Raw genomic sequence first — 209,153 nt, 5'->3', positions numbered from 1 at the left:
CACCACCCACACCCACCAAAGGGTCCAGGATCGCTCCGGAGCAACTTTCCAAACTTACCAGACACGCTCTCCCCGCACAACTCCCGAAACCGGGAACCACGCCGGACAAAACACCATCCGCGACCCCCGGAAACCGCACCGGAACGCAAGAAAGCGAACCAGGAATTTGGTTTCCATTTGAAAGGGAGTCTGTCGCAATTTTTCCGCATCAGCGGCGGCGACTCGATCTACTTTACACACCCCAAAGACCCGAGGCAAATCACGCCTGCACCACCATCCTGGACCCCAAGACCCTCTACAACACGGCGATTTCGGGTCCAACTCCAGCGGAATAAAGGCCATTCGGGCCGCAATGTGCAAACATGCCGTGCGTCACAAAACAAGCGGCGCGGCGCCGCCACCAAGCCGACCCGCCACCAAGCCGACCCGCCACCAAACAGCCCCGCCACCAAGCCGCCCCGCCACCCAGCCGCCCCGCCACCCAGCGGCGCCGCCACCAAGCCGCCCCGCCACCAAGCCGACCCGCCACCCAGCGTCTAGTGCCCGGCCGCTCCCTCGGTCTTGCGCATCATGGTGGACAGCACTACGGCAACCACCGCAATCAAGGTGGCGGTCAGGAATGCGGCCTGCATCCCGGCAACAAAGCCGGAGGCAGCCGAGACCACGGCGAAGATCGAAACCAGGAGCGCAGTCCCTGCGGCTCCCGCCACCTGCTGGAGTGTGCTCATGATGGCCGAGCCGTGCGAATAGAGGTGGGGCGGAAGCGGGTTGAGGCCAGTGGTGAACGCCGGCGTGAACAGCAATGCCAACCCCAGGCTAAGCACTGCGTAAAGAACCACGACCCACCACAGGGGGCTGCTCGCGTTGAGCATCGAAAACTGCCACAGCGTGAGCACCAGCAGGATGGAACCCGTGACAGTCAGTGGAAGCGGACCTATCTTGTCGAACAACCTGCCGACCACCGGACCGAGCAGGCCCATTGCCAATCCGCCCGGAAGGAGTGCAAGTCCAGTCTCCATCGGCTGCAGGTGGAGGACGTTCTGCATGTAGAGCGGTAGCAGGATGACTCCGCCGAACAGGGCCATCATGGCAACCACCATGAGCAGGACCGACACCGTGAACATACGGAAGTTGAATGCCCTGAGGTCCAGCAACGGCGCGTCGGACTTCTGCAATTTGAGCTGGCGGAAAACGAACGCCACCATGCACAGGACACCGATCACCAGCGCAGCGATCGGAACGGCGGTTGCTCCGGCGTGGCCGCCGATCTGGCTCAGTCCGTAGACCAGCCCGCCGAAGGCAGGAACAGTCAAGACCACGGAGACGAAGTCCAACTTGACGTTGCCGCGTTCACCGACGTTGGTCAGGAACTTGGCGCCGATGCCCATAGCCAACAAGGCCACCGGCAGCACGAAGACGAACATGAATCGCCACGAGAAGTGGTCCAGGATGATCCCGGAAACCGTGGGGCCCAAGGCCGGCGCAACCGAGATCGCAATGGTCACGTTGCCCATCACGGCACCGCGGCGGGACAGGGGTACCAAGGTCAAGATGGTTGTCATCAGCAGCGGGAGCATGATTGCCGTGCCTCCCGCTTGGACGATGCGCGCCAACAAGAGCACTCCAAAACCCGGGGCTAGTGCCGCGAGCAAGGTGCCGCTGCTGAACAGTCCGATTGCCAGGAGGAACGCGGCTCGAGTGGTGAGCCTCTGGAGGATGAAGCCGGTGGTGGGGATGACCACGGCCATGGTCAGCATGAATCCAGTGGAGAGCCACTGGACTGTGGGTGCGTCGACATTGAGGTCCGTCATGAGCCGCTGCAAGGCGACGTTCATGATGGTCTCGTTGAGGATCACCACGAAAGTGGCCACAAGGAGCGTGACGATGACGGTGACAGACTCGCGCGACATCCTGTCGCTGGCTTGCTGTGTCCCCGTTTCCGGCACGGGGTTGCCGTGCGCGTCTGATGTGACGTCGGTAGACATGAGGATCCCTCAGCTTTGGGTGCGATGGTTTCCGGTGCTCCGCACCGGTGGAGATTGCAACAGTCTAAGCCTCAAGCGCATTCCCGTCAGCAACTTAATCCAAACGTTTGCGGACTCGCATCCGAAAGTTAAGAGTGCTCAGGAACTCAGCGGCACGTTGTCGATCAACCGCACCGGTCCGACCTTCGCCGCAATGATCGCAAGCCCTTCACCCCGGAAAGGAGTTTCCTTGCAGTTTTCGGCGAGCGGTTCCAGCGTGCGGGGGTCGACGACGTCGAAATAGTCCAGCGTCACGAGAGGCTGCGATTCAACGAGCGCGACGGCGGAGTCCAGCTCAAGCGGTTCGTTCGCCAGGGCGCGGGACTCGAGGAGGCGGAGGGCCCGGGACAGAACCAGCGCCGCTTCCCGCTCTTCTTCGGAGAGGAAACGGTTCCGGCTGGAAAGCGCCAGCCCTTCCGCGTTGCGCACAGTAGGCACCGCCACGATGTCCACCGGAAAGCTGAGATCGGCCACCATCCGCTTCACGAGGGCCAACTGCTGGGCATCCTTCTGGCCGAAGTACGCGCGGTACGCGGCAGCACCTCCGTCGACCGCTGGACCGCCAGGCAGTCCGTAGTGCAGAAGTTTGGCGACCACTGTGAGGGCGCCGTCGAAGTGGCCGGGACGCGAGGCGCCCTCCCATTTCTCACCCAGCGGTCCCGATGTCACGCGGACCAGAGGCTCCCCACCGGGGTAAACCTCGTCAACGGAAGGGGCGAAGACGAGATCCACTCCCTCGGCGTCAAGGAGGGCCATATCGGCATCAAGCGTGCGCGGGTAGCGTTCGAGGTCCGCGGCCTCGCCGAACTGCAGGGGGTTCACGAAGATGGAGGCCACGACCACGTCGTTCTGCTGGACGGCGGTGCGGGCCAGCGCTGCGTGACCGGTGTGCAGCGCTCCCATCGTGGGGACGAGGCCTTGAGAGCTGCCACGCTTTTCCGCGAGCAACCGCGCACTCTCGGCCCGCAGTTCCGCCGCGGTGGTCACAAGTTTGATGGCCATGGTCAGTTTCCTTCCTGCGTCCCGGCAGCATCGTTGCCTGGACGGTCTTCGCCATTGTCCGGCGTACTCGAGCTATCCAAGGCGTTGTTGATGTCGCCAAGCTGGCCCTCCTTGAGCAGTCCGCGATTGACCGCCCGCCGGGCCGTGGCGAGGGCCATCGCCCGGTACGCGGCAAGGACATCGCCGCCCGCACCGCCGTCGTACTCCTTGAGCGCCTCCGCATGGGCGGCCACGGTTCCCGAATCACCTCGGGCCACAGGCCCGGTCAGAGCCGATTCGCCCGAGGCCAGCGCATTCTCCAAGGTGGCGCGGAGCAAGGGGCCGAGCATGCGTTCCGGGGTGTCGACGCCGATGTCCCGGAGCAGTTGGGAGGACTGGGCCACGAGGGTGACCATGTGGTTCGAGCTGTGCGCGAGGGCTGCGTGGTAGAGCGTGCGATCGGCTTCGGCAATGGCCACCGGTTCAGCGCCCATCTCCACCACGAGGGCTTGGGCGATGGGCAGCATCGCGGCGTCCGCGGTGACCCCGAACGTGCAGTCCATGAGCCGGGTGAGGTCCAGGCTCATGCCCGTGAACGTCATGGCCGGGTGGAGCGCGAGCGGAATGGCACCTGCCGCGCGGACCGGCTTCAGTATCCCGACGCCGAACCGGCCGGAAGTGTGCGCCACGAGCTGTCCGGGCTGCCAAGCCCCGAGCTTGGCCAGTCCAGCTACGAGCTCACCGAGGGCGTCGTCTGGAACGGCGAGGAGCACCAACTCTGACCGCTCCACGATTTCCTGGATTTCGAGGATCGGAACCCCCGGCAACAGCGTCTCCGCCCGCTCCCGGCTCGCCTCCGACACTGCGGAAACCCCGACGACGGCGTGCTCGGCCCCGCGCAGCGCCGCACCTAGTACGGCACCCACCTTTCCAGCGCCGATGATTCCTACGCCGAGTCGTCCTGGCCTAGCCATGGTCGGGTTCCTCCTGGGTTGATGCACGCCGGATGGCATGCGCGGCGGGCGGGGCTGGCACCGGCATCGCCGCGGGCGGAAGTTGCGCCAGCCATTGCTCGCTACTTTGCAGTTTGCGGGCTTTCCGCGCCCGGGCCGCCTGCTGGTCGAACAAACTTACTGCTTCCTCTGTGGCCGCCTGGATGAGCCGGGGAGCCACGGGCCCTGGAGTCGTATGCAACACGAGGTCGGCCACGCCGAAGAGCCGGGCCAACGGACCCTGGTGGAGGGCGATGGACTGGGTTCGCTGATGCGGGACCATCACCAACTTCCGCCACAATCGGCCGGAACGCAGCAGCAGGGCCGTATCCGTTGAAAGGAAGCCGTTGCGTCGCCAGCCCAACGGGGAAAGTATCCAGGCACGCTTGGGGGTGGTGACGAAGCCGGCGCCGGAATCCAGGCCGGTCAGCCCGGCTGTGAACACGCGCTCGGGATCGGCGGTACCGGGGTCGGGCAAGACGAGTGAGAGCATCATCATCACCTCGGGCTTCCGGCCGACCGGGAGCAGCATGGTCCGGTGCTCGCCTTCGCTGCGGTGGTGTTCACCGTAGCCGGCAACGTTCACGTGGATCCTGTACCAGCCGAGAATGCGCCACAACGGCGGCTGGGTGACCTTGAGGGCCTGGATGCGGCCGGGAGGCACGGTCTGTGCCCGGGTATCCAGGAGTCCGTAGCGCAGGCGGATGCCGTCCGGGGAAATAGCCGCCGTAAAGTTGTAGCCCGTGTTGAACGAGCGCCAGTAGGCGGTACCCAAGCCGAGGATTGCCGGAATCAAGTAGAGGATGAATGCCCGGGACTCGGTCAGCACCGACACCAGGACCGACGCGATGGCGCTGAGCACAATGAAGAGGCTCTGCTCGCTCAAGATCAGCGAACCGACAAGCCTCCCAGGCGGCACGTAGAGCACCACCTGTTCGGGGGCCTCGGGCACCTCGACCGTCTCGCTCCCGTCAGCAATACCTGCAGCCCGGCCCAGGATGGTGGCACGGAGCTGCTTGGCCTGCTCGAGCCTGAGGTACGAAAGCCGCACGGCCGAATGGCCGGCGTCGGCCACCTCGAACTTCAGCTCCGCGAGCCCGAAAATACGGGCAAGCAGGGGCTGCACGATGTCGATGGCCTGGACCCGGTCAAGCCGCGCCTGGCGCTGCTGTTTGAACAGGAAGCCGGTGTTGACCCGGACATAGCCTTCGGCAAGCTGATACCGGGTGAAGTACCAGCTGAGGATGAAGGACCCCAAAGCCAGCAACAGCACGACGCCGCCCCCGGCCAGGAGCCAGAGCGTGCGTTCGTTGAAGTTGTCGCCAATGGTCCCGCGGCCTTGCAGCGTTCGTTCAAAGGTATCGCGGCCGAAGAAATAGATGATCGCCGCAAGCGCCACCCATCCCCGCACGAATGGCGACGCCGGGTGCACGCGGTGCCAGTCGCCGTCGACGACCGTCTGTTCCTGGGTCACAGCCCGGCCAGCCTCGCTTCGCCGCGGGCCGAAAGCTGCTCGCGCAACCGTGCTCCTTCAGCGGCGGGAAGTCCCGGAAGGTGGGCGTTGGTTCCGGCGGAAGCGGTGTGGAGCTTGAGGGTGCACAGCCCCAGGACCCGCTCGACGGGCCCAACCGCCACGTCGACGTACTGCATCCGGCCGTAGGGAACCACCATGGTCCGCTGGAAGAAGATACCGCGGCGGATCAGCAGGTCGTCGTCGCGCTCCGCATAACCGATGGCCCTCACTTGCCTCGGGATCAACACAAGGCGCCACAGTGCAATCAGCAGAAGGGCCGCGGGAACGGCGACGGCGAGCCACAGCGGCGGCCATTTCCACCACCCCAGTTCCACGAAGAGCAAGGGCAGGCTGAACAGGCCGACCATGATCACGTTGCCGATGGCCCACTCGACGAGCCGCACCGTCACGTATTTCGGCGAAACGCGCAGCCACTGGATGCCAGGAGGATCAATCGCCGCGGTATGCATATTCGCCTTCGCCCTTGGTTTCGCCACGGCGTGAATCCCGGACTCCGGGGCCGCCTTCCAGGTCTTCCGGTGGGATGCGGCAGAACCGCTCCACCACGAGCCCGACGACGGTCATGATGAGCCCGCCGCCGCCCATGATGAGCGCGAGCCAAAGGATGCCTTGGTCACTGCGGAGGCTCCAGAGCCGGAGTTGCTCAATCACGATCCCCACATGCCAGCCCAGCAGCACCGTGCCCGCATAGGCGCAGGCCTGGGCCAGGATCAGGGTTCGCGCGGCGAGGATGGGGTTGAGCATGGTCTTCTTCTTGCCGTTGCGCCAGCGCAGGACGCGGATGCCCATGATCAAGGTCAGCACGGCGATGACGCCCATGGTCACCAAAGCGGAAGGAGGAAGCACCGGCGTCGCCATGCTGTAGCGGGTGGTGAGCACAGTGGTAAGCCAGCCAACCGCGGCAAGAACGACCGCGATGATCGCCAACAAGAGCGGACGCATGGCCTTCATGGACTATTCCACCGCTCCCGCGGCAGCGACGCTGCCGGATCCGTCGAAACCGTCGAAAGGCCGAAGCCCCGGAAAGTCCTCGGCCTTGGTGGCCAGTTCGGCGACGCTCTCGCCGTTGAGCCGCGCCGCAGGGTCCAGGAGGGCCCACGGATAGAGCACGAAGGCCCGCTCCGCAGCCCGCGGATGCGGCAGGGTCAGGGTTTCGTCGTCGCTTGTGAGTTCGCCGTAGACAATGATGTCCACGTCCAAGGTGCGGGGCCCCCAGCGGACCTCGCGGACCCGGTGGTGCTTTTGTTCGACGTCGTGGCAGTGCTGCAAGAGGTCCAGCGGCGCAAGGGTGGTCTCAACGGCGATCACCATGTTGAGGAAATCCGGTTGCCCCACGGGCCCGCCCACGGCTTTGGTCTGCACCACGGGAGAAACACCGAGCAGGCGGATTTCCGGGCGGTCAACGAGGTCGGCAACGGCGGTGGACAAGGTGTCATTCCGCTCGCCCAGGTTGCTGCCGAGGGCCAGGATGGCCTTCGTGAATGGGGAGGTCATGCACGCTCCCTGTGGACACTGACAGTGACGTCGCCGAAGGGCACTTCGATGGGAGCTTTGGGTTTGTGGACCGTGACATCGATGGCGGCGATGTTGAAGCCAGCCAGGATCCCCTCGGCGATCCGCACCGCGAGGGCCTCGATCAGGTTGAGCGGCTCGCCCGCAATGAGGGACGTAATGTACTCGGCCACTTCACCGTAGTGCGCCGTGAACTGCAGGTCATCGGTTTCCGCGGCCTTGCTGAAATCGGTGTACAGCACCGCGTCGACGACGAACGGCTGTCCGTCACGGCGCTCGAAGTCGAAGACGCCGTGATGCCCGACGGCGGTAACGCCGGTTAGTGTGATCTTGTCCAAACCGGTTCCTCCCCCTTTGTTCACGAAGCTTAGTGTCTGATGCGTGCGGCAACCTTGACGGCGTCAAGGCTGGGGCCGACGTCGTGGACGCGCACGGCCCAGGCGCCGTTCGCGGCACTGATTGCCGTGATTGCAGCGGTGGCATGGTCGCGTTCCTCCGGTGCCGCCGCCTTGCCGGCCACGGTCAGGAGCGTTCCGAGGAACCGCTTGCGGGAAGCTCCGATCAGGACCTTGTGGCCAAGTTCATCCAGCTTGCCGATGTACTTGAGAAGTTGCCAGTTCTGGTCCTCGTCCTTGGAGAAGCCCAGGCCCGGATCCACAATGATTTGTTCCGGGGTGACGCCTGCCGCGTAGAGCTTGTCGCGGACGCCCTTGAGCTCCTCGATGACTTCCTCCACGACGTCGCCGTAGTCGGCAAGGCTGTTCATGGTCTCGGCGTCGCCCCGGCGATGCGTCAGGACATAGGGCACCTTGGTACGTGCGACGAGTTCGGCCATCTCGGGTTCGATGCTCAACCCGGAGACGTCGTTGATGATCGCGGCGCCGGCCTCCACGGCCGCAGCTGCCGTCGATGCGTGTGTCGTGTCGATGCTGACGAGCGCCCCGGCCTTCACGAGTGCCTGAACCACCGGCAAGACCCGGCGCTGCTCTTCTTCCGGGGAGACGGGCTCGGCGCCTGGGCGGGTCGATTCGCCGCCGACGTCGATGATGTCCGCTCCGGCATACAACATGCGCAATGCATGGGCGATGGCGGTGTCCGCCGTGGGGTGCTTGCCGCCGTCGCTGAATGAATCCGGCGTGACGTTCAGAATTCCCATGACAAGCGTGCGGTCGGCCGGCAGGTCCGCGAAGCGGGCGGCCGGACGGGGTTTGCGGAGAATAGGCAGGGGGCTGGTAGCCGGGCCCGTTCCTGGTGCTGCTGCGAGGGAATCCATGGTCTTTGTTACCTTCCGAGTATGAGGCTCATGGCTTCGGCGCGGGTGGCCGGGTCATGAAGTTGCCCGCGTACCGCACTGGTGACGGTCTTGGCGCCGGGCTTGCGGATGCCACGCATGGACATGCACATGTGTTCGCATTCGACGACGACGATCGCGCCCCGGGGCTTGAGGTGGGTCACGAGCGCTTCGACGATCTGGGTGGTCAGGCGTTCCTGCACTTGGGGACGGCGGGCATAAATGTCCACGAGACGGGCAAGCTTGCTGAGCCCCGTCACTTTGCCGTCGTGGGAAGGGATGTATCCAACATGCGCGACGCCGTGGAACGGCACCAGATGGTGCTCGCACGTGGAATAGAACGGGATGTCCTTGACCAGCACGAGTTCCTCATGGTCGAGGTCGAACGTAGTGGACAGGACATCCTCGGGATCCTGGTGCAGGCCCGCGAAGACCTCGGCGTAAGCCTTGGCAACGCGCTTTGGCGTATCCACCAGTCCGCCACGGTCCGGGTCCTCGCCCACGGCAATGAGGATCTCGCGGACGGCGGCCTCGATGCGTGGCCGGTCTACCTTGTATGAGTGGTGTCCGTGGCCGTGGCCGTGGCCGCCTGATTTCCCCCCGGAGGCGCCGCCGAAGTCATCACTGGCGGCACCGCTGAAGTCGTCGTCGTCGATATGAGTCACAGCAGAAAGCTTAGCCTTGATGCGAAACGTCGGTGCCCGCGTCAGGTCCTTGACCGGTGAACGACTCCTGGCTGCTGACTCCCTGCGGGTGCGGGGACTGGGCGTCCAGGGGCTCTTCGAGACGCGCGGCCTTGGCTTGTTCCTGTGCTTCTCGTTCAGCCTTTTCTGCGCGGGATTCCACCGGCGGGATGGTCTGTACCGGACGGGACTCTTTGGAGAGCCAGACTTCGCGGAAATCACGCTTGCGGATGTCGCGGAAGATGTGGGCGATCTCGGCTTGGTTCAGCGTTTCGCGCTCAAGCAGTTCGAGGGCCAACTGGTCCAGTACGTCGCGGTTCTCGGTCAGGATCGCATATGCCTCATCGTGGGCCTGATCGATCAGGCGGCGCACTTCCTCGTCAACGATGTAAGCCACCGAGTCCGAGTAGTTGCGTTCCTGTGCCATATCCCGGCCCAGGAACGGCTCGCCTCCGCCAGCGCCGAGCTTCACGGCGCCGATGCGCTCGCTCATGCCGAACTGGGTGACCATCTTGCGGGCCGTTCCGGTGGCCTTTTCGATATCGTTCGAGGCGCCCGTCGAGGGGTCGTGGAAGACGATTTCCTCTGCAACGCGGCCACCCATGGCGTACGCCATCTGGTCCAGGAGTTCGTTGCGGGTGATCGAGTACTTGTCGTCCTCGGGGACCACCATGGTGTAGCCGAGGGCGCGGCCTCGGGGCAGGATGGTGATCTTCGTGACAGGGGCGGAATTGCGAAGTGCTGCCGCCACCAGGGCGTGGCCGCCCTCGTGGTAGGCGGTGATCTTCCGCTCCATTTCCTTCATGACGCGGCTGCGCTTCTGCGGGCCCGCCATGACGCGGTCGATTGCCTCGTCCAGGGCGCGGTCGTCAATCAGGTTGGCATTGGACCTTGCCGTCAGGAGGGCAGCCTCGTTGAGCACGTTGGCAAGGTCCGCACCCGTGTAGCCCGGGGTCTTCTTCGCGACGCCTTTGAGGTCGACGCCGTGGGCCATCGGTTTGCCCTTGGCGTGGACGCTCAGGATCTGTTCGCGACCAATCAGGTCCGGTGCTTCAACGGTGATCTGGCGGTCGAAGCGGCCGGGACGGAGCAGGGCAGGGTCGAGGACGTCCGGGCGGTTGGTTGCCGCGATCAGGATGACGTTGGTCTTGACGTCGAAGCCGTCCATTTCGACCAGGAGCTGGTTGAGTGTCTGCTCGCGCTCGTCGTTGCCGCCGCCGATACCGGCGCCACGGTGACGGCCGACGGCGTCGATCTCGTCAACGAAAATGATGGCGGGCGCATTGGCCTTCGCTTGCTCGAAGAGGTCGCGGACGCGGGAAGCACCGACGCCTACGAACATTTCGACGAAGTCCGAGCCCGAGATCGAGAAGAACGGGACGCCTGCCTCGCCTGCGACGGCGCGGGCCAGGAGGGTCTTGCCGGTGCCCGGAGGGCCGTACAGCAGCACGCCCTTCGGGATCTTTGCGCCAACGGCCTGGAACTTTGCCGGTTCCGCGAGGAATTCCTTGATTTCCTGGAGCTCTTCGACGGCTTCGTCCGCGCCGGCAACGTCATCGAAGGTGACCTGCGGCATGTCCTTATTGACCAACTTGGCCTTCGACTTGCCGAACTGCATCACCTTGGAACCGCCGCCTTGCATGCGCGAGAGCAAGAACCAGAAAAGCACGCCCAGCAGGAGCACGGGGACGAGGAGCGAGAAAAGTCCGGAGAACCAATTGTTCTCGACGGGCTGGTCCGTGAAGCCGCCGGACGGTTGGGCATTGGTGACGGCCTTGACGACGTCCCCGGCCCGCGCCGTGACGTAGAAGAACTGGACGTTCTTGCCCTTGTCCTGGCCGTCGATGACGAGGTTGTCTTTCAGCGTCAGGTCAACGCGGTTCTCGGCGTCGTAGATTTTGGCCTGGTCCACCTTGCCGCTCTGGGCGAGGATCGCGAGGCCCTTATCGGTGTCGATGCGGGTGGATCCGCCGGGGGCAAGGGTTGCAAATGCCACCAGGAGCAAGCCGACTACGACAACAATCCAGATGCCCGGGCCCTTGAAGAAACTCTTAGCTTTCATCTGTTCGGGGGCTCCGCCCCGTCCCTCCTGGTAGTGCTGCACGGCGCAGCTTCTGCGCGCGTGTGGTGCTGCGTCAGTTTCTAGCTTTACACCGTTCGGAGTGATTCACGCACAGTAAGGGGCAAAAGTTCCCTCTAGGCGTACATGAACAGGGAATTCCGGAAGCTCGCGGGAGAAATCCATGGTTCTTTCAGGATCGCTGCGTAACCGCACAACGAGAAGCGGCCTCCCGAACAGGAGGCCGCTTTCACTCCGCGAACCTGCCGCGGTGGTTCGCTGCGAAAAGAGTTACTCGTAAACGTGCGGAGCGAGGGTTCCCACGAAGTCCAAGTTGCGGTACTTTTCGGCGTAATCCAGCCCGTAACCGACGACGAATTCGTTGGGAATGTCGTAGCCGACGTACTTGACGTCGATCTCGACCTTGGCGGCCGTAGGCTTGCGGAAAGCCGTACAGATTTCCACGGAAGCCGTGCCCCGCGATTCGAGGTTCGTCTTGAGCCAGGAGAGGGTCAGGCCGGAATCGATAATGTCTTCGACAATCAGGACATCCTTGCCCATGAGGTCGGTATCAAGGTCCTTGAGGATGCGCACGACGCCGGAAGACTGGGTACCGGAGCCGTACGAAGACACCGCCATCCAGTCCATGCTGACGTGGCTGTGCAGCGCACGGGCGAGGTCTGCCATGACCATGACGGCACCCTTGAGCACGCCGACGATCAGCAGCTCACGGCCCTCGTAGTCCTTGTCAATCTGTGCAGCAAGTTCGGCGATCCGTTGCTGGATCTGCTCCTTGGTGTAGAGAACGTGTTTGAGGTCTGCCTGGACGTCGTTTGAATCCACCAATGGCTCCTGTGTTGATGCGTGGGTGCGGCTACTGTTGGGGCGATCTTTGATGCCGGAATACTAGCTTCCCACAGCCGCCGCCTTCGCGGGGAACGGCAGTTCCCCGTGCTGAGGCCTCCCTCTCCAATTCGCTCAGGGATACGCGGTAGACGCTGACGCTTCCGGGAAGCTGCACCGGACCCGCCGATCCCTGCCGGCGCAGTAACGCTTCGGCCGCTTGAAGCCGCCCGTAACCGGGCTGTTGGCCCCCGACGTCCGCCGCTGCCTTTGCGATCACCCGGAACCTCAGCGCGGGGGACAATTCCCTCAAGGCGTCTTCGGGAAGCCAGACTCCATCGTCGCTCCGGTTCACGAGGCCCGCATAGCGCTCTGCGGCAAGCTGCTCCAGGAAGTCAGCGTCCTGTTGGAGGATCGCGGCGGTGCGGGCGAGTGATTCGGCAACCCCGGGCCCCAGCTTGTCCTCAAGCAAGGGCATCACCTCAACCCGGGTCCGGGAGCGGGCGAAGGCAGGGTCCGCGTTACTGGGATCGTGCCAGGTTTCGAGTTCCTCGACCTCGCAGATTTCGAGCGTTTCCGCCCGGCGAAGCCCCAGGAAGGGACGGAGGAGCTTGCCGCGTGCGGGGCGCATTCCAGCGAGGGAGCGGGTTCCCGAACCCCGCGCCAGGCCGAGCAGTACCTGTTCGGCCTGGTCGTCCAGCGTGTGCCCGAGCAGGATTGCTCCACAACCGAGTTCGGTGGCGGCTGCTTCGAGGGCCGCATGCCGGGCGTCCCGGGCTGCCGCCTCGGGTCCAAAGCCGGTAGCCGCCACGTCCACGGTCCTCAGCTGGACAGGCGAGAGGCCCAGCCCCTCCAGGATCGCCACGGTTCGTGCCGCGACCTCACCCGAGCCTTCCTGCAGCTGATGGTCAACCACGACGGCGGCAACGCTCACGGGGCGGCCGTGCACATGGCCTCGACGGGCAAAGTAGGCTGCCACTGAAGCAAGGGCCAGGGAGTCCGGCCCACCGCTGCAAGCGACGAGGATTCGCTCGGGATAGCCTGCGGAGGCCAGCGCGTCCTGCAACATGTTCCGTGCCTTGCCGACGACTGGCGCCAAACGCCCGGGGCGCCGTCGTCCGCTGCTTGCTGCGATACTCCTGCTTGGTGGGTTTCTACTGCTTGCGCCCGGACCCGATGTGGTACCCGCGGTCACAGCCCCATCCGCTCAAGCCACAGCTTGGAGTCGTGGATTTCGGCTTCCGTGGGCAGTTCTTCGGCCGATTCCCACACCCGGTTCAGGCCTTCCATGCCGGCCACCGCAACCACTTCGCGGACAAACTTGGCTCCGTCGCTGTACTGGCGCATCTTGGCATCCAGGCCGAGGATGTTGCGGATGAATTTCTCGATCACCCCGCGGTCTTTGCCCCGTGCGTTGAAGCGCTGCCTGATGGTCTTCACTGAAGGGACAAGGGTGGAATCGACGGCATCCATCACCACGTTGGCGTGGCCTTCCAGCAAGCTCATGACGGCTGTGAGATGCGAGAGCGAGGCTTTTTCCTCGGGGTTCTGCAGGAGGTCCAGAATGGCCCCGCGGCCGGGTGTGGCGCCGGTGGAGCGGTCGCGCAGGGAACGCGCGGCGGCCGTGGCGCGATCCATGATGGAGTCCACATTGCCGATCAGGTTGGCGCTGAGGCGCTCGATTTCCTCAAGCATGTGGGTCCGGAGCCAGGGCGCCGCAGCGAACTGCACCCGGTGGGTCTGCTCGTGAAGGCAAACCCAGAGCCGGAAATCGTCCGGATCAACGTTGAGCTCGCGCTCCACGGAGATGATGTTCGGAGCCACCAGCAAAAGCCTGCCAGCAGGCGGCGCTTTCGAGTCCGGGGCGAGCGCCGCGAAAGGATCGTATTGACCCAGGACCTTGCTCGACAAGAAGGCAAGCACGGCCCCGAGCTGGGTACCCGTGATGGCGCCGCTCGCGGCAGCGGCAGCCGGCGTCATCGCCGGGCCGCGCCGGGAATCCAGCATTTGCTGAAGGGCCGGCTGGAGCATCACGGCAAAACTTTGGGTATTGGCCTTCGCCCATGACGCCCGGTCAACTACCAGGACATGGGAATCGCGGAGATCGCGTGCGGCTTCCAGACCGGTGATGTCATGCACATGCGGTACCGAGATGTCCGCGCTGAACCGCAGGCTGTCCACGGCTTTGCCGATCTGCGCCGGACTCAGTAGTGGACCGGGGGGAGCGAGCCGGGCAGCCGTGGAGGCGGCCAGCTCCCAGTTGATGAGGGACTGGGCTTGCTGCTGAGACTCCATACGAACCATCAGAACACAACAGGCTGAATCTGCGCCCTTAAGTTCGCTCAGCGGCGAACGTCGGGCAGCAGCGAACTTCAACCACCAGTGCAACCACATGACGCGAGTGCAGTGGCGGCCCTGTCCAGCGCCACCTTGTTTCCCGCTGCGCCCGGCGTCAGCCCGTTGCCGATAAAGGAAAAGACCAGAAGGCGGCCGTTCGCGTCCACTACGTAGCCGCTCAAAGCGATCACCGAATTCAAGGTACCGGTCTTGGCCCGCACCAGCCCCGCCCCTTGGGAGGTGGTGGGGTCTGCGTAGCGGTCACCGAGCGTCCCGGTCAGTCCAGCAACCGGGAACCCGGCGAGGGCGGCGCGGAGACGAGTGTCCGGTCCCGAGGTAATGGCCCGCACAACGTCCGCGAACTGCCGAGCCGACACCTGGTTGCCCAAGGCAAGGCCGGACACGTCCGCCAAGTGCATGGAGTCCGTGGCGATCCCCACTTCCGCCAACTGGGCGCTCACGGCCGCCGTCGCGCCGTCGTTGGATCCCGGCTTTCCCGCGGACAAAGCGGACATCCGGCCGAACACCTCGGCCAGGTAGTTGTCCGAGGTTTCGAGCATCAAGTCCACTTGCTCGCGGACGGTGGCAGACACCACGCTGGCGAGGACGTCCTGTTTTCCGGACGGAGCGGCGGCGCGTTCCACACCCGGGACCACCGTGAATCCGGCCGCGGCGCCCGCGGCTTGGAGCTTTCCCGCGAAAGCCTCGGCAGCGGTGAGCGCGGCGTCTTGCGGGCGCGAACCTGTGGTTGCGCCCGGGCTTGTCCTGGCCGAGTTCAGGGCGAGCGGAAAGATTGGCGCGGTTTCGCCGGCGGCGACGTCGTCGAGGCTCCACGCCGGATTCAAAGCGGGCCCGGTGAATAGGCCATCGTCCAATTGCACCGTGACCGGCCCCTTCACGCCCCGGTCCTGCAGCGCTTTTGCGGCATCCGCCGCGAGGGTCTCCAGGCCGGCATGGCCAAGCACCTCGCCTGGCTGGGACGGGCCGTCGCCGAGCAGGACGTCGCCTCCGGCGCTCAGGATGATGGTCGACGCGGAAGGTCCTGCCAGGACCCGCGTGCTGAAGCGGGTCTCCGGGCCGATCGCCCGCAGCGCCGCGACTGCGGTGAGCAGCTTCATGTTGGACGCCGGCACCCGGTTCTTGCCGCCGTCCCGATCGTAAAGCGGAAGCCCGGTCAGCGCATCTTCAACGACGCCGGTGAAGTCTCCCCCGCCGTCGGGGGTCAGGAGGGCGTTGAGCTGGTTCGTGACATCGGCCGGCAGCGGGACCGGGGCGGAAGCGTCCAAGGGCGCAACGATCTGCGTGCGGCTCAGCTGCTGGGGGACTTGTTGCCAGGCGGGCATCTTGGGTGTGGGCGTACCGGCTGCCCCGAAGAGGCCGGCCGCGACCCCGAGGCCCATCGGGACGGCCAAGGCCGCGATGACCAAGGTCAGCAAGGCCTGCGGCAGGAAGCGGAAAATGGCCTTCGAAGCAGGGTTCGGGGGCCTGGTCTTCCTGGGCCTGAGAACGGGAGTGTCCTGCTGTTCCGGAGCCTGCTTTTCAGCCTCCGCCTCGTTAACGCCCTTCATGCAGCTTTAGTCCTCAAAGTCTTGAATGTCCCCACCGTTTCAAGAAACTTGGGCCTCTCGCTATATCCTCAATAATAGTCGGCGGCGTCGGCTGCTCTGTTGCCGCGCCCATGCCAATACCGTCAAGGAGCATTCCATGAAGCACGACGTCACGATCGAGATCCCCAAGGGGTCGCGCGTCAAGTACGAAGTTGACCACGAGACCGGTCGCGTCCGCCTGGACCGCGTCCTGTTCACCTCCATGCAGTACCCCACGCACTACGGGTTCTTCGAGAACACCCTGGGCGAGGACGGCGACCCGCTGGACGCACTGGTGCTCCTGCAGGACTTCGACCTGTACCCCGGAGTCATCGTTGAGTCCCGCCCCATCGGCGTTTTCAACATGACCGACGACGGCGGCGGAGACGCGAAGGTCCTGTGCGTTCCGGCCGACCCGCGTTTCGACCACATCCAGGAAATCACTGATGTCAGCGAATTCCTGATCAAGGAAATCGAGCACTTCTTCACCCGCTACAAGGACCTTGAGCCGGGTAAGTGGGTCAAGGCTGAAGGCTGGGCCGACCGCGCAGCAGCCGAAGCCGAGCTGGAAGCTTCCATCAAGCGTTACGTTCCGGTCGCGCACTGATCCCCACGTTCCAGGCGAACCGCACCCGCCGCCGTCGTTAACGGGTGGGTCCCGGACGCGGAACGGATCGGCTCACAATCGCTGGGCACGCGCGGCCGTAACGACCAGTTGACTCTCGATTAACCCCTTGAAAGTCAGCTACCTGCCGGTAATGTTTGATCCACCATGTTCACGCTGACCATCAACCAACGCGACAGCCGCGGCAACGGAGACCTCGTACCGCAGCTGCTCAAAGACTTGCGCCACATCCCTGCGCGCTTGGACTTTGACCGCTCGGTGGAGGACGAAGTCCAAGGCATCGTGGAATTCCCGCAACAGGCCGTGGACTCAGCGCTCATAGCCTTGCGGAGCGGACAGTGGTACGTGGGAATCGGCGTCGGACCCGTCAACGAACCCCTGCCCAAGCAAATCAAAGACGCCTCCGGACACGGCCTGGTCTACGCCCGCCGCGCCGTGGACCGCTTGCGGAACAGCAAGGAGCGAGTCCCCGTGGCCGTCGAGGGGCCGATTGCTGCGCTTGCTGCCGAATCGGAGGCTGTGCTGCGGCTCTTGGGGCACATTGTGCAGCATCGGAGCGTTGCTGAGTGGCGCGTCCTGGACCTGTTGACGCCCGGCGTGCGTGGTCAACAGAAGGCCGTGGCCCAGGAACTGGGGATCAGTACCCAAGCCGTGAGCAAGGCACTGGCCCGCGCCCAGTGGGTGGAGGAGCACGCTGCCAGACCGGCCGCAGCACGCTTGCTGCAATTGATCCTCGAGGTTTACTGATAGCCTCGGCCGCCTTCAGCCGAACCAGCCCTCGACACGTCCAACCATTCCCGCCTAACTTGGGTCCATGATCACCAAGCCAAAGCTTGGGCGGCTACTTCCAGCGCTCAAGCAGGCTGTCACAGGGCACCGTCTCCTGTTTGCTGCCAAGACGGCCGCCGCGGCCGGGCTGGCTTGGTACCTCGCGCCGCTTATGCCTGGGACAGCCGCTTCCTATCCCTATTACGCGCCCTTGGGCGTCTTGGTCAGCATGCACCCCACCGTTGCGGCTTCCGCCAAGCACGGGCTACAAAGCCTTCTTGGACTCGGCTTGGGCATAGCCATGGCCTTCGCGGTGACCACGATTACCGCGCCAAACGCACTGGCGGTGGCCGTCGTCGTCGGCCTGGGCGTGGTCGTCGGTGGCCTGCCAAGACTCGGAAGTGCCTCCGAATGGGTGCCCATGGCGGCGCTGTTCGTACTGGTGCTGGGTTATTCGAATGCGCAAGGCTTCTCGTTCGCGTACGTCCTGCAGATGGGCATGGGGGTGGCGGTCGGTTTCGCGGTGAACTGGCTGGTCTTCCCGCCCCTGCATCTTGAAGGCATCGATCCCGCCATCGACGGTCACCAACGGGCGCTGTCCAAGCAACTCAGGGACATGGCCAGCGCCATGACGGAATCGTGGCCACCGGACCATGAGGAATGGGCGAGCCGCAGCGGCGAGCTCGCACGTACCGCGACCGCGGTGCGGACAGCTGTCCAGGCAGCGAAGTTGAGCGCCAAAGCGAACCCGCGGTCCCGCCGTCGAGCCGGGCGCCTGCCCGGCGACCTGGCCGGTTTGCGGGTGATGGAACGGCTGACTTTTCACGTCCAGGACGTCACAGACGTCCTGGCAAGCGTGATCTGGGAAGAGAACGCGGGAACGGTCATTCCGGAGGGTGTCCCGCCTAATTTGGCTGAGGCCCTGGAGGACGTTGCAACAGCGATTCGGCAATGGAGGCATGGAGACGCCGAAGACTTCAGGAGCGCCTTGCGCGACGCTAGGGACAGTGTGGCATCACTAAGTGACACTCTCACGGAAGCCGCCGCCGGCCAGGAGTCCGTGAACGCCACCGCGTCGGTCGCCATGAGCCTGCGGCGTATCATCACCGTGGTCTCCGACGCCGCCTGAACTGCGGATGGCCAGTCCCGCTGAGTGTGGGTTTTTACAGTAGGCGGCGCAGGATGAGGGCTGCACCGTCGTCGTAGACCGAAGCGGTGACCTCATCCGCGACGGCGATGACTTCCTCGGGTGCCTGGCCCATGGCGACACCGCGCCCGGCCCAGCTGAGCATCTCGATGTCATTGCGGCCGTCCCCCACTGCCACCGTGTGGCGGGGGTGCGTACCGAGCCGCTGCCGCAACAGTTCCAAGGCGCTGGCCTTGGTGACGCCGGCGGCGGCGATATCCAGCCAGGCCGTCCAGCCCACTGAGTAGGTGACCCCGGACAGTCCGATCTTCCGGATGGCTGTGGAAAATTCTTCAGCCGTATTCTCGCTGCTGAACACCACCACACGCACGGCAGTGGCATCCAGCATGGTCTGGAAATCGACGCCGATTGCCTCAACGCCGAAGCTGGCGTCCTGGAACCGCTCGGTAGAGAGGAAGTTCCCGTCCTCGTCTTCGAGCGCGTATTTGGCGGACGGAAGCTGCTCGCGAAGTGCCATCAACGCCGGAGCAGGATCGAAGGTGGCCTTGTGAATGATCTCGTAGCCTGCGTCCAGCTGGGGGTCGAGCCGCAACGTGACTCCGCCGTTGCAGCATACGGCGTACCCGCGTTCCAGCCCGATCTGCTCAATGATGGGCAAAGTGGCGTTCAACGAACGGCCGGTGGCGATCAGGACGTCGTGACCTTGGGCGACGACTGCCCTTGCGGCGTCGCGGACACCTGGCGACATGTGGCCATCGTGATCCACGAGGGTTCCGTCGACGTCCAACGCGACCATGAGTTTGTGATTCGAATTCCGCTGGTCATCGATGCCAGCGACTGAGGTACCAGTCAAAATAGTCATGCCTCCAGTGAAGCAGACCCCACCGACACCAGCTAGGACGCAGGCCACAGCAAGGGATTAACACGCGGTGAATACTCCCACGTTGTCCACAGTGTGAATATTAACTTGAGGCTCTGGCGCGAGGCCTCAGTCCGGCGCGCAGGAGCTTCTGCCGAAGGCGGCCTGGCTGCTCCAAATCCGCCCAACTCCACCTGACGACGGTGAACCCGAGAGCACGGATGCTGTCCTCACGCACCTTCTCCCGATAGACGATCTCCTCCGCGGTCCAATCCCCCCGCATGTCTTCGTCAGCGTACTTTTGCTTGCCATCGAATTCGCCCGCGATCGATTGCTCCGGCCACCAGAAATCGGTTCTGGCGACGAACTGGCCGGAGTCAACAATTGTGTGCTGTTGGAGCGGTTGCTCAAAGCCCAGCAGCTCGATGACGGCCCTGCTGAACGACTCCCCTGCGGATTCGGCCTTCGGGTGGGCCAAGCTCGCGATGCGGAGTGCCCGGTGCTTGGTGGCATCAGCCACGATCCTGTCCAGTGCCGAGGCGATCCCAGGGTGTTCGATCAAGCGGGCATCCTGCCCGAGCAAACCCTGCTGCCACAGCATTCGTGCGATTCCGTCAGCCACAACCAGCGCGCTGCTGAAGGACGAGGTGCACATAACATCGATGACCGTCTGCACCGGACTTGTGCAGGAAAAATGGCCGGAAACCACGGCCTGCGCATTGCGTCGAAGGACGTAGCGCATGGGATGGTTGCCTGCATTCCGGGCTTTTTCGGCAAGCACGCTGTTTCCGTGAACCACAAAAGTCGCTGGCCGCCGTCCGGTGATCCGCTCGGAGGAAGTGGCCAGATCGACGAACTCCGGCGGGCGCAGTGTAGGGACGCCGAGCACGACAGCTGCGGACTCACCGCAAAAGACGGGCTGGTCGAATGCCATGCCCACCGCCGCCGCAGACCACTCGAACCTCTCGGCAGGCGTCGCTTCCACCCAGGTGGAGGTTTTCACGTAGTACCCCCGCCTCAGCCGGACGAGACGGCCTGCCCTGAACGGCCGGTGAATCCCGGCCGTGGAGCCCGTAAGGGCCAGCCGCTCGGCGGAGACGATGAGCTGCGGAGGTATGTCCATGGAATTACTATCCATGGGTCGTTCGGCAGCGTCAGCCGTGCTTTGGCTCTATGTGGACAAGCCAGGCTGTGGAGGACTACAGAACGGGCAGGACCTCGAGCCCTCCGATGTACTTCTGGAGTGCCTTGGGGACGTTGACCGAGCCATCCGGGTTCTGGTGGTGCTCCAGGATGGCCACGATCCAGCGGGTGGTGGCCAGCGTGCCGTTCAGGGTGGCGACAGCGCGCGTGCCCTTCACTACGCCATCCTCGTTGACCGCGCGCTCACGGATGTTCAGGCGGCGGGCCTGGAAGGTGGTGCAGTTGGACGTCGACGTGAGCTCGCGGTACGCGTTCTGGGTGGGGACCCAGGCTTCGCAGTCGAACTTCCGGGCCGCGGACATGCCGAGATCGCCCGCCGCCGTGTCGATCACGCGGTACGGGAGCTCGACCTTGGCCAGCATTTCCTCTTCCCAGGCCAGGAGGCGTTCGTGCTCGGCAGCGGCTTCTTCAACCGTGGTGTAGATGAACATCTCCACCTTGTTGAACTGGTGGACGCGGATGATCCCGCGGGTGTCCTTGCCGTGTGAACCGGCTTCGCGGCGGTAGCAGGAGCTCTGCCCCGCGTAGCGGATGGGGCCGGCGGAAAGGTCCAGGATCTCGTCCGCGTGGTAGCCGGCGAGGGCCACTTCAGAGGTTCCCACGAGGTAAAGGTCGTCTTCAGCGAGACGGTAGATCTCGGCGTCGTGCTTTACATCGAAGCCGGTGCCCTGCATGGTCTCCGGGCGCACCAAAGTGGGGGTGATCATCGGTACGAAGCCGGCCTCGATGGCCTGGTCCATGGCCATCTGCAACAGTGCCATCTCCAGGCGGGCACCGACGCCGCGGAGGAAGTAGAAGCGCGCACCGGACACCTTGGCGCCGCGTTCCATGTCGATCGCGCCGATGAGTTCGCCGATTTCCAGGTGGTCCCTCGGCTCGAAGTCAGGGAATTCGCGTGGTGTGCCGACCGTCTTGACCACCACGAAATCGTCCTCGCCACCCTCGGGCACGCCGTCCACAATCAGGTTGGGGATGACCCGGAGCAGCTCTTCCTGCTTGGCCTGGGCGGCGTCGGCTTCGGCAGAAGCGGCCTTGACCGAGTTGGCCAGTTCCTTGACCTCGGCCAGCAGCGCCTGCTTTTCCTCGCCCTTGGCCTGTGCCACCTTCTTGCCGAAGACGTTCTGCTCCGCACGGAGGTTTTCGTAGCGGATCAGAGCCGCGCGGCGGTCTGCATCGGCGGAAATGATCGCGTCCACCACGGACTCGTCGGCGCCGCGGGCGCGCTGGCTGGCACGGAACTTGTCCGGGTTTTCGCTGAGGTCTTTTACGTCGATCACCAGACAAGAGTATCGAATGAGCGCGCAGCTCCGCGGCCAACGCCCGACGGCGGCAGTCACCCCGTTCCGCCGTGCACGGCCGCACGTGCAGCGGGATAGGGTTGAATCACCATGAGCGACTGGATCCTGTACGTGATTCTGGCTGGGGGCGTGGTCTTCGCCGTCTCCAGTTGGTGGGGCGTGCGCCGGCTCAGAGCCAGGCATACCCGCAGTGCTGTGCACGAGGACGCATACAAGCCTGAAGCCGGCTTGCAAAGGGTGGCCGTGATCCTCAACCCGGTGAAAGCGAAGGCCGAGGACGCGCGGAGGATCATCCGGGAAGCCTGCCATCTTGCTGGCTGGGACGAACCCCGCTTCTTCGACACCACAGCGGAGGACCCCGGCCATTCGCAGGCCAAAGCGGCACTCGCGTACAGGCCCGACGTCGTACTCGTCGGCGGCGGCGACGGTACCGTGCGCGTCGTGGCAGAGGCCCTCGCGCACACCGACGTGGCGATGGGCTTGATTCCCCTGGGAACCGGAAACCTGCTGGCACGCAACGTGAACCTGGATGTCAACGACCTGAGGGGCAACGTCCACACGGCGCTCTTCGGCCACCAGCGCTACATCGACACCGCACGAATGGCTATTTACAACGAGCGGACGGGCGCCTCTTCCGAGCATGCTTTCCTGGTGATCGCGGGCATGGGATTGGATGCCGAGGTTGTAGGCGATACCAATGACGGCCTCAAGAAGGCAGTCGGCTGGCTGGCCTACACCGAGGCGGGCGTCCGCCACCTACCCGGCCGGCGCAAAAGGGTCTCCATTGCGATGGACGACGAGCCCGAGCAATCCCGGAAAATCCGAAGCGTCTTGTTCGCCAACTGCGGCCTGATTCCAGGTGGCATCGACTTCATCCCCGGCGCGATGATCGACGACGGCGTCCTGGACGTTGTGGTCATGAGCCCCCGCAGCGCCATCGGCTGGATTGCGGTGTACGCCAAGATCCTGTTCAAGCACAACCGGAACCTGCCGGTCATGAATTACTACCGTTCGGGCAAAGTGGTCATCAGCAGCAGCGAACCGATGGCCACGCAACTTGACGGTGATCCCTCGGGCGAGGCCACGAAAGTCACCGTCAAGGTGGAGCCGCGCTCTCTTCTCGTGCGCGTGCAATAACTCGTGCGCGTGCAATAGCGCGATGCGCTATTTGGCGTTCTTCGCCGCTTCCGTTGCCTTGTGCTCTGCCAGTTTGTTTTCCGCCAAGTTGCGTTCTGCCAGGGCCCTGGCAGCTGCGCGCGCTTCCGATTGCTCGCGAATCATGGCCTGTTCTTCCTCAAAGCGCAGCCGATCAGCCCGGTCGGCGTCGTCGCCGTCCCAGTCCTGGTTGTCCGCCTTGGGCTTGGGGTTGACGATCATTCCCTGGCCGCTGGTGTCATTGCTATTTCCCGACATGGCCCGCTCCCTCCGTTAGGGGCATGCGTCCATCAATTGTGGATCAAGCAAGCATACGCACAGTTTTATCCACGCGATAGGGGTTGAAGAGTCAATTATCCAACGCTTTGCGAGAGCGGATTCGGGCGGTCAAGCGCCCGGTTCGCCACCCAGAATGCCACGAACCCAGGCATGCGCCGACGTGAACGCGGCGTCGGAGGTATGCGGCGCAACCAGGGCTTTCTGCTCGTCCGCCCGCGCATACGACCCCAGGAAGCGGGTGGCCGGGCTGATCCGGTGCAGGCCCGCCAGGGCATCGGCAACCCGGGCGTCCGCGGCGTGGCCATCGGCGTCGATACTGAAGAAGTAGTGACCCAGATACTGCCCTGTGGGCCGGGACTCGATGCGGCTGAGGTTGACTCCGCGGGTGGCAAACTGGTCCAGGATTTCCATCAAGGCGCCCGGGCGGTCTTCAGGGAGGGGTACGACGACGGTGGTCTTGTCTGCGCCCGTGGGTTCAGGCAGCGCGCCGGGGCGGCTGACCAGGACGAAGCGGGTAACCGCGCCGGGGTTGTCGCCAATGTTCTCCGCAAGGATATTCAGGCCCGGGCGTTCGGCCGCGACAAGGGGGGCGCAGATGGCGGCGTCGTAGTGCGCATCGCCTTCAAGAAGCCCGACGGCGGCTGCCGCCGTGGAGGATCCCGGCACGTATTCCGCATTCGGGATATTTTCGTCGACCCACAGCCTGCACTGGGCCCAGGCATGGCCATGGGTGGAGATCCGGCGGATGTCCGAAATCTTCACACCGGGGCGGGCAACCAGCACGAACGTGATGGGAACGAGGGCTTCACGGATGATCCGCAGTTCGGTACCGGTGGCAATGGCATCCAAGGTGGCGGTCACGCCGCCTTCCACCGAGTTCTCGATCGGCACCATGGCCGCATCGGCCTCGCCCTGGCGGACCCTCTCCAAAGCCGTATTCACATTGGTACAGGGCACCCTGTTGGCATCGGACGCGCCCGGGACCTGCAGGAGGGCAGCCTCGGTGAAGGTGCCTTCCGGGCCGAGGAAGGTGTAGGTGAGCGCGGATGCCGACATTTATATATTCCTTAGGTGTTATGCGTTGTGACTACAGGACGACCGGCTTGAGGCCGTTTTCCGAAACCATCGGGCGGCCGGTCTCGAACCACATGTCCATGCCTCCGGCGATGTTGGTGGCGGTGTAGCCCTGCGCCACCAGCCACTGGACGGCCCGGTAGGACCGTCCGCCCGTGCGGCATATGACGTAGAGGTCATCGTCGGGGTCAAGTTCGTCAAGGCGTGCCGGGATCTGGTCAAGCGGAATATGCAGCGCGCCCTCAGCGTGGCCCGCCACCCATTCGTAATCCTCCCGGACATCCAAGATTTTCGCGTCCGCCGGAACATCGCCGACAGGCACGGTCTCGAAATCGCTCACGTGAGTTCCTTCCAGTTGATTCAGATCTCCAATCCAGCCTACCGTTGCAGGGACCGCGACCACACAAGGCAGGAGGCGTCCACATGGCTGATGGCGAGCCCACGATCCTGGCAACCTCCGGCGGCTATAAGTCCGGCCATCGCACCAGGATGGAGTTCGACCTCCTGGTTCACCACGCCGTCGAACTCTCCGGGGTGACTGGACGCGCGCCGCGAGTGGCGCATATTGGCACGGCGTCCGGGGACCAGCGTTGGTTCGCCGCGGAATTGGATCAAGCCGCAAGGGTGTCCGGCTTCGATTTCAGCCACCTGAACCTTTTCACGATGCCCAATCACGGAGATCCCGAGGCCTACCTTCTGGAACAAGACGTGGTGTGGGTCAACGGTGGCTCCGTGGTCAACCTTCTGGCCGTATGGCGTGCACACGGACTGGACGGCATCTTGAGGCGTGTCTGGGAACAGGGCGTAGTACTGGCCGGAGTGTCCGCGGGCTCGATTTGTTGGTTCCAAGGGGGCACCACGGATTCCTACGGCCCTGAATTGCGCGCCGTGACCAATGGACTTGGCTTCCTCCCCTACGCCAACGGCGTCCACTATGACTCCGAGCCGGGTCGCCGCCCGCTGGTCCACCAGTTGGTGGCAGACGGCGTGCTGGGGGAAACGCACTGCACCGACGACGGCGTCGGACTCGTTTACAGAGGCACGGAACTTGTGGACGTGGTTGCCGAAGCCAGGGGAAAGGCCGCCTATCGCGTCACCGCGGCACCCGGCGATTCGGTCGACCGCGTTCCCGCTGCCGTGGAGGAGCGCTTGGAGCCCCGTTTCCTTGGCTGACATCCACGAACTCGGCGCGGTCGAGTTGCGCCAAGCCCTGGCTGCCGGCCAGCTCTCTGCAACTGAGGTGGCGGAACACTTCCTCGCGAGGATCGGACAGCTGAACCATATGCTGGGCGCCTTCGTCACGGTGACGGCGGACCAGGCCATGTTTGACGCCCGAACCGCCGACTCAGCGTACGTTCGCCGGCGCAGCGGAGGTCCAGAGCTTCCCGTCCTGCACGGCGTGCCGCTGGCCTTCAAAGACCTCACCGATGTTGCGGGAGTCGTGACCACTCACGGCAGTGGAGCTTTGGACCGTAAGCCCGCCCCGGAAGACGGGGCCCTCGCCGCGACGCTCAAAGGCGCCGGTGCCATCTCACTGGGCAAGACTCAGGTTCCGGAATTCGGACTTACGGCCTACAGCGAAAACCGCATCGCACCGCCGTCGCGCAATCCACACGCACTGAGCCGCAGCTCCGGCGGGTCCTCGGGAGGCAGTGCTGCCGCGGTTGCGGCGGCGTTGGTTCCCTTCGCGCCCGGGAGCGATGGCGGCGGGTCCATACGTATTCCCGCTGCGGCATGTGGACTGCTGGGGTTGAAGCCGGGCCGCGGTTTGGTGCCGGCCGGCGAAAGCGTCGGGGACGCGGCACGCCTCGTGGTGGCGGGGCCCATGGCTCGCTCCGCCGCCGACGCTGCGCTCATGATGGATGTCCTGGTGCCACGCGAAATCCGGCCGGAAGGGGGCTACCTTGCGGGCCTCGAGGAGGCTCCCGCTGCCTTGCGGATCGGCGCGAGCCTGGACAGTCCGTGGTCCACCACGTTTCCCTTCGCCCCGGAGCGAGAAGCCCTGGATGCCCTCACCAAGGGCGTCGCACTACTGGCGGACGCGGGCCATTCAGTGCTCGACGCCGAGATCCGCTATGACAATCGATATCCGGAAGCGTTCACCACCGCCTGGACGGCCGGCGTCGGGAGCGCCCGGATCCTGCCGCAGCGCGAAGCCCTGCTGACCCCGCTGACCCGGACGTTCCGGCGTCGGGCGCAACAGCGGAGCGCAGCCAAGGTCAACGAGGCCATCGGCTTCCTGCGGCAGTTCAGCCACGACACCATCGCGCAATACGCACAGTGGGACCTCGTCCTGACACCGTCGCTTGCACAGACGCCAAGGCCTGTGGGCTGGTTCACCGGGACAATCCCCGGAGGCGAGCAATGGCCGGCCCCCGACTGGCCAGGCGATGCAGACGACGACTACCGCAAGCAATGCGAGTTCGCGCCCTGGTCTTCCATGGTGAATGTGTGCGGGCTGCCGGCAATCACAGTGCCCGTTCATTGGACCGGACCAACGCCTGGAACGGGGCTTCCGATGGGTATCCAACTCATCGGAAAACCAGGATCGGAGCTCCTGCTCCTGCGGCTCGCGAGGCAGCTTGAGCGGCAGCAAAAGAAGGCACCTATCGCTAGCAGATAGTTGCCCGAGGCATCTAAATGATGTGACAATGCGCTTAGCCAATGTCACCATGGATTAGATGAGCACAACTCTAGACACGCGGACGCCCGCCAAAAACGCGGGCGATACGTCATTTTTCGGCCACCCAAAGATGCTGGCCAGCCTCTTCTCCGTAGAAATGTGGGAACGATTCTCCTTCTACGGCATGCAGGGCATCCTGCTTTACTACATGTACTTCACCGCAGACCATGGCGGACTCTCGATCGACAAATCGCTCGCCGCCGGACTGGTCGGCGCGTACGGCGGAGGTGTCTACCTCTCCACGATCCTGGGCGCATGGTTGGCGGACCGGCTTTTCGGCTCCGAACGGGTACTGTTCGGTTCCGCGATCATGATCATGACCGGCCACATCGCGCTTGCCCTCCTGCCCGGGATCCCGGGCCTGGTGGCAGGCCTGGTGCTGGTGGGTATCGGCTCCGGCGGCCTCAAGGCGAACGCAACAGCGTTGGTTGGCACCCTTTACGGAGAGAAGGACGAACGCCGTGACGCCGGCTTCTCCATCTTCTACATGGGCATCAACCTCGGCGCCCTCATTGGACCGCTCGTTACCGGCTGGCTGCAGGAAAGCAATGGCTTCCACTGGGGCTTCGGCGCAGCCGCAATCGGCATGGCGATCGGCCTCGTCATCTACGCACTGGGCCGCAACAAGCTCCCGGAAGAGGCGCACCGCGTCCCGAACGCCCTTCCCTCCGCACAGCGGAGCCGTTACGGGCTCATCTTCTTCGGCATCGCCGTCGTGATCGCAGTGCTGCTGATGACCGGTGTCGTGAACCCCGGCAACCTGGCCCGCAGCATGGCTTACGCCGCCATTGTCGCCTCAGTCATCTATTTCACGCTGATCTTCAGAAGCAAGAAGGTCACGCCGTTTGAGCGCAAACGTGTTGTCGCGTTCATTCCGCTGTACATCGCGTCGGCAGCGTTCTGGGCACTCTTCCAGCAGCAGTTCACGTTCATTGCCGTGTACTCGGAGGAAAAACTGGACCGCAACCTCTTCGGCTGGGAAATGCCGGCAGCCTGGGTACAGTCCATCAACCCTGTATTCATCATCGTCTTCGCAGGCGTCATGGCTGCCCTCTGGACAAAACTTGGGCCGAAGCAGCCGGGATCCCCTATCAAGTTCGCTGCCGGGCTCTTCGTCATGGGCCTGGCGTTCCTGGCCTTCATTCCCTTGTCCGGCGCTGGAAAGACCCCGCTGCTTGCGCTCGTGGGAATCCTGTTCCTCTTCACGCTGGCGGAGTTGTTCCTGTCCCCCATCGGCCTGTCCGTGAGCACCAAGCTGGCCCCCAAGGCGTTCCACACCCAGATGGTGGCCCTGTTCTTCCTCTCGGTGTCGCTCGGCACCGCGCTGGCCGGCATCCTGGCCGGGCTGTACAACCCTGACAACGAACTGCCGTACTTCCTGGGCGTCGGCGGCACGGCCGTAGTGATCGCTGTGGCCTTGGCAGCCGGCTCGCCCGCCATCAAGAAATTGATGGGCGGCGTCCGCTAGTCACTTAATCGAGCTAAACCCGCGACGGCGGCCGGTGCGTTGGGTGGGATTCCCGCCAAACGCACCGGCCGCCGTCGTTGTTGCTAGTAGTTGTAGTTGTAGCGCGAAGCAGTAGCGGCGAAAATCGCGATGAAGACCCAGAATATGACCGCTCCGGCAATGCCCAGGTAGCCCATCACAAGGCCCGCAATGGCCATGCCTTTGCCGGCCGGTTCCTTCTTGAGGGCCATGTGGCCGAGGATAACGGCGGCAATCTGGGGCAGGACGAAGAAGCCAAGGCCCACGAAGACCGCGATTCCGCAGCACATGCTCGCAATACTCAGGCCCTTGGGCTCGACCGGCATGCCGTAGTAAGCAGGCTGGCCATAAGGGCCCGCAGGCTGCCCGTATGCCGGCGGTCCTTGGGGAGCTTGCCCATACGGCTGTGCAGGCTGTCCGTAAGGGCTGGCCGGCTGCTGTCCGTAGGCGGGCTGGCCGAATTGAGCCGGACCACCCTGCGGCTGGCCGTACGGCTGCTGCGCTTGCGGCTGGGGCTGGCCGTAGGGGCCGGAAGCCGCCGGCGAGGCGAAAGGCTGCTCGCCGTACGGGTTTTCGGCGGTTTGGGGTGCCGGCGGAATGTGCGACGGCGGTTCGTAGCCCTTGGGCGGTTCGTCACCCTCTGGAGCGTTCTCGGGTTTAGCTGGCTGGTCGGTCATGGAATATCCCCCTTGCGAGTCTTTGTGCCCAGCCTACCGCCGAGCGAAGGCGGGCATAAGCTCACAGGGCCCCGGCTTCGCAACCCCATGCCGCACTCCGGTAAACGGGCAGTGAATCTTCGTCGGTGAAGCGGAAATACGAAGTCACAGGTACCGCAATAGTGGGTTTTCTCTTCAAGCACACCTGACGGTCTGGCATGCTGGGTCAATGGCTAGCCGTGCGGGCACTGTTGCCCTTCCCCAGGACCTTGTAGACATCACCGCTCTTCTTGACGCGTACTACGACGTGACGCCGGATCTGAGTGATCCCGCACAACGCGTTGCCTTCGGCACCTCCGGGCATCGGGGGTCGAGCCTCAAGGCCTCGTTCAATGAAGGGCATATCCTCGCCATCACCCAGGCGATTGTGGAATACCGTGCCGGGCAGGGCATCACCGGCCCACTCTTCCTGGCCAAGGACACCCACGGACTGAGCGAACCAGCACAGAATTCCGCCCTCGAAGTTCTCGCCGCCAACGGCGTCAATGTGCTGATCGACGCGCGGCACGGCTACACCCCCACCCCGGCCCTGAGCCACGCGATCCTGAAGTACAACAACGAAGCCGGCCCTGGCCAGCCGCAGGCAGACGGCATCGTAGTCACGCCGAGCCACAACCCTCCGGCCGACGGCGGTTTCAAATACAACCCCCCGCACGGCGGCCCTGCAGACACGGACGCCACCGGCTGGATCGCCAACCGCGCCAACGAGCTTCTGGAAAACGGCCTGCGCGGCGTCAAGCGGATTCCGTTGAACGACGCCCTCAAAGCGGATGGCACGGGCAAGTTCGATTTCCTGAGCAGCTATGTTGACGACCTCCCGTCCGTCCTGGACCTCGATGCGATCCGCACCGCGGGCGTGCGCATCGGCGCTGACCCCATGGGCGGCGCATCCGTGGACTACTGGGGTGAAATCGGCGAGCGTCACCAGCTCGACCTGACTGTGGTCAACCCCACCGTGGACCCGCAGTGGGCATTCATGACCCTCGACTGGGATGAGAAGATCCGCATGGACTGCTCCTCGCCGTCGGCCATGGCCTCACTCATTAAGCGCATGTCCGACAGTGCTTCGGCAGGCACGGGCGCCTTCGACGTCGCCACCGGAAACGACGCCGACGCGGACCGCCACGGCATCGTGACACCCGACGGCGGCTTGATGAACCCAAACCACTACCTCGCCGTCGCGATCGACTACCTCTACCGCAACCGCACAGGCTGGAACCCGGAATCCGTGGTCGGCAAGACCCTCGTCTCCTCCTCCATCATCGATCGCGTTGCCGCGGGGCTGGGCCGCAAGCTTGTGGAAGTTCCCGTGGGCTTCAAGTGGTTCGTCCCCGGCCTGCTTTCCGGTGAGGGTGCCTTCGGCGGCGAAGAATCCGCGGGCGCCTCCTTCAACAAGCGCGACGGAAGCGTCTGGACCACCGACAAGGACGGCATCTTGTTGGCCCTTCTCGCGTCGGAGATCACGGCGGTCACCGGCAAGTCGCCGTCCCAGCTTTACAAGGGCCTAACCGACCAGTTCGGCGCGCCCGTCTATGCCCGGATCGACGCCGCTGCGACGCGGGAGCAGAAGGCCAAGCTTGGCAAGCTCTCCGCCGCGGATGTCACGGCCACCACGCTGGCGGGCGAGGAAATCGCTGCGAAGCTGACCGAGGCTCCCGGCAACGGGGCGTCGATCGGCGGCCTCAAGGTTGTCACGGAAAATGCCTGGTTCGCTGCCCGCCCCTCGGGAACCGAGGACGTGTACAAGATCTACGCCGAGTCCTTCAAGGGTGCCGACCACCTCAAGCAGGTCCAGGAGGAGGCCAAGGCACTCGTGGACGGCGTGATTTCCTAGCCTTCGCTAGCTTGATTCCGCCGGGAGGCGCCACACTTTCAGGATCCGCCGGATCGTGTGGTTGCCTTCCGGCGCCATGTCCACCAGCGCGATCTGGTCGAGCACGACGGCGTCACCCGGCTTGGGGCGCTTGCCGTCGTGATGCGAAATATGCGGGCGGTAGTGCTCCAGGACGTAGCGCGGGGTTGCTGCGCGCCCTCCAACGCTCTCCATGGCGTCAAACAGTTCCTCGTGCAGGCCCTGCAATATGGGATGGTGTTCCACGAGGCTGACCGGGATGGACCCTTGGTGACCGAATCCGGCGTCGGGCCCCACGATGAGTTCCGCCCCTAGGGCGCCCATCGCGGGGGCCGTGACAAGCTCGCTGAGGCGCGCGGCGACGTCGACACCATCGGAGGGCTCGACGTCGAACCTCAACAGCGTGATGTGCAGCGGCCAGTCACTGCGCGGGAAGACCAGCCCGTCAGCCACGGCTTCGACGAACGCCACCAGTATCAGGTTCCGCATAAGGAAATTTTGCCACCGCGGCGCCCCTCCCACAGCGACGATCAATCCGAGTGGTGAGCGAGCGTCGGTCAAAAAGGCGTTATAGGTGAGCGAGCGTCGGTCGAGGAAAAACGCTCGCTCACATACACCGCCCCAAACACCGACGCTCGCTCACATATCTGGTGTAAAACCAGCAACGCTCGCTCATATAGACCGCCTTAAGCGCGAACGCTCGCTCACAGCGGTGAGCGAGCGTCGGCGAAAAGGACGTCAAAAGTGAGCGAGGGTTAGACGGTGCGGACGACGTCCTCGTAGGCGAACTTCGGCTTGGCTTCGCCGAAAGCGTCCGGACCCGGCTGGCCGATGTTGACCACGAGGAAGCTCTTCTGGTCCCCGGCCGGGAAGAACTCGGCGTCGATCGCGGCGAAGTCGGCACCGGTCATGGGGCCGGCAGCGAAACCGAGGGAGCGGACAGCAAGGATGAAGTAGCCAGCCTGCAGGTGGGCGTTGTTGTTGCCCGTTGTTGCGGTGAACTCGGGGTTGGCGTCGTACATGGCCTTCGGGGCGGAGTAGACCGGGAGGAATTTGTCCCACTGCTCGTGCCAGGCGGTGTCGTAGGAGAGCACGGCGACCAGCGGAGCAGAGGCGGTCTTGGCCTTGTTGCCCGGAGAGAGGGTCTCGACGAGCTTGGCGCGGGCCTCGTCCGAACGGACGTAGGTGACGCGCAGCGGCTGGGAGTTGAACGCCGTCGGGCCGAACTTGGTCAGTTCGTAGATGGCCTGTGCTTGCTCGTCCGAGACCTCACCAGCAAAGGAGTTGGCAGTGCGGGCTTCGGCAAAGATGGCGTCGACTGCTGCGGCGTCAATCACTGCTTCTTCGTGGGCGATCGTCATTCGCGTACCTTTCGCTGTGCCCGCAGCCATCGACGGCCGGGCGCTTATGCTTTCCATGGTTGCAACTTCAACTTCCCTCCGCCTCTTCCCGTGAAGCCACGTGACGTTCCACACAGCGGAATCGGCGGCGCGTCCGGGCGGTAAGGTTGCACCCGGACAATCACAACTTTCAGGGAAGGCTCCCGTAGATGAGCATGCTCGGAACCAAATGGAAGCTGCACGGCAACGGCAAGACGATCCGGCCGGGACATGTGGTGGCACCCGAGGAGCGGCTGGCGTGGCCGCTGACCATCGGCGTCGGCATGCAGCACGTCGTCGCGATGTTCGGAGCCACCTTCCTGGTGCCCATCATCACGGGCATGCCACCGGCCACCACGCTGCTCTTTTCCGGCATCGGCACCCTGTTGTTCCTGGTCATCACCAAGGGGCGCGTACCGAGCTACCTTGGTTCGAGCTTTGCCTTCATCGCCCCCATCCTGGCGTCCCAGCAGCAGTTCGGCGTTCCCGGCGCGCTCGGCGGAGTGGTGCTTGCCGGCGTCGTACTGGCGCTCGTCGGCGCAGTGGTGCAGAAGTTCGGCGCTGAGTGGATCAACCGGACCATGCCACCTATTGTCACGGGCGCCATCGTCGCCCTGATCGGGCTCAACTTGGCGCCGGCCGCAAAAGCCAACTTCGACAAGGCCCCGGTCACCGCCCTCGTGACGCTGGTGACGATCATCCTGGTGAGCGTCCTCTTCCGCGGCATTCTGGGCCGCCTGAGCATCCTGGTGGGCGTGGTGGTGGGCTACCTCACCGCCATGACGCGCGGCGAGGTGGACTACTCCAAGATGGACGCGGCGTCCTGGATCGGCCTGCCGCACTTCCAGACTCCGGAGTTCCACCTCGGCGTCGTGGGCTTGTTCGTGCCGGTCGTGCTGGTGCTCGTGGCCGAGAACGTTGGGCACGTGAAGTCCGTGGCCGCGATGACGGGACGCAACCTCGACGACGTCTCCGGGCGCGCGTTGATGGCCGACGGCGTCGCGACGGTCCTCGCCGGATTCGGCGGCGGCTCCGGTACCACGACGTATGCCGAGAACATTGGCGTCATGGCAGCCACGAAGGTCTACTCGACGGCGGCCTACTGGGTTGCCGGTGCCTTCGCCATCCTCCTGAGCTTCTCGCCGAAGTTCGGCGAACTGATTGCCACAGTTCCCCCCGGCGTGCTGGGCGGTGCCGCGACCATGCTCTACGGGATGATCGGCGTCCTGGGCGTGAAGATCTGGGTGCAGAACAAGGTCAACTTCTCCAACCCCATCAACCTGACCACGGCCGCCGTCGCGTTGATTATCGGGATCGCGGATTACACCTGGACCATCGGCGAACTGAAGTTCACGGGCATCGCGCTGGGCTCAGCCGCTGCCTTGGCGGTCTACCACGGCATGAAGGGCCTGGCCCGTTGGCGCGGGACAGTTGCCGAGCCGGAGATGGAGACGTAACCTCTCGTGTTTGCGTACAGATCGTGTCCCCTTAGCGCGCTTTAAAGGACACGATCTGTACAGACTTCCGTTAGCGACTATGAGAGGCGCTTGCGAACAATCTCGCTGACCGCCTTGCCGTCGAAGCGGCCGGCGACTTTTTCGCTGACCGGCTTCATGACATAGCCCATGTGCATCAGGCTCAACTCCACGTCGTCGGCCTTGAGCGAGGCGATGACCTCGTCAACGATGGACTCGACGTCCTCGGCGGTCAGTGGTTCCGGCAGGTATGCCTCGATTACCTCGGCATCCGCAATCTCCGTGGCGGCCCGCTCGGATTCTCCGGCCTCCTCGTAAAGGCGCGCGACCTCGTGATACTGGGAAGCCTCCTTCTGCAACATGGCCGTGATCTGAGCGTCGTCCAGGTGGATCGGCGTCTGGCCGGCTTTCTCACGGGTGTCAATCTCGCTGAGGACGTTGCGTGTGGCGTTCAGGGCGATGCGGTTGCCATCCTTCATGTGGCTGACGACGTCTGCGTGCAGCCTCTCCTTCAAGGTGGACATGGTGTGCTCCTCGATTCGATGGTGCCGTGCTGGCCGGCTGCCAGCCCGGCAGGCGGTGACGGCGTCCCGGGAGGGGTCGTCGCATCGTAGTTGCATGGCAGAAGTCAGAGCCATGCTTTGTACGTTAATTATCTGCCCGGCTTCGGCTAACAGCCCCGTTGAGCATGCCCCCTGGTGGATCGGAACTTAGACCCCTTCAAGCACCTGGCTCGTAGCCCATGCGAGGTACTTGGCCGCGTTGGCCACGGCGTCGGCAACGTCCGGCACGCCATCCCGTCGCTGCGCGACGTCGAGCAACTGTGCCGCGGCAACCACGCCGTGGCCGGCTAGTTCCTCGGGGGTCACCAGGATCCTGCCCGCTACCACAATCACCGGGATGCCATGCTCCTGGGCGGAATCGGCCAGAGCGATAGGGGCCTTGCCGGTCAGGGATTGCGAGTCCATGGACCCTTCGCCGGTGATCACCAGGTCCGCGCCACCGAGCTGTTCGGGAAGCCCCGTGAGTCCCGCCACGAGTGCGAATCCGCCTTCCAGCGTCGCCTGGGTGAAGGCCAGGAACGACGCCGGGAATCCGCCGGCCGCTCCGGCGCCGGGAACGTTGACGTCCTGTCCGCCCGCTTCCCGCAGCAGCGACGCCCAGTTGCGCAGGCCGGCGTCGAGCAGTTCCACCGCGTCCTCGTCGGCACCCTTTTGGGGGCCGAAAACATGCGCGGCGCCGTCGCTGCCAAAGAGCGGGTTCTGGACGTCGACGGCGATCCGGAACCTCACCGCGGTCAGGCGCGGGTCCAGCCCGGAGACGTCGAGGGACACGACGTCGGCGAGCGAGCCTCCGCCGAGCGGAACCACATTTCCGGCCGCGTCCAGAGGCTTGAGTCCAAGTGCACGCAGGGCGCCGCTGCCGCCGTCGGACATCGCGGAGCCGCCCAGGCCGAGCACAATCTCGGTGGCCCCGGCGTCGAGTGCCGCGGCGATGAGCTGGCCGCAACCGTAGCTGTGGGCGCGCAAGGCGTTTTCCGGAGTCGGCTCCATGTGCGCCAGTCCGGAAGCCTGCGCCGTTTCGATCACCGCTGTGGCTCCGCCGAAGGCATTTTGCCGAATGGCCCACGCGGCGCCTATCGGCTTGAGAATGGGGCCGACGACGGCATTGATCCGCTCTTCGTAGCCTGCCGCCACGGCTGCTTCCAGCGTTCCTTCGCCACCATCGGCGATGGGAAACTGAGTCACCACAGCGTCCGGATAGACGCGCAATGCCCCTTCGGCCATGGCCGAGGCTGCTTCGACGGCGGTGAGGGAGCCTTTGAACTTGTCCGGGGCAATCAGGATGCGCATGCTCCCATCCTGCCAGCGGGGCTAAGCTTTTCGCAGATTCGTGCGCGGAGATGTCGAAAACAGCCCACGCCGTTCGTATAGAGGGTGAGACGCGGGCACGGTGCCGGCGCCACATCCCAAGGAGGAACAGTCATGCCACGCTATCTGCTCAGCATCTACCAGCCCGACGGCCCCGCCCCTGAGCCCGAAGTCCTCAACAAAATCATGGCCGATCTTGACGTCCTGAACCAGGAAATGCGCGACGCCGGCGCCTGGGTTTTCACCGGTGGCCTGCACCCCGCCAGCACTTCCACGGTGGTGCGTGTGAACGACGGCGAAGTACTCACCACGGACGGCCCCTTCGCGGAGGCCAAGGAACACGTGGGCGGCCTGTGGGTAATCGAGGCCCCGGACCTGGACGTGGCACTTGGCTGGGGACGCAAAGCCGCCCAAGCCACCACGCTGCCTATCGAGGTCCGGCCGTTCGCAGGTTACCGGGAATAGTTTCCCCATGATCCATATTTCGGAGATCGGACAAATATTCCGCGAAGAGTATGGACGATCCGTGGCGGTCCTGGTCCGCGTTTTGGGCAGCATCGATGCCGCCGAAGACGCGGTCCAAGACGCCTTCACCGAAGCCGTTGCCCGCTGGCCCGACGCCGGGCTGCCGCCAAGCCCCGCTGGCTGGATCATCACCACCGCCCGCAACCGGGCAATCGACCGGCTCCGACGCGAGGCATCCGGCAGGGAGAAACTCGCCCAAGTGGCCGTCCTGCGGGGCGATGAACCCGGCGATGAACCCGAAGGAATCGAGGTGGATACCGTGGAGGACAATCAGCTCCGGCTAATCTTCACGTGCTGCCACCCCGCCCTCAACCGGGCCGCGCAGGTGGCACTGACACTCAAGCTCCTGGGCGGGCTCAGCACCGCGGAGATCGCCCACGCTTTCCTGGTCCCGGAGCCAACGATGGCCCAGCGCCTGGTGCGGGCGAAAGGAAAGATCCGCGACGCCCGCATCCCCTACCGGGTTCCGAGCGGGGCAGAGCTGCCTGAGCGCTTGAAGTCGGTGCTGGCGGTGGTCTACTTGGTCTTCAATGAGGGCTACGCGGCGAGTTCAGGGGCCGGGCTGGTGCGCGAAGACCTCTGCCGCGAGGCTGTACGCCTCGGCCGGCTTATCATGGAACTCATGCCAGATGAGCCCGAAGCCAAAGGCTTGTTGGCCCTCATGCTTCTGCTTAATGCCCGCCGTGCCGCCCGGACAACTCCCGACGGCGGCCTAGTGCTCCTTGCGGACCAGGACCGCAGCCTGTGGGACAGGGATCAAATAGCGGAGGGGCAATTGTTGGTGCGGCAATGCTTGAAGAGGAACCAGCCCGGACCATATCAATTGCAAGCTGCCATCAACGCGGTGCACAGCGATGCCGCACAACCCGCGGACACCGATTGGCGCCAAATCCTGGTGCTGTACGGGCAACTCCTGGCCATCGAGCCGACGCCGGTGGTCGCTTTGAACAGGGCCGTTGCCCTGGCGGAGGTGGAAGGACCGGCCGCGGGGCTTGCCGCCGTCGACGTCCTTGAACTAGGCAGCTACTACCTGTTCCACGCCGTGCGGGCGGATCTGCTCCGGCGCCTGGGCCGCAACAAAGAAGCTGTCGCAGCCTACCGGGCAGCGCAGGAGCGCACGAATAACGCCGCCGAGCGAGACTTCCTGGAAGGGCGCGTCCGGGCGCTCACCACCACTGGCCACGGCCCTGCAGCACCGACTTCAGACGATCCGCACGGTCGGTGACCAGGCCGTCCACGCCCATGTCCAGCAGCCTGGCCATCTCGGCGGAATCGTTGACGGTCCAGACGTGAACCTGCAGCCCAAGCCGATGGGCGCGGCGCAGGAAGCCGCGGGTCACTACCGTCAGGGGTCCGTAGCGGACCGGCACTTGGAGAGCATCGACGTCGTGCAGGATCTTCCGCAACCAGCGCTCCGGAAGAAACGGTCCTAAGAGGGTAAAGGCAGCGTTGCAGGCGATGCCTGCCGAGGACGCCGTGCGACGGCCGAGCAGGCGCAGGACGGCCCGACGCCGGCGATCTGAGAAGCTCGCAATCAGCACTCGGTCATGGGCATCGAGTTGTTCAATGACTCCGGCGAGGGCCTTAACCGTATGCCAATCCTTGACGTCGACGTTGAGCCGCGCCTCGGGGAATTCCGTCAGGACGTCAGCCAAATGGGGAATTGCTTCGCGGCCGCCGATCCGGGCTTTGGCGATCTCGGCAGAGCTGAGGCTGGAGATGGGGCCGTGGGCATCTGTGACACGGTCCAAGGTGTCGTCGTGGAAAAGGAGCACCACGCCGTCGGCAGTGGTGCGGGCATCGGTTTCAAGATGCGTGAAGCCAAGCGCAAGCGCCGCCCTGAATGCCTCGGCCGAGTTCTCAAGGCCATCCGGCGAAAACCCGCGGTGCGCGAAGGCAAGCGGAGCGGATTGTCCGTCCGGGCGGCTGAAGAAGGGCAAGTACGAGCTCACACGGGTAGCGTAACCCGGCCGTGGTGCCCGAGGCCCTGTCAGGATTCCTGCGGGACGATCTCGACGCCGTCGCCGCAGTGCACCAGCGTGCGGCCGCGGCCGCCGTCGAGATTCACCCAGACCACGGTGTGGTCACTCGACACGGCGTCCACCTGGCCGGGGTTCTCAAACCCCGGCGCGAGCTTGACGCTCACGCGGTCTCCGCGGCGCAACTGTTTCCAATGTTCGGCCGGTACTGCGCGGCGAACGGGGGCCTCGGGCCACCCCGTCGTCTTCCTCTTGGCCATCATGTCCCCTGTGATCGGCATCGAATACGGCACGAGCCTACGGGGAGTAGTTGAACGGCAGTTGGACTTGAGCTGTGTAATGGGTGAGCGGTCCCAACTAACTAGCAATTGTTGTCGTTTAGAGGCCTGAAAACGACGTTAACTGCGAGTCAGTTGGGACCGCCCGGCTGGAAAAGAGCCCTAGATGATGGCGGCGCGAAGTTGCTTCGCGGCCAGCGCGGGGTCGTCCGCACCGTAGATGGAACCACCGACGACGGCGACATCCGCTCCAGCGCGCTGGACCGCTCCGATGGTGGACAGGTTCACGCCGCCAGCCACGGAGAACGGCACGCGGGCTTCCTCACCGGCGCTCAGCAGGACATCCAGGTTGTAGCCCGGCTTTGCCTGCTCGTCGAGGCCGGCATGGAACTCGATGAACTTGGCACCGAGGGCCCGGGCTTCCTTGGCACGGGTCACTTTGTCGGCCACGCCGATCAGGTCCACCACGATGCCCTTGTTGTGGTCCTTGGCTGCCTTGACCGCACCGGCGATGGTGGAGTCATCGGCGCCACCAAGCACGGAGACGAGGTCTGCGCCGGCCTTGAATGCGATATCGGCTTCGAGTTCACCAGCATCCATGGTCTTGAGGTCGGCGAACACGATCTTGTCCGGGTGGGCTTCCTTGATGGCGGTCACGGCGGACAGGCCTTCGCTTTTCACGAGCGGGGTGCCGAGTTCGATGATGTCCACGTATTCGGCGACCTTGCCGGCGATCTCGAGGGCGGCTTCGGTGGTGAGGACGTCGATGGCGACTTGCAGCTTCATGGAGGGAATCACTTTCGTTGTGGGTTGAGGTGTTGTTGCGGTGGAAATCAGGGGCTATTCGAGGTTGGCGTGGCGGAGCCAGAGTTCCTCGGCCGGGGTTGCGTCGTTGTCCCACAGGGTCTGGAAGACTGCTTCGGCAGCGAGGAAGAGCACCTGCTCGAACAGGCTGCCGGAGTATTGACGCGACAGCGTGGAACCGTGGTCTGTCTTCTGCGCCGCAGGAATGATGACGACGACGTCGGCCAGTTCCGCGAGCGGGGACGTGGCGTTCGTGGTGTACACGGCGATCCTGGCGCCGGCTTTGGAGGCTGTCTCGGCGGCTCGCACGACGCCGGAGGTCGTCCCGGAGCCCGAGGCTAGCAGCAGGAGGTCGCCCGAGCGGATGGCCGGCGTCGTGGTATCCCCCGCGATGTGCACGTCGAAGCCGAGGTGCATCAGCCGCATCGCAGCCATCCGCAGGACAAGGCCGCTGCGGCCAGCTCCTGCAACAAAGATCCGGCCGGTGGCCGAGCTCCCCGCGATCTGGACTTCCGCAGCCAGGCGGAAGAGCTGCCCGAGGTCGACTTCAGCGGCTGTTTCCGCGATCTCGCTGCCCACGAGGGCCAAGCTCAGGTCGACATCCAGGCTTAGGTCGACATCCTGGGCGCCGCTCGCCAGGACGCGATCTTGGTCTGATGTGGCCTCGGCGGCCTCTGCGGTGGTAGTCATGCGTTGCCTCCTGCTCAGGTGAATGTTCCGTTTGAATCAATCGTTCCGGATTGAACGGATAGGAGTAACACTGAGCACGGGCAGTCTTAACTATCCGTTTGGGTAGTGTGCGCGTGTCCGAAACGGCTAAGGTGGCGGAATGACTTCAAGCACATGGACATTGCTGGAGGCCGTGGCCGAGCTGGCCAACGCTCCGCTCACGAGCATCGCCGAACGGCTCCGTGAAGCAACCCTTCCGTACGTGGGCAGCAGCGCGCTGGTCATTTTCACCGAGGATTGCACGGGCCGGCCCCAGAAGAAGGCGGGGGCAGAGGGGATCATCAGCCGCGTCTCCATTCCGGAGCTTGATCAATTGCGGGCCCGGGTCAAGGAAAGCGAGGCGTGGCAAGGTGAAGCGACCATCGCCGGCGAGCAGCGGCCCGTTCTCGCTTTGACGTCCGAGACCAACGCACTACTGACCCTCACCGTGCCGGTCCTGCCCGAAGAACCGTTGGAGCGCGAGTCGGCGCTGCGGATGCTTGACTACCTCTGGCAGCTGACAGCCCGGCGCATCCAGGAGAAGGTGGCGGACGCGCCGCCGTCGTACCTCTTGGAATCCCGCGCTGCGTCAGCCGAGCGGCTCCGTGTCACGGCCGAACTCGTGGACAGGCATTCCACCACCCTGGAGACACTTTTGGCGGCGTTGCGATCGAGCGCCCTCGACGACGCCACTGCCAGAAAAACCGTCACGGACCTGGCCGCTACCTCGCTGGTCAATCTTCGGACGCTCAGCGACCGAACAACGGACCTCGTCGAAGAGCCGGTGGCCAAGGCCTTCGAACGGCTGCGGGAGGACTTGCGACCGCTCATGCATTTCAGTGGACTCGATATCCAGTTCATCGAGCCACCGGTCAACGGACGCGCACTGCCCGGCGAAGTGGCCCACGCCGCCCGGGCGATCGTGCGGGGGCTGGTGCTTGCCATCGTTGAGCAGCCCGAGGTCCGCCGGGTGCGTGTGCAGTGGGATTGCGACGGAGTGAACCTCCTCGTCAACGTTCGCGACGACGGCCTTGGCGAACTGACGGCGGATTCGCCCAACATTTCCCGGCTCAACAGCAGGGTGTCGGCGCTCGATGGTCGCATGAACATCGAGGTCATGGCCGGCTGGGGGGCTGACGTGCAAGTGGTCCTGCCGCTGGATCCCCCGACGGCTCCCGTGGGCGACATCGGGGGATGGGGCTTGGCGGAACGCGAAATCGAAGTCCTCCAGCTGCTCGCTGCCGGCCAGCGCAACAGGAGCATCTCGGCCAAGCTGCACATCAGCGAAAACACGGTTAAATTCCATGTCAGGAATATCTTCAGGAAGCTCGGCGTGGGCTCACGAACAGAGGCGATTGCCTTGGCGCACAGCCACGGACTGCGGGCGCCGAACTAGCCGTGCACGGCGGCCCGGTGCGGGGCTCCCTAAACCCGCAGGGAAGCGAGCTTTGCCTCGAGGATCTGGGCCACGCCGTCGTCGTCGAAATGGGGCGCCTGCTGGCCGGCTGCGCTGATCGCCTCCGGATGGCCGCTGGCCATCGCATAACCGTCGCCCGCCCAGCGCAGCATCTCGACGTCGTTGGGCATGTCGCCGAAAGCCACCACATCGGCGGCGTCGATGCCCCGGGATGCCGCATATTCGGCGAGTGTGACGGCTTTGTTGATACCGGGCGCCGACATTTCCAGGAGTGCGGTCCGCGGCGCCGAGTGGGTGGTCTCCACGAGATGCGCGACGGCGGGCTGCACCTTTGCGAGGAAATCATCCGGAGTGCCGCTGCGGGTCACGGCAAGGAACTTCACCACGGCGTCGTCCGCGGTCAGCGTTTCGTCCAGCCAAGCGGGAGTGAACTCGGCCAGGAGCTCGCTGGTCTCGTTCTCGATGAACCCGGGTTCGAGATGGAATCCGGTAAGGGTTTCGGCCGCGAACAGGGCGTCGGGCCTGAGCTGTTTGATGATCCGGCGGGCCTCAAGCACAGACTCGATGCTCAAGGCATTCGCCGAAATCAGCTTGTCAGCTTCAAGATCCCACACCACTGCCCCGTTGGAGCAAATAACGATGCCGCTGTGGCCGATCTGCTCGCGGAGCGGGTAGAGCCAGCGCGGCGGCCGCCCGGTTACGAACACCACCTCAATGCCCGCGTCACGGCAGGCATGGAAAGCGCGGATGGTGCGGCTGCTGATCTTGCCGTCATGTCCAAGGATGGTGCCGTCAATGTCACTTGCTACGAGCCGCATTATGTCAGTCTACGTGGGGGCGGCCGCCGTCGACTTAGCCCCTGGAGCTAACGCTGTTCGAAATGGCCCGTGATGACGGCCCGGGCCAGCGTGTGAGAAGCCAGCTTGCGGACGAGGGCTTCCGTAGAGGCACCGGCGTCGAGGCCCAGTTCTTCGACGTCGACGGCGTGCACCGCCACGATGTAGCGGTGCGGGCCATGCCCAGGCGGAGGCGCGGCGCCCAGATAACCGGGGAACCCGGCGTCGTTCTTTAGCTGAAACGCGCCGGTCGGCAAATGCGCACCGCCCGGAACGCCGGCGCCGGCCGGCAAGGAGCCCGTACCGGCGGGAATGTTGACCAGGGCCCAGTGCCAGTAGCCTCCGGCCCTGGGGGCATCGGGGTCGAAGACGGTGACGACGTAACCTTTGGTGCCCTCGGGGGCTCCGTTCCAGCTCAATTGCGGGGATTCGTCCTTGCCGCCTGCGACGCCGAAGCGCTTGCTGGTCTGGGCGCTGCTGAGTGCGTCACCGTCCTTGAGCGAGGCGCTTGTGACATCGAAGGAGGGGACACGTGGGAGGTCGGCGTAGCTCATGACTGCCTTTCGACACTTGCACCGGACTCCGGGACGCCCAGGGCGTTAAGTTCCGCGCGGGTCGGCGGGTTCGCGCCTGGCCGGGAGACCGTGATCGCCGCGGCGCGCGCCGCATGGTTGAGGATTCCTTCGAGCACTTCGGCGGGCATGGCATGCAGCTCGTCGCGGTTCTGGGCCCCCGCCAGCCCGTGGTCAACGATCCCCGAGAGGAGCGCGGCCATGAAGGAATCGCCCGCGCCCACCGTATCCGCCACCTCTACCTTTGGTGCGTCCACCTGGGCCTCGCCCGCGGCGGTGACGCCCCAAGGGCCGGCCGCGCCTCGCGTGACCACCACGACGGCGGGTCCCCCGCTGCCGCCCAGGCCCAGCCAGCGTCTGGCCGATTCCAAGACATCGACGCCGGGATAGAGCCACTCAAGGTCCTCGTCGGATGCCTTGACCACGTCGGCAAGCGCCACGAAACGCTCCACCTGAGCCCGCGCAAATTCTCGATCCTTGATGATGCTGGGCCGGCAGTTGGGATCGAAGCTCACAGTCGCGTTCGGATGAGCATGCTCGACGGCGGCAAGGACCTCAGCCGCGCCCGGCTCCAACATGGTGGCAATCGAGCCCGTGTGCAGGAGCGATGTCCCCTGAAGCATGAAAGGCAAGCGCGCGGCGAGGCCGGGAAGCTCCCAGGCGAGGTCGAAGGTGTAGCTGGCAGCGCCGTCGTCGTCGATCAAAGCGGTGGCCACGCTCGTGGGACTCTCATCCGGCGGCAGCGGGACCATGACGGAACTGGAGCGCAGATGGGCAGCGATCGATTCCCCGTAGGCGTCCTTGCCGAAGCGGCCAATGAACTGGACCGCGTGGTCCAGTCTGGCCAGACCCACGGCAACGTTGAGCGGACTGCCGCCCACGTGGGCGTCGATTCCCGAGGAACGCTGGACGACATCAACCAGCGCTTCACCTATGACTGTCAGCATGGGACAACTCTGCCACGCGGATGTGGTGCGCGTCTCTCGATGACAGCTGGTGATTTTGCCTGCAAACCGTCACCCCAGCAGCCGCTGCACCAACTCCCGGCACTTCTTGTACGCGACCGCCCTGGGGTCGATCAGGTCGTAGTGGTCGCCGGGCACCTTGAGGAACTGGGCCGCGCCCCCGGAAGCGGTGGCTGCGGCAACGTAGGCCTCGGACTGGCTGCAAGGGACATCCTCGTCCGATGCAGCGTGCACTGCGAAGACCGGAACGGGGATAGGCAGGGACCTCATGGGGTCCGCATAGATATGCCGTTTGGGGTATCTCACCGAGTCGCCACCCATGAGGTTGTCGACCGCGCCGTTGCTCAGGTTGAGCCGCTCGGCGTCAGCCAAATTCAGCAGACCAGATTGGCTCACGACGCCGGTCAGCCGCACTGCCGCGCCGTTTTCATGCCGATGGAGCTGCCGGTCGGCGTCCGGGGCGCCGATCTTGGAGAGCTTTTCCCGTCCCGCTGCCCAGACCGCGAGATGGCCGCCCGCGGAGTGTCCCAGCGCCACCACTTTGTTCAGATTGAGTTCATGCTTGCCGGCAATCTCGCCCAGGTGGTCGATCCCATCGAGGACATCTTCGAACGTATGCGGCCAGCCGCCTCCGTTTCCTGCCCTCCGGTACTCGAGGTTCCAGGCGGCTATTCCATGCGCAGCGAGGTCCCGGGCAATCGGCTCACCGAGTTCCGCGCCGTACTGGGAGCGCCAATAGCCTCCATGGATCACCACCACCACTCCGTCGGGTCTGCTGCGGTGTGGCTGCAGCGAATTGTCTGGTACGAACAGCTCGCCCCATTGGCTGGAGTGCTGGCCGTAGTAGTACTTGTGCCGCTTCATCGTGTCCTCCTTTGTGCCGAGCCTATCGCGGAGGAGCGCCGCGGAGCGGGAGCAATGGTTTGAGGATCAACGCGGAGCCTTCCTCAAGGCACTGCCCGAGCGTACCCTCCTGCTTCCAGGTGGCGCACCGGTAGCACCAGAGGCTCCTGCTCCGCTTCACTGTCGGCCCTCCACCGTAAGCTGGAGGCATGGCTAGCAATTGGGACAGCTTGGATCCTCAGCTGCGCGAATCAGTACAGGCGAATGTGGAGCTCTACGAACGGGTCCGGCCTGCCCTGAAACTCGTTACCCGCGACGTCCTGTTGACCCTGCGGGACATGCTCAAGAACAGCGAGTCCGTGCCGCTCTTCGTCACGGGACGCACCAAGACGGTCGAGTCTTTCCGGGAGAAGATTTCCCGTACCGAGGTGCCCTTGGAGGGCGGCCCGCGGGTGCTGAAGTTCCCGGACCCGTTCCGGACCCTGAACGACATGGTGGGTCTGCGCGTCATCACCAAGCTTCCGGCCGAGAACGCCGCGGTTGCCAACTTGATCAAGCGCCAGCGCCAACTTTTCGATTGCCGCGGCGACCTTGAGAAGGACATCGGCTCCATAGAGTCCGGCACCTACGGATATTCGAGCCGCCACCTTATCCTCCGCACCATCCAGAACGAGTCCGTGAAGGCCTACCAGCAAGTCTTCAATCCGGACATCCCCCCGAATGGCAGCTACTTCTTCGAGTGCCAGATCCGCACGGTTTTCGCGCACGCCTGGAGCGAGATCGAACACGACATCCGCTTCAAGGCCGAGGATCCGCGCGCATGGACGCCGCATTTCGACCGCCAGTTCACCGCCACAGCGGCAATGCTCGAAACCGTGGAGAGCGCATTTGCCGACCTCCACGAACGCTACGAGGAAGTCCGCGGTTACTGGGACCTCGACGGTGAAGGTTCCATGCCCCTCACGCCCAATCGTGTGCGTGACGTTTGGCGGACGCTGCTTCCGCACGTTGACCGTAAAGTTGATGACGACTGGGGTTGGGCCGCGGAGCTTCTTGCGGCCCACGGACTGAACAAGACCGTGGAACTCGCCGGACTCCTCAGTGCCAACCGGATCACCGAGGTCCGCAAGGCCCTGGACCACCGTTACTCCCCTGGACCGGACCGCCTCCTGGATGACCTCCTGCTGTGGCAGTACGGCACTGAACACATCGACCTCACCGCCGAGGCGCCCGACGTCGTCCCCCACCCCCGGCGGGACAGCCTCCAGCGGCGCCTCAAACAGATTGAGCGGTACCGCCTGACCAACAGCTAAGGACCCATGACACCCGAGCAGCTCCAGTCCCTCCGTTTCACGCTGCGCTCACCCCGCAGGCTCAAGACGGAAGCATTGGCCGGCTTGGTGGTGGCGCTTGCCCTCATTCCGGAGGCCATCGCGTTCTCCGTAATCGCCGGCGTGGATCCACGGATCGGGCTTTTCGCGTCCTTCACCATGGGAGTCACCACCGCGATCGTCGGCGGCCGATCTGCCATGATCTCCGCGGCCACCGGCGCCGTCGCACTCGTGATCGCACCAGTCATGAAGGACCACGGGCTCAACTACCTGATTGCCACGGTGATCCTGGCAGGCATCTTCCAAATCGTCCTGGCGGTCCTGGGCGTCACGCGGCTGATGCGCTTCATTCCGCGTTCGGTGATGATCGGGTTCGTGAATGCCTTGGCCATCCTGGTGTTCATGGCGCAGCTGCCTGAACTCCTAGGCGTTCCCTGGATGGTCTATCCGATTGTGGCCGTCGGGCTGCTGATCGTCTTCGGTTTGCCCAGAATCACGACGGCGGTGCCCGCGCCTTTGGTGGCGGTCGTCGCCCTCACAATCGTCACGGTACTGGCCGGAATCAATGTTCCTACGGTGCATGACAAGGGCGAACTTCCCAACAGCCTTCCCGGTTTCTTCCTGCCCAATGTTCCTTTGACCTGGGAGACCTTCCAGACGATTGCACCGTTTGCTTTGTCCATGGCGCTGGTGGGCCTCCTGGAGTCCCTCTTGACGGCCAAGCTCGTGGATGACATCACGGATACCCGCTCCAACAAAACCCGTGTTTCTTGGGGCCAAGGCATCGCCAACATCGTCACCGGTTTCCTGGGTGGCTTGGGCGGCTGCGCCGTGATTGGCCAGACCATGATCAACGTCAAGGGTTCGGGTGCCCGCAGCCGGCTGTCGACGTTCCTGGCCGGAGCGTTCCTGTTGGTCCTTGTGGTGGCGCTCGGGGACGTGGTGGGCATGATTCCGATGGCCGCTTTGGTGGCCGTGATGATCTTCGTATCCCTCATCACCTTTGACTGGCATTCGATCCGGCCCACGACGCTCAAGCGACTGCCGAAGTCCGAGACCGGCGTCATGCTCGTGACGGTGGCCGTGGTGGTGGCCACGCACAACCTGGCCATCGGGGTAGGAGCGGGCGTTCTGACGGCCATGGTGCTGTTTGCGAGGCGAGTGGCCCATTTCGCCACTGTGGAGCGGAGCGAACTCGAGCTCAACGGCCGGACCGTGGCGAGCTACACGGTGGACGGCGAGTTGTTCTTCGCCTCGTCCAATGACCTCTACACGCAGTTCGACTATGCGAAGGATTCCTCGGAGGGAATCGACCACGTGGTCATCGACCTGCATGCCTCGCACATCTGGGATGCTTCCACCGTTGCCGTACTGGATTCCGTGACCGAGAAATACCGCAGGCACGGCCGCGAGGTGGAGCTCATCGGCCTCAACGCGGCGAGCGTCCGGATGCGAGAACGGCTGGCAGGCAAGCTCAACGCAGGCTAACGTCCCCCGGCCCACCCAACTCACTCGCAGTTGTTGTCGTTATGAGCCGCCAAAACGACAACAAACGCGAGTCAGTTGGGCTCGGGAAAGCTACGGAGTCTTGAACTCCCAAGGCGCGGCCTTGGTGGTTCCCGCGCCAATGGTGCGTCCGGCGAGCCGGTCCAGAAGCAACGTGATGGCTCCTTCGAGGGCTTCCGGTTCCGGAGTCCCGCCCGCGGATCCAGGGGCCAGGACATCGAACCCGGCAGGCTGCATCGTGTCCGAAATGATGACCTGGGCTACTCCGCGCCGGGCCAGCTCCCCCACTGTGAGGTCAAGGAGGGTGCCGGGTGGAAGAGCCCCGATAATGGCGCCGTCGGCACCGCCGGAGAGCATGAACCGCCGCCATCCCTCGCCGATGAGGATCACGGGCTGGTAGCCATGCTGGGGCAAAATGCGTGCCGCCGCAGTCGCCAAGGCCCGGTCCCACGGCCACTCAAGGTCGCCGATGGCGATCGCCACGAGGTCGGTCTTGCCGCGGCGCATTCCGCGGGCGGCCTGATTGGGTACGTAACCCAGTTCCTTGGCCGCGGCTTGGACACGCTCTTGTGTTGCTTCGCTGATGCGGGTGGTGCCACCAAGGCGCCCGGACAAGACGTAGGACACGGTGGTGAGGGAAACGCCGGCGCTTTTGGCGACGTCCCGGATGGTCGGCTTGGCTCCAAGTCCCATGGCCTAGCGCTTTCCTTTCTTGCGGGAGCCCTTGCCCCTGCCCTTGTCCGGGTTCGGGGCATAGCGCTGAGCCACTGCAGGCTTTTTGGCACCGGTCCCGCGCCGGTCCGGCTTGGGTGCCCTCTTGGGCTTCTCTTGCTGCGCCGAAGGCTGCCGCGAACTCTGCGCGGTCCGGCCCCGGACAATGCCAATGAATTCCTCGATGACCTCGCTCGAGGAGTCGCTCGGCCAGGCAAGGGCGATCTGCGTCCCTTCGGCCCCGGTCAGGCGCCGCGCTACCGTGTCCTTGACGTTGAAATGCCGGGCCACGGACATCGGCAGGATCACGACGCCGGCACCCGAGGCCACCACCTGCATGGCCATCTCCGGCCCGCCCATTGCGGTGACATCCAGGAAGTTCTCCTCTGCGAGATCCTCCAGCGCCACCTCTTCGAACGCCGAGATTTCGTGGCCCTTCGGGGCCACCACCACGGGCTGCTCTTCGTAGAGCGGAATGACGTGGAGTCCATCGCGATCCACGGGTAAGCGGACAAAGCTGAGATCCGCGGAACCGTCGCGCAGGACCTCCAGCTGCGCGCCGTCGTCGGACATGAACGAGTGCAGCGGAACATCGGGCATGCGTTCTTCCCAGCGCCGGATCCATTTCCCGGGCGTCACGCCGGCGACGTAGGCGAAAGTCAGCCCCTGGGGGCCGCTTGTTTCAGCGTCGGAGGCGCCGGGGACGCCGACGGCGGGCAGGGATTCTTGATCGGATGGCACCAGTTCACAGTACCGCGCGGGCGGTAGCCAACCCAGCGCCGGCCCAGGCTATGCCGCGTAGACCTGGACCGCCGTGGCCTTGACCACAAAGTAGACGCGCGATCCGGGTTCCAGTCCCAGCTCGGCGGACGCGGAGGGCGTGATGTCCGCTGCCAGATCGCCAGCCCGGACCCTGATGTGGTCCCCGTGCGGTTCAAGATCCGTGATCGCAACGGGGAACGAGTTGCGCGGGCTTCCGTGGGCGGCATCCAGGAAGATGGAAACGGCCGACGGTGGGAAGGCCGCGACGCCGGGCTCGCCCGGTTCCGCTTCGTCATCGAGGTGTCCCGCAACATGCAAGCTGGGCAGCTCCGCGTTGGCGAAGGTCCTGAGTCCGTCCTCCGTGACGGTGCCCGCCATGAGGTTCACCCCGGCCAGGCCCGCGGCGAATTGGCTTCGTGGACGCCGGAAGACCTCACGGGTGGCGCCTTCCTCCACAATCCTGCCCTTGTCCATGACGATTACGCGGTCCGCGAGCATGAGCGCGTCCAAGACGTCGTGGGTAATGATCAGGGCCCGACGCCCGGACAGGACGCGTTTCAGGAGCCGGCGCAAGTGCGGAGCGGCGTGGATGTCCAGTGCGGACATTGGTTCGTCAAGAAGCAGCAACTCGGGACTTGCCGCCAGCGCGCGGGCCACCGCAACACGCTGGGCTTGTCCCCCGGACAGCTGCCCGGGCTTCCGCCCGGAGTACTCCATGACGTCGACTTCAGCTAGCCAGTGCCGCGCGGTTTCGCGTGATTCCGCCCGGGAAGCGCCTGCGCTGCGCGGGCCGAAAGCCACGTTGTCGAGGACGCTCAGGTGCGGGAAAAGCAGCGGTTCCTGCGCCAACAGCGCCGTACCGCGAAGGTGAGGAGGGGTCCATACCCGGCTGCCGCCGTCGAGGTTGAAGAGAACCTGGTCCCCGAGGCGGGCAGAGCCGGCATCCGGGCGCACGAGTCCCGCCGCGACGGACAGGAGCGTCGATTTTCCGGCCCCGTTGGGTCCGAGGATCGCCACGGTTTCCGCTTGCCCAAGGCTTAATGACACGTCGAGGTTGCGGGCCCGAACGGTGGCGTCAATGTGGAAACTCACGCGGCGGCCTCCGCGGGAATGTCCGCGCGGTGCGGACGCCGGTAAGACAGGCCGACGACGATCACAGCCACCGCGACGAGAACCAGTGAAAGCGCGACGGCGGCGTCCGCGTCGGTCTCGCGCTGCAGGTAGATTTCCAGCGGCAAGGTCCTCGTGACACCTTGCAGGCTCCCCGCGAAAGTCAGCGTGGCCCCGAACTCGCCCAGGCTGCGGGCAAAGGACAGTACGGCCCCGGACGCGAGCCCGGGGAGGACCATGGGTACGGTCACTCGCCGCAGGATGGTGGTGGGGCGGGCGCCGAGCGTCGCGGCAACGGCTTCGTAGCGGTTGCCGGCCGTCCGTAAGGCGCCTTCGAGGCTGACTACCAGGAACGGCAGGGCCACGAACGTCTGGGCGAGGACCACCGCCGTCGTCGAAAAGGCGATCTGGATGCCCGCGAGCTCAAGGCTCTTCCCCAGAAGACCCTGCCGCCCGAATGTGTAGAGCAGCGCAATGCCGCCCACCACCGGCGGCAACACCAGGGGCAGGAGGACGAAAGCGCGGAGGAGCCGCTGCCCGCGGAAGGGCCGGCGGGCAAGGACGAGGGCCAAGGGGATGCCCAAGACAACGCAGAGCGCGGTGCTCGCTGCCGAGGTACGGAGGCTGAGCCCTAGGGCCGTCAGCGAGGAATCGGAGGTCACCAGCGGGATGAACTGCGCCCAATTGACCTTTGCGACCATGGCAGCCAGCGGCAACAAGACGAACAGGCCGCCCACTGCCGCAAGGCCATAGACCCACCGTGGAATCCCGCTGAAGTTCATCAAGGCCTGCGGTACGCCGGGGCTTGCGTCACCGGGACTTTCCGGGCGGCCCCGGCGACTCTTATGTGCGGCATGGATTCATCCTAGAACAGAGGCTGTGCCACTTCCCTGTGGGGGCGGATACCCTTGAACCATGACCTCTGCAAACTCCCAGTCCATGAAGCCGGCCACCGTTGCCAAGAAACTTGGCATCTACCTGCCTGCAACACCCCAGGAGTTCCAGGATTCGGAAATCACCCGCGCCGATTTCGCCGAGCTCCAGGCCAACGCCCCGGAGTGGCTCGCCGAGCTACGCCGCACGGGTCCGCACCCGCGTCCCGTGGTGGCACAGAAGCTGAATATCTCCATCAGCGGCCTCGCCCGCGGCGGAATCACGGATCCCCTGACGACGGCGGAAATCACCGAACTGCTCGCAGCTCCCCCGCAGTGGCTCGTCGTCGAGCGCGCCACGCACGCAGCCGTGCGCTCCGAGGCAAAGCGCATCAAGGAAGAAGCTGCCAAGAAGGAAGCCACGAAGGACGCCAAGACAAACGCCGCTGCCAAGCGGGACGCGCCCAAGGCATCCAAGCGGGACCACGCTTAAGCTCCAACCGGACTTCCGCAGGAAGGCAGGACACCCCGGGGTGTCCTGCCTTCCTGCGTTGAGGAGCAAATCGGGCTCTCGCCTCCAGGGCTTCCTCGGCGCATACTGATTTCAAAGGGGTGCGCATTCGCGTGGAGGTGGTCCGATTGCCCGCCACAACTGGAATCCAGCTGACGTTCTGGGAGATCGGGCTGTGGGCGGTTTTGCTCATGTGCGCAGTGGCCTTTACGGTCGACACCGTCCGAAAAGCGGTCATCCACGGAGCCCCCGACGGCGGCCGCCTCGCCTTCCAGGGGCCCCTCGGCCACCGCGACCGGGACCTCGTCAAAGAGCCGGACGCCACCTTCTGGAACATCTTCGCCGGACTCGTGGTGATTGTCCCCGCAGTCCTCATCCCCGCGTTGGCCTCCCCCGCCGTCGGGCTCTTGATGCTCTTCCTCGGCCTAGCTGCCGCGGTTGCCGCCTTTGCCGTCGGCCGGAAACTGGAGCAGAAACGTCAAAACCGCAGCGGTTTCACGGAAGCGGCAGCCCGTCACGACGCCCTCCTGGCCCGCTGGCAAAGGTATGAACTGGATCCCGCCAAGGGCATCGACTTCCCCGGCATGAGCGACGTCAACGTTCCGCAGACCGCCGCCTTGGTCCGTGCACTGCAGGAAGCCCAACGCTGCCGTCTCACTGCGGGGACGGACTATGCCCGCGCGGTCCAGCAGTTGGACACCGCGATGGCCGAAGCCGAAGCGGCGGCGGGTGCTTCCGCGCCGTAGGCCGCGTCGCGCCTGTTTCGTGCACCTTATGGAATTGCCCCGATGTGCACTAGGAGTTCGTGCTCGGCACCGTCGAGGTAGCGGCGCAATTCGGCTGCGGCCTCTTCGCGCTCCCCGTTGCGGATCTGGGCAACCAAGGCGGCGTTGCGTTCAACGTAATGCCCGTGGAAGTCGGGGGTGGTGGCCATGGCGTGGAAGACCAATCGCATCTCGGCAAGCACTTTCTCCATCAGTGCGTCCAGGGAGGCGCTTCCGGACAACGACACCAGGGCCTTATGCAGTTCCTGGTTGGCGTCCGCCATGCCGGCCACGGATCCTTCCGCGAGGGCGGCCCGGGCTTTGTCGACGATGACGTCCATGGCGTCTAGGGCTCCCGCCGGGACATCGCCCCACAACACGGCCGCCGGCTCGATCAAGCGGCGCACCCGGTAGATTTCGCGGACGTCGTCCGCTCCGGGAGCGGCTACGAACACGCCGCGGTTGGGGATGCGCTGGACCACGGATTCACCCGCCAGGACGGTGAAGGCCTCCCTCAGGGTGTTCCGGGATACGCCGAGCGCCTCGGACAAAGCTTGCTCGGAGAGCTTCGTCCCGGGCGGCAACAGGCCATCGGAGATGCGCTGGCGAAGCTGGGCGGCAACCCACGCTCCAGTGTGGGCGTGGGTGGCGTGGCCGGCGTCGGCGATTCCTTGAAGCGCTGCGTTCATGGGCATGTCCCAAATCTACCGAACGGCGATGCCCCCGCAGGCGACCCCTCAGCCGATGCTCGCGATCACCTCTCCGCGCCCGACGGCGGCGCCCGGTTCGTGCGGACCCCGCGCCACGGTGCCGGAACGGTGGGCCGGGACAGTGGTTTCCATCTTCATGGCCTCCAACACGGCCACGGGTTGACCGGCTTCCACGGCTGCCCCGTCCTCAACCAACCACTTCACCAGCGAGCCGGACATCGGCGAGGCCAGCCCGGCGTCGTCGGCCACAACCGGAGCCGGGGCAGCAGAAACGGAACCGCCGCCGCCGTTCATCAGCGCTTCGAACAAGCGAACGGGTAGCCCAAGTTGTACCGCTTTACCGTCCAACTCCACCGTGAACGTGCTTCGTTCGGAGCCTGGGGCCACGCGGGCGATCTCCGGAGAGGCGGCCAGCTCTTCGGCGAACTCGGTCTCGATCCACGTGGTGTAGACGCCGAGCTTGTCCTCCGAGGTGAAAGCCTCGTGGCGGACCACGGCCCGGTGGAAGGGAAGCACGGTGGGCAAACCCTTGATCTGCATCTCGTCCAGGGCAACCCGGGCGCGGCGCAGGGCCTGCTGCCGGTCCTCGCCCCGGACGATCAGCTTGGCCAGGAGGGAATCGTATTCTCCAGGAACCACTGAGCCGGATCGAACCCCCGAGTCCACGCGGATGCCCGGACCGGTGGGCGCCTCGAACGCGTCCACCACGCCGGGGCCCGGCAGGAAGCCGCGGGCAGGATCCTCGGCGTTGAGGCGGAACTCGAAGGCGTGGCCTTTCGGCTCCGGGTCTTCCGTCAGGGAGAGGACTCCGCCCGCGGCGATCCGGAACTGCTCGCGGACCAGGTCCACGCCGGAGGTTTCCTCGGTGACAGGATGTTCCACCTGCAGGCGCGTGTTGACCTCCAGGAAGGAGATGGTGCCGTCCACGGCCACGAGGTATTCGACGGTTCCCGCACCGTAGTATCCGGCCTCGCGGCAAATGGACTTGGCCGATTCGTGGATGAGCTTGCGCTGTTCAGGGCTCAGGAAGGGTGCGGGGGCCTCCTCCACGAGCTTCTGGTTCCGACGCTGCAGGGAGCAATCGCGGGTTCCGAGGACCACCACGTTGCCGTGCATATCGGCCAGGACCTGCGCCTCGACGTGCCGTGGCTGGTCCAGGAAGCGCTCCACGAAGCATTCGTCGCGTCCGAAAGCCGCCTTGGACTCACGCACGGCCGATTCGAATGCGTCCTCGATGTCCTCCAGGCGCCGCGCAATCTTGAGCCCTCGGCCGCCACCGCCGAAAGCAGCCTTGATGGCCACTGGCATACCGTGCTCCAAGGCGAACGCAAGTACTTCGGCGGCGTTGGCCACAGGTCCGTCGCTGCCGGGAACAAGGGGGGCCCCGGCGCGGACGGCGATCTCGCGGGCGACCACCTTGTTTCCCAGTTCCCGTATGGACTGCGGTGCCGGGCCGATCCATGTGAGGCCCGCGTCGATCACGGCCTGAGCGAAGTCGGCGTTCTCGGAGAGGAAGCCATATCCGGGGTGCACGGCGTCGGCACCGGCGCGGCGGGCGACGTCGATCAGCTTGGCGATGTCCAAGTACGTCTGGGCGCCGGTGGAACCTCGCAGTGCGTAGGCCTCGTCGGCGAACCGCACGTGGAGGGCGTCGGCGTCGGGGTCCGAGTACACGGCAACAGACCGCAAGCCCTCGTCTGAGCAGGCGCGGGCAATCCGCACGGCGATCTCGCCGCGGTTGGCGATCAGGACCTTCTTCATGGCTGGGTTCCTTCGGAGACAGCGCCGGCAACGGCAGGTTCATGTGGTTCAAGGGTTGCGGGGTCCACGATCGTGAACCGCACGCGGTGGCCGGGCGGCAATTGCGCCGCCGTCGGCAGGTCTTCGGGTACGACGACGGCAATCACCGGATACCCGCCGGTCACCGGGTGGTCGGCCAGGAAGAGGACGGGATGGCCATTGGGCGGCACTTGGAGTGCGCCGGCAACGGCGCCTTCGCTGGGGAGCTCTGCCGTCCGGTTGCGTTCGATCGTCACGCAGCCGACGGGCTTGAGCCGGACGCCGATCCTGTTGGACTGCTCGGTGGTGACCCAGTCCTGGCCCGTGAGCGACCCGAGGGCGCTGGAATCAAACCAGTCGTCCCGGGGGCCCAGGGTGATGCGCAGCTCGGTAAAGACGGCTCCTAGCCGCAGCGTGGATTCCTCGGGAGCGCCGACCATCTGGAACAGCGGCGCTCTTCCCACGGGGAGCCGGGTCCCGGCCACCAAGCGTGCGGGACCGATTCCGGACATCGAGTCGCTTGAGCGGCTGCCGAGCACCGGATGCACATCAATCCCGCCGCGGACGGCAAGGTAGCTGCGGGCCCCGAGCGTCGGTTCCCCCAGGTTAAGGGTTTCGCCGTCCAGGAGGACGAAGGGAGCGCACATCGCGGCGCAGCGGGCCGGATCCCCCGAAGCATCGCGGATTTCCAAAGGGACCACCGCCCCGGCAACAGCGAGCACCTGGTCGCCGACGGCCCGGACCGAGAGTCCGCCCAGCACCGTTTCCACAACCGCAGCACGGGCTTCGTTGCCCACCAAGCGATTGGCCTGACGCGTCGATTGTTGGTCCACGGCGCCCGCGGCTGAGACTCCCAGATCCCCTAGTCCGGGGCGCCCGAGGTCCTGGACCAGCGATTGAAGTCCGGGTGAGTCCACAACCAAGGCGGGTCCGTTGACTTCGCGGGCTGCCGGCGGTGCCGGAGTCAACGCGATGGCCTCTCGGACCGCCACATACCGGACCCGGTCTCCCGGACGAACAAGCGCCGGTGACTCCCGCTCGAGATCCCAGAGGACCGCCGTCGTGCGCCCGATCAGTTGCCAGCCGCCCGGGGACTGCCGCGGATAGACGGCGGAAAACGCCCCGCCGAGCGCCACGGAACCGGCCGGAACGGAGGTACGCGGCGAGCTGCGGCGCGGAACGTCGAGGCTGTGGTTCTCGCCGAGCAGGTACGTGAAACCCGGGGCGAATCCGCCGAAAGCCGCGATCCAAAGCTGGCCGGTGTGCGCGGCCACGACGCCGTCCCTGCCCAGACCGGTGAGCATGCCCACCTCGGTGAGGTCCTCGCCGTCGTACACCACTTCGATGGTGACGTCGCGGGAACTGTCGTGTGGCACCGCTCCCAGGTCAACATGCCCGACGGCGGTGCGCGCCGCGAGTGCCTCGGCGTGCGTTCCGAACTTAAGCAGTACGGTGGCTGCCGCGGCGACCGCATCAAGCTGGCCGGGCAGTGGCTCGGCAAGCAGGCGGGAATGAAACGCCAGCACGGAAGGGAGGTCGGAAAGCTCCACCAGCAAGGCGCGCGGGCCCGCCCAGCGTATTCCCGTGAGGCTCATGCGAAGCTCCGTACGGTGACCCCGGCGGACTCGAGTCCCGCGCGGACAGCGGCTGCCATGGCCACGGCGCCGGGAGTGTCTCCGTGGACGCAGATGCTTTCTGCATGGACGTTCAGGGTGGAACCGTCGCGGGCCACAATCTTGCTTTCCGTTGCCAGACGGACCATGTTCTCCGTGATGGCAGCGTGATCGTGAAGCACGGCGCCTTCTTCGCGGCGCGATACGAGGGTGCCGTCCGGGTTGTAGGCGCGGTCAGCGAATGCCTCGGCTACTCCCCGAAGCCCCTTCGCTTCGGCTTTGGCGAGTGCGACGGAGCCCGGCAGGAGAAGGAGCGGGAGTCCGGGACTGAAGGAATGGACGGCGTCGACGACTGCCTGGGCATGGACCTCGTGGTGGACGATCGTGTTGTAGAGGGCGCCGTGGGGCTTGACGTACTTGATCTCCGAGCCGGCAGCACGGGCCAGGGCTTGAAGCGCGCCGAGTTGGTAGAGGACGTCGTCGGCCAGTTCCGTTGCGGAGCAGTCGAGGAAACGGCGGCCGAAGCCCGCGAGGTCCCGATAGCCCACGTGGGCACCGATGGCCACTCCTGCGGCGACGGCCTCACGGCAGGTGCGGGCGATGGTGCTGGGATCTCCGGCATGGAATCCGCAGGCCACATTGGCACTCGACACGTAGCCGAACACCGCAGCGTCGTCGCCCATGGTCCAGTTGCCGAACGATTCTCCGACGTCGCTGTTGAGGTCAATAAAAGGCATTGTGATCCCCGTCTCAGGTTGAATACCTCACCATCATGCCTGAAACGGGAAGATTGTTCAACAATCTTGGTGGCGGGACCGACTGCCCGGATTCCAAAAGTGAGGCCTCGACCCTTTCAACGAGCGAAAGAGCCGAGACCTCACGTGTGGATCGGATCGACTAGGAGACCGGTACCGCAGCGACACGGTTGTTGGCGGTGACGATCCGGGCGGCCGTTGCCTGGCCCATCCGGACTGCGCCGTCGACGTGCTGGTAGCCTTCCGCAGCCAGATCGGAGGAGGACCAGTAGATGGGTCCAACGTTGGCGTGTTGGTCCTTGCCGTAGCGGTGCAAACCACCCAGGTCGTAGCTGGCCGCGTAGGCCCCGCGGGTCCATTCTTCGGAACCCCAGTCGGATTCGTAGTAGACCTCGGCGTCCAGGGCCTTTTCGCCCAGGAAGCCCGCGATGGACTCAAGGACCTTCTTCTTACGGTCCTCTGCGCTGAGCTCGAAGACGGCGTCTGCCTTTTCGTCCGAGATGAAGCCCACCAGGGTCCCGCGGGTGTCTCCATGGTTCGTGTTGTCATAGACCTCCTGAACCAGGGCGTCGGCGCCGAAGCCCGTGCCGGACAGGCCGTCTTCGCGCCAGAACGGCGTGCTGTAGACAGCGTGGACTTTGATGACCAGGCCCAGGGACTGATGCTGGTGCATCTGGTGCTGGCGGCGCGGCAACGGCGGGTTGTAGGACACGCGGGAGTACAGGTTCGGCGGGACAGCCATGATGACGAATCGCGCGTTGACGGTTGCGCGCTCGGACTCAACGGTGACGCGATGGCCTTCACCCGCCGGCTCCCAATTGATGGTGCGGACCGGGCTGTTAAGTACGACGTCGTCACCCAGTTCCGCGGCGATCAGCAGGGAGACCTGCTGCATGCCGCCAATAACCCGCTTGTCCAGGATGAAGTCTTCGTCCGTCAGGTTGGAGAAGGAGCCTGCCGAAGCCGCCATCAGCACTGCTTGCAGCGCAGAGAAGGCGTGGGCCGGCTTGGTCAGCATGCCACCGGCGATGAACAAGCCGATGTTGTTGCAGGCTTCCTCGTCCGTGGAGTTCTGGCGCAGCCAGTGGTGGAAGGAAATGGTGTCCAATTCGCGGGCCTTGGGGTGGGCCCAGGGCTCCTCCGGGCCGATCTCGGCGGCGAGGCCGTCCAAGATGGCGGTGAGCTTGTCCATCTCGGCTGCAGTGGTTTCGCTCACCGGGAAGGAAGCCCCGGTGTAGCGGGTGCGGCTGCCGTCAGGTGCGAGGTAGACAGATTCGCCGTCGCGGTAGCGGGAGTACATCTTCAGGCCCAGTTCATCCAGGAGCCCGATAAGGGCGGTCTGGTCCGGGGACACCCATTGTCCACCGATCTCCAGCATGGCCCCGTCAATGGTGTCGGTCCACGTGCGGCCGCCGACGCGGTCGCGTGCTTCAAGCACGGCAACACTGAGCCCGGCCTTCTTCAATTCGCGTGCGGCCGTCAACCCCGACGGACCAGCACCGACAATTACGACGTCGCGATCAAGATTCAGCATGATGTCCTTTCTGTGGCCGTCCCCGTTGGCTGACCAATAAATGAATGACGTTCATTTATCTCAACTGTAGCTGGCTTGGCCCCGACTGTGAAGACCCAAATGGAATAATGCTGTGACACAGTCTCCAGAAAGGTCAGCGATGCCTGAACCCACCCCCGCTCCCGGCGAGACCAAAGCGCGCCGCAGGGCAGGTCGGCCAATGGCGGCGGTCCTGGACCAGGACGGCATCACTGCAGCTGCGCTGGAACTGATCAGCAAGAAGGGCTACGACGGCCTCACTATGGCCGCACTCGCGCGCTCCCTGGGTGTGGCGCCGTCGGCCCTCTACAACCACGTGTCCTCCAAGGATGAAGTCCTCAAGCTCGTCGAAGAGGACCTGATGTCGAAGGTCGACTTCGGCGGTTTCAGCACGCTGCCCTGGGAGGATGCCGTCCGGCAATGGGCTTATTCATACCGCGGCATTTTCGCGAGGCACACTCCGCTGATCTCGGTGATCGCGGTTCTTCCCGTGACGGACGCACCCCAGACGCTCGCCATGTACGAAGCCGTCACGGAGGGATTCCTCCGCGCGGGTTTCCCGGAAAAGCAGATCATCCCAAGCATCGTGGCCCTCGAGGCCTATATCTTCGGCGCCGCTTTCGACGCGAACGCGCCGGCGGACATTTTCGATTCAGGCCGCTTGGCCGACTCCACACCGCACTTCACGTCGGCGGTCCGCAGCCTGGGGCCCGAGCGGAACAACTACCCGTCCGACCTCGCGTTCAGCATGGGCCTGGATGCGCTGATCACCGGGCTCGGGGCGCTGCGCGGGTAGCCCAACTCACTCGCATTTGTTGTCGTTATGAGCCGCCAAAACGACAACAAATGCGAGTCAGTTGGGGGTTACGGGTGAGTTAAACAAAGGAACCCCGGTCAGAGACCGGGGTTCCTTGAATTGCGTGCGCGAGGGGGGATTTGAACCCCCACACCCTTTCGGATACTGGCACCTGAAGCCAGCGCGTCTGCCGTTCCGCCACTCGCGCGCAACTTCCTTCGCCCGGGCCGCACCAGGTTTCCCCGGCCTCACCCCTGCGAAAGCAGCGAGATCAAGCATAACGGACAACGCGTTGAAAACGCCAATCGGCCAAGGACTGGGCCGTAAAACCCCGGGATGCCGCGGATTGGCGGTCCCCACATGATGCGGAAATCGCGCAGGAAGCGTCCCGAAATGACGCAGGCAGGCGAACTTTTCCGGCGTTCCAGGCGTTGTGGAATAAGGCCTTTCACAGTCTTGCCCAGTAGTATCGGGGTTGAAGACAGGCTTCTTGCGTGCGCTCCGGCCACTGCGGGGATTCGTCTTGGCTACTGATACTGCAGAGTCAACGAAACGGAAGGAGAAGGACCATGGGCTTGCTCGACAGGGTTGAACGTGGCATCGAAAAGGCCGTCCGCGGCGTCTTCTCTACCGGTTCGCGGGCGCGGGTGGAACCGGTGGAGATAGCCAGCAAGCTTCGCCGTGAACTGGACAATAAGTCCATCACCATTTCGGCCGGCCGTACCTTGGCTCCCAACGTCTTCGACGTCCTCTTGAGCAATGAAGACTTCGCTCGCGCCCAGGACTGGGGAACCCCCTTGGCCGAAGAACTGTGCGACGTCGTCATCCAGCACGTGCGCAGCCAAGGTTACATCCTGCAGGGTCCCGTACGGATCTCCTTCCGTCACGACGAAGCCCAGCGCGAAGGCCACTTCGAAATCACGTCCAGCACTGAGAAATCCAACGGGGCTGCCGCGCCCGCTGCCCCTCGGCCCGTTGTCCCCGCCGCGCCGCGCCGCGAGCCCACAAGGCTCCAGCCTGTCCTGGACATTGGCGGACAGCGCTATTCCCTCAATGCACCTTCTGTGGTGCTGGGCAGGTCGTCCGAGGCCGACATCCTTGTGGACGATACCGGCGTTTCGCGCAAGCACTTGGAAATCCAGACGGCGGACGGGATCATCCGCGCCGTCGACCTCGGTTCCACCAACGGAAGTTACGTCAACGGCCACAAAGTGGACGGCAGTGTGGAACTTACTGACGGATCCACCATCACCATGGGACGGACCAAGATCATTTTCAGACTTCTCCCCCAGCCCTCTGGTGGGCGCCCGTGAGCGACATCAGCGAACTGACAATCACCGCGCTCCGCTTCGGCTTCCTCCTGTTGCTGTGGGTACTGATCTTCAGCATCGTCTCGACCATGCGTCGCGATCTCGTGATCGGCCGCAAAGCGGCCATGGGAACTCCGACGGCGCGCGAAGTACGCAAGCATCCTGAACTCGCCCCCGCGCCACCCCAGCCAGTGAAGCAGCAAGCGCACCAGCTCGTCGTCGTCGAGGGACCGCTCAAGGGGACCACGCTTCCTCTGGCCGCGAGCCCCATTCTGCTGGGCCGCGCACAAGAGGCCACGTTGGTCCTTGAGGATGATTACGCTTCGGGCAGGCACGCGCGCCTGTTCCCCCAGGGCAGCCGATGGTTCATCGAAGACCTCGGCTCCACGAACGGCACCTACCTCGCCGACCAGCAATTGACCCGCGCCCTGCCGGTGGAGCTTGGCGTCCCCGTGAGGATCGGCAAGACGGTCATCGAATTGAGGGCGTAGCCCATGGCTTCCCCCCAAGCCTCCGAGGGCAAGACACTGCCTCCGGAACTTCCCCTGATCATGCGCTACGCGGCGCGGTCCGACGTCGGTCGTGTCCGCTCGAAGAACGACGACTCCGCGTATGCCGGCCGGCATCTTGCCGTTGTCGCTGACGGCATGGGCGGGCATGCGGGCGGGGACGTCGCCTCGGCCTCCACTGTGCTGGACATGATCCACCTCGATCACGATTCCTACCCGGACGGCGCGGAAACAGTCCTGGCAGATGAAATCCAGACCGCCAATTCCCTCCTCTCCGAGCTTGTCCATGTGGACCCGAAGCTCGCAGGCATGGGTACCACCGTCACCGCCCTGCTGCTCGAAGGCAGGCGGCTGCACTTCGCGCACATCGGCGATTCCCGCGCCTACCGCCTGCGCAATGGCAAATTCGAGCAAATCAGCGTGGACCACACTTTCGTCCAGAGGCTGATCGACGAAGGCCGGCTGCGCCCCGAGGAAGCCGAAACCCACCCGCACAAGAACGTCCTCATGCGCGTTCTGGGCGACGTGGACGCCAGCCCCGAACTGGACCTGGACGAGCTCGACGTCGAACCGGGCGAACGCTGGCTCCTTTGCTCCGATGGCCTGAACTACGTCCAAGGGGCCGTCGTGGAGCAAGTGGTCCGCGAAACCAAGGACCTCGCCGAATGCGCCGAGCTCCTCGTTGAGCTCACGCTCGCCAACGGTGCCCCGGATAACGTCACCGTGGTCCTGTTGGAAATCGTGGAAGAGACCGGCGACCTCAGCACGGCCGCCGTCGACGTCGTCCAGTCCGCGCCGACACCCCCGAAAGCGGCCGACGCGGGAAAGGCCGCACCGAGCACGGACGAGCACGGCAGCGATGCGAAAGCCCCGGCCAAAGAATCCGGGGCCAACAGCCCCGCCGCCGGTCGGGTCACGCCACCGGAAACAACGTCCGACGCCGGGCCTTCCGCCGCAGCGGTAAAGCCCACCGCCGCGGCGGAGCCTGCAGCGACAGGTCCCGCAAAGCCCGCCGGGACAACTGAGCCTCCGACGGCGACAGACCCGCACTTGGGCGAACACCTGTCGGCGGAGATCCTCCGCGAAGAGCTTGCAAGCCGTCCGCACGAACTGGTCGGTGCTGCCGCAACCGCGGCGGAAACGGGCTCGATCCCCACCGTCGCCGGACGCAGCGTTGCACGCCGGGCAGCCACCGTGCTGACCCACAAGGCTGAACAGGACCGCCAGGATCCACAGCCGCTCGTCGCCCCGAAGCGGCGCTGGTTGACGCCGGCTATCGCGGCGGTCCTGGCCATTTTTGTGATCGCCGGACTGTGGCTCGGGTATGCGTGGACGCAGACACGATACTACGTCGGTGAATTCAACCAGCACGTCGCGATTTTCAACGGCATCTCACAGAGCCTTGGCCCTTTCCAGCTCTCGAAAGTGGAGGCCACGACGAACATCCGCATGGACTCTTTGCCTGAATTCACACAACAAGTCGTTCGCCAGACCGTACCGGCGCGGGATCTCGCCGATGCCCAGCAGATTGTGAAAAACCTGCAGGAGAAGGGCACCACCGGGCTGCCGGTCAATTGCCCTACAGGCACAGCAAAGCCGACGGCAAGTCCCACCCACGCGGCAAGCCCCACGCCGGCAAGCCCAAGTCCTTCGAACGCTCCAACATCGTCACCCACGTCCACGCCTGTCCCTACGTGCGCGGTGTCCCCATGATTCTGGCCATAACCACACCCAAGCCGCGCCGCAATGTCGAGCTCGTCCTGCTGATCCTTGCCCTCGCTGTGGGAATCGGCGCCAGCGCCATGGTCGGGCTCAATAGCGCGGCCGCTTTCGACAGTGATTTCTGGTTCCAGTCGAGTCTCTTGATCGTTGCCTCATTCGCTTTCCACATGATCCTCAGGTTCCGCGCAAAATATGCCGATCCGATCATGCTTCCGATCGTTGTTGCCCTCAACGGCTTGGGACTGGCCCTGATCCACCGCATGGACCAGCCAGGCGAGGACACAGGCAACAACCAGTTGCGCTGGACGCTCCTTGCCATGGCCGTGTCAATCGCTGTGGTCTGGTTCGTGAAGGACCACCGACTCCTCCGCCGCTTCACCTTTATCTCGCTCGCGGCCAGCGCAGTCCTTCTTGTATTGCCACTCGTTCCCGGCATCTCCGCCGGGGAAGTGCTGGGCGCCAGCGTCTGGATCCGGCTCGGCCCCATGACTTTCCAGCCAGGCGAAATCGCGAAGATCACCCTGGCTATATTCTTCGCAGGTTATCTTTCCTCCAACCGGGACCTCATCCTGCTTGCTGGCCGCAAAATCGGCCCCATGCAATTGCCGCGCTTCAAGGATCTTGGCCCCATGATCACCGCTTGGCTCGTGAGCATCGGCATCCTCGTCTTCCAGCGGGACCTCGGCACCTCCATCCTCTTCTTCGGCTTGTTCATCGTCATCATCTACGTCGCGACGAGCCGAATCAGCTGGGTGGTCATCGGCGTCGCGCTGATCCTCGGTGGCGGATTCCTGGCGTCCAGGTTCTTCTCGCACGTCGCGTTCCGCCTGGACAGCTGGTGGAACGCGTTCACCCCGGAAGTCTTCGACAGGTCCCCGGGCGGCAGCGGACAGATCGTCCAAGGCCTCTTCGGCATGGCCGACGGCGGACTTGTGGGCACGGGGCTCGGACAAGGCAGGCCGGATCTGGTGCCTTTTGCCAACAGCGACATGATCGTAGCCCTCATCGGTGAGGAGCTGGGACTGATTGGTCTCTTTGCCGTCGTGATGCTCTACATGCTGCTCTTCACCCGGGGGTTCCGCGCAGCTCTTGGCGCCCGGGACGCGTTCGGCAAGCTCTTGGCTTGCGGCTTGTCCTTTGCCATCGCGTTGCAGTGCTTCGTGGTGATCGGCGGCGTCACCCGGTTGATCCCGTTGACGGGGCTCACTACTCCCTTCCTCGCAGCGGGCGGTTCCTCTTTGCTTGCCAACTGGATCATCGTGGGTTTGCTGCTGATGATTTCGAACACCGCGCGCGGACCGGTGGACACTACGCCCGTTACCCATGCCCCCACCGAGGCGGTGCAGACCTCATGAACCATTCCATACGCAATGCCTGGATGGCAGCCGTTGCCATGTTCGCCCTACTTTTTGGCGCAATCAGCTATGTCCAGGTCATCGGCGCGGGCGACCTCAATGACAATCCGTGGAACCAGCGCGCCGTCCTGGCGAACTACTGCAACGACCGGGGTGCGATCATCGTGGGCGGCAAGCCAATCGCCGAGTCCATTGCCGGGGACGAGACCTGCAAGTACCAGCGCAGTTATGCCCAGCCGGAGCTCTACGCAGGGATCACGGGCTACTTCTCCAGGACCTATGGGTCCACCGGGCTTGAGCAGCAGCTCCGGGATGAGCTGGCCGGAAGCTCAGACCAACTCTTCCTGGACCGTGTGAGCCAGATTTTCCTCGGCAGCCAGCCGAAGGGGGCTTCGGTGGAATTGACCCTCGATCCCGCGATCCAGAAGCTCGCCTACGACCTCATCCCTGATGGTCAGCGTGGCTCGATCGTCGTCACCAACCCTAAGACGGGCGCCATCATCGCCATGGTTTCCAAGCCGTCCTATGACCCCAACTTGATCGCAACGCACGATCCCGCCAAGGAAAAGGCCAGTTACGACCAAATCAACCAAGTCCCCGGGATCAACCTCAACCAGTCGGTGAGCGGACCCACCGGTGAGCTGCTGGCCCCCGGTTCCGTGTTCAAGCTCGTCGACACCGCGGCTGCATTGAGCTCCGGAAAGTACAACAAGGACAGCGTTTTGCCGAACCCGAGCAGCCTGCCCTTGCCCGGTTCGAGCGCATCGCTGCCCAACTACGCCGGCGGGAACTGCTCAACCCGCAACACGGCCGATTTCGCTTTCGCCTTGGAGCAATCATGCAACACGCCCTTCGCCAGCATCGCCTTGGACCTGGGCCAGAAAGCCATCGCGGACCAGGCCGGAAAGTTCGGCTTCGGACAGGATTTCGGGGACCAGCTCAAGCTTCAGACCGGGATCAGTATCTTCCCCAAGAATCTGGACCAGGCAGCGCTGGCCCAGTCCGCCGTCGGCCAGCGTGATGTCAAGGCCACTCCGCTGCAGATCGCGATGATGACCGCCGCTATCGCCAATAATGGCGTCCAGATGAAGCCGAACCTCATCAAGACTGTGCGGGCACCTGACCTCCGTGTGATCAGCGAGCCCAAGCCCGAGGCGCTGCGCACTTCCACGACGCCTGATATCGCCAGCCAGATCACACAGTGGATGACCGACGTCGTATCCCAGGGAATTGCGAGCGGTGCCGCGGTACCGGGAGTCCAGGTGGCCGGCAAGACCGGTACGGCGCAACTCGGCGATTCAGGCTTGAACAACTCATGGTTTACCGGGTTTGCCCCGGCCAACGACCCGCAGGTAGCCGTCACCATTGTCATGGAAGGTGTTGATGTGTCTACCGGCGCAAAGCTAACCAGTCCGAACGCGAAGAAGATTTTTGAGGCGGTGTTGAACAAGTGAGGCCTACGTCAGGAATCACCCTCGGCGGCAGGTTCCAGCTGACCAGTCGCATTGCAATTGGCGGCATGGGAGAGGTCTGGAGGGCAAAGGACCAGATCCTTGGCCGGATCGTCGCCATCAAGGTACTCAAAGAGGAATATACGGGTGATCCCGGGTTCCTCCAACGGTTCCGCGCCGAGGCCCGTCACACCGCGTTGCTCAATCACGTGGGGATCGCCAACGTCTTCGACTATGGAGAGGAAGACGGCTCCGCCTACCTTGTCATGGAATTGGTGCCAGGTCAGCCGCTGAGCAGCATCCTGGAACATGAGCAGGTACTTTCGCCGGACCGCACCCTGTCCATCATTTCCCAGACCGCCCGGGCACTGGCTCCCGCGCATGCCCAGGGCCTGGTGCACCGGGACATCAAACCGGGAAACCTCCTGATCACGCCGGACTTCCGCGTCAAGGTCACCGACTTCGGTATCGCCCGCTTGGCAGACCAAGTTCCACTCACGCAGACCGGGCAGGTCATGGGTACTGCCCAATACCTGGCTCCTGAGCAAGCCACGGGGCAAACGGCCACGGGCGCCTCGGACATATATTCCCTCGGGGTTATCGGTTATGAGTGCCTCACGGGGCATCGTCCGTTCTCCGGTGAATCCCAGATCGCCATTGCGCTGGCCCAGGTCAACGACGCTCCGCCCCCGCTGCCTGAAAGCCTGCCCACTCCAGTACGCGCCCTGCTGATGTCCATGCTCGCCAAGGATCCGAAGAACCGTCCCGCGGATGCCATCAAGCTGGCCGAAGCCGCAGAAGCGATCCGCGCGGGCGATATTTCCACGGCGCACGCCGCCGTACCGGGAATGTTGCTCTTCGAGTCCGCCACGGGCCCCATCACTGCTCCTACCGACATCGCCACCGCACCCACCGGGATCGTAGCCTCGCCGTACGGCAGGGAAGCGCGTTCGACGTCGACGTCGGCGCTCCCGGTGATCGGCGCCGCGGCAGCGGGAGCCGCAGCCGTAGGGGCTGCAGCCGAAGGCGGAAACGCTCTTGCCCGCGCCAATGCCTTGGCTGCCGAGCGCAGTTTGGATCAGGCCGACGCGCACAACCAGTACATCCATGAGGAAGAGGAGTACCAGGAGGAGCCGCCGCGGAAGAAACGCAGCCCGTGGACATGGCCGCTCATCGCACTCATCGTGCTCGTGCTGCTTGCCTTGGTGGGTGCGATCCTGACCCAGTCCGGGCTGTTCTCGCCGAGCAATCCAGCACCGGCCACTACAAGCGCGCCGGTCCAGAGTTCCAGCGCACCGCCAACCTCGGCAAGCCCGAGCCCCACGGAGACATCAGCCACTCCGACACCCACCACGACCACCGCCGAGGCCATCAACCTGATACCGGAGCAGTACAAGGGACAGCCGTACGACAAGGTACGCTCGGACCTCAATGCACTCGGCCTCGTTGTCAGCGGTGTCCAGGTCTTTGATCCGTCCACGCCCGGCACCGTCATCGATATCAATCCTTCGGGTCCCGTGGCCAAGGGATCAACCATCACGGTCAGCTACTCCAAGGGACCGCAGATGGTTACTGTGCCGACCATCGGCCAGGGCGCCGCCGAATCACAGGTGCAGGCCGCCATCGAAGGCGCCGGCCTGCGCTGGGTCACTGGAGCCCCCGTTGATGGAGCGACCGGCCAAGCGCCGGGAACTTTCGTCAGTTCCGATCCCGCGGCCGGGCAGAAAGTACCTTCGGGGTCCGTCGTGACCTATCACCTGTCAAAGTCGGCCCCGTCTTCGTCTGCTACACCCGGCAAATAGGACACCATGCCAACCGGTCGCTCCACACCTGCCCACAGAGAGGACAGCACTCCCATGACATCCCAGCGCGTCCTCAACGGGCGGTACGAACTCGGTGAATTGCTCGGACGTGGCGGCATGGCCGATGTCTACAAGGGCACTGACACTGTGCTCGGACGAACCGTGGCAGTGAAGCTGCTCCGTGCCGATCTCGCCCGCGATCCGCAGTTCCATGCCCGTTTCAAGCGCGAGGCTCAGGCTGTGGCGGCCCTGAACCACTCCTCGATCGTAGCTATCTACGACACCGGCGAGTACACCGTGTCCGGCGGCCCGGGCGAGGACGTTCGGGTCCCTTACATCGTCATGGAATACGTGTCCGGCCGGACTCTCCGCGATCTGATCCGCGCCAAGGAACTGGACATCGATCAAGCCATCGAGTTCATCCTTGGCGTCCTGGCCGCGCTGGAGTACAGCCACAAGGCCGGGATCGTCCATCGCGATATCAAGCCGGCCAACGTCATGGTGACCGGGGAGTCAAACGACGTGAAGGTCATGGATTTCGGAATCGCCCGGGCGATGGCGGATTCCGCGGCAACCATGACCCAGACGCAGGCCGTGGTTGGCACTGCCCAGTACCTTTCACCCGAGCAGGCCCTCGGCGAGACCGTGGATGCCCGCAGCGATCTGTACTCTGCGGCGTGCTTGCTGTTTGAAATGCTCACATCACGCCCTCCGTTCACGGGCGACAGTCCTGTCTCGGTGGCCTACCAGCACGTCCGCGAGGTCCCGGAGCCCGCCAGCACGTTCAATCCGGCCGTTTCGGAGGCACTGGACAGCGTCCTCGCCAAGGGCCTGCAGAAGAATCGCGCCGACCGTTTCCAGGATGCGGCTGCCTTCCGCCGCGCCTTGCGTGCGGCCAAGAACGGCGTGGCAGTCCCGGCCTTTGCCGCCGGAACTCCCACAGACGTCCAGGACGTCGTGCCGTCGACGCAGCAGATTCCCGAGGGTGGCTTGGCGCGCGGCCTGACGGGCGCCGAGTTCCTGGACAGCACCCTGACCGGGGGGTCGGGCAATGGCCATGACGCCGGCGACCAGGACACGATGCTGGCCCTGCAGGCCGGTGAACCGGAACCTGAACCGGACAACGACGGCGCCATGCCGCTTGGTTTCGCCCCTGAACGCGAGCGGACCGCCCGGCAGAAGTCCCGCCGTCGTGCGTGGACCGCGGTGGTGGTTATTTTAGTGCTGCTGGTCTTGGCCGGCGGTGGATTCTGGGTGTACAGCACGGTGAACCAGAAGCCGGCTCCGCCGGCGTTGATCGCGGTACCGGCGGTCGCCGGCATGAGTGAGGCCACGGCGTTGCAGACGCTGTACGGCGCCAATCTCAGCCCCGAGTCGCACCATGTCCCGGATGACAAGGTCCCGAAGGGGACGGTGATCAGCACCGACCCCGGCGTGGGGTCCCAAGTGGCGCCGAAATCGCAAGTCCTGCTGAACGTTTCAGATGGGCCAGTCTCGGTGACTGTCCCGGCAGGCTTGAACGGACTCACCGAAGCCGCGGCCCGCGACCTCCTGCGTCAGGCTGGCCTCGTGGGCGGGTCAAGTACCTTGGCCAATAGTGCCACGGTTCCCGCAGGCTCCGTCATCAGCACCAAGCCGGCTTCCGGGGCTGTAGTAGGCGTGGGCAGCACCGTTGACTTGGTGGTGTCCACAGGCAAGGTATCCGTGCCTCAACTCGTTGGTTTGAGTGTGGCCGATGCCGAAGCGCTCCTCAAAGCGAACGGCCTGGCCATGGCGGTCACCGAACAGGAGAATTCGCAGGTAGCTCCCGGAAAGGTGACGAGCCAGGGCGATGCTTTCAATTCCCTTGTGGAGCAGGGCAAGACCATCAGCGTGATTGTCGCGAAGGCTCCCGCCCCGTCCCCGAGTCCCACTCCGACGCCCACGCCGTCTCCTAGCGACACCCACGGCGGAGGCTTCGGCGGACTAGGCGGCTAGCGCTGGATCAAGGGGCTAAGGGTGGCCGCACGGGCGGCCGCCCCGGACATCCCCAGTGATTCAAGCCAGTTCCCGAGCATGAGGTAGCCACCTTCGGTGAGTACCGATTCCGGGTGGAACTGCACTCCGCACAGCGGCGCCGAACGGTGCTGCAGGCCCATGACAACCCCGCTGGCGGTTTCGGCGGTGATTTCCAGTACGTCGGGAATGCTTTCCCGGACGGCCGCCAGGGAGTGGTAGCGGGTGGCCGTCACCGGCGAGGGCAGCCCGGCGAAAACGCTCTTGCCTTCATGCTGCACAGGTGATGTCTTGCCGTGCATCAGCTCCGGGGCGTGCGTGACGGTTCCGCCGTAGGCCTCGGCCAGCGCCTGGTGCCCCAGGCAGACCCCGAACATCGGCTTGTTGTTGTCTCCGCACCACTTGATCAGCTCAATGCAGACACCGGCTTCGGCAGGGGTGCCGGGACCGGGAGAGATCAGCACGCCGTCGCGCGCGTCCGCCAGCTCGATCGCTTCGGCGAGAGTGACGTCGTCGTTCCGGACCACTGTGGTTTCCGCACCGAGTTCCTGCAGGTAACCGACCAAGGTGTAGACGAAGCTGTCGTAGTTATCCACGACGAGGATTTTTGTTGTGCTCATGGCTGCTGTGCTGAACCAATCGTTGAGTCGGTGAGGGTAGTGAACTGTGACATCCAGGGGAAGAGGAACTGGACCATCAGGGCAAGCGCGCATGCGACGAGGGCCGCTGATGTCAGGATACGCACCCACAGGGGTCCCGGGAGGTGGCGGAAGATCCATCCGTACATGGCTTAGCCCTTTCCGGCCGTCTGGGCGACTTGCTTGGCGATCTCCTGCGGTGGCCCGGCGGATGCCGGTTGCCAGCTTTCCAGCAAGGAGTACGCGATGATGCGTTCTTGCGCACCAAAGCGCGGATTGCAGCTGGTCATGGTCAGGTAGCTTTCGGTGGGCGTCGCCCCGGGCTGTGTGGGGACCGGAAGAAGGACGTCGGTTCGCGAGGGCAGCACGATCTGGTTGTTGCGGAAAACGTACGTGTAGTAACCGTCTTTGGTCTGCACGTAGATTTTGTCGCCCGGAACCAGGAGGTGGATGTTGTCCAGTACGGCGCCATGCGTCTGACGATGTCCGGCGACGGCAAAATTGCCCGGGGCTCCGGGCATGCTGGTGGTCCCGTAGTGGCCCAGGCCCAGCGTGTCCAGGATGTCGGAACCGGTTCCCTCGATGATGGGCCGCGAATAATCCGGGCCGAATCGCGGAATGTACATGATGCCGATCATGCCGCCGTGCTCGGGAGCCTGGGCAACCACGGGCTTGCCGTAGTTGGGCGGTCCAGCAGGGTTGGCAGGGGCAACAGGTGCCACAGGTCCCGCAAAACTCTTCGCGAATCCCTGGACGGCCTGGCTTTGCTTCGCGTCGGCTTCGACGTTAGTCCACCACAGCTCCCACGCCACAAAGAGCAACAGGATAAGTCCCGCGGTGAGGAGGAGTTCGCCTACGATCTGCACGACCTTACGCACAATGTCGCCCGTGCTTGGCCGGCCCTTGCGCCTCGCCGGGCGCGGCCTGTGCCCCCCGGGGCGGGGACCCTCCGAGCCGGTTCCCGTGCCGTCGTCCGGCATGGCAGCGGCTTGCTGCGTCTGCTGCTGCGCCACTGGATCTCCTCTTAACAGGCGCGGATGCCCGACGACGAGCAGTCTCCGAAATCCGGCTAGACTTGACTGCTAGTACGAACCCCGGAATTGCCGCGTGCGCGTTGACCGCTGGAATTTTCCTTCCTGCAGGATATCAAGCTAGCGCGTGGCCTTTTCATTCAGCCGGCCAAGGAGGATCCGTGCCCGAGTCCAAGCCCCGCAAGAGGGCCGCCCGCCCCACCGAGGCGGCCACCACGCAGCAGTACAAGCCGAACCCCGTCTGGTACAAGCCCGTCATGTTCGGTCTCATGATCATCGGCTTGCTGTGGATCATCACGTTCTACATCACCAGCGGCCAACTTCCCGTAGCCGCGTGGGCGTCCTGGAACATCGTGGCAGGGTTCGGCATCGCGATCGTCGGCTTCCTGATGACCACGCGCTGGCGCTCCTAAGAGACGACCTCACATTTCGGCCGCCTGCAGCGTCTACAAGACATGACCACCAGGCACACCATCATTGAGTCCCCACTGGGCCAGCTCACGCTGACTGCCCAGGACGGGCTGCTGACCGGCATCTTCTTCGAGGGTCATTGGCATATGCCGCCTTCGGAATTCTTCGGTGAAGCCGTCCCCGCTGACGATCCCTTGTTCCAGCAAACTGCCGTTGAGCTCGGCGAATACCTGGCTGGCGAGCGGACCGTGTTCGACGTCCCTTTCAAGGCTTCAGGGAATCCGTTCCAGCAGCGGGTCTGGGCAAGACTGGAAGAAATTCCGTACGGGGAAACCGTCAGCTACGGAGAATTGGCCACCGAGCTGGGCGATCGCAACCTTTCCCAGGCCGTCGGCTCGGCGGTTGGCCGCAATCCGCTGAGTATCATCATCCCGTGCCATCGGGTTGTGGGGAGCGACGGGAAGCTCACCGGATACGCCGGCGGCCTCGACAACAAACGGTTCCTCCTGGAACTCGAGGAACCAGCGGCGGCGAAGGAAAGCAAGCTCTTCTAATGGAGCCCAAGAAGCCGTTCGAGCTGGTCGTCCGGGAGCACGGGCCCACGGTCCTGCGAGTGTGCCGCGCGGTTCTCGGTGCCCACGACGCGGAAGACGGCTGGTCCGAGACTTTCCTCTCCGCACTGAAGGCCTACCCCGAACTGCCTCCAGACGCCAACGTCCAGGCGTGGCTCGTCACCATCGCGCACCGCAAATCCATCGACATCGTCCGCGCCAGGACCCGTCAGCCGGTTCCCGTGGATGAACTGCCCGTGCGACCGTCCGGACTCGGCATCCCCGGCGACGGTCACCGGGAGGTGCTCGACGCCGTCGGGCAGCTTCCGCCGAAGCAGCGCCAGGCGGTGGCGTACCACTACCTCGCCGGGCTCCCCTACAAGGACGTCGCCGGGCTTCTCGGCGGAACCCCCGACGCCGCGCGTCGCGCGGGAGCCGACGGAGTCAAGGCGCTGCGCACCATTCTCGTCGATAGCTCCATGAGCTACGTGAAAGAAGAAACCCCATGACCATCCATCACGACGAACCGGACGTCTCCGAGCTCCTCGCACCCCTCGATTCCGCCGAACCGGGCGTCATGCAACGGCTCCACGACCGCCTCGCAGCGGCAGCCGCGGAGCAGCACACCCTCGATATTGCCTACCGCACGGTGGATTCCCCGATCGGCAAACTGCTGCTCGCGGCCACGGAACGCGGCATGGTGCGCGTGGCGTTCGAAGTGGAAGACCACGACGCCGTATTGCAGCTGCTCGCGGAAAAGCTCAGTCCGCGGATCCTCTTCTCAGCGAGTCGCCTGGATCCCGCGGCCCGCGAGCTGGACGAATACTTTGCCGGAACCCGGCACCGCTTCGACCTGCCCCTGGATTTCAGCCTTTCGCGCGGCTTCCGCCTCAGCGTCCTGGAACATTTGCCGCAGATCCTCTACGGCCATACGGAGAGCTACGCGCAAGTGGCCTTGGCGGCCGGAAGCCCGCGGGCCGTGCGCGCCGTCGGCACTGCTTGCGCCACCAACCCGCTGCCAGTGATTGTTCCTTGCCACCGGGTGGTGAAATCCGATGGATCGTTTGGCAACTACCTCGGCGGCACGGAAGCCAAGCGCGCCTTGTTGGCTCTTGAGGCAGCATGAGCCCGGGGTGGACGGAACCACTGTTTCCGCTTGAGTTACCGGACGCGCCCGACGCCGGTCCACGGGAGATCGCGCCCGGCGCGGTGCACGTTCCGGGCTGGCTGAGCCTCGAGCAGCAGCACTGGATCGCGGCCCGTTTCGATGACTGGACGCGGGGTCCCGTCCCCTTGCGCGCCGCCGTCCTCCCAGGCGGGCACCCGATGTCCGTCCGGACGGTCTGCCTCGGCTGGCACTGGCAGCCCTACAGATACACGCGCGAGGCCTTTGACGTCAACGGCCGGCGGGTCCTCGACTTTCCCGATTGGATGGTGCGTCTGGGCCGCAAAGCACTGTTCGAGGCCTACGGCGACGCCGCCGAAGCCACCGGCTACACGCCAGACACTGCGCTGGTGAATTTCTACGACGAGGCCGCCAAGATGGGGATGCACCAGGACAAGGACGAAAAGTCCCGGGCCCCCGTCGTCTCGATCAGCATCGGAGACAGTTGCGTCTTCCGCTTCGGGAACGTGGAGACGCGCACCAAGCCGTATACCGACGTCGAACTTTCCTCAGGAGACCTCTTCGTGTTCGGAGGGGCATCCCGTTTTGCGTACCACGGCGTCACCAAAGTGCTCCCCGGAACGGCTCCTGAAGGCTGCGGGCTGCCGAGGGGGCGGATCAATATCACCATGCGCGTCACTGGAATGTCGTAGGACCGGGGCACAATGTCAACAACAGCTTCTGCCCGGCTTCCTGTGGAGGAACAGCTATGAACCCGCCCGAGAACGGCACCATCATTGGCGACGACGGCCTTGCGCGTCCGCCTTGGGCATCCGTTGACCCGCTCATGCGCGAGTACTACGACCACGAGTGGGGCATGCCGGTACGGGACGAACGGGGCCTGTATGAGCGCATCAGCCTTGAGGGATTCCAAGCGGGCTTGTCCTGGGCCACTATCTTGCGCAAGCGCGAAGCATTCCGGTCCGCTTTCCTGGACTTCCACCCTGAAAGCGTCGCGGCTTTCACGGAGGCGGACGTCGAACGGCTGATGCAGGATTCGGGAATTGTGCGCAACCGCCTCAAGATCCGCGCAACCATCACCAACGCCAAGGCCACCATCGCCTTGCGGAGCGAAGGCGGGTTGGTGGACTTCGTGTGGTCGTTCCAACCGGAATCGACGCCGGAACCGCGCACCTTTGCCGATGTCGCTACCCAATCGCCGGAGTCGATTGCTCTGTCCAAAGCCCTGCGGAAGAAGGGCTTCGCTTTCGTAGGCCCCACCACCATGTATGCGCTGATGGAGGCGATCGGCATGATCGATACCCATCTGCTTGACAGCCATCGTCGGGGAAGCTCCGGAGTTTGGCTCTGATGCCCAGCTTCTTTCCACAGAAGTGCGTAACTTTATCCACAGCTGTGGACAATTCATGTGGACATCCATGCACATGAAGCCAAGATCCCTGACATTCAGGTGATAACCGGGCCCTCACGCCTCGAACCCGTGGTTTTACCCAATGTGCACAAGGCTGTGGATAGTGTCCGCGGGTTCACTGAGAGTTCACCGCGAGAGCATTGAGAACTTCATTCAGACCCTACTGACCGTGGCGTCTGGTCGACTTCCGGTTCGCTGTCCCGGGTCCTCGATGTGGGTTTGGCCGGGTTGTGTGAAAGAATCTGCGTATGAATGCAGATAAGAATGCCTGCTCGCTGGGAGTCGACAGCCAATACGTTGAATTGGCTGTGGAAGTGTTCGCGATGCTGGCTGATGCGACGAGGGTCCGGATCGTCCTGGCGCTCCGGAACGGCGAAATGGCCGTCGGGGCGCTGGCGGAACTCGTAGGGAAGTCGCCGGCGGCAGTATCGCAGCACCTTGCCAAAATGCGCTTGGCGAGAATGGTTTCCACGCGACAGGACGGAACCAAGGTCATGTACCGGCTGGAGAACGAGCATGCCCGCCAACTGGTGGCGGATGCGATATTCCAAGCAGAACACGCCTTGGGCGGCACCCCTGCACACCACCGCGCGGAACAGGAATCGGCATGAGCGGTCACCAGCAAGTCGGTCATCAAGAGCATCATGTGCACGACCACGACCACGACGGACACTCCCACGAGCATCATTCGGGTCTCAAGGGGTGGTTGTATGAGCTTTTCGTCCCACACACCCACGATGCCGCCGATTCAATCGACGATGCCCTTGAGTCCAGCACACAGGGCGTCCGGGCGCTGAAGATCAGCCTTTTCATACTCCTGGGCACCACGGTCCTGCAGTTTCTTGTGGTCCTCATCAGCGGCTCGGTTGCGTTGCTGGCCGACACCATCCACAACTTCTCGGACGCGCTCACCGCAGTGCCATTATGGATTGCGTTCATCTTGGGACGTCGCGCAGCAACTCGCCGCTACAACTATGGATACGGGCGGGCGGAGGATCTTGCCGGACTGTTCATCGTCGGCGTGGTCGCGCTTTCGGCAGTCGTCGCCGCGTGGCAATCCATCGATCGGCTGTTCCATCCCCAACCCCTGCACAATCTGTGGTGGGTTCTTGCGGCCGGAGTCATCGGCTTTGCGGGCAATGAAATCGTGGCCGTCTACAGGATCAGGGTCGGCCGGCAGATCGGGTCTGCTGCGTTGGTTGCCGACGGCGTGCATGCGCGCATTGACGGATTCACCTCGCTCGCGGTGGTGCTTGGGGCCAGCGGCGTGCTGCTTGGCTTCCCGTTGGCGGATCCGGTTGTGGGCCTGCTGATATCGGCGGCCATCATCGTCCTGCTCTGGGGTACGGTACGCAGCATCGGAAGACGCCTGATGGACGGCATAGAGCCCGAACTCCTGGACAGCGCAAAGGCCGCATTGGAAATGACACCGGGCGTTCTCTCCGTGCCGCGGCTGCAACTGCGTTGGGTCGGCCATCGCCTGCAAGGCGCCGCCACCATCGTCGTCGCCAACGCGCCCCTGTCAGCGGTGGAAGAAACTGTCAGCGAGGCCACGCATCGGCTTGGGCACGCCCTCCCAAAGCTTGACGACATGGTGATACAACCCGTTACGGAAGCTGGCCGCTGATCGACCGGGTCCTGTTCCCAACCGCTGCCCAGCCCCTACGGCTATGATGGCCCACTGAACCTTATGTTGAGCCACTGACCCGATCTTGAGCCACTGAACCGGACCCGCCCGGCCGCCCGAGATCCACGAAGGAATATGCCCATGAGCCAGCAAGCGATTCTGGCGAAGCCTCGCCGAAACGTGGAAATGGTGCTTTTGGTGCTGGCCCTTGGCGTCGGCATTGGTGCCCTTGCAATGACCAGTGTGGACAAAAAGGAAGCCCTTGACGTTGGATTCTGGCTTCAGGCGGGTGCCTTGACGGCACTGGCCGGGGTCTTCCACGTTGTCCTGCGGTTCAAGGCAAGGTATGCGGATCCGGTGATCCTCCCGATTGTGGTGGCTTTGAACGGCCTCGGCATCGCCATGATCCGACGCTTGGATGCCTCGAACGGTACGACTGCGGGAGCTAATCAGCTCACATGGACGATCGTCTCGGTTCTGGTCGCGGCCGCCGTTTTGTGGCTTTTGAAGGATCACCGGCTTTTGCGCCGGTATACCTTCATTGCACTTGCGATCAGCGCCGCCCTCCTTATCCTTCCCCTTGTGCCGGGCATTTCGGCCGGCGACATCAATGGCGCGAATGTCTGGATACGCCTCGGCTCCCTGCAGTTCCAGCCCGGCGAGATCGTGAAGATCACGCTCGCCGTCTTCTTCGCGGGCTATTTGTCCTCCAACCGGGACTTAATCCTGCTGGCCGGCAGGAAATTCGGACGCCTGCAGTTCCCAAGGATCAAGGACACGGGCCCGATGATCACCGCTTGGGCAGCGAGCGTCGGCGTACTGGTCTTCCAGCACGATCTCGGCATGTCCATACTGCTGTTCGGGCTGTTCATCGTGATGATCTACGTTGCCACGAGCCGGGCCAGCTGGCTCGTCCTCGGCGTCGTGCTCATGCTTTTGGGCGGATACGCGGCAGCAAAGATCTTTTCCCACGTCGGCTTGCGCATTGACGCCTGGATCAATGCTTTCGACCCCCAGGTCTTCACCCGCTTCCCCGGAGGCAGCGCCCAGATTGTCCAAGGCCTCTTCGGAATGGCCGACGGCGGCCTGATCGGCAAAGGCCTCGGGCTCGGAAGCCCGGACCTCGTGCCATTCGCGAACAGCGACATGATCATCGCTTCCCTTGGTGAAGAACTTGGCCTGATCGGGCTGTTCGCGATCGTTCTCCTCTATTTGCTGCTTTTCACGAGGGGATTCCGGGCCGCCCTGGGCATCCGGGATGCGTTCGGGAAGCTCCTTGCCTGCGGGCTGGCCTTCTCCATGGCTCTTCAGTGCTTCATCATTATCGGCGGCGTCACCCGCCTTATTCCCCTCACAGGGCTGACGACGCCGTTCCTCTCCGCGGGCGGGTCCTCCCTCCTCGCCAACTGGATCATCGTCGCCCTGCTGTTGCGGATAAGTGATGCCGCCCGCAGGCCGCAGACCGTTGCTTCCCAGACCGAACACGTTCCGGTCTGACTCCGGTCCGCTACCCAGGCTGCCAGGCGTGCGTGCCTCGGCGAAGCCCGTCGCACCATCGAGGAGCCCCGGCTTCGTGTCGAGTTCTGGTCCGACTTAGCCGAGGGTGGCGACTTCACGGTGCTATGGTGACTCGCCCTGTCGGGACGGGTCCGTCTATATCGAAATTGTGAGCCGGACGGTTTCGTCTGGGAGGCTCCACCCAAAGCGAGTACGGCTGGCGCGCGGCCGTGGTTTCGTCCGGCGCGGATGACCGTCTACTCCGGGCAGGTACTCCACCGCATGGTCGCTGCGACCTTCCATTGCGCTGGCATTGTGGAAAGCGGCGGGGATAGTACCCGTCCGCGCTCCTATTGGTGCCGGCGGCACCGCCGTATCGCTTGGCCTCCTGCTGCGGCGGCCGCGAGCGATGGATGAACACCAGATTCCGGTAACAGATTTCATTTGGCGCCTTTCCACGCCTGGACCCAGGCATGTGCCGCTACCGGCAAGACAGAGCGATCAAAAATCCGCTTCCCACAACCGCTGCAGTGGGGGCACCCGAGTTACGCACTTAACAACAGGCAACTACCCACAAGTTATCCACAGTTGGGGAAAAACTGCGCCTACATAGTGGAAAACTCCCGGAACGGCGGGCCTCAGAGGGTAGGAAAGACAACGAACTACAGCAATGTGAGTTATTAACAATGTTGATAACTCTGTTGATACCGCGCTCTTGCGGCTGCGAACGCTGAAGTTGTCCACACACCCCCGGATAACCCACTTCTTATCCACATACCCACAGGCGTATGGGCAAAAGTTATCCACAGGTGTGGACGTTAATCCCAAGAGGAAAGCCCGACCCCTGCCATCTCGCTCCGGAGAGTCCATTCACCATCGAACTACATGCTTGTAAGTTACGCACATTGTGGATAACGCCTGTGGAAAACATCTCCAAGGGCCTTGACGGCATCAGTGCACAGTTCTAGGCTGGCCTTATTCAATGAATTAGTTGATAAACCAGTTGCTTGAGTACGGCGGAAGAGTTGGAAATCCGCGATGCGTGAGCCTGAACCCAATAGGGGAGAAGCATGCCGGGCACGATTGCTGCAGCGGTGCTGGATCCGGAAGACCAGCTCAACAGGGCGTTCATGGCCCTCGCCGATCCTGTCCGCCGCAAGATACTGGCACGGTTGGCCTTGGGCGATGCCACCGTCAATGAGATCGCCCAGCCCTTCGCCGTCACCCTCCAAGCCATCTCCAAGCATCTTCAGGTGCTCGAAGGCGCGGGGCTCATCACGAGGAGCAGGGAAGCCCAGCGCCGTCCCTGCCACTTGAACACCACGGCGCTCGGCCCCTTGGCCGAGTGGATCGAGAACTACCGTCTTCAGGCTGAGGAACGTTTCGCCCGACTGGACGAACTATTGGCCAGTGAGACGCCATCTGCCGGCGAAGACACGGCAGACCCCGTCAAAAAGGGCACAGCCGACAAGGACAATCCGGAAAAGGAGAAGAACAATGAGCACCAACACAACAACCATTGACGTCACGGCGGGCACGCCGTTCATCGACACGAGCCGCGACTTCGACGCCGCACCGGAGCGCGTGTTCCAGGCTTTCACAGACCCCGAACTCGTCGTCAAATGGTTGGGTCCGCGTCGCCTGGAAATGCGCCTGGAGTCGTACGACGCGCGTACGGGCGGCAGTTACCGCTACACGCATCTCGACGACCAGGGCAACGAGTTCGGCTTCCGCGGGGTCTTCCACGAAGTCCAGGAGCCACTGCGGATCATCCAGACCTTCGAGTTCGACGGCGCCCCGGGGCAAGTCACCTTGGACACCACCAGGTTTGAAGACCTCGGAGGCCGCACACGTGTGGTGCAGCACTCCGTGTTTCCCTCGGTGGAAGCACGGGACATGGCAGTAGCCAGCGGCATGGATGCGGGCATCAAAGAGTCGATGGACCGCTTGGAGGAACTCCTCGGTTAGGGAGTTCCTAGCCCGTCGTGAAGCGGAAGACGGTAGCCAGGACCAGAATCCCGGCCACAAGCGCCATGCCGGCAGTCTGCAACAACGCCTGGCGCGGTCCACGCGGAGCAAAGGCAATCACGGCGGCACACAGGCCACCCGTGATCAGGCCGCCCAAATGGGCCTGCCAGGCAATGCCGGGGACAACGAAGCCAATCACGCCGTTGATGGCGATGAGGATCCACAGCTGCCGGGTGTCTCCGCCGCGCCGGCTTTGAACTACCAACAGCGCGCCAAAGAGGCCGAAGATGGCGCCGGACGCACCTTCCACTCCAGTGGGAGGCAAAACAGGTGTCAGAAGCAGGAAACCGACAGAGCCGCCAACGGCGGACAACAGGTAGACGGCCAGGAAGCGGATGCGCCCCAAGACCGGCTCCAGCACCTGGCCGAAAATCCAGAGCATGTACATGTTGAGCACGATGTGCAGGACAAAGCCCTGGGAATGGACAAATGCGCTGGTCAGCATCCGCCAGGGTTCGAAGGCCCCGTATTGCGGAGCGGCGTAGACGGACGCGAAAGCGAGTTGATTCTCCACAACACCGCCGGGAATCAGCCATTGCAGCACGTACACCAGGGCACACAGCCCGATAAGTATGTACGTCGCCAAAGGACGTCCCGTCGCGACGGCGCCGCCATAGGCGGAACGCACCACCGGCGTCGAACTCTTCATTTCATTGACGCAGTCAATGCATTGGAACCCGACGGCGGCCGCCCGCTGGCATTCGGGGCATGCAGGACGCCCGCAACGCTGGCACCGTACATAGGAGGGCCTGTCCGGGTGCCTGGGGCACACCGGAATGTCTGCTGACGGCTCCGCCGCCGGGATTCCGTAACTCATATGCTGCTCAGGCCCCGGGGATCAGAGCTGGACGATATCAATGCTGTTGATGACGACGTCTTCGACAGGGCGGTCGCCCATGCCGGTGCGGACAGCCTCGATGGCGTCTACAACCTTCTTGGACTCTTCGTCAGCAACCTCACCGAAGATGGAGTGCTTGCCGAAAAGCCAGTCGGTGTTGACCGTGGTGATGAAGAACTGGGAACCGTTGGTGCCCTTGCCCATCTGGATGCCGGCGTTGGCCATGGCCAGCTTGTAAGGGGCGTTGAAGTTGAGTTCCGGGTGGATCTCGTCGTCGAACTTGTAGCCCGGACCGCCGATGCCGCGACCGAGGGGATCGCCGCCCTGGATCATGAAGTCTTTGATGATGCGGTGGAAAATGGTGCCGTTGTACAACGGGGTACCGGTCTTGTCTTCGCCGGTCTCGGGGTGCGTCCAGGACTTTTCGCCTGTGGCCAGGCCAACGAAGTTGGCGACCGTCTTGGGCGCGTGGTTGCCGAAGAGGTCAACCACGATGTCACCGAGGCTCGTGTGGAAAGTTGCTTTTGCGGTTGCGATGGTCATACGGCCATTCTTCCACGCAGGGTCAACGCCGGGACGGCCAGGAAGGCGGTTCCGCGCTCGGTGAAATCTTCCATGAATCCGCCGGATGAATAGCCGGTGCCGATCAAGCGACGTAGGCTAACAACAAACGAGCATGTTGATCGGGAGGTAGTTGTGAAGAAATCGGACCGGATTGCCCGCGAACTTGAACACACCGTTGTGAATGGTGTCGAAAATGCCAAGGACTGGGCGACACCGCGCGTCGAAGCAGCTGTGAACTGGGCTGTTCCCCGCATCCAGCACGGAATCGACACCGCTTCGCCGAAGCTCCAGGAAGGCCTGAAGTCGGCTGCGTACAACCTCGCCGACGGCGTTGCAACCGTCACGCCGAAGCTCCAGGAAGGCCTCGCGAACCTCGCACCGAAGATCCACGACGTCGTCGAGGACGCCTCACCCAAGATCCAGGAAGCCCTTAACAAGGCCACCCCGGCCCTCAGTCACGCCCGGGACAAGGTTGTGGAGGAGTACCTGCCCAAGCTCTCAGAGCAGCTCGGGCAAGCCTCCGAGGTTGTCCACCACGCCCTTGAGAATGCACCCGCGCAAGTGGACGCCGTCGCCCAGAAGCTGGTGGACTCCGGCGTGGTTCACAATCTGCAGGAGCAAGCACAAGCCACAGGATCCCAGCTGAAAGCCGCGGCCGAGGAAGCCACCAAGACCGTTTCGAAAGAACTCGCCAGGACCAGGAAGCCCAAAAAGCGGGGCTTCCTGATCTTCACCGTTGTAGCAGCAGCTGCCGCGGCCGGGGTCGCCGCGTGGAGAGCCAGCCGCCCGGTGGAGGACCCGTGGAAGACTCCGGTCCCGGTAACCCCATCACCGGTGCCGGCCGCAGCGGTGGCCGAGAAAGTCGCTGACAAGGCCAACGAAGCAGCCGCCAAGGTAGCTGACAAGGTTGACGACGTGAAACTCAACGTGGCTGACAAAGCCGAGACCGTAGCCGAGAAGGCAAAGCACGCCGTCGAGGACGCTACGGACACCGCAGCAAAGGTGGCAACCGACGCCAAAACCGCGGTAAAGAACATCGCCGCCAGCCTGCACAAGGACGAAGCAGGCAAGGATCAGGCGGCCACGGACGAAGCAGGCAAACACGAAGCCTGAGCGAAAGCCACATTCGCTCCACGTTGAAGGGATTCCGGTTCGCCGGGATCCCTTCAATTGTTTGGCCACTTGTCACCGGAGGCTTCCTCAAGTAACACCGGCCTGATGTTAGATTTATGGGGATGCCAGCCGATAGATCTTTCGTAGATGCAGCCACCAACGCAGCCGTCGCACCCGTGAAGCCGAGCGTTTCAATCATCATCCCGGCGTTCAACGAGGAAAGCGTCATACGGCAGTGCTTGATCGCGGCCATCTACCAGTCGGTACCTGCGGACGAGATCATCGTCGTGGATAACAGGTCCACAGACCGCACTGCGCAGATCGTCCAGCAGATGCAGCAGGAATACCCGGAGAGCCCCATCATCCTGTTGAGCCAGGACAACGTGCAGGGACTCATCCCCACCCGCAACTTTGGCCTCAATAGCGCAACGTCGGATGTCCTCGGCCGGATCGATGCCGACTCCGTCCTGGAACCTGACTGGGTTGAGCAGGTCCAAAAGGCCTTCGCCGATCCCTCAGCGCAGGCGGCCACAGGTCCGGTGGTCTACTACGACATGCCCATGCGCCGATTCGGACTCAAAGCAGACGACAAAATGCGCCAGCTCATGCTTCGGCTCGCGAAACACCAGTACCACTTCCTCTTTGGATCCAACATGGCGCTTCGCCGTTCCGCCTGGGAAACCATCCGGGACGAAACCTGCCTGGATGAGAAGGACGAGATGCATGAGGACATCGATCTATCCCTGCACCTTGCCGACCACGATCTCAGGGTCCAGTACTGGCCGCAGATGGTCTCGGGAATGTCTGCCCGCAGGCTCGAGGATTCACCGCGCGACTACCGGTATTACGTGACCCGTTTCGACCGCACCTACAAGGCCCACAACGTCAAGAAGATGGCACTGAAGGCCCCCATGGTGGTGTTCTTCTCGGTCTACTTCCCGGCCAAGCTTCTCCGGGCCATCCACACGGCCAATGCAGGCCAAGGCGCGCGCCGCGGCGGCCTGTAGCCACTCAGTCAGCGCCGAGCTCGGCGATCTTGCCCTCGGCGTCGCCCTTGCCGCGCCGCTGACCAGCGACGACGACGGCGAGCCCAACCAGGATCAGGGCGAGTCCAGCATAGGTACCGACCGGCAGGGTCTCGTGCAGGAAGACGGCAGCGAGAAGGGCTGCGCCCGGAATCTCCAGCAGGATGATCATCGACACCAGCAGCGGGCTCACGGTGGCCAGGAGGTGGTTGAACGCGGTGTGGCCCACCAGTTGTGCGCACACAGTGATTGCAACGATCCCCAGCCAACCGCCGGCGTCGAACCCCACAAGCGGCTGGCCGCCAGTGAGGGCCAGAACGGCGACGATGGCGGCGCAGATCCCGTAGCAAAGCGTCGTGTATGTTCCGGTGCCCATGCTCTGGCGGGCTTTACCTCCGGCCAGGGTATACAGGCCCGCCAGGGCGCCTCCCGCGAGGGCCAGGATGTCACCAAGGAGGGCTTTCGGGGAGGTTCCCATATCGAAGCCCGTGATGGCCGCGACGCCGCCCAACGCGATGCCCAGGCCCACCAGGACCGGCCAACGGTGCTTGCTGCCCCGGAGGAGCTGGAAAACGGCGATCCACGCCGACTGCAGGCACACCAAGGCGGTGGCTGCCGCGACTGACGTGAGCTGCAGCGCGGTGATGAAGCAAGCGAAGTGGAAGGCCAGCGCCACTGCCGCGACAGCGGACCAAGTGAACTCTCTGCGGGTGATCTTGCGGAACTGGCGCGGCTCGCGGATCAAGACCGGCGAGGCCATGACGACGGCGGCGATTGCGTTGCGCCAGAACGCGATGGCCAGCGCCGTGACAGAGGTAGCTCCAAGCGTTCCGGCGATGAGGGGTCCGGATGATGCGACTCCGAGCACACCCAAAGCAGCAACAATGAAGTTCACATTTCAACCTTAGTGGGGTGGCTTAACGCAAAGAGTCCCGGTCATTTCTGACCGGGACTCTTCCTTATGGTGGAGGCACGGGGACTCGAACCCCGAACCCCCTGCTTGCAAAGCAGGTGCGCTACCAATTGCGCCATGCCCCCATAAGAAGCAACCCATCCATACTACCCCAGTTCCTTCGATGGTTTTCACCATCTCCGGGCCGGGCGCCTTCGCTAGTCAACCGTGTCGGTTGCCTTGCTCCAGACTGTTTTCCGGGCTTCGGATTCCTGCACTTTTTTGTAGAGCAGGACGCCTGCGATCGCAGCTGCAACTACCAGCAACTTCTTCACATGCACCCCGTTCCGGCTTGGTTTCCCAAACCTTTAGCAAAACCTGTGCAGGTTCCGTGGGCGTACCAGGACTTGAACCTGGGACCTCTTCGTTATCAGCGAAGCGCTCTAACCGCCTGAGCTATACGCCCCGATACCTCTTCGGGCCGAGACATGACTTTACAGCACATCCCGGCCCGATCTCAAATCGAGGTATTTTCACCACTGTTTTCCAGCAGTTTCCCTCATTTTCCGGCCGTCTGTATCAGTCGTCGGTAAGGGTCACGCCAATACCGCCCACGAGTGTTGCCGCAATGTTATAAAGCACGGCGCTCAGCATGGACAGGGCGGTCAGCAGCACAACATTCACCACGGCAATGATGGTGGCGAAGGAGGCCACCTGTCCCAGCGATGCGACCTTCTTGAGTTCGAAGCCACCGCTTTCCGAGCCTGCCAGGGTGCCCAGAAGGCTGTCCACTTGGTTGAAAATGCCGGTGAGGTCCAACACAGTCCAAAGCACGATTGCGGCAATCACAGTCACGATGCCCAAGGCAACGGACAACAGGAACGCCATCTTCAGGACAGACCACGGATCAACCTTGCTGACGAGCAGGCGGGCGCGGCGAACCTTCGCCTTAGGAGCCGGCTTCACGAGCCCGGGAGCCCCGGTGGCGGGCCGCTGCTGGCCCTGCACGGGCCGCTGGCCCGGTGCGGCGGGACGCTGCCCCGCCGGGCGCTGCGTTCCAGCGGGACGCTGGCCGGGAACCGCCGGGCGCTGGCCGGGAACCGCCGGACGCTGACCTGGGACCCTTTCCGCGCCAGTTCCTGCCGCACCCGAGGAGGATGCCACAGGGCGCTGCTCGGGACGGGCCGGTGCGTCTACCCGCGGAGTAGCCGACGGCTGCCGGAATCCTCCAGGGACACCCGTGCTCGGCTTGGGATATGAGTCCGAATTGCTCACTCGTTACCTCCGGTGTTGTCTTCGTTCAGCTCGACGCCGGACCCATTGCCGGATCCTGCGGCCGATCCCGATTCGGCCGTCGCGGTCGCCTGATCGGCGCCGCCGTTTGCAGCCAACGTTACGTCATCGTCCGCCTCGGACTGTCCTCCGACGGGATTTTCGACACTATTGACGGTTGATGCGTCGTGTCCGCCCTCACCCTGTTCGTCGTCGGATTCCTCGCCTTCAAGGCCGCGTTCGCTGTTGCGGGCCACCTCGATGATGCGGTCGTTCTTGTCAGGCTTCGCGAAGATGACGCCCATGGTGTCGCGGCCCTTGGCAGGCACACCGGCCACGGCCGAGCGGACGATCTTTCCACCCTCCATGACCACCAGGACTTCGTCTTCTTCGTTGACGATCAACGCACCGACAAGGTCGCCGCGCTCTTCCTGAAGCTTGGCCACCTTGATGCCCAGGCCGCCACGGCCTTGGAGCCGGTACTCCTCGACGGCGGTGCGCTTGGCGTACCCGCCTTCGGTCACGACGAACACGAACGAGCCGTCCTGCACGACGTCGGCCGCGAGGAGTTCGTCGTCTTCGCGGAACTTCATGCCGGTCACACCCGAGGTGGCGCGACCCATGGGGCGCAGTGCCTCGTCGGTGGCCGTGAAGCGGATCGACTGGCCCTTGCGGGAAACCAGGAGGAGATCATCCGTTTCGGACACAAGCTGCGCCGAGACGAGCTCGTCCTCATCCCGAAGGTTGATCGCGATGACGCCGGCGGTGCGGTTGGTGTCGTAGTCTTCCAGGCGCGTCTTCTTCACAAGGCCGTTCTTGGTGGCGAGCACCAGGTACGGGGCTTGCTCGTAGTCGCGCAAGTCCAGGACCTGGGCGATGTGCTCGTCCGGCTGGAAGGCCAACAGGTTTGCCACGTGCTGTCCCTTGGCGTCACGGCCGGCCTCGGCAAGCTCGTACGCCTTGGCCCGGTACACGCGGCCCAGGTTGGTGAAGAACAGCAACCAGTGGTGCGTGGTTGTGACGAAGAAGTGCTCCACAACGTCGTCGCCGCGAAGCTGGGCACCCTTGACGCCCTTGCCGCCTCGCTGCTGCGAACGGTAGTTGTCGCTGCGGGTGCGCTTGACGTATCCGCCGCGGGTGATGGTGACTACCACTTCTTCCTCGGGGATGAGGTCTTCCATGGACATGTCACCGTCGAAGCCCATGAGGATATGGGTCCGGCGGTCGTCACCGTGCTTGGCCACGATCTCGGCAAGTTCCTGGCTGATGATGTCGCGCTGGCGCTGCTCGGAGGCCAGGATCGAGTTGAATTCCGTGATCATGGCTTCAAGCTCGGCGTGCCTGTCCTGGATCTTCTGCCGTTCCAGCGCTGCGAGGCGGCGGAGCTGCATGTCGAGGATGGCGCGGGCCTGGAGCTCGTCGATCTCCAGCAGACCCATCAGGCCGTCGCGGGCAGCCTCGGTGGTGTTGGAGGCCCGGATGAGTGCAATGACCTCATCCAGCATGTCCAGCGCCTTGAGTAGTGCGCGCAGGATGTGCGCCTCTTCCTCGGCTTTGCGCAGGCGGTAGCGGGTCCGCCGGACGATGACGCTCATCTGGTGGGCCACCCAGTGCCGGATGAAGGCGTCCAGGCTCAGGGTGCGGGGTACGCCGTCGACGATCGCCAGCATGTTGGCACCGAAATTGTCCTGTAGCTGGGTGTGCTTGTAGAGGTTGTTGAGCACCACCTTGGCTACGGCATCGCGCTTGAGAACGATCACGAGCCGCTGGCCGGTTCGGCCGGAAGTCTCGTCGCGGAGGTCCGCGATGCCTTGGATCTTGCCGTCCTTGACCAGTTCGGCGATCTTGATGGCCAGGTTGTCCGGGTTCGCCTGGTACGGCAGTTCGGTGACCACCAGGCATGTGCGGCCCTGGAGTTCCTCCACGTTCACCACGGCGCGCATCGTGATGGAGCCGCGGCCCGTCCGGTACGCGTCCTCGATGCCCTTGTGGCCGAGGATGGTTGCACCGGTCGGGAAATCCGGACCCTTGATCCGCACGAGCAACGCCTCGAGCAGCTCTTCACGGCTGGCCGTCGGGTTGGCCAGATACCACTGCACACCATCGGCGACTTCGCGGAGGTTGTGGGGCGGGATGTTGGTGGCCATGCCGACGGCGATGCCGGAGGAACCGTTGACCAGCAGGTTGGGGAAACGCGCCGGCAGGATGGTGGGTTCCTGGTTCTTGCCGTCGTAGTTGTCCTGGAAATCGACGGTTTCCTCGTCGATGTCGCGGACCATTTCCATGGCCAGCTGGGCCATCTTGGTTTCGGTGTATCGCGGAGCCGCGGCACCGTCATTGCCAGGGGAACCGAAGTTACCCTGGCCCAGCGCCAGCGGATAGCGCATCGTCCAGTCCTGGATGAGGCGGACCAAGGCATCGTAGATCGCCGTGTCACCGTGCGGGTGGTACTGGCCCATGACCTCGCCCACCACGCGGGCGCACTTGTTGAAGGAGCGGTCCGGGCGGTACCCGCCGTCGAACATCGCGTAGAGCACGCGACGGTGGACAGGCTTCAGGCCGTCGCGGACGTCCGGAAGCGCACGGCCAACGATGACGGCCATGGCGTAGTCCAGGTACGAACGCTGCATTTCCGTCTGCAGGTCCACCTGGTCCACGCGGTCGGTCAGCACATCGCCCTCAAGTACGGGCTCCGGAATGCCGGCCGACTCGGCGGGAACCTCGGGTGTTTCTTCACTCATAATCTATGATTTCCGTTTCAGGTATATGTCAGTACTGGAATATTCCTAGGGGCTTTGAAGTCTCTAGATATCCAGGAACCTGACGTCCTTGGCGTTCTGCTGAATGAAGTTCCGGCGCGATTCCACGTCCTCACCCATCAGCACGGAGAAGGTCTGGTCCGCCGCCAGGGCATCGTCCATGGTGACTTGCAGGAGCGTGCGGTGGTCCGGGTCCATGGTGGTGTCCCAGAGTTCGGTGTAGTCCATTTCGCCGAGGCCCTTGTAGCGCTGGATGCCGTTGTCCTTCGGGATACGGCGGCCGGCGGCCTGTCCGGAAACCAGCTTGGCGTCACGTTCACGGTCGCTGTAGACGTAGTCGTGAGGGGCGTTCGACCACTTGATGCGGTAGAGCGGCGGCTGGGCCAGGTAGACGTAGCCGTTCTCAATGAGCGGACGCATGTAGCGGAACAGCAGGGTCATCAACAGCGTGGTGATGTGCTGGCCGTCCACGTCGGCATCGGCCATCAGGACGATCTTGTGGTACCGCAGCTTGGAGATGTCGAAGTCCTCGCCGATCCCGGTACCAAAGGCCGTGATCATGGACTGGACCTCATTATTGCCAAGGGCCTTGTCCAACCGGGCGCGCTCCACGTTCAGGATCTTGCCGCGCAACGGCAGGATGGCCTGGGTCTCGGGGTTCCGGCCACGCTTGGCCGAACCGCCCGCGGAGTCACCCTCCACGAGGTAGACCTCGCAGCGCGATGGGTCCTTCGACGAGCAGTCGGACAGCTTGCCCGGCATACCAAAGGATTCCAGGGGGCTCTTGCGGCGTGCGTTGTCGCGGGCCTTCCGGGCCGCCATCCGGGCCTGGGCAGCCTGGACAGCTTTGCGGATGACGTCGCGGGCTGGGCCGGGGTTCCGCTCCAACCAGTCACCAAGCTGGTCGGTGACCACCCGCTGGACGAAGCCCTTGACCTCGGAGTTACCCAGTTTGGTCTTTGTCTGGCCCTCGAACTGCGGTTCGGACAACTTCACCGAGATGACGGCCGTGAGGCCCTCGCGGATGTCGTCGCCGGTCAGGTTGTCATCCTTTTCCTTGATGATGGTCTTCTCGCGCGCGTAGCGGTTGATGAGCGATGTCATCGCGGCACGGAAACCTTCTTCGTGGGTGCCGCCCTCGTGCGTGTTGATGGTGTTGGCGTAAGTGTGGACGCTCTCGGAATAGGCCGTGGTCCACTGCATCGCGACCTCGACGGCGATGTGTCGCCCAATGTCCTCGGTTTCGAAGGCGATGACGTCCTCGTGGACGACGTCCACCTTCTTGTTCGAGTTCAGGTGCTTCACGTAGTCGAGCAAGCCGTCGTTGTATTGGTAAACGACGGTGCGGTGTTCAGCCGCCACTTCGCCGTCAGTGGCAACCGCGTCAAGATCCAGGTCATCGTCGCCTGCTCCTGCGACAGGACGCTCGTCCGTGAGCGTGATGCGCAGGCCCTTGTTGAGGAAGGCCATCTGCTGGAAGCGTGCGCGGAGAGTCTCGAAATCGAAATCGGTGCTCTCGAAGATGGTGCCGTCCGGGTAGAACGTCTGGGACGTTCCGGTCTGGTCCGTAGCTTCGCCCTGGACGAGCCCGCCCTGTGGCTTGCCGCCGTCGGCGAAACTCATCCGCCAAACGTGGCCCTGGCGACGCACCTCGGTGTCTACCCTGCGCGAAAGCGCGTTGACGACGGAAATACCGACGCCGTGGAGGCCACCGGACACGGCATAGCCACTGCCGCCGAACTTGCCACCCGCGTGCAGGATGGTCATGACAACTTCGACGGTTGGCTTCTTCTCCGTGGGGTGCATGTCCACGGGGATGCCGCGGCCATCGTCCACCACCTTGACGCCGCCGTCGGCCTGGAGGGTCACTTCAATGTGGCTGCAGTACCCGGCAAGGGCCTCGTCCACCGAGTTGTCCACCACTTCGTACACCAAGTGGTGGAGGCCGCGCGGGCCTGTGGATCCGATGTACATACCCGGGCGCTTGCGCACCGCTTCGAGACCTTCAAGAACGGTGATGTCGCTCGCACCGTACTCCTTGGACCCCGAGGGTGTGTCAGGCTTGTGGGCGTTCTCCTTCGCGGGATCTACTGCCAAGGTCTCTGCATTGTCGTTAGCCACAGGCGCTTTCGACTCCTCCGTGTTCGATGGTCGCCGGCCGTCACCGCACCAAGGAAGCACGTCCGTCAGGACACACCACAGGGATACGGCAGCCGCCAACAGGGACGTCACTGCTAACGCCGGCTACTTCGTGATTGGCGGATCCGCTTCTACAAGTGCTGTTCAGCGGAGCCAATCGACGTTCACCGGCGCCCAGTTGTCTATGCCGATTCTATCGTGACTAAGCGCAGTTCCTTGCAAAACCCGGCCCTTATGCTCAGGAAAGTAGCTCTGGGAGGCCGCTGGCCGCATCTGCAAGCTGCCAAAACGGCACCCTCTAGGGAGCTATACGGTCCGGGGAGGTTTCTCGCCCCTGTGCGCCGTTCAAGCAAATGCGCTCACCCGGGTGCCGGGGAAGTTACCCGTAGGTATCCCGGGGGCCCCGCCCATTGACGCTTCGTCCGCCCTTGCGCCAGCTCGGCGCGGTGGGCGCGAGCACTTGAATGGACGTCACCACACCGTCTCCGAGTTCTTTTCGGAACATGTCCAGGAGGCTGGTGCTCAGGAGCCTGAGCTGCGTTGCCCACGCGGTGGAATCGCAGCGGACATGCAGGGTGGTGTCGGTGAAGCTCTCCGGAGTGCAATGTGCGGAAATCTCCGGTCCCACCAAGGCATCCCACTCGGCCATCACGGAGCCCACGGCCACTGGAGATGTCCAACCGCGTTCGGCCACGAGCCTCCCGACGACTTTCCCCAAACCAAGCGGGTCCCGGCCGCTGCCATGGAATTGGCTGAATCCTCGGGTGTCCCGGACGCCCTTGCGTTTCGGAGCGGTACCCGTCCGCGGGGCGGCGCGACGGATTTCGCCCCGCGCAGCGGCCGCTTCGCGCATCCGGTTCAAAGCTGATTGGGCAGCGTCAATCTCGTCAGGGTCCCTGCCCGGCTGGCGTCCGCCGGGGCTATCCTTCTCCATCAATGCCTCCGGGCACAACCTTCACGCGCCGCCCCGCCAGTTCCTCGGGAATATCGGCGTCGACGGCGGCCGTCACCAAAACCTGTTCGGCGCCGGCCACTATTGCAGCCAGTTTACGCCTGCGCTGCACGTCCAGCTCGGCGAACACGTCGTCGAGGATGAGGATCGGAGCAGAACCCCCGGTACGGGTGTCGTCGAGCATGACGTAGTACGAGGCCAGGCGCAGGGAGAGGCACATGGACCATGTTTCGCCATGGGAAGCATAGCCCTTGGCCGGAGCTTGGCCTAAAACCAGTTCGAGTTCGTCGCGATGGGGTCCGACCAGGGAAATTCCGCGTTCCAACTCTTTGCGGCGCGAGGCGGCGAAAGCCTGGACGTAACGCTCAGTGAGTTGCTCCACGGATAGCAGGCGGAGGTCCTCAACCCCCTCTGAACCCTCAGCCAGACGTTCGGCGGGACCGCCGTCGTCGTCCAACACGCCTTGGATAGTGGAGCGGTAGATCGCGCCCGCTTCCTTCGATCCATCCGTCAGTTGCGCGTAGGCGCTGTTTAGGTGGGGTCGAAGCCGTTCCACGAGTTCCAGCCGTGCATGCAGGAGTTCCGCGCCGGCCCGCGCCATGTGCTGGTCCCAAACATCGAGCGTTGCTTCGTGGCCCGCGGTGAATTTTCCGGTGCGGGCCGATTTCAGCAGGGCGTTGCGCTGTTTGAGCACGCGGTCGTAGTCGCTGCGGGTCGCCGCATGCACTGGCATGAGGCTGACCAGCAGCTCGTCGAGGAAGCGCCGGCGGTTGGACGGATCACCCTTGACCAGGGCCAGGTCTTCGGGGGCGAAGAGCACGGTCTGGCAAATGCCCAGGATGTCGCGGGCGCGTACGGGATTTCCGCGGTTGATCCGGCCACGGTTGGCACGGCCGGCATTGATTTCGAGCTCGACCACGGTGGATTGTTCACCGCGGACAAGCTTCGCCCGGATCAAAGCGCGCTCCGTGCCGAAGCGCAGGAGGGGCGCATCCGTGCTGACTCGGTGCGAGCTCAGGGTGGCCAGGTATCCGATGGCTTCCATGAGGTTCGTCTTGCCGATGCCGTTGGACCCCACGAGGACGGTGACCCCGGGGCCGAGCTTGAGGTCAACCTGCGCGTAGCTGCGGAAATCGGTCAGCGAAAGATGTTCGAGGTACACGCGTACTGCTGGTCGGCCGGGACTTAGTTGGCCGGGCGGGTGGCGTGTCCGCCGAACTGGTTGCGCAGCGCGGACACCATCTTCATGGCCGGTGAGTTGTCCTCGCGGGAGGAGAAGCGGGCGAAGAGCGCGGCGGTGATTGCCGGCGCGGGGATCGCGTTGGCAATGGCTTCTTCAACGGTCCAGCGGCCTTCGCCGGAGTCCTCGACGTAGTCCCCGATGGAGGCCAGGCCCGGGTCTTCGTCCAGGGCTTTGACCATGAGGTCCAACAGCCAGGACCGCACCACGGTGCCTTTTTGCCAAGCACGGAAGGTGCCGGGAAGGTCCTTGATAATGTCCTTGGCGGCGAGCAGTTCGTAGCCTTCGGCGTAGGCCTGCATCAGACCGTATTCGATGCCGTTGTGGACCATCTTGGCGTAGTGTCCTGCTCCCACGCCGCCCACGTGGACGAAGCTGTCGGCACGATCGCCTTCGGGACGGAGCGCGTCGAATACCGGCATGGCCAGTTCGATGTCTTCGTCCGCGCCGCCTGCCATGAGTCCGTAGCCGTTCTGCAGGCCCCAGACGCCTCCCGAAACACCGCAATCGGCGAAGCGGATGTCGTTGGATGCCAGGAAGGCGGCATGCTTCTGGTCTTCGGTGAAGCGTGAGTTGCCGCCGTCGATCACCATGTCCCCGGCGGAGAGCTTTTCACCGAGTTCGCTGATCACGGCATCGGTGATGTCGCCGGAGGGAACCATGACCCAGACCAGGCGCGGAGCCGGAAGGGCAGCAATCAGTTCGTCAACGGATGCGACGTCGGCGATGTCCTGATTGCGGTCAAAGCCAGTGACCTCGATTCCGCCGTTGCGCATGCGTTCGCGCATGTTGAAACCCATTTTTCCAAGGCCGATCAGTCCGATGTGCACGGTGTGAACTCTTTTCTGCGCTGGTGGTTTTGGTATTGACCCGACCGTTCCCTGGCCGTGGGGCCCCTCCGGCGAGGGCCCCTGCCTGAGCTTGCGAAGGCTGGGAGCCGGTGGGGACTTGCGAGGCGGTGGGGACTAGTTGGGGAGACGGACGGGCATCACGAGGTAGCGGTAGTCGCCCTTGTCATCGCCGTCGGCGTCAACCTGGGCGGTGATCATGGCTGGCTTGGGTGCCGTGGTGAAGGAGAAGCGCACGAACTTGGTCTCGATCACGCCCAGGCCTTCCACCAGGTAGTGCGGGTTGAAGGCCACGGTGATGTCGTCGCCGCTGAGCTGGGCTTCCAGTTCCTCGGATGCCTGGGCATCTTCGCCGGTACCGGCGTCGAGATTCAGTTGGCCCTGGGTGAACGCCAGGCGAACCGGGGTGTTTCGTTCCGCGACGAGGGACACACGGCGAACGGCTTCAACGAGTTCCTGGGTTTGGACCGTGGCGTGGATCGGCGTGGAATCCGGGAACAAGGACCGGATCTTGGGGTAGTCGCCGTCGACGAGCAGGGAAGTGGTGGTGCGCCCGCCGCTTTCGAAGCCAATCAGGCGGCTGTCGTCATCAGCGAGGGCGAGGTGGATGTCGCCGCTGCCACCGAGCGTCTTGGCCACCTCGTTGAGGGTCTTGGATTTCACCAAGGCACTCGTGGAAATTCCCGGGGTGACGGGCTTCCACGGCACTTCCCGCATGGCGAGGCGGTAACGGTCCGTGGCGAGGAGGGTGATCATGTCATCCTCGATCTCCATCCGGACACCGGTAAGGATCGGCAGGGTGTCATCCCTGCTGGCCGCGATGATGACCTGCGAAACGGCTTGGGCGAAGGCGTCGCCGGGCAAGGTTCCACTGATGGCGGGAAGCGCCGGAAGTGGCGGGTACTCGGATTCCGGCATGGTGGCGAGATGGAAGCTGCTTCGACGGCACGTGAGGGTGACTTTGCTGCCGTCGGTTTCGATGTCGACAGGCGCCGAAGGGAGGCTGCGGCAGATATCGGCCAAGAGGCGACCGGAAACCAGGATGGTTCCCTCGGTGGTGATGTCAGCCGGAATCTCGAGACGGGCGGAGGTCTCGTAGTCAAAGCTCGAGAGACTCACTGTTCCGGCTTCTGCCTTGAGCAGGAGACCTGAGAGTACCGGGACGGGCGGCCGCGGAGACAAGGACCGGGCTGTCCATGTGACGGCTTCTGCCAGGACATCCCGCTCGACTCTGAACTTCACGGAAGGGTGCCGCCTTTCATTGCTGCTGCCAGTGTTCCACCGGAAACTCCCGCAGGAGCCCCGAAAACCAGCGCCCCGAACTCGGCAGCTGCATGGTCCGCAGTGAGCGAACTACAAAGCAGCGCCAAGGATGGACGCGATGCAGACAGCTTAGCCGGAACTTCGGGCATTAACCCATCCCCGGCTTGCTGGCTTGTGGTTCGAAGCAGCCACGGGCTGCGTCGGCGGGTGGGCGGAAGGAGATTGTTATTTGAGGGAATTCATTTTTTTGGGATTAGTAGTGTTAATAACCCCTGTGGAAACTGTGGATAACTGCCTCTGGACCCGCGGTTCCGCGGTTAACCCCTGTTCACGACATGTGGGCGACAGGGGTTTTAAACAGGGTGTGGACGTGGATAACCCCCAGGGCCGTTTTTAACGATCCACAGACACCTTAAGGGTTTTAAGCCCATTAACCGCGCTTGTCCCCTTAAGTATCCACAGGCTTATCCACATGTGCCTGTTAATAAGGTATGTAGTGGCTCGAGGGAGGGACTCAGGAATCGCGTTGCTGCTGCTTGATGCGGTTGGTCAGCTCTGTCACCTGGTTGTAGATCACACGGCGCTCGGCCATCAGTTCGCGAATCTTGCGGTCCGCGTGGATCACGGTGGTGTGGTCGCGTCCGCCTAGCTCCTGGCCGATCTTGGGCAGGGACATGTCCGTGAGCTCGCGGCAAAGGTACATGGCAATCTGCCGCGCGGTCACTAAAGTGCGTGTGCGGGACTTGCTGCAAAGCTCTTCCATGCTGAGCTTGAAATAGTCAGCCGTCTGCTTCAGGATCTGGTCGGCCGTGATCTCCTGGGCGCCGTCGTCGGTGATCAGGTCCTTCAGCACCATTTCGGCGAGGGCCACATCGACGGGCTGGCGGTTGAGGCTGGCGAACGCAGTGACGCGGATCAGCGCGCCTTCGAGCTCGCGGATGTTGCTTGAGATCTTGGAAGCGATGTACTCCAAGGCGTCGTCGGGCGCGGACAGTCCCTCGCTCTGGGCTTTCTTGCGGAGGATCGCGATGCGGGTTTCGAGTTCCGGCGGCTGGATATCGGTCAGCAGGCCCCACTCAAAACGGGACTTCATGCGGTCCTCGAAGCCGGCCAGCTGCTTGGGCGGCAGGTCCGAGGTGATGACCACTTGCTTGTTGTTGTTGTGCAGGGCGTTGAAGGTGTGGAAGAACTCTTCCAGCGTCCGGTCCTTGCCTGCAAGGAACTGGATGTCGTCAATCAGGAGCACATCGACGTTGCGGTACGTGGTCTTGAAGCTGGCGCCTTCATCGTCGCGGATCGAGTTGATGAAGTCGTTGGTGAACTCTTCGGAATTCACGTAGCGCACGCGGATGCCGCTGTAGAGCCGGCGGGCGTAGTGGCCGATCGCGTGCAGCAAGTGCGTCTTGCCGAGCCCGGAGTCGCCGTAGATGAACAGCGGGTTGTAGGCCTTGGCCGGTGCTTCGGCGACCGCGACGGCGGCTGCGTGGGCAAAGCGGTTGGAAGAACCGATCACGAAGGTGTCAAAGACGTATTTCGGGTTCAGCCGGCCGAATTCGTGCGAAGTACTCGGCGGGGTGGGCTGCGGTTTCAGTTCCACGGCCAGGTCGTTCGCGGAAGAGAGTTCGACGGCGGGGGCCGGCTCTTCGTGGATGGGCACCAGATCCGTGTCGACGTCGATCGCGCACCGGATATCGTCGGAAAAGACGCTGCGAAGGGCGTCATCGAGGGCGTCCTTGACTTGCGTCTGGAGAACCTCGCGGGTCAATTCGTTGGGTACGGCCACCAAGAGGGTGGAGCCGATCAGGCCCTGCGCCTGCGCAAGGATAACGAAACCGCGCTGCCGGGGTGTGACGCGATCGTCTTGTTCCAGCAGGCTCAGCACCCGCCGCCAGGAACTTCCGACCGTGTTGGCGTGGTTGGCTTCGTCTACCGTCATCAATTGGTTCCCTCGAGTGCTTGCTTGCCTGGATTGCGGCAGCCGAAGGTCCAAACCATGAGTGGATTCCGAACCGAATCCACAGGGTTATGCACAGTCCGTGGATAATCGGCTACTGAGACACTCTAGGGGATGGAAACTCCAGAAGATAGCTGGGAACAAGCTTGTGGATAATTACACCGTTGTGGTTCTGAAACGGGGTCTGTGAGCCACTTCATCCACAGGCTGGCGGGCGTACTTAGCCACAGCTGGGGATATCGGGCACGGTGGCTCCCGGTTTGACCTCGGGGGTCTTTTTGCCCTAACGTTGTGAAGTCCTATGTGTCCGCTTTTCGACCACCCGCACTTCCGGTAAATCCGGCGTTGGGCGGCGGCGGATACACAATAAACTTAGCGTCGGCCAGTTCTTCCCCTTTTGATCGGGTGGGCGCACCTTTGATCCACTGGAGTAACTAACGTGAGCAAGCGGACTTTTCAGCCGAATAACCGCCGTCGGGCCAAGAAGCATGGCTTCCGCCTTCGTATGCGCACCCGTGCCGGCCGCGCCATCCTGGCCGCCCGTCGTGGCAAGGGCCGCGTCGAACTGTCGGCCTAAATAACTGACTCGTCGGTCAGCCTTCCAAGCGAGTCAATAGGTGCTAGCCACCCGTAACCGTCTGCGGACTTCTACCGACTTTTCAACAACTGTACGTTCCGGCGTCCGCAATGGACGCCGGAACTTAGTGTTATATACGGCACCTATTGGTGCCGGAGAACCGAGCCGCATCGGCTTCATCGTTTCCAAAGCTGTCGGGAACGCTGTGACCAGGAACCTCGTTAAGAGGAGACTGAGAGAAGCAGGTGCTTTGTCTTTGAATAGGCATGGCACGGGTCTTGCTGTCGTGGTCCGGGCGTTGCCCGCGGCTGCGACGGCGAGCTGGGACCAGCTGCTGACGGATTACAATGCCGCCTTGGCGGCAACCACGAAACGGCTCGGCGGATCCTCTCCGCGGGTTGTTTCGCCCACCCAGGGCACCACAACGGAAGGGACACCGCGTGCATGAGCTGAGCTCCGCCGTCGTCCGCTTCTTTAGAGTCGCTCCGAGGATCCTCGGAACTTTTCTGTGGGAGCTGCCGCGCAACGTCCTCATCATCTTGCTGAAGACGTATCGCAGGATCATCTCTCCCTTATACGGCCAGGTGTGCCGGTTCTTCCCATCCTGCTCGGCATATGCCCTCGAAGCGGTGACGGTACATGGTGCCGTCAAGGGAAGCTGGCTCGCAGTGCGGCGCCTAGCGCGTTGCCACCCCTGGAACGCCGGCGGCGTGGACCACGTCCCAGCCGGACATCGTCACTGGCCCGAAGGCCAGACGCCCACAATTGTTGTACTGAACAACCCGGACCAGTTCCTGGCTGTGTGGTCTGATGAAGACGGTCGCCGCACAGCGGCCTGAGGAAATAGGGAAAACGTATGGACATCTTTGGAACAATTCTGGCCCCGTTCAAGTGGCTAGTGTCCGCGATCATGCTGGGGTTCCACGACGGGCTGAGTTTCATCGGCCTGCCTCCGGAGAACGGTTGGACGTGGACGCTGTCCATCATCGGTTTGGTGCTGGTGATCCGTGCCGCCCTGATTCCTGTTTTCGTCAAGCAAATCAAGGCACAGCGAGGCATGCAGCTGCTTCAGCCTGATCTGAAGAAGATGCAGGCGAAGTACAAGGGCAAGACGGACCAGCTCTCCCGCCAGGCGATGGCGCAGGAACAGATGGCGCTGTACAAGAAGCACGGCACCAACCCGTTCTCCGCTTGTTTGCCCATGCTGATCCAGATGCCGTTCTTCTTCGCGCTGTTCCAGGTGCTTTCCGGTATCAGTGCTGCGAAGGAAAGCGGCAACGGCATCGGCGCTTTGAGCCACGAGCAGGTAGTGCAGTTCGATGCGTCCAGCATCTTCGGCGCCCCCCTCTCGGCTTCGCTGCTCCACGGAGGCGGCGGCGGCGACCAGACTGTTGTGTGGGTCCTCTCCATCGTGATGATCCTCGCCATGACGGCGTCGCAGTTCATTACGCAGAAGCAGATCATGGCCAAGAACATGTCCGAAGAGGCCATGGCCAGCCCGTTCATGCGCCAGCAGAAGATGATGCTCTACATCCTGCCGCTCGTCTTCGGTGTTGGTGGCATCAACTTCCCGATCGGTGTGCTCATCTACTGGACCACCACCAACCTCTGGACCATGGGCCAGCAGTTCTTTGTCATCCGCCGCATGCCGACGCCGGGATCTCCCGCCGCGAAAGCCCTCGCTGAGCGTCGCGCCGCCAAGGGCCTGCCCTCCCACCCCCTTCTGGGCGGTAAGAAGGACGCAGACGTCGCCGCTGAAGTGGCCGCCGTCGAGGTCAAGGCACAGCAGCGCATCCAGCCACAACGTAAGAACAGGAAGAAGAAGTAATGTCTGTTGAAAGCACCGAAGAGGCAACGGCCGCTGCCGCCACCGAGGAACCGGCAGAGGCCACAGTAGAAACTTCCGAAGAGGGCGCTCCCGCCGGCAAGGGCACTTCCGTGAGCCGCCTCGAGGAAGAGGGCGACGTCGCCGCAGACTACCTCGAGGAACTGCTCGACATTGCCGACATCGACGGCGACATCGACATTGAGATCCGCAACGGCCGTACCTACATCTCCATCGCAGCCGAAGACGACTCCGAGGGGCTTGAGAGCCTGGTAGGCCGCGACGGTGAAGTGCTCGAAGCCCTTCAGGAACTCGCTCGCTTGTCCGTGCTGTCGGCGACCGAGAACCGCTCGCGCCTGGTGCTCGACATCAACGGCTACCGCAAGGAACGTGCCGGCGATCTTCAGCAGATTGCCGAAGACGCCGTCGCGAAGGTGAAGGAGACCGGCGCCCCGGTGGCCCTTGAACCTATGAGCGCTTACGAGCGCAAGATTGTGCACGACGCCGTGGCTGACCTCGGGTTCGTATCCGAGTCCGAGGGCGAAGGCGCCGGCCGCCACATCGTGGTTTCGGCCGACTAACGGATCATGGTTGAAATCACGGCAGCCGAACTCCAAGCGGCAGAGAAGATTTTCGGTGACCGGCTTGGGCTCGCCCAGCGGTACGTAGAACACTTGGCGACATCCGGAACCGAGCGCGGGCTGATTGGCCCGCGCGAGGTTCCCCGCCTGTGGAGCCGGCACGTTCTCAATTGCGCCGTCATCGAGTCGGCAATAGCCCACGGAAGCCACGTCGCAGACGTTGGTTCCGGTGCGGGCCTTCCCGGCTTGTGCTTGGCAATCGCGCGTCCCGATCTTGAACTCACGCTGATCGAACCCCTGGAGCGGCGCGTCATTTGGCTTCAGGAAGTAGTGGACGACCTTGGGCTGGGTAATGTGACCGTCATGCGCACGCGGGCCGAGCTCGCGGTGGGAATGGTCGACGCGGACGTTGTCACGGCACGGGCTGTCTCTGCCCTGTCCAAGCTCGCCGGATTGACCATTCCCTTGCTTAACGGCAAGGGTGAAGTGGTGGCGATCAAGGGCCGCAGTGCTGCCGAGGAGATTGAGCAAGCAGCAAAAGTCATCCGCAGGCTCGGCGGCGTGGAAACGTCTGTTGTGGTTTGTGGGCAGGAGCTCTTGGAGGAACCCACCACTGTGGTCAGGATCGTCGTTAACAAACAGCGGAAGATCGCTTAGCTTCGGCGCTGTGTCCCGCGTGTCCGCAACTGAGCGGTTAAGCTAGAGAACGGCAGCTAGAGCCGAATGAGAGTGAGAGTGTGACAGTGGGCAGTAGCGAAACCTCCACCCAGCGGATCCCGCCATTTATTTCCTTGGGGTCGGCTCGGGCCATGGCTGCACCTTCGGCGTCTTTTGAATCTGCGCTGATGCGTACGAATTCAGTTGCAAACGCCGCTGTTTCACGTGAAACCCTGATTGTCGGACACGACAACGTCATGGACTCCATCGATGACTCCAGCCCTATTGCACGCCAGCTCGCCAACGAGACCAGACGTCGCGAACGGCTGCTGGGACGCGAGCTTCCCAAGCCGGAGAAGACCCGCATTTTCACGGTGTCCAATCAAAAGGGTGGCGTTGGAAAGACCACCACCACGGTCAACATTGCGGCCGCCTTGGCTTCCGCCGGACTCAATGTCCTGGTGATCGACATCGATCCCCAGGGAAATGCATCCACTGCCCTCGGCATTGAGCACCACGCCGACGTCGACAGTATTTACGATGTGCTGATCAACGACCTTCCGCTGCGTGACGTTGTGGCCCCTTGCCCCGATATTCCCAATCTCATCTGCGCGCCGGCAACCATTCACTTGGCCGGCGCTGAGATTGAATTGGTTTCCCTCGTTGCACGCGAGCAGCGTCTGCGCCGCGCAATCGATGTGTATTCGAAGGAACGGGCGAAGAACGGTGAAGCCCGCCTGGACTTTATCTTCATCGATTGCCCGCCCAGCCTGGGCCTGCTGACCGTTAACGCCTTCTGCGCCGCCAGCGAGGTACTCATCCCGATCCAGTGTGAGTACTACGCACTGGAGGGGCTGAGCCAGCTCCTGAAGAACATCGAAATGATCCAGAAGCACCTTAACGCTGATCTGGTCGTTTCCACCATTCTCCTCACCATGTACGACGGCCGCACGAACCTGGCCGCGCAGGTGGCTTCCGAAGTCCGTCAACATTTCCCGAACCAGGTTCTCGGCGCGGTGGTTCCACGTTCCGTGCGAATCTCGGAGGCCCCGAGCTACCAGCAGACGGTGATGACCTACGATCCGTCATCCAGCGGCGCGTTGTCCTATATGGAAGCCGCCGCGGAAATCGCCGAGCGTTAGACTTTCTGAATCACTGCAATATCCTTGGCGGGCTCTATTCTTGCCATTCCACCGGAGGGACATACTAATGAGCGAAAAGCGACGAGGCCTGGGTAGGGGTCTTGGGGCTCTCATTCCCAGCTCCGCTTCGGCTGGTGCATCGGGCAATGGCGTTCCGACGTCCCGCCCTGTGGACCTCTTCTTCCCTGAGGCGCGCAAGGCCCCGGAGACGGTGGATACGCCTGAGGTGCCTGAAACCGAAGTAGCGAAGAGCTCTCCGTCGCGAGGCTCCTCTTCCAAGAGCACGACGGCGGCAAAGGGTGCTGCTTCGAAGTCGCCCGCCGCGAAGGTCACCACCGTTGAGGAGCCGGCCGTGTCTGAGCCGGCCGATGCCACTGCCGATGACGCCGTTTCTGAGTCGTATGCCGCGGAATCGTCCGAGGTTCAACTCGTTGAAGTACCCGGGGCGCGCTTTGCCGAAATTCCGGTTGGGGACATTCATCCCAACCGGAAGCAGCCGCGCAGCGTCTTCGATGAGGACGACATGGCGGAGCTGGTTCACTCCGTCAAGGAAATAGGCGTACTCCAGCCAATTGTTGTACGGACTTCAACTGAAAAGGGTGGAGAACCGTACGAACTGGTGATGGGTGAGCGTCGATGGAGGGCAGTACAGGCCGCCGGGCTCGAAACCATCCCGGCGATTGTTCGCGATACCAATGATGACGACCTCCTGCGCGATGCTTTGCTGGAGAACCTCCACCGCAGTCAGCTGAATCCTTTGGAAGAAGCAGCCGCATACCAGCAACTCCTGGAAGACTTCGGCACCACACACGAGCAGCTAGCTGATCGGATCGGACGGTCGCGGCCGCAGGTGTCCAACACCCTTCGCCTCCTCAAACTTCCTCCCTTGGTACAACGGCGCGTCGCGGCAAGCGTGCTCTCGGCCGGCCACGCACGTGCATTGCTCGCTCTCCCTGATGCGGCCTCGATGGAACGTCTCGCTCAGAAGATTGTCGCCGAAGGAATGTCCGTACGTGCAACTGAGGAAGCAGTGGCGTTGTACCAGGATCCTACGGTTCCGCCGAAGAACAGTATCCCGCGCCCTAATGCACGGCATGAGCGTCTCGACTACCTTGCTTCCTCTCTTTCGGATCGGCTCGATACCAATGTGAAGATCACCTTGGGTGCCCGTAAGGGTCGAGTCAGCATTGAGTTCGCAAGCGTTGAGGATCTAAACCGCATTATGGATGTTTTGTCACCGACGGACGAGGGCTAGTCGCTCGACTTCTACGGAATTGGGGTTTGCTTCTAGTGAGGCAGATCCCATTTTCTTTTAAGAGTCTCCTGGGCGTGCATGGATATTGCACTGTTCCTGGGAGGGGTTCATCCTCGACGGCACTTTGTACGTGCGCGTTCGGGGGTTGTGCCTGGCTGTGAACTGCTGTCTGAGATTGCTTGCCCGTACTTCCTGTGTGGCCGGGCTTGGGAACCATCTGCCCTCGACGCGCGCAATTCTGTGCGTCTGGCTTCCATTTGGTTCTGATTTGACTCTGAAGTATCCGTTGCTGTGAGGCCGCCCGCAGCGCCTGGCCCTTATCGTTTGGGGTGAGTTCGGTTCGCTTGTATCCGCGAACGATCGTGGAGATTGGTAGGACTCGGGTATCGCGGCGCTACGTCGGTGTTTCACGTGAAACGATCGGCAGCAGTGAGAAGGCTGATGGGATCGAGGGCTTCTCATTGGCGCTCCGGTGAGGATGGTGGGTTCGCGCCGCTCTAAGACGCATGAGTGCTTCGTGCAATCGCGGGAGTCTTTCGGTTCCAGCATCTTGGGTGGTCCTATAAAGTGAGGCGACAGCCTGTTACGTTAGGTGGCGTGCCTGGCCTCCCCCAATCTTTCCGTGAGTTCATTTCCTTGAGTTTCACGTGAAACATCAGGGTTCGCCTGCCTTTTTTACGAGCATCCGGAACGCGTACATTCGAGCCTCAAAAGCCTCGCTCAATTGCTTGTCCGTCAGGTCTACATCCTCCATCGTGGGCCGGTCTGGATCCATGCGTGTCCAAGTGAATCAACGCCTTGTGCGCGCCATAGCGGTTCACGATGTTTCACGTGGAACAGTCACCGCATAGGGCCTCGGAAGGTGGGACGTGAACCGGCCTGAGTGGTGGCTCTTCAGACGGCCTGGTGGGACGGGCGACTCCTTCGGTTTCACGTGAAACACTGACCTGCAGCAGGCTCGATCGACGACAACACTCGATGCGGTGGCTATAGCTTCCATAATTGGTAGTTCACTCGCAGTACGAATGAATGCTCAGCGGCGCGCCTCTGCGAGACGGCTCGGAGCTTTGTTGATCCATCGCTTCTCCCTTCTCCACTCACCCTTTGGAAGGTGGGGTCTCAGGGATCTGACAATAGACCGTCGACCCTCCGCCCAAGGTTGGGTCGCAACCGCCCGAGCCATCGAAGGAGCGTTCGTAGTAATTGTGATGGGTCCAACTAGGCCTTCCGGCGCCGCCTAGTCACAACGCGGGCTGCCATCGCCTCTCAGCAGACAGATGCACTAAGGTCAGGGCTCGGCGCCCTTCGCTGCACGAAGCAGGGCTGAAAGTGGTCTCGGCAGGCGTGCGTGGACACCGTGCGGCGGATGCGCGCGGGGTCTTGCGGTTGGCCGACTGGTCCGGTGTGGAGCCAGCACTATCCGCCGGAGCCCGCGCTGCTCGGTGCGAAGTATTGCTACCGTAGTGAATGCGTATGGGTCGGTGCAGAATTGGGCGGCGCTCTGAAGCTATCGAAGGAGGGATAGCCAGGAGCTGGCACTGGGGCTGGCCATGGGGAACTGCCACCGGCGGGCGCTGCGCATGGCCTCGGAGCCAGCGAAAGGGTTGCTGATGGCACGCTGTTGATTGTCTTCGCGTGGCTGGGTACTGCGCTGATTGTCGCTGTAGGGTGCGGATCTGAGCGACGCAGACCCCATTGCACATTTGGTGCCTGCAGCACTCAGTCGAGGTCAGCGATCCGGCGCTGGTCCCCTGCTCGCCGGAGAACGAGGTCGGTAGGGACGAAAGCATTTTTGCCGGTTTCAACCGGGGTGGCACTGTTGAGCCGGGCCCTGTCCCGTCCGGCGTCAGGGTTGTTGCATGTTCTCTGTGCGGACGCGTCCAGTACGGTTGGTGCCTCCCTTGGGCCGTGTGAGTCCCCAGGTCTCCCTCGCAGTTGGCTCCCACGTATCGAACGCGATATCGCAAACGGTCTCAGCGACAACGTGACCGTACCCTCCTGACCTGACGAGGCTCAGGATCTGTGTCGCAGTACCCGTGCTGGATCCGGCACCGGTTCTCGGGACGATGTTCACAGTCGGGCGCAGCCTGGTACTACCTGCCGTGATCGCATGGGATGAAGGCATCAATTGGCGGCGGCTCCCCCAGCCTCGTCATGCTCTGGTCGTCCGTGGCGCACGGGCACACCCGTTCACTCTGTTAGTGGCCCACCCTCGGATACGACTTCCCGATGGTTCGTGCCTACGGCGATGGGCGACCTGGGAGAGCCTGGATGGTGAGCGACTAGTAGGGTGCGTGACGTCCATGTCGATCCACACCGCGGTCCGTGGTGTATAGGGATTGAGCCTGGACTGTGGGCACTCTCTCCGGGCAAAGCCATGGGCCGGCCGCACACCGTGCTCGGAGCCGTCGGGCGGTGGCGATCGGCTGCGGGGTCACATCGGCATGCCAAATTCTAGAGATCTAGTGACAGCCGGATGCGATCCTCGGTAGGCCCCTGCCGGACCATTGAGACAGGCACATGCGGTACTTCCAGAACCCTGGCAATCCGCTATCGATGATTCAAGACACGGAAGGTCGCGGAGAATTGAGGCACGCTGGGTGAGCCCCTGGGGTAGGAGAAAGCGCGTCTCTGCTTCGCCGGCGCCATGGCCCTGGCTCGTTGACGCGTACAAACCGCTGTTGAAAAGTCCGGGAGCAGCGGTGGATATCGTTGTGGATAACTTTGTTGATAAGTGGTCCGGGTTGAGGGTGTGGCGGTCTGCACCGAACTAGTTTTTGTCCAGGCGGCGTTGATACTCGTGTGCTCCTTGAGCTCTTCGATGGCCTTGTTTCACGTGAAACAGAGCCACGGTCTGCAAGCTGGTCATTTACACCCCAATTTGGCCTGATTCTGGCCGATTTCTGACCCTTCATGCGCAATCCAGGCCAGACGAAGCTTTGATCTGTTCTGGACCCCTGGTCGTCGCCCCTACTCGCGCCGGACTCGCTCCATTCCACGTCGGGAGAGCCGCGCGGACGACCATTCTTCACCGGTGGATATCGTTGTGGATAACTTTGTGCATAACTTCCGAGCGGTCGGTGGATATCTCTCCCGGCGAGGATTCCGTTGCTGCGGTAGCTTGGCCCTGTGTTGTGCCTAATGCTTGTACTGCTGGTCGGCAATTGCGGATTTCTGGTGCCTCCCGCGCTCGGTGCAACGAGCAGGTGCACCATGGTCCCGTCATGTTTCACGTGAAACTGCGACTGCTCCGGCTACTCCACGTGGCAGCAACATTCTCTAACTGAGGGGGAACTGCGGGGCGAAATTGTCCTATGGGCACAGGCGCACCAATGCGCTGAGGTGAGAAGGAGCGTTACGGATTATGTAGATCTAGTGCTGAGACCCGCAACGGCCGCACACTCGCCTACTTTGGGGCTCGTCCAGTCTTGGCGCTGTTACGGCGCCGAGAAGGTCGACCGTCCTCATTGCTACCGGGTAACGGCTTGGGCCAATCAATCGTCAATGACGCCGCGCATGCCCTGTTCCAAGCCGGACCTCAGCCAGTATGTTGGGCGGTGAAGACTTGTAGGTGAACCGCAGGCCCCTTTGCTTGGACGAACACTCGCCCTTCGGAATACCACCCGCGGTCCACCTCTTCGACTGCTTGGACTAACCACACACCCGGACACCCAAGTGTCTTCGCTGGTTTGGTGTCTTTCCGATACCTCGGCGTACAGTCCATGCTCTCCATCCTAAGCCAACCCATCCTGCCAACCCCGCAACTGATGAGCGTTCTAACTGCGAGCTTGCGTGCTGCACTTGTGCCAGGTCTGGAGATGCCAGGCCAAGGGGGCCTCCATAGACCGCTCCCGCAAGACCCTATGCATGACGCCGGTGCTTCCTTTGCGTTTGAATGATCCTCCTGCCATGTCCGCGATTGTTGCCAGGCTGCTTTCGTTACTCGTGGTCAGGGGCTGGACGTACGCGCAAGGTCCGTCGAGGCACGCGGCAACAGCTCGAACGGAAGGCTGCCGACGCCGGTTCGCCCGCCATTTAGGGTCAAAGGTCCTGACCAGAATCCCCGAGGTGCAGCCCCCGGACTGCTCTTTTGGCTCCTCTTGAATTTCCCTCCACCCCAATTTCGGCCGTGGGAACTGAAGCCGAAGGCTGCAACGTTGGCTTCTAGGATGTGCGCCTTGGGATGGTTCGCGTGGACCGCTTTCCATTAGCGAACGCGCCGCTACTATCCGGGCATGGCGTTCGAAAGGCCGACCGCCACGATGAGTCGTGAGTTGGGAGTTCAAGCGCGAGTCAGTCGCTGATTGGCCGGCTCGATGGAACCTGCCCGACCGAATTTGAGGGTTAAGCTGACCCGTTCGTACGACTGTTGCAGTGCCGCGTGTGATTAAAGTGGCGGTGTCCTGAGTCTTGTGGCGCTGTTTCCGGGCCCCTATCCCTTCCGATGGCTCGAAGGCAGCTGCTTTGCCTCCTCCACTGGTGTTTTTGCAAGTGTCCTACTCCGAGCCACTCTGTTGCACTCTTTGAGTCTGCTTGTGAGATACATCCCGGAATCGAGGGCGTGTGGGAGCCGCGAAATCCCATCGTCACCCCCATAGCTGTTGAGAATGATGTCCACGGCCTGCCGGCTCGCGAGGATCGAGGTGTGTCAGCGGACAGATCCCGGGTCCGTCATCGAACCGCAGGGCTATGGTGGCTTGTCCTCGGTCATCGTGAGAAAGGGCTCGACCGCCGACTCTGGGCGACCACGGCCCCTGTGCCTATCCGAGTGCCGAGCTGTGTCCGAAAGCTCCTGATGTCCTGGCATCGACGATGGACTGGGCTGATGAGTGTGGAAGCGGATCTACGTGTGTTGAAACAATCTAATTAGATTGTGTGAGCAACTAGGTAGATTGCGCTAACCGCGTTCAGAATCCCAGGCTTGAGAATCCGGCTGGAGGAGCAGCTGCCCGGCGACGTGGTGCGGCCGGGCACTCGAGTCTTGTGTGATGCTCACAGTACGTCGCGCCGATCTGTCGGGGCCCGCTGCTTCTTGAAGGACTCTGGCAGCGAGTCCTATCGAGTCCGCGCCGAAGAGCGTTTGGCGCAGCCCCATTCCGGCATGGCGTTTCACGTGAAACATCCAGCACAGTGGAGTTCCCGCAGAACACACCTATTTGTCAGCGAAGAGGTGATCGGGGCGGTCCTCCTCCTCCGGCCAGGCGATACGCCCACACAGCCAGGCGATGCGCTCACCCGGCAAGGCGATACGGCCACACAGCCAGGCGATACGCTCACGCAGCCAGCAGGATCGGGAGTTCGCAAGGCATATGAATCAGCAAGCCAGGCTGATGTTATACGGCATCAGCACAGGCAAGAATTCAGCCACGGCCAGTGTCTGCAACAATGCCGCAAACTCGGCAGTGCCCCGCGACCCCGCGACCCTTGTGCTGATCCTGTTTCACGTGAAACATATGCAAGTGCCAGATGGCAAGGAACATGTCCTCAGTCCAAACACCACAAAGGCAAATCGAAGCCTCCCGAGCGGTCAGCCTCGTTTCACGTGAAACGGCGTATCGACTCAGTGCTCGCGAGGATCGCCCTGGTACTGAATTCGACAACGGAAGTCTCCCGGCATCTACCGAATGGCCAACTCTGTTTCACGTGAAACGGCCGAATCGAACACTTCGGCTCTGACATCACACAAGGAGGCGCTACAAGCGAGTGGACTCCCCGACATCAACCACGAGCAAAAGGCTCAATAGGGCGAACGCGCCATAAGGCGCTGTCTCAGGTCTCGAAGGTTGGACGATTTCCGCGGCCCGGCGGCCTGACTCCAGCCGAGCAAGAGATGTCCTGCCCGCCTGAACCCCCTCACAGAGAATCCGGTCCTTTTGTAATCCAAAAAGGTTCACAAACCGCAACGCCAAGCTCTGAGCAGCAAGTGCCCATTCGTGCACCCAGCTATACCGCTAACAATCACCCGTAGCTGCGGGACTGCGGGCCCAGGAAGGAGAACCCGAAGACGCGAAAAAGCCGGTGGTTCTCGCTCAATAGCGAGAACCACCGGCTGAATCAGAAGCGGCCGCTAAACGGGCGCCTGAAGTCCTAGGACAGGACGGACTCAAATTCCTTTTCGAAGAACTGCTTCGGCTTGGCACCGATAACCGTGCTCTTAACTTCTCCCCCACTGAAGAGGTAGACCGCCGGAATAGACGTGATGCCGTACTCAGCGGCGATTGCGGGGTTGTCATCGACATTCAGCTTGACGACGTCAACCTTGTCTCCGTATTCAACCGAGATCTCGTCGAGGATCGGACCCAACTTGCGGCACGGGCCGCACCACTCTGCCCAGAAGTCCACGATGACCGGCTTTTCAGCGGCCAGGACGTCGGTGCTGAAACTGGCGTCGGTAACGTTTTTAGCGTTGCTCATAATTCTTTCCCTTCGAATGGATGGCTGCTGTGCCGATTAGGCGTGCAGGTCTGCAAGATAGTGCTCGACGTCCAAAGCCGCGACACAACCGGAACCGGCTGCCGTGATGGCCTGACGGTAGGTGGGGTCGACGACGTCGCCGGCGGCGAAGACGCCCTTGATGCTGGTCTTCGAGCTGCGGCCTTCGACGGCAATCGTGCCTTCGGCGGCGAGCTCCAGTTTCCCCTTGACGAGTTCCGTGCGGGGATCGTTGCCGATGGCCACGAAAACGCCAGTGACGGCGAGTTCGGACTCGGTGCCGTCGACGAGGTTCTTCAGCTTCAAGCCGGTCACCTTGTCTCCACCGATAACGTCCTCGACGGCGGTGTTCCACACAAAGTTGATCTTCTCGTGGGCCTGGGCGCGGTCACCCATGATCTTGGAAGCCTTGAGGGTGTCGCGACGGTGTACCACGGTGACTGACCTGGCGAACTTGGTGAGGAAGAGTGCTTCTTCCATCGCAGAGTCGCCGCCGCCGATGACTGCGATGTCCTGGTCCTTGAAGAAGAAACCGTCGCAGGTTGCACACCAGCTCACGCCATGGCCGGAAAGACGCTTTTCATTCTCGAGGCCGAGTTCGCGGTATGCGGAACCGGTCGACAGAATGATGGCACGTGCCTTGAAGGTCTCCCCCGTGCCGATGGTCACGGACTTGATGTCGCCGTCGAGGTCCAAGTCGGTGACATCCTCAAACTGAATTTCAGTCCCAAAACGTGCCGCCTGCTTTTCGAAGCTCTCCATGAGATCAGGTCCCATGACGCCCTCGGGGAAACCGGGGTAGTTCTCGACGTCTGTTGTGTTCATCAGTTCGCCACCGGCAGTCACGGAACCGGCGATGAGCAGCGGGTTCATGTTGGCGCGTGCCGTGTAGACGGCCGCCGTGTAACCGGCAGGCCCGGAGCCTACGATGATGACATCACGTACTTTGGACGCGGTGTTTTCTGCGTTGCTCACTGTTGGGTGAACCTCTTTCTTAGTCGATGCACCGGATCCTTGCGGCCGGCCACATGGCACAACCCTGTGACGGCACGGAATATTCCGATGTTCCCGGGGACCCTAATATCCGCCACCATTCAGGTTACCTTCTGGCAGCGCACGGCATGGAAGGACGAAGGCTCCGTTACCGGAGTTGACGCTCCCCCGGGTTGCAAGCAACCGAAACAGTTGCAACCACCCGAAACAGACACAAGTCCCCGAAACGCTCACGTGCCGCCGAAGAGGCCGCACGCCGTCGACTACTGGACCTTGATCTCCGCAAGGCGCAGGCCGAACCCGTAGCGCGTCTTGGGTGCGGTCAGTTTGGGCAGGGACTTGATGGAGACAATCACGTACTGGGCCGTTACAGGGGAACTCAACGGCATGGTCAGCTCCGGTGAGGTGAAGCTGTTGGTGCCCACCATCTTGGCGCCGTCCATCGCTGGACGATCATTCGTGTAAACGCTGATGTTTCCGCCGGAAGCGCCCAACTGGCTCAAGGTGACGGAAGTCACTTGCGAGGGTGCCTTGAGCTTGACAAGCAGTGAGACTCCATCAGGAGCGAGTCCACCCCAGTCCGCAGTGGCGAACTCCATGTCCGACCAGTAACTCGCCGCATTGCCGTCGTAGGCCTTGACCAAGTCCTTGTCATAGGTCGCGGCAAACTCGAAATCACCCATCCGAGTGACTCCGTCAATGACCGGTGGCGCTGCGACCGGAGCTGCCGACGCACTGCTACTCGGCTGTCCAGTCACAGGCTGGGACGCTGTGGAGGACTGCTTGGCTGCGGGAGTCCCGCCGGGGATCAGGTTGCCGAGGTTGGTGACAGCCAGAATCAAACCCACGATCAAGACGGCGGCAAGGACCCCGCCCACAAGCCAACGGAAGGAACGGGGCTCGCGAACGGGCTCCTCGTCATAGTATTCGTCCTCGTCGAGGGGCTCTGCTTGCTCACGAGCTATCGCCGGGAAGCTCGATGCTCCTCGGCTGTATCCACTGGTAGCAGCGGCCGTATCGCGGGAAGCGCCCGCACCGCGGGAGCCAGCGTCGTCGTTAATGAAACCGTAGTCGTCTTCGGACCAGAGAGAGACTTTGGATTCCTGGGCGGGATTGGCGGAGGTAGGCGCCGGAGGAGTGGACGCTGGTACAGCCTGCGTGTCAGGCGCCGCTTGGATTTGCTGGGGGGCAGTCCGGCTTGACTCAGCCCGGCTCGACTCGGCAGCCGAATCGGATCCGCTCCTCCCGGAAGGTGCGGCTTCGCCGTCGTCGCTGTTTGCCTTGCCGGTGCCCTTTACGGCGGCCGCGGCCGCAGCTGCAGCCGCCCCTGCTCCGGCTGCCGCCGCGGCGATCCGGGAACCAATGCCTCCGGGGGCCGACGCCGGCCGGCCAGCAGGCATGGGAGGAACCACCGGGCGGCGCGGGTCCGCAGGTGCCGCGGCAGGTGGTAGTGATTCGCCGGCAGGATGTGGCTCGACTTCGTCGTAACTGATGTACTCGGCGTCGTGCTCTTCGTCGTCGTACAGTCCGTCGTAGGTCTCGGGTTCGTGGGACCGGGCCTGGCCGAAGATCTCGCTGCCAAGCGTGTCGGTGAAGAACGGTTCGACGTAGGGCGGGTTGGTGGCCACCACGAGGTCCAGCAGGTCAGGTGCGCTGCTGTGGTTGGTGATGAGGTACGTGGTGCTGTCGCTGACGCCCAGATCGAGGATCTGGACATGCCCGGGCCGTTCGCCGGTGGCTACCTCGCGGGCGCTCTTGGCAACCTGCTCGGCGTTTTCGGGGCCAGCCACGAGGATGCTGACAGGTCTGTTGAGGACCTGGTCCACGCCGTCGAGCACCAGATCCTGGTCGTGCGAAGTCAACACGGTGGCTGTGACTTTGTAGCGGCCGCCAAGCACTGATCCGACATCGATCGGGTGGGACACGGGTTCCTCCTATGACTGTCCGGAAGCTGCGGGTCCTGAATACGGGATCCGGCCAGCCGGGTGACCCGTGGTCTGCAACTACCTGTATTAGTTTCTGATCCTAGCTGATTGGGCCGTTCTGGCTCCCGGTTTGCGAGGATGCGTCACCGTTTGCGGCGGTGTCCACCGCGGAAATAGGGGTTGTTTCCCAGCGTCCCTTGATAGGTGCGGCGGCCGGGCAGCGGGATGCCTGGGCGGCCTGTGCCCCCTTGTGCGGTACTGGGCAGGTCTTCATCCGGCAGATATGACTTCTCGACGTCGGACCAAGCGTCCACCTTATCCTTCCCTTCAGCAGTAGCTCCATCGCGGACGTCATCCCACCCGTCCTTGGAAGGGATGGTTTGCAAGGCGGGACCGGCACGGAACGATGCTGCGTCGAACTCGCCCGAGATGCGCGGAATGAGCCCGGTGTCGTCGGACACGGTGGCGCGGACCGCCGTCGGGGTCTGCTTTCCGCCCGCGGACGGTGTTTTCGCGACCGGAACGCCACGGCCGAGCCGGCCGAGTACCGGTCGGAGCAAATCGCGCAGCTCGCTCACGTGGAAGACCCGTAGCAGGAACAGATACGCAAGCAGCATGACGGGCCCGACGACGACTACCGTCACCAAAGCGGCAGGCCTGCTGCTCCATGCGAAGCCGTCAGCGTGATAGCTGCCCAGGAGCCACAAGGCCAAGGCGCCGGCGATTGCCGAGCCCAAGGCGGCGTAACCCATGCGGATGTAAGAGTTTGCGATCCGAGGGCCGTCCACATGGCCGAGGAGGCGCCGCAGGAACCAGACGCTGATGACCACGGACAGGATATTGCCGAGGGTGTACAGGACTGCGATGGCGAAGATGATCTGGCCCACCGGCAGGAACTGGATGATGAACGCGCCCACAACGTTGAGCAGGGCCAGCATGAGCTGGATGTAGAAAGGGGTTCGGGCGTCTTCGTTGGCGTAGAAGACGCGGGACATCATGAAGTTGGCGCTCATGAACGGCGTGCTCAGCGCGAGGATCGTCAGCGTCTGGGCGAGCATGACGCCGTCCTGGGGCTTCCCGCCGGAGAAGAACATGCCCAGCGGTCCGGCGAGGGCAAAGAGGGCCAGCGCCCCGAAAACAGTGGCGACGGCCATGGTCCGCAGTCCGTGCGAAAGGGCTTCACGCAGTTCGGCTTTGTTGCCCGCCTGGGACGCGTGGGCCATCCGGTTGAACAGCACCGTGGCGAGCGACAGCGCAATGATCGAGTGCGGCAGCAGATACAGCTGGCTGGCGACTTCCAGGACCGCGTTACCGGGGAGGGTGGCAGCCGCCGGGTCTTGCGCGTGCTCCAGGCGGAGCCGCTCGGAGCCAGGAATCGTGGCGATCCTCATGACATAGAGGAAAGCGAGCTGCCCGACGGCGGCGGTCAGGAGGGTCCAGACGCTCAACTTCGCTGCCTGGCCGAGTCCCACGCCCCTCCAGCCGAAGCGGGGCCGGAGCCCGAGCCGCAGGCGGATCACCGGGACGAGGAGTATCGCCGTCTGCGCTAATACGCCGACGGTCGAGAATCCTGCGATCAGGAAGGTCTGGAAGGGCCCCCAATTGTCCAAGGTGTGGGGGTTGGTGTTGTTGGCGCCGAGGATCCAGATGAACATGCCCAGTCCGGCGATGGCCACAACATTGTTCAGGATCGGCGCCCACATGGCCGGGCCGAAGGCGCCGTTGGCATTGAGGACCTGGGTCAGGAGTGCATACAAACCGTAGAAGAATATCTGCGGCAGGCAATAGAACGCGAAGGTTACGGCCAGCGATTTCTGCTGGGGTGAATAGCCCTGCGTAGTGAGGTCGATGACCATGGGCGCGGCCAGCGTGACCAGCGCCGTCAGCGTCAACAGAACGAGTACGGCCAAGGTCAGGAGCCGGCTGATGTAGTCCGCGCCGCGGTCCGGGCCCTTGCTCGCTTTGATGATTTGCGGGACAAGCACGGCGTTGAAGACACCGCCCGCCACCAGGAGGAAGATCAGGTTGGGCAGGTTGTTGGCGTTGATGAAGGTGTCGTTGACCGTCGACCCCAGGCCCAGTGCGGCGCCAAGCATCCAGGTTTTGGCGAAGCCGAGGAACCGTGAAACGAGCGTCCCTGCGGCCATGACGGCGCTGGAACGGGTTTCTCCGGACTGGGTTGACTGGGTTGTTTTGGCGGCAGACATTGTCATTATCGTCCCATGAGCCGGGCTGCCTGGTGCGTCAAGCCTGTATAAAAGGCCGCGTTAGAGGTGTTCGGGAAGGACTTCCCGGGCAAGATCGGCGATGCGCCGCTCATTGGGAAAGGACAACTTACGGGCCAAATCCTGGAGTGGAACCCAAGCGGCATCGATGGCCTCTTGGTCGGGATCGTTCTCGATGGTCAGCTCCCCGCCCGTCGCCCGCAGGAGGAAATGGTGCACGGTTTTGTGCACCCGGTGCCCGCTCACGGTGAACCAGTAATCGATGCTGCCGAGAGGAGCGAGGACGTTGCCTTCGATCCCGGTCTCTTCAGCAATCTCGCGGACGGCTGCCTCTTCGTTGTTTTCCTTGCCCTCCGGATGCCCCTTCGGCAGGCACCACTCGAGCCGGCCACCCCTATTAAGGCGGGCGATGATCGCGACCCTCAGTTCGCCGTCGGACGTGTCCACTACGACGCCGCCGGCAGAGACTTCCTCTACCGTCGGAAGGGCAGCCTGAGCCGGGTGCGGGGCGGGCGCGACGTGGGCACCAATTGCCGACGGCAATGGTGCGTTCGTCCTCCTGCCAGGAGCACTCGGGATCGGGTTGGCCATGAAGTCCACTCTAACGACTCTTGCCCGTTGGTGATGACCGGGACATGGACTCGCGGTGACGCGCGGATGGCGTTCGGCCGTGATCCCGGTGTCATCGCTACGCAATCGCAGCGCAATGACAGGGATCCGGTGGGATGGCGCTGCGAAATCTGACAAGCTTAAGGAACTATGGCGCAAGTATTGGACAGTTCTTCAGTTAATTTCCAGATGGATCCAGTGGTCCTGGACCTCGGTCAGCGGTTCGTGGACGCTGGATTCGAACTGTCGCTGGTTGGCGGGCCGGTGCGGGACCTCTTCCTTGGCCGTGTCTCACCGGACCTGGATTTCACCACCGACGCCACTCCGGACCAGACCCTCTCCATCATCAAGAGGTGGGCAGACAATTTCTGGGAGATCGGCCGCGCCTTCGGAACGATCGGGATGAAGAAGTCCGGCTTCCAGATCGAGATCACCACGTACCGCGCCGAGGCCTACGATACCGATTCGCGTAAACCCGCGGTGGCTTTCGGCTCCTCGCTCCTGGACGACCTCCTACGCCGCGACTTCACCATCAACGCCATGGCCCTCCGGCTGCCCTCCCTGGAGCTCGTGGATCCGTTCGGCGGGGTCCGCGATCTCCATGCCTCGGTCCTCGCCACCCCGGGAGCACCGGAGGCGTCATTCTCCGACGATCCCCTGCGCATGATGCGCGCTGCCCGCTTCGCGGCACAGCTCGGCGTTGCGGTGCACGACGACGTCCGCCTCGCCATGTCCGGGATGGCCGAGCGGATCAAGATCATTTCCGCCGAACGGGTCCGCGAGGAGCTCGTCAAGCTCATTAACGGTGCGCACCCGCGCGCGGGCATCGACCTCCTCGTGGATACCGGACTGGCCGAATTCGTCCTCCCCGAGGTTTCCGCACTGCGCCTTGAAGCCGATGAGCACCACCGGCACAAGGACGTTTACCAGCACTCCCTGCAGGTCCTGGAGCAGGCCGCGTCGCTCGAGACCGGTCCAGACGGCCCGGTGCCGGGTCCTGACTTTGTGTTGCGCTTCGCCGCGCTAATGCACGACGTCGGCAAGCCGGCGACGCGCCGTTTCGAACCGGGCGGCGCGGTGAGCTTCCGCCACCACGACATGGTGGGCTCCAAGCTGACCGCAAAACGCATGAAGGCCCTGCGCTTCGACAACGACACCATAAAGGCCGTGGCGCGGCTTGTAGAGCTCCACATGCGTTTCTACGGCTACGGGGACGCGGGCTGGACCGATTCTGCCGTCCGCCGCTACGTCGCAGACGCCGGGCCTTTGTTGGAGCGACTGCACCGACTGACCCGGTCCGACGTCACCACACGTAACCAGCGCAAGGCGGAGCGGCTTTCCTTTGCCTACGATGACCTTGAGCAACGGATTGAGGTCTTGGCCGAACAGGAATCGCTCAATGCCATCCGGCCGGACCTGGACGGAGCGCAGATCATGGCTTTGCTGGGACTCAAGCCCGGACCCGTGGTCGGCCGCGCCTACAAGTTCCTGCTTGAGGAGCGCATGGAAAGCGGTCCATTGTCCCAGGAGGAGGCCGAGTCCAAGCTCCTGGCGTGGTGGTCAGGGCAACCCGAGTCCGCCGTCGAACTTTCATCGGAACCAGCCGTCGATGCCAAAACAGGCACCGCCGAACCAGAGGAGTCCTAAGTGAACCCTGCATCCAAGCCCTCCCGGCCTCAGCTCTGGATCATGCGTCACGGAGAGACCGAATGGTCCAAGAGTGGCCAATACACCGGTTTGACGGACCTTCCCTTGACAGTGGAAGGCGAGCAGCAGGCCGTGGAAGCCCGCAAGATCCTGGAAGGCATCGACTTCGACTTGGTCCTGACATCGCCGCTGCGCCGAGCCCGGCGCACCGCGGAGTTGGCGGGCTTCCCCGACGCCGTTCATGAACCGCTTGCCGTGGAGTGGAACTATGGCGACTACGAAGGCATCAGCTCGGACCTCATCCGCAAGGACAACCCTGACTACCTCATCTGGTTCGATGGAGTCCCGAATGGCGAGACGCTCGACTCCGTGGCGGCCCGTGCCGACAAGATCATTGCCCGCGTGCTGGAGTCCGGGATGGACAACGTCCTGATTGTCGCCCACGGCCATTTCTCCCGCATCCTTACGGCCCGCTGGCTTGAATTGGACGCCCGGGAAGGACGCCACTTTGTCCTGGGAACAGCCAAAGTTTGTACCTTGGGATGGGACAAGCGGACGCCGGCCATTCTTCGCTGGGGACTGTAAGAAGAATTAATTTCTAAATTGTTTGTAATTGGCTGGTCAACAGCGCGATTCATGGTGTAACTTTATTTTTGATCCCAGAGCGATCTGCCGGGATTGAGGCGTGCGCTATCCAGTCAGTCAGCTGGGCTAGTGCCAAAGCAGAAAAGGAGGTTGGGAAAATGATTACTTTGACTAGCGGATGGAAGATGACCGTTGCTGGCACCCCGGCCTTTGCTGCTCGACGCCGTTTTGCGGCCTAACTCCCCCTGATGTACTTCCTGCCCTGATTATTTGGGGCAGTTCAAGGTGCAATCAGGCTCCGAGTTTGGCCTGCCATTGAGCGGTATCACGCGATCGACGTGGTGCGCAGTTTCCTCATAGTTCGGAACCAGCTTCTTGTTGGGGACGGCTGCCCCTGGATACCACGTACCGGAGCTCCATGCTCCTGTACTGTCCACGGTCATTCGCGAAATCCGCTTAATCCACTCATTATTGCCCGGCATTCACATGCCTAATTCTGCCGCTTTTTTCTTCGAATTCAGGGGGCTTAATTGTCATGCCTAAATTCCGGCAATTCTCTTCAATGACGAAAGGAGGTGAACCCTTGGCCAAGCGCCTCAAGGACCTGATGGTCTTCAATGGCAAGCCCGTCGTCAAAGACAAGACCCTCTTCAACGGTCAACTGTTGGACCAACGCCGGGAAGACGTATACGTCGTCCTGCATCAAATGGGCATCATCCGCTGAGTGTCCCCCACAGTTGCAATTCAGGAGGGACTGATGGCACACATCGGACCGTTCGCCTCGGAAGCCCACGCGGCTATGCGTGGGCTTCCGCCTTTTAAAGGCTCAACGGGCGGCCGGGCCGGGTGCGGCCGGTTAAAAGCTCAACGGGCGGCCGGGCCGGGTGCGGCGGGCCCGGCCCTGGCGGGACTCGACGCCGTCGGGGGCGGCTGAAGGTAAGCTCGATTCCATGCAGGAGACGAAGCCGCACATCCAGCAAAGGCGTGCGCGCTTTGTGGTTCCCAGCCGTAGCGACTCCCTGCTGGGGAACTTCACCGAACTGATCGGAGGACCCCTCGGGCGGCGGTCCTCCCCTGGAGCCGTCTCCCCCGGATTCTTCACTGTTGAACGGGTCCTGATCATCCTCACGATCGTTGCCGCGCTCATGTCGATCCTGATCAAGGGCTATTGCCGCGTCAATGGCTGGCACACCCCCCAACAGTTTTACGCGACCTGTTACTCGGACTTCCCCGAACTTTTCAGCAGCCGGGGCCTTGCGGATGGCGTGTTTCCGCTCTTCGACCAGAAAACCCTCTTCGAGTACCCCGTGATCACGGGGCTTATAGCGGGTGTCACCGCATGGCTCGTACCAGGGCACGGTGCCAGCCCCGATCGGATCCTTGGCTACTTCGATGTCAACGCCACCCTCATTGCGGCCATGTGGATAGTGGTCGTTCTGGCCACCGCACGCATCAACCGACGCCGCCCGTGGGACGCTGCCATGGTGGCCCTGGCACCCGCGATCGTGCTGGCCGGATTAATCAATTGGGACATGTGGGCCGTGGCCATGCTCGCGGTTGGGATGTACTTCTTCGCGAAGGAACGCCCCGTCCTGGCCGGTCTGTTCATCGGCTTGGGAACAGCCACCAAGCTCTACCCGGTGCTCATACTGGGTGCAGTCTTCCTACTGGCGGTACGCAGCGGCCGGCTGCGGGTCCTCTTTGTGACAACCCTGTCAGCCGCGGTAGCGTGGCTCGCGGTCAACGCCCCGGTAGCCGCGGTGAACCCAGCCGGCTGGCGGTACTTTTTCGACTTCACCCAGGACCGCCCCGCCGGATACAGCTCGTTGTGGTTCGCCTATAACCTCGTTGCCGAACGCCTGCGGCTGTCCCAACTTGGTCCCGGAGCCATCAACGCCTTGGCGATGGACATGTTCCTCCTTGCGTGCGTTCTGATTGCAGGATTGGCCTTGACAGCGCCTCGGCGACCGCGGCTGGCCCAGTTGACGTTCTTGATAGTGGCAGCCTTCGTCCTGAGCAATAAGGTCTATTCGCCCCAATATGTCCTGTGGCTAGTGCCATTGCTGGCTTTGGCCAGACCCCGCTGGCTCGATTTCCTGGTCTGGCAGGCAGCCGAGGCGTTGCATTGGGCCGCCACGTGGATGTATCTCGGTCAGATCAGCAGCGGCGGGGCGGCGCAGAACAACATCGATATGCCGTACTACGTCATGGCCGTGATTCTACATATGGCCGTAACGGCATATTTGATGCTGAGGGTTGCGTGGGACATCTGGGAGCCCCACCTGGATCCCCTCCGAGTCCAGGGTGTGGATGACCCTCACGGCGGTGAGTTCAATGGTGCCGAGGATTGGTTCCGGGTGGACCTCAAGAGTCCAGCGTCATCGGTGTTGCCTTGGCGGCGGGTAGCTGCGTCCTCCGGCGCGTCCAAGTCGACTGGCGATGCCGCACAGCCTGAGCACGATTCATTGCCTTCCACGCGCGGCGAGGGTGAACGCGATGGCTGACGTCGCCGTCGTCGGCTCCGGACCGAACGGCTTGGCCGCCGCTGTGGTCATGGCTCGCGCGGGACTGGCTGTGCGGGTGTACGAGGCTGCCGAGACGATCGGTGGGGGAACACGGACGGCTGAACTGCTGGAACCGGGACATCTCTACGACGTCTGTTCCGCGGTCCACCCGATGGCGCTGGCTTCGCGCTTCTTCCGGGATTTTGAACTCGGGCGGCGCGTGGAGCTCCGTTTGCCGGACGTCCAATACGGAACTCCGCTCGACGGCGGCAGGGCGGCCCTCGCGTATCGCTCGCTGGAGCGGACCGCTTCTGAACTCGGGGCAGACGGAGCTGCGTTTACCCGCCTGATGGGGCCGTTGGTAGAGCGGCTGGGCGGGGTGTTGGACGTGACGCAGAATCAGCTGCTACGGATCCCGGCCAATCCGGTGGCGGCTTTACGACTCGGCCTGGCAACCTTGGAGCAGGGTTCGCCGTGGTGGAACCGGCGCTTCTCCGGGGATGCGGCGCCAGCGCTCTTGACTGGTGTCGCGGCGCATGCCGTGGCGCCGCTTCCTTCGCTCGCCGCTGCGGGGGCGGGACTCCTTCTGGGTGCGCTGGCTCACGCCGGCGGGTGGCCGATTCCGATTGGTGGCTCGGCGGCGATCGCCGATTCCATGGTCCGGGATATCGAGGCCCACGGTGGAGTGGTAGAGACCGGTGCGCAGATCGATTCCTTGGAAGAGCTGCGTCCGGCGAAGGCGATCCTGCTCGACGTCGCTCCCCCGGGACTGTTGCGTATGGCGGGTACAGCGCTTCCCGGGCGCTACAGGCGGTCGATGGAAACATTCCGCTTCGGGAATGCAGCATGCAAGGTTGATTTCATCCTGTCGGGGCCGGTGCCCTGGTCGGCTCCAGGGCTGGCCGCCGCCGGAACGGTTCACGTCGGTGGCACTCGTGCCGCGATGGCCGAGGCCGAGAACCTGGTAGCCTCTGGCCGGCATCCCGCGAAGCCGTACGTCCTGGTGGCCCAGCCATCCATCGTGGATCCCGGGCGCGCTCCCGCTGGGCGGCGCATCCTCTGGTCCTATTGCCACGTGCCCAAGGGATCGACCGTTGACATGGCCGAGGCGGTCATGTCGCGGATCGAGGAATTCGCGCCGGGTTTTCGCGACGTGGTGGTTGGCTGGAAGACGACGACGGCGGCAGGCTTGGCCGATTACAACGAGAACTATCTGGGCGGCGATTTCAGTGCGGGGATCATGGACATTCGAGGGCTCGTGCAGCGTCCCGTGTTCTCCCCGGTCCCGTGGCGGACCCCTTTGCCCGGAGTGTACTTGTGCTCCTCGTCCACGCCCCCTGGGCCCGGAGTGACAGGAATGCCCGGGTACCACGCCGCTAAACATGCCTTGAAGGACATGTTCGGCCTGCAGATACCCGGGCTTGGCTTAGGCGCGTAACCACCCCCCGACGCTCGCTCACCTATGCCGTCGAAATCCGGGACGCTCGCTCACCTATGCCGGAAAGATCCCAAACGCTCGCTCACCTATGAGCCCAATCGACGGATCGCTCCTGCAGATAATCTGCAGGAGCGAGCGGTGTTTTTCCCTTATATGTGAGCGGCGTTGGCAAATGGGCCGTCAGATGTGAGCGGGCGTTGGGTTAGTTGGCTGCTGTGAAGCGGGCGCGGCGGTGGGCCGGAGTTTCGATCTCATCCAGCATGGCTACGGCGTAGTCCTGCGTGGAGATGGTGTTGCCGGCTGGGGAATCCTTGGCAGTGGAGTACTTTCCTGTGCGCTCACCTGGCTGGATGACGGGCGCGGGTGCGAGTACGGTCCAGTCCAAGCTCTCGGGAGCTTCCTTGACGGCGGCGAAAGCTGCGGCCGCGGTGGTGGCCTCGGCCTTGTAGGCCCCAGGGAAGTCGGGCGAATCGAGGAGCCGAACGCCGTCAATCTCCAGCGTGCCTGCGCCGCCGACGATCATGAGGCGCGTGCCTTCTGCGTTGCTGTAGGCGGTGTCCATTGCCGCGAGCCACTCTCCGTGGTCGCCGCCGGTGCGGCTCGGGCCGGTGGCGAGGATGACGGCGTCGTGCTCTTTGGCGATCTCCGCGAAGCTCTGGCCATCAGCGAGATCGGCAGCGAGGGCCTTCGCTCCGGCAACCTCTGAGCCCTTGCGGGAGATGGCAGTGACTTCGTGGCCGCGGGTGAGGGATTCGTTGACGATCTGGCTTCCGACCATGCCTGTTGCGCCGTAAACTGCGATTTTCATGACTCTCCTTGGGTTGCTATCCTTGCAATACGAAAAACAGTATCTAATTGATACTGATAGCTTCAAAGGAACTTAGTTACCTCATGGATACCAATGATCTGCCAGCAAACGTCCTCGACCCTGATTGCCCGTCCCGAGTGATCTTTCAGCGCATCGGAGACAAATGGGCCTCGTTGGTGGTCCAGGTCCTCGCGGACGGCCCCATCCGTTTCTCCGAGCTTCGCAAGATGGTCCACGTGGTGACGCCCAAAGTGCTGACCCAGACCCTTCGCACCTTGGAGCGCGATGGTCTCATCACCCGGACTGTCCACGCGCAAGTGCCCCCGCGTGTTGACTATGAACTGACCGAACTTGGAGCATCCCTATTGGAACCATTGACACTCTTGCGCCTTTGGGCCGAGGACCACGTGCCCAGCATTCTCAAGGCTCGCGACGCTTATGACGATGCCCAGGACGAGGCTGTCATCGGGGGCTGACCCTTCGTTTCTTGCCCAACTGACTCGCAGTTGTTGTCGTTTTGAGGCCTCATAACGACAACAACTGCGAGTCAGTTGGGTGCTCCGACGGGGACGCCCACACCGAGGCGCCCGTCCCGCATGGTTGCGACCGAATCGGTGAGCGGCAGGAATTCGGTGTCGTGCGTGACCATGACGGTGGCCGTCGCGAACTCGTCCGTGACCTGGCGCAGCAGCCGCACGATCGATTCACTGCGCTCGTGATCCAAGGCTGCCGTCGGCTCGTCGACAAGCAGCACTCGGGGCTGGCCCATGAGCGCCCTCGCGATGTTCACGCGCTGCCGCTGGCCTCCTGAGAGCTGGTGCGGCCGCTTGTTGAGAGAACTCCCAAGCCCGACGACGTCGAGCAGTTCCGTAGCGCGCTTGCGTGCCGCTTTGGCCGGCTTCCCCCGGAAATGGTCGCCGATGATCAACTGCTCGACGGCGGTCAGCGAAGGAAGCAGATTGGGTTGCTGGAAGATGATGCCCACCTTCTCCCGGCGCAGGGAAGTGAGTTCGGTGTCCTTGAGTCCTGTGGCATCCGTGCCGTCGATGATAACGAGCCCTGAACCCGGCCGGACCAATGTCGCCGCGACTGCCAGGAGCGAGGACTTCCCGGAGCCGGACGGGCCCACGAGGGAAAAGAATTCGCCGGCGTCCACGCTGAGATTTACGCAGTCCAGGGCCTTGAGGGTGGAATCGCCGTCCGGATACTCCAGGGTGACGTTCACGAGGTTGAGTACGGGGTTCATTGATATGCCTTTCGTGGAATATTTGGGGGTGGATTGGCCTAGTTGCCGCCGAGGGCAATGAGTGGATCCACTCTGGTGATGCTGCGTACCGCCAGCGCCGCACCGCCAAGCCCAAGGACCACGATCCCGGCAATCGGGACGAGCGTAGTCAGCGGAGTCACGAGGAACGGGGCCGCCTTGGCAGCAAAGAAGCCGCCCAGCACGCCCAGGCCGCCACCGAGTCCCGCGCCGGCGAGCAAGACGATTCCCGCCTGGACCAGGGCGTCCCGCACCACGTAGCCGGACGAGGCACCCATGGCCTTAAGCACCGCGATGTCGCGGGTGCGCTGAACAGTCCAGACGGTCAGGAATGCCACGATGACAAGGGCCGAGATGCCGTAGAGGAAAGCCTGCATCAGCATGAGGGAGCCGTTTTCGCTCTTGTAGGAGCCGAGGGCCTGGAACGAACCATTCGGAGTGGCGCTGACAGTGCCGGCCGCCGCATTGGCGGCGTCGAGGTCCACGGTGGCTCCGGCGTCGTACGTCACGGCAAGGATCGTCCCAATCGATTCCCCTGCAGGAATATGCGCAAGCTTCTGCCACGTAGCCCGGGAGGTCCAGACGACTGCGGTGTGCGAATACCACTCATCCTGGGTGATGGCGGAAACCGTCAGTTCGGTACCGCCCACCGTCACCCGGCTCCCGGTACTCAGAGAGAGTTCCTTCGCCAAGGACTCCCCGACCACCGCGTCACCCTCCTTGACCGCTACTGGCGAGATGCCGCCGTCGGCCCCGAAGACTGCGACGTTGGCAGTGCCGGCAGCATTATTGGAGGAATCGAGGGACTGAAACCGCGTCTGGCTGATACCAACGGCTTCGGCAGAAGCAACCCCCGGCCGGTTCCGCCAAGCTTCCAGCTGTTGGTTCGAGACTTCCGATTCCGTATAGGAGGCCCTCGCCTCGCCCCCGGCCGGCGCACCGAAGGCGATTTGCTGCGCCGGAAGGGCTGCAATGGCCGACGTCGACTGGTTGCCGAGGCCCGCCGTCAGCCCGGAGAGCATGACGAGGAGGAGTGTGATGAGGGCGACGACGCTTCCCATGAGGGCGAAGCGGCCCTTGGCGAAGCGGATGTCGCGCACGGCGAGAAACATGGAATTCCTTTGGTTCGGAGGCGATCTTCTGGTCTTGTTTCAACTCTCCGGGCAGGGGACGCGTGAAGCATCGGGAAGTGGATGGACCCATCCGATCGCCTTGGTTGACCCGCGGATCAACCGTTCGGTTGATTGGGCACGAATACGGCGGAACCGGGCCAAAAGTGTCGGAGGGCGAGGCTACGCTGGAAGGCATGCAGGGAGACGATTCGCCGCGAGCCACCGCGCAGCCCAGCGTTACGGCGCAGCCCAAAGAGACGGCGCAGCCCGGAGAGCCGGCGCAGCCCAGTGGCTCCGCGGTGATTTTGCGTGTCCTGCGCGTCAGCCTGCACGTCGGTTTTGCGGTGCTTCTCTTGGTGGCAGTCGTCAGGCTTGCGGTCGCGGGCCTTTCGGCATTCGCCACTTGGGCAGGCCTCGGTCTTGCCCTGCTATTGGCTGCCGTCTACCTCTTGGGGACGGTTCTAGAAAAGAGACACGCCGGCAATTCCGAGCGTTTCGATCCGAAGCCATATGCGCGCTGGTGGCTCGCCGTCGTTGGTTTCCTGTGGCTGCTGCTCATGCTGATCACTCCGGACTTCGCTTGGATAGCTTTCCCGTTGTTCTTCGTGCAATTGCATATCTTGCCGCGGCGCTTCGCACTGCCCGCGATAGCTGCAAGCACCGCACTCCTGATCGCGGCCATGTGGTTCCATAACCGTGGTGCCGGGGCGGATGCCTTGCAACTTGCCATGGTCCTCGGGCCTGTTTTCGGGGCCGCGTTCGCTGTTGTCACCGGCCTGGCGTATCGGGCGCTTTACGTGGAGGCAGAGAACCAACGCCTCGCCGCCGAGGAATTGCGCCGCACCCGGGCCGAGCTGGCACGTAGCCAGCACGACGCCGGCGTGCTGGCTGAGCGCGAAAGGCTCGCCCGCGAAATCCACGACACCCTGGCGCAGGGATTTTCGAGCATCGTCCTGATGGGGCGCTCGGCGGAGAAAGCCCTCGACGTCGGTGACCACGCCGCTGCCCGCGACCGACTCAGGACAGTCCGGGAGACAGCAGCCAGCAACCTGGCGGAGGCCCGCAATTTTGTCCGGGGACTCGGGTCCCCGGAACTGGTCGAATCCTCCTTGGCGGACACTCTGCGGCGTCTCTGCACCAAGACCGAGGCCGAGGCCGCCGCACGCGGAGCCACGTTGCGCTGCCGCTTCGAGCTCCAGGGCACTCCGGTGCCGCTGCCCAACCCTTACCAGACCACCTTGTTGCGCGCGGCTCAGTCTTCCCTAGCGAACGTGTGGGCGCATGCCCAGGCGAGGACCGCCGTCGTCACTCTCTCCTTCCTGGACGCCGAGGTGACCATGGACGTGTTCGACGACGGTGCGGGCTTCGACCCCGCAGCGGCCGCCGCCGCGGCAGCCCGCGGTGACGGAACCGGCGTCGGGCTCAAGAGCCTGCGCGAACGGCTCGCCGCGCTGAATGGAACGCTCGAGGTCGAGTCGGCTCCCGGCGAGGGGACTGTGGTGGCAATCCGGCTTCCGCTGGTTGCTGGCAGCGCAGCTCTGGAGGCGTCCCCATGACCAACATCAGGGTTTTGCTGGTTGACGATCATCCCGTGGTCCGAGCGGGGCTCCGCGCCATGCTTGCAGACTTCGAGGGAGTCCAAGTGGTGGCGGAGGCGGCCGACGGCGGAGCCGCGTTGGCGGAACTGTCGAAGCTCCACACCCTCGGCGAACCCGTGGACGTGGTTCTCATGGACTTGCAAATGGGCTCGGGAATGGACGGCGTCACCGCCACAGGCAAGATCAAAGCCGGTGAAGCCGGAACTCCCCCACCGCCGGTCCTGATCCTGACCACGTACGACAACGACGCCGATATCCTCGCCGCAGTGGAAGCCGGTGCCAGCGGATACATGCTCAAAGACGCGCCACCCGAGCAAATCCGGCAGGCCGTGGTATCTGCTGCAGCGGGTCAGACGGCCCTGGCTCCCGAGGTTGCCGCGCGGCTCATGGGCAGGATCCGCAATCCTGTGCATGCCCTGAGTGCGCGCGAAGTCCAACTCGTGGAGCTCCTGGCCACCGGCATGAGCAACCGTGCGATGGCGAGGGAACTCTTCATCTCCGAGGCCACGGTCAAGACCCATTTGGTGCATATCTACAGCAAGCTGGGCGTCGACAACCGGACGGCGGCCATCGCGGTGGCGACTCAACGCAGGATCATCCGCAGCCAGTAGGGTCGGCGCGCAGCTCTTGAGCATCACAAAAGCGCAACGTGCTGTGATTTGGATCATTCCTGTCGGCCCAAGAAGGCATAATGGCGCAAATGGGGAAAACTAAAAACATTGTCCTGGGGCTTGCCGCCCTGATGATTGCTGGGTCGCTGACCGCTTGTGATGACGGCCGCTCCGGGGCGGAAGGCGCTGCCAAGCAGCTCGCGTCGTCCCTGGCAGCGCTCGACGTCGGATCGCTCGCCGTTGACGGCAAAGACGCCGCAGCGGCAAACGAGCAGCTCAAGGCGGTGTTTGCGGCCCTCGATCCGGCCAAGCCTTCCGTTGAAAGCGGTGCGGTGAAGCTCGACGGCGACAAAGCGTCGGTCCCGCTCAACTTCACGTGGAAGATCGGAACTGCGGAGTGGAAGTACACCTCCCAGGCCGCACTGAAGAAATCAGGCGACAAATGGGCCGTCCAATGGACTACAACACTCTTGGAGCCGGACTTGAAGGACGGCGAAGTCCTGGACAAGACCGTCACTGCGCCAACCAGGGCCGAGATCCTCGGCGCAGGGGACTCGAAATTGGTCAGCTACCGTCCTGTGGTTTACGTCGGCATCGACAAGACTACGATCGGAGCCGCGGATCCCGCTGCTTCAGCGGCGAAGCTGGCGCAACTGGTCGGCGTGGATGAAGCGGCGTATGTGAAACAAGTCCAGGCGTCCGGCCCGCAGGCTTTCGTCAGCGCCATCACCCTGCGTCAGGACGGCCGGACGATCACGGACCAGCAGATTGCTGCTATTCCAGGTGCCCGTGGCATTCCCGATTCACTGCCTTTGGCACCGACACGCACCTTCGCCCGTGCTGTGCTGGGTACCGTCGCTGAGGCAAGCGCCGAACAGATCCAAAAGGCAGGGGGTGCCTTCAAAGCGGGAGACGTCGTCGGGACCGGGGGCCTGGAGGATCAATACGACGCCCAGCTTCGTGGCCAGGATGGGGTCTCCATCAAGGCCCGTCCGCAAGGCATGACCGACGACCAGATCAAGGCCGCGAAGCCCGACCCACGCCGGGTGCTTTTTGCCGTCGACGCCAAGCCTGGCGATCCGCTGAAGACAACCCTGGATCCGCGCCTGCAGCAACTCGCCGAAGACACCTTGGCCGGCGTTGGCCCGGCTTCGGCAATTGTCGCGCTCCGCCCCTCCACCGGCGCCGTCCTCGCAGCGGCTTCCGGCCCCGGAAGCAACGGCTACAACACGGCAATGCTCGGCCAGTACGCGCCGGGCTCCACGTTCAAGATCGTCGATTCCCTCGCCTTGATCCGCAATGGAATGACGCCCGATTCCAAGGTTGAGTGCACACCAACAATTACCGTGGATGGCCGGACTTTCAAGAACGCCGAAGGTTATCCAGAGTCGTCGCTCGGCTCTGTCGCTCTGCGGGACGCTTTTGCGCATTCGTGCAACACGGCCTTCATCAGTTCCCGGGACAAGGTAAGCCAAGCTCAGCTTGAGTCGGCGGCAACCTCATTGGGAGTGGCAGTCCAAGCCCCGAAGCTGGGGGCCGAGGCTTTCTTGGGCTCAGTACCGGGAAATGCAGACGGCACCGAGCACGCAGCTTCGATGATTGGCCAGGGCAAAGTGCTGCTTTCCCCGCTGGCCGCAGCGATTATGGCCGCCTCGGTGGCCCATGGCGCTCCGGTGTCGCCGCAACTCGTCCTGAACCCCGGCTCAGTCTCAGCGGGTGCCACGACGACGGCGTCCGGGCCGCCGTCGTCGTCGGCCTTGCCCTCCGCGCCGGCGTCCGACAAGCCGGTCACCCCGGCGGAGGCAGCCGCGCTCGGTGACATGATGAGGGCCGTGGTGACCTCCGGCCACGCCGGTTTCCTCGCGTCGGTGCCCGGGGCGCCCGTCGGTGCGAAGACCGGGACGGCCGAATTCGGAAACGAGAACCCGCCCAAGACACACGCCTGGATCGTCGCAGTGCATGGAGACCTGGCAGTGGCAGTATTCGTGGAAGACGGTGGCCTCGGTGCGACGACCAGCGGCCCGCTGCTCAAGTCGTTCCTGACCGCGGCCGGCTGACGCCAGGGAACTACAGCTTTAGGGAACCAGTCCGTCGGCGATGTCCAGCACGTCGTCCAGGATTGCCAGGCCGGCCTCGAGGTCGTCAACGCTGATGTTGCACGGCGGGACTACGTGGATGCGGTTGAAGTTGGCGAAGGGGATGAGTCCGCGGGACTTGCAGGCGGCCACGAGTTGGTTCATTTCCGGGCTTGAGGAGCCATAGGCGGCCAGGGGTTCCCGGGTTTCACGGTCGCGGACCAACTCGAGTGCCCAGAAGACGCCCTTGCCGCGGACCTCGCCCACGGACTTGTGCCGTGCGGCGAAACCGGCAAGGGCAGGCCCGATCACCGTCCCGCCCAACAGGTCAGCGTGTTCCACTATGCCCTCGCGTTCCATGGCGTTGATGGTGGCGACGGCTGCGGCTGTGGCCAAGGGGTGGCCGGAGTAGGTCAGGCCGCCGGGGTACACGCGCTTGCCGAACGTCGCCGCGATCTCCGGGCTGATCGCCACTCCGCCCAGCGGCACGTACCCGGAATTCACCCCCTTGGCGAAGGTCAGCAGGTCCGGGACGACGTTGAAATGCTCGACGGCGAACCACTTGCCCGTGCGGCCGAAGCCGGCCATGACCTCGTCGGCGATGAACACGATGCCGTACTTGGTGCAGAGCGCCCGGACGCCCTGCATGTATCCGGCCGGGGGCACGTAGATTCCTGCCGTTCCAGGTATCGATTCCAGGATCAGTGCCGCGATGGTGGATGGGCCCTCGAATTCGATGAGCTGCTCGAGGTGCTCCAAGGCGCGCTGGCTCTCTTCCTCTTCCGTGGTGGAGTGGAAGACGGTGCGGTAGAGATAGGGCGGGAAGAAGTGGATGGTGCCGGTGGAGCCGTTGTCGTTGGGCCAGCGGCGGGGGTCGCCCGTGATGTTGATGGCGAGTTGGGTGCCGCCGTGGTAGGAGCGGTAGGCGGAAAGGACCTTCTGTCTGCCGGTGTGCAGCCGGGCCATGCGGACGGCGTGCTCATTGGCGTCTGCCCCGCCGTTGGTGAAGAAGATCTTGTTGAGCTCGCCCGGGGTCCGTTCGGCGATGAGGCGGGCTGCTTCGGAGCGGGCCTCGTTGACGTAGCTGGGTGCGATGGTGCATAGCTTCGCTGCCTGGGCTGCGATGGCGGCGACGACCGCGGGGTGCTGGTGTCCGATGTTCGTGTTGACCAGCTGGGAAGAGAAGTCGAGGTACTTGTTGCCCTCGCCGTCCCACACGTGCGATCCCTCGGCGGCCGAGATGACCATGGGGTCCAGCAGATCCTGGGCGGACCACGAGTGGAACACGTGCATGCGGTCCAGCTCGTAGGCGCGGCGTGCGGAGTCGATGTCGCTTTGAAGGGGCGTATCTACTGTCGAGGTCATGATTGATTCCGTTCCTGGAGGAGGCAGTCTGGTCAGTTGTTCTGCGGGAATCCGAGGTTGATGCCGCCGTGGCTGGGGTCAAGCCAGCGGGTGGTGACGGCCTTGCCGCGGGTGAAGAAGCCGACCCCCTCCGTGCCGTGCGCGTGGGTGTCTCCGAACAGGGAGTTCTTCCAGCCGCCGAAGGAGTAATAGGCCATCGGGACAGGCACGGGCACGTTGATGCCCACCATGCCCACCTCCACTTCGTTCTCGAAGCGGCGGGCCGCACCGCCGTCGTTCGTGAAGATCGCCGTTCCGTTGCCGTAGGGGTTGGCGTTGATCGTGGCGAGGGCCTCGTCGTAGCTGTCCACGCGGACCACTGAGAGCACCGGGCCGAAGATCTCGTCGCGATAGATGGACATGTCCGTCGTGACGTTGTCGAACAAGGTGGGGCCGACGAAGAAGCCGTCGCCTTCGGCGTCGGGCATGACCGAGCGGCCGTCGACGACGAGCGTGGCACCCGCCGCTTCGCCGGCGTCCACGTAGCCGGCCACCTTGTCCCGGTGCACGGCGGTGACGAGCGGGCCCATGTCGCAGCCGCGCAGGCCGTCGCCGGTGCGCAAGGTGCGGGCGCGGCTGGCGATCTTGGCTACCAGTTCATCGGCGATGTCCCCGACGGCAAGCAGCGCCGAAATGGCCATGCAGCGTTCGCCCGCAGAACCGAACCCGGCGTTAATAGCGGCGTCGGCGGCGAGGTCGAGATCGGCGTCGGGCAGGACGATCATGTGGTTCTTCGCCCCGCCCAGTGCCTGCACGCGCTTGCCGTTCGCGGTAGCGGTCTCGTAGACGTACTTGGCGATCGGGGTGGAACCCACGAAGGAGACGGCCTTCACGTCCGGGTGGGTGAGCAGTGAGTCCACGGCCACCTTGTCGCCGTGCAATACGTTGAAGACGCCGTCCGGCAGTCCGGCTTCCTTCCACAGTTCGGCCATCCACACGGCGGCCGTGGGGACCTTTTCGCTCGGCTTGATGATCACCGTGTTTCCGGCGGCGATGGCGATGGGGAAGAACCACATGGGCACCATGGCCGGGAAATTGAAGGGACTGATGACCGCCACGGGACCGAGGGCCTGGCGGATGGAATGGATGTCCACCTTGGTGGACGCGTTCTCCGTGTAGCTGCCCTTGAGCAGGTGCGGGATGCCGCAAGCGAACTCCACCACTTCCTGCCCGCGCGTGACCTCGCCCAGGGCGTCGTCCAGGACCTTGCCGTGCTCTGAGGTGATGATCGCGGCGAGTTCTTTCTTGCGGGAGTTCAGCAGCTCGCGGAAGGAGAACAGGATCTGGGTTCGCCGGGCGAGGGACGTATCGCGCCATGCCGGGAAGGCGGCCTTGGCGGCGGCGACGGCGGCGTTGCCGTCTTCCACGCTCGCCAAAGCCACCCGTGCCGTGACTTTGCCCGTAGCGGGGTTGCTCACGGGGGCGGTGCGCTCCCCGGCCGGGACGTAGCTGCCGTTGATCCAGTGCTCGATCGTGTTCAAGGGTTCTCCTGGGCGTTGTTGCTGAACGAGGTGCTCGCTTCTGCGTTGAGACCAGTTTGTCCGCACCACGTCGCTCCCATAAGAGACGATGTGTAAAGAAATTCCACGTGAGGATTACACTTTGTAAATGCTGCCCTCCCTTCGCGTGATCCTTGACCTTCCCGTCGTGCGCGGCGCCAACCCGGAGGTCCTGGGCGGAGCCGACAGGCTGGACGAGCCTGTGCGCTGGGTTCACGTCAGCGAGATCCTGGACCTGACAGGCCTGCTTTCCGGCGGCGAACTGGTGCTGACCACCGGCCTGGAGCTTGACAAGGAACCCGGCCGCGCGGCGTCGTACATCCGCTCGCTGGAGCACGCCGGAGCGGCGGGCCTGGTCGTGGAACTCACCGCACCCCGCGAGCGTACGACGGCGGCACTGCGGTCCGCTGCCCGCTCGGCTTCGATGCCGGTGGTGATCGTCCGGCGTCGCGTGCGCTTCGTGGAAGTCACGGAGATCGTTCACCGGTTGATCGTTGCCGAGCAGCTCGAACGGGTGGAGCGTGCGCGCGACGTCCATGAGGCATTCACCGTGTTGAGCCTTGAGAGCGCCGGAACGCAGCAAGTAGTGGAAACGGCGGCCGCGATGATCGGTGCGCCGGTGGTGCTGGAGGACCTGCAACATCTCGTCCTTGCCTATTCCGCACGCCACCTGGCAACCACGGAACTGCTGGACGACTGGGAGCGGAGATCACGGACCACCCCTTCGCCGGCGCAGGCCCATGGTTCGGCAAAGCAGCGGGTCGGCGCAGAGGGATGGCTGCAGGTCCCGGTCGGTGTGCGTCAGCAGCTCTGGGGACGCTTGGTGGTTCCGGTGCCCCAGCGCGCCGGAGGTGACGACGACATGGCGGTCATGGTCCTTGAGCGGGCCGCGCAAACCCTCGCCATCAACCGCCTTGCCGAACGGGACCAGCGCGAACTTACCCAACAGGCACAGTCCGGCCTGCTCAACGCGCTTCGCCAGCCGCGCGGACTGAGCGAGGCAGAAGCCCTCGCACGCGCCGGCGCGCTGGGCTTGAAACGATCGCCGTACTACCTTCCCGTGGTGTTCCGGACGGAGCTTCCCGCCGCGGCCCCCTTTCCCGGCGACCCCTTGGCAAGTCAGCAAGAGGAACGCGTCTTGCTGGAAACGCTGGCCAGGGCACTGAAATCCACGGCCAGCAGCGGATTGACGGCCAGCATCCACTCAGGCTCGGTGGGAATGATCCTTGCCCTCCCGGCACGGCAGCTCGAGGAAACCGCGCTGCAGCGCCTGGCCGGCGCACTGCACGCCCACGGCGGCGACTTCGCCCCGCACTGGACCATCGGCGTCGGGCGCTGCCGCTCCTCGCTTCTGGAAGCGGCGGCCGGAATCGACGAGGCCGCGCACGTTGCCGAAACGGCGGCCACCCTCCGCGAGCCAGGCAAACCGTACTACCGCGCCACGGACATCCGGCTCCGCGGCCTCCTGGCCCTGATCCGCAGTGATCCCCGGGTCCAGCAGTTCGTGGAATCCGAGCTCGCGGCCGTGCTGCAGGCCGAAGCCGAAGGCAGGCCCGGTTACCTGGAGCTGCTCGGCCGGTATCTGGAATCCGGAGGCAACAAGGCCGCCATGGCACGCGGCGGATACCTGAGCCGCCCGACCCTGTACGCCCGTCTGGCCAAGCTGGAGGATCTCCTGGCGGTGGATCTGGAGGACGCGGAATCACGGACCTCGCTGCACGTGGCACTCATGCTGCACCGGCTGCGCGGGTAGTAGAGGCTCGCTCACTTTGGGCGCCTTGACGCGATATGTGAGCGAGCGTCGCCGGAAAAGGGGATATATGTGAGCGAGGATCGGAGGGCGAGGGGCGCCTCTGGACACGATTTCCCCACGGGTGCACACTTAATTCAACGCTTGTTGAATTAGTCGCAACAATGAACTTCAACTCCGGGAGTGGCCATGAACCAGCCTGAAGGCACCACATGTGTCATCGCGGGCGGGGGACCCGCCGGGGTGATGCTCGGACTCCTTCTGGCCCGGGCCGGCGTCGAGGTCACCGTCCTCGAAAAGCATGCCGATTTCCTGCGCGATTTCCGCGGCGACACCGTGCACGCCTCCACCATCCGACTCCTGGATGAGCTTGGGCTGGGCGAAGGATTCCGGGCCTTGCCGCAAAGCAAGCTCGGCAATTTCAAACTCCCCACGGGCGGCAAGGAAGTGACCCTGGCCGACTTCGACCGCCTCAAGCCACCCTACGATTACGTAGCCATGGTTCCGCAGTGGGACCTCCTGAATTTCCTGGTGGACGCCGCGCAGCAAGAGCCGCAGTTCACGCTCCGGATGAACACTGAGGCCACGGATCTGCTGTACGACGACGGCGGGAAGGTCGCCGGCGTGGCGTACCGCACCCGGGACGCGGCGTCCGGCGTCGAAACCGGAACAGGGGAGCTTCGCGCGACGTTGACGGTGGCATGCGACGGCCGCAGCTCGGTGCTCCGGCAGAAGGCAGGACTGGTCCCCCGCGAGTTCCCCGTGCCCTTCGACACCTGGTGGTTCAGGCTCTCCCGGCACGCGGACGAGCAGGAACAGTTGGCCTCGATCATGCCCCGCTTCTCCGGCTCCGATGTGCTCCTCAGCCTGACCCGCAAGGACTTTTACCAGATCGCCTACCTCGCGGAGAAGGGCAAGGACCCGCAATTGCGCGCCGAAGGCGTGGAAAGCTTCCGTGCACGCGTGGCCCGCATCCGCCCGGATCTGGCAGACCGCGTAGACGAAATCAGATCCATGGACGATCTCCATTTGCTCGATGTGAAGCTCAACCGGATCAAGCCATGGCACAAACCTGGTCTCCTCCTCATCGGAGATGCCGCACACGCCATGTCTCCAGCAGGCGGTGTGGGGATCAACCTCGCCATCCAGGACGCCGTCGCCGCGGCCCAGCGCATCGCCCGCCCATTGCTTCAAGGCACCCTTGGCGAGGCAGATCTCGCTTCGGTGCAGAAGCGGCGCTGGTTCCCCACCGTGGTGATCCAGAATGCACAGCTTCTCATCCAGAAAGCGGTCTTCGGCCCCGCAGTGAAAGGCCAGTTGATGGGCCCGCCGAGTCCGGTGGTCTTTGTCGCGCTCCACGTTCCCTGGTTCCGGAAACTTCCAGCCCTCATGATCGCCTTCGGCCCGCGGCCGGAGCACGCCCCGGACTTCGCGCGCCGGAAGGCCGCTGTGAACCGGAAGCCGGTGTGAACAGGGGGCGCCGCCCGGGACAAGTGAGCAGCCGGGACGCGGTTCTCCGGGCGGCCCGCGAACAGTTCAGCCGCAAAGGATATGACGCCGCAACGGTCCGGGCCATCGCGGCCGAGGCCGGCGTGGATCCGTCCATGATCAACCATCATTTCGGCACCAAGGAGCAGCTGTTCATGGCTGCGCTCGAATCACCCGTGGATCCCAAGGATCACATATCGGCTGTCCTGGGCGGGCCACGGGAAGGCGCCGGGGAGCGGCTGGTGACGCGCTTCCTCGCCGTATGGGACTCGCCGGCGGGGGCAGCCGGCGTCGCCGTCTTGCGGACGGCGATGCAGCATGAATGGAGTGCCGCGCTGGTCCGCGAGTTCATTCTCAACCGGGCTATCAAACCGCTTCTCGCTGGCCTTGGGGTGCCCGCCGAGGAGGCATCCTGGCGCGGAAACCTGGTGGCGTCGCAGCTTTCGGGGCTCATTCTGACCCGCTACCTGATCAAACTGGAGCCGATCGCCTCGGCGCCGCACGCCGTCGTCGTCCAAGCGCTGGGGCCGACAATCCAGCGCTATCTCACTGGCGCCGTTGGCGCGGACCACCTGGGCGGCGAAGGAGAGCTACGCAGGCCGTGGGAAGATTGAACGTGTGGCCCATATTGACGTTTCAGGCATCGACTACTTCCTCTCCGACGGCACCCAGCTGCTCAACGGTGTGACCTTCAAGGTCCCGGACGGTAGCAAAACAGCCCTGATCGGGCCCAATGGAACGGGAAAGACCACCCTGTTCAAGATCATCGCCGGCGACCTTACGCCTGACGAGGGAGTAGTGGGTCGTTCCGGCACCATGGGCATCATGCGCCAATTCGTCGGCCAGGTCCGCGATGAATCCACCGTGCGTGACCTGCTCGTTTCAGCCGCGCCGCCGGCCCTCGCCGCGGCCGCCAAGGCGGTTGAGGACGCCGAGCTCGCCATGATGGAGCACGACGACGAACCCACCCAAATGCGGTACGCCCAAGCGATCGTGGACTGGGGAGACGCGGGAGGGTACGACGTAGAGACCGTCTGGGACGAGGTCTGCATGGCCGCGCTCGGCATCCCCTTTGACCGCGCGCAGCACCGTCCGGCGTCGAGCCTTTCGGGTGGCGAGCAAAAACGGTTGGTGCTTGAAGCGCTCTTCTCCGGACCGGATCAGCTGCTGCTCCTCGATGAGCCGGACAACTACCTGGATGTTCCCGGCAAGCGTTGGCTCGAAAGCAAGCTCAACGAATCCAAGAAAACCGTCTTCTTCATCAGCCACGACCGCGAGCTGCTCAACAACGCGGCGGGCCGCATCGTGACCCTGGAACCCGGCATCAACGGTGCCGGCGCCTGGGTGCACGGCGGCGGCTTCGGCACCTATGTGGACGCGCGGATCGACCGCAACGCGCGATTCGAGGAACTGCGCAAGCGCTGGGACGAGGAGCACCTGAAGCTCAAGGAACTCGTCATTATGTACAAGACCAAGGCTGCCTTCCGCTCGGACATGGCAAACAAATACCAAGCCGCCCAGACGCGGCTCGCCAAGTTCTTGGAGGCCGGGCCGCCCGAAGCCCTGCCGCTCGAGCAGAACGTGCACATGCGCCTCAAGGGAGGCCGAACGGCCAAACGCGCCGTGGTGGCTGAAAAGCTTGAACTCACTGGCCTCATGAAGCCGTTCTCCACCGAAATCTGGTTCGGGGACCGCGTGGGCGTGCTGGGTTCCAATGGATCGGGCAAGAGCCACTTCCTGCGGCTCCTTGCTGCCGGCGGCACCGATCCGGAGCGCGAGCACTTGCCCGTTTCCGACGTCGAGATCGCCGAAGTTCCGCACGAAGGCACCGTCAAACTGGGTGCCAGGATCCGTCCCGGATTCTTCGCGCAGACCCATTCCCGTCCGGACCTCCTGGGCCGGACGCTCCTGGACATCCTGCACCGCGGCGACGAACACCGTTCCGGCCTGGGCCGCGAAGCCGCTTCCGGCGCGCTCGACTCCTACGGGCTGGTGGGCTCGGCCGAGCAGAAGTACGAGTCGCTCTCCGGCGGGCAGCAGGCGCGCTTCCAGATCCTGCTCCTTCAGCTGTCCGGCGCTACGCTCCTGCTCCTGGACGAGCCGACGGACAACCTGGACCTGCACTCGGGCGAAGCCTTGGAACGCGCCATCGACGCGTTCGAAGGCACCGTCCTGGCTGTCACGCACGACCGCTGGTTCGCGAAGTCCTTCGACCGTTTCCTCGTCTTCGGATCCGACGGCAAGGTCTACGAGTCCGACGAGCCCGTCTGGGACGAGTCCCGGGTAGAGCGGGCGCGCTAGTTTCCAGCCTGCTCCCCCGGGCTGGGAACCCTCGCTCACCTTTGGCGTGTCATCACATGACGCTCGCTCACCTCTAGTGAGCGAGCGTCAGCCCGAAACGCCCCATAGGTGAGCGAGCGTCAGCCTGAAACGCCCCATAGGTGAGCGAGCGTCTGAGCCGTTCGGCACACAGGGAGCAAATGGAATGCACAGGCCGTGGCCTTGGTTGCAGCCATGGACGCGGTAAATGTCATTGTGACGGACCGGAAGCGAAGCACTGAAGAACGCACCCTACTTGAAAATCTCTCCGTGGAAGTTGTGATCGTATGACCACCAGCACCCGAACCGCCCCGAACGTCAAAGCCGCGGCAATCGCCACTTTCCTGGTCTTCGGCATGAACGGGCTGGTTTTTGCCAGTTGGGCGGCACGCATACCCGCCGTGACCCAGACTTTGAACCTGACATCGGGACAGATGGGCACCCTCTTGCTGTGCACCGCCGTCGGGTCCCTTGTTGCGCTGCCCTCCGCGGGATGGGTTGTCGGGAGGATCGGGACGGCTAATACCGTGCGCGCTGCCGGGCTGCTCGCTGCCTCGGCCGGAGCGGCCATCGCGTTCTCCCTGATGGCCGGCTCCGTGGCCGCCACCGCGCTGGCACTGTTTTTCTTCGGTGTGGGGGTAGGTCTGTGGGATGTGTCCCAGAACATCGAAGGGGCCGACGTCGAGCACCGGCTCGGGCGGACCATCATGCCGCAGTTTCACGCCGCTTTTAGCGGGGGCGCCTTTGTGGGTGCGCTGATTGGTGCGTGGCTTTCCGAGATCGGCGTCGGACTTCCGGAGCACTTGCTGGTCATTGCCGGCGTCGTCGTACTACTCACGTTGACGGCGCCGCGTTACTTCATGCGCCACGAAACCGCAGGAACGACGCCCGACGGCGGCGCGCCCGCCGTCAAGGGTCCGTCGGCGTGGCGGGACTCCCGCACTCTGTTGATCGGTGTGGTGGTGCTCGGAGCAACCCTCACCGAAGGCGCCGGAAACGACTGGATCGCCAAGGCCTCCGTGGATGGCCTGAATACGAGCGAATCGACGGGCGCTCTGTTGTTTGCGCTCTTCGTGGCGGCGATGACCCTGATGCGTTTCCTGGGCGGACGCGCGATCGACAGGTTCGGACGCGTAGCCGTGCTGAGGGTCAGCATGGCCGCCGCAGCAGTGGGCCTGGCGCTCTTCGTCTTCGCGGGCAACCTCATCCTTGCCGGGATGGGTGCGGCTCTTTGGGGTATCGGGGCAGCCTTGGCCTTCCCCATGGGCATGTCCGCTGCTGCCGATGATCCGAAACACGCCGCCGCGCGCGTCTCGGTGGTCTCGACAATCGGTTATGTTGCGTTTCTCGCCGGCCCGCCGCTTCTGGGATACCTGGGCGATCTCACAGGCATCCACATGGCCCTGCTTGCCATCGGGGTGCCGATCCTGATCGCCCTGTGGCTGGCCGGCGCCGCGAAGCCTTTGGTTAAAGACAACTGATCCCCACCGCCACCCTCACCTCGCAAGTCCCCACCGGCTCCCAGCCTTCGCAACCTCAGGCAGGGACCCTCGCCGGTGTGGCCCCACGGCCAGGGAACCCTGGCGGCGTGGGCCCTCGCAGTTGTTGTCGTTTTGCCGCGACTAAACGACAACAACTGCAAGTCAGTTGGGTTGCTACGGGGACGGTGGCTACGGAGCCGAGGTGGCGGGTGCCGAAGGAATGGCGGTTGGCGATGCCCCGTTGGTGGGAGCGCCGCTCTGCCGGTTCCGGCCCTGGCCACCGTTGAAGTTCTGGAACTGGCCGCGGCCTGGACGGGCCTGGCCCGCGTCCATTGCCTTAGTGACGCCGACGCCGGCAAAGAATCCGACGGCAACCAGCAGCACTGCAAGGAGGATCTGCGTCAGGCGGCCCATCTTGAAGCGCTTCTTGGGAACGAACGGCTCCGGCGTCTGGGGTTGGCCCCAACCCTGCCCGCTGGGTTCCTGGCCAGTGGCTTGCAGGACCGCGGTTGGCTGTCCGGGGTAGGGCTGCTGGGGCTCCGGCTGGTTCGTGGGACCGGGCTCGGGTGCTGAATAGGACATTTGTGGCTCCTGTTGGCTGTTTCTTCTTTTAGTTGCTGGGAGTGGAACGGTGGGTGGTTATTCGTACCGCAGGGCGTCGATCGGCCGTAGTTTCGCCGCCTTGTTGGCCGGGTAGATCCCGAAGACCAGGCCGATTGCCGCGGATACCAGGAACGACAGCCACACCGTCCACCACTGGACTTCTGGCTGGGTTCCCAACACCGGGAATGCGCTGCCGATGTAGCCCGCAGCGATGCCCAGCACCCCGCCGATCAGCGAAATGATGAGCGATTCGATGAGGAACTGGCTCACGATGCTCCCCCGCGAGGCTCCGATCGCCTTGCGGATGCCGATTTCGCGCGTACGCTCGGTGACGGTGACGAGCATGATGTTCATGACGCCGATTCCGCCAACCAGGAGCGAAATGCCGGCCACGGCGCCCAGGAGGACGGTCAGGGTGGCCGTGGTGGTGGTGGCCGTCGTAAGGATCTGCGCCTGGTTCCGCACTTGGTAGTCACGGTTGGCGGAGGTGACGTTGTGCCGGGCATCGAGGATCATTTGAACCTCGTTCTGGGCCTGGTTCATCACTTCCGCTGATTTGGCCTGGACGGTGATGGAGGCGAGGGAAGGCGAGTAGCCAGTGAACTTGTCCTGGGCTGCGCTGTAAGGGATCACCACAATGTCGTCTGGGTCGTTGAGGCCCGAGGACCCCTTTTGAGCCAGGACGCCGGAGACCACGAAGTTCTGTCCGTTGAGGGCGATCGTCTGCCCCACGGCCGAGGTCACTGAGCTGCCCACGAGGTCTTGCGCCACAGTATTGCCGATCACGGCTACCGCGGTGCCGTTGCTTGCGTCACCGTCGCTGAAGTAGGACCCCGCCGCGAGCGTGTCGTTCGAAATGGAAAAGTACGACGGCGTGGTCCCCACGAATGTTGCGACGGCGTGGGTTGCGTCCTGGTAAGTACCCGTGACGTTCTGTGCCGTGACCACCGGCGCCGTTGCGGCGACGTCGGGGGCCATGACGGGATCTGTCAGCGCGGCCATGTCCTGGAGCGTCAGGTTGGTGCCGCGGGACCGCGGACCGGTGACGGCTTGTCCGCCTGCGGCGCGGCCGCCAGCGGTCGTCTGGCGGCTCACGGTGAGCACGTTGGTTCCCAGTTTGCCGATCTGGGCCTTGATGGCGTTCGAGGTTCCGGCGCCTACGGCCAGGAGGATGATCACGGACGCGATGCCGATCAGGATGCCCAAGGTGGTGAGGATGGAGCGCATCTTGTTGGCCATCACCCCGGTCAGGGCGAAGCGGACGGATTCGGCGATCATCATGCCGGCACCGCCGTCGCTACAGGGTGGGCGTGGACGTCCCGAAGCCGGTGGTCCTCGATGATGTGCCCGTCCTGGAATCGCACAACACGGTTGGCCCGCGCCGCGACGTCCGCCTCGTGGGTAATCATCACGATGGTCCGGCCGTTGGCGTGCAAGGACTCGAAGAGATCCAGGATCTCGTGCGAGGACTTGGTGTCCAAGGCTCCCGTTGGCTCGTCGGCCAGCAGCAACACCGGGTTGGTCACCAGGGCCCGGGCGATGGCAACACGCTGTTGCTGACCTCCCGAGAGCTGCGAAGGTTTGTGGTCGGCCCGTTCCGCCAAACCCACTGAATCGAGCACTTGCAAGGCCCGCTCGCGCCGTTCCTTGCGGTGCACTTTTGCGTACGCGAGCGGCATGGAGACGTTGTCCACGGCCCGCGTACGCGGTATCAGATTGAAGTTCTGGAAGACGAAGCCGATTTTCCGGTTGCGGATCTGCGCGAGCTGGAATTCGTCCAAGGTCCCGGTATCGATGCCGTCCAGGTGGTAAGTACCCTCGGTTGCGCCGTCGAGGCAGCCGATGATGTTCATCATGGTGGATTTTCCGGAGCCCGAGGCGCCGATGATGGCTACGAAATCGCCCCGGTCAATGGAGATGCTTACGGAATCAAGTGCCCGTACTTCGGCCTCCCCTTTGCCATAGATCTTGCTCACGGAGTCCAGTTGGATGACAGCGTCGTTCACGGCTGCTTACCCGCCATTTCCACGTGTGCCAGCGGTGCCGCCCGTAACGCCGGCGCCTCCTGTGCCACCGAATCCACCCGTACCGCCAAATCCGCCCGCCCCGGTTCGTCCGGTGGTGCCGGTGGTGTCCAGGGTGGAGGAGATGGCCGGGAGTTCAATCTGATCGCCCGCGCTGAGTCCGGTGAGCACCTGGGTGCGGCCGTTGTCCGTGATCCCGGTGGTGATGGTCACCGCCGTCGTGGTCCCGTTCTTCATGACGTTGACAGTCTGCTTGGTTCCCGTGGTGGTGATGGCCAGCGAAGGCACCGCCAAAGCGTTCTTGGCAGTCGCCGTGGTTACGGAGATGTTTGCGCTCTGGCCGAGCCGGAGGTCAGCCGGGGGGTTCTTGATGGAGATCGTCACCGGGTAGCTGACCACGTTGTTAGTGGTTGTGGCGTTCTGGGCGATCGCCGTGATGGTACCGGTGACGGGCGCCGCGGAGGGGTCGGTTTTGAGTGCCGGGAAGGTGAAGGTGGCTGAGTCGCCGGTCTTCATGGCGGCGATGTCAGATTCGGCGAAGTTGGCGACGACTTGCAGGTGCGCCGTGTCGCTGATGGTGATCAGTCCTGAGGACGATGTGCTTGCGGCGCTCGTGGAAGCGCTGCCGGTGGAACCGGAAGCCCCGGAAGCCGAGGACCCGGAAGAGCCGGAGCCGCTGCCGGCGTTGCCTCCGACGACGGCGTTCACGGCGGTGACAGTGCCCGAGACCGGGGCCGCGAGGGAGCAGGACGCCAGGTTCTTGGTCGCGGTGTCAACGGCAATCTGGGCAGACGTGGTGTTGGATGTGGCGCCGCCACCGCTCTGGGCGGAATTGAGGGCCGTCGCAGCGGAGGCGATCTGCTCTTTGTCCTTGAGGGCAGAGCTGGCTTGCTGGTTGGCTGCCTGGGTCAGCGCTTGGTTGTCCTTCGCCAGCTGGGCCTGAGCTGCGCTCAGTGCGTTCTGGGCCGGCTGGCTGGTGGGCTGGGCGCTGGCAGCGGCCTGAGCCGTGGCGACTGTCGCATTGTCGTTGTTCACGGCTGTCTGCGCGGCGGCCACGGCACTGGCTTGCTGGCTCGCGTCCAGGTTGGCCGTTTGTTGGGCGTTGGCGAGGCTCTGGTTTGCCGAAGCTACCTGGTTGCTGGCTGAAGCCTGCTGCTGGTTTGCCTGCGCTGCGGCGGAATCCAGTTGCGCCTGGGCAACGGCCAGGGCGTTCTGGGCGTTCGTCGGATCAATGGTGACGAGCACCTGCCCGGCCGCGACTTGCTGACCGGTCACCGCGGAGACCGTGGCGATGGGCCCGGTGCAGTTCTGCGCGTTGATGACCGTGGTGCTTGCGGGCGAGACGTTTCCGCTCGCGGTAGACACGGCGGTGAGGTCCGCTGCGCTGACCGCGACGGTGCGGACGGTGGTGTCCGAAGCCGTCTGCGGGACGCCGTTCAGAACGAAGAAGGCACCGGCGGCAATGCCGACGACGGCCACCCCGATGCCGCCGTTGATGAGTTGAGGTTTTGAGAGCATGCCCGAAGACTATTGTCGCTCTCTTGGAGAAGACCGAGTGCTACCTGATGGTTTACCCTACGTGACGCTCTGCTCAGCGTGCCGCTCCCGACGCGCGACCCTCGATCTCCACTCCAGGGCACGACGTGCGTCTATATTCTCCACGATGCATATATTCTGGCAGGCTAACCACAGGAGGAGCACGACGGCGGCCGCCAGGCAAGCGCCACCCACCACATCCGTGAGCCAATGGGCGGCCAAATATGTCCGGCTGATCATCATGGCCAGCATTCCGCCAACCGCGAGAATCCACGCCCAGGCACGTCCGATGAGGAGTGCCACCACCAGAACGAACGCCGTGGTGGCGGATACGTGCCCTGAGGGGTATGAATAGGTGTCCGTGGCCACATGGGCATTGAGAGGGCGCGGCCTGTGAATGACCCATTTGAGCAGCTGGGTCAGCAACATCACGGTGAGTCCTGCCACGGCCGAGAATGCGGCCGAACGGGGTCTTCTGCGGATCAACAGCGCCAAGGCCAGGAGAATGTGGAAGATCAGCATTCCCGTATAACCGGTCCAGTTGAGGGCGACGTTCAGGCTATCCCAGAACGGTGTGTGGAGCGTCGCCATGAACGCCTGCCAGGCGTCGTCCAGGCCTTGGAATGGCGGGTTCCTATCCCCTGCAAGCAGAATGCCGCCCAGGACCACAACGATGGCCAGCAGCACGGTCGAGATGACAATTGTGCGTCCCTGATCGAGCTTGCGGGGGAGAATGACCCTCACCATCTCCACATCCTAACCAGCCCGCCGATAGTCTGGTGGGATGCGAAGCAAGCTGCGATGGGGCCAATGGGACGTAAGAAACGTGGCGCGCCTCGATCGTGCCATTGTCGGTGCCGTTTCGCGGTGGCCCGAAGGCCCGCATGACGCCGTCTGGAAAAACCTCTCGGAGGCCGCTACCAAGGGCAAGCTCTGGTTTGCCGTCGCTGGCGTTTGCGCGGCGTTTCCGGGTAAGCCCCGCAACGCGGCGATCCACGGACTCCTGGCACTTGGCGTTGCGTCGGCCGTCACAAATCTCGGTTTCAAGACACTTCTTCCGCGGACGCGGCCATTGCCCGAACTCCTTCCGGTTTTCCGCTTTGTCAACCCGCAGCCCACGAGCTCCTCGATGCCTTCCGGCCACTCGGCATCCGCTGTCGCATTCACTCTTGGCGTCGCGCTGGTGAATCCCCGCCTTGGTGCAGTTTTGGCTCCTGTTGCGGCGGGTGTGGCGTATTCCCGTATCCATACAGGCGCCCACTGGCCCTCCGACGTCGTGCTCGGCTCCGCGATCGGCGCCGGAGCGGCCCTGCTGACGCGGAAGTGGTGGCCTGCCAGGCCTCCCGTCCCGGCTACGGACCGGTCACCCGCCGACGCGCCGGCAGTCGGCGACGGCGAGGGGCTATGCATTGCGGTCAACGCCCTCGGCGGCTCCTACTCGCCCGAGACCGAGACGCAGCTTCGGGAAATATTCCCCAAGGCTCATATTCGCATGATTTCCGACGGCGATGACGTGGCTGCCGAAATCCAGGCCGCAGCGGGGCAGCCCGGGACGAAGGCCCTGGGTGTGTGGGGCGGCGACGGAACTGTCGGCACTGCCGCCGCGGCCGCCGTCGAGCACGACTTGCCCTTGTTGGTCCTGCCGGGCGGTACGCTCAACCATTTCGCGCGTGACGTGGACGCACGGTCCCTCGAAGGGGCCCTCGAGGCCGCCAAAACGGGAGCGGCAGCCTGGACGGACCTTGGCCACGTGACGGCGGGCCGTGGCATTGACGGCAAGGATGAGGTCGCCGAACTCATCATGCTGAATACTGCCAGCGTTGGCGTCTACCCCAACTTGGTGCGCCGCCGCGAGCGGCTTCAGCCTGCCCTGGGGAAACCCCTCGCGGGACTCGTCGCAGGTCTGCGCACCTTCGGGGCGGCAACCCCCACCACTCTCCTGATCAACGGGGTGCGCCACAAGCTGTGGATCCTTTATTTGGGGCGCGGCCGCTACTACCCGCGGGACCTGGCGCCGCTGACGCGTCCCGTGCTTGACGACGGAGTGCTGGACATCCGCATGGTCACGGCCGATGAGCCTTTTGCGCGGCTGCGGCTGCTGTGGGCGGTCCTCACCGGAACCGTGGGTACGTCCAAGGTGACCCATCTCAGTGAGGCGGCGGAGCTCAGCATCGAGGCGTCCGGCGAACCGTTGGTGATAGCGGTCGACGGCGAGCCGTTGCCGGGCGTGCGGACCGCGGAGTTCACCGTGAAGCGCCGGGCGCTGCGGGTGTATTCACCGCTTGCCTAATGCTTTCATAGTGCCTTCTCAGTGCCTTCTCAGTGCCTGGGAAGCCCTGGCCGCAGCCGGGATCATCCATAGGGACTACCCTGAGCGGCCCCTGAATCATCCCTGAGACCGGCGAATTCCGCTGTGTCGGTGGCTAGCGTTGTACCTACAGTCACCACCTAGCTGCAGCAAGCGGAGGGAACGCTTCCATGATTGAGGCAACAGGCTTGAGGAAGGTCTACGGCGCAAAGACAGCCGTGGACGGAATCAGCTTCACCGTACAGCCCGGGAAAGTCACGGGCTTCCTTGGCCCGAACGGCGCCGGCAAGTCCACCACCATGCGCATGATCATGGGTCTCGACCGCCCGACGTCGGGCGACGTCATCGTCAACGGCCGGCATTACTCCCAGCACAAAGCCCCGCTCCACGAAGTGGGAGCACTGCTCGATGCCAAGGCGGTGCACACGAGCCGCAGTGCGTACAACCACCTGCGCGCCATGGCAGCAACCCACGGGATTCCGAACTCGCGCGTTGAGGAAGTCATCGAGATGACGGGCCTCACCGCGGTTGCCAAGAAGAAAGCCGGAGGTTTCTCCCTCGGCATGGGCCAGCGGCTTGGCATCGCCAACGCACTTCTGGGTGACCCCCAGACGCTCATCCTCGACGAACCGGTCAACGGACTCGATCCCGAGGGCGTCCAGTGGGTCAGGAACCTTGCACGCTACCTGGCAAGCCAGGGCAAGACCATCTTCATTTCCAGCCACCTCATGTCCGAGATGGCCCAGACCGCGGACCACCTCATTGTGATCGGTCGCGGCAGGATCATTGCCGACACCACGGTGGATGCGCTGATTGAGAGCCAGTCCCGCAAGCGCACTTTGGTCCGTACCTCCGAGACCACGCGCTTGTCCGAGTTGCTGGCCCGCGATGGTGTCCGGGTGGAGCAGAACGAGCGTGAAACCCTGGAAGTCTACGGGGTTGAGCCGCTCCGCATCGCCGAGCTCGCCCTCGACAACCGGGTGCTGGTCTACGAGCTCACTCCGCTCACGTCCTCGCTGGAAGAGGCCTACTTCCAGCTGACGAAGGACGAGGTGGAATACCACTCGCACATCACCGGCGGACCGGCAGCACCGGGCGGGCCGGTGGACGGAAGCCCCGCCGGCGTCGGCGCCACCTCCGCTGCCACCATGGAAGGGATCCAGTCATGAGCACCACCACCATCAGCAAGAAGCCTGCGATCCTGTCAGCCGGGACCGGTGGCGTCACTTTCCTCCGGGTACTGAACTCCGAATCCATCAAGTTCCGGACCCTCATGAGCACCAAGATCCTGTTGGTCCTGACCTTCGTGGCCATTGTCGGCATCGGCGTGCTCTCCGCCCTGGTGCGCTGGAACTTCATCAACCAGATGGTCGAAGTCGGCCGCCAGGGCCACAAGGAATCGGTGCAGCAAGCCATTGACTCCTTCCCGCCGGGATCGGGTTTCGACCTTTACAACCTTCCGAACGCCGGACTCAACATCGGCATCCTCGTCATGGGTTCCCTGGCCGTACTCTTCATTGCGTCTGAGTACGCCACCGGCATGATCCGGTCAACCATGAACGCGGCGCCGGGCCGGCTCTCCACCTTCGGCGCCAAAGCCGTGGTCCTGGTTGTGGTCTCCTATGTCCTTTCGGTAGTGGCCGGCGTCGTGACCTTCCTGTTGGCGTCGCCCATGTTCGCCAACTTCGGCCTTGACCTCGGATGGAACACGGACGGTGTCCTCTACAGCGTTTTCACCGGCGGCCTTTACGTCTCCGGGGTCGCGCTGATCGGCCTCTCGCTCGGAACACTGCTGAAGAACCCGGCCGGCGGCATCACTGTCCTGGTGGGCATCATGTTCGTCCTCCCGTTCGCCGGCCAATTCCTCGGTCTCGCTCCCGGGGACTTCTGGAAGTACGTCCCCCAGTACTTGCCCAGTGAGGCCGGCGGCCGCTTCTTGTCGATCGGCCACGTAGACGGCACCCTGGATCCATGGGCGGGCGGCCTCGTGTTCCTTGGCTACGTCATCTTGTTCATGGTTCCTGCCCTCATTGTGCTCAAGAAGCGCGACGTCTGATTCGCGACCGTCCGATTCGCGATCAGGGGACACCCACTCCAGGCAAGGCCACTAGGCTCAAGCCATGAGTGAAGAGTTGCCGGCACAGGACGCGTCGGCCCACGTGGCCGACGCGTCCTTTGCTGAAATCACGCTGCGCCGCCGTGGCAGGATCCGCCGCTATCTCTTTGAGCACCCGCGGGTCATGGACTCGGTGGTGGTGCTTTGCTATTCGCTGTTGGCGCTGGCCACCTTCATCAGCTCGATCGTGGATGGCAAGTGGTTCGCAGCCGTGCTGCTCGTTGTCATTGCCGCCATCCTGTTCCTTCGCCGCCGCAATCCCCTCAGCGTCACTGCGGCCGTTGCTGTCCTCGAAGTGGCCGTGACGCTGCTGAATCCCTGGGGTTCGAACGTCTCCGCGGGATTGTGGTTTGCGCTGTACGCGGTGGCCGTGGCGAGGACCCGTACCTTCGCGTTGACTGTGTTTGGCGCGGCAAGCCTCCCTCTGACCCTCGTGTATCTCTTCATGTGGACCAGCCCGGCGGCCCCGTCCAACGGAGAGGCGATCCCGGAGAATTTCCACCTCATCAGCAACATCACTGCCGCGGTCAGCATTTTGTTGTCCAACCTGATCGCCACCGGCATCGGGATTTCGGTGCGGCAGCGCCGTGAGCATGAGAGCGAAATCAGGGCCTGGGCAGCCCGCACGGCCCGCTTGGGTTCCGTCACCGAACGCAACCGGATCGCCCGGGAGATGCACGACGTCGTGGCCCACTCCCTGACGGTCATGATCAGCCTCTCGGACGGCGCCGCCGTCGTGGTCAAGAGGGATCCGGAGCGCGCGGGTGAGGTGCTCGGCGAACTCTCCCGCACCGGAAGGACCGCGCTGGCCGACATGCGCCGCGTCCTCGGCGTGCTCCGGGACGACTCCGCCCGCCCGGCGCCTTTGGAGCCCTTGGTTTCCGGGCACGACCTGAGCAAGTTGCTGGATGGATTCCGGACGGCGGGGCTGCCGTTGCACTATTCGCACACCGGCCCGGCCCTTCCCGAAGACCCGGCGTTCCAGCTCACGGTCTACCGGATCGTCCAGGAATCCCTCACCAACGTGCTCAGATACGGGCGTTCGTTGAGCCAAGTGGATGTGCGGATCGTGCGGGACAGTGACTCGGTCACCATTGAAGTGCTCGACGACGGCCGGGGCTCCCGGGAGCCGGGAACCGAAGAGGCGGCCTTGGGAACGGGCCAAGGCATCGCGGGAATGCGTGAACGTGCGGGAATTTATGCTGGAACCGTGGATGCCGGTCCTGGTATCCACGGCGGGTGGCGTGTCCATGCGGAGCTGAATTGGAATGGCGACAAGGGGAAATCATGACTGACAACGCTCCCATCAAGGTCCTGCTGGTGGACGACCAGCCACTCCTGCGCATGGGGTTTCGGCTCATCCTTGAAGGCGAAGGGGATCTCGAGGTGGTGGGTGAAGCCTCGGACGGCGCCGAAGCCGTGCGGAAGGTCGAGGAACTGGAACCGGACGTGGTGCTCATGGACGTCCGGATGCCCGCCATGGATGGAATCGAAGCCACACGGCGGATCACGGCCTCGGCATCCAACGCCCGGATCATCATCCTGACAACTTTCGACCTCGATGAATATGCCTTCTCCGGCCTGCAGGCAGGGGCCTCCGCCTTCCTGCTCAAGGATGTTGCGCCTGCCGAGTTGGTCCAGGGCGTCCGGCTCGTGGCCAGCGGCGACGCCGTGGTGGCTCCGAGGGTCACCCAGCGGCTCCTGGAGACCTACGTCCGCGGAGGCCGCGTGCCCGGCCAGGCCACAGCCCAGCCCCGCGATCCACTGCTCGAAGAACTGACGCCCCGCGAAACCGAGATGCTCGAGGCTATCGCCGGAGGGTTGTCCAACGCGGAAATCGCCCATAAGTTCTTCCTGTCCGAGGCCACGGTCAAGACCCACGTCCGGCGGATACTCACCAAGCTGCACTTGCGGGACAGGGTCCAGGTGGTGGTTTACGCCTACGAAACAGGCCTCGTGATCCCGAGCAACCCGGATTACTGATCCACGGCCGGGGCTAGACTCGGAGCCATGCCTTCGAACTCCGCTGCAGAACACATCCAGGACCTTGGCGCATATGTGAGCGCATCGCCGTCGAGCTTCCACGCCGTCCACGAGGCCGCGCGCCGGCTCGATGCTGCCGGGTTCATGGCCCTTGATGAACTTCAGCCATGGGAAGGCGGGGCGGGCAGCTTCTACGTGATCCGGGATGGCGCCCTCATCGCGTGGGTGACCCCGGAAGGCGCCACTCCGACCACGGCGTTCAATATCCTTGGCGCCCACACGGATTCTCCGTCTTTCAAGCTCAAGCCCAAGCCGACAACGGGCAAGTTCGGCTGGCTGCAGGCCGGCGTCGAGGTCTACGGAGGCCCTTTGCTGAACTCCTGGCTCGACCGTGAGCTTCGGCTTGCGGGCCGGCTCGTGATGCTGGACGGCACCCAGCACCTCACGGCAACCGGACCGCTCCTGCGCTTCCCGCAATTGGCCATCCATCTGGACCGGGCCGTCAATGACGGACTCACGCTCGACAAGCAACAGCACATGAACCCGGTGTTCGGCCTCGGCGATCCCGATTCCGCGGACGTCCTGGCAATCCTGGCGGACGCCGTGGCCGGGGCCTCCGTGGATCCCGCGCAGATCGGCGGCTACGACATCGTCGTCGCGGACACCCAGGCACCTGAGCAGTTCGGTGCCAAGGGCGAACTCTTCGCGTCAGGACGGCTCGACAACCTCTCTTCAACCCACGCCGGGCTTGCGGCACTCATTGCGCACGCAGCCGCGGGCGCGCCGGCCCGGGGGACCATCGCGGTCTTGGCCGCCTTCGACCACGAAGAAATCGGCTCTGCCTCCCGTTCCGGCGCCTGCGGACCCATCCTCGAAGACATCCTCACCAGGATCTCCGACGGATTGGGCGCCACGGTGAGTGAACGGCTCCAGGCGTTGTCGGCGTCGTTCTGTGTTTCCGCGGATGCCGGCCACGCCGTCCACCCCAACTACCCCGAGCGGCACGATCCCGCCAACCGGCCCATCCTCAACGGCGGACCGCTCCTCAAAATCAACGCCAACCAGCGCTACGCCACGGACGCCACCGGCGCGGCCTTCTGGGCCCGGCTCTGCGGCGAGGCCGGCGTCCCCTACCAGGAGTTCGTCTCCAACAACGACGTCCCGTGCGGCTCCACCATCGGTCCGCTGACGGCGACCCGCTTGGGGATCCGGACGGTCGACGTCGGAGTGCCGCTTCTGTCGATGCACTCGGCCCGCGAGCTCTGCGGCATTGAAGACCCGCGCCACCTGGCCACGGCGGCAGAGCTGTTCTTCCGGACGGCGATCTAGCTCAGGATGCGAGGCTCACCACGAGGTTGATGGTGGTGGCCAGGATCCCGACGCCGAAAACGTAGGCCAGCAGGCTGTGCCGCAAGGCGGCAGACCGCATTGCCCTGGTGGTGATCGACGTGTCCGAGACCTGGTACGTCATCCCGAGGCTGAACGCCATGTAGGCGAAATCCGTGTATTGCGGGGGTTCTTTTTGGTTGAATTCGATGCCGCCGGGCGGATCGGACGTGTAGTACACCTCGGCATAGCGCAAGGTGAAGAGGGTGTGCACCAGGAGCCACGACGCCACGGCGCCGCCGAGGGCCAACAGGGCGAGCATGAATTTGTCGACGCCGTGTGCATCCTTGGCTCCAAACATCACCAGGACGAAGGCTGCGAGGGAGCCCACGGCTGCACACAGGATGAGGAGGTCGGCGGTGGAGCGCCGTGGATCTTCTTCCCTGGCATGGCTCCTCGTCTGATCGGCCTTCATCGGGGTGATGACCGTCCACACGAAAACGTTGTAGACCGCGGCGGCCACTGCCCAGCCCGCCGCGGGCGCGTAGATCCATTGACCCCAGATTCCGGTGGCTACCGCGGCGGCGATGCCGGTGACGACCATTAGCAAAAATCGCAATCGAGAACGTTTGGCACGGGCGGACTTCGGACCCTGGTTCTTCGCTGCGGCGTTCATAGTCAGATCATGGCACGGCTGGCTCCAGGCCCCGGCGTCACGCCACGCAGACTTTTAGCGTGCGGAGTGGAGCAGCGCCGCGGAAAACCGGGGGATCCCGACGTCGGACGGTCCAGAAAGTTGCACAGCGTGACGGCCGCTTCGACGGTTCAGCTGCGTTGCCGGCTTAGCTGCCCGGCCGAGGCGCGAACATGATGACGGCCACGCCGAAGATGCAGATCATCGCGCCGATGACGTCCCAACGGTCCGGGCGGAATCCGTCCATGAGCATTCCCCAAGCCAACGATCCGGCGATGAACACCCCGCCGTAAGCGGCAAGCACGCGGCCGAAGTGCGCGTCAGGTTGGAAAGCTGCCACGAAACCGTAGATACCCAAGGCTGCGATACCGAGGCCTGCCCACCACCACGGTTTGGCCTCCCTGACTGCTTGCCACACGAGCCAGGCCCCGCCTATCTCGGCGACGGCCGCCAGGATAAAGAGTGCGACGGATTTGAGGATGGTCATGGATTCAGTCTGCCTGAGCTTGGCGGGTACGGATGGCGGCTACCCAGGTTATCCACATACGCGACGTCGCTCATTCCACCTCGCCGACACGCCGAATAGGCTTAGACACGGGAAATGGACTAAGATATTGAAGTCTGTGCTGCGCCCTGCCTCCGCTTCTGGAAGCGGTCGCCAGCACTGTTCATCGCAAATGAACCTCCTGTTACGGAAATGCCGTAACCGCTTAGCCCAAAGGAGGTGGGTTCACATATGCGTCCTTACGAATTGATGGTAATCATCGACCCCGAGGTCGAAGAGCGTACCGTAGAGCCGTCGCTTCAGAAGTTCCTCAATGTCATCACCACCGATGGTGGAACCATCGAAAAGGTTGACATCTGGGGCCGCCGTCGCCTCGCTTACGACATCAAGAAGAAGTCCGAAGGTATCTACGCTGTGGTGAACTTCACCGCCAAGCCGGAAACCGCCAAGGAACTTGACCGCCAGCTGAGTCTCAACGAGACCATCATGCGCACCAAGATCACCCGCCCCGAAGAGCAGAAGGTCGTTGCTGAGTAATTTCAGCTCCCGGCTTTCATTCTTTACCCCGCAGGAACGAACAAGGAGGCAGTAGATGGCAGGCGAAACCACTATTACGGTCATCGGTAATCTCACCAATGACCCCGAACTGCGGTTCACACCGTCAGGCTCGGCGGTAGCGAACTTCACCATCGCTTCTACTCCCCGGACCTTCGACCGCCAGTCCAATGAGTGGAAGGACGGGGAAACCCTGTTCCTCCGCGCATCAGTATGGCGCGAAGCAGCCGAAAACGTCGCCGAATCCCTCACCAAGGGCATGCGCGTGATTGTTTCCGGCCGCCTGAAGAGCCGTTCCTACGAAACCAAGGAAGGCGAGAAGCGCACCGTTATCGAGCTCGAAGTCGATGAAATCGGCCCGAGCCTGCGTTACGCCAACGCCAAGGTCAACCGCACCCAGCGCTCCGGCGGTCAGGGTGGTCAAGGCGGCTTCGGCGGCGGCAACAACAGCGGCGGCTTCGGAGGTGGCGGCGCTGGTGCAAACCAGGGCGGCAACTCCGGCGGAACATGGGGCGGCGGCCAGTCCGCACCGCAGGAAGACCCCTGGGCTACCCCGGGCGTCAGCAATGCGGGCGGATGGGGCAACGGCCCGGATTCCGAACCTCCCTTCTAAACATTCACAAGTTCGACGCCGGAACCCGCCGGATGTGCCGCGAGGCACCCGGGTGGCAACCGCCGTCGAGCACCACCATCCCGTGGATCCATTCCACGGGCTCCATAGAAAAGGAGCTCCACGATGGCTAAGGCTGAACTCCGTAAGCCCAAACCAAAGTCCAACCCCTTGAAGGCCGCTGACATCACCGTCATCGACTACAAGGACGTAGCATTGCTGCGCAAGTTCATCTCCGACCGCGGAAAGATCCGCGCCCGTCGCGTCACTGGCGTCACGGTGCAGGAACAGCGCAAAATCGCCCAGGCAATCAAGAACGCCCGCGAAGTTGCTCTGCTGCCTTACTCCGGCGCTGGCCGCGGCTAAGGAAGGGATTAACTAACATGGCAAAGCTCATTCTGACCCACGAAGTAACCGGTCTCGGTGCTGCTGGCGATGTTGTCGAGGTCAAGGACGGTTACGCACGTAACTTCCTGCTGCCCCGCGGCTTCGCTCTGACCTGGACCAAGGGTGGCGAGAAGCAGGTTGAGTCCATCAAGGCTGCCCGCGCTGCTCGTGCCCACGCTTCGGTTGAAGCTGCACAGGCCCAGGCTTCTGCGCTTTCTTCCAAGAAGGTCAAGCTCGTAGTGAAGGCCGGCGAGTCCGGTCGTCTCTTCGGCACCGTCAAGCCGGCTGATGTCGCTGCTGCAGTTGAGGCCGCTGGCCTCGGCTCCATCGACAAGCGCAACGTTGAACTGCCGAACCACATCAAGTCCCTTGGTTCGTACCAGGCCAACGTCCGCCTGCACGAGGATGTTTCCGCTGTCATCGACCTTGAGGTCGTTGCCAGCAAGTAGCGTAGCTTCACGAAGGACCCCCGTCCCCGGTTTCCGGAGGCGGGGGTCCTTTGCTTTGCGCGGTTTCCGGGCGCGCGAACTGGCAGTAGATGCCCTCTGGCGGCCTCGTAAGGGGCATTAGCTGCCAGTTCGCGCTAAGGAAGACGGGGGAACTTGATAGCCTGCAGCGGTGACCCTTGAAACCATGCGCACCAGGCCCTTCTCGCAAGTGGATGTCTTCACTGACGTGCCGTACCTCGGCAATCCGCTCGCCGTCGTCGTCGATGCTGAAGGGCTCAGCACAGACCAGATGCAGCACTTTGCCAACTGGACCAACTTGTCCGAGACCACCTTCCTGCTGACGCCGAGCGATCCTGCGGCCGATTACCGCGTCCGGATCTTCACGGGCAGCGAGGAATTTCCTTTCGCGGGGCATCCGACGCTCGGCTCGGCGCACGCGTGGCTGGCGGCCAGCGGAGTGCCGAAGCGGGAAGGGGTGCTGGTCCAGGAATGCGGCGCAGGATTGGTCAAGGTAAAGGTCGACGGCGGCCGCCTCGCCTTCGCTGCGCCGCCGCTGACCCGTTTCGGGCCCGTGGGCGAGGTAATCATGGAACAGTTGGCCGCCGGACTCCGGTTGCCCCAATCCGCGCTCTTGGATGCCTCGTGGCTGGTCAACGGCCCGCAATGGATCGGCGTGCTGCTCGAATCGGCCGAGCAGGTCCTTGGCCTTGAGCCGGACCTCGTGGCATTGGGGGATCTGAAGGTTGGGGTGATCGGCCCCCACGAACCGGGTGCCGGCGTCGATTTCGAAGTCCGGACATTCATTCCGGGAGACGCCATGGTGGAGGACCCGGTCACGGGAAGCTTCAACGCGGGGGTCGCTCAGTGGCTGATCGGCAGCGGCCGGGCTCCGGAGCAGTACGTCGCCGCGCAGGGTACCGTGCTGGGCCGGGCGGGACGCATCCACGTCAAAGCGGAAGACGGCGAGATCTGGGTGGGCGGGACTTCGGTGATGTGCATCCAGGGGACCGTGCGGCTGTAGGGGGAATAAAAGGGGCGGGGCCACAGTTTGGGAGTATAGATGCAAACGCATGTACTCTGGTTTGAAGCCATCGAACCACCTAGCAACAGGAGACCGCCATGGAGACCCGCCGCATAACCGTCCTTTCCGCCGGACTCGGCGTACCGTCGTCGAGCCGGTTTCTTGCAGACCAGCTCGCCGCGTCGGCCAGGCGTCAGCTTGGCGATGCCGGGTACGAGGTGCGGGTGGACGTTATCGAACTCCGGGACCTGGCCGTGGATATCGCCAACAACTTCGTCACCGGCTATGCCGCACCGCGCCTCGCAGAGGCGATCGCCGGCGTCGAGGATTCCGATGGCATCATCGCCGTGACTCCCGTCTTCAGCGCCTCCTACAGCGGGCTGTTCAAGTCTTTCATCGACGTTCTGGACCCGAAGTCCCTGGACGGCAAGGCGGTTCTTCTCGGCGCCACGGGCGGCACCGACCGGCACCAAATGGTGCTCGACTACGCCATGCGTCCGCTCTTCACCTACCTTCGCACCCGGATTACCCAGACGTCCGTTTTCGCAGGACCCCAGGACTGGGGAAACACCGACGACGGCGCGTCGCCGCTATCGGTCCGCGTGGACCGGGCGGCGGGCGAGCTTGCCCAGCTCCTGGGCGGCGAACAGCCGCATCGCAAGGCGGACGCGATGGAATCACTGCCTTTTGAGCAGCTCCTCGCAGGGATCACCGCGGGACGCTAGGTCGAGCCTCGGCTGTCCCGCTCCGTGCGCTAGTCATCCAGCAGCTCGATGAACTCCCGGGCCTGCTTCATGCTGATGTCGGAATGCTTGGTCAGGGCCAACGCCGCGGCTTCGACGTCACCGCTCTTGGCCAGGGTGCGGATCCGTCCGTAGATCTCGTCGTTGAGCATGTTGCTGCTCACTTCGCGCGTGACGTCGCCCTTGCTGACGATTGCCCGGTAACGGTAGGGGAAGCGCTCCGGCTCGTCGTCGTCGGGCATGAGGTCCTGCGGGGCGGGTTCGGGCTTGCGGAAGGGCTGCGGGTGCGCCGCAAGGGCGCCGACGGCGTCCCGTGAGGCGCGCAGGCCCTCTCCGGTGGCGCTGAGGTACAGCTTGATGGCCGCCATGGCCTGACCTTGGGCGATCAGGGAATACAGCTGGCGGTGTTGATCCTCGCTGAGCTTCGCGGCGGCTTCGCGGGCCAGCTCCACAGGGTCCACGGCTGCCTTGCCCGTGGCAGCATTGCCGCGGAGTTCCGTGGAGCGGCGGGAGAGCACACGGCTGATCAGCAGCACGCCGACGACGACGGCCGCCAGGATCAAGACCGGAACGAGTAGGGATGACATGCGCTAAAGCCGATCTATGTAGTTCTTGGCGGTCAACAAGTCCGAGTGGGTTTGCTGGCGCAGGAGCTTGATGGCCTGAATCTTCTGCCCGCTGCGGACCATGCCCTGCAATTGCAGGGCGAACTGTGGATTCAATTGCCCGTTGGGCAGGATGGGACCGTTGTAGCCGGCCTGGCCGACTCCCGGGCTGGCCCCGACTTGCGCCCTCAGCGCTGCCCGCGACTGGCTGTCCTGCTGGGACTGTTGCTGCGCATTCTGGCTGGGCCTTGTGGATGCATCGATGCGGGCCCTTGCAGCCGTCGCCGCCTGCACTTGGGCCGCCTGGTGGGCTGCCGAGCGGGCGGCCAGTTCCCGCTGATAGCGCTCGGCGTCGGACAACCCTGGGTTGCGTGGCTTGAATGCCGCCGTCAGGGCCCAAATCACAGCCACAAGGATGACAACGGGCATTGCGACCAGCAGTACATCCCCAATGGTGAAACCCATACCTAGAGCTTATGCCAGAACGCGGTTATCCACAGCACATTCCTGCTTTGGCATAGCTTCTGAGAGCCGTCTGTCAAATTTTGGGATCGATTGTGGGGGTATCACATTTTTGGCATATTTATCCCGCTTTGGGCCATTGGACGAGGGGTGGACTGTGGATTGCGTGTATCGGCCTGTGGATGATCCGTGGAAGAAAATACTTTTGATCCACATGGCGTGAAGAACGTTTTCCCAGTTCAGAGGCTATTTGCCATAAAAAGAATTTCTCTTTCCACAGGGTCATGCACAGACTGTGCACAAGTAGGGGTATGTATTCCACACTTTATCCACAGGCCCGGCTTGGTGCCTCGGAAAAGCAGGGCTAACGTGGCTGAGTACCTGCTTTAGGTACTTGGAAAACCCCTGTTTCTTGTGGACGGCACCCTGGTGCCGTCGAAAAGCAGCGCGCCCGCGGACCTGTCTGTGGATAAGTTGTGGAAATCCCGGGGAACCCAAAATTGTCGGTGCCCTACGGAACAGTTTGGACCAGCCGGCATAATCGGCGCGGTCGGAGCAACCCACACCGGGGCAGTGGCCAACCGCACCGCCGGGAACAGTTATCTGCCGCGGTACACAATGGAGGACGGCTTGTCAGTTACGCACTTGGATTCGATCGAGGGCGGCCGGACATCGGACGCCAGCCGCAAACCGCCGCAGGACATCCCTGCTGAGCAATCGGTTCTCGGCGGCATGATGCTCTCCAAGGACGCCATTGCGGACGTCGTGGAGATTGTCCGCGGCCATGACTTTTACCGTCCGGCCCACGAAACCATCTATGAGTCCATCATCGATCTCTACGGCCGCGGCGAACCCGCTGACGCCGTCACGGTGTCCGATGAGCTCACCAAGCGCGGCGAGATCAACAGGATCGGCGGCCCCGCCTACCTGCACGAGCTCATCCAGACCGTGCCCACGGCGGCCAACGCAGGCTACTACGCTGAGATCGTTGCCGAACGCGCCGTCCTGCGCCGGCTCGTCAACGCCGGCACCAAGATCGTCCAGATGGGCTACGGCCAGGACGGAGAGGTGGAAGACCTCGTCAACCAGGCCCAGGCCGAGATCTACGCCGTGGCCGAACGCCGCACCGCGGAAGACTACGTGGCGCTCAAGGACGTCATGGAATCCACCGTTGACGAGATCGAGGCATCCGGCCACCGCGGAGAGGGCATGACGGGCGTCCCCACCGGGTTCTACGAACTCGATGAGCTCACCCATGGTCTGCACCCGGGCCAGATGATTGTCATCGCCGCGCGCCCCGCCGTCGGTAAATCCACGTTCGCGCTTGACTTCGCCCGTTCCGCTGCCATCAAGAACAACCTCGCCACCGTGATGTTCTCCTTGGAAATGGGACGCAATGAAATCGCGATGCGCCTGCTGTCCGCGGAGGCCACCATTGGCCTCCAGGACCTTCGCAAGGGCACCATCAAGGACGAGCAGTGGTCCAAGATCGCCACCACCATGGGTCGCATGAACGACGCCCCGTTGTTCATTGATGACAGCCCCAATATGTCCCTCATGGAAATCAGGGCCAAGTGCCGCCGCCTGAAGCAGCAGCACGACCTCAAACTGGTGATCCTCGACTACCTGCAGCTCATGAGCTCCGGCAAGAAGGTGGAATCCCGCCAGCAGGAAGTCTCGGAATTCTCGCGTGCCCTCAAGCTGTTGGCCAAGGAGCTCCAAGTTCCGGTCATCGCGCTCTCGCAGCTCAACCGTGGATCCGAGCAGCGCCAGGACAAGCGGCCCATGGTCTCGGACCTCCGTGAATCAGGCTCCATCGAACAGGACGCCGACATGGTCATCCTGCTTCACCGCGAGGACGTCTACGACAAAGAATCCCCTCGCGCCGGCGAAGCCGACATCCTCATCGCCAAGCACCGTAACGGTCCCACCAAGGACATCGTGGTTGCGTTCCAGGGCCATTACTCCCGCTTCGCCAATATGGCGGGCGAGACCGGCGGCGGCGGGTTCTAGGGGGTAGCGGCCGCCGACTAGGTAAAGGGTGTCCGGCGAACCCGGAACGACGGACGCTAGCCCTCCACCAGCGCACGCATCCGATCACTCGTAGGCGTGCCCGGTACCGGTGCGTACATCACAAGGTGCAGCTCCGGCGCATCCGAGGGCGCCAGACGGTGCTGCTCAAAGACCAGTTCGCCGACCGCGGGATGCAGGAACACGCGCTGCCTGGACGCGAAGCGCTCCACGCCGCGGTCCGCCCAGAGTTTCGCGAACTCCGGACTGGCCTCGATCAGCCGGTTGATCAGCGTGGTGTGGGCGGCGGAGCCGAGCCGGGCACCTGCCTCCGCCCGGAACTCGGCGACAAAATGGCGTGACGTCTCTTCCCAATCGGGCAGCATCTCGCGCAGGTGCGGGTCTGTGAAGATCAGCCACAAGAGGTTTCTGTCGGCCAGGTCGACGGCGGCGATTCGCGAATACAGGCCGGCATAGGCGCGGTTCCAGCCGGCTATCCCCCAGTCCGGGGCCACTGCAAAGGCGGGGAAGTCAACAGAGTCGAGCAGCCGCTTCACGTGCGCCGGAGGTTCCTCGATCACTGCCACCTCGGCATCGGGCACGGGGGCGTAGCCGCCCAATGCCAGCAGGTAGGACTTCTCGGCACCGGTGAGGCCAAGCACTCGCGCAATCGCCTCGAGCACCTGCCGGGAGGCATTGATTTCGCGGCCCTGTTCGAGCCAGGTGTACCAAGTGACGCTGACCGCGGCGAACGAAGCGACCTCTTCGCGGCGAAGCCCGAGGGTGCGGCTCCGTCCAATCGGCGGCAACCCCAACTCCGCCCGCACCAGGTTTCCTCGCCTGTCGCGCAGGAATTGGCCCAACTCCCGCCTGCGCTCCTCACTCATTCCACTAAATCTAGCACTGCCACTACTAGTACCAAGAGCGTCTTCAACCCCCGCTATTGGGCTGATTGACTGGTGAGATGCCTCAACTCCGTTCACGAACAGTCACCCACGGCCGCAACATGGTCGGCGCACGAGCCTTGCTCCGTGCCGCCGGTGTGAAAGGGTCCGACTTCGGAAAGCCGATCATCGCCGTCGCGAACAGCTTCACCGAATTCGTCCCCGGACACACGCACCTTCAGCCAGTCGGACGCATCGTCTCCGACGCCATCATCGAGGCGGGTGGCATCCCGCGCGAGTTCAACACCATCGCCGTGGACGACGGCATCGCCATGGGACACGGCGGCATGCTCTACTCGCTGCCGTCCCGCGAACTGATCGCCGATTCGGTCGAGTACATGGTCAACGCCCACTGTGCCGACGCGCTCATCTGCATCTCGAATTGCGACAAGATCACCCCCGGCATGCTGATGGCCGCGCTTCGCTTGAACATTCCCACGGTCTTTGTCAGCGGGGGGCCGATGGAGGGTGGCACCGCCGTCCTGGTCGATGGCACCGTGCGCAAGCGCCTGAACCTGATCTCCGCGATCGCCGACTCCGTGGACGAAAGCGTCTCTGACGCCGATCTGCTCACCTTGGAAGAAAACGCGTGTCCCACCTGTGGTTCCTGCTCGGGGATGTTCACTGCCAACTCGATGAACTGCCTCACCGAGGCGCTCGGGCTCTCGCTGCCGGGTAACGGCACGACGCTCGCCACCCACACCGCCCGCCGCGACCTCTACGAGGACGCGGGCAAAGCCATCGTCGACATCACCAACGCGCACTACTTCGACGGCGACGATTCCGTTCTGCCCCGGTCCATCGCGGGCCGCGAGGCGTTCGAGAACGCGATGACCATGGACATCGCAATGGGCGGCTCATCCAACACCATCCTGCATTTGCTCGCCGCTGCCCAGGAAGCCGAACTGGACTTCACCCTCGAGGACATCGACGCCATCTCGCGCCGCACCCCGTGCTTGTCCAAGGTGGCGCCCAACGGCACCTACCTGATCGAAGACGTCCACCGTGCCGGCGGCATCCCAGCCATCATGGGCGAACTGGACCGCGGCGGGATGCTCAATCACAACGTACGCTCCGTGCACAGCCCAGACCTGCGCTCCTGGCTGGACGCCTGGGACATCCGCGGCGGCCAGGCGAGCGACGAGGCCACCGAACTCTTCCACGCGGCCCCCGGCTGTGTCCGCTCCGCTACGGCCTTCTCCCAGTCGGAGCGCTGGGAGAGCTTGGACACCGACGCCGAGAACGGCTGCGTCCGCTCGATCGCCAACGCCCACACCGTGGAAGGCGGCCTGGCCGTGCTCCGAGGCAACATCTCGCTCGATGGATGCGTCGTGAAGACCGCCGGCGTGGATGAGTCGATCTTCCGCTTCTCCGGCCCCGCCGTGGTTTTCGAATCGCAGGATGACGCCGTGGAGGCAATCTTGAGCAAACGAATCGTCGAGGGCGACGTCGTCGTCATTCGATACGAGGGCCCGCGCGGCGGCCCTGGCATGCAGGAAATGCTCTACCCGACGTCATTCCTGAAGGGTCTCGGGCTCGGGGCGAAGTGCGCCCTCATCACCGACGGACGATTCTCCGGGGGGACCTCCGGGCTATCGATCGGCCACATCTCTCCCGAAGCCGCCGCAGGAGGAGCGATCGCCCTCATCGAGGACGGCGACACGATTTCCATCGACATTCCCGCCCGCTCGATCACTGTTGAGGTGCCCGACGACGAGCTTGACCGCCGTCGCGCACTGCTTGAGGCGACCACAGGCTACCGGCCGCGCAACCGCGAACGCGCTGTCTCGCCAGCGCTGCGCGCATACGCGGCGTTCGCGCTTTCGGCGGACAAGGGAGCCGTGCGGCACGTGCCCTTGGAATCAGTACCTGCGGCTATCAGCCGCTAGTAACCGGCAGTCCGTAAGGTGCAATGGCCACCGCTGGGGGTGGCCACTGCACCTTAGGGCACTTCGCCATGGAACGGTGTTGGGCGTCGCCTACCTGCCGTTGAGCAAATGGTCGGGCATCCGGTTTCCGGGAGCCCTTCCGCGGATCTCCAGCAGTTCGCGGGCGTGGGCGTGAAGGCGACGATCCTCGTCGGTTTCCGGAACCCAGGGTGGGATCGGAACGGACGTGCCGGTCTTGTCCCTGGCCACCATGACCGTGAGGCAATAGGTGGTCAGGTTCATCTCGCGGGTCTTGGGGTTTCCGGAGCGCACATGGACCGCAATATGCATGCCCTTATGGCCTGTGTAGACGAGGCGGGCTTCGACTTCCACCACGTCGCCGATCAACAGTGGTCGGTAGAAGCGCACGCCGCCGGAGAAAACGGCCACGGTGTCCTTGCCGCAATAGCGGGAAGCGCAGACGTAGGCGGCCTCATCGATCCACTTCATGACGATGCCGCCATGGACTTTCCCGCCCCAGTTCACATCGGTGGGGGCTGCCATGAAGCGGAGAACAACGCGCTCGGCCGTGCCGGCGTCGGTATATTCCTGCGCGTTCATGGCTTCGACGATCTTTTCCCGCACGGCGATTCGCGCGAGGGCGCTGTTGCGCTGCTCGATTTCCTCCGGCGTCGCTGGCTCGAACTGGGGGACTGGAACCGGGCGGCCGTCGGGACCGACCGCAACGAAGATCACCAGGCACTGGCTGCGCATCGTGGCCGGGCCGCCCTTGGGGTCGCCGGAGGACACGATGGTCCGGATGTGCATGGAAGAGCGGCCCGTGTAGACGATGGTCGCTTCCACCTCGACCATGTCCCCGCTGTTCACGGGGTCGGCGAAATGGATGTTGCCCACGTAAGCCGTGACGCAATAGGACTTCGCCCAGCCAACAGCTGCCGCGTACGCGGCCTTGTCCACCCACTCAAGGACTGTGCCGGCGTCGACGGACCCGCTGTGTCCGACGTCGGTGGGGGAAGCAAGGAACCGCAACGTGACGGAGTGGGAGGGGAGCTCGCTCATGACGTGAGTGTATCGACGGCGTGGATGCCGGCGCGCTGTATGACGGGCCGGCGACGCCCACACGGCTCCGCGACACGCAAATGGGTCCGTGACATGCAAAAGGGCTGGCGACGCCCGAATTCGGGAGTCGCCAGCCCTTTGTGGCATCGCCGGCGCAATTGGGTGTCGCCGGCGAAGCAGCGCACGCGATCCTAGGCGAGAATGCGCAGCTTGGAACCCCTCCGGCCGAAGACGGCGGCGTCGACGGAGATTCGTCCGGCGCCGGTCAGGGCCACGGCCGCCACTGCGGCCGCGAGGGCCAGGACGAGTTCGTATCCGCCCTTGTCGGCAAACAGGCCGGCCGGGGCGTGGACCAGGAAAAGGGCACCGAGCATATCCAGTGCAAGGAGAGCGGCGAAGATGCGCGTCAGCACGCCCGCGATGAGGGCAATGCCTCCGACAAGTTCGATGCTTGCCACGATCGGGGCCACGACGTCGGCGGCAGGAACGCCCATCTTGCCGAAGGCGGCCTGTGTGCCGGCGATGGTGAACTCATTGAATTTCTGCCAGCCATGCGCGGCGAAGATGAAGCCGACGATGACGCGCAGGACGGTAAGGGCTGTGTTGGTCAGGGTGGACTGGTTCATGTTTTTGCACCGTTTTCGGGTAGCGGTTGGCTGTCGCGAAGCTCCCAAGACCGGAGTCAATTTGTTGAAGCTTCAACTCAAGCCTTTCCGACTTTGCTTGAAGTGTCAAACAAGCGTGACGCAGTGAGACCGCCTCCGCAGTCCCGGCAGGTCCTACCGGCCCTTGCGCTTCGCTTCCAACCAGGGCTTCAGGAGGCGGGTGGTGACCGGCAGGAAAATGTAGACCATGAGCGGCGTCAGGATGCAGATGTTCAACAGAACCTGGAGAACCAGCGGCCAGCCCAGGACCAAGGGGTGCAGCAGGAAATTGGCCAGCAGGCTCAAGGGAAAGAACGGCAGGAAGATGCTGACGGCCTGCTTCCATCGCGGCGGCACCACCGTCTCCGGGACGGCGAGGTTCACGTCGCCGGGTTGCGAGAACCATCCTTCGATTCCGGAACGGCGCTCCACCCGCGTGACCTCCATGAGCTCAGTGGCGCTTTCGATCCACCATCGGCGCTCCTCGGATTCCTCCCAAGCCTGCAGGGTTTCAGCATCGGCGAAGCGGTAGAGCATGTGCCATTCATCGGAATCGGCCGCCGTGCGCACCCATCCTGAACCCAGGTAGCCGGGCCATTCCCGGGCAAGTTCCTGACCTGCGTGGGCCCATGCGTTGGCTTGGCGCGTGTAACCGGGAGTAATGGTGCGGGCGACGGAAACGGTGATGGGATGCTGGAGCGACACCTCAACAATCTACTCGCCGGTGCCCCGCTAGGCTGGGAAAGTGCCCCAAACAGTGACCCGTCCCACCACGCCCTCCACTTCCCGCGAGATCCTGCGCCTGGCTGTCCCCGCCTTTGGGGCGCTCATCGCCGAACCCCTCTTCCTCTTGGCCGACTCGGCCATTGTGGGCCACCTTGGCGTCCCTCAACTTGCCGGCGTCGGGCTGGCCTCCACCCTGCTGTACACCGCCGTCGGACTCATGGTCTTTCTGGCATATTCGACAACTCCTGCCGTGGCCCGGGCGATCGGGGACGGAAAGCTCGCCAAAGCGCTGGCCGCAGGTCGCGACGGCGTCTGGCTGGCCTTGTTGCTAGGCACCGTCCTGGCCGTGGCCGGTTTCCTCGCGGCCGAGCCGCTCGTCGGGCTGCTTGGAGCCGGTGGCGAGGTGCAGGCATATGCCGTCGAGTACTTGCGCTGGTCGATGCCAGGACTCGTAGCCATGCTCCTGATCTTCGCTGGCACCGGCGTCTTGCGCGGACTACAGGACACCCGCACCCCCTTGGTGGTCGCAACAGCGGGCTTCGCCATCAACATCGCCCTGAACTGGACCCTCGTCTACGGGCTGCATTTATCCGTGGCGGGGTCAGCTATCGGTACCAGCATTGCGCAATGGGCCATGGCTGCCGTCTATTTGGTGATGGTGGGACGGAATGCCCGGCGCCACGGGGTTTCATTGCGACCGGACTGGCGCGGAATCCGCACGATGACCTCCGTGGGTTCATGGCTCATGCTCCGCACCCTCAGCCTGCGCCTGGCTATACTGGCCACCGTCCTGGTGGTCACGTCCCAAGGATCCGTGAACCTCGCCGCGCACCAGCTCGCGATGACCATTTTCTCCTTCCTTGCCTTCGCCCTGGACGCCTTGGCGATTGCTGCGCAGGCCCTCATCGGCAAGGAACTCGGCGCCGCCCGTCCGGCTCGGGCGCGCGATCTCACCCGCACGATGATCCGCTGGGGTGTGGGCTTCGGTGTCGTGACCGGTGTACTCCTCGCGGTCGCCGCTCCGTGGGCGGGCTTCCTCTTCACCTCCGACGCCAGCGTCCAGTCCGCGCTCACCGCGGCACTGTGGGTGCTCGCCGTCGGGCAGCCTCTCGGCGGCTACGTCTTCGTCCTGGACGGCGTCCTGATCGGTGCGGGCGATGCCCGCTACCTGGCGATTGCCGGCGTCGTGAACCTCGCGGTCTATCTGCCGCTCTTGGTGGCAGTCCACGTGACAAAGCCCGACGGCGCGGCGGGGCTCGTCTGGCTCTGGGTCACGTTCGCGCTGGGCTACATGATGGCCCGCGGGGTCACGCTGGGGCTGCGCGCCCGCTCTGACAAATGGATGGTCCTCGGTTCGCACTAAACTGGACTGGTGACTCTCCCCACCTCTTCAGCGACTTCATCCACGCCTTCAGCAACCGGACTCTGGAAGCCCGTACTTCTCCGCGCCGGTGCTGCGCTGGTGTTTGGAGCCGTGACCGTCTTCTGGGGCTCGCCATCCGTTCACGTTCTGGCCTGGGCTACAGGGCTCTACCTGCTCGCAACCGCGGGCGGCGCGTTCCTGGCTGCGAGTGTTCCGGCGGCCGCGGCTGTCGTCGTTGGCCTGGCAGGGGTGGGTGCCTTGATTACGCAGTCCGACACGGGGGTTGGCGTTTCCGCGCTCGTAGGGTTGCTGGTGCTCGGGGTGTTTGAGCTGGTCCAGGGATTCCGGCAGCGCGGACACCATGTGCTTGCCCGCGACTGGATCATTTCCGGTGTGGTGGGCATCGGCACCGCCGTTGCGTTGCCGTTCTTCATCAGCCTTGGAGCGCACGCACTTCTCGGTGTTGCCGGCGGTGGCGCCATCATCTCGGGAGTCTTGTGGGTGCTGTCCGGGCTGAGCCTCCGGCACGATGGGCGAAGCCCCTCCGCTGAGGCCGTAAACTAGTAGTCGTACGTTCTACCCTTCGTAGAACTTTCAAGGCGCGAACGGCGCCAACACCCACATTGGAGGAATGACCTTGGCTGACCAAAAACCAGGAGAGCCGCGCAAGATGCGGACCTCGGTTAAGGGACCGCTGATGTTCTCCGCGTTTTGGGGCGTCGTGATCTTTTTCGCCGTGCTGATTTTCGCCTCCGGCGGGAGCGCCCGGACTCCGCGCTTTGACCTCGCCTTTACGGGCGCCGGCATCGCCTTCATTGTGAGCCTTGTCCTCGCCGCAATGCTTTCCATGAGCCACAAGGAAAACGCCGAGCACCTCGGCAAGGGCTCGGGCGTCAACCTGAGTTCCAGGAAGCCGGGCCAGGGTCACGGTTCTGCGGCCCCCCATGCGGGCAGCGAGACGGAAACCCCCGACGCCGACTAGGCCGTCCTAGCCTCGTATCCCGTCACGCCACGCAACTTTTTGCCGGCTGGCGACCCCGGCGACCCCGGAAACCCGCGGCAGGCCGCCGTCGTGCGCCCCGAAAAGTTGCTCCGCGTGACGCTCGCGCCGGCTCACTCCGTACCTGAGGCCTTCCGGGCCCGGTAGGCGGCCACGTGGGTTCGGTTGGCGCAGTTGCCGGTATCGCAATAGAGCTTGGAACGGTTGCGGCTCAAGTCCAGCACAACCGCGTCGCAATCGTCTGCCGCGCACACCCGCAGGCGGTCCATTTCCTTGCTGCGGATGACGTCGACGAGTGCCATGGCAGCCTCCGTCCCCATGCGTTCCGCGAGGGGCGCTTCAGGAGTGGTGGCGTGCAAGTGCCAATCCCAATGGTCGTGCTTGACCAGCTGGGGAAGTGCACGCGCGTCGGTGAGGAGTTGGTTGACGGTCTTTGCGGCCGCGTCCTCGTCCGCTGTCCACAGGGAAGCCAACTGGCTCCGCAGGCGCTTCGCGCTGGCCAATTCCGCCTCGGTTCCCTCCCTGGTCCCCGTGAATTCTTCCGCGTCGAGGAAGGCGTGGAGCTCGGCGGCACCCGTGAGGGATTCGGTCCCGTTGGCGGCCGTATTGATCAAATTGACCACGGTTCGAAGCGCCACTTCAGTGTCAGGTGCAAAAAGCACTTTGACTCCTTACATCTCTCGGGGGTATTGTCAGCAGCGTAACCCATTTTACTCCTGACAGGAGGCTGCTGTGTCAGCTGCAACAAACCGGGCTGGTGCTGCGGGCTTCATGGCGTCGGGCCTGGGGCTCGCGCTCTTTTCCTCAGCTGTTTTCGGCTTGTCCGGCTCGTTCGCCAAGTCGCTCCTGGAAACCGGGTGGACCCCCGGCGCGGCAGTTGCCATCCGCTTGAGCGGTGCCTCACTCATCTTGGTGATCCCGGCCGTCGTCGCTCTCCGGGGCCGTTGGCACCAGCTCAAGGACAATTGGCTCACCATCCTGTTGTTCGGCGTGATTGGCGTCGCCGGGTGTCAGCTTTTCTACTTCAACGCGGTATCCAAGCTGTCCGTGGGTGTCGCCCTCCTGCTCGAATATCTCGCGCCAACCATGATCGTCTTGTGGCTCTGGGTCGCGAGCCGACGCCGCCCCCGGGCCCTCACCGCTATTGGAACGCTGCTTTCCCTCGGCGGGCTCGTCCTGGTGCTTGATCTCACCGGCTCTGTGAAGGTGGACTTCATTGGCGTCCTGTGGGGCATGGCCGCAGCCGTCTGCCTGGTCATCTACTTCTTCATCACCGCCAAGCAGAACGACACATTGCCGCCCATCGTGCTGGCCGCAGGCGGTCTCATGGCAGGTTCAATCCTTATCTGGATTGCCGGCGGGACCGGTCTGCTGACCATGACTTTCGCCACCGCGGATACGCATCTCGGGCCGTGGACAACGCCGTGGTGGGTCTCGATCGCCGGCCTCGTCATCCTGTCCACCGTGCTGTCTTACGTCACGGGGATCATGGCTGCCCGAAGCCTTGGTTCCAAGGGGGCTTCCTTTGTCTCGCTCACGGAGGTGTTGTTTGCCGTCGTGTGGGCCTGGCTTCTCCTGGCCGAATTGCCCGGAGCCATCCAGCTCGTGGGCGGGGCACTCATCGTGTGCGGGGTGGTTCTGGTGCGAATCGACGAGCTACGGGCTGACAAGCGCGATGCCGCCGGATTCGGCGAAGACCACACGGCCCTTGAGCTTGACCACGCGAACGACGTCGAGCCGGTTCCCTCGGAGAGGGTGCTCTGAAACAATCTCCGGTGGTCCCGCAGCTACGACTTCAGGACCTTTGTCAGGGCTCAGATATCGCTTCAAGGGGTCCCGGCACGGGAGAGCGGGGCCTAGCATGTTGATATGTGCCGGAACATTCACACCCTCCACAATTTTGAGCCACGAGCCACCTCTGCGGAGGTGGAAGCCGCAGCCCTGCAATACGTGCGCAAGATCAGTGGCACGACGAAGCCCTCGAAGGTCAACGAGGAAGCGTTCGCCGAGGCTGTCCATGAGATCGCGCACATCACCCAGCACCTGCTCGATTCCCTCGTGACCCATGCGCCAGCGCGCAACCGCGACGAGGAGGCGGCAAAAGCCAGGGCCCGGGCAGCCGTTCGTTTCGGAACGGCCTAGCTTCCCCCAAACTGCTAGCTTCCCCCAAACTAACTGGCAGTTGTTGCCGTTTTCACGCCGGATAACGACAACAACTGCGTGGGCCCACGCCGCCAGGGTTCCCTGGCCGAGCTTGCGAGGCGAGGGTGGCGGTGGGGATCAGTTGGGTGGGGCCCACGGTGGCGGTGGGGGCTACTTTGCGAAGGAGCGCAGCCGTAGTGAATTCGCGACCACCAGGACCGAGCTCGCGGCCATGGCCGCACCGGCGATCATCGGGTTGAGCAAACCAAGGGCTGCCACCGGGATACCGATGGCGTTGTAGAAGAAGGCCCAGAACAGGTTTGTCTTGATGGTGGTGAGGGTCTTCCGGGACAGCTCGATGGCTTGCACCAGCTGGCCGAGGTCACTGCCCATCACGGTCAGATCCGAGGCCTCGATGGCAACGTCGGTACCCGATCCCATGGCTATGCCAAGGTCGGCTTGCGCCAGCGCAGCGGCGTCGTTGACTCCGTCCCCTGCCATGGCCACAGTGGAACCCTGGGCCTGGAGTTTCCGCACCGCGTCCACCTTGCCTTCCGGCAGGACTCCCGCGAATACGTCTTCCGGGGAGATCCCGACGGCGGTGGCCACTTGGGCGGCGACGGCGGCGTTGTCTCCGGTCAGCAGCAGAGGGCGAATCCCGAGTTCCTTGAGCTTTGCGATGGCTGCCGCCGAACCGGGTTTGACAGTGTCCCTTAGCGACACGATCCCGGCGGGCTCCCCGTCCACAGCAACCCAGATGGCGGTAGCCCCACCAGCTTCCTCAGTGGCCAGGGCCCGGCGCTGTGCATCGTCGGGGAAGATTCCGTTGTCTTCCAGCCAGCCGGTCCTGCCGGCCACGACCGTCCGACGAGCGCCATTCCCTGCTCCGTTCAGCGCAACCGTTCCCCGGACTCCGCCGCCCGGGGCGGAACTGAAGTCCTTCACGGCGGGGAGGGGGCCGGCGTCGGGCATTGCGGACTTGGCTGCGGCGGCAATGGCGTGGGCGATGGGGTGCTCCGACGCTGCCTCGACTGCGCCGGCGAGAGACAGGACGTCGGCGGGGGAGTGGCCGTTCAAGGCCAGGGTATGTCCGACGGCCAGCTTTCCGCTCGTGACGGTTCCGGTCTTGTCCAACAGGATGGCGTCCACCGTGCGCGTATCTTCAAGCACCTGTGGACCCTTGATGAGGATGCCGAGCTGCGCGCCCCGACCGGTCCCGGTCAAGAGGCCAACGGGTGTCGCGAGCCCAAGCGCACACGGGCAGGCAATCACGAGGACCGCCACAGCAGCAGTGAACGAGGCGTTGAGGTCCCCGCTCAGGGCGAGCCAGAATACGAAGGTAACGACGGCGATAACCAGCACGACCGGAACGAACACGGCGCTGATGCGATCGGCGAGCCGTGCAATCGGGGCTTTGCCCGTCTGCGCTTGGCTGACCAGCCGCCCCATTTGCGCCAGCGTCGTGTCGGAACCGACGCGGGTCGCGCGGACCAACAAACGGCCCGAAGTATTGATCGTGGCGCCCGTGACCTGGCTTCCCGGTCCGACCTCCACCGGCATGGATTCGCCGGTGATCAGCGACGCGTCGACGGCGGATTCACCGCCCGTCACTACGCCGTCAGTAGCGATCTTCTCGCCCGGGCGGACCACGAAGATGTCCCCCGCCACGAGTTGCTCGGCCGGGATCTTGTGCTCGACGCCGTCGCGCAGCACCGTTGCGTCCTTGGCTCCCAGGTTCAGCAGGGCCTTGAGGGCATCGCCGGCCTTCGCTTTGGCGTTGGCCTCGAGATAACGGCCCAGCAGCAGGAACGTGGTGACCACAGCCGCAACTTCGAAGTACAGCCCGCCGCTCACGCCTCCCATGGACTCCATGCCGGGGTGTTCAGTCATCATGGGGTTGGCAACGAGCTGCCACGCAGAGTAGAGGTACGCGGCCAGGACACCAATCGAGACGAGCGTGTCCATGGTCGAGGCGAAATGGCGCGCGTTGATGGCGGCCGCACGATGGAAGGGCCAGGCAGCCCACGTCACCACGGGAAGAGCCAGTGCAGCGGCGACCCAACCCCAGTGCGGGAACTGCAGGGCTGGAATCATCGAGATCGCGAAGACCGGGACCGTCAGTATGGCAGCGGCGATCAGTCTCGGCTTTAGCTGCCGGGACGCGGGGCCGTGGTGCATATGGTCTTCGTGGGCGCTGTGGTCGCCTGCCGCGGCGCCACCGGCGCCATGCTCGGCGTGCTCGGTCGTTCCGCCCCACCGGCCCCCTAACCTCGCAAGCTCGGCCAGGGAACCCTGCCGGCGTGGGCCCAGCTTAGACGCACGCTGCCGCATGCCCCCCGCGTCGCCACTGTGGTCATGGAGCCACTCGTTTTGGTCGCTATCGCTGTGGTCATGTTCGGGTTCGGAGTGCTCGCCAAGATGCCCGGTGCCGGGCTCGAGCGCGCCGAGCATGTCGGTTTCGCGATCGTGGCTCACGGTGCTGGACGGGCTGGGCCGGGATTCGCGGATCCAGGCTTTGTAGCCCGTTGCGTTTACGGTGTCCACGATCTGTTGGTCGGTGACGTTGTCCGGGACTTTTACCTGGGCTGATTCGAGGGGGAGGTTGACGGAAGCCTCCACGCCGTCGAGCTTGCCCAGTTTCCGCTCTACGCGGGCCACGCACGATGCGCACGTCATTCCCTCGATGTCGAGTTCGATGATGCGCGTGCCCGTTTGGTGGAGGATGTCGTGATTGCTCACATTGGCCCCTACGCCTCGTTGGCGACTACCAGGTAGCCGGCTTCGGCGACGGCTTCGCCGATTTCGGACGGCGACAATTCCTGGGTTGAGGTGATGGTGACGGTGGAGATTCCGCCGGCATTCAGATCGATCTCGACATTCTCCACTCCCGTCAAGGACTCAATTTCTTCGCTCACTGCGGAAACGCAGTGCCCGCAGGTCATTCCGGAAACGCTGACGTTCGTCTGGATGGTGGCGGTGTGGCCCATGGCGTGCTCCTTGGTAGTGAGTTGAATGGTGTGGTGAGTGCTTGCGGGGTTACCGCAACAGGCGCCCGATGGCATCGGCTGCCTCCTTGACCTTGATGTCGATTTGCTCTGCGCGCACGACGGGATCGGACTCGGAGGCAGCTCCGACGACGCAGTGCCCGATGTGTTCCTCCACGAGCCCGAGGCTCACGGCATGCAGGGCTTTAGTGACAGCCGAGACTTGGGTGAGGATGTCGATGCAATATTTGTCCTCTTCCACCATGCGCGCAATGCCGCGTACCTGGCCCTCGATCCGCTTAAGGCGCCTCAAGTAGGCGTCCTTGTTGGAAGAGTAGCCGTGTTGGGAATGCGCTCCATCCTCAACGTCGATGCCCGGCTGGCCAATGTTCAAATCAACCGGGTTCAAATCTGCGGGGTCCACATCGATCGTGCTCATGCCCCAAAGGTATACCCCCTAGGGGTATAAAATCAAGTACCCCCAGGGGGTATCAGCCATCGTGCGAAAGATCGCCTATTTACAAATTCTCGTTTTGCAATGCAAACCTTTTGCCGCTTGTGCTTCCGCTCACAAAAGTATGTTTGTAAAGTTTCCTTCCATACCCGAAGCGGGGGACCGCCGGGCACTCAACCCTTTTCTCTATGGAGGATCCATTGAAAATCGCACGCTCTGCGGCTGCCTTTGCCCTCGCCGCCCTCGCACTGACGGCCTGCGCCCCGCCCACGTCGAACAACGCCGCGTCATCTTCCGATGAGAAGTCCGGCACCATCCGCGTCTGGCTCTTCTCGGAAGTCAACCAGGACCCCAAATCCGCGGTAGTCAAGGCCGCGGTTTCCGATTTCGAAGCCAGTCACAGCGGCGTCAAGGTCGACGTCCAGTACATTCCCGTCGACAGCCGGGCAGAACGGTTCAAGGCCGCGTTCAACGACCCCTCGAGCGCTCCCGACGTCGCCGAGTTCGGCAACACAGACCTCGCCAGCTACGTTGCATCCGGCGGATTGTCCGACATGACTGCAGACATCAAGGCCTGGGATGAGTCCAAGGACCTGGACAGCAAGATCCTGGCCACCACGGACGTCGGTGGCAAGAACTACGGTGTGCCGTGGTACGTCGGCGTCCGAGCCCTCTACTACCGCGCCGATCTGCTGCAGAAGCTCGGGCTGGGGGCGCCCAAGACTCTTGCCGACGTCGAAACCGTGGCCCGCGCCGTCCGCGCAGCCAACCCGGACATGCTCGGGATTTCGGTTGGTGGAGCTGCGCAGTTCTCCGCTATGCCCTACCTCTGGGTCAACGGTGGCAACATTGCCACGAAGAAGGGTGACACTTTCGTCTCTGGTCTGGATTCGGCCGAATCCCGGGACGGCATCTCGGCTTATGCCCGGCTGCTCAAGAACGACATCTGCCCGCCCCAGACGTGCGCCGAATTCGGCGGAAACGCGAGCGTCCAGCAGTTCATCGCCGGCAAGTCGGCCATGACCATCGGTGGCGACTTCAACTACAAGGCCGTGGCGGCCAGCGCCGTCAAGGACAAGTTCGCGGTGGTTCCGGTTCCGGGCAATACGGCAGGTTCGATCGCCCCTGCATTTGCCGGCGGAAACAACCTGGGCGTCTTCAACAGCAGCAAGCACCACACCCTGGCAGCTGAGTTCGTTGAGCTGTTGGCTGGCAAGAAGTTCCAGCAGAAGATGTTCGACGCCATGGGCAACCTGCCGACATTCAGCGACGTCCAGACGTCTGTTGCGGCGTCCAATCCACAGCTTGACCCCTTCATCAAGACCCTCGCCGCCGGCACCAATTTCGTCCCCGTGACGGAAACCTGGTCCACCATCGACGCCCAGGGCATCTTCACCGGGATGTACCAGAAGATCGTCACGGGTAAAGCTGACGTCAATACGGCTACTGCGGACGCGGCTGCAGCCATGAACAAGGTCTTCGGATCCAAATGACGGGGTTCGTGAGGCACGTCCGATCCACGCCAGGTGGCGCGGCGTGACGGCGCTTGCATCCGCGAAGGCGGGCACAAACGGAGCGAACCGCAAACAGGACCGCAAACAGAACCGCAAGCCGACGACGGCGCGCATGCCCCGCCGTCGTTCGCAGGGCAAGCGCAGCTTGGAACCGTGGTTCTACCTGGCCCCGGCTTTCATTGTCCTGATCGCGCTGCTGGGATACCCGATCTTCCAGCTCATCAACGTTTCCTTGTATGACTACCGCCAGGCCCAAGTCAGTGGCAAGGCACCACTGCAGTTCACGGGCCTGGAGAACTACCAGAAACTGTTCGCCGATCCGGAGTTCTGGTCCGTCCTGGGCAACACAGTGTTGTTCGCGGGCGCCTGCGTTGTCCTGACGCTGCTGGTGGGAACGTCGTTGGCAGTGCTGGCCACACGGCTCCGGCCCTGGGTCCGGACCGCGCTGTTCGTAGTCTCGCTCGGCGCTTGGGCCACACCGGCCGTCACCGGCAGCGCCGTGTGGTTGTTCCTCTTCGACCCCACCTTGGGACTCGTCAACAAGGCACTCGTGTCCGTGGGCTTGACCCAGTTCAACGGCTACTCCTGGACCTACGACAAATGGTCCGCCTTCGGGCTGGTGGCCAGCGAAGTGGTGTGGTGTTCGTTCCCGTTCGTGCTTGTGACGGTCTACGCCGGCATCCAGGCGATCTCCACCGAAGTGATTGAGGCGGCGCGGCTCGACGGTGCTTCCATGCCCCGGATCGCGCGCAGCATCATGCTTCCGATGCTGCGGCCCATCGTGATGGTGGTGACCATCCAGTCCATCATCTGGAATTTCAAGATCTTCTCCCAGATTTACATCATGACCAATGGCGGCGGTATTGCCGGGCAGAACCTCGTGCTGAACGTCTACGGCTACCAGCAGGCCTTCGCGGCCAGCCTTTATGGCCTCGGCTCGGCCCTCGGCGTCATCATGACCGCGCTGCTGATGATCATTACCCTGATCTACCTCCGCATCCTCAAGAGAACGGGAGAAGTCCTGTGACCGCCGTCGACGTTCCACTCCGCAAGAACCGGCCCGCACCGGACGCGCCGCAACAGTTCCGCAAGCGCGGACGACGCCGGTTCGGCGCCGATGCGGCGGCACTCGCCATCGCGCTTCTTGTCGCGTTCCCCCTGTTCTGGATGGTCCTTTCGGCCCTCAAGCCGAAGACGGCGCTCGACGCCGGCGATGCGGCACCGTTCACGCTGGAACCGTCCTTCGACTCCTTCATGCGGGTCCTGTCAGTGAACAACTTCGGCAGGTACTTCCTCAACAGCGTAATCGTGGCGCTCGTGGTCGTCATCGTCTCCACTGTGCTGGCGTTTTTGGCCTCCGTGGCACTGACCCGCTACCAATTCAAGATGCGCACCAAGCTGCTGATCGTGGTCCTCGTGTCCCAGATGGTGCCCGTCGAAGCGCTCACGATTCCGTTGTTCTTCCTGCTGCGCAATGCCGGGGAGGCCGTACCGTTGGTGGGCTTGAACCAGCTCGGCTCCGTGGTGCTGGTCCATGTGGGATTCAGCATTCCGTTCGCGATCTGGATGCTTCGTGGCTTCGTGGCAGCCGTGCCGGTCGAGATCGAAGAGGCAGCGCGCATAGACGGGGCGAGCGGTTTCCGTTTTGTCCGCTCGATCCTCTTCCCGCTCGTGGCGCCCGGAGTGGTGGCATGCTCGGTGTTTTCCTTCATCTCCACGTGGAACGACTTCCTCTTCGCCAAGACATTCATCATTTCCGCCCAGGAGAACCAGACCCTGCCCATGGCATTGTTGACCTTCTTCAAGCCCGACCAGAACGATTGGGGTGCCATCATGGCCGGTTCCGTGATTATGACCATTCCCGTGCTGATCTTCTTCATCGCAGTGCAGCGAAAACTCGTGTCCGGGCTGGCGGGGGCGGTGAAGGGATGAGCGCCGCGGATCTGCTGGTTCCCGTGCCGTACTCGGTGGAGTCGCGTGTCGGTTTCCTGGAACTGGACGCAGCCACCACGCTGGCCGCCGATCCGGAGCTCAACAGTGCGCGCCGCTGGCTGGCCCGGAACCTCGGAGCGGCCACTGGCTGGGACCTGTTCCCGGCCGCCGCGGCCGATGCGGGTATCAGCCTCCTGCTTGACCCGGAGCTCGACGCCGAGGCGTACCGACTGGAGGTGGGCGCCGCCGTCGTGATTCATGCGGGCGGTCCGGCCGGAGCCTTCTATGGCGCGCAGACGCTCCTGCAGCTGATGGGACCCGCCGCGTTCCGGCAAGCGCCCGTTCCGGAAACGGATGGCGCATGGCCGGTTCCCAAGGTATCCATCCAGGACCACCCGCGTTTCGGGTACCGCGGGGCCATGCTGGACGTGGCCCGGCACTTCATGCCCAAGGACAACCTGCTGCGGTTCATCGAGGTGATGGCCATGCACAAGCTCAACGTCCTGCACCTGCACCTCACGGACGACCAAGGCTGGCGGATCCAGGTCAATCGCTACCCGAAACTTACCGAGACCGGGGCATGGCGTCGCGAGTCCTCGCTTGGTTCTTGGCGGGCAGGGGTTTTCGATGGGCTTCCGCACGGCGGGTTCTACAGCCAGGACGATTTACGCGAAGTGGTCGCGTTCGCTGCCGAGCGCCACATCACCGTCATTCCGGAGATCGATGTTCCAGGACACAGCCAGGCCGCCATCGCCGCCTACCCCGAACTGGGAACGGGCGTGGCCACCGAGGTGTGGCCCCGTTGGGGAATCAATGAGACGGTCCTGGAAGTCTCGGAAACCTCATTGGAGTTCTACCGCAACGTGCTCGATGAAGTGGTGCAGATCTTCCCGTCCCGTTGGATCAGCTTGGGCGGAGACGAGGTTCCTTTGACCCAGTGGCAATCCAGCGCCCAGGCACAAGCCAAAGCCGCCGAACTCGGATTGCCCGACGTTTCGGGACTGCACAGCTGGTTTGTCGGGCAGTTGGCGAAGCACCTTGACGGGCATGGGCGTGCTACCTCCGTGTGGGACGAAATCGGCGACGGCGAGCTGCCGGATGGTGCATTGGTGGCCTCCTGGCGAGGCTACGAAGGCGGTATGAGCGCGCTCAAAAGCGGTTATGACGTGGTCATGTGCCCTGAGCACAAGCTGTACCTTGACCACCGGCAGGCCGACGGCGACGGCGAACCCGTGCCCGTGGGTTTTGTCACCAGCCTGCAGGATGTCTACGGCTTCGAACCGCTGCCCGCGGGTGCGGATGAAACGTTCCGGGGCAGGCTCCTCGGCGCGCAGGCCAACATCTGGACGGAACACCTGGATTCCCCGCGACGGGTCCACTTCGCCGCGTTTCCGCGGCTGAGCGCCGCGGCGGAGGTGCTCTGGTGCCAGCCGGAGAACCGCGACTACGATGGTTTCCTGGCCAGGCTCGAAGGCGCGCATCTGGAACGCCTGGAGGCCATGGGAGTGGAATACCGGCCGCTGTCCGGACCGCATCCCTGGCAGTTGAGGCCTGGAGTGGTTGGCTGGAAACGCGATTACGACGCCGAGCAGCGCATCGCCGCTGGATAGGACACACGTGGGTACTGAAGGCACGGAGGCCCGGAACTCCTCGGCTTCGCTGCGGAAGGCGCTGGCTTTGCTGGCGGTGGTGGCGGAGCATCCGGTGAGCGCGGACGGACTCGCCTTGGTGGAGCTGACCAAGCTCTCCGGGCTCAACAAGAGCACGGTTCTGAGGTTGGCCGCGCCCTTGTTGGACGAAAACCTGCTGGAACGCGACGCCGAGAGCGGCCGCTTCCGGCTGGGCCATGGTTGCCTGCGTTTGGGACAGTCATACCTGGACCGGCTCGATTTGCGCAGCGTCGCGAATGCCGAGCTCAGAGTGCTGATGAGGGCTACGGAAAGCACCTGCCACTTGGTGGTCCTGTCCGGCCATGATGTGGTCTACCTCGACAAAGTTGAAGACGAGGCAACAGTCCGTATGGCATCGCGCGTTGGGGCGACCATGCCGGCGTACTGCACCGCGGTTGGCAAAGCCATGTTGGCCTTCAGCCCGGAGGAAGTGGTGGCGCCTATCCTGGCCGGCGATTTGGTGCCCATCACCGACAGGACCATCACGGATCCCGAGCAGTTGCGGGCTGAATTCGCCGCGATCCGTCGCCGAGGCTATGCGATCGACGACCGTGAAAACGAACCCGAGGTCCGGTGCGTCGCTGCCCCGATCTTCGGCCACGACGATCACGTGGTTGCCGCCCTCAGCGTCTCATCGTTGTCGTCCCGGATGACCGCCAAACGCGTCCGTGAAGTAGGTCCCATGGCCGCCGAAACCAGTTTGCGCATCTCGGCCAAGCTGGGATCGCGACGTGCCAACGCCAAACTCGCGAAGCTGGCTTAGGAGGGCAGATGGAAAAGCCAAAGAACGACGCCGGTGCTGCGGTTGGGGCGGACGGTGCCGCAGGCGCTTACTTCCGTGCGAAGCTGCAGTTCGAGATCGACGTCATGGACGTTGCCGATGCGGCTCCCGGCAGTTTCGTGCTCGTGGATACACGCAGGCAGTCTTCGTGGGACCACGGTCACATCCCCGGTGCCGTGCACCTTCCGACCGCCGGGATACCCGCCCGGGCAGCCGCACTGATCCCGGCCGGGACCGCAGTGGTGGTCTATTCCTGGGGACCTGGTTGCAATGGAAGCACCTTCGCGGCCCTGGCCTTCGCCGAGCTCGGGTACCCGGTGCGGGAGATGATCGGTGGCATCGAGTATTGGGCGCGGAACGGGCTTCCTGTGGAGACAGCTACGGGTGTTGTCGTTCGGGACTTCGATGGCCTGGTGACGGCGCACCAGCCCGGGGGATAGCAGCCACCGCTACCCCCATCCCGCCCAGTCCTCCGGTCTGAGCGAGGGCCGGCCGAGAAGGTAACCTTGGGCCGCGGTCATCCCGAGCTTGGTGACCGCAGCCAGCTCGGCCTCGGTCTCGATCCCTTCGGCTACCAGGGCGGCTCCGATTTCGGAGGAAAAACCGACCATCGCAGCTCCCAGGGCCCGCTGTCCCGGATCTGTGTCGATGCCGGCGATGATCTCGCGATCGAGTTTGATGAGGTCCGGCTTGAGTTGCAGGATGTGGCGCATGGAAGCAAAGCCGGCGCCGGCGTCGTCGACGGCTATTCTCAGGCCGGCGCGCCGCAACGGCGCCAGCGCTTCGGCGAGCGGTTCATAGTTGGCGACCTCATGGCGTTCGGTGACCTCGAGCACGACGCGTCGTGGAGGGATGGTCGACTCGACAATCGCGGCTGCCAGCCGAGGGTCAAGGCACGCGCGCGGTGAGAGGTTTGCCGCGATGTACAGTTCCGGCGGGAGCCCCGCAGCGGTGGTCAGCGCGGTCCGGAGAGCAAGGATCTCGAGCTCGATATCCAGGCCGACCGAGGCGGCCTCCATGAAACGCACCTCCGGGGACAACTCCTGGGAGCCGCTGAACCGTGTCAACGATTCCACTCCAACTACGTTGCCGGTTTCCAGGCACCGGATCGGCTGGAATGCTGTGATGAGTGAGCCGTCATTGAGCAATGCCTGGATGCGGACGGTGACTTCCGCACGCGAACGTGCTGTCTCTGGATTCAAGACGCGGCAGGTGCCCTCGAAACCGCAGTCCCTGCCCTCCCTGTCGCGGATCGGCCTTCCGGCAACATCAATCAAGACGCGGCTGCCGTCCCGGTGGCGGCACACGGTGACCACCCGTGACCACGAGGAGTCACCGCTTTCCCTGGCTTTCCAGTCCACCCGTGCGTCTGCCAGGTCCCCGGGGTCGATGACGCGGGTGATGTGCCTCCCCAGCAGCTCGGAAGGTTCGTACCCCGTGATGTCCTTGCAAGCCGGGCTGCAGAACGTAAATCGCCCATCGGGCCCCGTGGCCCACAGCCAGTCCAGGCTTGTATGCAGCACGGTGTCCATCAAGCGCGACGTCCGGAACGCCTGGCTTCGTTCCCGCTGCTGCTGCCGCATGAGACGCCACGCCGCCAGCACCATCAGGGGCACGATCAGCAATGCCAGAAGAGCCGGGAACCCGGTCATTTCATCGATGCCGCCCCACAGCGGAAACCCGAAAGCCAATGGCAGGCGGATAGACAAGGCGACTGCAGCCTCGATGAATACGACAACCAGCAGCAACCATCCGGTAGAAACCGACGCCAGCCGGTTTGCTGGGCGTCCGTCCCGGGAAGACGCCCTCTTAAGCCTGGGAACGCGCATAAAGGGCATCACCCAATAGTGCCACCAAGCCGGGCTCGGGGGATTACGCCGTAACCGCCAGCGCGTCGATTTCCACGAGCATGACTTCGTGCGGGAGGTCGACGAACACCGTGGTGCGGCTGGGCAGTTGGCCACTGGGGACGTTCTCGGTGATGAATTCGCCGTAGACCTCGTTCATGGCGGCGAAGTCGTCGCGGGTAGTGAGGTAGACGCGGAACATGATGACATCTTCTACCGAAGAACCGCCGGCTTCGAGGATCGCCTTCACGTTCTCCAGTGTGCGGCGGGTCTGGACGCGGACGTCGCCCTCGCCGATGTACTGGTTGGTGGCGGGATCCATGGGGCCCTGGCCGGATACCTGGAACAGGCCGCCCTTCTGGATGCCTTGGGAGAATACGTGCGCCGGGGCCGGAGCATTTTCGGTCAGTACTACAGTCTTTTCACTCATGCCGAGTTCCTTTCGTGGCTGATCCAGCCGAGGTCGCGGGAGATGGCCTCGGTGCTGGCTTTGAGGTCGGGCAGCAGCTCAAGCAGTCCTTCATAGCTGAGCATCACCACCGGTACCGAACAAGAGGCTGCGGCCACGACGGCGCCACTCGCGTCGCGAATTGGGGTCGCGATGCAGTGCACGAAGGATTCGTGCTCGGCGTTGTCGTGGGCCCAGCCCTGGATCCTGACCTGCTCCAGTTCGGCCAAAAGGGCCTGCGGCGAGGTCAGGGTGGTGTCGGTAATTCTTGTGTAGTCGAGTCCCGCCGCGATCTTTTCCTGCCGGCTGCGTGGCATGTCGGCAAGCAGGACTTTTGCGACGGCAGCCGAATGCAGGGACGCGGTCAGGCCGATCCGGGAGTACATCCGCACGGGATGGTGCGACTCGAATTTGTCGATGTACACCACGTCGTTTCCCTCGAACGCGGCAAGGTGCACGGTGTGCCCGGTCTTTCCGTTCAGTTCGGCCAAGTACGGGTGCGCCACTTTGCGGATGTCGCGCTGTTCCAGGGCGAGCGAGGACAGCTCGAACAGCTTGGAGCCAAGCATGAACCGCTGGTCCTCATCGCGGACAACGAATCGCTTTTCCTCCATCGCGTGCAGGAGGCGCATCACGGTGGTCTTGTGCACCGAAGCCTTGGAGGCAAGCTCATCCAGGGTGGCCGGTTTGGAAGCAAGCTCGGCGAGCAGGTCGATGGCCCGCATCAGGCTTTGACTCATAGTGCTGTTCTCCGATCTTGGGGGCTCCGATTCTGGCTGCTGAAGTGTCCCCCGGCAACGTGGATCCCGGCCCACTCGGCGTCTGTGGAATCGAGGATGGCCGAAAGCAGCGCTGAGCCGGGAAGGGGGCCGCGATCGCCATGCACGGTGAGGGTGCAGGCTGCGGCGACGTGACCGCGGCGGAGGCTCGCCTTCTGCTCGAGGCCGAACAGCACGCCGCTCAGGTAGCCGGCAGCGAAGGAATCACCCGCGCCCACCGGCTCAAGCACGTCCACGGACAATGCCGACACCTCGGACCGCGTCCCGTCCCGTTCCAGCGCGATGGCGCTGATGGCCTCGTTCTTGATGACGACGACGGCGGGATCCGGCATGAGACGCCGTAGTTCAGTCTCGTCCGTGGTGCCGAAGGCGTGCTCGGCCTCGTCCTTGCCCACCAGCACGATGTCGGCAAGGTTGGCAAGACGGCGCAGCACGGAACGGTCCTGTCCGGCCCAGAGTGCCGCCCGCCAATTGACGTCGAAGCTGATGATGCGGCCCTGCCTCGGTGCGGCGAGGATGGCCTCGGTCAGCTCGAGGCATTCCGCTGAGAGCGCCGCTGTGATGCCGCTCAGGTGGATGAGCGATGCTTCGTTAAGCAAACGCTCGACGGCGGGATTCGCCAAGGTGCCCAGGCCCATGGCCGACGCGGCGGAACCCTGCCGATAATACAAAACTGAACTGCCGCCGTCGGGATCTGATTCCTGGGCTGGGACCTTGACGTAAAGCCCGGTGGGCCGTACGGGATCAACCTCGACGCCGGAAATGCCTACTCCGTGGCCGCTGAGCTCCTCCAGGATCCGGGTGCCGAATCCATCCCGGCCCACCCGGCCTACCCAGTGGGAGTCCAGGCCCATGGCGGCCAGGCCCATGGCAACGTTCGATTCCGCGCCGCCGATGCCGCAGTGCAGCTCCGTGGCTTGGTGCAGCGGGACGGGCTTCACCGGAGTGAGCATGGCCATCGTCTCGCCCACACATACAGCTGAAAGCATGAAACTCCCGCGCTCCCTCTGCCGCGTCCAGCGGCACTCGACACCCCAATGAAGAAGGGATTTCCGTGGCCTGATCAGGGGGTGCCGGGCCATGCCGCGGCCTTGACTCCCAATCCTGCACCATGTTAGACATATCACCAACAGCTTTGCAACCTGCGTTGCAAAATACGCAACGCAAGGAAATTGCGAGCAGAATGCGCACAGTGAATCGCGCACCGTGAAGGGATCGAACTGGTGAACACTTCCACGTCCGGGGCCGGAGCAGAGGCCGGGGCAATTGCGACCGACGCCGTGGCCCGCCTGGCAGATGTCCGGCTCGACTGGCGGCACAAAGCCGTGCCCGCCACAGCCAACGGCACCAGCCACCGCGAGTTCCTCTCCACAACCCCGAAACTCAAGGACCTCCAGACACCGTTGTTGACGCTTGATGCCGGGGCGATGCGCGGCAATGCCGATCGGCTGGCTTCGTGGTGCGCGGAGCATGGCGTCTTGCTGGCTCCGCATGGAAAGACCACCATGGCGCCACAGCTCTGGGCCGAACAGCTGAGCCGCGGCGCCTGGGGGATCACCGTGGCGAACTTCGCCCAGCTCCGCGTGGCCCGCGAATTCGGCGTGCGGCGCCTGCAACTGGCCAACAGCCTGAGCGATCCGCACGCGATCGAATGGGTCGCCAAGACCGCAAATCCGGACCGGCCGATCCTGTCCTGGGTGGACTCCGCCGTCACCGTGGAGGTCATTGGCCGCACCTTGGAAGCTGCCGGAAGCAATGCCGTCCTGGATGTCCTTGTTGAGCTTGGCGGGACCGGCGGCCGCACCGGCGCACGAGGCGTGGCGGCTGCACTCGACGTCGCGCGCGCCATCTCTGCCTCCCCGCACCTGCGGCTGGTGGGGGTGAGCGGCTACGAAGGATCGCTGGCCCACACGGCAGACGCCGACAGTCTCGCCGCCGTCCGCGGGTTCTTGGGCCAAATGGGTGAGCTGCATCAGCGGCTCCTCGAGGAAGGTCTCTACGGGGCCGACGCCGTCATCCTCACGGCAGGCGGCAGCGCCTACTTCGACGACGTCGTCGACGTCCTTTCGCCGCACGTCACCGCTGGCTCCGAGGCGGGCACCCGGGTGGAACTCATGATCCGCAGCGGGGCCTACATCATCCACGACGATGGCTTCTACCGCGGCATCTCGCCGTTTTCCCGCGACGGCGGCCAGCCGTTCACGGCAGCTATGCACGGCTGGGCGCGCGTCGTATCCCAGCCCGAGCCCGGCCTTGCCATCCTCGACGCCGGTAAACGCGACTTGCCGGTCGACGAAGGCCTCCCCCGTCCGCAGCTGATCGGACCCGCCCTCGGCGGTCCCATGCAGCCGCTCGAAGGCGCCGAGATCACCGCGGTCAACGATCAGCACTGCTTCATGACGTTCGACGCCGGCACCACCACTGTGCGGCCCGGAGACGTCGTGCGACTGGGGCTTTCGCATCCGTGCACGGCCTTCGACAAGTGGACGCTCATCCCAGTGCTGGCGGATACCGACGGCGACCAAACCGTCGTCGACCTCATCCATACCTTCTTCTAGGACACACGCCATGAAGACACTCATCAGCAACGCCATCCTGGTGGACGGAACCGGGGCGGACCGCCGTCCCGCGGACGTCCTGCTGGACGGCGGAGTGATCGCCGTCGTCGCCGACGCCGGATCCCTCACCGCAAGCGGAACCTGCGCCGAGCGGACCATCGATGCCACGGGACTCGTCCTGAGCCCCGGATTCATCGACATGCACGCTCATTCGGACCTGCAGTTGCTGGTCAACAAGGACCACTACGCCAAGCTCAGCCAGGGCGTCACCACCGAACTTCTGGGCCAGGACGGGCTGTCCTACGCTCCGGTGGACGACGCCACCCTGACCGGGGTCCGCGAGAAGATCGCCGGTTGGAACGACAACCCGCAGGATTTCGACTGGAATTGGCGGACGATAGGTGAGTACCTGGAGCGCCTCGACGCGGAAGAAGACGGGGGCCGGATCGCCACCAACGCCGCCTACCTCGTGCCACAGGGAACCGTGCGGGCCCTCGTGATGGGCTTCGCCGAAGGGGACCCGACGCCGGAGCAGCAGGAGCGGATGCAGGACCTGGTCCGCACCGCCATGGAGGAAGGCGCCGTGGGGATGTCCTCCGGGCTGACCTACACCCCCGGCATGTACGCCGGCACCGAGGAACTGGCGGGACTTTGCCGCACGGTGGGGGAGCTGGGTGGTTTCTACGCCCCGCACCACCGCTCCTACGGAAAGGGCGCGCTCGGCGCCTACGCTGAGATGATCGGACTGAGCCGGGACACCGGCTGCGCGCTGCACCTTTCCCACGCCACCATGAACTTCGCCGAAAACAAGGGCCGGGCGGGCGAGTTGCTTGAGCTCATCGATGCAGCGCTCGACGACGGCGCCGACATCACGCTCGACACCTACCCTTACCTCCCCGGCGCCACCACGCTCGCGGCCATTTTGCCTAGCTGGTCATCCTCCGGCGGCACCGAGGCCACACTCGCGCGCTTGGCCGACCCGGCCACGCTGGCGAGAATCCGCGAAAGCGTGGAGATTTACGGCTCCGACGGGTGCCACGGCGTCGTCGCCGAGTGGGACACCCTGGAGGTCAGCGGCGTCCAGAACCCGGCGCTCGCCGGCCATGTGGGCAAGACCATCGCCGCAATCGCCGCCGAAACCAACGCAGAGCCGTTCGACGTGTTCGCACAGATCCTCCAGGCGGACCGCCTGGGCACCGGGATCCTGCAGCACGTTGGCCACGAGGAAAACGTGCAGGCCATCATGGTCCACCGTACGCACACCGGCGGCAGCGACGGCCTCTTGGTCGGAGCCAAGCCGCACCCGCGTGCCTGGGGAACATTCCCCCGCTATTTGGGCCACTACAGCCGCGACTTGGGCTTGCTGACGCTGGAAGATATGGTCCACCACTTGAGCGGCCGCCCCGCCGAGCGGCTCAAGCTCGATCGCCGCGGGCTGGTCCGCGAAGGCTACGCGGCCGACGTCGTCCTCTTCGATCCGCGCACCGTCCGTGACGAAGCCACCTTTGAAAACCCCCGCAAGCCAGCCACTGGCATCCATTACGTGTTCGTCAACGGGACGGCAGCGATCGACGGCGGGAAGCCCACCGGCGCCCGTGCCGGCCGCGCCCTGCGCCGCAGCCCCGACGGACGCACCCGAGCAGGAAGTACGGAAATCGCATGACTCCTGAAGAATTCGTCGAACAGCTTGAAGCCGACCGCACCCTCGCCGTCGTCCGTGCGCCGTTTATCCCCCACGCCGCCGAGCTGTGCCGCGCACTGGCCGACGGCGGCATCCGCAGCGTCGAATTGACGTTCACCACCCCGGACGTGCTGAAGCATGTGCGTCGGGCGGCGGACACCGCCGCGCAGCACGGCGCCGCCGTCGGAATCGGTACCGTGATGACGGCCGAGCAGGCAAGGGCAGCAATCGACGCCGGTGCCCAATTCCTGGTGACGCCCGGCCTTCGCCCCGAGGTTGCGGCGGTGGCCGTCGCAGCCGGCGTTCCCTTCAGTTTGGGCGCCATGACACCCACCGAGGTAGCGCAGGCCCTTGACCTCGGTTCCGCCGCAGTCAAGATCTTCCCGGCCAGGCAGCTCGGCCCGGCCTACCTCAAGGATCTTCAGGGTCCCTACCCTGGCATCCGGCTTCTGCCCTCCGGCGGGATCGACGCCTCGAACGCCAAGAGCTACCTCGACGCCGGCGCCGCAGCGGTCTGCTGTGGAACCAGCGTGGTCCCTCCGTCCGCCGTGGCCGCAGGCGACTGGGCTGACATTTCGGCCAGGGCCGCCGCCTTCACCGCCACCCTCGCGTAGGAATCCCCAGAAAGTAACCTCCATGAATGAATTCCTGAACTGGCTACGGCACGATACGGCCGGCCTGCTTCTCCTGGCAGGTGCCGGCATTGCCCTCCTGTTGTTTCTGATCATCAAAGTCAAGGTAGAACCGTTCATTGCCTTGGTGGGTACCAGCGTGCTCGTCGCGCTGGCGGGCGGCGTGAGCATCGATGCCCTTGTAGGCTCGCCCATCAAGAGCGGGGACGCCCTCATCGAGAAGGGCTTCGCCGGGATCCTCGGACACATCACCCTGATCATCGGCCTGGGCACCGTCCTGGGCGCCATCCTGGAACGATCCGGCGGCGCGGAGGTCCTGCTGGGCAGGCTCGTGAAGATCTTCGGCGAAAAGGGAACGCCGCTGGCCATGGGCGTCACCGGGTTTGTCCTCGGCATTCCGGTCTTCTTCGACATCGGCATTTTCGTGCTCGCACCCCTCGTCTACGTGGCGGCGGTGCGCGGCGGGAAATCCCTCATTTTGTACGCCTTGCCGCTTCTCGCCGGCCTCTCCGTGACCCACGCCTTCCTGCCGCCGCACCCAGGTCCCGTAGCCGCGGCCGGACTGTTCCACGTTGAACTGGGCTGGATCATCATCATGGGTCTGGCCTGCGGCATCCCTGCCTGGTTCGCTTCCGGCATTCTCTGGGGCCAGTGGATCGGCAAGCGCGTGCAAGTTGCCGTTCCGGAGGACCGCGTGATCCCGGAGGCGGAGGAAGCCGTGGGCCACGAGCCGCCCATGAGCGTCGTTGCCCTTGCCATCGGCCTGCCGATGCTCCTGATCCTTGGCGCCACTTTCGGCAACGTCTCCCTCCCCGCGGGCGGATTCCGGGATGCGCTCGTGTTCTTCGGCAACCCGGCCATTGCGCTCACGGTCGCCGTCGCACTGTCGATGTGGCTCCTGGGCACGCGTCGAGGCATGAGCGCCAAGGACCTCTCCGAACTGAGCTCGGCCTCGCTGAAGCCGGTCGGCATGATCCTGCTTGTTGTTGGAGCCGGTGCATTCTTCGGCGCAGTGCTCTCGGCAACCGGGGTGGGCAACGCCGTGGCGGACACCTTGGCCAAGGCCGGGCTTCCTGTCATTGTGTCCGCTTACGTGATCGCCTGCGGCATGCGCCTCGCCCAGGGCTCGGCCACGGTCGCGATCGTGACCACCGGCGGCATCCTGGCCCCGGCGCTCACGGCCGGACATTATTCGCAGCCGCAATTGGCCCTGATCGTCATGGCCATCTCTTCCGGCTCCATCATCGCCAGCCACGTCAATGACGGCGGATTCTGGATCATCTCCAAGTACTTCAACATGTCAGTCAAGGACACCCTGAAGACGTGGACGGTGCTGGAGACAGTGCTCTCGGTAGTGGGCTTCGGTATGGCGGCCCTGCTGTACCAGTTCGTCTAGGAGCTGAGCGACACGGAAAATCCCTGGCGCCTCCGGAATTCCGTGGGCGCCAGGGATTTTGCGTGTCGCGAGGCTTAAACAAAGAGCTCCGGAGTGCGTTATTGGGGGATACGCACTCCGGAGCGGACTTTGGAGCAGGTTCTTTGGGTTCCTGCTGACAATTAGCTTACGTGCCACGACAGCGCTCCGCTACCAATCTGAATAACTACTTTCACTTTACTTTTTCCAGCCCCGAATTTAGGGCCGGACCCGGCATTTGATCAAGGTCCTCGTCCCCTTGTAGTGCACCCGGCGCAGGCCTAGCGTTAACTTGCACAGGAAGGGGTGGTCCACGTGGAGATCTTCATGTGGTGGCTGGACATAGACCTCAAGAGCAAGGAATGGCTGCGGGAGAACCTCCGCGCCACAGAGCTTCCGCTGGAAGTCCTGCAACGCATTGCCGACGTTGGCGGTCCGCGCCTTGAGGAACTGGCCGGCGGGCTAAGCGACGCCGACTGGGACTTCATTGAGACGCAATCCGAGTTCGTGGACTGAGGCGGTTTCCTAGAAGCGGTTCATAAAACCGTTGCGGCCCCCGCGAGGGGATGGTTGCATGGGGTTCATGGCTACCGCAGAGAGTTATGTCTTGGCGATCGGGACCAAAAAAGGATTGTGGCTGGCACGCAGCACAGACCGCAAGGAATGGTCCCTCTCCGGTCCGCACTTCCTCATGAGCGAAATCCCAAGCATCGGGATCGATACGCGCGGGGACAATCCCCGGATCATGGTGGGCGTGCGCTCCGAACACTGGGGTCCCACCGTGGCCCACTCCGATGACCTGGGCGCCACATGGACCGAGCCCGAACAAGGCGCCATCAAATTCCCGGAAGGCACCGATGCCGCTCTGGAACGGATCTGGCAGATCTATCCTGACTCCGCCTCCCGGCCCGGGGTGGTCTGGGCAGGTTGCGAACCGATCTCCGTCTGGAAATCGACCGACGGCGGCGAGCACTTCGAGTTGAACCGCGGCCTATGGGACCACCCGCATCGCAGCGAATGGGGAGCCGGTTACGGCGGCGCTGCCGCCCACTCGATCGTGGTCAACCCTTCCGGGGAGAACGTCCACGTCGCCATGAGCACGGGCGGCGTCTACCGCTCGCTCGACGGCGGAGCCTCCTGGGAGGCCTGCAATAAGGGGATCTCGGCGTACTTCATGCCCGATCCCAATCCAGAGTTCGGGCAGTGCGTGCACAAGATCGCCGCGGATGCCGCCGTCGAAGGCAGGTTGTATGCGCAGAACCACCACGGCGTGTACCGCACGGACGACAACGGCGAAAACTGGGTTTCAATCGCCGACGGTCTTCCCGCTGATTTCGGCTTCGTGATGCTCACCCACCCCCGCCGCGAAGGGACGGCCTGGGTGGTCCCGATCAAGGCCGATAGTGAGCGGATTCCGCCGGACGGCCATCTCGCGGTGCACCGCACGGATGACGCCGGTCAGTCCTGGAAGCGCTTGGATGTGGGCCTCCCGGACCATGAATACAACGCCGTGCTCCGTGACGCAGCCGCGGTGGATTCTGCTGAACCTGCCGGGGTGTACTTCGGAACACGCGGCGGTTCGGTCTACGCCAGCGCCGACGAGGGCGAGTCCTTCAGCGAAGTCGCCTCGCACCTGCCTGATGTTTTGTGTGTGCGGGCTGCCGTTGTCTCCACTGATGTGGCCGCCGAATTGGCTGCTGCCGTCGCAACATCCGGCCTGCCGGCCTAGGACGGACCTTGCCTGACATCACGGTGCTTTTGCCCAGCGTTCTCCAGCCACTCGCCGGCGGGCAGTCCTACCTGACTACGCCCGCCGACGGAGCTGTGACCGTGGAAAGTTTGCTTGATGCTGTGACCGGGGACTACCCGGTGCTGGCCCGGAGGATCCGGGATGAAACCGGTTCGCTCCGCCGCTACGTGAATATTTACGTGAACGGCGAGGAGGTCCGGCGTCTGAAGGGTCTGGATACTGAGGTTGCTGCCGGCCAGGAGGTCTTGATCATCCAGTCCGTGGCTGGCGGCTGAGCGGTTCGGGGCCAGGTCAGGCCACTCGCCAGACTGTGCATTCGTCGGTATTGATGGCCTTGCGCAGGCCCGTCAGCTGATCCATGATCCAGACGACGCCGATGCCCGGGGCCGTTTCCTGGACGCTGCCCCTGCGGATGACGACGTCATCGTAGGAGGGTCCGACGGAGAGGCGGGCTTCGATCTGGTCGCCGCGGTGCAACTGGTCAAGTGCGCGGATTCTTGTGGGGTGGGTCGATACTTCCTTCAACATGGTGGCCTCCCTGGCTGGAGCTGCCAGCGTTTGCCGGCTATTCCAGTGTGGCGGCCCAATGTTGCGGTGTGGTTTCGTATGGGTTAGCCGTGGGTAAGACTTCCGGGACAAAGAAAATCCGTGGTTCCACACGGGCCCAGAGGGCGGCCGGTGTGGAACCACGGATTTGTTTGAGGCAGCGTCCTACTTCAGGCCGAGCTCCGCCGTCGGGGTCTTGAAGGATTCGCGGGCGGTCATCGCGGAGACCGCTGCGATGACGCAGATGACGCCGGTGAAGATGCTGATCTGGACCCAGCCACCGGCCTTGGTGCCGCCCATTGCGGTGACGATCGTCGGGGCGAACCCAGCCATGAGGAAGCCGATCTGAGTACCGATGGCCAAGCCGGAGAAACGGACCTTGGTGCTGAACATTTCGCCGTAGAAGGAGGGCCACACGGCGTTTGCAGCGGCGTATCCGAGGGAGAAGTACACCACGGAGACCAGGAACATGAGCGGCACGTTTCCGGATTCGAGCGTCAAGAGGAACACCGGCGTCATGATGGCGCTGGCTACGGCGCCGTAGATGAAGACGGGCTTGCGGCCGATCCGGTCGGCCATCCTGCCGAACACCGGCTGCGTGCCGAGCGCGACGACGTTTGCCGCCACGACGAGCCACAGGGTGATGGTGCTGTTCACGTGGGCCACGTCCTTGGCATAGGCAATGGCCAAGGTGCCGAAGACAGTGCTCACTGCGGAGATAAAGGCGCAGCAGATAACACGCAGGACCTCGGCCCAGTGCAGCCGGAGGAGGTCGGCCACGGGAAGCTTGGCGATCTGGTTGTTCTTCTTGGCCTCGGCGAACGCCGGCGGTTCATGCAGTGTGCGACGGATGAAGAACGCTACGAGGACCACCACGGCGCTGAGCCAGAACGGGATGCGCCAGCCGATACCGTACTTGATCTCGTCGGGAAGGGCGACGACGGGGATGAAGACCAATGCTGCGAGGATCTGGCCACCCTGGGTTCCCGTGAGGGTCCAGGAGGTAAAGAACGAGCGACGGTTGTCCGGAGCGTGTTCCAGGGTCATGGACGAAGCCCCGGCTTGTTCACCGGCGGCCGAGAGGCCCTGGCAGAGGCGTGCGAAGACAAGCAGCGCCGGAGCCCACCAGCCGATGGACTTGAAATCGGGGAGGCAGCCGATGATGAAGGTCGCACCGCCCATGAGTACCAAGGTAAACATCAGCACGCGCTGGCGGCCGATGCGGTCGCCGAAGTGCCCCAGGATGATGGCTCCAACGGGCCTTGCTACATAGGCGAAGCCGAATGTCGCGAACGACATGATGGCTGCGTTGGCGTCGGCGCTGGGGAAGAAGACGTGCGGGAAGATCAAGGCCGCGGCCGAACCGAAGATGAAGAAGTCGTAGTACTCGACGGCGCTGCCGAGGAAGCTGGCGAGGGCTGCCTTCTTCGGCGTTCCCGCCGTGGCAGTGCCCGGCGTCGTAGACGGGATCGTGTGACTCATGGTGTTCCTTTGTGTGACGGCGATGTCGCATCTGGCTGAAATTTGCTTGCCTGGAACGTCGTTGTGGGTCCGGCAGCGGCCTCACACTGTAGCCACATTGTGAGAGCTACTTGTGCGATATAGCAATGATGACTGTGAGCACAGTCACTTGTCAAGATATTTACTCACCATCTAGATATAGCTCTCACGATGTGGCAATCTTTAGTTATGGATGTGAAGGAAGACACAAAAACCGACATGATCGGCAAGGCCCTGGGCCTCCTCGTATTGCTGGGCAATGAGCCGAAGGGGGCCAGTGCCTCGGAGCTCGCCCGCCAGGCGGAGCTGCCATTCAGTACCACCTACCGGCTGCTCGGATCCCTGACCCGCGACGGATTCGTCGACTACGAGGCCGACGGTCGCCGCTACCATCTGGGACTTCGTGTCTTCCAGCTCGGTCAGCGGGTATCAAACCACCACGGCTTTGCGGGTACCGCACGGCCCATCCTGCAGCGCGTGACGGAAGGGACCGGCGAAGCCACCATCCTTTCGGTCCGGGATGGCCACCACCATCTCACGGTCAACAAGGTGGACGGCCCCCAAATGTTCCGGGTCACGAGTGATCCGGGGCATCTTGGAATGCTGCACACCACAGCCGTGGGCAAGGCGCTTGTTGCCTTCGCGGACGACGACGAGCGCAAGCAGTTGGTGGAAGAGCTCGAACTGGAGCCGCTGACGGAGTTCTCCATTACCGACCGCGACGCTTTCCGCCTGGAAATCGAGAAGGTCCGGCGCCAGGGCTACGCGATCATGGACGAGGAAAACGAGGTGGGCATGCGCGCCGTCGCCGTCCCGGTCCTCAATTCCCAGGGCGTTGCGTTCGCCTCGCTCGCCACTGCGGTCCCCGTTTTCCGGATGAGCGTGGAGCAGCTGGTGGCGGTGGTCCCCTTGCTGAAAAGCGCTGCATCCGAGCTTGCCGACCGCCTGCCGCAGCGCTAAGCGGCACTCACTTTTGTTCGCGATAAGAACACTAGTGCAATATATGAACATTTTGTGTAGTCTGATTCATACCGCCCGGCGGAGCAACAGGCTCTGGACGTCCCGAGGGAATCCAGAGAGGGCCGATCCGCGGGTGCAGTTGTCAAAGGAGCAATGAGCATGAGCAACCGAGCCGAATCCTTCCTGGTGGGCCTTATCGGCGAAGGCGTATCGCCTTCGCTGACGCCGCCCATGCATGAGAGGGAGGCCGACGTCCAGGGGCTGCGCTACCTGTACCGGCCCATCGACCTGCTGGAGCTCTCCCTGCCCGGCTCCGCCGTCGGCGATCTGCTGGCCGCAGCTTCCAGGCTTGGCTACAACGGCCTCAACATCACGCATCCATGCAAGCAACTGGTGCTGCCGTTCCTGGACGAGGTTTCTGAGGACGCCCGGCGGCTCGGTGCGGTGAACACCGTGCTGATCGAGGACGGCCGCTTCATCGGCCACAACACAGACTTCTCCGGCTTCGGCTCAGCTCTGGCCAGCGGCCTCCCCGACGCCGGACTGGAGCGCGTCGTTCAGCTCGGCGCCGGTGGTGCCGGCTCCGCCGTCGCATACGCCCTCCTTTCCGCGGGGGTCAAGTCACTGGACCTTGTGGACGTCGATCCGGCGCGCTGCGCCGAACGGGCGGCGGAACTCGCCGCGCTGTTCCCGGGCAGCACCGTCACGGCGCGCACGACGGCGGAGCTGCCGCAACTCATGCCGCTGGCCGACGGTTTGGTGCACTGCACGCCGGTGGGCATGGCCGCACATCCAGGCCTACCACTCGACATGTCCCTCGTTGACTCCCGCCACTGGGTGGCTGACATCGTCTACCGGCCGATCGAAACGCAGCTGGTGCTTGAGGCCCGCGCCAAGGGTTGCCGCGTGCTCGACGGCGGTCGCATGGCCGTGGGACAGGCCGCCGACGCTTTCCGCATCTTCACCGGCCGAGAGGCCGATCCGGAACGGATGCGGGCACATTTCCTGGAGCTGGTGAGCGCCGAAGAATCCAAGGCTGAAGAGTCGAAGGCCGACAAGGCACTCGCCGGAGCGGGGCACTGATGCGCACGGGAATCGCCACGGTCTGCCTTTCCGGCACGCTCAAGGAAAAGATGCAGGCCTGCGCGATCGCGGGCTTCGACGGCATCGAGATCTTCGAGCAGGACCTCGTCACCTCCCCGCTTAGTCCTGAGGACGCGCGGAAGATGGCGGCGGACCTTGGACTCGGACTGGACCTCTACCAACCGTTCCGCGACTTCGACAGCGTCTCCGAAGACGCCCTGCTGGAAAACCTGCGCCGGGCGGACGCCAAGTTCAAGCTCATGTCCCGCCTCGGCATGGACACCATTCTGGTGTGCACCAACGTGGGAACGGCCACGATTGACGACGACGATCTCCGGGCCGAGCAGCTCTCCCGCCTCGCGGAATTGGCCGGGGACCACGGCGTCAAAGTAGCGTACGAGGCCCTGGCCTGGGGCAAGTACGTCAGCGACTACGAGCACGCGCACCGTTTGGTGGATACCGTGGACCACCCCAACCTAGGCACGTGCCTGGACTCCTTCCACATCCTTTCCCGCGACTGGGACACCGCACCCATCGAGGCGATCAAGCCCGAAAAGATCTTCTTCGTCCAGGTGGCCGACGCTCCGAAGCTCTCCATGGATGTCTTGTCCTGGAGCCGCCACTACCGCGTGTTCCCGGGGGAAGGACAGTTCGAGCTGGCCAAGTTCATGGGCCACGTGGCCCGTGCGGGATACTCCGGCCCGGTCTCGCTGGAGGTCTTCAACGACGTCTTCCGCCAATCCGATGTGGACCGCACTGCCGTCGACGCGATGCGCTCGCTGATCTGGCTTGAGGAACAGAGCGCCAAGTGGCTCGACGCGAACGCGACGTCCCCGACGCCGGGAGATGCCAGCGGTGACTCGCTCGCCAAGGCTGCCGGCCGCCGTCGTTATCCCATGGAACTGGCCACGCTGCCCAAGGTGGCTGAACCGGGCGGATTCAACTTCGCCGAAGTCAAAACCGATGACCCTGCACAGCTCGAGACGCTTCTGGGCCACCTCGGCTTCGAATTCGACGGCCGGCACCGGACCAAGGACGTGCAGTTGTGGTCGATGGGCCACGCGCGCGTCATCATCAACGAACAAGCCCCGTCGCACAGTGAACCCGCCATCGCGGCGTTGGGGTTCGACGTCGACTCTCCCGTGATTGCCTCGGCCCGCGCCCAGCAACTCAAGGCCCCCGTGGTGCCGCGCAAGGTGCAGGCGGACGAGGAAGTGTTCCAAGGCATCGCCGCCCCGGACTCGACGGAGATCTTCCTCTGTCAGGGCAGCCCCGACGGCACCGCCGCCTGGACCCGCGAATTCGGCGAGGGCCTGGAGCATCCTGCCGCTGGAGCGCGAGCCGTCATCGACCACGTGAACCTGGCCCAGCCCTGGCAGCACTTCGACGAAGCCGTCCTCTTCTACACGAGTGCCCTCGCGCTGGAACCTCAGCCGTTCGCCGAAGTGCCGAGCCCCAGCGGCCTGGTGCGCTCGCAGGTCATGCAAACGTCTGACCGCGCCGTGCGTCTGGTGCTGAACCTTGCTCCGGTGCTTCAGCAGGAACCCGGGCAGCAGGGACCAGGCCAGCATGGCAACGGCGCCCGCAAGAGCTACCAGGAACACATCGCGTTCGCGGTGGATGATCTCGTGGCCACGGCGCGGGCGGCTCATGCCCGTGGACTCGACTTCCTCCAAATACCGGCCAATTACTACGAGGACCTGGATGCCCGCTTTGCCTTGGATCCTGCCTTCCTTGCCACCCTCAAGGAACTGAACCTTCTCTACGACAGGGACGCCAACGGTGAATTCCTCCACTTCTATACCGCCACCGTAGGCAGCGTGTTCTTCGAAATGGTGGAACGCCGCGGCAACTACGACGGCTACGGCGCCCCCAACGCCCCCGTGCGGCACGCCGTCCAATACGACTCGCTTCACGCCCATCACGTGCATCGCTAAGCAGAAACACCAGCAGAAACCAAGAAAGCAACCACCCGAAAGGAGCCGGCCGTGCTGCTAGACGCAAATGCCGGGCACTACCAAGACGACGAGCTCGTACCGGCGGCCGAACCGCATGCCGGGCACGCGCCGTTGGACGCCGCAGCCGAAACCCAAGCGGATCTCAGCGCCGAGATCAAGGCCATCGGCGAAGCGTACGCCCGGGCGCTCAAGGACGGCGCCGCGCCGGAGACCCAGCCCCGACTGGACTTCGCGCCGTACCGCAGCAGCATCCTGCGCCACCCCACCAAGAGCCTGCACCACGCGGACCCGGAGACCATCGAGCTGTACTCGCCGGCGTTCGGGCACCTGGACGTGCACGCCTTGGAATCGGACCTCACCATCCAGCACAACGGCGAACCCCAGGGCGAGCGGATCATCGTGCAAGGCAAAGTGCTCGACGGCGACGGCCGCCCGGTTGCCGGCCAGCTCGTGGAGATCTGGCAGGCCAACGCTGCCGGCCGCTACATCCACAAGCGCGACCAGCACCCCGCCCCGCTCGACCCCCACTTCACCGGCGTCGGACGCTGCATCACCGGACCGGACGGCTCCTACCGCTTCACCACCATCAAGCCCGGCGCCTACCCGTGGAAGAACCACCTCAACGCTTGGCGGCCTGCGCACATCCACTTCTCGCTGTTCGGCACGGATTTCACGCAGCGCATCGTCACCCAGATGTACTTCCCGGGCGACCAGTTGTTCCCCTTGGACCCGATCTACCAATCGATCGTGGACCAGGACGCCCGCGACCGCCTCGTTGCCAAATACGACCACGAGCTGACGAGCCCCGAATGGGCCCTCGGCTACAACTGGGACATCGTCCTCAGTGGCTCGAAGCGGACCTGGACCGAAAACGAAGCCTTTGGCGACGCCGGGGATGAGGAGTAGAACATGAGCAAGCTGACACCTACACCAGGCCAGACCGTTGGCCCGTTCTACGGTTACGCCCTTCCCTTTAATAAGGACAACGAGCTCCTCGCCCCGGGCAGCGCCGGAAGCATCCGTCTGCAAGGCACTGTGTACGACGGCGCAGGAGAAGCCATCCCGGACGCCATCCTGGAGATCTGGCAGCCGGACTCCGAAGGCAACGTGGTCCAGCGCACGGGCTCACTTGTCCGCGATGGCTACACCTTCACCGGCTGGGGCCGCGCCGCGGTAGGAAACTCCGGTGTGTACACCTTCACCACGGTCAACCCCGGCCCCACTGAACCGGGAGCGGCTCCGTTCATTTCCGTCGCCGTTTTTGCGCGTGGCCTCATGAACCGCCTGTTCACCCGCATCTACTTGCCGGAAAACCAGGAAGCGCTGGCTGCCGATCCGCTGCTCAGCTCCCTCGATCCCGAGCGCCGCAAGACCCTGATCGCGCGCCGCGACGCGGATGGTGGCCTCACGTGGGATCTGCGCCTCCAGGGCGAGAACGAGACCGTTTTTCTCGACTTCGAAGGTGCCTCCCAGTGAGTGGCGACGGCGATTTCGGGCTGCTCAGCCCGGTTTCGGCGTCGCCCTCCGTGGTGGCGCTGACGGGTGACCGTGCAGTGATCGCGGCCATCCTCGACGTCGAGGCCGCCTGGGCATCCGTGCTCGAAGAGGCCGGCTTCGCGCCCCCCGGTTCTGCCGCCGTCGTCACCGAGGCCGCGGAATCCTGGGCCTACGACGCCGCATCCATCGCCGAACGCGCACAAGGTGGCGCCAACCCGGTCATTCCGCTGCTGGCCGATCTCAGGGGCAGGGTGAAAGGGCTGGACGCTAGCGCGCTTGCCGCCGTGCACACCTCGTTGACCAGCCAGGACGTCCTGGATTCGGCCCTGATGCTGCTCGCGCACCGCGTGGTTTCCGCCCTTCTCGCCGAGGTAAAGGGTACGACGACGGCGCTCGCCGGCCTTGCGGAGCAGCATGCGGACACGCTGTGCGTGGGTAGGAGCCTGACGCAGCATGCGCTTCCGTTCACCTTCGGGCTCAAGGCGGCGCAATGGTTTCACGGAGTGGCCGCCGCGGCCCGTCGCCTCGAAGCCCTGGAGTTCCCTGTCCAGTTCGGCGGCGCCAGTGGGACCCTGGCTGCCGGTACCGTGCTCGCGGAGGGCTCGTCGTCGAGCCCCTTTATTCTGGCCGATGCCTTGGCCGGGAAACTGGGCCTCGCTCCCGTTCCGGCTCCATGGCACACGAACCGGCTGGCCGTCACGGGACTCGGCGACGCCTTGGCTTCCCTCACGGACTCCTTTGGCAAGATCGCCTCGGATCTGCTGTTCCTCAGCCGCCCCGAAGTTGCCGAGCTGGGTGAACCCCTTGCCGCGGGCCGCGGCGTCTCATCGGCCATGCCGCAAAAGCAGAATCCGGTGCTGTCCGTGCTGATCCGCAGCGCGGCGCTCCAGGCTCCTGGCTTGGCCGCGCAGCTGCACGTCGCAGCCACGAACTTCAACGACGAACGCCCGGACGGTGCCTGGCACAGCGAGTGGCCTGCCCTGCGGGGCTTGCTTCGGCTCACACTCGGCGCAGCCACCCAGCTGCGCGAGCTCGCCGAAGGCCTCCGCGTCTTCCCAGAGGCGATGCGCCGCAACCTGGAAATCTCCGGGCCGTTGCTCCTCAGCGAAGCCGTCGCATCCTCCGTTGCTCCGCTCCTCGGCGCGGACAGGGCCGATGCGAAGGCCAAACTGCAGGCCGTCGTCGACGAGACCCTGCAGGCACCCGCAGCGGAGCAAGCCCGGATCTACACCAAGCTCCTCCGCGAGGCCGTCCCGGCCGGCAAGCTGTCCGACGAGGAACTGAAGGCACTTCTGGATCCTGCGAACTATGTCGGCGAGGCAGCCGAGATCAGCCGCCGCATCCTCGCCGCGTACCCCGAATTCGCACACACCAATCCGAAGGGAGCCGATCGTGGCTAAACCCATCGTCAAGGCGGTGTTGCTGTCCCCGCAGCGCACCCTGGGGGAGAAGCCGCTCCTGGTGGTGGGGCCCTCGCTCGGAACGTCCACGGTGCTCTGGACCGAGACGGCAGCGCTGCTCGGCGGTGAGTTCGACGTGATCGGCTGGGACCTGCCCGGTCACGGCGTCTCGCCCGCAGCCTCCGAAACGTTCAGCGTCGCCGAACTGGCCGACGCGGTGGTTGACTTGGTGGACTCGATCGCGCCCGGCGCCGTGTTCCACTACGCCGGGGACTCCCTGGGCGGCGCCACCGGTCTGCAATTGGCCATCAAGCACGGAGAACGCCTCAAGTCCCTGTCCGTGCAATGCTCCGGAGCGAAGCTCGGTACGCCCGAGGGGTGGCTGGAACGGGCTGAAACCGTTCGCGGACAAGGTACCGCGGTGATGATCCAGGGTTCGGCGCAGCGATGGTTCGCTCCCGGTTTCATGGATCGCCAGCCCGTGGTCAGCAGTCGCCTTCTGCATGCCCTGCGGGACGCCGACCGCTTCAGCTACGCCTTCTGCTGTGAGGCCCTCGCCGGCTTCGATGTCCGCTCCGAGCTCGGCAGCATCACCGTCCCCACGCAGGCATTGGCGGGTGTCGAGGACACTGTTGCACCGCCGTCGTTCGCTGAAGAAATTGCCGCGGGCATCAACTCCAGATTCAACACAGGTGGCGGCAGCGCTGTTGCCGTAGCGCTCGACGGCGTCGGGCACCTAGCGCCCGCGGAGGCGCCTGCCGTCGTCGCGGACCTCATGCGGACGTTCATGACGGAGGCCGGAAAATGAGCACTGATCCTTCGCAAGGCGCCGTTCAGCGCGACGCTAGCTCGCAGGAAATCTACGACGCCGGCATGGTGGTCCGCCGCGAAGTGCTCGGCGATGCGCACGTGGACCGCGCCAACGCCAAGAAGGACGAATTCACCGGTGACTTCCAGGACATGATCACCCGCATCGCCTGGGGAGGCATCTGGACCCGTCCCGGCCTGACCCGCCAGATGCGCTCCGCCGTCACCATCACGGCGATGGTGGCGCATGGGCACTGGGAAGAACTGGCCATGCACATCCGCGCGGCCGTCACGAACGGGCTGAGCAGGGACGAAATCAAGGAAATCCTGCTGCAGACCGCCATCTACTGCGGAGTCCCCTCCGCCAACACCGCATTCAAGACCGCGCAAGGCGTTTTCGCGGAACTCGACGAGACCCCCGAATCCCCCACCCCACCCAACTGACTCGCGAGCCCACCCCACCCGCCGAACCCGCGAGCCCACCCCACCCAACTGACTCGCATTAGATGTCGTTTTGAGCCCTCATAACGACATTAACTGCGAGGTAGTTGGGACTACAGAAACTTAGAGGAGACCCCATGAATCAGGCTTTTGTGTACGACGCCGTGCGCACACCTTTTGGAAAATTCGGCTCGGGCCTTGCCGGGGTCCGGCCGGACGACCTCGCTGCCCACGTGGTGCGCGAAGCCGTCAAGCGCGCCCCTGCCCTGGATGTTGAGCGCATCGACGAAGTGGTGTTCGGCAACGCCAACGGCGCCGGCGAGGAGAACCGGAACGTCGCCCGCATGGCCACCCTCCTGGCCGGGCTCCCGACGTCGATTCCGGGCACCACGGTCAACCGGCTGTGCGGTTCCTCCCTGGACGCCGCCATCATCGCCTCCCGCCAGATCAATGCCGGCGACGCCGAGCTCATGCTGGTGGGCGGGGCCGAGTCCATGTCCCGCGCTCCGTGGGTGTTGCCCAAGACCTCCAAGCCATACCCGGCCGGGGACATGACCCTGGCTTCGACCACCCTGGGCTGGCGTCTGGTGAATCCGGCCATGCCGAAAGACTGGACCATTTCCTTGGGCGAGGCCACCGAGAGGCTGCGTGAGAAGTACGGGATCACCCGGGAGCGGCAGGACGAGTTTGCCGCGGCCTCGCACAACCTCGCGGCAGCCGCCTGGGACGAGGGCTTCTATGACCAGTTGGTGAGCCAGGTTCCGGGCACCGAGTTGGTCCGTGACGAAGGCATCCGGGCGGGTTCGACGGCGGAGAAGCTCGCCGGACTCAAGACCGTTTTCCGTCCCGAAGCCAGCGCCCCGGAAGGGGGAACGGTCACCGCGGGCAACGCTTCGCCGCTGTCCGACGGCGCGTCCGCGGCTTGGATCGGCAGCGAAAGCGCCGCCGGGCTGCTGGGGCTCGAGCCGCTCGCCCGCATCGCCGGACGCGGGGCGCACGGAAACGATCCCCAGTTCTTCGGCTACGCGCCGGTGGAGGCCGCCAACAAGGCACTCGCGAAGGCGGGCATCGGCTGGGAGCAGGTGGGCGCCGTCGAACTTAACGAAGCTTTTGCCGCGCAGTCCCTGGCCTGCATCGACGCATGGGGAATCGACCCGTCCATCGTGAACCGGCACGGCGGCGCGATCGCGATGGGCCACCCGCTGGGCGCGTCGGGCACGCGCATCCTGGGGACCTTGGCCCGCAGCCTGCAGGCTTCCGGTGAGCGCTGGGGCGTCGCGGCGATCTGCATCGGCGTCGGGCAGGGGCTGGCCGTGGTGCTGGAGAACGTCACCTCCGGCGTAGCCGGAAAAGGAGCCTAGGGCCATGCTGAAATTCATTGACACTGTTGCCGAGGCTGTCGCCGGCATCAAGGACGGCTCCACCGTCATGATCGGAGGCTTCGGGAACGCGGGCCAGCCGTTCGAACTCATCGACGCGTTGCTCGATTCCGGCGCCACCGACCTTACCGTGGTGAACAACAACGCGGGCCAGGGCGACCAGGGCCTCGCACTGCTCATCAAGGAAGGGCGGGTCCGGAAGATGATCTGCTCCTTCCCGCGACAGTCCGATTCCTGGCACTTCGACGCTAAGTACAAGGCCGGGGAAATCGAACTGGAACTCGTCCCGCAAGGAAACCTGGCCGAGCGCATCCGGGCGGCTGGCGCGGGGATCGGCGGGTTCTTCACCCCCACCGGCTACGGCACCATGCTCGCTGAAGGCAAGCACACGCGCTTCCTCGACGGCAAGTGGCAAGTGTTCGAGACACCCATCCACGCCGACGTCGCGCTCATCAAGGCGCTCAAGGCCGACGGCAAGGGCAACCTCGTCTACCGCAAGACCGCCCGTAATTTCGGCCCCATCATGGCCGCCGCAGCCAAGCACACCATCGTCCAAGTGTCCGAGATCGTCCCGACCGGCGCCCTGGACCCGGAGAACGTGGTGACCCCCGGAATCTACGTCAACAGCATCGTGAAGGTGGCCTGACATGAGCATCCAAACCTCAACAACACCCCTCGGCCGCGACGACCTCGCGCGCCTCCTGGCGCGGGATATCGCCCCGGGCTCGTTCGTGAACCTCGGCATCGGCCAGCCCACGCTCGTCTCCAACTACCTCACGGAAGAGCAGAACATCACGCTCCACACGGAGAACGGGATGCTCGGTATGGGCCCGGAGGCCAAGGGCGAGGAGATCGACGGCGACCTCATCAACGCCGGCAAGATCCCCGTCACCGAACTCCCCGGTGCTTCGTACTTCCACCATGCCGATTCCTTCGCGATCATGCGCGGCGGCCATCTCGATATCTGCGTCCTTGGCGCTTTCCAGGTGTCGGCCACGGGTGACCTCGCTAACTGGCACACCGGAGCCCCGGACGCCATCCCGGCCGTCGGCGGGGCCATGGACCTGGCCACCGGCGCGAAGGACGTGTTCGTCATGATGACTCTCCTGACCCGCGAGGGCGTGTCCAAACTCGTGGGGCACTGCAGCTACCCGCTCACCGGCGTGGGCTGCGTGACGCGCGTGTACACGGACAAAGCGGTTTTCCTGATAGGGCCCGACGGCGTGACCGTGCGTGAGACGTTTGGCTGCACCTTCGAAGAACTCCAAGCGCTGGTGCCCGTCCCTCTGAAGGCGGCGGGCGCCGTCGTCGGCGTCTAAAGGGCAGCGCGAGCTGGCAGCAGATGCCCCTTGGATCGACTTTTGAGGGAATCTGGTGCCAGCTCGCGCCAATAAGATTGGTAACCATGACCGATGCAGCAGTAGCCGGAGCGCCTCAGGCCGGTGCTCCCCAGGCGAGTGACCAGTACGTGCAATCGCTGGCACGCGGCTTGTCCGTGATCCGTGCTTTCGACGCGGCCAACCCCGTCATGACGCTCAGCGAGGTGGCGGCGCGCACCAACCTGACGCGTGCCACGGCCCGTCGGTTCCTGCACACACTGGTGGAGCTGGGCTATGTCCGCACGGACGGCAAGACCTTCGCGCTCACGGCCATGGTGCTGCAGCTTGGCTACTCGTATTTGTCGGCGTTGTCCTTGCCCCAGCTCGCGCAGCCGCACCTTGAGGAGCTGTCGCTGAAACTGGGGGAGTCGACGTCGGCCGCGGTGCTGGATGGCGCGGACATCTTCTATGTGGCCCGCGTGACCACGCGCCGGATCATGACGGTCGGCATCTCGGTGGGCACCCGCTTCCCCGCCTACGCCACGTCCATGGGTAGGGTGCTTCTGGCCGGCCTGCCGCAGCAGAAGCTGGACGAGTACCTTTCCTCGGTGGAGTTCGAGGCCCTGACACCGCGGACCATCACATCCCGCGGGGAACTGGTGGCCGAGCTGGACCGAGTGCGCAGGCAGGGCTGGTGCCTGCTGGACCAGGAGCTGGAACTCGGACTCATGTCCATCGCTGCGCCGGTGTGGAACCACAACGCAGGCCATGTGGCTGCTGCGGTCAACGTCTCACTTCAAGCCCAAAACGTCGCTGCGCAGCCGAACCCGGAGGCCTACCTCGAATCGGTCAAGGAGCAGATTGTTGAGACGGCCCGCGCGATATCGCAGGACGTCTCGGCGAAGCACTAGCCTCGTTGCCACGGCGCGTTGCGGCCGCGCGTTGCAGCGCGTAGGCTCACGGCCCATGACCGACGTGGACGAGCAAGGACGACCGGAACCTCCCCTCGCGGCCGACGAGGCCGCAACCCTGCTGGGCTTCCTGGATTACCAACGAGCCACCTTGGCATGGAAGTGCGCGGGGCTGGACGCATCCGGCTTGGGAGCGAGCGTGGCTCCGACGTCGATGACCCTCGGCGGCCTGCTCAAGCACCTGGCCTATGTCGAGGAGCATTGGTTCTCCCAATGCCTGCACGACCGGGACCGGCAGCCCCCGTGGGACACGGTGGACTGGAAAGTCGACCCGGACTGGGAATGGCACTCGGCCGCCGAGGACTCACCCGAGCAGCTCCGTGCGCTCTGGCAGGACACCGTGTCTCGCTCCCGCTTGCTAGTCGCCGAAGCGATGGACGACGGCGGCCTGGACCAGCTTGCCGCACGCACCTGGTCCGATGGCCGGGCACCCAGCCTGCGATGGATCGTGCTCCACATGATCGAGGAGTACGCGCGACACAACGGCCACGCCGACCTGCTCCGCGAGTCGGTGGATGGGGTTGTCGGGGAGTAGCCCCCGTTACCGCCCCGCTACCGCGTCAGCTTGGCGCCGTCCGGGTGTTCGTCGCCGATGTGCCCGGGAGCGTTGGCGGCCAGGACGCGTTGAACGAACGCGCTGAATTCCTCCATGTAGTGGCGCAAGAGGGCCGCGGTTCCTTCGTCCCGGACGGATCCGTCCTCGTTGTAGGACGCCGGATCGAACTTGATGTAGGCCTCCGGGGCGTTCAGTTGCGGTGCGTCGAGGAAGCTCAGGACGCTGCGCATGGAGGACTGCATCACCGCCGTGCCGATGCTGCCCGGAGATGTGCCGATGATGCCAGTGGGCTTGCGCGCGAAGGAGTTGGTTCCCCAAGGCCGCGATCCCCAGTCGATGGCGTTCTTCAAGGCGCCGGGGATGGAGCGGTTGTACTCGGGGGAGACGAAAAGGATGCCGTCCGACGCCGCAATCGCGTCTTTCAACGCCCGGCCTGCGGGCGGGAAATCGGCGTCGTAGTCGGAGCTGTAGAGGGGCAGGTCCTTGATGGGGATCTCGGTGAATTCGAGTTCTTCCGGCGCTACGCTGATGAGCGCCTTGGACAGGACCCGGTTGATGGAGCGGCTTGAAAGGCTGCCGACGAAGTATCCGATCTTGTACGTGGCCATGGCAATGTTCCTTCCCGACGGCGCGGCCGGAACCGGCTCATCGACGGTGCGGTAACTGGAGGCTCCCAGCCCACAGCGAGCTTAGTAGAGCAGTCCGAAGATGGGAATGGCCGGTCGGCGTTGGGCGCCTACTCCCGCCCGGGCCTTCCGCGTCCTAGACTCAAGCCAACAACGGCTCGGGGCAATGGGGTTTCGGGAAGGGAGCGCAGGTGAAGCTTGGCATAGCGCGGGAACGCCTGGACGGTGAAAGGCGCGTGGCCGCGACGCCCGAGACCGTCACGCAATTGGCCGGACTCGGTCTTGAAGTCGTCGTCGAAAGCGGTGCTGGAACCGCTGCGGGCCACAGCGACGACGACTATCGCCAGGCAGGGGCCCTCATCGTCCTCGCCTTGGATCTCGCCCGATTGGACGTGTACGCGCACGTTCGCCCCCTCGAACCCACGACGGCGGCCGCGCTGCGCCGGGGCGCGGTCACCGTGGGCCTGGCCTCGCCGTCGTCGGAACTTCCCACCGTCCGCGCGCTCGCGGAAGCGGGTGTGACCTCCTTTGCGCTTGAGCTGGTGCCGCGCATTTCCCGCGCACAATCCATGGACGCGCTCACGTCCCAGGCCCTCGTGGCCGGGTATCGCTGCGTGCTTGAGGCCGCGATGCGCCTGCCCCGCTTCTTCCCGCTCTACATGACCGCCGCCGGAACCATTCCGCCGGCCCGCGTGCTGGTGCTGGGCGCCGGGGTGGCGGGCCTGCAGGCCATCGGCACCGCGAAGAGGTTGGGCGCACGCGTCTCCGCCAACGACATCCGGCCGGCGTCGGCGGACGAGGTCGCCTCGATGGGCGGCACGTTCATCAAGCTCGACGTGGAGACGGCGGAGGCGTCCGGCGGCTATGCCCGCGAGCTCAGCGCCGATCGCGGTGCCTTGCAGCGCGAACTGCTCGCGCCGCACGTGGCCCAGGCCGACGTGCTCATCACGACGGCGGCGGTCCCCGGACGGCGGGCCCCGCTCCTGGTGAGCCGCGAAATGGTTCAGCACATGCGCCCAGGCTCGGTGGTCATCGACCTCGCCGCCGAATCCGGCGGCAACGTGGAAGGCTCCGTACCCGGCATGGATCTCCAGATCCCGACGGCTGACGGCCAAGGTACGGTCACGTTGGTGGGGATGAAGGATGTCGCCTCTGCGATGCCGGCTGACGCCTCACGCCTCTACGCGAAGAACGTCGCCAACCTGCTTGCCCTCATGACTTGTGATGGAGCCGTTGTCCCGGACTTCGGCGATGAAGTGGTGGCGGGCGCGTGCCTGACGCACGACGGCGAGGTGCGGCACGGCCCGACGGCTGCGGCGCTTGCGGCACTCTCGGCCGAGACGGCGGAATCCATAAGCTCCGCCAACGAAGGAGTCTCCTGATGGACGGCATCGCCCTGCTCACCATCACCGTCTTGGCGGTCTTCGTGGGCTTCGAAGTGGTCTCCAAGGTCTCAAGCACGCTGCACACGCCCTTGATGTCCGGGGCCAACGCCATTCACGGAATCATCCTGGTGGGCGCCATCATCGTTGCCGGGCAGGCCTCGGACCCGTGGGTGCTCGCAGTGGCGTTGCTCGCCGTCGTCCTCGCCACCGCCAACCTGGTGGGCGGCTTCGTGGTGACCGACCGCATGCTGGAGATGTTCCGCGGCCGTAAACGCGTAGCGCCGCCAGCCGGGAAGCCCGACGCCATAAAGTCCGAGTCCAGAGCATCAGGGTCCAAGGAGCGCATGCGATGACCTTCATCGATCCAGTGTGGACCTCGCTCCTCTACCTCGCGGCCGCCGTCTGTTTCATCCTGGCACTCAAGGGACTGAACTCTCCCCGCACCGCCAGGCGCGGCAACCTGGTGGGCGCCTTCGGTGCGGCGCTCGCCGTCGCCACGGTCTTCTTCTCGGTCAAGATGGACAACGTTCCCTGGATCCTGGGCGCAATGGTGGTCGGTTCGGGCGTGGCCGCACCGGTCGCACGCCAGGTCAAGATGACCCAGATGCCGCAGCTCGTGGCGCTGTTCAATGGCGTCGGCGGTGGTGCCGCGGCGCTTGTGGCACTCCTGGAACTCGCGCACTCGGAGGACCACTGGGTGCGCGTGGCCATTGTCTTCACCCTGTTGGTGGGGGCTGTCTCGTTCGCAGGTTCCGCCATCACGTTCTCCAAACTGCAGGAGCTCATGACCACCCGTCCGGTGGTGTTCCCCGGCCTGCCGACCCTCATGGGAGCGGTGCTGCTCGCGGCGGTGGGTGCCGCCGTCGCCGTCGTCTTCAGTGGTTCCCTCGCGCTCGCGCTGCTGCTCCTGGTGCTCGGACTGGCGGCGGGCGTTCTGCTGGTGCTGCCGGTAGGCGGCGCGGACGTGCCGATCGTCATCTCACTCCTGAACGCCTTCACGGGCCTGGCCGTCGCCGCCTCCGGCCTGGTGCTTGGCAATGTGCTCTTGGTGGTGGCCGGCACATTGGTGGGCGCCTCGGGCACCATTCTTACGCGCGCCATGGCCGCGGCCATGGGCCGCAGTGTTGCAGGTATCCTCTTCGGCGCCTTCAAGGGAGGCTCGACGGCGGGGTCGACGGCGGTGAGCGACCGCCCCGTCCGCTCCTCCAGCCCGGAGGACGTGGCCGTGCTCCTTGGCTACGCGCAGCGGGTCATCATCGTTCCTGGTTATGGGCTCGCTGTGGCCCAGGGGCAGCACACGGCGGCGGAACTGGCCCTTGCATTGGAGGCGAGGGGCATCGACGTGGATTTCGCGATCCACCCGGTGGCGGGGCGCATGCCGGGGCACATGAATGTCCTGCTCGCCGAAGCCAATGTGCCCTATGAGTCCCTCAAGGAAATGGGCGAGATCAACTCGGAATTCCGGACGGCCGACGTCGCGCTGGTGGTCGGCGCGAACGACGTCGTCAATCCAGCTGCGAAAACCACCGCTGGCTCGCCGATCTACGGCATGCCCATCCTCGAAGTGGCCGACGCGCGCCAAGTAGTCTTCCTAAAGCGCTCCATGCGGCCTGGATTCGCGGGAATCGAGAACGAACTCATGTACGAACCGCAGACCACGCTGCTGTTCGGCGACGCCAAGGAGTCCCTGGCCAAGGTGTTGAGCGCAGTCAAGGCGCTCTGATTTCGTTAACCAGCCCTAGGGTGCCCATCTGCTTCCATGCTGCCCAATCGGGTGAGCACACTCAGGATCGGGAGCCGCTGCTGCTGTCCAGCCGAGTGAGCTCACTCAAGACGCAGCCGGATTCAACGCCCTATCATCGGCCGAAGGCCTAGGGAGGAATGCTCCCATCCTTTACGGTTGCCATGGCTTCGAATGGACGGTGAGTGGAGTGGCTAGACTCTCGACGCGGGAGCAGAAGGTGCCGCGGCGCTTCGGGGTCCGGTGGGGTGCCATTGGTGCGTGTGCCGCCATGGTCCTGGCAATCCTGAGCGGTTTTGCTTTGCCGGCGCATGCGGCTGCAAACACCATCATCACGCTGACCTTCGATGACGGCAACGCCGACCAAATGACCGCCGCATCCACGCTGAAGAACCTCGGACTTCACGGCACTTATTTCGTCCCGTCCGGATGGATAGATCAGCCGAGCTATTTCACGTCGGCGAACCTGCAGCAACTCTACGCGGACGGCAACGAGATTGCCGGGCACACAGTCACCCACCCTGATTTGGTCACCCTGACCTCGGACGAAGTGACGCGCCAGGTGTGCAACGGCAGGGTGGCCCTGGCCAATATGGGTTTCAAGGTCACAAGTTTCGCCTATCCCTTCGCTTCTTTGGACCCTGCAGTGCAGACCATCGTCAAGAATTGCGGTTTCAACAGCGCACGCGGGCTCGGGGACCTCTACAGCAAGGACGATCCCGGGCTCCCGGCCGCGGAGACCATCCCGCCCGCCAATCCCTACGACACCGCGGCACCCGAAGAAGTGGACAGCACCTGGACACTGCAGAACCTGGAAAATTCTGTGACCAGGGCCCAGGCAGCTGGGGGTGGCTGGGTTCAATTGACCTTCCACCACATCGCAGTCGGGACCGATCCGACGCTCACCATCAGCCCCACCTTGTTCAACCAATTCGCGTCCTGGCTAGCGCAACAACAGACGGCGGGCAGCGTTGCCGTCAAGACCGTTGACCAAGTAATTGGTGGCGCGGTCCAGCCCCTCGTCTCCGGCCCGCCGGTGCCACCGCCGCCCGCGCAGGGGACCAACATGATCCAGAACCCGAGCCTGGAAACGCTTACCAGCGGAATTCCGCTGTGCTGGGCTGCGGGCGGATATGGCACCAACACACCCAGCTACGCAGTGGTCTCGCCCGGCCACACGGGAAACAACGCAGAACGGTTGACCATGAGCGGCTACGTCAGCGGTGACGCGAAGCTCCTGCCGGCCCTGGACCTTGGCGGCTGCTCACCCACGGGCACGCCAGGCCATATCTATCAGCTCAGCGCTTGGTACAAATCCAATGTCATCACCCAATTCGAGGTCTACTACCGAACGGGAACGGGGTACTGGACGTACTGGACCGCGAGCCCGCTGTTCAACGCAAGTAGCAACTGGACCCAGATCACTTGGACCACGCCGGCCCTCCCGGCAGGCGCCTCCGGTATCAGCTACGGACTGAACATCCAATCCAACGGCTCGATCACCACGGACGACTACTCGATGATCGACGTCAGCCCGGCTACCCCGACGGCGCCTGCGGCTCCGGCCGGTGTGGCCGCGACGGCGGGCAACGCCTCGGCGGTGGTGTCGTGGACGGCGCCGGCCAACGGCGGGTCTCCGATCACTTCGTATGCGGTGACCCCGCATGCGGGGGCCACGGCCCTGGCTCCGGTGACGGTTACCGGAAATCCGCCCTCGACGACGGCGACCGTCACCGGATTGACTAACGGCACGGCCTACACCTTCACTGTGACGGCCACGAACGCGGTCGGCACGTCACCGGCGTCTGCCGCGTCGGCTCCCGTCACGCCCGCGGCGCCCGTTCCCGGCGTCACCAACGGCGGCTTCGAATCCGGACTCACGTCCTGGACCACCGGCGGCGTCAGGGCACCCGTGGCCTCCACCGTCGCCCACACCGGCACCGGCTCCGCGCTCCTGGGCCTGGCCTCCGGCGCCGAACCCCTCGGGGACAGCAACCTCTCCCAGACCATCACCGTGCCCGCCGCCGGGACCTCCACCCTGTCCTTCTGGTACCAGCCGCACACCGCGGACGACACCTGCACCGGCACCACCTGCCGCTACGACTGGATGGAAGCCCAGGCCCGCACCACCAGCGGCACCACCCTGGCCAGCCTGTTCAAACTCAGCAGCAACTCCGGCACCTGGACCCAGCTCAGCGCGAACCTCTCCGCCTACAACGGCCAGACCATCGTGCTCTGGTTCAACGTCCACCTCGACGGCGCCAACCCGGCCGACGACACCTGGATGTACCTCGACGA

200 protein-coding genes and 3 tRNA genes are annotated in these 209,153 nt (G+C 64.0%); 108 read left to right on the top strand and 95 right to left on the bottom strand.

Annotated features, from left to right (window positions below):
- Positions 1-536: 536 nt before the first annotated feature.
- The 15 genes from AC1DJW_RS07265 to dacB all read right to left on the bottom strand — a co-directional run bounded on the left by AC1DJW_RS07265 (position 537) and on the right by dacB (position 15,824).
- Entirely contained in the window at positions 537-1,985 is a 1,449-nt protein-coding gene (locus AC1DJW_RS07265; RefSeq protein WP_284750920.1) for a DHA2 family efflux MFS transporter permease subunit, read from the bottom strand.
- 138 nt (positions 1,986-2,123) lie between these two features.
- On the bottom strand, positions 2,124-3,026 hold the full coding sequence (gene panC, locus AC1DJW_RS07260; RefSeq protein WP_476901043.1) for a pantoate--beta-alanine ligase: 903 nt from the start codon (positions 3,024-3,026) through the stop codon (positions 2,124-2,126).
- A 2-nt stretch (positions 3,027-3,028) separates the two neighbouring features.
- Positions 3,029-3,979 (bottom strand): Rossmann-like and DUF2520 domain-containing protein, encoded by a 951-nt coding sequence (locus AC1DJW_RS07255; protein ID WP_284750922.1) that lies wholly within the window; start codon positions 3,977-3,979, stop codon positions 3,029-3,031.
- A complete protein-coding gene (locus tag AC1DJW_RS07250; protein WP_476901042.1) occupies positions 3,972-5,471 on the bottom strand; it encodes a PH domain-containing protein in 1,500 nt (499 codons plus the stop codon). Before AC1DJW_RS07250 ends, AC1DJW_RS07255 begins: the two co-directional genes overlap by 8 nt.
- The gene (locus AC1DJW_RS07245) at positions 5,468-5,980 is read right to left on the bottom strand and encodes a PH domain-containing protein (RefSeq protein WP_284750924.1); all 513 of its coding nucleotides are present in this window, start codon (positions 5,978-5,980) and stop codon (positions 5,468-5,470) included. The genes AC1DJW_RS07250 and AC1DJW_RS07245 overlap by 4 nt, the downstream gene beginning before the upstream one ends.
- Positions 5,961-6,482 carry a DUF3180 domain-containing protein gene (locus tag AC1DJW_RS07240; protein WP_284750925.1) on the bottom strand — a complete coding sequence of 174 codons (522 nt, stop codon included), beginning with the start codon at positions 6,480-6,482 and terminating at the stop codon, positions 5,961-5,963. Before AC1DJW_RS07240 ends, AC1DJW_RS07245 begins: the two co-directional genes overlap by 20 nt.
- 3 nt (positions 6,483-6,485) lie before the next feature.
- Positions 6,486-7,025: a 2-amino-4-hydroxy-6-hydroxymethyldihydropteridine diphosphokinase gene (gene folK, locus AC1DJW_RS07235; RefSeq protein WP_476901041.1), complete on the bottom strand. Its 540-nt coding sequence runs from the start codon at positions 7,023-7,025 to the stop codon at positions 6,486-6,488.
- Positions 7,022-7,381, bottom strand: a complete 360-nt coding sequence (folB, locus tag AC1DJW_RS07230; RefSeq protein ID WP_390283580.1) for a dihydroneopterin aldolase — start codon at positions 7,379-7,381, stop codon at positions 7,022-7,024. Before folB ends, folK begins: the two co-directional genes overlap by 4 nt.
- Positions 7,382-7,410: 29 nt before the next feature.
- A complete protein-coding gene (gene folP, locus AC1DJW_RS07225; protein WP_284750928.1) occupies positions 7,411-8,316 on the bottom strand; it encodes a dihydropteroate synthase in 906 nt (301 codons plus the stop codon).
- 8 nt (positions 8,317-8,324) lie between these two features.
- Entirely contained in the window at positions 8,325-8,999 is a 675-nt protein-coding gene (folE, locus tag AC1DJW_RS07220) for a GTP cyclohydrolase I FolE (RefSeq protein ID WP_390283584.1), read from the bottom strand.
- 10 nt (positions 9,000-9,009) lie between these two features.
- Entirely contained in the window at positions 9,010-11,079 is a 2,070-nt protein-coding gene (ftsH, locus tag AC1DJW_RS07215; protein WP_284750930.1) for an ATP-dependent zinc metalloprotease FtsH, read from the bottom strand.
- Between the two features lie 288 nt (positions 11,080-11,367).
- A complete protein-coding gene (gene hpt, locus AC1DJW_RS07210) occupies positions 11,368-11,919 on the bottom strand; it encodes a hypoxanthine phosphoribosyltransferase (protein WP_059388924.1) in 552 nt (183 codons plus the stop codon).
- A 31-nt stretch (positions 11,920-11,950) separates the two neighbouring features.
- A complete protein-coding gene (tilS, locus tag AC1DJW_RS07205; RefSeq protein ID WP_476901040.1) occupies positions 11,951-12,988 on the bottom strand; it encodes a tRNA lysidine(34) synthetase TilS in 1,038 nt (345 codons plus the stop codon).
- 122 nt (positions 12,989-13,110) lie between these two features.
- Positions 13,111-14,214: a zinc-dependent metalloprotease gene (locus AC1DJW_RS07200; RefSeq protein ID WP_284750932.1), complete on the bottom strand. Its 1,104-nt coding sequence runs from the start codon at positions 14,212-14,214 to the stop codon at positions 13,111-13,113.
- Positions 14,215-14,291: 77 nt separating this feature from the next.
- Entirely contained in the window at positions 14,292-15,824 is a 1,533-nt protein-coding gene (dacB, locus tag AC1DJW_RS07195; RefSeq protein ID WP_476901039.1) for a D-alanyl-D-alanine carboxypeptidase/D-alanyl-D-alanine endopeptidase, read from the bottom strand.
- Positions 15,825-15,960: 136 nt separating this feature from the next.
- On the opposite strand from dacB, the gene AC1DJW_RS07190 reads away from it, so the two are divergent.
- The 3 genes from AC1DJW_RS07190 (at position 15,961) to AC1DJW_RS07180 (ending at position 18,364) form a co-directional block, all read left to right on the top strand.
- Positions 15,961-16,449, top strand: coding sequence for an inorganic diphosphatase (locus AC1DJW_RS07190; protein WP_284984745.1), 489 nt, complete (start codon positions 15,961-15,963; stop codon positions 16,447-16,449).
- A 165-nt stretch (positions 16,450-16,614) separates the two neighbouring features.
- The gene (locus tag AC1DJW_RS07185; RefSeq protein WP_390283446.1) at positions 16,615-17,214 is read left to right on the top strand and encodes a hypothetical protein; all 600 of its coding nucleotides are present in this window, start codon (positions 16,615-16,617) and stop codon (positions 17,212-17,214) included.
- Positions 17,215-17,281: 67 nt separating this feature from the next.
- On the top strand, positions 17,282-18,364 hold the full coding sequence (locus tag AC1DJW_RS07180; protein ID WP_459341912.1) for an aromatic acid exporter family protein: 1,083 nt from the start codon (positions 17,282-17,284) through the stop codon (positions 18,362-18,364).
- 34 nt (positions 18,365-18,398) lie between these two features.
- Here the strand turns inward: AC1DJW_RS07180 and AC1DJW_RS07175 are convergent, their stop codons facing one another.
- The 3 genes from AC1DJW_RS07175 to serS form a co-directional block, all read right to left on the bottom strand.
- On the bottom strand, positions 18,399-19,244 hold the full coding sequence (locus AC1DJW_RS07175; protein ID WP_459341913.1) for an HAD family hydrolase: 846 nt from the start codon (positions 19,242-19,244) through the stop codon (positions 18,399-18,401).
- 100 nt (positions 19,245-19,344) lie between these two features.
- Positions 19,345-20,364 carry a hypothetical protein gene (locus AC1DJW_RS07170; protein WP_459341914.1) on the bottom strand — a complete coding sequence of 340 codons (1,020 nt, stop codon included), beginning with the start codon at positions 20,362-20,364 and terminating at the stop codon, positions 19,345-19,347.
- Between the two features lie 76 nt (positions 20,365-20,440).
- Positions 20,441-21,721, bottom strand: a complete 1,281-nt coding sequence (serS, locus tag AC1DJW_RS07165; protein ID WP_284750938.1) for a serine--tRNA ligase — start codon at positions 21,719-21,721, stop codon at positions 20,441-20,443.
- Positions 21,722-21,832: 111 nt separating this feature from the next.
- Between serS and AC1DJW_RS07160 the strand changes: the two genes are divergently transcribed.
- On the top strand, positions 21,833-22,879 hold the full coding sequence (locus AC1DJW_RS07160) for a diacylglycerol/lipid kinase family protein (RefSeq protein ID WP_284750939.1): 1,047 nt from the start codon (positions 21,833-21,835) through the stop codon (positions 22,877-22,879).
- 27 nt (positions 22,880-22,906) lie between these two features.
- Here the strand turns inward: AC1DJW_RS07160 and AC1DJW_RS07155 are convergent, their stop codons facing one another.
- The 3 genes from AC1DJW_RS07155 to AC1DJW_RS07145 form a co-directional block, all read right to left on the bottom strand.
- On the bottom strand, positions 22,907-23,155 hold the full coding sequence (locus AC1DJW_RS07155) for a hypothetical protein (RefSeq protein WP_390283459.1): 249 nt from the start codon (positions 23,153-23,155) through the stop codon (positions 22,907-22,909).
- A 129-nt stretch (positions 23,156-23,284) separates the two neighbouring features.
- Entirely contained in the window at positions 23,285-24,232 is a 948-nt protein-coding gene (pheA, locus tag AC1DJW_RS07150) for a prephenate dehydratase (RefSeq protein WP_459341915.1), read from the bottom strand.
- A gap of 31 nt (positions 24,233-24,263) precedes the next feature.
- Positions 24,264-24,590: a rhodanese-like domain-containing protein gene (locus tag AC1DJW_RS07145; RefSeq protein WP_284750942.1), complete on the bottom strand. Its 327-nt coding sequence runs from the start codon at positions 24,588-24,590 to the stop codon at positions 24,264-24,266.
- An 83-nt stretch (positions 24,591-24,673) separates the two neighbouring features.
- On the opposite strand from AC1DJW_RS07145, the gene AC1DJW_RS07140 reads away from it, so the two are divergent.
- The 3 genes from AC1DJW_RS07140 to AC1DJW_RS07130 are packed head-to-tail and all read left to right on the top strand — an operon-like array spanning position 24,674 to position 28,401.
- Positions 24,674-25,423, top strand: a complete 750-nt coding sequence (locus AC1DJW_RS07140) for a Type 1 glutamine amidotransferase-like domain-containing protein (protein WP_476901038.1) — start codon at positions 24,674-24,676, stop codon at positions 25,421-25,423.
- A complete protein-coding gene (locus AC1DJW_RS07135; protein WP_476901037.1) occupies positions 25,416-26,873 on the top strand; it encodes an amidase in 1,458 nt (485 codons plus the stop codon). The genes AC1DJW_RS07140 and AC1DJW_RS07135 overlap by 8 nt, the downstream gene beginning before the upstream one ends.
- Positions 26,874-26,931: 58 nt before the next feature.
- Complete coding sequence (locus tag AC1DJW_RS07130) at positions 26,932-28,401, top strand: peptide MFS transporter (RefSeq protein WP_390283469.1); 1,470 nt, start codon at positions 26,932-26,934, stop codon at positions 28,399-28,401.
- A gap of 83 nt (positions 28,402-28,484) precedes the next feature.
- Here the strand turns inward: AC1DJW_RS07130 and AC1DJW_RS07125 are convergent, their stop codons facing one another.
- A complete protein-coding gene (locus tag AC1DJW_RS07125; RefSeq protein ID WP_476901036.1) occupies positions 28,485-29,096 on the bottom strand; it encodes a DUF4190 domain-containing protein in 612 nt (203 codons plus the stop codon).
- Between the two features lie 208 nt (positions 29,097-29,304).
- On the opposite strand from AC1DJW_RS07125, the gene pgm reads away from it, so the two are divergent.
- Complete coding sequence (gene pgm / locus AC1DJW_RS07120) at positions 29,305-30,969, top strand: phosphoglucomutase (alpha-D-glucose-1,6-bisphosphate-dependent) (RefSeq protein WP_284750947.1); 1,665 nt, start codon at positions 29,305-29,307, stop codon at positions 30,967-30,969.
- 6 nt (positions 30,970-30,975) lie between these two features.
- Here pgm and AC1DJW_RS07115 read toward each other — a convergent pair whose 3' ends face one another.
- Positions 30,976-31,476 carry a 2'-5' RNA ligase family protein gene (locus tag AC1DJW_RS07115; RefSeq protein WP_390283475.1) on the bottom strand — a complete coding sequence of 167 codons (501 nt, stop codon included), beginning with the start codon at positions 31,474-31,476 and terminating at the stop codon, positions 30,976-30,978.
- Between the two features lie 266 nt (positions 31,477-31,742).
- Positions 31,743-32,348, bottom strand: a complete 606-nt coding sequence (locus AC1DJW_RS07110) for a malonic semialdehyde reductase (protein ID WP_059388911.1) — start codon at positions 32,346-32,348, stop codon at positions 31,743-31,745.
- 188 nt (positions 32,349-32,536) lie between these two features.
- Between AC1DJW_RS07110 and AC1DJW_RS07105 the strand changes: the two genes are divergently transcribed.
- Positions 32,537-33,823, top strand: coding sequence for a uracil-xanthine permease family protein (locus AC1DJW_RS07105; RefSeq protein ID WP_459341919.1), 1,287 nt, complete (start codon positions 32,537-32,539; stop codon positions 33,821-33,823).
- A 77-nt stretch (positions 33,824-33,900) separates the two neighbouring features.
- On the opposite strand, the gene AC1DJW_RS07100 is transcribed toward AC1DJW_RS07105, so the two are convergent.
- Entirely contained in the window at positions 33,901-34,365 is a 465-nt protein-coding gene (locus tag AC1DJW_RS07100; protein ID WP_459341920.1) for a GatB/YqeY domain-containing protein, read from the bottom strand.
- Between the two features lie 186 nt (positions 34,366-34,551).
- Positions 34,552-35,694, bottom strand: coding sequence for a glycerate kinase (locus AC1DJW_RS07095; protein WP_459341921.1), 1,143 nt, complete (start codon positions 35,692-35,694; stop codon positions 34,552-34,554).
- Between the two features lie 132 nt (positions 35,695-35,826).
- On the opposite strand from AC1DJW_RS07095, the gene AC1DJW_RS07090 reads away from it, so the two are divergent.
- Together AC1DJW_RS07090 and AC1DJW_RS07085 are read left to right on the top strand one after the other, a co-directional pair.
- Positions 35,827-36,177, top strand: a complete 351-nt coding sequence (locus tag AC1DJW_RS07090) for a YciI family protein (protein WP_284750952.1) — start codon at positions 35,827-35,829, stop codon at positions 36,175-36,177.
- A 7-nt stretch (positions 36,178-36,184) separates the two neighbouring features.
- Positions 36,185-37,462 carry an RNA polymerase sigma factor gene (locus tag AC1DJW_RS07085; RefSeq protein ID WP_476901035.1) on the top strand — a complete coding sequence of 426 codons (1,278 nt, stop codon included), beginning with the start codon at positions 36,185-36,187 and terminating at the stop codon, positions 37,460-37,462.
- On the opposite strand, the gene AC1DJW_RS07080 is transcribed toward AC1DJW_RS07085, so the two are convergent.
- The 4 genes from AC1DJW_RS07080 to hxlB form a co-directional block, all read right to left on the bottom strand.
- Positions 37,404-38,189: a glycerophosphodiester phosphodiesterase family protein gene (locus tag AC1DJW_RS07080; protein WP_459341923.1), complete on the bottom strand. Its 786-nt coding sequence runs from the start codon at positions 38,187-38,189 to the stop codon at positions 37,404-37,406. The genes AC1DJW_RS07085 and AC1DJW_RS07080 overlap by 59 nt on opposite strands.
- A gap of 38 nt (positions 38,190-38,227) precedes the next feature.
- The gene (locus tag AC1DJW_RS07075; protein WP_476901046.1) at positions 38,228-38,476 is read right to left on the bottom strand and encodes a hypothetical protein; all 249 of its coding nucleotides are present in this window, start codon (positions 38,474-38,476) and stop codon (positions 38,228-38,230) included.
- Between the two features lie 180 nt (positions 38,477-38,656).
- Positions 38,657-39,280, bottom strand: a complete 624-nt coding sequence (gene hxlA, locus AC1DJW_RS07070) for a 3-hexulose-6-phosphate synthase (RefSeq protein ID WP_284750955.1) — start codon at positions 39,278-39,280, stop codon at positions 38,657-38,659.
- Between the two features lie 54 nt (positions 39,281-39,334).
- Positions 39,335-39,988, bottom strand: coding sequence for a 6-phospho-3-hexuloisomerase (hxlB, locus tag AC1DJW_RS07065; RefSeq protein WP_476901034.1), 654 nt, complete (start codon positions 39,986-39,988; stop codon positions 39,335-39,337).
- Between the two features lie 139 nt (positions 39,989-40,127).
- Between hxlB and AC1DJW_RS07060 the strand changes: the two genes are divergently transcribed.
- Entirely contained in the window at positions 40,128-41,402 is a 1,275-nt protein-coding gene (locus AC1DJW_RS07060; RefSeq protein WP_284750957.1) for a helix-turn-helix transcriptional regulator, read from the top strand.
- A 29-nt stretch (positions 41,403-41,431) separates the two neighbouring features.
- On the opposite strand, the gene AC1DJW_RS07055 is transcribed toward AC1DJW_RS07060, so the two are convergent.
- From AC1DJW_RS07055 to AC1DJW_RS07040, 4 genes are all read right to left on the bottom strand, one after another.
- Positions 41,432-42,241 carry an HAD family hydrolase gene (locus AC1DJW_RS07055; RefSeq protein WP_284750958.1) on the bottom strand — a complete coding sequence of 270 codons (810 nt, stop codon included), beginning with the start codon at positions 42,239-42,241 and terminating at the stop codon, positions 41,432-41,434.
- Positions 42,242-42,288: 47 nt separating this feature from the next.
- Positions 42,289-42,813, bottom strand: coding sequence for a YbhB/YbcL family Raf kinase inhibitor-like protein (locus AC1DJW_RS07050; protein WP_390281557.1), 525 nt, complete (start codon positions 42,811-42,813; stop codon positions 42,289-42,291).
- Positions 42,810-43,778: a carbohydrate kinase family protein gene (locus AC1DJW_RS07045; protein WP_284750960.1), complete on the bottom strand. Its 969-nt coding sequence runs from the start codon at positions 43,776-43,778 to the stop codon at positions 42,810-42,812. Before AC1DJW_RS07045 ends, AC1DJW_RS07050 begins: the two co-directional genes overlap by 4 nt.
- Before the next feature lie 69 nt (positions 43,779-43,847).
- Positions 43,848-44,660 (bottom strand): alpha/beta hydrolase, encoded by an 813-nt coding sequence (locus AC1DJW_RS07040; protein WP_284750961.1) that lies wholly within the window; start codon positions 44,658-44,660, stop codon positions 43,848-43,850.
- Positions 44,661-44,848: 188 nt separating this feature from the next.
- Between AC1DJW_RS07040 and AC1DJW_RS07035 the strand changes: the two genes are divergently transcribed.
- Positions 44,849-45,952, top strand: a complete 1,104-nt coding sequence (locus tag AC1DJW_RS07035) for a GTP pyrophosphokinase (protein ID WP_059388901.1) — start codon at positions 44,849-44,851, stop codon at positions 45,950-45,952.
- Positions 45,953-45,958: 6 nt separating this feature from the next.
- Positions 45,959-47,458, top strand: coding sequence for a SulP family inorganic anion transporter (locus tag AC1DJW_RS07030; RefSeq protein WP_284750962.1), 1,500 nt, complete (start codon positions 45,959-45,961; stop codon positions 47,456-47,458).
- 90 nt (positions 47,459-47,548) lie between these two features.
- Here the strand turns inward: AC1DJW_RS07030 and AC1DJW_RS07025 are convergent, their stop codons facing one another.
- From AC1DJW_RS07025 to AC1DJW_RS07010, 4 genes are read right to left on the bottom strand one after another with little or no spacing between them, the layout of a single operon-like run.
- Positions 47,549-48,169, bottom strand: a complete 621-nt coding sequence (locus AC1DJW_RS07025) for a LacI family DNA-binding transcriptional regulator (RefSeq protein ID WP_284750963.1) — start codon at positions 48,167-48,169, stop codon at positions 47,549-47,551.
- A gap of 3 nt (positions 48,170-48,172) precedes the next feature.
- Positions 48,173-48,928 carry a LysR family transcriptional regulator substrate-binding protein gene (locus tag AC1DJW_RS07020; protein ID WP_476901033.1) on the bottom strand — a complete coding sequence of 252 codons (756 nt, stop codon included), beginning with the start codon at positions 48,926-48,928 and terminating at the stop codon, positions 48,173-48,175.
- 48 nt (positions 48,929-48,976) lie between these two features.
- The gene (locus AC1DJW_RS07015) at positions 48,977-50,041 is read right to left on the bottom strand and encodes a sulfate/molybdate ABC transporter ATP-binding protein (protein WP_476901032.1); all 1,065 of its coding nucleotides are present in this window, start codon (positions 50,039-50,041) and stop codon (positions 48,977-48,979) included.
- A complete protein-coding gene (locus tag AC1DJW_RS07010) occupies positions 50,038-50,841 on the bottom strand; it encodes an ABC transporter permease (RefSeq protein WP_284750965.1) in 804 nt (267 codons plus the stop codon). The genes AC1DJW_RS07015 and AC1DJW_RS07010 overlap by 4 nt, the downstream gene beginning before the upstream one ends.
- Before the next feature lie 133 nt (positions 50,842-50,974).
- Here AC1DJW_RS07010 and AC1DJW_RS07005 point away from each other — a divergent pair, with 133 nt between their 5' ends.
- Both AC1DJW_RS07005 and AC1DJW_RS07000 read left to right on the top strand, forming a co-directional pair.
- Complete coding sequence (locus tag AC1DJW_RS07005; protein ID WP_284750966.1) at positions 50,975-51,424, top strand: DUF5997 family protein; 450 nt, start codon at positions 50,975-50,977, stop codon at positions 51,422-51,424.
- Between the two features lie 146 nt (positions 51,425-51,570).
- A complete protein-coding gene (locus AC1DJW_RS07000; RefSeq protein ID WP_476901031.1) occupies positions 51,571-52,188 on the top strand; it encodes a hypothetical protein in 618 nt (205 codons plus the stop codon).
- Between the two features lie 26 nt (positions 52,189-52,214).
- On the opposite strand, the gene AC1DJW_RS06995 is transcribed toward AC1DJW_RS07000, so the two are convergent.
- The 5 genes from AC1DJW_RS06995 to AC1DJW_RS06975 all read right to left on the bottom strand — a co-directional run bounded on the left by AC1DJW_RS06995 (position 52,215) and on the right by AC1DJW_RS06975 (position 58,597).
- Positions 52,215-52,901 carry a GntR family transcriptional regulator gene (locus AC1DJW_RS06995; protein ID WP_284750968.1) on the bottom strand — a complete coding sequence of 229 codons (687 nt, stop codon included), beginning with the start codon at positions 52,899-52,901 and terminating at the stop codon, positions 52,215-52,217.
- 42 nt (positions 52,902-52,943) lie between these two features.
- Positions 52,944-54,677, bottom strand: a complete 1,734-nt coding sequence (locus AC1DJW_RS06990) for an acetyl/propionyl/methylcrotonyl-CoA carboxylase subunit alpha (protein WP_390281545.1) — start codon at positions 54,675-54,677, stop codon at positions 52,944-52,946.
- Entirely contained in the window at positions 54,674-56,290 is a 1,617-nt protein-coding gene (locus tag AC1DJW_RS06985) for a 5-oxoprolinase subunit B/C family protein (protein ID WP_476901030.1), read from the bottom strand. Before AC1DJW_RS06985 ends, AC1DJW_RS06990 begins: the two co-directional genes overlap by 4 nt.
- Positions 56,287-57,045, bottom strand: a complete 759-nt coding sequence (locus tag AC1DJW_RS06980; protein WP_476901029.1) for a LamB/YcsF family protein — start codon at positions 57,043-57,045, stop codon at positions 56,287-56,289. Before AC1DJW_RS06980 ends, AC1DJW_RS06985 begins: the two co-directional genes overlap by 4 nt.
- A gap of 160 nt (positions 57,046-57,205) precedes the next feature.
- Positions 57,206-58,597, bottom strand: coding sequence for a flavin monoamine oxidase family protein (locus tag AC1DJW_RS06975; RefSeq protein ID WP_476901028.1), 1,392 nt, complete (start codon positions 58,595-58,597; stop codon positions 57,206-57,208).
- Positions 58,598-58,736: 139 nt separating this feature from the next.
- Between AC1DJW_RS06975 and AC1DJW_RS06970 the strand changes: the two genes are divergently transcribed.
- Positions 58,737-59,411 carry a TetR/AcrR family transcriptional regulator gene (locus tag AC1DJW_RS06970; RefSeq protein WP_284750973.1) on the top strand — a complete coding sequence of 225 codons (675 nt, stop codon included), beginning with the start codon at positions 58,737-58,739 and terminating at the stop codon, positions 59,409-59,411.
- A gap of 125 nt (positions 59,412-59,536) precedes the next feature.
- Here the strand turns inward: AC1DJW_RS06970 and AC1DJW_RS06965 are convergent.
- Positions 59,537-59,619, bottom strand: a tRNA-Leu gene (locus AC1DJW_RS06965).
- Positions 59,620-59,980: 361 nt separating this feature from the next.
- Here AC1DJW_RS06965 and AC1DJW_RS06960 point away from each other — a divergent pair.
- From AC1DJW_RS06960 to pknB, 7 genes are read left to right on the top strand one after another with little or no spacing between them, the layout of a single operon-like run.
- On the top strand, positions 59,981-60,724 hold the full coding sequence (locus AC1DJW_RS06960; RefSeq protein ID WP_390281540.1) for an FhaA domain-containing protein: 744 nt from the start codon (positions 59,981-59,983) through the stop codon (positions 60,722-60,724).
- Between the two features lie 5 nt (positions 60,725-60,729).
- On the top strand, positions 60,730-61,212 hold the full coding sequence (locus tag AC1DJW_RS06955) for an FHA domain-containing protein FhaB/FipA (protein WP_284751097.1): 483 nt from the start codon (positions 60,730-60,732) through the stop codon (positions 61,210-61,212).
- Between the two features lie 3 nt (positions 61,213-61,215).
- Positions 61,216-62,943: a PP2C family protein-serine/threonine phosphatase gene (locus tag AC1DJW_RS06950; protein ID WP_476901027.1), complete on the top strand. Its 1,728-nt coding sequence runs from the start codon at positions 61,216-61,218 to the stop codon at positions 62,941-62,943.
- On the top strand, positions 62,940-64,307 hold the full coding sequence (locus AC1DJW_RS06945; RefSeq protein ID WP_284750976.1) for an FtsW/RodA/SpoVE family cell cycle protein: 1,368 nt from the start codon (positions 62,940-62,942) through the stop codon (positions 64,305-64,307). Before AC1DJW_RS06950 ends, AC1DJW_RS06945 begins: the two co-directional genes overlap by 4 nt.
- Complete coding sequence (locus AC1DJW_RS06940; RefSeq protein WP_390281535.1) at positions 64,304-65,761, top strand: penicillin-binding transpeptidase domain-containing protein; 1,458 nt, start codon at positions 64,304-64,306, stop codon at positions 65,759-65,761. The genes AC1DJW_RS06945 and AC1DJW_RS06940 overlap by 4 nt, the downstream gene beginning before the upstream one ends.
- On the top strand, positions 65,758-67,560 hold the full coding sequence (locus tag AC1DJW_RS06935) for a protein kinase domain-containing protein (RefSeq protein ID WP_390281533.1): 1,803 nt from the start codon (positions 65,758-65,760) through the stop codon (positions 67,558-67,560). The genes AC1DJW_RS06940 and AC1DJW_RS06935 overlap by 4 nt, the downstream gene beginning before the upstream one ends.
- A gap of 54 nt (positions 67,561-67,614) precedes the next feature.
- Positions 67,615-69,537: a Stk1 family PASTA domain-containing Ser/Thr kinase gene (pknB, locus tag AC1DJW_RS06930; protein WP_284750979.1), complete on the top strand. Its 1,923-nt coding sequence runs from the start codon at positions 67,615-67,617 to the stop codon at positions 69,535-69,537.
- Here pknB and AC1DJW_RS06925 read toward each other — a convergent pair.
- Genes AC1DJW_RS06925 through AC1DJW_RS06915 form a run of 3 tightly spaced genes read right to left on the bottom strand, consistent with a single transcriptional unit; the run spans position 69,534 to position 71,206 of the window.
- Entirely contained in the window at positions 69,534-70,175 is a 642-nt protein-coding gene (locus tag AC1DJW_RS06925) for an aminodeoxychorismate/anthranilate synthase component II (RefSeq protein ID WP_284750980.1), read from the bottom strand. The genes pknB and AC1DJW_RS06925 overlap by 4 nt on opposite strands.
- Positions 70,172-70,342: a hypothetical protein gene (locus AC1DJW_RS06920; protein WP_284750981.1), complete on the bottom strand. Its 171-nt coding sequence runs from the start codon at positions 70,340-70,342 to the stop codon at positions 70,172-70,174. Before AC1DJW_RS06920 ends, AC1DJW_RS06925 begins: the two co-directional genes overlap by 4 nt.
- A gap of 3 nt (positions 70,343-70,345) precedes the next feature.
- The gene (locus tag AC1DJW_RS06915; protein ID WP_390281527.1) at positions 70,346-71,206 is read right to left on the bottom strand and encodes a class E sortase; all 861 of its coding nucleotides are present in this window, start codon (positions 71,204-71,206) and stop codon (positions 70,346-70,348) included.
- Positions 71,207-71,385: 179 nt separating this feature from the next.
- Between AC1DJW_RS06915 and AC1DJW_RS06910 the strand changes: the two genes are divergently transcribed.
- From AC1DJW_RS06910 to AC1DJW_RS06860, 11 genes are all read left to right on the top strand, one after another.
- On the top strand, positions 71,386-71,637 hold the full coding sequence (locus tag AC1DJW_RS06910; protein WP_284750982.1) for a cell division protein CrgA: 252 nt from the start codon (positions 71,386-71,388) through the stop codon (positions 71,635-71,637).
- 42 nt (positions 71,638-71,679) lie between these two features.
- Complete coding sequence (locus AC1DJW_RS06905) at positions 71,680-72,189, top strand: methylated-DNA--[protein]-cysteine S-methyltransferase (RefSeq protein ID WP_390281524.1); 510 nt, start codon at positions 71,680-71,682, stop codon at positions 72,187-72,189.
- The gene (locus tag AC1DJW_RS06900; RefSeq protein WP_390281522.1) at positions 72,189-72,695 is read left to right on the top strand and encodes an RNA polymerase sigma factor; all 507 of its coding nucleotides are present in this window, start codon (positions 72,189-72,191) and stop codon (positions 72,693-72,695) included. The genes AC1DJW_RS06905 and AC1DJW_RS06900 overlap by 1 nt, the downstream gene beginning before the upstream one ends.
- Positions 72,692-73,312: a methylated-DNA--[protein]-cysteine S-methyltransferase gene (locus tag AC1DJW_RS06895; protein ID WP_390281520.1), complete on the top strand. Its 621-nt coding sequence runs from the start codon at positions 72,692-72,694 to the stop codon at positions 73,310-73,312. The genes AC1DJW_RS06900 and AC1DJW_RS06895 overlap by 4 nt, the downstream gene beginning before the upstream one ends.
- Positions 73,309-74,004, top strand: coding sequence for an alpha-ketoglutarate-dependent dioxygenase AlkB family protein (locus tag AC1DJW_RS06890; RefSeq protein WP_390281518.1), 696 nt, complete (start codon positions 73,309-73,311; stop codon positions 74,002-74,004). Before AC1DJW_RS06895 ends, AC1DJW_RS06890 begins: the two co-directional genes overlap by 4 nt.
- A gap of 56 nt (positions 74,005-74,060) precedes the next feature.
- Entirely contained in the window at positions 74,061-74,663 is a 603-nt protein-coding gene (locus AC1DJW_RS06885; RefSeq protein ID WP_390281516.1) for a DNA-3-methyladenine glycosylase I, read from the top strand.
- 308 nt (positions 74,664-74,971) lie between these two features.
- Positions 74,972-75,334: an ArsR/SmtB family transcription factor gene (locus tag AC1DJW_RS06880; RefSeq protein ID WP_476901026.1), complete on the top strand. Its 363-nt coding sequence runs from the start codon at positions 74,972-74,974 to the stop codon at positions 75,332-75,334.
- Positions 75,331-76,350: a cation diffusion facilitator family transporter gene (locus tag AC1DJW_RS06875; RefSeq protein WP_476901025.1), complete on the top strand. Its 1,020-nt coding sequence runs from the start codon at positions 75,331-75,333 to the stop codon at positions 76,348-76,350. Before AC1DJW_RS06880 ends, AC1DJW_RS06875 begins: the two co-directional genes overlap by 4 nt.
- Positions 76,351-76,491: 141 nt before the next feature.
- Positions 76,492-77,847, top strand: a complete 1,356-nt coding sequence (locus AC1DJW_RS06870; RefSeq protein WP_284750990.1) for an FtsW/RodA/SpoVE family cell cycle protein — start codon at positions 76,492-76,494, stop codon at positions 77,845-77,847.
- A gap of 1,070 nt (positions 77,848-78,917) precedes the next feature.
- Positions 78,918-79,370, top strand: coding sequence for an ArsR/SmtB family transcription factor (locus AC1DJW_RS06865; protein WP_284750992.1), 453 nt, complete (start codon positions 78,918-78,920; stop codon positions 79,368-79,370).
- Entirely contained in the window at positions 79,345-79,815 is a 471-nt protein-coding gene (locus tag AC1DJW_RS06860; protein WP_284750993.1) for an SRPBCC family protein, read from the top strand. The genes AC1DJW_RS06865 and AC1DJW_RS06860 overlap by 26 nt, the downstream gene beginning before the upstream one ends.
- Positions 79,816-79,822: 7 nt before the next feature.
- Here the strand turns inward: AC1DJW_RS06860 and AC1DJW_RS06855 are convergent, their stop codons facing one another.
- Entirely contained in the window at positions 79,823-80,692 is an 870-nt protein-coding gene (locus AC1DJW_RS06855) for a rhomboid family intramembrane serine protease (protein ID WP_476901024.1), read from the bottom strand.
- Positions 80,693-80,713: 21 nt separating this feature from the next.
- Positions 80,714-81,256, bottom strand: a complete 543-nt coding sequence (locus tag AC1DJW_RS06850) for a peptidylprolyl isomerase (RefSeq protein WP_059388874.1) — start codon at positions 81,254-81,256, stop codon at positions 80,714-80,716.
- Positions 81,257-81,409: 153 nt separating this feature from the next.
- Between AC1DJW_RS06850 and AC1DJW_RS06845 the strand changes: the two genes are divergently transcribed.
- Positions 81,410-82,390 carry a hypothetical protein gene (locus tag AC1DJW_RS06845; protein ID WP_390281511.1) on the top strand — a complete coding sequence of 327 codons (981 nt, stop codon included), beginning with the start codon at positions 81,410-81,412 and terminating at the stop codon, positions 82,388-82,390.
- A gap of 122 nt (positions 82,391-82,512) precedes the next feature.
- Positions 82,513-83,397: a glycosyltransferase family 2 protein gene (locus AC1DJW_RS06840; RefSeq protein ID WP_390281509.1), complete on the top strand. Its 885-nt coding sequence runs from the start codon at positions 82,513-82,515 to the stop codon at positions 83,395-83,397.
- Between the two features lie 4 nt (positions 83,398-83,401).
- On the opposite strand, the gene AC1DJW_RS06835 is transcribed toward AC1DJW_RS06840, so the two are convergent.
- From AC1DJW_RS06835 to dnaA, 12 genes are all read right to left on the bottom strand, one after another.
- The gene (locus AC1DJW_RS06835) at positions 83,402-84,310 is read right to left on the bottom strand and encodes a DMT family transporter (RefSeq protein ID WP_476901023.1); all 909 of its coding nucleotides are present in this window, start codon (positions 84,308-84,310) and stop codon (positions 83,402-83,404) included.
- Between the two features lie 67 nt (positions 84,311-84,377).
- A tRNA-Ala gene (locus AC1DJW_RS06830) sits at positions 84,378-84,453 on the bottom strand.
- Between the two features lie 72 nt (positions 84,454-84,525).
- Positions 84,526-84,642 (bottom strand): DLW-39 family protein, encoded by a 117-nt coding sequence (locus AC1DJW_RS06825; protein ID WP_284750998.1) that lies wholly within the window; start codon positions 84,640-84,642, stop codon positions 84,526-84,528.
- A gap of 57 nt (positions 84,643-84,699) precedes the next feature.
- Positions 84,700-84,773, bottom strand: a tRNA-Ile gene (locus AC1DJW_RS06820).
- 113 nt (positions 84,774-84,886) lie between these two features.
- The gene (locus AC1DJW_RS06815; protein ID WP_284750999.1) at positions 84,887-85,582 is read right to left on the bottom strand and encodes a DUF3566 domain-containing protein; all 696 of its coding nucleotides are present in this window, start codon (positions 85,580-85,582) and stop codon (positions 84,887-84,889) included.
- Positions 85,579-88,320: a DNA gyrase subunit A gene (gyrA, locus tag AC1DJW_RS06810; RefSeq protein ID WP_459341942.1), complete on the bottom strand. Its 2,742-nt coding sequence runs from the start codon at positions 88,318-88,320 to the stop codon at positions 85,579-85,581. The genes AC1DJW_RS06815 and gyrA overlap by 4 nt, the downstream gene beginning before the upstream one ends.
- 63 nt (positions 88,321-88,383) lie before the next feature.
- Positions 88,384-90,459 (bottom strand): DNA topoisomerase (ATP-hydrolyzing) subunit B, encoded by a 2,076-nt coding sequence (gene gyrB, locus AC1DJW_RS06805; protein ID WP_284751001.1) that lies wholly within the window; start codon positions 90,457-90,459, stop codon positions 88,384-88,386.
- A gap of 397 nt (positions 90,460-90,856) precedes the next feature.
- Positions 90,857-91,411 (bottom strand): DciA family protein, encoded by a 555-nt coding sequence (locus AC1DJW_RS06800; protein ID WP_284751002.1) that lies wholly within the window; start codon positions 91,409-91,411, stop codon positions 90,857-90,859.
- Positions 91,398-92,591: a DNA replication/repair protein RecF gene (recF, locus tag AC1DJW_RS06795; protein ID WP_284751003.1), complete on the bottom strand. Its 1,194-nt coding sequence runs from the start codon at positions 92,589-92,591 to the stop codon at positions 91,398-91,400. The genes AC1DJW_RS06800 and recF overlap by 14 nt, the downstream gene beginning before the upstream one ends.
- 23 nt (positions 92,592-92,614) lie before the next feature.
- On the bottom strand, positions 92,615-93,499 hold the full coding sequence (gene gnd, locus AC1DJW_RS06790) for a phosphogluconate dehydrogenase (NAD(+)-dependent, decarboxylating) (protein ID WP_476901022.1): 885 nt from the start codon (positions 93,497-93,499) through the stop codon (positions 92,615-92,617).
- A 135-nt stretch (positions 93,500-93,634) separates the two neighbouring features.
- Complete coding sequence (gene dnaN / locus AC1DJW_RS06785; RefSeq protein WP_390281493.1) at positions 93,635-94,759, bottom strand: DNA polymerase III subunit beta; 1,125 nt, start codon at positions 94,757-94,759, stop codon at positions 93,635-93,637.
- A 535-nt stretch (positions 94,760-95,294) separates the two neighbouring features.
- The gene (gene dnaA, locus AC1DJW_RS06780) at positions 95,295-96,716 is read right to left on the bottom strand and encodes a chromosomal replication initiator protein DnaA (RefSeq protein ID WP_284751006.1); all 1,422 of its coding nucleotides are present in this window, start codon (positions 96,714-96,716) and stop codon (positions 95,295-95,297) included.
- 457 nt (positions 96,717-97,173) lie between these two features.
- Here dnaA and rpmH point away from each other — a divergent pair, with 457 nt between their 5' ends.
- The 8 genes from rpmH (at position 97,174) to AC1DJW_RS06740 (ending at position 102,771) form a co-directional block, all read left to right on the top strand.
- Complete coding sequence (gene rpmH / locus AC1DJW_RS06775) at positions 97,174-97,311, top strand: 50S ribosomal protein L34 (protein WP_011776797.1); 138 nt, start codon at positions 97,174-97,176, stop codon at positions 97,309-97,311.
- 40 nt (positions 97,312-97,351) lie between these two features.
- Entirely contained in the window at positions 97,352-97,759 is a 408-nt protein-coding gene (gene rnpA, locus AC1DJW_RS06770; RefSeq protein WP_078107069.1) for a ribonuclease P protein component, read from the top strand.
- Entirely contained in the window at positions 97,752-98,150 is a 399-nt protein-coding gene (gene yidD, locus AC1DJW_RS06765) for a membrane protein insertion efficiency factor YidD (RefSeq protein ID WP_425550475.1), read from the top strand. Before rnpA ends, yidD begins: the two co-directional genes overlap by 8 nt.
- A 17-nt stretch (positions 98,151-98,167) precedes the next feature.
- Complete coding sequence (gene yidC, locus AC1DJW_RS06760; protein WP_284982770.1) at positions 98,168-99,139, top strand: membrane protein insertase YidC; 972 nt, start codon at positions 98,168-98,170, stop codon at positions 99,137-99,139.
- A complete protein-coding gene (locus tag AC1DJW_RS06755) occupies positions 99,139-99,717 on the top strand; it encodes a Jag family protein (protein ID WP_284751008.1) in 579 nt (192 codons plus the stop codon). The genes yidC and AC1DJW_RS06755 overlap by 1 nt, the downstream gene beginning before the upstream one ends.
- 6 nt (positions 99,718-99,723) lie before the next feature.
- Positions 99,724-100,374, top strand: a complete 651-nt coding sequence (gene rsmG, locus AC1DJW_RS06750) for a 16S rRNA (guanine(527)-N(7))-methyltransferase RsmG (protein WP_059388861.1) — start codon at positions 99,724-99,726, stop codon at positions 100,372-100,374.
- Positions 100,375-100,460: 86 nt separating this feature from the next.
- Positions 100,461-101,516: a ParA family protein gene (locus tag AC1DJW_RS06745; RefSeq protein ID WP_284751009.1), complete on the top strand. Its 1,056-nt coding sequence runs from the start codon at positions 100,461-100,463 to the stop codon at positions 101,514-101,516.
- A 67-nt stretch (positions 101,517-101,583) separates the two neighbouring features.
- Positions 101,584-102,771 (top strand): ParB/RepB/Spo0J family partition protein, encoded by a 1,188-nt coding sequence (locus AC1DJW_RS06740; protein WP_284751010.1) that lies wholly within the window; start codon positions 101,584-101,586, stop codon positions 102,769-102,771.
- Positions 102,772-108,858: 6,087 nt separating this feature from the next.
- On the opposite strand, the gene trxA is transcribed toward AC1DJW_RS06740, so the two are convergent.
- From trxA to AC1DJW_RS06715, 5 genes are all read right to left on the bottom strand, one after another.
- On the bottom strand, positions 108,859-109,185 hold the full coding sequence (trxA, locus tag AC1DJW_RS06735; protein ID WP_078107075.1) for a thioredoxin: 327 nt from the start codon (positions 109,183-109,185) through the stop codon (positions 108,859-108,861).
- A gap of 36 nt (positions 109,186-109,221) precedes the next feature.
- Positions 109,222-110,178, bottom strand: coding sequence for a thioredoxin-disulfide reductase (trxB, locus tag AC1DJW_RS06730; RefSeq protein ID WP_476901021.1), 957 nt, complete (start codon positions 110,176-110,178; stop codon positions 109,222-109,224).
- A 281-nt stretch (positions 110,179-110,459) separates the two neighbouring features.
- On the bottom strand, positions 110,460-112,121 hold the full coding sequence (locus tag AC1DJW_RS06725) for an ABC transporter substrate-binding protein (RefSeq protein ID WP_459341947.1): 1,662 nt from the start codon (positions 112,119-112,121) through the stop codon (positions 110,460-110,462).
- Positions 112,122-112,264: 143 nt separating this feature from the next.
- Positions 112,265-114,328: a murein biosynthesis integral membrane protein MurJ gene (gene murJ, locus AC1DJW_RS06720; RefSeq protein WP_284751013.1), complete on the bottom strand. Its 2,064-nt coding sequence runs from the start codon at positions 114,326-114,328 to the stop codon at positions 112,265-112,267.
- 60 nt (positions 114,329-114,388) lie between these two features.
- On the bottom strand, positions 114,389-114,889 hold the full coding sequence (locus AC1DJW_RS06715; RefSeq protein ID WP_284751099.1) for an NUDIX hydrolase: 501 nt from the start codon (positions 114,887-114,889) through the stop codon (positions 114,389-114,391).
- Positions 114,890-115,105: 216 nt separating this feature from the next.
- Between AC1DJW_RS06715 and AC1DJW_RS06710 the strand changes: the two genes are divergently transcribed.
- The 5 genes from AC1DJW_RS06710 to AC1DJW_RS06690 all read left to right on the top strand — a co-directional run bounded on the left by AC1DJW_RS06710 (position 115,106) and on the right by AC1DJW_RS06690 (position 121,129).
- Positions 115,106-116,602, top strand: a complete 1,497-nt coding sequence (locus AC1DJW_RS06710) for a CCA tRNA nucleotidyltransferase (protein ID WP_284751014.1) — start codon at positions 115,106-115,108, stop codon at positions 116,600-116,602.
- Positions 116,603-117,187: a histidine phosphatase family protein gene (locus AC1DJW_RS06705; protein ID WP_284751015.1), complete on the top strand. Its 585-nt coding sequence runs from the start codon at positions 116,603-116,605 to the stop codon at positions 117,185-117,187.
- A 583-nt stretch (positions 117,188-117,770) separates the two neighbouring features.
- Entirely contained in the window at positions 117,771-117,911 is a 141-nt protein-coding gene (locus AC1DJW_RS06700; RefSeq protein ID WP_172465581.1) for a hypothetical protein, read from the top strand.
- A 226-nt stretch (positions 117,912-118,137) separates the two neighbouring features.
- Positions 118,138-119,691, top strand: a complete 1,554-nt coding sequence (locus tag AC1DJW_RS06695) for a glycosyltransferase family 87 protein (RefSeq protein ID WP_476901020.1) — start codon at positions 118,138-118,140, stop codon at positions 119,689-119,691.
- The gene (locus AC1DJW_RS06690) at positions 119,684-121,129 is read left to right on the top strand and encodes a phytoene desaturase family protein (protein ID WP_476901019.1); all 1,446 of its coding nucleotides are present in this window, start codon (positions 119,684-119,686) and stop codon (positions 121,127-121,129) included. Before AC1DJW_RS06695 ends, AC1DJW_RS06690 begins: the two co-directional genes overlap by 8 nt.
- Positions 121,130-121,331: 202 nt before the next feature.
- On the opposite strand, the gene AC1DJW_RS06685 is transcribed toward AC1DJW_RS06690, so the two are convergent.
- Positions 121,332-121,937 carry an NAD(P)-dependent oxidoreductase gene (locus tag AC1DJW_RS06685; RefSeq protein ID WP_459341951.1) on the bottom strand — a complete coding sequence of 202 codons (606 nt, stop codon included), beginning with the start codon at positions 121,935-121,937 and terminating at the stop codon, positions 121,332-121,334.
- A gap of 83 nt (positions 121,938-122,020) precedes the next feature.
- Between AC1DJW_RS06685 and AC1DJW_RS06680 the strand changes: the two genes are divergently transcribed.
- Positions 122,021-122,413, top strand: coding sequence for a winged helix-turn-helix transcriptional regulator (locus AC1DJW_RS06680; protein ID WP_284988547.1), 393 nt, complete (start codon positions 122,021-122,023; stop codon positions 122,411-122,413).
- A 71-nt stretch (positions 122,414-122,484) separates the two neighbouring features.
- Here the strand turns inward: AC1DJW_RS06680 and AC1DJW_RS06675 are convergent, their stop codons facing one another.
- Positions 122,485-123,183, bottom strand: coding sequence for an ABC transporter ATP-binding protein (locus AC1DJW_RS06675; protein ID WP_476901018.1), 699 nt, complete (start codon positions 123,181-123,183; stop codon positions 122,485-122,487).
- Positions 123,184-123,221: 38 nt separating this feature from the next.
- On the bottom strand, positions 123,222-124,313 hold the full coding sequence (locus AC1DJW_RS06670) for an ABC transporter permease (protein ID WP_476901017.1): 1,092 nt from the start codon (positions 124,311-124,313) through the stop codon (positions 123,222-123,224).
- 194 nt (positions 124,314-124,507) lie between these two features.
- On the opposite strand from AC1DJW_RS06670, the gene AC1DJW_RS06665 reads away from it, so the two are divergent.
- From AC1DJW_RS06665 to AC1DJW_RS06655, 3 genes are all read left to right on the top strand, one after another.
- The gene (locus AC1DJW_RS06665; RefSeq protein ID WP_476901016.1) at positions 124,508-125,869 is read left to right on the top strand and encodes a sensor histidine kinase; all 1,362 of its coding nucleotides are present in this window, start codon (positions 124,508-124,510) and stop codon (positions 125,867-125,869) included.
- On the top strand, positions 125,866-126,522 hold the full coding sequence (locus tag AC1DJW_RS06660) for a response regulator (RefSeq protein ID WP_284751023.1): 657 nt from the start codon (positions 125,866-125,868) through the stop codon (positions 126,520-126,522). The genes AC1DJW_RS06665 and AC1DJW_RS06660 overlap by 4 nt, the downstream gene beginning before the upstream one ends.
- A gap of 89 nt (positions 126,523-126,611) precedes the next feature.
- On the top strand, positions 126,612-128,579 hold the full coding sequence (locus tag AC1DJW_RS06655) for a penicillin-binding transpeptidase domain-containing protein (RefSeq protein WP_476901015.1): 1,968 nt from the start codon (positions 126,612-126,614) through the stop codon (positions 128,577-128,579).
- An 18-nt stretch (positions 128,580-128,597) separates the two neighbouring features.
- On the opposite strand, the gene AC1DJW_RS06650 is transcribed toward AC1DJW_RS06655, so the two are convergent.
- Together AC1DJW_RS06650 and AC1DJW_RS06645 are read right to left on the bottom strand one after the other, a co-directional pair.
- Positions 128,598-129,962 carry an aminotransferase class III-fold pyridoxal phosphate-dependent enzyme gene (locus AC1DJW_RS06650; protein WP_476901014.1) on the bottom strand — a complete coding sequence of 455 codons (1,365 nt, stop codon included), beginning with the start codon at positions 129,960-129,962 and terminating at the stop codon, positions 128,598-128,600.
- A gap of 32 nt (positions 129,963-129,994) precedes the next feature.
- Positions 129,995-131,482, bottom strand: a complete 1,488-nt coding sequence (locus tag AC1DJW_RS06645; protein ID WP_476901013.1) for a CoA-acylating methylmalonate-semialdehyde dehydrogenase — start codon at positions 131,480-131,482, stop codon at positions 129,995-129,997.
- Positions 131,483-131,609: 127 nt separating this feature from the next.
- Between AC1DJW_RS06645 and AC1DJW_RS06640 the strand changes: the two genes are divergently transcribed.
- The 5 genes from AC1DJW_RS06640 to AC1DJW_RS06620 all read left to right on the top strand — a co-directional run bounded on the left by AC1DJW_RS06640 (position 131,610) and on the right by AC1DJW_RS06620 (position 138,538).
- Positions 131,610-133,253: a PucR family transcriptional regulator gene (locus AC1DJW_RS06640; RefSeq protein WP_476901012.1), complete on the top strand. Its 1,644-nt coding sequence runs from the start codon at positions 131,610-131,612 to the stop codon at positions 133,251-133,253.
- A 186-nt stretch (positions 133,254-133,439) separates the two neighbouring features.
- A complete protein-coding gene (locus tag AC1DJW_RS06635) occupies positions 133,440-134,720 on the top strand; it encodes an FAD-dependent oxidoreductase (protein WP_476901011.1) in 1,281 nt (426 codons plus the stop codon).
- Between the two features lie 23 nt (positions 134,721-134,743).
- Positions 134,744-135,352, top strand: coding sequence for a TetR/AcrR family transcriptional regulator (locus tag AC1DJW_RS06630; RefSeq protein WP_476901010.1), 609 nt, complete (start codon positions 134,744-134,746; stop codon positions 135,350-135,352).
- Positions 135,353-135,356: 4 nt separating this feature from the next.
- Entirely contained in the window at positions 135,357-137,039 is a 1,683-nt protein-coding gene (locus tag AC1DJW_RS06625; RefSeq protein ID WP_284751030.1) for an ABC-F family ATP-binding cassette domain-containing protein, read from the top strand.
- 305 nt (positions 137,040-137,344) lie between these two features.
- Positions 137,345-138,538 (top strand): MFS transporter, encoded by a 1,194-nt coding sequence (locus tag AC1DJW_RS06620; RefSeq protein WP_459342414.1) that lies wholly within the window; start codon positions 137,345-137,347, stop codon positions 138,536-138,538.
- A gap of 189 nt (positions 138,539-138,727) precedes the next feature.
- Here AC1DJW_RS06620 and AC1DJW_RS06615 read toward each other — a convergent pair whose 3' ends face one another.
- Genes AC1DJW_RS06615 through AC1DJW_RS06595 form a run of 5 tightly spaced genes read right to left on the bottom strand, consistent with a single transcriptional unit; the run spans position 138,728 to position 143,448 of the window.
- Complete coding sequence (locus AC1DJW_RS06615) at positions 138,728-139,120, bottom strand: hypothetical protein (protein ID WP_390281449.1); 393 nt, start codon at positions 139,118-139,120, stop codon at positions 138,728-138,730.
- A gap of 57 nt (positions 139,121-139,177) precedes the next feature.
- Positions 139,178-140,422, bottom strand: coding sequence for an ABC transporter permease (locus tag AC1DJW_RS06610; RefSeq protein WP_476901009.1), 1,245 nt, complete (start codon positions 140,420-140,422; stop codon positions 139,178-139,180).
- Positions 140,419-141,147: an ABC transporter ATP-binding protein gene (locus AC1DJW_RS06605; protein ID WP_284751034.1), complete on the bottom strand. Its 729-nt coding sequence runs from the start codon at positions 141,145-141,147 to the stop codon at positions 140,419-140,421. The genes AC1DJW_RS06610 and AC1DJW_RS06605 overlap by 4 nt, the downstream gene beginning before the upstream one ends.
- Before the next feature lie 6 nt (positions 141,148-141,153).
- Complete coding sequence (locus tag AC1DJW_RS06600) at positions 141,154-142,683, bottom strand: efflux RND transporter periplasmic adaptor subunit (RefSeq protein WP_390281444.1); 1,530 nt, start codon at positions 142,681-142,683, stop codon at positions 141,154-141,156.
- A gap of 57 nt (positions 142,684-142,740) precedes the next feature.
- Positions 142,741-143,448 carry a phosphatase PAP2 family protein gene (locus tag AC1DJW_RS06595; RefSeq protein WP_476901008.1) on the bottom strand — a complete coding sequence of 236 codons (708 nt, stop codon included), beginning with the start codon at positions 143,446-143,448 and terminating at the stop codon, positions 142,741-142,743.
- Positions 143,449-143,485: 37 nt separating this feature from the next.
- On the opposite strand from AC1DJW_RS06595, the gene AC1DJW_RS06590 reads away from it, so the two are divergent.
- The 6 genes from AC1DJW_RS06590 (at position 143,486) to AC1DJW_RS06565 (ending at position 150,437) form a co-directional block, all read left to right on the top strand.
- Entirely contained in the window at positions 143,486-144,991 is a 1,506-nt protein-coding gene (locus AC1DJW_RS06590; RefSeq protein WP_476901007.1) for a phosphatase PAP2 family protein, read from the top strand.
- A gap of 188 nt (positions 144,992-145,179) precedes the next feature.
- Complete coding sequence (locus tag AC1DJW_RS06585) at positions 145,180-146,178, top strand: ABC transporter ATP-binding protein (protein ID WP_284751038.1); 999 nt, start codon at positions 145,180-145,182, stop codon at positions 146,176-146,178.
- Positions 146,175-147,065 (top strand): ABC transporter permease, encoded by an 891-nt coding sequence (locus AC1DJW_RS06580; RefSeq protein WP_476901006.1) that lies wholly within the window; start codon positions 146,175-146,177, stop codon positions 147,063-147,065. Before AC1DJW_RS06585 ends, AC1DJW_RS06580 begins: the two co-directional genes overlap by 4 nt.
- Before the next feature lie 64 nt (positions 147,066-147,129).
- A complete protein-coding gene (locus tag AC1DJW_RS06575) occupies positions 147,130-148,416 on the top strand; it encodes a sensor histidine kinase (protein WP_476901005.1) in 1,287 nt (428 codons plus the stop codon).
- Positions 148,413-149,108, top strand: coding sequence for a response regulator (locus tag AC1DJW_RS06570; RefSeq protein WP_284751041.1), 696 nt, complete (start codon positions 148,413-148,415; stop codon positions 149,106-149,108). The genes AC1DJW_RS06575 and AC1DJW_RS06570 overlap by 4 nt, the downstream gene beginning before the upstream one ends.
- Positions 149,109-149,135: 27 nt before the next feature.
- The gene (locus AC1DJW_RS06565) at positions 149,136-150,437 is read left to right on the top strand and encodes a M18 family aminopeptidase (protein ID WP_476901004.1); all 1,302 of its coding nucleotides are present in this window, start codon (positions 149,136-149,138) and stop codon (positions 150,435-150,437) included.
- A 1-nt stretch (position 150,438) separates the two neighbouring features.
- Here AC1DJW_RS06565 and AC1DJW_RS06560 read toward each other — a convergent pair whose 3' ends face one another.
- Together AC1DJW_RS06560 and AC1DJW_RS06555 are read right to left on the bottom strand one after the other, a co-directional pair.
- Positions 150,439-151,053, bottom strand: coding sequence for a DUF1345 domain-containing protein (locus tag AC1DJW_RS06560; protein WP_284751043.1), 615 nt, complete (start codon positions 151,051-151,053; stop codon positions 150,439-150,441).
- A gap of 223 nt (positions 151,054-151,276) precedes the next feature.
- Positions 151,277-151,615, bottom strand: a complete 339-nt coding sequence (locus AC1DJW_RS06555) for a YnfA family protein (RefSeq protein ID WP_476901003.1) — start codon at positions 151,613-151,615, stop codon at positions 151,277-151,279.
- Between the two features lie 249 nt (positions 151,616-151,864).
- Between AC1DJW_RS06555 and rpsF the strand changes: the two genes are divergently transcribed.
- The 6 genes from rpsF (at position 151,865) to AC1DJW_RS06525 (ending at position 155,380) form a co-directional block, all read left to right on the top strand.
- A complete protein-coding gene (gene rpsF / locus AC1DJW_RS06550; RefSeq protein WP_028267876.1) occupies positions 151,865-152,170 on the top strand; it encodes a 30S ribosomal protein S6 in 306 nt (101 codons plus the stop codon).
- Positions 152,171-152,225: 55 nt separating this feature from the next.
- Positions 152,226-152,801, top strand: a complete 576-nt coding sequence (locus AC1DJW_RS06545) for a single-stranded DNA-binding protein (RefSeq protein ID WP_078107100.1) — start codon at positions 152,226-152,228, stop codon at positions 152,799-152,801.
- 123 nt (positions 152,802-152,924) lie between these two features.
- Entirely contained in the window at positions 152,925-153,164 is a 240-nt protein-coding gene (gene rpsR, locus AC1DJW_RS06540) for a 30S ribosomal protein S18 (RefSeq protein WP_003800144.1), read from the top strand.
- A 17-nt stretch (positions 153,165-153,181) separates the two neighbouring features.
- Positions 153,182-153,634: a 50S ribosomal protein L9 gene (rplI, locus tag AC1DJW_RS06535; protein ID WP_234752901.1), complete on the top strand. Its 453-nt coding sequence runs from the start codon at positions 153,182-153,184 to the stop codon at positions 153,632-153,634.
- Positions 153,635-153,803: 169 nt separating this feature from the next.
- Positions 153,804-154,655, top strand: a complete 852-nt coding sequence (locus AC1DJW_RS06530) for a PhzF family phenazine biosynthesis protein (protein ID WP_476901002.1) — start codon at positions 153,804-153,806, stop codon at positions 154,653-154,655.
- 98 nt (positions 154,656-154,753) lie between these two features.
- Positions 154,754-155,380: an FMN reductase gene (locus AC1DJW_RS06525; RefSeq protein WP_476901001.1), complete on the top strand. Its 627-nt coding sequence runs from the start codon at positions 154,754-154,756 to the stop codon at positions 155,378-155,380.
- 29 nt (positions 155,381-155,409) lie between these two features.
- Here the strand turns inward: AC1DJW_RS06525 and AC1DJW_RS06520 are convergent, their stop codons facing one another.
- Positions 155,410-155,985 (bottom strand): hypothetical protein, encoded by a 576-nt coding sequence (locus AC1DJW_RS06520; protein WP_390281423.1) that lies wholly within the window; start codon positions 155,983-155,985, stop codon positions 155,410-155,412.
- A 3-nt stretch (positions 155,986-155,988) separates the two neighbouring features.
- Positions 155,989-156,468, bottom strand: coding sequence for a hypothetical protein (locus AC1DJW_RS06515; protein ID WP_390281421.1), 480 nt, complete (start codon positions 156,466-156,468; stop codon positions 155,989-155,991).
- A 627-nt stretch (positions 156,469-157,095) separates the two neighbouring features.
- On the opposite strand from AC1DJW_RS06515, the gene dnaB reads away from it, so the two are divergent.
- Positions 157,096-158,478: a replicative DNA helicase gene (gene dnaB, locus AC1DJW_RS06510; RefSeq protein WP_059388830.1), complete on the top strand. Its 1,383-nt coding sequence runs from the start codon at positions 157,096-157,098 to the stop codon at positions 158,476-158,478.
- 56 nt (positions 158,479-158,534) lie between these two features.
- On the opposite strand, the gene AC1DJW_RS06505 is transcribed toward dnaB, so the two are convergent.
- Entirely contained in the window at positions 158,535-159,362 is an 828-nt protein-coding gene (locus AC1DJW_RS06505; RefSeq protein WP_284751049.1) for a helix-turn-helix transcriptional regulator, read from the bottom strand.
- Positions 159,363-159,439: 77 nt separating this feature from the next.
- On the opposite strand from AC1DJW_RS06505, the gene ilvD reads away from it, so the two are divergent.
- Positions 159,440-161,308 (top strand): dihydroxy-acid dehydratase, encoded by a 1,869-nt coding sequence (gene ilvD / locus AC1DJW_RS06500; protein ID WP_476901000.1) that lies wholly within the window; start codon positions 159,440-159,442, stop codon positions 161,306-161,308.
- A gap of 90 nt (positions 161,309-161,398) precedes the next feature.
- Here ilvD and AC1DJW_RS06495 read toward each other — a convergent pair whose 3' ends face one another.
- The 3 genes from AC1DJW_RS06495 to AC1DJW_RS06485 form a co-directional block, all read right to left on the bottom strand.
- Complete coding sequence (locus AC1DJW_RS06495) at positions 161,399-162,367, bottom strand: acyl-CoA thioesterase (RefSeq protein WP_284751051.1); 969 nt, start codon at positions 162,365-162,367, stop codon at positions 161,399-161,401.
- A 191-nt stretch (positions 162,368-162,558) separates the two neighbouring features.
- Complete coding sequence (locus AC1DJW_RS06490) at positions 162,559-162,993, bottom strand: DoxX family protein (protein WP_284751052.1); 435 nt, start codon at positions 162,991-162,993, stop codon at positions 162,559-162,561.
- A 153-nt stretch (positions 162,994-163,146) separates the two neighbouring features.
- Positions 163,147-163,716: an antibiotic biosynthesis monooxygenase gene (locus AC1DJW_RS06485; RefSeq protein WP_284751053.1), complete on the bottom strand. Its 570-nt coding sequence runs from the start codon at positions 163,714-163,716 to the stop codon at positions 163,147-163,149.
- 40 nt (positions 163,717-163,756) lie between these two features.
- Between AC1DJW_RS06485 and AC1DJW_RS06480 the strand changes: the two genes are divergently transcribed.
- The 3 genes from AC1DJW_RS06480 to AC1DJW_RS06470 all read left to right on the top strand — a co-directional run bounded on the left by AC1DJW_RS06480 (position 163,757) and on the right by AC1DJW_RS06470 (position 166,082).
- Positions 163,757-165,100, top strand: coding sequence for an MATE family efflux transporter (locus AC1DJW_RS06480; protein ID WP_390281414.1), 1,344 nt, complete (start codon positions 163,757-163,759; stop codon positions 165,098-165,100).
- A gap of 9 nt (positions 165,101-165,109) precedes the next feature.
- Positions 165,110-165,664, top strand: coding sequence for a hypothetical protein (locus AC1DJW_RS06475; protein WP_476900999.1), 555 nt, complete (start codon positions 165,110-165,112; stop codon positions 165,662-165,664).
- Positions 165,665-165,731: 67 nt separating this feature from the next.
- Complete coding sequence (locus AC1DJW_RS06470) at positions 165,732-166,082, top strand: hypothetical protein (protein WP_284751056.1); 351 nt, start codon at positions 165,732-165,734, stop codon at positions 166,080-166,082.
- Between the two features lie 131 nt (positions 166,083-166,213).
- Here the strand turns inward: AC1DJW_RS06470 and AC1DJW_RS06465 are convergent, their stop codons facing one another.
- Positions 166,214-166,762: a CGNR zinc finger domain-containing protein gene (locus AC1DJW_RS06465; RefSeq protein WP_476900998.1), complete on the bottom strand. Its 549-nt coding sequence runs from the start codon at positions 166,760-166,762 to the stop codon at positions 166,214-166,216.
- Between the two features lie 70 nt (positions 166,763-166,832).
- Between AC1DJW_RS06465 and AC1DJW_RS06460 the strand changes: the two genes are divergently transcribed.
- Together AC1DJW_RS06460 and AC1DJW_RS06455 are read left to right on the top strand one after the other, a co-directional pair.
- Entirely contained in the window at positions 166,833-167,864 is a 1,032-nt protein-coding gene (locus tag AC1DJW_RS06460; protein WP_476900997.1) for an EamA family transporter, read from the top strand.
- A 105-nt stretch (positions 167,865-167,969) separates the two neighbouring features.
- Positions 167,970-168,242 carry a DUF2277 domain-containing protein gene (locus AC1DJW_RS06455; protein ID WP_234752874.1) on the top strand — a complete coding sequence of 91 codons (273 nt, stop codon included), beginning with the start codon at positions 167,970-167,972 and terminating at the stop codon, positions 168,240-168,242.
- 171 nt (positions 168,243-168,413) lie between these two features.
- Here AC1DJW_RS06455 and AC1DJW_RS06450 read toward each other — a convergent pair whose 3' ends face one another.
- The 3 genes from AC1DJW_RS06450 to AC1DJW_RS06440 form a co-directional block, all read right to left on the bottom strand.
- Positions 168,414-170,918 (bottom strand): heavy metal translocating P-type ATPase, encoded by a 2,505-nt coding sequence (locus AC1DJW_RS06450; RefSeq protein WP_476901045.1) that lies wholly within the window; start codon positions 170,916-170,918, stop codon positions 168,414-168,416.
- 71 nt (positions 170,919-170,989) lie between these two features.
- The gene (locus AC1DJW_RS06445) at positions 170,990-171,229 is read right to left on the bottom strand and encodes a heavy-metal-associated domain-containing protein (RefSeq protein WP_390281405.1); all 240 of its coding nucleotides are present in this window, start codon (positions 171,227-171,229) and stop codon (positions 170,990-170,992) included.
- Between the two features lie 49 nt (positions 171,230-171,278).
- Positions 171,279-171,665 (bottom strand): metal-sensitive transcriptional regulator, encoded by a 387-nt coding sequence (locus tag AC1DJW_RS06440; protein WP_284751061.1) that lies wholly within the window; start codon positions 171,663-171,665, stop codon positions 171,279-171,281.
- Between the two features lie 215 nt (positions 171,666-171,880).
- Here AC1DJW_RS06440 and AC1DJW_RS06435 point away from each other — a divergent pair, with 215 nt between their 5' ends.
- Genes AC1DJW_RS06435 through AC1DJW_RS06410 form a run of 6 tightly spaced genes read left to right on the top strand, consistent with a single transcriptional unit; the run spans position 171,881 to position 178,017 of the window.
- On the top strand, positions 171,881-173,173 hold the full coding sequence (locus tag AC1DJW_RS06435) for an extracellular solute-binding protein (RefSeq protein ID WP_476900996.1): 1,293 nt from the start codon (positions 171,881-171,883) through the stop codon (positions 173,171-173,173).
- A 43-nt stretch (positions 173,174-173,216) separates the two neighbouring features.
- Positions 173,217-174,221 carry a carbohydrate ABC transporter permease gene (locus AC1DJW_RS06430; RefSeq protein WP_459342427.1) on the top strand — a complete coding sequence of 335 codons (1,005 nt, stop codon included), beginning with the start codon at positions 173,217-173,219 and terminating at the stop codon, positions 174,219-174,221.
- Positions 174,218-175,126, top strand: coding sequence for a carbohydrate ABC transporter permease (locus AC1DJW_RS06425; protein ID WP_390281398.1), 909 nt, complete (start codon positions 174,218-174,220; stop codon positions 175,124-175,126). Before AC1DJW_RS06430 ends, AC1DJW_RS06425 begins: the two co-directional genes overlap by 4 nt.
- Entirely contained in the window at positions 175,123-176,736 is a 1,614-nt protein-coding gene (locus AC1DJW_RS06420) for a beta-N-acetylhexosaminidase (RefSeq protein ID WP_476900995.1), read from the top strand. Before AC1DJW_RS06425 ends, AC1DJW_RS06420 begins: the two co-directional genes overlap by 4 nt.
- A gap of 7 nt (positions 176,737-176,743) precedes the next feature.
- Positions 176,744-177,559, top strand: coding sequence for an IclR family transcriptional regulator (locus tag AC1DJW_RS06415; protein ID WP_390281393.1), 816 nt, complete (start codon positions 176,744-176,746; stop codon positions 177,557-177,559).
- A gap of 8 nt (positions 177,560-177,567) precedes the next feature.
- Positions 177,568-178,017, top strand: coding sequence for a rhodanese-like domain-containing protein (locus AC1DJW_RS06410; protein ID WP_390281391.1), 450 nt, complete (start codon positions 177,568-177,570; stop codon positions 178,015-178,017).
- 9 nt (positions 178,018-178,026) lie between these two features.
- On the opposite strand, the gene AC1DJW_RS06405 is transcribed toward AC1DJW_RS06410, so the two are convergent.
- The 4 genes from AC1DJW_RS06405 to AC1DJW_RS06390 all read right to left on the bottom strand — a co-directional run bounded on the left by AC1DJW_RS06405 (position 178,027) and on the right by AC1DJW_RS06390 (position 181,640).
- Positions 178,027-179,325: a sensor domain-containing phosphodiesterase gene (locus AC1DJW_RS06405; protein ID WP_476900994.1), complete on the bottom strand. Its 1,299-nt coding sequence runs from the start codon at positions 179,323-179,325 to the stop codon at positions 178,027-178,029.
- 124 nt (positions 179,326-179,449) lie between these two features.
- The gene (locus AC1DJW_RS06400) at positions 179,450-179,854 is read right to left on the bottom strand and encodes a RidA family protein (protein ID WP_059388814.1); all 405 of its coding nucleotides are present in this window, start codon (positions 179,852-179,854) and stop codon (positions 179,450-179,452) included.
- Positions 179,851-180,612: an IclR family transcriptional regulator gene (locus AC1DJW_RS06395; RefSeq protein WP_284751069.1), complete on the bottom strand. Its 762-nt coding sequence runs from the start codon at positions 180,610-180,612 to the stop codon at positions 179,851-179,853. Before AC1DJW_RS06395 ends, AC1DJW_RS06400 begins: the two co-directional genes overlap by 4 nt.
- Positions 180,609-181,640, bottom strand: a complete 1,032-nt coding sequence (locus AC1DJW_RS06390; RefSeq protein WP_390281386.1) for a sugar kinase — start codon at positions 181,638-181,640, stop codon at positions 180,609-180,611. Before AC1DJW_RS06390 ends, AC1DJW_RS06395 begins: the two co-directional genes overlap by 4 nt.
- A 234-nt stretch (positions 181,641-181,874) precedes the next feature.
- Between AC1DJW_RS06390 and AC1DJW_RS06385 the strand changes: the two genes are divergently transcribed.
- The 7 genes from AC1DJW_RS06385 (at position 181,875) to AC1DJW_RS06355 (ending at position 188,961) form a co-directional block, all read left to right on the top strand.
- Complete coding sequence (locus AC1DJW_RS06385; protein ID WP_459342431.1) at positions 181,875-183,209, top strand: type III PLP-dependent enzyme domain-containing protein; 1,335 nt, start codon at positions 181,875-181,877, stop codon at positions 183,207-183,209.
- A gap of 10 nt (positions 183,210-183,219) precedes the next feature.
- A complete protein-coding gene (locus AC1DJW_RS06380; protein WP_476900993.1) occupies positions 183,220-184,872 on the top strand; it encodes an N-acyl-D-amino-acid deacylase family protein in 1,653 nt (550 codons plus the stop codon).
- Entirely contained in the window at positions 184,869-185,504 is a 636-nt protein-coding gene (locus AC1DJW_RS06375; protein WP_476900992.1) for a bifunctional 4-hydroxy-2-oxoglutarate aldolase/2-dehydro-3-deoxy-phosphogluconate aldolase, read from the top strand. Before AC1DJW_RS06380 ends, AC1DJW_RS06375 begins: the two co-directional genes overlap by 4 nt.
- A gap of 22 nt (positions 185,505-185,526) precedes the next feature.
- Complete coding sequence (locus AC1DJW_RS06370) at positions 185,527-186,918, top strand: GntP family permease (protein ID WP_476900991.1); 1,392 nt, start codon at positions 185,527-185,529, stop codon at positions 186,916-186,918.
- A gap of 333 nt (positions 186,919-187,251) precedes the next feature.
- Positions 187,252-187,452, top strand: a complete 201-nt coding sequence (locus AC1DJW_RS06365) for a hypothetical protein (protein WP_059388808.1) — start codon at positions 187,252-187,254, stop codon at positions 187,450-187,452.
- A gap of 58 nt (positions 187,453-187,510) precedes the next feature.
- Positions 187,511-188,665, top strand: coding sequence for a WD40/YVTN/BNR-like repeat-containing protein (locus tag AC1DJW_RS06360; RefSeq protein ID WP_476900990.1), 1,155 nt, complete (start codon positions 187,511-187,513; stop codon positions 188,663-188,665).
- An 8-nt stretch (positions 188,666-188,673) separates the two neighbouring features.
- A complete protein-coding gene (locus AC1DJW_RS06355) occupies positions 188,674-188,961 on the top strand; it encodes a MoaD/ThiS family protein (protein WP_284751077.1) in 288 nt (95 codons plus the stop codon).
- A gap of 16 nt (positions 188,962-188,977) precedes the next feature.
- Here the strand turns inward: AC1DJW_RS06355 and AC1DJW_RS06350 are convergent, their stop codons facing one another.
- Together AC1DJW_RS06350 and AC1DJW_RS06345 are read right to left on the bottom strand one after the other, a co-directional pair.
- Positions 188,978-189,214: a hypothetical protein gene (locus AC1DJW_RS06350; RefSeq protein ID WP_059388807.1), complete on the bottom strand. Its 237-nt coding sequence runs from the start codon at positions 189,212-189,214 to the stop codon at positions 188,978-188,980.
- 183 nt (positions 189,215-189,397) lie between these two features.
- Entirely contained in the window at positions 189,398-190,714 is a 1,317-nt protein-coding gene (locus AC1DJW_RS06345) for an MFS transporter (protein WP_476900989.1), read from the bottom strand.
- Positions 190,715-190,921: 207 nt separating this feature from the next.
- On the opposite strand from AC1DJW_RS06345, the gene AC1DJW_RS06340 reads away from it, so the two are divergent.
- From AC1DJW_RS06340 to AC1DJW_RS06280, 13 genes are all read left to right on the top strand, one after another.
- Positions 190,922-191,692: an IclR family transcriptional regulator gene (locus AC1DJW_RS06340; RefSeq protein ID WP_059388805.1), complete on the top strand. Its 771-nt coding sequence runs from the start codon at positions 190,922-190,924 to the stop codon at positions 191,690-191,692.
- 159 nt (positions 191,693-191,851) lie between these two features.
- Positions 191,852-192,775, top strand: a complete 924-nt coding sequence (locus AC1DJW_RS06335; protein WP_459342435.1) for a shikimate dehydrogenase — start codon at positions 191,852-191,854, stop codon at positions 192,773-192,775.
- Entirely contained in the window at positions 192,775-194,712 is a 1,938-nt protein-coding gene (locus tag AC1DJW_RS06330; RefSeq protein WP_476900988.1) for a bifunctional sugar phosphate isomerase/epimerase/4-hydroxyphenylpyruvate dioxygenase family protein, read from the top strand. The genes AC1DJW_RS06335 and AC1DJW_RS06330 overlap by 1 nt, the downstream gene beginning before the upstream one ends.
- A gap of 54 nt (positions 194,713-194,766) precedes the next feature.
- Complete coding sequence (gene pcaH, locus AC1DJW_RS06325; protein ID WP_476901044.1) at positions 194,767-195,639, top strand: protocatechuate 3,4-dioxygenase subunit beta; 873 nt, start codon at positions 194,767-194,769, stop codon at positions 195,637-195,639.
- Between the two features lie 3 nt (positions 195,640-195,642).
- Positions 195,643-196,209 carry a protocatechuate 3,4-dioxygenase subunit alpha gene (gene pcaG / locus AC1DJW_RS06320; protein WP_459342436.1) on the top strand — a complete coding sequence of 189 codons (567 nt, stop codon included), beginning with the start codon at positions 195,643-195,645 and terminating at the stop codon, positions 196,207-196,209.
- Positions 196,206-197,630 carry a lyase family protein gene (locus AC1DJW_RS06315; protein ID WP_476900987.1) on the top strand — a complete coding sequence of 475 codons (1,425 nt, stop codon included), beginning with the start codon at positions 196,206-196,208 and terminating at the stop codon, positions 197,628-197,630. Before pcaG ends, AC1DJW_RS06315 begins: the two co-directional genes overlap by 4 nt.
- Complete coding sequence (locus tag AC1DJW_RS06310; protein ID WP_284751083.1) at positions 197,623-198,438, top strand: alpha/beta fold hydrolase; 816 nt, start codon at positions 197,623-197,625, stop codon at positions 198,436-198,438. The genes AC1DJW_RS06315 and AC1DJW_RS06310 overlap by 8 nt, the downstream gene beginning before the upstream one ends.
- Positions 198,435-198,881 (top strand): 4-carboxymuconolactone decarboxylase, encoded by a 447-nt coding sequence (gene pcaC, locus AC1DJW_RS06305; RefSeq protein ID WP_476900986.1) that lies wholly within the window; start codon positions 198,435-198,437, stop codon positions 198,879-198,881. Before AC1DJW_RS06310 ends, pcaC begins: the two co-directional genes overlap by 4 nt.
- 134 nt (positions 198,882-199,015) lie before the next feature.
- Positions 199,016-200,239, top strand: a complete 1,224-nt coding sequence (locus tag AC1DJW_RS06300; protein ID WP_459342439.1) for a thiolase family protein — start codon at positions 199,016-199,018, stop codon at positions 200,237-200,239.
- 4 nt (positions 200,240-200,243) lie between these two features.
- The gene (locus tag AC1DJW_RS06295; protein ID WP_476900985.1) at positions 200,244-200,903 is read left to right on the top strand and encodes a 3-oxoacid CoA-transferase subunit A; all 660 of its coding nucleotides are present in this window, start codon (positions 200,244-200,246) and stop codon (positions 200,901-200,903) included.
- A 1-nt stretch (position 200,904) separates the two neighbouring features.
- A complete protein-coding gene (locus tag AC1DJW_RS06290) occupies positions 200,905-201,576 on the top strand; it encodes a 3-oxoacid CoA-transferase subunit B (protein ID WP_476900984.1) in 672 nt (223 codons plus the stop codon).
- A gap of 86 nt (positions 201,577-201,662) precedes the next feature.
- Positions 201,663-202,487: an IclR family transcriptional regulator domain-containing protein gene (locus AC1DJW_RS06285; protein ID WP_476900983.1), complete on the top strand. Its 825-nt coding sequence runs from the start codon at positions 201,663-201,665 to the stop codon at positions 202,485-202,487.
- Between the two features lie 55 nt (positions 202,488-202,542).
- Positions 202,543-203,082, top strand: a complete 540-nt coding sequence (locus AC1DJW_RS06280; RefSeq protein WP_284751089.1) for a DinB family protein — start codon at positions 202,543-202,545, stop codon at positions 203,080-203,082.
- Positions 203,083-203,099: 17 nt separating this feature from the next.
- On the opposite strand, the gene AC1DJW_RS06275 is transcribed toward AC1DJW_RS06280, so the two are convergent.
- Positions 203,100-203,711, bottom strand: coding sequence for an NADPH-dependent FMN reductase (locus AC1DJW_RS06275; RefSeq protein WP_284751090.1), 612 nt, complete (start codon positions 203,709-203,711; stop codon positions 203,100-203,102).
- A gap of 209 nt (positions 203,712-203,920) precedes the next feature.
- Here AC1DJW_RS06275 and AC1DJW_RS06270 point away from each other — a divergent pair, with 209 nt between their 5' ends.
- The 4 genes from AC1DJW_RS06270 to AC1DJW_RS06255 all read left to right on the top strand — a co-directional run.
- Positions 203,921-205,111: a Re/Si-specific NAD(P)(+) transhydrogenase subunit alpha gene (locus AC1DJW_RS06270; RefSeq protein ID WP_459342442.1), complete on the top strand. Its 1,191-nt coding sequence runs from the start codon at positions 203,921-203,923 to the stop codon at positions 205,109-205,111.
- On the top strand, positions 205,111-205,467 hold the full coding sequence (locus AC1DJW_RS06265) for an NAD(P) transhydrogenase subunit alpha part 2 (protein ID WP_459342443.1): 357 nt from the start codon (positions 205,111-205,113) through the stop codon (positions 205,465-205,467). Before AC1DJW_RS06270 ends, AC1DJW_RS06265 begins: the two co-directional genes overlap by 1 nt.
- Positions 205,464-206,837 (top strand): NAD(P)(+) transhydrogenase (Re/Si-specific) subunit beta, encoded by a 1,374-nt coding sequence (locus AC1DJW_RS06260; protein WP_459342444.1) that lies wholly within the window; start codon positions 205,464-205,466, stop codon positions 206,835-206,837. Before AC1DJW_RS06265 ends, AC1DJW_RS06260 begins: the two co-directional genes overlap by 4 nt.
- A gap of 208 nt (positions 206,838-207,045) precedes the next feature.
- Positions 207,046-209,153 (top strand): polysaccharide deacetylase family protein (locus AC1DJW_RS06255; RefSeq protein ID WP_476900982.1); only part of this gene is annotated, 2,108 nt, incomplete at its 3' end.

It is taken from the genome of Arthrobacter sp. 05L417, from assembly GCF_056397865.1.
The sequence above is the reverse complement of the archived record's forward strand: the minus strand, read 5'-3'. Positions and strand labels throughout refer to the sequence as shown.

Coding starts and splice junctions, on each gene's coding strand:
- rplI (WP_234752901.1), top strand. CDS start 153,182: ATGGCAAAGCTCATTCTGACCCACGAAGTAACCGGTCTCGGTGCTGCT.
- dacB (WP_476901039.1), bottom strand. CDS start 15,824: ATGAAGGGCGTTAACGAGGCGGAGGCTGAAAAGCAGGCTCCGGAACAG.
- AC1DJW_RS07140 (WP_476901038.1), top strand. CDS start 24,674: ATGGCTGATGGCGAGCCCACGATCCTGGCAACCTCCGGCGGCTATAAG.
- trxA (WP_078107075.1), bottom strand. CDS start 109,185: ATGAGCAACGCTAAAAACGTTACCGACGCCAGTTTCAGCACCGACGTC.
- AC1DJW_RS06690 (WP_476901019.1), top strand. CDS start 119,684: ATGGCTGACGTCGCCGTCGTCGGCTCCGGACCGAACGGCTTGGCCGCC.
- AC1DJW_RS07075 (WP_476901046.1), bottom strand. CDS start 38,476: ATGGCCAAGAGGAAGACGACGGGGTGGCCCGAGGCCCCCGTTCGCCGC.
- AC1DJW_RS06455 (WP_234752874.1), top strand. CDS start 167,970: ATGTGCCGGAACATTCACACCCTCCACAATTTTGAGCCACGAGCCACC.
- AC1DJW_RS06295 (WP_476900985.1), top strand. CDS start 200,244: ATGCTGAAATTCATTGACACTGTTGCCGAGGCTGTCGCCGGCATCAAG.
- AC1DJW_RS06450 (WP_476901045.1), bottom strand. CDS start 170,918: ATGACGTGCGCATCGTGCGTGGCCCGCGTAGAGCGGAAACTGGGCAAG.
- AC1DJW_RS06635 (WP_476901011.1), top strand. CDS start 133,440: ATGAACCAGCCTGAAGGCACCACATGTGTCATCGCGGGCGGGGGACCC.
- AC1DJW_RS06275 (WP_284751090.1), bottom strand. CDS start 203,711: ATGGCCACGTACAAGATCGGATACTTCGTCGGCAGCCTTTCAAGCCGC.
- AC1DJW_RS06285 (WP_476900983.1), top strand. CDS start 201,663: ATGACCGATGCAGCAGTAGCCGGAGCGCCTCAGGCCGGTGCTCCCCAG.
- AC1DJW_RS06740 (WP_284751010.1), top strand. CDS start 101,584: ATGAGCGAAAAGCGACGAGGCCTGGGTAGGGGTCTTGGGGCTCTCATT.
- AC1DJW_RS06945 (WP_284750976.1), top strand. CDS start 62,940: ATGATTCTGGCCATAACCACACCCAAGCCGCGCCGCAATGTCGAGCTC.
- pheA (WP_459341915.1), bottom strand. CDS start 24,232: ATGTCGGCATCCGCGCTCACCTACACCTTCCTCGGCCCGGAAGGCACC.
- ftsH (WP_284750930.1), bottom strand. CDS start 11,079: ATGAAAGCTAAGAGTTTCTTCAAGGGCCCGGGCATCTGGATTGTTGTC.
- AC1DJW_RS07025 (WP_284750963.1), bottom strand. CDS start 48,169: ATGGGACTTGGAGCCAAGCCGACCATCCGGGACGTCGCCAAAAGCGCC.
- AC1DJW_RS06890 (WP_390281518.1), top strand. CDS start 73,309: ATGAGCCCGGGGTGGACGGAACCACTGTTTCCGCTTGAGTTACCGGAC.
- pcaG (WP_459342436.1), top strand. CDS start 195,643: ATGAGCAAGCTGACACCTACACCAGGCCAGACCGTTGGCCCGTTCTAC.
- hxlA (WP_284750955.1), bottom strand. CDS start 39,280: ATGAAGCTGCAAGTCGCCATCGACGTCCTCACCACCGAAGCCGCCCTC.
- AC1DJW_RS07125 (WP_476901036.1), bottom strand. CDS start 29,096: ATGACCGACCAGCCAGCTAAACCCGAGAACGCTCCAGAGGGTGACGAA.
- AC1DJW_RS07095 (WP_459341921.1), bottom strand. CDS start 35,694: ATGCGCATCCTGATTGCCCCGGACAAGTTCAAAGGCTCCCTCACCGCC.
- AC1DJW_RS06970 (WP_284750973.1), top strand. CDS start 58,737: ATGCCTGAACCCACCCCCGCTCCCGGCGAGACCAAAGCGCGCCGCAGG.
- AC1DJW_RS07200 (WP_284750932.1), bottom strand. CDS start 14,214: ATGGAGTCTCAGCAGCAAGCCCAGTCCCTCATCAACTGGGAGCTGGCC.
- AC1DJW_RS06565 (WP_476901004.1), top strand. CDS start 149,136: ATGCCTTCGAACTCCGCTGCAGAACACATCCAGGACCTTGGCGCATAT.
- AC1DJW_RS06375 (WP_476900992.1), top strand. CDS start 184,869: ATGACTCCTGAAGAATTCGTCGAACAGCTTGAAGCCGACCGCACCCTC.
- murJ (WP_284751013.1), bottom strand. CDS start 114,328: ATGTCTGCCGCCAAAACAACCCAGTCAACCCAGTCCGGAGAAACCCGT.
- AC1DJW_RS06940 (WP_390281535.1), top strand. CDS start 64,304: ATGAACCATTCCATACGCAATGCCTGGATGGCAGCCGTTGCCATGTTC.
- AC1DJW_RS07040 (WP_284750961.1), bottom strand. CDS start 44,660: ATGAAGCGGCACAAGTACTACTACGGCCAGCACTCCAGCCAATGGGGC.
- AC1DJW_RS06880 (WP_476901026.1), top strand. CDS start 74,972: ATGAATGCAGATAAGAATGCCTGCTCGCTGGGAGTCGACAGCCAATAC.
- AC1DJW_RS06600 (WP_390281444.1), bottom strand. CDS start 142,683: ATGCTCTCAAAACCTCAACTCATCAACGGCGGCATCGGGGTGGCCGTC.
- AC1DJW_RS06975 (WP_476901028.1), bottom strand. CDS start 58,597: ATGCTGAATCTTGATCGCGACGTCGTAATTGTCGGTGCTGGTCCGTCG.
- AC1DJW_RS06620 (WP_459342414.1), top strand. CDS start 137,345: ATGACCACCAGCACCCGAACCGCCCCGAACGTCAAAGCCGCGGCAATC.
- AC1DJW_RS06585 (WP_284751038.1), top strand. CDS start 145,180: ATGATTGAGGCAACAGGCTTGAGGAAGGTCTACGGCGCAAAGACAGCC.
- AC1DJW_RS06960 (WP_390281540.1), top strand. CDS start 59,981: ATGGGCTTGCTCGACAGGGTTGAACGTGGCATCGAAAAGGCCGTCCGC.
- AC1DJW_RS06545 (WP_078107100.1), top strand. CDS start 152,226: ATGGCAGGCGAAACCACTATTACGGTCATCGGTAATCTCACCAATGAC.
- AC1DJW_RS06350 (WP_059388807.1), bottom strand. CDS start 189,214: ATGTTGAAGGAAGTATCGACCCACCCCACAAGAATCCGCGCACTTGAC.
- AC1DJW_RS07100 (WP_459341920.1), bottom strand. CDS start 34,365: ATGTCCACCTTGAAGGAGAGGCTGCACGCAGACGTCGTCAGCCACATG.
- AC1DJW_RS07045 (WP_284750960.1), bottom strand. CDS start 43,778: ATGCTGACAGTCATAGGTGAAGCGCTGGTTGATGTCGTCCAGCGTTCC.
- AC1DJW_RS06980 (WP_476901029.1), bottom strand. CDS start 57,045: ATGCCTTTTATTGACCTCAACAGCGACGTCGGAGAATCGTTCGGCAAC.
- AC1DJW_RS07175 (WP_459341913.1), bottom strand. CDS start 19,244: ATGACTATTTTGACTGGTACCTCAGTCGCTGGCATCGATGACCAGCGG.
- yidC (WP_284982770.1), top strand. CDS start 98,168: ATGGACATCTTTGGAACAATTCTGGCCCCGTTCAAGTGGCTAGTGTCC.
- AC1DJW_RS07030 (WP_284750962.1), top strand. CDS start 45,959: ATGACACCCGAGCAGCTCCAGTCCCTCCGTTTCACGCTGCGCTCACCC.
- AC1DJW_RS07160 (WP_284750939.1), top strand. CDS start 21,833: ATGAGCGACTGGATCCTGTACGTGATTCTGGCTGGGGGCGTGGTCTTC.
- AC1DJW_RS06300 (WP_459342439.1), top strand. CDS start 199,016: ATGAATCAGGCTTTTGTGTACGACGCCGTGCGCACACCTTTTGGAAAA.
- AC1DJW_RS07055 (WP_284750958.1), bottom strand. CDS start 42,241: ATGCGGCTCGTAGCAAGTGACATTGACGGCACCATCCTTGGACATGAC.
- AC1DJW_RS06870 (WP_284750990.1), top strand. CDS start 76,492: ATGAGCCAGCAAGCGATTCTGGCGAAGCCTCGCCGAAACGTGGAAATG.
- AC1DJW_RS06755 (WP_284751008.1), top strand. CDS start 99,139: ATGTCTGTTGAAAGCACCGAAGAGGCAACGGCCGCTGCCGCCACCGAG.
- AC1DJW_RS06895 (WP_390281520.1), top strand. CDS start 72,692: ATGACCATCCATCACGACGAACCGGACGTCTCCGAGCTCCTCGCACCC.
- AC1DJW_RS06680 (WP_284988547.1), top strand. CDS start 122,021: ATGGATACCAATGATCTGCCAGCAAACGTCCTCGACCCTGATTGCCCG.
- AC1DJW_RS06950 (WP_476901027.1), top strand. CDS start 61,216: ATGGCTTCCCCCCAAGCCTCCGAGGGCAAGACACTGCCTCCGGAACTT.
- AC1DJW_RS07255 (WP_284750922.1), bottom strand. CDS start 3,979: ATGGCTAGGCCAGGACGACTCGGCGTAGGAATCATCGGCGCTGGAAAG.
- rsmG (WP_059388861.1), top strand. CDS start 99,724: ATGGTTGAAATCACGGCAGCCGAACTCCAAGCGGCAGAGAAGATTTTC.
- AC1DJW_RS06675 (WP_476901018.1), bottom strand. CDS start 123,183: ATGAACCCCGTACTCAACCTCGTGAACGTCACCCTGGAGTATCCGGAC.
- AC1DJW_RS06260 (WP_459342444.1), top strand. CDS start 205,464: ATGACCTTCATCGATCCAGTGTGGACCTCGCTCCTCTACCTCGCGGCC.
- AC1DJW_RS07060 (WP_284750957.1), top strand. CDS start 40,128: ATGACTTCAAGCACATGGACATTGCTGGAGGCCGTGGCCGAGCTGGCC.
- AC1DJW_RS06925 (WP_284750980.1), bottom strand. CDS start 70,175: ATGAGCACAACAAAAATCCTCGTCGTGGATAACTACGACAGCTTCGTC.
- AC1DJW_RS06335 (WP_459342435.1), top strand. CDS start 191,852: ATGAGCAACCGAGCCGAATCCTTCCTGGTGGGCCTTATCGGCGAAGGC.
- AC1DJW_RS06360 (WP_476900990.1), top strand. CDS start 187,511: ATGGGGTTCATGGCTACCGCAGAGAGTTATGTCTTGGCGATCGGGACC.
- AC1DJW_RS06990 (WP_390281545.1), bottom strand. CDS start 54,677: ATGAAGAAGGTCCTGATCGCCAACCGCGGCGAGATCGCCGTGCGGATT.
- AC1DJW_RS06525 (WP_476901001.1), top strand. CDS start 154,754: ATGGAGACCCGCCGCATAACCGTCCTTTCCGCCGGACTCGGCGTACCG.
- AC1DJW_RS06515 (WP_390281421.1), bottom strand. CDS start 156,468: ATGGGTTTCACCATTGGGGATGTACTGCTGGTCGCAATGCCCGTTGTC.
- AC1DJW_RS06440 (WP_284751061.1), bottom strand. CDS start 171,665: ATGAGCACGATCGATGTGGACCCCGCAGATTTGAACCCGGTTGATTTG.
- AC1DJW_RS07005 (WP_284750966.1), top strand. CDS start 50,975: ATGACCTCTGCAAACTCCCAGTCCATGAAGCCGGCCACCGTTGCCAAG.
- AC1DJW_RS06885 (WP_390281516.1), top strand. CDS start 74,061: ATGAACCCGCCCGAGAACGGCACCATCATTGGCGACGACGGCCTTGCG.
- AC1DJW_RS07115 (WP_390283475.1), bottom strand. CDS start 31,476: ATGCGGAACCTGATACTGGTGGCGTTCGTCGAAGCCGTGGCTGACGGG.
- AC1DJW_RS06800 (WP_284751002.1), bottom strand. CDS start 91,411: ATGGAGAAGGATAGCCCCGGCGGACGCCAGCCGGGCAGGGACCCTGAC.
- AC1DJW_RS06340 (WP_059388805.1), top strand. CDS start 190,922: ATGGATGTGAAGGAAGACACAAAAACCGACATGATCGGCAAGGCCCTG.
- pcaC (WP_476900986.1), top strand. CDS start 198,435: ATGAGCACTGATCCTTCGCAAGGCGCCGTTCAGCGCGACGCTAGCTCG.
- rpsF (WP_028267876.1), top strand. CDS start 151,865: ATGCGTCCTTACGAATTGATGGTAATCATCGACCCCGAGGTCGAAGAG.
- AC1DJW_RS06665 (WP_476901016.1), top strand. CDS start 124,508: ATGCAGGGAGACGATTCGCCGCGAGCCACCGCGCAGCCCAGCGTTACG.
- ilvD (WP_476901000.1), top strand. CDS start 159,440: ATGCCTCAACTCCGTTCACGAACAGTCACCCACGGCCGCAACATGGTC.
- AC1DJW_RS06580 (WP_476901006.1), top strand. CDS start 146,175: ATGAGCACCACCACCATCAGCAAGAAGCCTGCGATCCTGTCAGCCGGG.
- panC (WP_476901043.1), bottom strand. CDS start 3,026: ATGGCCATCAAACTTGTGACCACCGCGGCGGAACTGCGGGCCGAGAGT.
- AC1DJW_RS06345 (WP_476900989.1), bottom strand. CDS start 190,714: ATGAGTCACACGATCCCGTCTACGACGCCGGGCACTGCCACGGCGGGA.
- AC1DJW_RS07090 (WP_284750952.1), top strand. CDS start 35,827: ATGCCACGCTATCTGCTCAGCATCTACCAGCCCGACGGCCCCGCCCCT.
- AC1DJW_RS07180 (WP_459341912.1), top strand. CDS start 17,282: ATGATCACCAAGCCAAAGCTTGGGCGGCTACTTCCAGCGCTCAAGCAG.
- folP (WP_284750928.1), bottom strand. CDS start 8,316: ATGGATTCCCTCGCAGCAGCACCAGGAACGGGCCCGGCTACCAGCCCC.
- AC1DJW_RS06695 (WP_476901020.1), top strand. CDS start 118,138: ATGCAGGAGACGAAGCCGCACATCCAGCAAAGGCGTGCGCGCTTTGTG.
- AC1DJW_RS06420 (WP_476900995.1), top strand. CDS start 175,123: ATGAGCGCCGCGGATCTGCTGGTTCCCGTGCCGTACTCGGTGGAGTCG.
- AC1DJW_RS06380 (WP_476900993.1), top strand. CDS start 183,220: ATGAAGACACTCATCAGCAACGCCATCCTGGTGGACGGAACCGGGGCG.
- AC1DJW_RS07110 (WP_059388911.1), bottom strand. CDS start 32,348: ATGACGATCGCCCACGAAGAAGCAGTGATTGACGCCGCAGCAGTCGAC.
- AC1DJW_RS06660 (WP_284751023.1), top strand. CDS start 125,866: ATGACCAACATCAGGGTTTTGCTGGTTGACGATCATCCCGTGGTCCGA.
- AC1DJW_RS06330 (WP_476900988.1), top strand. CDS start 192,775: ATGCGCACGGGAATCGCCACGGTCTGCCTTTCCGGCACGCTCAAGGAA.
- AC1DJW_RS06860 (WP_284750993.1), top strand. CDS start 79,345: ATGAGCACCAACACAACAACCATTGACGTCACGGCGGGCACGCCGTTC.
- AC1DJW_RS07050 (WP_390281557.1), bottom strand. CDS start 42,813: ATGAGCTACGCCGACCTCCCACGTGTCCCCTCCTTCGATGTCACAAGC.
- AC1DJW_RS07170 (WP_459341914.1), bottom strand. CDS start 20,364: ATGGACATACCTCCGCAGCTCATCGTCTCCGCCGAGCGGCTGGCCCTT.
- AC1DJW_RS06505 (WP_284751049.1), bottom strand. CDS start 159,362: ATGAGTGAGGAGCGCAGGCGGGAGTTGGGCCAATTCCTGCGCGACAGG.
- gyrA (WP_459341942.1), bottom strand. CDS start 88,320: ATGAGTGAAGAAACACCCGAGGTTCCCGCCGAGTCGGCCGGCATTCCG.
- AC1DJW_RS06520 (WP_390281423.1), bottom strand. CDS start 155,985: ATGTCATCCCTACTCGTTCCGGTCTTGATCCTGGCGGCCGTCGTCGTC.
- AC1DJW_RS06905 (WP_390281524.1), top strand. CDS start 71,680: ATGACCACCAGGCACACCATCATTGAGTCCCCACTGGGCCAGCTCACG.
- AC1DJW_RS06410 (WP_390281391.1), top strand. CDS start 177,568: ATGGAAAAGCCAAAGAACGACGCCGGTGCTGCGGTTGGGGCGGACGGT.
- AC1DJW_RS06850 (WP_059388874.1), bottom strand. CDS start 81,256: ATGACCATCGCAACCGCAAAAGCAACTTTCCACACGAGCCTCGGTGAC.
- AC1DJW_RS06640 (WP_476901012.1), top strand. CDS start 131,610: ATGCTGCCCTCCCTTCGCGTGATCCTTGACCTTCCCGTCGTGCGCGGC.
- AC1DJW_RS06290 (WP_476900984.1), top strand. CDS start 200,905: ATGAGCATCCAAACCTCAACAACACCCCTCGGCCGCGACGACCTCGCG.
- AC1DJW_RS07190 (WP_284984745.1), top strand. CDS start 15,961: ATGAAGCACGACGTCACGATCGAGATCCCCAAGGGGTCGCGCGTCAAG.
- dnaA (WP_284751006.1), bottom strand. CDS start 96,716: ATGACGGTAGACGAAGCCAACCACGCCAACACGGTCGGAAGTTCCTGG.
- AC1DJW_RS06615 (WP_390281449.1), bottom strand. CDS start 139,120: ATGTCCTATTCAGCACCCGAGCCCGGTCCCACGAACCAGCCGGAGCCC.
- AC1DJW_RS07085 (WP_476901035.1), top strand. CDS start 36,185: ATGATCCATATTTCGGAGATCGGACAAATATTCCGCGAAGAGTATGGA.
- AC1DJW_RS07265 (WP_284750920.1), bottom strand. CDS start 1,985: ATGTCTACCGACGTCACATCAGACGCGCACGGCAACCCCGTGCCGGAA.
- AC1DJW_RS07155 (WP_390283459.1), bottom strand. CDS start 23,155: ATGTCGGGAAATAGCAATGACACCAGCGGCCAGGGAATGATCGTCAAC.
- AC1DJW_RS07105 (WP_459341919.1), top strand. CDS start 32,537: ATGAGCATGCTCGGAACCAAATGGAAGCTGCACGGCAACGGCAAGACG.
- pgm (WP_284750947.1), top strand. CDS start 29,305: ATGGCTAGCCGTGCGGGCACTGTTGCCCTTCCCCAGGACCTTGTAGAC.
- AC1DJW_RS06595 (WP_476901008.1), bottom strand. CDS start 143,448: ATGGTGAGGGTCATTCTCCCCCGCAAGCTCGATCAGGGACGCACAATT.
- AC1DJW_RS06370 (WP_476900991.1), top strand. CDS start 185,527: ATGAATGAATTCCTGAACTGGCTACGGCACGATACGGCCGGCCTGCTT.
- rpsR (WP_003800144.1), top strand. CDS start 152,925: ATGGCTAAGGCTGAACTCCGTAAGCCCAAACCAAAGTCCAACCCCTTG.
- AC1DJW_RS06575 (WP_476901005.1), top strand. CDS start 147,130: ATGAGTGAAGAGTTGCCGGCACAGGACGCGTCGGCCCACGTGGCCGAC.
- AC1DJW_RS06855 (WP_476901024.1), bottom strand. CDS start 80,692: ATGAGTTACGGAATCCCGGCGGCGGAGCCGTCAGCAGACATTCCGGTG.
- AC1DJW_RS06865 (WP_284750992.1), top strand. CDS start 78,918: ATGCCGGGCACGATTGCTGCAGCGGTGCTGGATCCGGAAGACCAGCTC.
- AC1DJW_RS06710 (WP_284751014.1), top strand. CDS start 115,106: ATGGCGCAAGTATTGGACAGTTCTTCAGTTAATTTCCAGATGGATCCA.
- AC1DJW_RS06265 (WP_459342443.1), top strand. CDS start 205,111: ATGGACGGCATCGCCCTGCTCACCATCACCGTCTTGGCGGTCTTCGTG.
- AC1DJW_RS07010 (WP_284750965.1), bottom strand. CDS start 50,841: ATGAACTTCAGCGGGATTCCACGGTGGGTCTATGGCCTTGCGGCAGTG.
- AC1DJW_RS06900 (WP_390281522.1), top strand. CDS start 72,189: ATGGAGCCCAAGAAGCCGTTCGAGCTGGTCGTCCGGGAGCACGGGCCC.
- AC1DJW_RS06590 (WP_476901007.1), top strand. CDS start 143,486: ATGCGAAGCAAGCTGCGATGGGGCCAATGGGACGTAAGAAACGTGGCG.
- AC1DJW_RS06555 (WP_476901003.1), bottom strand. CDS start 151,615: ATGACCATCCTCAAATCCGTCGCACTCTTTATCCTGGCGGCCGTCGCC.
- AC1DJW_RS06445 (WP_390281405.1), bottom strand. CDS start 171,229: ATGGGCCACACCGCCACCATCCAGACGAACGTCAGCGTTTCCGGAATG.
- AC1DJW_RS06655 (WP_476901015.1), top strand. CDS start 126,612: ATGGGGAAAACTAAAAACATTGTCCTGGGGCTTGCCGCCCTGATGATT.
- AC1DJW_RS06395 (WP_284751069.1), bottom strand. CDS start 180,612: ATGAGTCAAAGCCTGATGCGGGCCATCGACCTGCTCGCCGAGCTTGCT.
- AC1DJW_RS06920 (WP_284750981.1), bottom strand. CDS start 70,342: ATGTACGGATGGATCTTCCGCCACCTCCCGGGACCCCTGTGGGTGCGT.
- AC1DJW_RS07240 (WP_284750925.1), bottom strand. CDS start 6,482: ATGAAGGCCATGCGTCCGCTCTTGTTGGCGATCATCGCGGTCGTTCTT.
- AC1DJW_RS07035 (WP_059388901.1), top strand. CDS start 44,849: ATGGCTAGCAATTGGGACAGCTTGGATCCTCAGCTGCGCGAATCAGTA.
- AC1DJW_RS07185 (WP_390283446.1), top strand. CDS start 16,615: ATGTTCACGCTGACCATCAACCAACGCGACAGCCGCGGCAACGGAGAC.
- AC1DJW_RS07130 (WP_390283469.1), top strand. CDS start 26,932: ATGAGCACAACTCTAGACACGCGGACGCCCGCCAAAAACGCGGGCGAT.
- pknB (WP_284750979.1), top strand. CDS start 67,615: ATGACATCCCAGCGCGTCCTCAACGGGCGGTACGAACTCGGTGAATTG.
- AC1DJW_RS06985 (WP_476901030.1), bottom strand. CDS start 56,290: ATGAGCCTCACGGGAATACGCTGGGCGGGCCCGCGCGCCTTGCTGGTG.
- AC1DJW_RS06490 (WP_284751052.1), bottom strand. CDS start 162,993: ATGAACCAGTCCACCCTGACCAACACAGCCCTTACCGTCCTGCGCGTC.
- folK (WP_476901041.1), bottom strand. CDS start 7,025: ATGACCTCCCCATTCACGAAGGCCATCCTGGCCCTCGGCAGCAACCTG.
- AC1DJW_RS06670 (WP_476901017.1), bottom strand. CDS start 124,313: ATGTTTCTCGCCGTGCGCGACATCCGCTTCGCCAAGGGCCGCTTCGCC.
- AC1DJW_RS06400 (WP_059388814.1), bottom strand. CDS start 179,854: ATGAGTGAAAAGACTGTAGTACTGACCGAAAATGCTCCGGCCCCGGCG.
- AC1DJW_RS06570 (WP_284751041.1), top strand. CDS start 148,413: ATGACTGACAACGCTCCCATCAAGGTCCTGCTGGTGGACGACCAGCCA.
- AC1DJW_RS06650 (WP_476901014.1), bottom strand. CDS start 129,962: ATGACCTCGACAGTAGATACGCCCCTTCAAAGCGACATCGACTCCGCA.
- AC1DJW_RS06840 (WP_390281509.1), top strand. CDS start 82,513: ATGCCAGCCGATAGATCTTTCGTAGATGCAGCCACCAACGCAGCCGTC.
- AC1DJW_RS06685 (WP_459341951.1), bottom strand. CDS start 121,937: ATGAAAATCGCAGTTTACGGCGCAACAGGCATGGTCGGAAGCCAGATC.
- hxlB (WP_476901034.1), bottom strand. CDS start 39,988: ATGACTACCACCGCAGAGGCCGCCGAGGCCACATCAGACCAAGATCGC.
- AC1DJW_RS06470 (WP_284751056.1), top strand. CDS start 165,732: ATGACCTTGGCTGACCAAAAACCAGGAGAGCCGCGCAAGATGCGGACC.
- AC1DJW_RS06610 (WP_476901009.1), bottom strand. CDS start 140,422: ATGATGATCGCCGAATCCGTCCGCTTCGCCCTGACCGGGGTGATGGCC.
- AC1DJW_RS06995 (WP_284750968.1), bottom strand. CDS start 52,901: ATGCCCATGAACGCAGCGCTTCAAGGAATCGCCGACGCCGGCCACGCC.
- tilS (WP_476901040.1), bottom strand. CDS start 12,988: ATGTTGCAGGACGCGCTGGCCTCCGCAGGCTATCCCGAGCGAATCCTC.
- AC1DJW_RS06280 (WP_284751089.1), top strand. CDS start 202,543: ATGACCGACGTGGACGAGCAAGGACGACCGGAACCTCCCCTCGCGGCC.
- AC1DJW_RS06495 (WP_284751051.1), bottom strand. CDS start 162,367: ATGAGCGAGCTCCCCTCCCACTCCGTCACGTTGCGGTTCCTTGCTTCC.
- AC1DJW_RS07245 (WP_284750924.1), bottom strand. CDS start 5,980: ATGCATACCGCGGCGATTGATCCTCCTGGCATCCAGTGGCTGCGCGTT.
- AC1DJW_RS06390 (WP_390281386.1), bottom strand. CDS start 181,640: ATGCTTTCAGCTGTATGTGTGGGCGAGACGATGGCCATGCTCACTCCG.
- AC1DJW_RS06875 (WP_476901025.1), top strand. CDS start 75,331: ATGAGCGGTCACCAGCAAGTCGGTCATCAAGAGCATCATGTGCACGAC.